The sequence below is a fragment of the Pseudomonas frederiksbergensis genome, from assembly GCF_001874645.1.
Taxonomy (GTDB): Bacteria; Pseudomonadota; Gammaproteobacteria; order Pseudomonadales; family Pseudomonadaceae; genus Aquipseudomonas; species Aquipseudomonas frederiksbergensis_B.
Genome location: NZ_CP017886.1, coordinates 4,960,839 through 5,190,837, shown reverse-complemented (window position 1 = coordinate 5,190,837; position 229,999 = coordinate 4,960,839). Strand labels below are relative to the sequence as shown.

Sequence of the window (229,999 nt, the reverse complement as noted above, 5' to 3'; positions counted from 1 at the left end):
TCCGCTGACCAACGAACAGATGGCCGCCGAACGCATCAGCCGTGGCAGACCCGGAGGGCCTCATTGATGCTGGCTTATATCTTTCGACGTTTGCTGCTGATCATTCCGACGCTGGTGATCATTCTGCTGGTCAACTTCGTGATCGTGCAGGCCGCCCCGGGCGGCCCGGTCGAGCAGGCCATCGCGCACCTGCAAGGCATCGGCAGCTCAAGCATCGGGGCTTCCGGTGACGCCCTCAGTCACGGCTCGCGGGCCAGTCGCGGTCTTGATCCACAACTGATCAAGGACATCGAAAAACAGTACGGCTTCGACAAGCCGGCACCGGAACGCCTGTGGCTGATGATCACCAGCTATGCCCGGCTGGACTTCGGCAAGAGCTTCTTTCGCGGTGCCACGGTCACCGACCTGATCCTTGAAAAGATGCCGGTGACCATCTCCCTCGGGCTTTGGGCGACATTGATCACTTACCTGGTATCGATCCCGCTGGGCATTCGCAAAGCCGTGCACCACGGTAGCCATTTCGATATCTGGAGCAGCACCGCAATCGTCATCGGGTACGCGATGCCGGCGTTCCTGTTTGCGATGTTTCTGATTGTGGTGTTTGCCGGCGGTACGTCGTTGAACTGGTTTCCGGTTCGTGGCCTGGTCTCGGAGAATTTCGAGCAGCTATCGACGCTGGGGAAAATCACCGATTATTTCTGGCACCTGGTCCTGCCGGTCACCGCGCTGGTGGTCGGAGGTTTCGCCACCTTGACCATTCTGACCAAGAACTCCTTCCTCAACGAAATCACCCGCCAATACGTGGTCACCGCCCGCGCCAAAGGCCTGAGCGAGCGCCGGGTGCTGTACGGCCACGTGTTTCGCAATGCGATGCTGCTGGTGGTTTCGGGCATTCCTCAGGCGTTCATCAGCGTGTTTTTCGCTGGTTCCCTGTTGATCGAGGTGATCTTTTCCCTCGATGGACTGGGGCGGATGAGTTACGAAGCGGCGGTGTCCCGGGACTACCCGGTGGTGTTCGGTTCGTTGTTCATCTTCACCTTGTTCGGCCTGCTGATAAAACTCATCGGTGACCTTTGCTACACCCTGGTCGACCCGCGCATCGACTTCGCCGCGAGGAACGCCTGATGTTCAATCTCTCGCCCCTGGCGCGCCGACGCTTCGAACGGTTCAAGAAAAACCGTCGCGGCTGGTGGTCGCTGTGGTTGTTCATCGGCCTGTTCGTCCTGACCCTCGGCGGCGAGTTGATCGCCAACGACAAGCCGCTGGTACTCAGCTATCAGGGCTCGCTGTACTTCCCGGCGTTCAAGCGCTACACCGAGATAGAGTTCGGCGGTCACCTGCCGTTCCAAGCCGATTACCGCAGTGATTACGTGCAGAAACTGATCCATAAGGATGGCGGCTGGATGTTGTTCCCGCCGATCCCGTTCAGCGACGACACGCCGAACTACGACCTCAACCAGCCCGCGCCGAGCCCACCCTCAAAGGTCAACTGGCTGGGCACCGATGATCAGGCGCGCGATGTGTTGGCGCGGGTGATCTTCGGCGCCCGTGTATCGATTTTGTTTGCGCTGGCGCTGACTTTCATCAGCACACTGATCGGCATCGCCGCCGGCGCCTTGCAGGGTTATTACGGTGGCTGGGTCGACTTGCTGGGTCAGCGCTTGCTGGAGGTCTGGTCGGGGCTGCCAGTGCTTTACCTGCTCATTATCCTTTCAGGTTTCGTCGAGCCGAACTTCTGGTGGCTGTTGGGGATCATGGCGCTGTTTTCCTGGCTGGCACTGGTGGACGTGGTGCGCGCCGAGTTCCTGCGCGGGCGCAATCTGGAGTACGTCAAAGCAGCACGTGCGTTGGGCCTGACCGACCGTAAAGTGATCGTGCGGCACATTCTGCCAAACGCGATGAACGCGACCTTGAGTTACCTGCCGTTCATTCTCACCGGGGCGATCTCGACCCTCACCGCCCTCGACTTCCTTGGCTTCGGCATGCCCGCCGGCAGCGCCTCGCTGGGCGAGTTGATCGGTCAGGGCAAACAGAATCTGCAAGCACCGTGGCTTGGACTGACGGCGTTTTTCACCCTGGCGCTGATTCTTTCTTTACTGGTGTTTATCGGTGAAGCATTGCGTGATGCATTTGATCCGCGCTCTTGAGCCGCGGTCTTGACCCTCGATCTTGAAGCGGACTATTGATATGAGCGACAACCTGATCGAAATCCGTGACCTCAACGTGACCTTCAGTGGCCAGGCCGCAGTGCGCAACCTGTGCCTGGACATCCGCCCCGGCGAATGCCTGGCGCTGGTCGGCGAATCCGGCTCGGGCAAATCGGTGACCGCACATTCGATCCTGCAACTGTTACCCGATGGCGGCACGGAAACCTGGGGCAGCATTCGCTACCGAGGCCAAGAACTGATTGGCGCGGATATCGGGGCTCTGCGAACACTGCGCGGTAATCGCATCGCGATGATTTTCCAGGAGCCGATGACCTCCCTCAATCCGTTGCACAGCGTCGAAAAACAGATTGGCGAGACCCTGCTGGTGCACAAGGGGCTGGGTGGCAAGGCGGCGCAAAAACGCACCCTTGAGCTGCTCGAACTGGTGGGCATCCAGAAGCCTGAAGAGCGCCTGAAAGCCTATCCGCACCAGCTCTCCGGTGGCCAGCGACAACGGGTAATGATCGCCATGGCATTGGCCTGCGAACCTGAATTGCTGATCGCTGACGAGCCGACCACCGCACTGGACGTGACGGTGCAGCGCAAAATCCTGCTGCTGCTCAAATCACTGCAACAACGCCTGGGCATGTCGCTGCTGCTGATCAGCCACGACCTCAATCTGGTGCGCAGCATCGCCCAGCGTGTCTGCGTCATGCGCGGCGGCGAAATCGTCGAGCAAGCCGACTGCGAGCGTCTCTTCAACCAGCCGCAACATCCCTACAGTCGCCTGCTGTTGAACGCCGAGCCGGAAGGTGAAGCCCTGCCTCGTGACGAGCGCGAAGCCGTGCTGGAGGTCAATGACCTCAGCGTGCGTTTTCCGTTGGGTGGCGGGTTGTTCCAGCGTAAAACCTGGTTGCGTGCGGTCGACGGTATCAGCCTCAGCATTCAACGCGGCAAGACGCTCGGCATCGTCGGCGAGTCCGGTTCCGGCAAGTCCACCCTTGGCCAGGCGATCCTGCGCCTGCTCGACTCCGACGGCAGCATCCGCTTTCAGGGCGAGGCGCTCGACAGCCTGAACCAGAAGCAGCTGCGGCCATGGCGCAAGCAGATGCAGGTGGTGTTCCAGGACCCGTTTGGCAGCCTCAGCCCGCGGATGTCGGTGGCACAGATCATCAGCGAAGGGTTGGAAGTCCACAGCCAGTCGAGTGCAGCCGAGTGCGAAGCCCAGGTCATCCAGGTACTGAAAGAAGTCGGCCTCGACCCGCAAAGCCGTCACCGCTACCCGCACGAGTTCTCCGGAGGCCAGCGCCAACGGATTGCCATCGCCCGCGCCCTGGTGCTCAAACCGGCACTGATCCTGCTCGACGAACCGACCTCGGCGCTTGATCGCACAGTGCAAAAACAGGTGGTTGCCCTGCTCCGCCAGCTTCAGGAAAAACACGGCCTGACCTACCTGTTCATCAGCCATGACCTGGCCGTGGTTCGCGCCCTGGCCCATGACATGATCGTGATCAAGGACGGCAAAGTCGTGGAACGCGGCGCCAGCCATGAAGTGTTCGCCGCGCCGCAGCACCCCTATACCAAAGAGCTGTTGGCGGCAGCGCATCCGGGCTGGGCATAATGCCCCGGAAAAGATCGTCCGAACGCGGCCCGAGCCTTCGCCAGCTCCTACACCCGCCCCCGTGTAGGAGCTGGCGAAGCCTGCGATCTTTTGACCTTTTGTCACCCGTCCAGGGAACTGCGAATGAACACCACCGAAAGCCTCAAGGACTACCAGCGTGTGCGGATGCTGGCGATCCGCTCATTGTTCGAAATCATCGAGCAGTCCAGCGAAGGCACGGTGATCGTCGACCGAGACGCGAACATTGTCTGGATGAACGAGCGTTACGCCAAGCGCTTTGGTCTGGCGTCAGCCGAAGTGGCGATCGGTAGACCCTGCGAAAGCGTGATTCCCGGCAGCCTGTTGCGCGAGGTGGTGCGTACCGGCCGACCGATTCTGCTGGACATGCAAGACACGCCCAAAGAGCCGTTGGTGGTGATGCGCCTGCCGATTCACGACGACGCCGGCGCGGTGATCGGTGCCATCGGCTTCGCGCTGTTCGATGAGTTGCGCAGCCTGTCGCCGATGCTCAAACGTTACCTGAGCCTGCAGGAAGAGCTTGCTTCCACGCGTTCGCTGCTACGGGCCCGGCAAGCCAAATACACCTTCGCCCACTTCATTGGGACCAGCGCTGCCAGCCTGGAAGTCAAACGCCGCGCCCGACGTAGCGCCAGCACCGAGTCCCCGGTCTTGTTGCTGGGTGAGACCGGTACTGGCAAAGAATTGCTGGCCCAGGCGATTCACGGTGCTTCGCCAAGGGCGCACAAAGCCTTCGTCAGTATCAACAGCGCAGCGATCCCCGAAGCACTGCTTGAAGCCGAATTTTTCGGCACCGCGCCCGGCGCCTTTACCGGTGCAGATCGCAAGGGTCGTTCCGGCAAATTGCAGATCGCTCAGGGCGGGACCTTGTTTCTCGACGAGATCGGCGACATGCCACTGCCGTTGCAAAGCAAACTGCTGCGAGTCTTGCAGGAAAAAGAATTCGAACCGGTCGGCTCCAACGAAGTGATTCAGAGCGATGTGCGGGTGATCGCCGCGACCTCCACCGACCTCGAAGCGGCGATCAAACGCGGCGAGTTTCGTGCCGACCTGTATTACCGCCTCAACGTGTTGCCCATTCAGGTACCGCCCCTGCGCGAACGCCTCGACGACCTGCCGGCCCTGAGCGAAGCGATCCTGGAAGAACTGCGCAGTCAGCATGAGCTCGACAGCCAGGCCCTGGAGTTACTGGGTCAACACGCCTGGCCGGGAAACATTCGCGAACTGCGCAATGTGCTGGAACGCGCCGCATTGCTTAGCGATGACCTGATCCTGAATGCTGCGGAAATTCGCGCGGCGATTGGCAGTTTTGTTCCGGTACAGCGCTCCGCGCCACTGGCCATTGAAACGCATGCCAATGAGACCTTCAGTGCTGCACGCGAACGTTTCGACCGGCAGTTGATTGAAAGCATGCTCGCGCACTGTGGCGGCAAAGTTGTCGAAGCGGCAGCGCGGCTGGGGCTTGGGCGCTCGACGTTGTATAAGAAAATGGTGGCGTTGGGGATTACCGAGTCTCTATAAAGAGATATTAGTCTTCATATGGAGACAACTTATTAAAGATCAAAAGATCGCAGCCTGCGGCAGCTCCTACGGTGGGAACTCGTATTTTCTTGTAGGAGCTGCCGCAGGCTGCGATCTTTTTTCATATGGACTGTCTCCATATAGAGATAATCCATGACCAAGCCATCCAAACAATTTAAAAAACTCAATATATTTCAATCACTTAACCTAATGGCACGAAACTCGCTAAGCCCACAGCCACAAAAGATTCGCCCTACAAAAATAACAATTCAGGAGACACACCATGAGTGTGATCATTGCCTTGGCAGCCCTCGCGCTGCTGATGCTCGCTGCTTACCGTGGCTACAGCGTCATTCTCTTCGCTCCGATTGCCGCCCTTGGCGCGGTCCTGCTCACTGACCCTTCCGCCGTTGCGCCGGCCTTCACCGGCGTGTTCATGGAGAAGATGGTCGGCTTCATCAAACTGTACTTCCCGGTGTTTTTGCTCGGCGCGGTGTTCGGCAAGCTGATCGAGTTGTCGGGCTTTTCACGTTCGATTGTCGCCGCAGCCATTCGCCTGCTCGGCACGCGCCAGGCGATGCTGGTGATCGTGCTGGTCTGCGCCCTGCTCACCTACGGCGGCGTGTCGCTGTTCGTCGTGGTGTTCGCGGTGTATCCGTTTGCCGCAGAGATGTTTCGTCAGAGCAATATCCCGAAACGGCTGATCCCGGCGACCATCGCCCTCGGCGCGTTTTCCTTCACCATGGACGCCCTGCCCGGCACTCCGCAAATCCAGAACATCATCCCCAGCACCTTCTTCAACACCACGGCCTGGGCGGCGCCCTGGCTGGGGTTGATCGGCGCGATATTCGTGTTCTGCGCCGGCATGCTGTTCCTCCAGCGCCAGCGCAACAAGGCCCAGCTCAGCGGTGAAGGCTATGGTTTGGTCCTGCGCAATGAACCGGAAACCGCCGAAGACGTGAAGCTGCCCAACCCGTGGATCGCGCTCTCGCCGTTGCTGCTGGTGGGCATCATGAACCTGCTGTTCACCCACTGGATTCCGCTGTGGTACGGCAAGACCCACAGCCTGAGCCTGCCGGGCATGGCCGCGCCGGTGACCACCGAAATCGCCAAACTCACCGCGATCTGGGCGGTCCAGGCCGCGTTGCTGGTGGGCATCATCATGGTGCTGGTGTTCGGCTTCCAGGCGATCCGCGGCAAGCTCGCCGAGGGCAGCAGAAGCGCGGTCAGTGGCGCCTTGCTGGCGGCCATGAACACTGCGTCGGAATACGGTTTTGGTGCGGTCATCGCCTCTCTTCCGGGTTTCCTGGTGCTGGCCGACTGGCTGAAAAGCATCCCTAATCCACTGGTCAATGAAGCGATCACCGTGACCCTGCTAGCCGGTATCACCGGTTCGGCCTCGGGCGGCATGAGCATCGCCTTGGCGGCGATGGCCAATGACTTCATCGCCGCGGCCCATGCGGCGAACATTCCACTGGAAGTGCTGCACCGGGTCGCCGCCATGGCCAGTGGCGGCATGGACACCCTGCCGCACAACGGCGCGGTGATCACCCTGTTGGCAGTGACGGGCTTGACCCACCGCGAAGCCTATAAAGACATTTTCTGTATTACGCTGATCAAGACCCTGGCGGTCTTCGTAGTCATCGGTACTTTCTACGCCACCGGCATTGTGTGAGGCATTCATGACAACTCTTTCGGGCAAAACCGCACTGGTCACCGGCTCCACCAGCGGCATAGGCCTGGGCATTGCGCTGAGTCTGGCCAAGGCCGGCGCCAACCTGATTCTCAATGGTTTCGGCGATGCCTCGCAGGTCATCGCGCAGGTGCAGCAGTTCGGCGGCAAGGTCGGCCATCATCCGGCCGACGTCAGCGACCCCGCGCAAATTGCCGAGATGATCGCCTACGCCGAACGAGAGTTCGGCGGCGTCGATATTCTGGTGAACAACGCGGGTATCCAACACGTGTCTGCAGTGGAAGACTTCCCCGTGGAGCGCTGGGATTCAATCATTGCGATCAACCTGTCCTCGGTCTTCCACAGCACCCGTCTCAGCCTGCCAGGCATGCGCGCCAAAGGTTGGGGACGGATCGTCAACATCGCCTCGGTACACGGTCAGGTCGGTTCAGTCGGCAAGGCCGCCTACGTTGCCGCCAAGCACGGCGTGATTGGCCTGACCAAAGTAGTCGGCCTGGAAACCGCCACCAGTAACGTCACCTGCAACGCCATTTGCCCCGGCTGGGTACTGACCCCGCTGGTGCAGAAGCAGATCGATGACCGCGCTGCGACGGGGGTTGACCCACAGCAGGCGCAGCATGATTTACTGGCCGAGAAGCAACCGTCGCTGGAATTCGTCACTCCGCCGCAGTTGGGCGAACTGGTGCTGTTTCTGTGCAGTGAAGCCGGCAGCCAGGTGCGTGGCGCGGCGTGGAATATTGATGGTGGGTGGTTGGCGCAGTAGCCACCACCTGATGATCGTTCCCATGCTCCCGCGTGGGAACGATCTGATCAAAAAAAAGAGGCAAACCATGTCAGAAGTACTTTGGCAACCCAGCGCCCAACGCATCGGCAAAACCCGCATGGATGCCTTCCGGCGCTTCAGCAATCAGCGGCACAACCTGGCACTCGCGGACTACCCCGCCCTGCATCAATGGAGCATCGATCAGCGCGAAGATTTCTGGCAAGCCATCGTCGACTTCTTCGAGATCAACTTTCACCAGCCACCGAGCACGGTGCTGCGTGAAGGTCCGCAGATGCCCAGCGCCGAGTGGTTTCCCGGTGCCACGCTGAACTTTGCCGAGCACCTGCTGCGCCGTCGCGATGATGCAACCGCGGTGATTGCCATCGCCGAAAACGGTCAGCGTGAAAGCTTGAGCTACTGTGAGCTGGCCGAGCACGTCGCCGGTCTGCAAAAAAAACTGAGGGCCGCAGGTATTGGCCTGGGTGATCGGGTGGCGGCGTGCATGCCCAACACCTGGCAGACCCTGGTGGGCATGCTTGCCACCACCAGCCTCGGAGCGATCTGGTCATGTTCGTCACCGGATTTCGGCACGCACGGAGTGGTCGACCGCTTCGGCCAGATCGAACCGAAAGTGCTGATCACCTGCGCCGGTTATCGCTACGCCGGCAAAGAGATCGATCAAACAACCAAGGTCAATGAAATCCTCGAACGCCTGCCTTCATTGCAGCAACTGATCATCGTGCCTTATGCCCGACCACAGGCCCGCGTTGATGATTACAAAACCCAAGCCAACGTTGCGCTGTGGGACAGCTTTTATCGCCCGGGTGGCGAGCCCGAGTTCGTTGCGGTGCCCTTCGCTCATCCGCTGTACATTCTCTACTCCAGCGGCACGACCGGCGTGCCAAAATGCATCATCCACAGCGTCGGTGGTGTACTGCTGCAACACGTCAAGGAACACGGCTTGCACGTCGACCTCGGGCCTGACGACCGACTGTTCTACTACACCACCTGTGGCTGGATGATGTGGAACTGGCTGGTCTCGGCATTGGCGGTCGGCAGCAGCGTGGTGCTGTACGACGGCTCGCCTTTCCATCCCGCTCCGCAACGTTTGATCGACCTGATCGACAGTGAAGCCATCAGCGTCTTTGGCACCAGCCCCAAGTACCTGGCGACTCTTGAAAGCAATGAAATCCAGCCACGCCTCAGCCATGATTTGAGCAGCCTGAAAGCCCTGCTCTCGACCGGTTCGGCACTGTCGCCGCAAAGCTACGACTATGTTTACCGCGAGATCAAAAGCGAGCTGTGCCTGTCGTCGATGTCGGGCGGTACCGACATCGTTTCCTGCTTCGTTGCCGGCAATCCGGTCCTGCCGGTTCGCCGGGGCGAGATGCAGTGCAAGGGCCTGGGCATGGCCGTTGAGGTCTGGAATGAGGCCGGCCAACCGGTCATCGGTGAGAAAGGCGAGCTGGTCTGCACCCGGCACTTCCCGGCGATGCCGATCGGCCTGTGGAATGACCCGCAACAGGAAAAACTCCGGACGTCGTATTTCAACCAGTTCCCGGGTGTCTGGGCCCAAGGCGACTACGCCGAACAACGGCCCAATGGCAGTTGGCTGATCCACGGGCGCTCTGACGCGGTACTCAACCCCGGCGGCGTACGCATCGGCACAGCGGAAATCTACCGGCAGGTGGAAAAAGTCCATCAGGTACTGGACTCGGTCGCCATCGGCCAGCAATGGCAGGATGACGTGCGCGTGGTGCTGTTCGTGCGCCTGCGTGAAGGCGTGACGCTGGACGACAACCTTGAACAGCAGATTCGCCAGGTCATCCGCGCCAATACCACGCCTCGGCATGTGCCGGCAAAAATCCTCGCCGTGACCGATATTCCGCGCACCATCAGCGGCAAGGTGGTCGAACTCGCCGTGCGCAATAGGGTGCATGGTCAGCCCGTGAAGAACACTGATGCCCTGGCCAATCCCGAAGCGTTGGAGCAGTTTCGGGATCGGCCAGAGTTGGAGAACTGAAAATCCGCGTAGGAGCCTGCGATCTTTTAGCGCCGATACGTTCACCAAAAATCAAAAGATCGCAGCCTGCGGCAGCTCCTACGGGGGAATGTCAGTCCATCAGCCCCCATTCACCGGTTTCGGTGGATGGGATATCGGCCTTTGGTAAATCGTCCGCGTGCAACTTCAGGCGCAAGCGGAGGTTGTTCGGTGAGTCAGCATTCTTCAATGCTTGCTCCTCATCAATGACGCCCTCGACCACCAGCGCAAACAACGCACCATCAAAGGTCTGCATGCCGAGGCTCACGGACTTTTCCATGATTTCCTTGAGTTCTGCCAGTTCATTACGCCGTATCAAATCGCCAATGGTTGGCGTGCCCAACATGACCTCCACCGCCGCCCGACGCTGGCCGTCGCGGGTACGCACCAGACGTTGGGAAACGAAGGCCTTGAGGTTGTTGCCCAGATCATTGAGCAACTGCGCACGGCGTTCTTCCGGGAAAAAATTGATGATCCGGTCCAGCGCCTGATTGGCATTGTGGGCGTGCAAGGTGGAGATCACCAGGTGCCCGGTGTCGGCAAACGCCAACGCATGCTCCATGGTTTCGCGGTCACGAATTTCGCCGATCAGCACCACATCCGGGGCCTGGCGCAGGGTGTTTTTCAAGGCTGCGTGGAAACTGCGGGTGTCGACACCGACCTCTCGCTGGTTGATGATCGATTTTTTGTGCCTATGGATGTACTCCACCGGGTCTTCGATGGTGATGATGTGCCCGCTGCTGTGGCGATTGCGGTAATCGATCAACGCTGCCAGCGATGTCGACTTGCCCGAATCCGTGGCGCCGACAAACAACATCAGCCCCTGTTTGAGCATCACCGTTTCAAGCAACACGGCGGGCAGTTTGAGGTCTTCAAAGCGCGGGATATCGAGTTTGATATTGCGGGCCACGATCGATACGTCATTGCGCTGTTTGAAGATGTTGACCCGAAAGCGCCCGACTCCGACCAGAGAAACCGCCAGGTTCATTTCCAGCTCGCGGTCGAACTCTACACGCTGCTCGGCGTCCATAAGGGCCTCGGCAATCCGGGCGATCTCGCCGGGCTTGAATGCTTCGCTGGCCAGTGTTCGGAGTACACCATTAAACCGCCCGGTAGGCGGTGCGCCAGTAGACAGGTAAAGATCGGAACCCTCCTGGCTGGCCAGCATTTTTAGCAGCGAGTGAATTTCCATGGCAAAAAGATATCCGTTAAGCCTTCGATTGAACGAAAATCGCCGAGGCACGCCACTTTTCACGCGTCCGAGCGTCGACTCCTTCGAAGAATAGTAGATGCCCCTCAGTACAGACATGTAGCACTGCCATGATGCAGGAACCCTTATGAACGGATCCCCTACCGGCGGCGACGCCCAGGCCTTGATTGCCCGACTCGACTGGACACAAAGCCCGCTGGGTTCTGCCAGCCACTGGCCGCAGAGCCTGCGCACCGCCGTGGACATCGTGATTCACTCGCCCATGCCCATGCTGTTGTTATGGGGACCAGAGCTCTCACAGATCTATAACGACGGCTTTGCACTGTTGGCCGGCAACAAGCATCCGCAGGCTTTCGGACAACCCACGCACCAGATATGGCCAGAACTTAAAGACTTCACGACCCCCATTTATAGCGCTGTCCTACAAGGCCAAGTGCGTTCCTACAGTGAGCAGCGTTTCAGCCTGCTGCGCGATGGCGGCGAATCGGATTTCTGGCTGGACCTGACCTACAGCCCGATTCGTGACGAACGTGGACAGGTGTCCGGGATCCTGGTCACTGCCATTGAAACCAACGAGCGCCGACGCATCGCCCTGGAGCTCAAGCAACGCTCGGAGGCCAGCCTCAAGGCCCAGCACGAAACCGAAGAGCGTCTGCAACTGGCCCTTGCCGCCACTGACGCGGTGGGCACCTGGGACTGGGACATCGGCGAAGACCGCTTCATTGCCGACGCTCATTTCGCCCAGCTGCATGGCGTCGATCCGTCCCTGGCCAGCCAACTGCCTATCACCGCGTACCTCAACGGCGTGCACCCGCAAGACCGGGCCATGGTCACCCGCAGCATCAAACACTGCATCAGCCATGGCAGTGAATACGCCGAGGAGTACCGGCTACTGCAAGCCAGCGGCGAAGTGCGCTGGGTCTTTGCCCGAGGCCGCTGCTACAAGGATCACCACGGCCGGCCCCTGCGTTTTCTCGGTGCAGCCCTGGACCTGACCGAGCGCAAGCACACCGAACAGGCATTACGGCAAAGCCAGACCGAGTTGCAACTGATCATCAACGCCATGCCGGTGCTGATCGGTTATGTCGATCACGAGGAACGCTTTCGTCTGAACAACAGCGCGTACCTGGACTGGTACGGCTTGACCCCGCAGGAGCTGTACGGCAAAACCATTCGCGAAATACTCGGCGATGAACTCTATGCCACCCGCGTCGAACAGATCAGCGCAGCGCTGGCCGGCAAGGCGTGCAGTTTCGAGGCCTATTCGCCGCACCGCGACGGCCGACCGCGCTTTGCGCTGATGAAGTACCTGCCACGCTTTGGCCCCGATGGCGCGGTCAATGGGTTCTACATTTTCGTGATCGACGAAACCGAGCGTAAACAGACCGAAGAAGCCTTGCGCAACCTCAACGAGACGCTGGAAGAGCGGGTCGACACACGCACCAAGGCACTGGCTGAAGCCAACCATCGCCTGCAAAACGAAATGTTCGAGCGTGAGCGCGCCGAAGATGCGTTGCGCCATGCACAAAAAATGGAAGCCGTCGGCCAACTCACAGGCGGTATCGCCCACGACTTCAACAACATGTTGACCGGGATTATTGGCAGCCTGGACCTGATGCAGCGCTACATTGCTGATGGGCGTAGCGATGAGATCGGCCGCTTTGCCGATGCGGCCGTGTCGTCAGCCAATCGCGCGGCCGCCCTGACTCACCGACTGCTGGCGTTCTCCCGCCGGCAATCGCTGGACCGTCGACCGCTTGAGCTCAACACGCTGGTGCATTCGCTCGAAGAACTGTTGCGCCGCACCAAGGGCACGCATATCGAGCTGAAATTTCAGCTGGCACCTGAAGTCTGGTCGGTCAACACCGATGCCAACCAGCTGGAAAACGCCCTGCTCAACCTGGTGATCAATGCCCGCGATGCGATGCCTGAGGGTGGCAAACTGGTGATTGAAACCGCCAATAGCTACCTCGATGGCAGCGACATCAGCACCCTTGAGCCGGTCAAGGCCGGTGACTATGTGATGCTCGGCGTACGCGATAACGGTGCTGGCATGACCCCGCGCGTACTGGCCAAGGCCTTCGATCCGTTCTTCACCACCAAACCCATCGGCCAGGGCACCGGGCTGGGGTTGTCGATGATTTATGGCTTTGCCCAGCAATCCGGCGGCCATGTGACCCTCAGCAGTGAGCCGGGACAAGGCACGACGGTGCGCCTGTATTTGCCGCGCCTGCACAACGCGCCTCAGCACACCTCGCCGGCGGCAGTCAGCCTGGGCAGCCCCTATGCGACGGCGGGTGAGTCGGTGGTGCTGGTCGAAGACGATCCGGCAGTGCGCATGCTGGTGCTCAATGTGCTGAACGAACTGGGTTACATCACTCATGAGGCAGAAGACGCAAAAAACGCTCTGCCGTTGATCGAGTCAAACCTGCGCATCGATCTGCTGGTGACCGATGTCGGTCTGCCCGGTATGAATGGCCGGCAACTGGCGGAAATCGCCCGCCAGCATCGGCCAGGGCTCAACGTGCTCTTTATGACCGGTTACGCGGAAAAAGCCGCCGAACGTCAGGGCTTTCTCGAGGAGGGCATGGACCTGCTGGCCAAGCCCTTTACCCTTGAACAACTGGCCGGCAAGATTCGCCACATGATCCGCCGAACCGGTTGATTTGAGGCATAATCGCGCCCCGCCGACACAACCGCTCCAAGGTAACTGCCCCAATGAAAGCTCAAGCCCGCCATATTCTGGTGAAAACCGCTGAAGAGGCCGAACAGCTCAAACAACGCATCGCCAAGGGCGAGGCCTTTGATGTGCTGGCCAAGAAGTATTCCACCTGCCCGTCCGGCAAGCGCGGGGGTGACCTGGGCGAAGTTCGGCCTGGGCAGATGGTCGGCGCTATCGACGCGGTGATTTTCAAGAAACCGCTGCGCGTCGTGCACGGGCCAATCAAGAGCAAGTTTGGTTATCACCTGGTGCAGGTGTTTTACCGGGATTGATCGTTATCGACGTGGGTCCATTCAACCTCGGGAGATCAACGCCCCCGGCACCTGAATCACCCGACTCGCCAACCAATGCCCGGCCTCTGCGGCTTCTGCGGGGCTTGCGCCACGGAGCCGACTGGCCAGATACGCCGCGCTGAACGAATCCCCCGCCGCCGTGGTGTCTACCACCTGCTCGACGCGCAGCGCCGGAACCTCGAACGACTCACCGCCACAGCGAATCAGACACGGTTCGGCGCCCCGCTTGAGCACCACTTCCGGCGTGCCAATCTGCTCGTAGGCCGCGAACACCGCCGCACAATCGGAAAACTGGAACAGCGCCTGCTCATCGTCGACCGTCAACAGTGCCAGATCGACGTAGGGCAAGACTTCGCGGTACGCCGTCCGCGCCTGTTCGACGGTGCTCCACAAACGCGGCCGGTAGTTGTTGTCGAAGACAATCCGCGCATCCCGCTGGCGGGCTTCGATCAGTGTTCCAATGAGCTTTTTTCGCCCTTCATCGCCCAGCACCGCCAGGGTGATGCCACTGAAATACAGCACATCGTAATCCGGCAGTGCCGCGAGAATCGGCGCGGCCGCCGGCGTGGTGAAGCAATCGCGCACGGCGGCTTCGTTGCGCCAATAGAGGAAACGACGTTCACCCGAAGCATCGGTCTGGATGCAGTACAAACCGGGCAAACGCCCCGGCAAACGTTGGACCATGTCCAGGCCGATGCCTTCTTCAGACCAGCTCTGGCACATGGCGTCGCTGAAACTGTCATCGCCCAATGCGGTGACGTAATCCACCGTGGCCCCATCGCCCAATTCGCGAGACAGGTAGACCGCGGTGTTCAGGGTATCGCCACCAAAACTCTGTTGCAGACTGCCGTCGGCGCGCTGCTGCAACTCGATCATGCACTCGCCGATCAGCGCAATGCGCGGGGTATTGGGGCCAAGGGGGCTGATGGTGTTCATGGTTGTGGGGTCTCTGGTGTTTCGGTGTTGTCTGGTAGGGCCTCATCGCGAGCAAGCTCGCTCCCACACTGATCGTGCAAACACTGCAGTCAATGTGGGAGCGAGCTTGCTCGCGATGGCCGCGTCTCGGTCTGGAACCTAGAAACAGGTTTCCATGCTTTCGATGACGTTCAACTGCTCATCCACCAGGCAACCGGTTCGCCATTTGTCGAAGGTCAGGCACGGGTGAGAAGTACCGAACGAGATGATGTCGCCCACGCGCAACTGAACCCCGGGCGCTACCGTCATGAACGCGTGCTGATCCATCACCGCCGTCACGGTGCAGGCACTGACGTCATCACCAACGGCTGGTAACACACCCGCCCGGTAACGCAGCAATGGCAGCGGCAGCCCCGCGTCATACGCCACATCGCGCTTGCCCAGGGCGATCACCGCAAAACCCGGCTCCGGCAACGACTGCACATGCGCCCAGACTTCCAGCGCCGGGCGCAGGCCTTCGTGCAAGTCGCTGCGACGATCGAGCACACAACACTGCGCTTCCTTGTAGATACCATGGTCGTGAGCCACGTAACTGCCGGGGCGCAGCACGCTGAGGAAACGTCCGACGGCGTTCTGGGCTGCGAAGGACTCGGCGATCAGGTCATACCAGGCCGAGCCCGAGGCCGTGATGATTGGCTTGTCGATGGCGAAAGCAGCGCTGTCTTGCAGCTGCACCGCGAGGCGCACCAGGGACGCCGCAAAGCCGCGGATTCCGCTGACCGCCTGGTCGCCGTGAATCACCCCTTCGTAGCCTTCAATGCCGGTCAACGCCAACCCCAGTTGCGCCTTGATCGCTTCGGCCAGTGCCAGCACTTCGGCTTCGCTGCGGCAACCGCAACGGCCGCCGACCACACCGTACTCGATCATCACGTTCAGACGCAGACCGCGCGCGGCAAAAAATGCCCCGAGGTCGGCGACGTTATCCGGGTGATCGACCATGCAGTGGAAGTCGAATGCCGGATCCGCCAGCAACTCGGCGATCAGCGCCATGTTCGGCGCCCCCACCAACTGGTTGGCCATCAACACCCGGCGCACGCCATGGGCGTAGGCGGCGCGGGTCTGCACTGCGGTGGCCAGGGTGATACCCCAGGCGCCCGCCTCCAGCTGGCGGCGAAACAGCGACGGGGTCATGCTGGTTTTGCCGTGCGGCGCCAACTCGGCACCGCTGTTGCTGACGAACGCCTGCATCCAGCGAATGTTGTGCTCCAGCGCTTCGCGGTGCAGCACCAGCGCCGGCAGACTGACGTCACGCACCAGGTTGGCACCCGGATTGCCGATGCCCTTTTCCACGGCGGCGATGTTCAAGGCAGAAGACATGTTCTAACTCCTCACATGCGGCCGCGATCGGCCACTGTTATTCGTTGATGCGACGGGCCAGGTTGTTCGCGCTGTCGATCAGCACCCGGCGATAGTCGTTGTAATTGTTCTTGGCATCGGCCCTTGGGGCGACGATGCACAGGGTCGCAATGGCGACGCCGCTCGGGTCTTTCACCGGGGCGGCGAAACAATGGGTAAAGGTGTCGGCGACGCTGTCGAAGGAGAAAAATCCGTCGATACCGGCCTGACGGATTTCCGCCAGAAAACGCTCAAGCGGCAGACGTTCGCCGCCAGGCAGGATGAAGTCATCCTCATCGATCAGGTCGACGATTTCCTGGTCACTCAAATGCGCCAGCAACAAGCGCCCGGAAGCGGTCCACGGAATCGGTGCGTTCTCGCCAATGTCCGAGGAAATGCGGAAATGCCGCTCGCCTTCCTTCATCAGCGCCACCGTGTATTTGCGCCCGTTGAGCAGGCACATCTGTGCGGTTTCGCGGGTCTGGCTGACGATCTCCTGCAAGGCGTGATCGGCCTCGCGGCTCAGGTCGAAATGGCGCAAATGCGCCTGACCGAGAAAGTACAGTTGCCGGCCGAGGTAGACGTGACCTTCCTTGCCCACCGGTTCGAGAATCCGTCGTTCGAGCAGGGATGCGACCAGCTCGTAAACCGTGGATTTCGGACTGCCGATACCGCTGGCGATATCGTTCGGACGCAGCGGCTGGCCGACTTCCTTGAGGAAATCGAGGATATCGAACGCCCGGTCCAGACCGCGAGCCCGGCGCTTGATGGTGTCTTCGGTCATTTCAGTGGGTCCCCATTCAAATTCGCCCGTAGGAGCTGCCGCAGGCTGCGATCTTTTGATCTTGCCCTTCCGGCACCTCCAAAAACGCCAAAAGATCGTCCGAACGCGGCCCGAACCTTCGGCAGCTCCTACAAGAACAAATCAGGCCTTCTTCGCCTTATAAGCAATGCAATCAATCTCGACTTTGCAGTCGACCATCATGTTCGCCTGCACGCAGGCCCGGGCCGGTGCGTGTTCCGGGCTGAAGTATTCGGAGAACACTTTATTGAAGCTCCAGAAATCCCGTGGGTCTTCCAGCCATACGCCTGTGCGCACGACGTCTTCGAGGCCATAACCAGCCTCTTCGAGGATCGCGATCAGGTTGCGCAGGGTCTGGTGAGTCTGCTCGACGATCCCGCCGGCAATGATTTCACCATCCAGCGCCGGCACCTGGCCAGACACATGCAGCCAGCCATCGGCTTCGACCGCGCGGGCGAAAGGACGCGGCTGGCCGCCACCGGCGGTGCTACCCGTGCCGTAACGAGTAATGCTCATGGGTGTTTCTCCTGATTCGAAATTGACTGTTAAAAACGGGTGTTCTTGAGAAACTCCACCAAGCGCGGTGCTTTGAGAGCAAAGCAAACGCCATCAGCAGGCCGATCACGCAACCGATGGCGATCGACACCAGCGCCAGTTCAAGGCCCAGACCGAGCCCCGCCAGCAAAGTGTCGAAATCGCGCCAGACGGCAGCAAAGTTCAATTGATAGTTCATGGTCAGCAGTACCTTGAGCCGGGCGATTCATGACCGCCCCACTCTCACCGGATCATTTGAATGTCAGCAAATTGGGGATCCGTGCGTCAGACGATTGCACCACGAACTCGACCTTGCTCGGGTCATTGAACAAGCCCTTGGCGACCATCCGCCCGATGTCGATATCAAAACCCTGCAATTTGCCGTCCGCGCCCTGGAAGTGCCACGGCGCATTGGTGCTGCCCGTGCCCACGATCAAATGCCCGCGCTTCAATACGCTGTCGAGCTTGCTGTCTGCCGCCTGGGCAATGCCCACGGCAGAGGCTGTGGCCGCAAAGAGAAAAACACACGCTGTAAACAAGGAAAGTCGACGCTGCACGACGAGCACTCCAGGATGATTCCAATTCCGCTATACCGGAATTTGGTATGTGATAGCGGAATAGACAGCAGCAAGTGTGCCATAGGCTGCCGGAGAATTCCTGGGGATTTCGGTTAAGAATCGCAACGGACAACCCGCCGCCAGCGGCGACCGTCCCCATGGGATTTTTCTTCAGTTCGGAAATGCTCGCTACAACCTGAGAAAGCACGATGTGTGTCATAACGCTGCTCCTTGAAGTGCTTTTAATAGCGCTAAAAATGGCACTCCGAACAGCATCTGGCTTCTACCCTCTTGTCATAAGAATCGGAACACCTTGGCGGCAGCGCCTGAATCAGAGCCCCGCCTGTCAACAAAAATCCCTGAGAAGCTCAAAAGCGAAGTGGACAACCCCCCGATCCACTGCTTTCCTTTAATGGACCGATTGAAAAGCGCTCGCTCAAACCGAGAGGTTCGAGCAACGTAGCGGTTCGGGAGGGCCAATGTCGTTCAAAGTCATGATGGTTTTCGGTACTCGGCCGGAGGCCATCAAGATGGCCCCGTTGGCCCGGGTGCTGCGTCAGTGGCCGGGTATCGAGCTGAACATATGTTCCACCGGCCAGCACCTGGAGATGCTCAAACAGGTGCTCGACTCGTTCGAGTTGACGGTCGATGAAAACTTGCAAGTGATGACTCAGGGCCAGTCCCTCAACGGCTTGTCTGAGCAACTGCTGATCAACCTGGATAAAAGCTACGAACGCCTGCATCCGGACATCGTGCTGGTACACGGCGATACCACCACCAGCTTCATCGCCGCCCTCGCCGCTTTTTATCGCCATTTGCCGATCGGCCACGTCGAGGCCGGCCTGCGCACCGGCAACCTGCGCGCCCCCTGGCCGGAAGAAGCCAACCGACGTCTGACCGCAGTGATTGCCGACCTGCACTTTCCACCGACCCGTCACGCCCAGGACAACCTGCTGCGCGAAGGTGTGCCGCTGGAAAACATCGAGATCACCGGTAACACGGTGATCGATGCACTGATGTGGATGCGCACCCATCAGCAGGAAATCCAGTGGCACCCCGCCGCCAACTCAGCGCTGTCGGTGCTCGACGACAACCGGCGCATGGTGCTGATCACCGGCCATCGTCGGGAAAACTTCGGCGAAGGCTTCCGCAATATCTGCCAGGCCCTGGCCGACCTGGCCCTGCGCTATCCCGATGTCCAGTTCGTCTACCCGGTGCATCTGAACCCGCGGGTGCAAAGCGCCGTGTATGACGTACTTTCGGACAAGCCGAACATCTATCTGATCGCGCCTCAGAACTATCAGCATTTCGTCTGGCTGATGGGCCGTGCACACATCATCCTGACCGACTCCGGTGGCATCCAGGAAGAAGCCCCCGCCATTGGTAAACCGCTGCTGGTGTTGCGCGAAGTGACCGAACGGCCATCGGTGCTCGAAGGTGGCACCGTGTTGCTGGTGGGCACCGATACCACGAAGATCGTCAAAGAAGCCAGCCAGCTACTCGATGACGAGGCCACCTACAAACGCATGAGCCGCGTCCACAGCCCTTATGGCGATGGGCACGCCAGTGAACGCATCGCCAAACGTCTATGTACCTGGTTGAGCGCGCACTCGGCGAGTAGCACGGTATGAGCCTGGGGTTTGTCGATTTTTTTGCCTATGTACTGTTTGGCCTGAAATACCTTGCGATCACCTTGGCCTTGTTGATGTTCGTGCTGGGTCTCGATGATCTGTTCATCGACCTGGTGTACTGGAGCCGCACGCTGATCCGACGCTGGCGGATCTACGAAAAGTTCAAACGTGCCGATGAAAAGCGGCTGTATGAGATCCCCGAAAAGCCCCTGGCGATCATGGTTCCGGCGTGGCACGAAGTCGGCGTGGTCGGTGAAATGGCCCGGCTCGCGGCCTCGACCCTCGACTACGAGAACTACCAGATCTTCGTCGGCACCTACCCCAACGACGCCGAGACCCAGGCCGACGTCGATGCCGTGTGCCAGCACTATCCCAACGTGCACAAAGTGGTCTGCGCCCGCCCCGGCCCGACCAGCAAGGCCGACTGCCTGAACAACATCATCGACACGATTTTTCGCTTTGAAAGCGACGCGAAAATCGAGTTCGCCGGGTTCATCCTGCACGACGCCGAAGACGTGATATCGCCGATGGAGTTGCGCCTCTTCAACTACCTGCTGCCGAGCAAGGACCTGATCCAGATTCCGGTCTATCCCTACGCGCCGCAATGGAACGCCTTCACCGCCGGGCACTATGTCGATGAATTCGCCGAGAACCACGGCAAGGACGTAATCGTGCGCGAGGCGCTGACCGGCCAGGTGCCGAGCGCCGGCGTGGGCACCTGTTTCAGCCGCAAGGCGATCAGCGCCCTGCTGGAAGATGGCGATGGCATCGCCTTCGACGTGCAAAGCCTGACTGAAGACTACGACATTGGGTTTCGCCTCAAGCAAAAGGGCATGAAGTGCATCTTCGCCCGCTACTCGGTCACCGACCCGGAACTGGCGCTGGAGCAGAAGTGGGTCGTGGGTATGAACCGCGCGTTCTCCCAGGTCATCTGTGTCCGAGAACATTTCCCGCGAGATCTGCAACATGCGATCCGGCAAAAATCGCGCTGGATTGTCGGCATCGTCTTCCAGGGCACCAAGAATCTGGGCTGGAGCAGCAAGGGTTCGCTGAACTATTTTCTCTGGCGCGACCGCCGGGGCCTGATCGCCTACCTGCTGAGCTTTATGGTCAACCTGTTGCTTCTGGTATTGGTGAGCATGTGGCTGATGACGCTGCTCTCCCCCGAGGCCTGGCGTTTCCCGTCTATTCTGTCCGACAGTCCATTGCTGTCGACACTGCTCTGGCTCAACGGCCTGATGCTGCTCAACCGGCTGTTCCAGCGCGCCTGGTTCGTGACCCGTTTCTACGGTCTGGGTCAGGGCCTGCTGTCGGCACCACGGATGATGTGGAGCAACTTCGTCAATTTCTTCGCCAACCTGCGCGCCCTGCGCCAGGTCATGGCGATGGGTGATTCACGCCGCGTGGCCTGGGACAAGACCACCCACGAGTTCCCGGCGCTGGCCGAGGCCCAACGCACACCGCTGGGCCATCGACTGGTAGAAAAAGGCCTGCTGACCGAAGAGCAACTGGAAGCCGCGATCACCAACCCGGTGCGCCGCCGCCTCGGCCATGAATTGCTGCTGCGCGGGCACATCAACAGTACCCAACTGGTCGAAACCCTGGCCGAGCAACTGGACCTGGAGTGGGCACCGCTCAATCCGTTCAAGCTTGACAAACAGCTGATCGACCGCGTGCCACGCAAAGTCGCCACCCACTATGGCGTGTTGCCTGTCACCGAAGAAGGTACAACCCTGGTGCTGACCTCCGAAGGTCCGGTCAGTCAGGTTTCGCTGGGCGCCATCAGCCGCCAATTGAAACGCCCGGTTCGCTGCCGTCTGGCGCCGCAGGGCCGAGTCACACTGGGTATCCGCTACTGGTATCCCAGCGCTCTGCAAAACGAGGAAGTCCGTCACATGCTGCACGTGCTTGAGCGTCATCAGGACGATGAAGCCCTGTTGGAACGTGTCGGCCACCACCAGGTATTGCTCGGCAACCTGCTGCAAGTGCGCGGTATGGTCCCGGCAACGCTGTTCAATCAGGCGCTGATTGACTTCGACGCCGAGCACATGTCGCTGGGCGATCACCTGATCGAACGCGGCATGATCACCCCGGAAATTCTGCAGCAGGCGCTGGCCGAACAATCCTCTGAACAGCAAGCGGCTTTCCGCATTGCCCGGGAGGTCGAATGAAGCCGGGAATTCGTCATCAACTGGTGCTCGCTAGCCTGTTGCTGAGCCTGAGCGCTGCCAGTTGGGTAGAAGCGGCGCCGCTGAGCGATTTCGAGCAGTTCCGCAGTTTTCCGTACATGGACCGCAGCTACCGCGAAGCGAAACAAGGTAACTGGAGTGAAGTCGAACGGTTGATGCGCCACCTGCTGACGCTGGTGCCGAACAACGAAGAAGCCCGTGCAATGCTGGTCGAGTCCCTGGCCAAACAGCGTCGATACAAGGACGCAGTAGAGGCCCTGCCAGATACCCCGGGCAACAGTGACACCCTGCTCGAACTGCGCCTGACCTGGATCGAACAGGATCCGCCCGCGGCCAGCGAAGTCGAGCGCTGGATCGCCAACAGCCCTGCGAACCAGCGGGTCCGTCTCTGGCAGTCCTACAGTTTGAGCCTGGCCAAACAGGGTGGCGCGGCCCGTGCCCATGACTGGCTTGCCCACCTGCCCGCCCAGGGCAACGATAATGTCCTGCACCTGGCTCGCGCCAACTGGGCCGAGCAATTGCATGACTGGGACGATGTCATCCAGGAGTTGGCACCCCTGGCAGAGCGTAAGCAACTGGACGCCGAAGGTTGGCAACGACTGGCCAACGCCTATGTGCAACGCCTCGAAGAACAGCCTTTGCAGGACCTGTTGCAACAGGCACCGACCCCGGAGGCGGCACGCAAGGCGCGGCTGGCGATGGTCGACCGGGCGGTTGCCATGGGCCATCTCCAACAGGCTCAACGCTGGATGCAATCACTGCCGGCCAGCGACCTTGCCGATCCGGCCCAGCGCCAACGACTGTGGGAACTGGCACGGCAAACCGGCGACACGCAGGCCGTGCAACGCCTGAGCGGCGAGTTGCAGCGCCCGTGCCTGGAAACCGCAGAATGGCTGTCCCGTCGCGATCCGCAAGCCGCACTCGCCCAATTACGTGGCTGCTCGCCAAACGATGATCCGCAGACCTGGCTGGTTCTCGCGCAACGCCTGCAAGCCACCGACTTGCTACAAAACCAGCGCCTGCCCGAACCTTGGGACAGTAAACGCCGCGAACGCTTGCTCGATGTCTGGCAGCAACAGGGCCAGAGCGACAAAGCCATGGCCTGGCTCGCCAGCCAACCGCAATCCGCCGACGTACTGAAGCGCCGTGCCGAACTGCTCCAGACGCTGGGCCGTAACGGCGAGGCAACAACGCTGTGGGAACAGCATTACCAGCAGACCGGCAACCTCGACTCACTCAATCAAGCCACCTACCTGGCGTTCAACAACGGCCAGCGTGATCACGCGCAGCAATTGCTGGAAGATGCCTTTGACCGCCACGGCGCACGCCTGCCGTCGGTCGTACTGCAACGTCTGGCCGGGCTCTATGGCTCGTCGTCGGCGACAACCCCGGCTCAGCAAAAACGCATGATTTTGTTGTTAAGCCGGGTCGACGCCGCGACGCGCGGCCAATTGCTCGGACAACTGGCAGAGAACGGCCAGTGCGATGCGGTACGCCAGGCGATCGGCGCGCAACCTGCCGATGCCGACGAATTCCGCGCCCTGGGTCGTTGCGCCATGCCAGACCGGCCAGGTGAAGCGGTGGTCTATTACCAGAACGCGGAGAAACTCGCTGATCGCGGCAGCCGCTTGCCGCTGGCCTATGCCCTCGAAGCCTCCGGCGACTCCACCGGCGCCTTGCGCATCTGGCGCAGCGTGCCGGACCGCGAACTCACCGAAAACGCCCGTCTCACTGCCAGCCGCAGCGCATTGACCGTCGGTGACACCGACGCCGCCGAACGCTATTGGCAGCAAAGCCGCACCCGCGGCAGCAACGAATGGGCCCTTGGCGCGGCAATCGCCCAAGCCAAGGGCAATAACGCACTGGCACTTGAGCGTCAGCGCCAGGCATTGCAGCAAGCCCCTGACGCCGGGCATTTCTATGCCGCCTCGGTGACCGCGCAAAAGGCTGGTGATCTGCCGCAAAGCACGGAGTGGCTGGCCGAAGCCGTGCGTCGCGACCCGAAAAACCCGCGCTACAGCGCCGACTACGGCATGCGCCTGGCTGGGGCCGAAACCCGCCAAGAGCGAGCCAGCGCGATTCCCTACCTGCAAACCGCCACCCACAATTTCCCCGAGGACTATAGCCTCGGCGAGACCCTTGCCTGGCGCTACGACGACGTCGAAGACAGCGCTGCGGCCCGCAAGGAACTGCGCCGGATCATCGACCTGGAACAAAATCCGGTGGCCGCTGACGACGACAGCGGCAGCCTCGAAGCTCGCCGTTATCGTCAGCGTCGCGCCCACGAAACCCTCTCCAGACGCGACAGCCTGACCCTCGCCAGCACCTGGTCGCCGGCCGGGGTTTCGACCAACAACATCCTGCGTCCCGACAACACCCAAGGCACTGCTCGCCACCCCGCCTCGCAAAATGTGCAGGTGGCGATGTGGGACCATGCGTTGGGCGATGAGCCAAGCCGCGCCGGCAGCACGCTCTCGGTCTATGGCCGGGCATTGCTGGGCGGCGCTGGTCGCTCCAGTTACGCAGAATCCCTCGGCACGGGGCTGGGCTTGCGCTACAAGCCCTGGAGCACCGCGAACATCAACCTCTACGCCGAGATCTACACACAGAGTGCGTTCGACACCGGTGACAGTCATGGCCTGAGCCTCGGTGAGCTTCTCAATCCCGGGCAGCTGCGGGACCAGCTCAACGACCACCGCAAAGATGGCCACACCAACACCGACTACTTGCTGCGCGCCACCGCCTCGTTCCTCGATCAAGGCCGGTTCCGAAACGACTGGCGGGTCGATGAAAGTGACTGGGAGGAACGTTTTCTTTACCTCGACGCGGCGTGGTGGACCAAGGCCGGTGACCATCAATGGCTGTCGCGCTTCCAGCAAGGGCACACCTGGAAGCTGCCGTTCAACAGCGCGCAAACCCTCATGCCGTATGGCTTCCTTGAGTTCGCCAGTCAGGACCCGAACAACGACTGGCGTCAGGACCTGCGCACCGGTCTCGGTCTGCGCTGGCAATGGTGGTTCGACGACGACACCTACAACGCCTACCGCGCGCACCTGACTGTGCGCACCGAATATCAGCAGTCGCTGGGCGGCAATTTGTATGAAGGTGGCAATGGCGTGCTGTTGGGCGTGGAGTTGAACTTCTGATGAGCCGACTGATGCTTCTTCTCTGCCTGCTGTTGCTTGGCAGTCAACAGGTCCGCGCTGATGAGCGGATTTTCTACCAGCCGTTGAATGTCGACGCCAGTCTCAGTCAGGCGCAATGGCGACAGGTCTGGCAAGACAGCGCCAAACAAGGCGCGACCACGGTCATCGTGCAGTGGACGGCGTACGGTGATTCAGCCTTTGGCGAAGCCAACGGCTGGCTCGCCAACAGTCTGCGCGAGGCCCAGGCACAGGGGTTGAAACTGGTGCTCGGGCTGTCCATGGACCCGGCGTATTACCAGCGTATCGACCCGCTCGACAGCGCCGGGCTGGCGTCCTACTGGCAAGCGCAACTTGGGCAGTCACTGGCCCAGCAGCAAAAACTGCGCAAGGACTGGAAGCTGCCCGTCAGCGGCTGGTACTTGCCACTGGAACTGGATGACGCGCACTTCATGGCTGCCGACAGGCGCGAGCACCTGCAACGGCAACTCCAGGACTTCGCCAGCCAACTCGACGCGCCGCTGCACATCAGCGCGTTCAGTGCCGGCAAGCTCGCGCCGCAGGTCAATGCGAACTGGCTAGGTGAACTGGCCCGCAGCGGGATTCAGGTCTGGTGGCAGGACGGTGCCGGTACGGGACGCTTGCCGCCGCTGGTACGCAACAGTTACGCCAGCGCTCTGCCTTGCTCCGTCGGTATCGTGCGTGAAGCATTCCGTCAGGTCAGCGCCGAAGGCCAGCCATTTCGCGCTGAACCGGCAACCCCGGACACCACGTCCAGCGGCTGTCATCCGACAGCCGTGTTCGCCTTGCGCTACCGTCCGTGGGGACGGGTGATTCTGGACAATCAACATAAAAACAAGGTTGGCGATGTACACAGCCATTGAAACTCAGCAAGGCGAAGCCCGCGACGGGCGTCCCCTTGCGCGTGAGGCCTGCTTTCTCGAAATAGCCGGATGGCGGCACCGAAACAGCGTGATGGCAAACTGGAATTTCAGCGAAGTTCAGCAATACTTCGTCGCGAACGGATTTCGCTGTCCACCTGCACAGGTGGACTCAAGGAGCAACCGCCTCATGGACGTACCCTGCCTTCTGCGCGCCACCCTGATTGGCAATCTGCTACTGGCCGGACTTCCCGTTGCCCAGGCCCACACCCTGGGCCACGGTGCGACCGAGAACCTGAAAAGCTTTGCTCCGGCATCACCCGACACACCGTATCTGGAGGTGCTGCATCAATGCGTCAGCCAGCAGGACACCGACAAAGGTCAGTTGCTCTCAGGGCTCGGCGGCACACGCTATCCATTGGTGAGCCTCAAGGACGCCGAACACGTCGAAGCCTTCTACAGCCAGGGCATCGCCTTGCAATATGGCTTCAACTTTTCCGAGGCGATTCGGGCATTTTACCAGGCCAGCCGCTTTGACGAAGGCGCGGCGATGCCCTATTGGGGCATCGCCCTGTCGGCCAGTTCCAACATCAACAGCGATGCCACCACTGGCTGTGATCAACTGGCCTACCGCTCGGCACAAATAGCCCTGGACAACGCCACGGCTCGCCTCAAGGACCCGGCCGCCAAAGAGCGCTTCAGCGAACGTCAATTGCAGCGCGAGGTCGATTACGCCAAGGCATTCCTGACTCTCTACAGCGAGAAGGACGGCAAGCTCAGCCTGCCCGACGAAGGCAAGCGGCGCTACGCCGATGCGATGAAATCCCTGTCGGAAAACTACTTCGACGACCTCGACGCCGCCACGCTGTATGCCGACGCCCTGCTCAACCTCCGTCCCTGGAAATGGTGGGAGGGTGATGAATCGGTGTCCGATGAAGTGAAACCCACCTCCGCCGCCTACGAGGCATTACAAGTGCTCAACCGGGTGCTGGTGCAGGACAAACTGCACATCGGCGCCAACCACTTCTATATCCATGCCATTGAAGAGTCGCCATTCCCCGACAGCGGCTTGCCCATGGCCGAGCGCTTTCGCGATCAGAACCCGGCCATCGGTCATCTGGTGCACATGGCTTCACACATCTACCAACGCACCGGCAACAATGCCCTGGCCAGCGTTGCCAACTACACGGCGGTGTCGGTCGACCGCGCCTACACCCATCAGGTCGACCCGCAGAGCCCGTACGCGCTGCACTACCTGGGACATAACATTCACTTCCTGACCTGGACGTTATCCATCGAGGGGCGCCAGAACGAAGCGATGAACATGGCCGAGGAACTGGTGGAAAACACCACCCGCTACGCCGCACTGGATTTCCTCTGCAAGCAGTACCCCGAAGAGATCGCCACCAAGTCCGACTACTTCTACGCCGTGCCCTATTACTTCGCCGTACGCTTCGAAGACTGGGAAGCCCTGAAGCGAATCGAACCGAAGATCAACGCCGGCTTGCAAACCATCAACCAGACCTGCGCTGCGGCGAACAAATACGGTACTTTGACCGCACCTTACACTCGGGTCATGGCGGCCTACGCCAACGCCTACCAAAAACTGACCGCCGACGGCCTCGACAGCAGCGCTGCTCGTGATGCCCTCAAAGGTTATTGGCAGGCTGTCAACGCAGCCTTGAGCACGAATCCGGACTTGAGGTATGGCAGCAACAAAGCCGTGGAGCTGTTCCGCATTGCCAACCTGATCCTGCTCAACAAAGCTCAGGGCAGCAGCCATGGAACACTCGATATGGCGGCACTCAGGGACGCCGGCACGGAGGTGTTCGGCAAGGATCAGAAACAGGAGTTGAACGCCGATCTCCAGGCCCTCGAGGGTGACAGCAATGCGCAGATCATCGCGGCCTGGCGCAAGGCCGTGCAAATCCAGGACGCGCTCGACTACAACGAGCCGCCGGACTGGTATTACACACTACGTGAGTCTTTGGGCTATGCGTTGCTGACCCAGGGGCAATACGTGCAAGCCGAGCGGGTGTTCCGTGAAGACCTGGCGGGCAATCGCCTCAGTGGCCGTTCACTCAATGGCCTGAAAATCAGCCTGGAGAAACAGCCGGGCAAAACCGTACCGGCACTGCTGAACGAACAACTGCAAACCGCCTGGCGCAATGCGACCGTCAACCCGGCCCCGAAAAACTGATGGTTACGCACTCCTCGTAGGAGCTGCCGCAGGCTGCGGTCTGTTGATTTTCAAGATCAAAAGATCGCAGCCTGCGGTAGCTCAGGGGGTCAGTGAAACAGCCGCAATTGGAACGGCCAGCGCCATCGCGCCGGTTGGGTTCTTTGCAACCGTTCCAGCAGCATCCAGCCCATCGCCAGCAACATCATGGGCAAGTGCACTTGTTCGGCCAGCATCGGCAACAGCATCAGTGCCCAGCACGAGCCGATGCACCAACCACCGCTGGTCACACCATAGGCCAGACAATCCCTGATGAACCCCCAGCCGAACGCCGAAATCCTTGGCTGGTGATGACAGCGGTTCAGGTACCGTTGTTTGAGCGGCGACGCCTGCCACACCAGGCACACGGCCAGAGTGACGACAAACGCCATCGCCTGCGAAACCCCAAACATCACCCGCGCTGCTATTACTGAGGTCATGAGCAACAGACCGGCTAGCGTCCAGACGCTGGCGAAACCCAGCACAAACAACACCACCGCCTGCCAGCGCTTCCTCAGCAAACTGCGCTGCCACACATAAGTCAGCGGATGGACCAGCAGCAAGGGGGTCATCGCCAGCAACATCAATAGCCATGAAACCACTAACTGGCGGGGAGGATTGAACAGCAACACCTGTTCAATCCCCTGCCAGCTCGCGGCATAAGCAAGAGGCACGAAGGCTCCGCAGAACGCCGGGATAGACAGCATCTGCACCGAACCGAGGAGCAGCCCCCAACCTGCCAGGCTGATCAGGATCAGCCATGGCAGGAAGCCTCGGGTCACGACCTGGATGAGGTATGGCCCCATCTTCAGTCGCCTTGCCGGTAGACACTCACGCGACCGACCGTGATGTTGTCCTCGGCCTGAACATCGGTTACCGGCACAAAGCGCACTTTCAATTTCGCCAGAATCGGGTGGCCGCTGGCACTGAGCTTGTCGAAGACATCAGTGATCTCCAGCACATGGCTCACGCCCTTGCCGCCATGCTGGCTGTCCGGACTACTGGCCTTGCGCACGCCGAACAGCGAGATCGACCCGACGTATTGGTCAGGCAGCGCCGACAACTGTCCCTCGACCGGCAGGCTGACGTACACGTCGAAGGTCGCCGCGTCATTGTTTCCGCGGATGTTTTCCAGGTTGAGGTACACCCGATCCAGGGAATGCTCCGCAACCGCGGGGGCAAAGGCCCGGGATTTCAGATTGCCCATCAGCGTGCCCGAGGTGCTCTGGTCGAGTTGCAACGGCGTCTCGACTGTAGCGCCGGTCAGGGCGATGGCTTTGTCGTTGGCGCCGAGCAGTTCGGCGGGTGATTGGGCGCTCATGGACTTTTCCTTCACGGCTGCAGCACCAAGAGGCTCGGGGCTTGCGCGCAGGGTTTCCAAGCGTTGTTGAAACGCCCGCGTACCGTGCAGCGGGTCGGACGTATCCTCATAACTATAGTCCAGCTTCGGTGCCCGGGTATCGAGCATGTCAGACACCTTGAACGGCCACGGCTGGCCGCTGACCGTCGGTACCACGAAGCCGCGACCCGGGGTCGGCGGACCATTGAGCCACGCACTGGTGAGCGGATTGTGGTTCTGCCGGTCGCGCTGCAGCCACACATCCCAGAGCCGGTCGATGTTGGCGTGATGCAGCCAGAATATCGGGTCCAGAGCGGCGGTATCCGGATCGATCATCAACCCCGGTACCCGGCTGCCCTGTTGCTGGCCGCCCACGGCGACGTGCACGTAGTTGTGCGGTTGCGACTCGAGCTGACCGCTGACCTGGCCATAGTGCTCGAACACCGTGACCGGACCACCGAAGCCTGGAGAGCCACCACCGGCACCACCGGCGAAATCATGATCGGTGAGGGCCGGGCGCAGATTGATCCGCTGCTCGTTGAGCACCACCACCCCATTGCCGGTCGGGCCAAACCGGCGAGCCACAAACAAGGGATTCTGCTCACCGTTGGGCAACGTGGTCTCGGCGAAACAGGCGGGCAGATTCAGCGTCTGCTGGTTCTCGTTGTAGTTCCAGTAAGGCAGGGCCCAATCACTTGGCCCTCCGAGACCGACGATGGCCTTGCGGACGATCTGTTCGAATGAAGCAAGATAGCCGCGGTGCCACGGCAAAAAGTACCAGGTCTGGTGCTGGCACTGGTTCCAGTAGGTGTCCTGATCTGTCTGGGACGGCAGCTGCTCATTCGGTCGCAGATAACCGGCGCTTTGCCAAAGCGGAACGTCGATACCGTGAATCGCCGCCAGAAACCGCCAACTGGTGTGATCAGTGATTGGCCTTTGCTGCAGGACTCCGACACCGCGCGCATACCACAACAACGCATCGCTCCAGCCAGAACCCAGATTCCATACATCACGCCGTACATTCGCCATGGTAGATCTCCCTGAAAAACCGCGTGGATGAGGAGCGCACTCCTCAGCTGGCAACGGTAGATCAAGTGATGTCAATCTGCCGCACGATTCCTGTGAAAGCAGACCGGCGGCATGACGTTCACGGCCAGGCTGAATCGGTCAGCATTTACCGCCCGGAAAAACGCAACCGCGAGAGCATTCGCAGGTCGCCGTCCAGGTAGTAGTCATTGGTCCAACTGTCATCCACCGCCAGTGGCGGAACCTGCTTGAGGTCCTCTTGTTTGGCGGCATAGCGGAAGCGGTAATGCTCGTAGAAGCGCAGCAATTCCAGCCCGTAACGGTCGGCCAGATCGGTGTCACCGCGAATGATCAGGAAGTTTTCGTCGTTGCCTTCACTCGCGTTGATGCTCAGGTTGTGACTGCCGCTGATAATGGTCGGCGCGTCGGTGGTGAAGTCGACGACGATAGCTTTTAGGTGCACCAGCAGATCGCCCTTCTGGCCTTTCATGCTTTCCTTGAGCCAGCCCTCGATGCCGGTGTTGAGCAACGCGGTGGCGGCGAAATCGGCCGTGCGGTCGGCGTGAAAACCGGTGATGCGGCTGGCGGTGTTTTGCAGGCCATAACGCAGCACATCGTCGTGGGGCTGGCCGAGCAAGGCGTTGAGAATTTCATCCGGCAGCGCGAACGCGGTGACGAACAAAACGTCCTTCTTCGCCGCATTGATGATCTCGACGAATTGCTGCAGATCGGCCTGGCCGGTACGCGGTGAGAAACCGACAAACAATGGCTGCGACGGGTCCATCGGGTTGTTCTTGGTCAACCACGTACGGGTGGCGCCCACATCGGTCGGCGCGGCCCAGATCTGCTCGAACACTTGCAGGTAGCGGGTGGCCACAGCGGCATTGTCCAGCACATGCACCACGTTGGCCTGGCGATAGACACCGTTGTCGGTGAAATTGGTGCTTCCACACAGTATCGACGCTGGCCGATACTCCCCACCACCATCGACCTTGCTCAGGACGATGAACTTGTCGTGGAAGATCGCGTGGGTCACCCGCCCCCGTTTGCTTTCGGCGGGAAGCTTGGCCAGGCTCTCTTCATTCATGGTGGTGTCGGTATCGCCGGGCTTGGCGTGATACAGCACCCTAACCTTGGCGCCTCGCCCGAATGCCGCGTTGACCGCATCGATAATAGTCGGCAGCTGATACTCGTAAATCGCAATGTCCAGCGCCCATTGACCGTCTGCGGCGCGTTCGATGAAACCGGTGATCTCCTCCAGCAAGCCGTTCTCCAACCATTGCCGTGGCGCGGCGGGCCAGTCGTCGAGGGACAGGTTCTTGTTGGCACTCAGCTGTGCATCCAGTTCGGGAAACTCTCGGGAGAACGCCTGACTGGCCGCCACTGCACGATTGAAAATGACATGCTGGCCTGCCGGCAGGCCATTGTCGGTGGTGACCGTCACCGCCAGGGCCTCGCCCAATTGCGGCGCATCCGGCGTGCCATAAGCCAGGTGAACCCGGTAGTTGATCGTTACCCCGGGTTTGACGGTGTAATCGGCCCAGCGAAATTTCTGCAACGGTGCGCTGTCGCTGGGCGTCGCATTGTATTGAGGAAAAGTGTGGGCCTTACCAGGGAAGGTCAGGCTGTTGAACAGAAACTCCCAGGGCCCGCTGCCCTGTTGTTTTTCGATGGCAAAACCGAGCAGGCCTTTGCGTCTGGGCTCGGCCAGGTCCATGGCGAGCAACACGCCGTTGGTTCCGGCATAGGCTTTGACGCGGAAATCGTCCTGACTGTTAGCGGATAGAACACGCATGGTTCACTCCTGTGATGGGCTGAACCCACAGCATAGGTGCTGTGGGCTGTTTGGCAGATTAAAGTGTGTCGATATGCCGATAGTCTGCGTTCAACTGGTGTGCCAGGGCTTTCGCCCGACCCAATCGAATCGGCCCGCGCTCGATGTCTACCAGCAACGCCGGACAATTGAGCGCGACCAGCGCTGGCGGATCCTTGAGGCGGCCATCGGTCAGCAGCAACACCCGTTGTTGCTCTGCCGGAAAACGCTTTTGCCGCAACGCCAGCCAATGCGCCGCTTCATCCAGGGCAGCCAGCAGCGGCGTACCACCGCCCGCGCCTAACGCGTCGAGCCAGTCGCGCAGGCTGGCCGAGGCTTTCAGACCTTGCACCTGCCACTTCGGCGCAGCGCCACTGGCGGTCAACAGCGCCAGTCGCGCACGTTGGCGATAGGCGTCGTCGAACAGTTGCGCCAACAGGCCTTTGGCGTCGCTCAACGCCTGATGACGCCGGGTCGAGGCCGAGGCATCGACAATCACCAGCCACAGCTCATGGGGCGAACGACTGCGCAGGTGAAACAGCAGATCTTCGCGCTGACGCGGACGGCCGTTGAGCAGCGTGCCGGGCCAATTGATCGAGCCGCTGCTGGTGGTTCGACGCTGGCCTTGCCTGCCGTTTTTCAAGTGTCCTGCGCGGGGTTTGGCATTCGCCCCCGCGTCAGATCGAGGGCGAATGCCTAGGGCTTTTTTGGCCAGCTCGGCACTTCACGACGGGCACCAGTGGGCAATGCCTGAGCGGGCATTTCTCCCCATTGGCCCTGGCCTTCGCCAGGGTTCGGTTGCTGGGCTGCGGACGCGTCTGGCGCAGGGTTCTGGCTTGGCGCAGACGGCGGCGTGTCGCGACGACGATGGCGCAGGGCAAACTCGGCCACTGCGTCGATATCGTCCTCGCTGATCGCCTCAGCCCCACGCCACGCTGCATGGGCGCGAGCGGCACGCAGCCAGACCAGATCGGCGCGCAAGCCGTCGACCCCGGCGGCAAAACAACGCTCGGTGATCTGCGCCAGCGCCTGATCGTCCAGAGGAATACTCGCCAGTGCCGCACGAGCGCGCTGGCAGCGTTCACGCAATGCCTGCTGTTGAGCTTCCCATTGGGCGCAGAAAGCCTGGGGATCGCTGTCGAAATCCAGCCGGCGACGGATGATCTGACCGCGCTCAAGCGGCGCCGTGTGACCGCTGAGGGCGACGTTCAGGCCAAAACGGTCGAGCAGTTGCGGACGCAGTTCACCCTCTTCCGGGTTCATGGTGCCGATCAGCACGAAGCGCGCCGAATGCCGATGGGAAATGCCGTCGCGCTCAATCAGGTTGGTGCCGCTGGCAGCGACGTCGAGCAGCAAATCCACCAAATGATCGGGCAACAGATTTACTTCATCGACATACAACACGCCGCCGTCGGCCTTGGCCAACACACCGGGGGAAAACTGCGCACGGCCTTCGCCCAACGCGGCGTCCAGATCCAGAGTGCCGACCAGCCGCTCTTCAGTCGCGCCCAAAGGCAAGGTGACGAACTGCCCGCTGGCGAGCAAATCCGCCAGGCCACGCGCCAACGTGGACTTGGCCATGCCCCGCGGGCCTTCGATCAGCACACCGCCGATTTTCGGGTCGATGGCCGTCAGGCACAGCGCCAGTTTCAGGGCATCGGCGCCGACCACGGCTGAGAGGGGGAAATGCGGGGTGTCGGTCATCGGGATTTCTCGTTCGTGATAGGGGCCTCGTTAAAAGATCGCAGCCTTCGGCAGCGCCTACGCCGAACACATTTCCCCGTAGGAGCTGCCGCAGGCTGCGATCTTGCCAGGCTTGGCCGCTGCAACAAGGTCAACTGTCTTCTTCAATATCCAACAGCAAATTCTCCAACGCCTCCCGATAAGCCCCGGGCTCCTGCCACATCCCGCGTTGCTGAGCTTCGAGCATGCGTTCGGTCATGTCGCGCAAGGCGTGCGGATTATGCTGCTGGACGAATTCGCGGGTCGACGGGTCAAGCAAATAAGCGTCGGCCAGCAAGACATACTGATGGTCGTCAATCAGCTGCGTGGTGGCGTCGAAGGCGAACAGGTTATCGACGGTGGCCGCCAGTTCAAAAGCACCTTTGTAGCCGTGCCGCTTGACCCCGTCGATCCACTTCGGGTTGGCCGCCCGGGAACGAATCACCCGGTTCAGCTCTTCCTTGAGTGTGCGGATCTTCGGCAAGTCCGGCTGACTGTGATCGCCATGGTAGCTCGCCGCCGCTTCGCCGCTGAGGCTTTCGACGGCGGCGAGCATGCCGCCCTGGAACTGGTAGTAGTCGTTGGAATCGAGCAAGTCGTGCTCGCGATTGTCCTGATTTTGCAGCACCGCCTGAACCTGACTCAAGCGCTGGGCAAACTGCTGCCGAGCCGCCGTGCCCTCATCGGAACCGCCGTAAGCGTAGCCGCCCCAATTCAGGTAGACCTCGGCCAGATCCTCGCGACTTTGCCACAAACGCCCATCGATAGCGCCCTGCACGCCCGCGCCATACGCACCGGGCTTGGCGCCGAAGATCCGCCAGCCGGCCTGTCGGGCGGCGGCCTCTTCGTCCAGACCGGCGTGCATCAGCGCTTCACGCTCGCTGCGGACCTTGGCCGCCAACGGATTCATATCATCGGGCTCGTCCAGCGCGGCAACCGCTTGCACGGCCGCGTCAAACAATCGAATCAGGTTGGCGAAGGCATCGCGGAAGAACCCGGAGACACGCAACGTCACGTCCACGCGCGGGCGGTCGAGCAGGCTCAGCGGCAGAATTTCAAAGTCGTCGACCCGCTGACTGCCCGTGGCCCAGACCGGACGCACGCCCATCAGCGCCATGGCCTGGGCGATATCGTCGCCGCCGGTGCGCATGGTCGCCGTGCCCCAGACCGATAAACCCAGCTGACGCAAATGATCGCCGTGGTCTTGCAGGTGCCGCTCAAGTATCAGGTTCGCCGACTGGAAACCAATACGCCAGGCGGTGGTGGTCGGCAGGTTACGCACGTCCACCGAGTAAAAGTTGCGCCCGGTGGGCAGCACATCGAGGCGGCCGCGACTCGGTGCGCCGCTGGGACCAGCCGGGACAAACCGGCCGCCAAGAGCATCGAGCAAGCCGCGCATTTCTGCCGGTCCGCAGGCGTCCAGTCGCGGCGCGACCACCTCGCGCAGGCTATCGATGATCGCGTTGACGTCACCCCAGCCGGGCTGACCCAACAGCTCGACATCAGCGCTCAGCGCCTGTTCGATCAACTGCGCCGCAAACAACTCAAGGCGTTCGCGAGTATCGCCAGCGGTGCGCCACGCCTCAGCGCTGAGGGTTAGCAGCTCGGCCGGCTTCGGGCCCGACCAAGGGTCGGACAACACACAATCCAGCGGATCGAAGCCCAGCGCGAACGCCTTGGCCAAGGCCCGCAACAGACTCGATTGCGCACCGCGACCGTCGCCGCGAGGGATGCGTAGCAACGCCAGCAAGGTATCGATGCGCAGACGCCCGCTCGGCGATTCACCGAATACATGCAGGCCGTCGCGGATCTGCGACTCTTTCAGGTCGCACAAATAGGTGTCCAGACGCGGCAACCAGATCGCCGCGTCCGCGTCGCTGTCGAGCTTCTCGTCGAGCTGCAACTCACGGTCGATGTGGGTTTCACGGACCAGATTGAGGATGTCGCGCTGCAACTCGCGAGCACGGCGCGGGTCGAGCAATTGGGCTTCGTAATACTCGTCGGCCAACAGCTCCAGACTACGCAACGGACCGTAAGTTTCGGCACGGGTCAGCGGCGGCATCAGATGGTCGATAATCACCGCCTGAGTCCGACGTTTGGCCTGCGCGCCCTCGCCCGGGTCGTTGACGATAAACGGATAGATGTTTGGCAGCGGCCCAAGCAACGCGTCTGGCCAGCAATTTTCGGACAGGCCAACGCCCTTGCCCGGCAACCATTCGAGGTTGCCGTGCTTGCCGACGTGAATCACCGCGTGGGCGCCATAGGCCTTACGCAACCAGAAATAGAACGCCAGATAACCGTGGGGCGGCACCAGGTCCGGGTCGTGGTAGACCGCACTCGGATCGACCTGATAACCGCGCGCCGGCTGAATGCCGACAAAGGTCAGGCCAAACCGCAGCCCGGCGATCATCATTCGCCCGCCCCGGAACATCGGGTCGTTTTCAGGCGCTCCCCAACGCTCCAGCACCGCCGCGCGATTGGCTTCGGGCAGCGCGTTGAACATCGAGAAATAGTCGTCCAGCGCCAGGCTTTGCTGGCACGGGCGCAGGTCGATGCTCTCCAGGTCATTGCTGACCCCACCGAGCAATTGCTGAATCAGCGCGGTGCCGCTTTCCGGCAAATCGGCGGGCAACGGATAGCTTTCGGCGTGCAGCGCCCGCAGGATATTCAGCGCCGCAGCCGGCGTGTCGAGCCCCACACCGTTGCCAATCCGCCCGTCGCGGGTCGGGTAGTTGGCGAGGATCAGCGCAATACGTTTTTCAGTATTGGCCACCCGCGCCAGCTCGACCCAACGCCGCGCCAGTTCGGCGACAAAGTCCATGCGTTCGGGTTGCGGTCGATAGCAGACCACGTCGGACTGACTGCGCTCACTGCGCCAGGCCAGGTCCTTGAAGCTGATCGGTCGGCTGATGATCCGTCCATCGAGCTCCGGCAAGGCGATATGCATCGCCAGATCCCGTGGGCCGAGCCCTTGTTCGCTGGCGCGCCAACCGGGTTCGTTGTCCTGGGCGCAGATCGCCTGGATCACCGGAATATTGCGCCGGAACGGCCGCAGGTGCGGGGCTTCGGGGCTGGATTGGGCGAAGCCGGTGGTGTTCAGAATCACCGAAGCCTGCACGTCATCCAGCCAGTCCTCGACCACCGTCAGGCAGCCGGGTTCTTTCAAACTGGCCAGCGCAATCGGCAACGGATTCAGCCCCGCAGCCTGCAAGCGCTGGCAGAAAACATCGATGAAGGCGGTGTTGGCCGCCTGCAAGTGCGAACGGTAAAACAGCACCGCCGCCACGGGCTGATCAACCTGCCAGTCGGCTTGCCAATCGCCCAGCGTCGCGTTGCTTTTGTGTGGGTGGTAAATCGCGGTACGTGGCAGAACCTGCGGTTCAGCCCACGGATAATCGCGGCCGAGCCAACGGCTGGCCAGGCAGCGATACAACGCCAGCGCATTGCCCATGCCGCCCTGACGCAGGAAATGCCAAAGCCGCTCGCGGTCTTCGACCGCTACGGTGCTCAGGTCGCTGAGTTCCGGGTCGGGACGGTCATCGCCCGGTACCAGAATCAACTGCACGCCACGTTGCGAGAGTTCCACCAGGCGTTCGATGCCGTAGCGCCAATAGGCGATCCCGCCGTGCAGCGAGATCAGAATCACCTTGGCGTGGCGCAGCACTTCGTCGACATACACGTCGACCGAGGCGTGATTCTGCACCTGCATCGGGTTGGCCAGGCGCAGGCTCGGGTAGTCCTCGGGCAACTGCTGCGCCGCTTCGGCGAGCAGCGCCAGACTGGAGTCGCCGCTGCACAGAATCACCAGCTCGGCGGGGGTTTGGCCAAGGTCGGCAATGTTGTCATCCGAGACGAAACCGCCGGGCTGGGTCCTGAGCAGGTGCATGGGTTAAACGCTGAGCGCGGCGCGCAATTGCGCTTCGAGCAAGGCAGCGTCCAGTTGCTGGCCGATCAGTACCAGACGTGTGCTACGCGTTTCGTCTGCGGCCCATTGACGGTCGAAGTGCTTGTCGAAACGCGTGCCCACACCCTGGATCAGCAAGCGCATCGGCTTGTTCGGGATCGCGGCGAAACCCTTGACCCGCAGGATGCCGTGCTGGACCACCAATTGGGTCAGGGCATCGAGCAACAGGCTTTCGTCGGCTTGCGGCAGTTCGATGGAAATCGAATCGAAAGCGTCGTGATCGTGATCATCGTGGTCGTCGCCATCGTGGTGATGGTCATGGTGGCTGTGACGGCTGTCGATGTGTTCTTCAGAGCCGGCACCCAGGCCGATCAGCACGTCCAGCGGCAGACGACCGCTGCTGGCTTCGATGATTTTCACCGCTGGCGGCAGTTCTTCGGCAACTTCCAGGCGCACTTTGGCCAGATCCGCAGGGCTGATCAGGTCGGCCTTGTTGAGGATCACCAGGTCAGCGCTGGCCAGTTGGTCGGCGAACAGCTCGTGCAGCGGCGATTCATGGTCCAGGTTCGGGTCGAGCTTGCGCTGGGCGTCGACCTGGTCCGGGAACGCGGCGAAGGTGCCAGCGGCCACGGCCGGGCTATCGACCACGGTGATCACCGCGTCCACGGTGCAGGCACTGCGGATTTCCGGCCACTGGAAGGCTTGCACCAGCGGTTTTGGCAGGGCCAGACCGGAGGTTTCGATGAGGATGTGGTCCAGATCACCGCGACGGGCGACCAGTTCGCGCATCACCGGGAAAAATTCTTCCTGAACGGTGCAGCACAGGCAGCCGTTGGCCAGCTCATAAACACGGCCGTTGGCTTCTTCTTCAGTGCAGCCGATGGAACATTGCTTGAGGATTTCGCCGTCGATGCCCAGCTCGCCGAACTCGTTGACAATCACCGCGATGCGCCGGCCCTGGGCGTTATCGAGCATGTGTCGCAGCAAAGTGGTTTTGCCCGAACCGAGGAAACCGGTAACGATGGTGACGGGGAGTTTGGCCAGTGTTTTCATCGGATGCCCTTTGGCAAGGTGGCGGGCATACGGGACGACAACCGGCGGCGCTTGAGCGCGCAAAGCGGAAGAGTTCGCCACCGGATCACCCCGCCCGGTTGTAGTGAGAATCTGTATCGAGGCAGGTCTCCTGGCTGACGGTGGGCCGGTCTTTCGACTGGCGGTTTCTGCACCTTCCCGCGCCTGAAAACAAAAGAGCGCAGTGGCATGGCAGAAACGCAACCGTTCACAGTTGCGGGGGCAGCCGCGGCATTGACCGCGTTCCCTTCTTAGCTTCGGCGCACGCGCCAAAGAACCTCGAAAGCGCAAGGCTACGCATCGCATCGGGGCGGGTCAATGTTCACTGCAGCTGAGAAACGTTGCCAATTGACGCCCTACCCTCGCCCATGCTCTCCTACACGCCTTGTTACGGGTGCCCTTCACAGGGTGAAACGGGAAACCGGTGAATCATGTGCTTTACTCAAAAGCCATGTCAGTCCGGTGCTGCCCCCGCAACGGTAAGCGAGCGAAGAATCAGATCCACTGTGCCAGTTCGGCATGGGAAGGCGATTCTTGCAGGTTCGGCGAATGCCAGCCCCTCGTGAGCCCGGAGACCGGCCCGCAACACAGAGTGCCTTGCGACACAGGGCAACGAATAACAAACCCGCGGTGGGCGGGCGCTGTTTTAGCTTCCGCGTGCCTGGCTCGCGGGGTTTTCATGCGCTCGATTCACCCACTGACTGACCAGAGGGAAGCGCCATGTCGATCATCAGCAGTACTCGCCACGCCACCGCCAGCAGCACCTCCACCCTGAGCCAACGCCTCGTTGCCGCTATCGGCGCATCGATTCTGGGCGCGTGCCTTGTGTATTTCGCCGGTTTCTCGCACATCGACGCGGTGCACAACGCCGCCCACGATACCCGTCACAGCTCTGCCTTCCCGTGCCATTGAGACCTGCCGACATGATCAAGCGTATTGCGCAGACCGCAGGTTTCACCGGTTTGCTGGCCGCCCTGTTGCTGACCCTGCTGCAAAGTTTCTGGGTCGCGCCGCTGATTCTTCAGGCGGAGACCTACGAAAAAGCCCCGGCGGCTGAAGTCCATGAACATGCCGAAGGCGCCATGGCGGGTCACACCCACGATGCGCAAGCCTGGGAGCCGGAAGACGGCTGGCAGCGCGTGCTGTCGACCACCGGCGGTAATCTGGTGGTCGCCGTCGGTTTTGCGCTGATGCTCGCCGGTCTCTACACCCTGCGTGCACCGACCCGCACCTCTCAAGGTCTGCTCTGGGGTCTGGCCGGTTACGCGACCTTCGTCCTCGCACCGACCCTGGGCTTGCCGCCGGAATTGCCGGGCACTGCCGCCGCAGACCTGGCACAACGGCAGATCTGGTGGATCAGCACCGCAGCCTCCACCGCCGTCGGTATCGCCCTGATCGTGTTCGCCCGGCACTGGCTGCTGAAGGTACTCGGTGTTGCCATTCTGGCCGTGCCGCACATCATCGGCGCGCCACAACCTGAAGTGCATTCGATGCTGGCGCCCGAAGCCCTCGAAGCACAATTCAAGATCGCCTCGCAGCTGACCAACGCCGCGTTTTGGCTGGCCATGGGCCTGATCAGCGCGTGGTTGTTCCGCCGCAAGATCGATGGTCAATACCACGCATGAGTGAAACGGGCGCAGCGCCAACGCTGGTGATCGGCCTGGGCTGCCAGCGCGGCTGCCCGGCCAGCACGCTGCGCGCGCTACTTGACCAGGCGTTGCAGGCTCATCACATCGAATTGCAGACGATCAAGGCCCTGGCCAGTATCGACCTGAAACGTGATGAGCCCGGCCTGATCGAGTTGGCCAGGCAACTGGCGCTGCCGTTGATGTATTTCAGCAGTGAACAACTGGCCGGCTATCAACCGCAACTCAGCCATCACTCGCAAATTGCCTTCGAGCGCACCGGTTGCTATGGCATAGCGGAAAGCGCTGCACTGGCCCTCGCCGAGCAACTGGCCGAGGCGCCGGCAAAATTGCTGATCCCGCGACAAAAATATGCCCAGGCGACGTTTGCATTGGCCGGCGCTGCGTAAAATCCTCGATAATCCCGCCTTCGATCATGAGCAATCTTCATCTGAAGCCTTGCTTTGACCCTTTTTCACAGGAGCCGGCCATGACCGTCTACTTCATTGGCGCAGGTCCCGGCGACCCGGAACTGATCACCGTCAAGGGCCAGCGGCTGATTCGCAGTTGCCCGGTGATCATTTACGCCGGCTCGCTGGTGCCTGAAGCCGTACTGGAAGGCCATCAGGCTGAACAGGTGGTCAACAGCGCCGAATTGCACCTGGAACAGATCATCGAACTGATCAGAATCGCCCATGACAAAGGCCAGGATGTGGCGCGGGTGCACTCCGGCGATCCGAGCCTGTATGGGGCGATCGGCGAGCAGATTCGTCACCTGCGCGAGCTGGACATCCCGTTTGAAATCATCCCCGGCGTCACCGCCACCGCCGCGTGCGCGGCGCTGCTGGGCGCCGAGTTGACGCTGCCGGACATCTCGCAAAGCGTCATCCTGACCCGCTACGCCGACAAAACCACGATGCCGCCGGGCGAAGCGTTCGGCAGCCTGGCCCGGCATGGCGCGACCATGGCGATTCATCTGGGGGTCAATCACCTGGAGAAAATCGTCGCTGAACTGCTGCCGCATTACGGCGTGGACTGCCCGATTGCCGTGGTGCATCGAGCCAGCTGGCCGGATCAGGACTGGGTGGTGGGGACACTGGCAGACATCACCGAAAAGGTTCAGGCCAAGGGATTTCGGCGTACGGCACTGATTCTGGTGGGTCGGGTGTTGGGCAGTGACCATTTCAGTGAATCGTCGCTGTACCGCGCGGGGCATGCGCATTTGTATCGCCCCTAAGATCAAAAGATCGCAGCCTGCGGCAGCTCCTACGGCATCCGCATTCTCCCGTAGGAGCTGCCGCAGGCTGCGATCTTTTGGGGGTCACCCCCAACCTCCCGACAAACCATCACCCACAAAAAACGGCGCTCACGGGGCGCCGTTTTTTTGTTCGCAGTGAACGCCTTGTTTAGTAGTAGGCGTTTTCTTTCTGCGTGTGGTCGGTCACGTCACGTACACCTTTAAGCTCGGGAATACGCTCAAGGAGCGTTCGCTCGATGCCTTCCTTCAAGGTCACGTCAGCCTGGCCGCAGCCCTGGCAGCCGCCACCAAACTTCAACACGGCGATGCCGTCGTCCACCACATCGATCAGGCTGACCTGACCGCCGTGGCTGGCCAGCCCCGGGTTGATTTCGGTTTGCAGGTAGTAGTTGATGCGCTCGTTGACCGGGCTGTCGGCATTGACCATCGGTACTTTGGCGTTTGGCGCCTTGATGGTCAGTTGGCCGCCCATGCGGTCAGTGGCGTAGTCGACCACGGCATCGTCCAGGAACGCTTCGCTGAACGAGTCGATGTAAGCGGTGAAGCTTTTGAGCCCCAGCGCAGTATCTTCAGGTTTTTCTTCGCCCGGCTTGCAATAGGCAATGCAGGTTTCGGCGTATTGAGTGCCAGGCTGGGTGATAAAGACCCGAATGCCGATCCCCGGGGTGTTCTGCTTGGAAAGCAGATCAGCCAGATAATCGTGGGCGGCGTCGGTAATGGTAATGGCGGTCATGGAAGTTCCTCGCAGGCTTGGGCGCAGTTTACGCCAATCATCGCGCCGGACAAAGTCCCAGTATTTTTGTCGGGAAAGAGCCGGTCGCCGCTAGCGGCGACCAGCGAGTCGATCACAGGTTTTCGTAGCGATTCATGTCCAGGACGCCCTCTTCCACCGGATCGGTCTCGTGGATATACCGGCTTAAATCGTGGAAGTACTGCCAGAACTGCGGGTGGCTGCGACGAATGCCCCAGCGCTCGACGATTTTCTCGAAGCCTTGGGCATCCTTGGCATTCTCCATCGCAGCGACAAACTCCGGCACGTGTTCAGCGGGAATGTTGAACATGAAGTTCGGGTAGCTGCTGAGCACGCCGGGATAAATGGTCAATGTGTCCAGCCCCGACTGATAGCGCGATGCCTCGCCGAGCAGGAACGCCACATTGCTGTGGGCACGGTTGCGCAGCAGGCTGTACACCTCGCGCTTGCCGCTGCGACTTTCAATGCGCAGCATCGTCGCTTCCGGCAGTTGATCGATCACCTTGAGCCCGGCCGCCGGGCGCGATGTCAAACGGCTCAACGCCTGCTCGGCATTCTGCAAGGCCGGATCGATATTGGGCCGTGAGCAATAAGCCCCTTCGCAACGATTGATCGGATCAGGCCTGGCGTTCAGGTCACCGTAACGTATCAGCAATTGCTGGGCGAAATCGCGTTTCGGGTCTTTCTCGTCGAGTTTCAGCGCCGTCGGTTTGTCATTGTCGATGCTTTCGTAATCCAGCCACATCTTGAATTTGCCGCCGCTCTGATACCAGTCATCCAGATACCCGTCACGCGAATCGGCCGGCATCAAGCGCAGGAAGTTCTGCTCGGCGCCGTTACGGATCAAGTCGAAATACAGCCGGGTCTGCGCCTGATGGGAAACGTTGCCGAACACGTCGAAGTTAACCGCCAACTGATAATAGGTGCGCTCCAGCAACGGGAAGTCGAACAGCCACATCGTCTGCGGCACCTCACCGATCAGGCCTTTGGTCACTGAGGCGCTGTCAAAATGCCGGAAAATACTCAGCAAGGCATTGTCGTTGCCCGCCCACAGGCTCGACCAGCTGGGTGCCGGTACATTGGCATAAGTGTCACGGCGCAAGGCTTCGTACTCGTTACGCTTGTCGCGGTAGGCATACCACAGGCTCAGCACACTGCCGACATCATCATTCTGGCCGGGCATGGCCAGCAACGGCGTGGCCTTGCCGCGATAACTCGGATCGGTGATGTACACGTCGTGCTCCGGCGCCTGGAAGAACGCCCAGAAGTTGTCGCGGATCACGTCGGTGGCGATCTGTCCGCGACAAACCGGGCCGCGGATAAAGGTGCGCACAAAGTACTCGGCGTTATCGAGCATGAACTGATAACGCGCCTGGGCCGGAATTGCCTGGAAGGTCTCGAAGGGATTGGCGCGACGTTCCGGGCCATAACCGGGCAAGGCGTGGACCTGCCAGTTGCCGTTGTAGAACAGGGTTTTGATCCGGGCCATTTTCGCCGGGCTCAGCGGATAGGTGATGTGCGTCTTGTGCACGATCACCCCTTGCACCGGCCACAAGCGGTAGTACACCTGAGTGCCCGGATCATCGTTCGGGCGGCGGCTGTTGATCAGGTCGATCGGCTGGCCCGTCGGTGTGCGCGAACGCACCCACTGGAAGAAGTGCCCCGGCTCGCCGTCCTTGAAGTAGATATGCGCCAGAAACCAGTGCTCAAACAACCAGCGTGCCACCAGACTTTCACGGGCGCCCGGTGCGTTGAGCAGGTTTTCCCACTGCACCACCTGCAAGGTTTCCCTCGCGCTGGGGACCAGGCCCTGCTGGTCGATTGGCGCGCCGGAGGCCAGCCAGCGTTGCAGCGTCTGGTACTGCTGATCGGTCAGCCCCGTCACCGCCAGCGGCATCCCTTCTTTCGGATGGGCGCCGGCATAGGCTTCGAACTCCCCCGGCATCGGGCACATGTTCTCGCGCTCGAGCCCAAGCACAATGTCTTCCGGAAGCTTGGCGTTAGGTTGCAGCGGTGTCCGGTGGCCGAGCTCCAGCATGCGCGCCATCAGCGCAGCCTGACTGCCTTGAGCATCGAGTACCGAATAGAAGTCCTTGCGTTGCCAGGCCGCTTTGCCAAAGGCGTCATAAAACAACCGTGTCGGCTCCGACGCCTTGCTGCGTTCACCGGCGTAGACCGGAATCTTGTTCGCACCGCGCGCCGCGCCCTCGCCACTGCCCAGATTGAGCTGACAGGCGGCGTCATAGCAGGCATGGCAAGCCACGCATTTTTCAGTGAAGATCGGCTGAATGTCGCGGGTATAGGAGATCGCCGGCGCCGTGCCTTGTGCTGTGGCGGCACTGCTTATAAGCAGCACAAAGAGGCTGATGAAAACGCGATACGACATATCCCTGGTCCCGATCATGAAAAAACGTCGAGATTCTACCGTTCTGGCCCGACCGCCAACATGAGCGATATTCATGCAAAACCGGCTCATGCTCTAAAAGCGCACAGGTTTGCTATTATCCCGGCCCTTCGTAATGGCCTTACCAGGTAGTCCTAATGTCCGATCGCAGTGCTCGCCTACACGTCCTCAAGCAAGCCCTCAAAGAGCGCATCCTGATTCTCGATGGCGGCATGGGCACAATGATCCAGAGCTACAAGCTCGAGGAACAGGACTACCGTGGCAAACGCTTTGCCGACTGGCCAAGCGACGTCAAGGGCAACAACGACTTGCTGGTACTGAGCCGCCCGGACGTGATCGGGGCGATCGAGAAGCAATACCTGGATGCCGGCGCCGACATTCTGGAAACCAACACCTTCAACGCCACCCAGGTATCCCAGGCAGATTACGGCATGCAGGGCCTGGCGTACGAGTTAAACGTAGAAGGCGCACGCCTCGCACGCAAGGTGGCGGACGCCAAGACCCTCGAAACCCCGGACAAACCACGTTTTGTCGCCGGTGTCCTGGGCCCGACCAGCCGCACTTGCTCGCTGTCGCCGGACGTGAATAACCCTGGCTACCGCAACGTGACCTTCGATGAACTGGTGGAGAACTACACCGAGGCCACCAAAGGCCTGATCGAAGGCGGCGCCGACCTGATCCTGATCGAAACCATTTTCGACACCTTGAACGCCAAAGCCGCGATCTTTGCCGTGCAAGGTGTGTTCGAGGAAGTCGGTTTCGAGCTGCCGATCATGATCTCCGGGACCATCACCGATGCCTCCGGCCGCACCCTGTCCGGCCAGACCACCGAAGCCTTCTGGAACTCCGTCGCCCACGCCAAGCCGATTTCCGTCGGCCTGAACTGCGCCCTTGGCGCACGTGAGCTGCGTCCGTACCTGGAAGAGCTGTCGAACAAGGCCAGCACCTACGTTTCGGCGCATCCGAACGCCGGCCTGCCGAACGAATTCGGTGAATACGATGAGCTGCCGGTGGAAACCGCCAAGGTCATCGAAGAATTCGCCCAAAGCGGTTTCCTGAACATCGTCGGCGGCTGCTGCGGCACCACGCCGGGGCACATCGAGGCCATCGCCAAAGCGGTCGCCGGTTATGCGCCACGGCAGATTCCGGACATCCCCAAGGCGTGCCGCCTGTCGGGTCTGGAGCCATTCACCATCGATCGCAGCTCGTTGTTCGTCAACGTCGGCGAGCGGACCAACATCACCGGTTCCGCCAAGTTCGCCCGGCTGATCCGTGAAGACAACTACACCGAAGCCCTGGAAGTCGCCCTGCAACAGGTCGAAGCCGGCGCGCAGGTGATCGACATCAACATGGACGAGGGCATGCTCGATTCGAAGAAGGCCATGGTGACCTTCCTCAATCTGATCGCTGGCGAGCCGGACATCTCCCGCGTGCCAATCATGATCGACTCCTCGAAATGGGAAGTGATTGAAGCCGGCCTCAAGTGCATCCAGGGCAAGGGCATCGTCAACTCCATCAGCATGAAGGAAGGCGTCGAGCAGTTCATTCACCACGCCAAACTGTGCAAGCGCTACGGCGCTGCCGTGGTGGTGATGGCCTTCGACGAAGCCGGCCAGGCCGACACCGAAGCGCGCAAGAAAGAAATCTGCAAACGCTCCTACGACATTCTGGTCAACGAAGTCGACTTCCCGCCGGAAGACATCATCTTCGACCCGAACATCTTCGCCGTGGCCACCGGCATCGAAGAGCACAACAACTACGCGGTCGACTTCATCAATGCCTGCGCCTATATCCGTGACGAACTGCCGTACGCGCTGACCTCGGGCGGCGTGTCCAACGTGTCGTTCTCGTTCCGTGGCAACAACCCGGTGCGTGAAGCGATCCACTCGGTGTTCCTGCTGTATGCGATCCGCAACGGCCTGACCATGGGTATCGTCAACGCCGGTCAACTGGAGATCTACGACCAGATTCCGGCTGAATTGCGCGATGCAGTCGAGGACGTGATCCTCAACCGCACCCCGGAAGGCACCGACGCCCTGTTGGCGATTGCCGACAAGTACAAGGGCGATGGCAGCGTCAAGGAAGCCGAGACCGAGGAATGGCGCAGCTGGGACGTCAACAAGCGTCTGGAGCACGCGCTGGTCAAAGGCATCACCACGCACATTGTGGAAGACACCGAAGAATCCCGGCAGTCCTTTGCCCGGCCAATCGAGGTCATCGAAGGCCCGCTGATGTCCGGCATGAACATCGTTGGCGACCTGTTTGGCGCCGGCAAGATGTTCCTGCCGCAGGTGGTGAAATCCGCCCGCGTGATGAAGCAGGCGGTGGCGCACCTGATCCCGTTCATCGAGCTGGAAAAAGGCGACAAACCGGAAGCCAAGGGCAAGATCCTGATGGCCACGGTCAAGGGCGACGTGCACGATATCGGCAAGAACATCGTTGGCGTGGTGCTCGGCTGTAACGGCTACGACATCGTCGACCTCGGCGTGATGGTACCGGCCGAAAAAATCCTGCAAGTGGCCAAAGAGCAGAAGTGCGACATCATCGGCCTGTCCGGTTTGATTACGCCTTCGCTGGACGAGATGGTCCATGTGGCCCGCGAGATGCAGCGCCAGGATTTCCATCTGCCGCTGATGATCGGTGGTGCGACCACTTCCAAGGCCCACACGGCAGTGAAGATCGAACCCAAGTACAGCAACGACGCAGTGGTCTACGTCACCGACGCCTCACGCGCCGTCGGCGTGGCGACACAGTTGCTGTCCAAGGAACTGAAGGCCGGTTTCGTCGAGAGAACCCGCGAGGAATATGTCGAAGTCCGCGAGCGTACGGCTAACCGCAGCGCCCGCACCGAGCGTTTGAGCTACCCGGCGGCAATCGCCAAGAAGCCGCAGTTCGACTGGAGCAGCTATGAGCCCGTCAAGCCAACCTTCACCGGCGCCAAGGTGCTGGACAACATTGATTTGAAGGTGCTGGCCGAGTACATCGACTGGACGCCGTTCTTCATCTCCTGGGACCTGGCCGGTAAATTCCCGCGCATCCTCGAAGACGAAGTGGTCGGTGAAGCCGCCACCGCGCTGTACGCCGACGCTCAGGAAATGCTCGCTAAACTGATCGACGAGAAGCTCATCAGCGCCCGTGCGGTGTTTGGCTTCTGGCCGGCCAATCAGGTGCACGACGATGACCTGGAAGTCTATGGCGACGACGGCAAGCCGTTGGCCCGCTTGCATCACCTGCGCCAGCAGATCATCAAGACCGACGGCAAGCCGAACTTCTCCCTGGCCGACTTCGTCGCACCGAAAGACAGCGGCATTACCGACTACGTAGGTGGTTTCATCACCACCGCCGGGATCGGCGCCGAAGAAGTCGCCAAGGCCTATCAGGACGCTGGCGACGATTACAACTCGATCATGGTCAAGGCACTGGCCGACCGTTTGGCCGAGGCCTGTGCCGAGTGGCTGCACCAGCAGGTTCGTAAAGACTACTGGGGTTATGCCAAGGACGAGACCCTCGACAACGAGGCGCTGATCAAAGAGCAATACACCGGCATCCGCCCTGCCCCCGGCTATCCAGCCTGCCCGGACCACACCGAGAAAGGCACGTTGTTCGCGCTGCTGGATCCTGAGGCCAGCGAAATGCACGCCGGTCGCAGCGGGGTGTTCCTCACCGAGCACTACGCGATGTTCCCGGCCGCCGCCGTCAGCGGCTGGTACTTCGCCCACCCGCAGGCGCAGTACTTTGCCGTGGGCAAGGTCGACAAGGATCAGGTGCAGAGCTACACCGCGCGCAAGGGCCAGGAGCTGAGCGTGAGTGAGCGCTGGTTGGCGCCGAATCTCGGTTACGACAACTAAAGATCAAAAGATCGCAGGCTGCGCCAGCTCCTACGCGGGACACGTCATACGACGTAGGAGCTGCCGCAGGCTGCGATCGTTTGATGTCAATCAGCCGCCAAACGCATCCTTCAGGAAGCCCGGCGCGATATAGCGCTGGTAATGCGCTTCCGACAGCAGGAAGAATTCCCGATCAATGGCATCGCGCAACTCCGGCAGGCTCCAGTCGCGAAACTCCGGCAGCAACACCATCCCGTAGGCTTCCAGATTGTTGATCACCCGCGCGCCCCTGGCGATCAACTGGTACGCCCAGCAATATTCCGACTGATGCGGCACAAAGCGGATTTTTCGCTGCTCCAACTGCTCACGCAGGCGCCGGGGATCGAAAATCTCGAGTTTTCCGGCCATCACTTGCACCAGCAACTGCTCAAGACGCAGCCAGACGGCGCGTTTTTCTTCCTCGTTGTAACCGTTCCAGTGAATCACTTCATGGTGGAAACGCTTGCAGCCACGGCACACCAGATCACCGTAAACAGTGGAACAGAGGCCGACGCAGGGAGTCTTGATGGTTTGATTGGGCATAGGTAGGCAAAACGCGAAAAGCAAAACAGGCCGGCATGTTAGCCCTTTGTCTAACATTCATCACCCCTCAAACTTCAGGGACGAACTTACCTTTAAATTTTTTTTGCCGTAGAATCAGCCAGCCTTTTAAGGCGCCAATGTCCGTTAGAAGCTGTTTTCAAAGCGTCACGAGCACAGTCGTTCCTTCAGAGCGGTGTTGGCGATGAGTATTTCCAGCGGGGAAAAACTCAGCGCCAACCCTCATCAGCTCCGTTCTGCAGGCGTAAAACTTTGAAAGCAGCTTCTGTGAGGAATTCCGGCAACGCAGGCTAAGTGGCTCAAAAAGCCACGGAGCGCTGAGTGCCGTGAGTTTCTGGATGAGCGTCCCGGACACCCATTTGGGACCACTGATGAGGGTAATAACTGTGCTTGAAGCCTACCGCAAACATATCGAAGAGCGTGCAGCACTGGGTATCGTTCCCCAGCCGCTTAACGCCGAACAAACTGCAGGCCTGGTTGAGCTGCTGAAGAATCCTCCCGCTGGCGAAGAAGCTTTCCTCGTTGACCTGATCACCAATCGCATTCCGCCTGGCGTGGACGAAGCCGCCTATGTAAAGGCCGGTTTCCTGTCTGCGTTGGCCAAAGGCGAAGCCACTTCCCCTCTGATCGACAAAAAGCGCGCGGTTGAACTGCTTGGCACCATGCAAGGCGGCTACAACATCGTGACCCTGGTTGACCTGCTCGACTCCGCCGAACTGGCTGCAGTCGCTGCCGCGCAACTCAAGCACACCCTGCTGATGTTCGATGCGTTCCACGACGTCGCGGAAAAAGCCAAGAACGGCAACGTTCACGCTCAAGGCGTACTGCAATCCTGGGCTGACGGCGAGTGGTTCAAGAACCGCCCGGTCCTGGCCGACAAGATCAGCCTGCGCGTATTCAAAGTCACCGGCGAAACCAACACCGACGACCTGTCCCCTGCTCCTGATGCCTGGTCCCGTCCAGACATCCCGCTGCACGCCCTGGCCATGCTGAAAATGGCCCGTGACGGCATCGTGCCGGATGAGCAAGGCGTCACCGGTCCGATGAAGCAGATCGAAGCCATGCGCGGTGAAGGTTTCCCGATCGCCTACGTCGGCGACGTAGTGGGTACCGGTTCTTCGCGTAAATCGGCGACCAACTCGGTGCTGTGGTTCTTCGGCGACGACGTTCCTTACGTACCGAACAAGCGCGCTGGCGGTTTCTGCTTCGGCAGCAAAATCGCTCCGATCTTCTACAACACCATGGAAGATGCCGGCGCACTGCCAATCGAATTCGACGTCACCAACATGAACATGGGCGACGTGATCGACCTGTACCCTCATGCTGGCAAAGTCTGCAAACACGGTACTGATGAAGTCCTGACCACCTTCGAAATGAAGACCCCGGTTCTGTTGGACGAAGTCCGTGCTGGCGGCCGTATCCCGTTGATCATCGGCCGTGGCCTGACCGAGAAGGCGCGTGCCGAGCTGGGTCTGCCACCGTCCGACCTGTTCAAGAAGCCGGAAGCTCCGGCTGAAAGTACCAAGGGCTTCACCCTGGCGCAGAAAATGGTCGGCAAGGCGTGCGGCGTAGCTGGCGTTCGTCCAGGTACTTACTGCGAACCGAAAATGACCACCGTCGGTTCCCAGGACACCACTGGCCCGATGACCCGTGACGAACTGAAAGACCTGGCGTGCCTGGGCTTCTCGACCGATCTGGTAATGCAGTCCTTCTGCCACACCGCGGCCTATCCAAAGCCGATCGACGTCACCACTCACCACACCCTGCCAGACTTCATCATGACCCGCGGCGGCGTTTCCCTGCGTCCGGGCGACGGCATCATCCACAGCTGGCTGAACCGCATGCTGCTGCCGGACACCGTCGGCACCGGTGGCGACTCGCACACCCGTTTCCCGATGGGCATCTCGTTCCCGGCCGGTTCCGGTCTGGTCGCGTTCGCCGCAGCCACTGGCGTGATGCCACTGGACATGCCGGAATCGATCCTGGTGCGCTTCAAAGGCAAAATGCAACCGGGCGTCACCCTGCGTGACCTGGTTCACGCCATTCCTTACTACGCGATCCAGGCTGGCCTGCTGACCGTAGAGAAGAAAGGCAAGAAGAACGCCTTCTCCGGCCGCATCCTGGAAATCGAAGGCCTGGACAACCTGAGCATCGAACAAGCCTTCGAGCTGTCCGACGCCTCGGCCGAACGTTCGGCTGCCGGTTGCACCATCAAGCTGTCGAAAGAATCGATCACCGAGTACCTGAGCTCCAACGTCACCCTGCTGCGCTGGATGATCGGCGAAGGCTACGGCGATGCGCGTACCCTGGAACGTCGTGCTCAAGCGATGGAAGCCTGGATCGCCAACCCTGAGCTGATGGTTGCCGATGCTGATGCCGAATACGCTGAAACCATCGAAATCGACCTGGCCGACATCAAAGAGCCTGTGCTCTGCGCGCCGAACGATCCGGACGACGCCCGTCTGCTGTCCAGCGTTGCTGGCCAGAAGATCGACGAAGTGTTCATCGGTTCGTGCATGACCAACATCGGTCACTTCCGCGCTGCCGGTAAACTGCTGGATCAGGTCAAGGGTCAGCTGCCAACCCGTCTGTGGCTGTCGCCGCCGACCAAGATGGACGCTCACCAACTGACCGAAGAAGGCTACTACGGCATCTACGGCAAGGCTGGCGCGCGCATGGAAATGCCAGGCTGCTCGCTGTGCATGGGTAACCAGGCTCGCGTTGAACCGAACGCCACCGTAGTGTCGACATCGACCCGTAACTTCCCGAACCGCCTGGGCGATGGCGCCAACGTCTACCTGGCTTCGGCCGAGCTGGCGTCGGTGGCTTCGATCCTGGGTCGCCTGCCGACCGTCGAGGAGTACATGGCCTACGCGAAAGAAATCGACACCATGGCCAGCGATGTTTATCGCTACCTGAGTTTCGACCAGATCGCCGAGTTCCGTGAAGCTGCTGCGAATGCCAACATTCCGGTCATTCAAGCCTAACGGTGCAACGCCATAGAAAACGCCGCGCATCGTAAGGTGCGCGGCGTTTTTTTATGCCTGAACGTTCTGCCCTTGCGTCTTGAACGCCTCCTGCACCGCGCCGTCAACGCTCGAACCACTGAGAATGACCTGCGAGCGCTCCGCCTCCGGCAGTGCCGACAACGCCGCTTGCGCCTCATGCTTGAGACGCGCCAGCACCAGGCGCTTGCCTTCGTTGCGTACCCGCAAGAAAAACTCCTGCATTGCCTCGATGCTGGTGCCGTCCAGGTCCGGTGACTCTTCCAGACTGATAATCACCGTATGAATCGGTGTTTCAGCGTGTCTGATCAGTCGTAAAGCACCACCGAGAATCCGCTCGACATTGGCGAAGAACAGCGCTTCGCCCGGTCGGACGATCAGCATTCCCGGCACTGCCTTGGCCAATGGGTGATGCTGCACGTCGACAAAGTCATGCCCTGCGCCGATGTGCCCGAGAATCTGGATATCCGCCGCCGACATTTGCTTGAGCATCAGCAGCACACTGATCGCCACCGCCACCAGCAAACCGTCCAGCACGCCCAGCACCAACACGGCCGCCACGGCGCAGATCACCAGCAGGCGATCACGGCGCCAGACGAAATAACGCCCCAGCGGTTGCAGGCTCAAGCCACGGCCCAGCGCATGCATGACGATCGCGGCCAGTATCGGCTCTGGGGTCAAGGCAATGTAAGGCAGCACCGTCAGGACGATAGCCAGCACCACCAACGCTGCCACGCCACCGGCCAAACGCGAAGTCGCACCGGCGGCCTCATTGGCGGAAGTCGCAGAATACCCGGCCCCCGCCGGCATCCCGTGAAACAACCCGGACAGCAGGTTGGACGCCCCCAACGCCAGCAAATCCCGGTTCGAGGACACCCGATCACCGTGTTTGAGTGCGAAGGAACTGATCGAGCCATAAGACTCCGCATACAGGATCATCACCATGGCAAAACCCAACTCCCCCAGGCGCAACCAGTCGGCAAACGGCAGCACCGGCAGCTTCGGGACTTCCAGACTCAGGTCGATGACGCCGATCAGCTTGACCCCATAGGCCGGCAGGTTCAGCCACTGTCCTGCCGCGATGCCGATCACCACCACCAGCAAGCCACCTGGCAAGCGCCGGAACCGCCCAAACACCCCCAACAATGCCAACGCCACTGCGGCCACACCGGCAGCGGCCCAGTTCCACTGCGGCAATTGCTCCAGCAACTGCGGCAAAAAGCGAATCAGGTTGCCGTCGCTCAGGTGTACGCCCACCACACTGGCAACTTGTTTGAGAATGATCGTCAGCGCCAGGCCAAAGGCAAAGCCGCGCAATACCGGCTTGGCGATGAACGACGTCACACTGCCAAGCTTGAACAACCCGGCCAGCAAAAAGAACGCCCCGGTGACCAGGACCAGCCCAATGGCCAAGCTCGCTCGAAGTTGCGGGTCGCCATTGGCCAGTGTGGCGGTGGCGGCCGCCAGCACGGCGGCTGACGAAGAAGTTGCGGAAACGATGGCAAACCGGCTGGTGCCAAACAGCCCATAGCAGAGCAAACCGGCGAACAGGGCAATAACCCCGGCCTGAGGCGCCAGGGCCGCAATACTCGAATAAGCGACAGCCTCTGGCAGTAACAATCCGGCAATCGACAGCCCGGCCAACAGGTCCTGCCCGCGGTTCGGACGTTCGGTCGTGTTTTCAGGTGGGGCAATCGGAGGTTCAGTCGGCAATCAGGTGTCTCCAGACAAGCGATTCCAAGCCGGCCAGATCATCGACAACGGCACAAAACAGACGGCCCATCACGTTGTTTTGCAGGCACAAGCGTAGCCGTTAATCAACCGCTGGTCACTGCCTGAAAGCCTCGACCAGAGGTTGCGCAGCTGCATTTCCAGCAGCGCCCGGCAACGCGCCCTACCAGATCAGGTAGTTGTCCGTAACCCGAGCGCTTGTTAAAAATCTTCCAACCGTTCAACCCCGAACAGGTTTGTGCTGCCTGACGATTGCACGCTTTTCGAAGTCAATGCTGGAGATGTTGTGATGTCGAGTGACCCTTGGGTGATCAATAACGTATTCAAGCACTACCGGATCTACGTCGACCGAATCGGCAACGACCCACGTCGCAAAACCGTGATGCTGGTCAATGGCGGGCTGGCGACCACCGCGGCGTTCGCCCGAACCAGCAAATGCCTGGCGGAGCATTTCAATGTCGTGCTGTTCGATCTGCCGTTTGCCGGTCAGTCGCGCCCACACAATACAGATCAAGGGTTGGTGAGCAAAGAGGATGAAGTCGGGATTCTACTGGCGCTGATCGAACGCTTTGAGGTCAACCACCTGGTGTCGACCTTCTGGGGTGGCATTTCGACCCTGCTGGCCCTCACGCATAACCCGCCGAGTATCGTCAGTTCGGCGGTCACCTCCTTCGCTCCCGTCCTCAACCGCGCCATGCTCGACTACGTAAAGCGGGCCCAGGAGCTGATTGAACGGGACGACGCGTCAGGTATTGGTCATCTGCTCAACGATACCGTCGGCAAATACCTGCCGCAGCGCTTGAAAGTCGCCAATCACCAGTACATGACTTCGCTGGCCAGTGCCGAATTCCGGCAAGCGCGCTTCCATATCAATCAGGTGCTGCACCTCAAAGGAGGCGGCTATCTGCAGCGCTTCAGCGACATTGCCAGTCCCGTCCATTTCATCAACGGCAGCCGGGACGAATACACCACCGCCGAAAATGCACTGCAATTTCAGCGTTACATTGCTGCTTGCAGCTTTTCAGTGATCGAAGACACCGGGCACTTCCTGGACCTGGAATCGACATGCTCGGCGGCACGGGTGCATCGCGCACTGCTAGGCCATTTGCTCGATCGCCCAGTTGAACCGGTGCAAACGCAACGGTCCAATGTCATCCGGTTCCGCTGCGCCTGAAAACGCTAGAAAGCCGGGCCAGAGCGCTCGCGATGGTCATAAAGGTGTCATTAAACATTGACAGCGAGTCGTCGTGGACTAGATTCCCTCCTGTGCACGGAATCAAGGCGACTGCCATGGAAAGGGATAGAGATTTCATGCACTGGTGGAATGACCTGCGCATGAAAATACTCGAGCAACAGGAAGCGCCTGGGATTTTTGCGCTTCTGGAACAGGAAATTCAGCAACTGGGTTTTGATTACTACGCTTACGGAGTACGCCATTCGATTCCCTTCACCCGACCCAAAACCGAGATCTACGGGTCTTACCCCCAGCAATGGATGGAGCATTACCACCAGCAAAACTATGCCGCGATCGATCCCTCGATCCTCAATGGATTGCGCTCCAACCAACTGATCGTGTGGAACGATGCCCTCTTCCACCGCAGCCCCAACCTATGGCATGAAGCCCAGGACTGGGGTCTGCGCGTCGGGATGACCGTGCCCGCCCACGCGCCGAACAATGCACTGTGCGTGCTCTCGGTTGCACGCGATCAAACGGCCGTTGCCGAGGCGCAGTACGAGGAAATCCGCTTGCGCCTGCGCTGCATCATCGAGCTGGTGAGCGCACGACTCGGCGACATCGCTCACCCTCAGACGCTCGGCGAAACCATCGAGCTCAGCCAACGCGAGCGAGAAATCCTGCAATGGACCGCAGACGGCAAAAGCTCCGGTGAAATTGCGCTGATCCTTGGCATCTCGGTGAATACTGTGAATTTTCATCTGAAGATCGTTCAGAAGAAGTTCGGCGCCTCCAACAAAACCCTGGCTGCCGCCTATGCGGCGGTGCTTGGGCTGATCTGAATCCTCACACCACGATAAGGATATCGCCCCATGATCACCGTGATTACACGACACCATCACGAGCTCTCCCCCAGCCTGCATGACGACCTGGGCCGCTACCGGCACAAGGTTTTCATCAAGCACCTTGGCTGGCAACTCGAGTCCTCCGGCGCGTTGCCAGGGCGCGAATTCGATCAGTTTGACCACAACGAAACGCGCTACATCATCGCCCTTGACCCACAACAACACATCCATGGCTGCGCCCGGCTGTTGCCGACCACTGAGCCGTATCTGCTATGCGAAGAATTTGCCTTTCTCTGCGACCAACCCACACCACGGCGCAACGATGCCTGGGAAATATCGCGTTTTGCCGCCAGTGCGCTCGAACAGGGGAAATTGCCAATGCGGGTGTTCTGGCACAGTTTGAACACGGCCTGGGAGCTGGGTGCAAACGAGGTGGTAGCGGTCACCACCCCGGCACTGGAGCGTTACTTCTTGCGTAATGGCGTGCTGCTGAAACGTCTAGGCCAACCGCAACGGGTGAACCAGGAACAGGTAGTCACCCTGAGCTTTGCGGCATACCAAAAAAACGGCCGCGCCGCGCTTCACGCGCAGTCAGCGGCCGTTACCTCACTGAATCAGGCATTTATACGTAACGGCCCGGCCCGGGTTTTCCGGACCGAGCCGCTACGGACTCAGGCGGTCAGCGAGTAGATCAGCGCCGAAATCGCCACCAGGCCCACCAGCGTCACAAAGACGTTGGAGGCTTGGCCGCGATAACGCGCCATGGCTGGCACCTTGCGGATCGCGTACATCGGCATCAGGAACAGAATCGCGGCGATGACCGGGCCACCGAGAGTTTCGATCATCCCCAGGATGCTCGGGTTCAGCGTGGCGACGATCCAGCAGACCACCAGCATGAACGCGGCGGTCATACGATCCAGGGTCTTCGGCGCCGGACGGCGACCGGTCTTGACGATCAGCCCCTTGAGGCCTTCGCTGGCGCCGATGTAGTGGCCCAGGAACGACTTGGAAATGGCCACGAACGCAATCAAAGGCGCGGCGAACGCGATCGTCGGGTTGCTGAAGTGGTTGGCCAGGTACGACAGGATCGACAGGTTCTGCGCCTTGGCCTCGGCCAGTTGTGCTGGCGACAGGGTCAGCACGCAACTGAAGACGAAGAACAGCACCATCACGACCATCAGGGCGTGAGCGCGAGACAGGATTTGCGAGCTGCGTTCTTCGGCGTGTACGCCATAACGACGCTTCTGGTCCACCGCGAAGGCCGAGATGATCGGCGAGTGGTTGAACGAGAACACCATCACCGGAATCGCCAGCCACAGCGTGTGCAGCAACGCCGAAGGCTCGGGCAAGGTGCTCGCGGTGGCGAGAATGCCGCCGTTCCAGTGCGGAATCAGGAACACTGCCAGAAACAGTAGCGCAACGATGAACGGGTACACCATCAGGCTCATGGCCTTGACGATCATCTGCTCGCCGCAGCGCACCACGGCCAGCAAACCGAGGATCAGCACGAACGACAGAATCGCCCGCGGTGGCGGCATGATGTGCAACTGGTGCTCGAGGAAACTGCCCACGGTGTTGGTCAGGGCAACGCTGTAGATCAGCAGGATCGGGAAGATCGCGAAGAAGTACAGCAAGGTGATCAGGGCGCCGGCCTTGATCCCGAAATGTTCTTCGACGACTTCGGTGATATCTGCCCCCGCGCGACCGGATAACACGAAGCGGGTCAGGCCACGGTGTGCGTAAAAGGTCATGGGGAACGCCAGCAACGCCAGGATCAACAGCGGCCAGAAACCGCCTAGACCTGCGTTGATCGGCAAAAACAGGGTACCCGCACCAATCGCTGTGCCAAACAGGCCCAGCATCCAGGTGGTGTCATGGCGATTCCAACTGCTGAGGCTTGCTGGTGCCGCCGCTTCATAGCGTTCATCAACGCTATTGGCCTGATCATTCATCCGGTCGGATCTCCGCATTCCGGTCACTTGCCACTCGGTCAGGACGAGTCAGAAAAAGCTGACAGGCAGCGCCCTGGCCGAAACAGGGGCGCGATTCTCCGGGATTCATGAGCAGAAGCAAAGACTTAGCTGAGGAACAGTTGTGCGGATCAGATGATCAAAAATGGCTTTTGTCGCCACAGCCCACAAAAACCGCCGCCTGAACGCGTGAAACCCGGAGGATCTGCTTAATGGGGTCACTCAATACGCCAACTGAGTACACTCAAGAAGCGCCTTATGGATCTATTGACATGTTTACTGAACCCACAGCATGATCGGCCCATGAATTTTCTTGCGCTGAACCTCACCCGCACCACCACGACCGCTTCCGGCGGGTCGTACGGTGGCTGGCTGAAATGAATACAGCGCAGTGAACCCAAGGCCCCGCCAGCAATGGACGGGGCCTTTTTTTCTCCGTCCATCTGGCACCACACGGAGAAACACCTATGTCATCGGCACTTCTGATCATCGATATGCAGGTCGGTCTGTTCAACGGCCCGGACAAGCCCCACGACGGCGAACGAGTGCTTGCCAACATCCAGCAACTCATTCGCCAGGCCCGGGCGTGTAAAGTGCCGATTTATGCGGTACGCCACACCGGCCCTCAGGGTTCGCCCATCGAGGCTGGCAGCCCATTCTGGCAATTGCTTCCCGAGCTGGAGCTGGATGCCAATGTCGACACCCTGTTCGATAAAACCCGCCCCAATTGCTTCCTCGGTACTCAACTGGCACAACAGCTCACCGACGCTTCGATAAAGCAATTGTTCATCGTCGGCATGAAAACCCAGTATTGCATCGACAGTACCTGCCGAGCCGCGGCTGAACAGGGCTTTCAAGTTACGCTGGTCGCCGATGCTCACACCTGCATGGACGCTGCGGCGTTATCGGCCAAAATGATCATTGAGCACCACAATGCAACCCTTGGCGGGGCGTTCGTCAAATTACTGAACACTGCGGAGGCCAGGTTCTGACGCGCTCAAAAGATCGCAGCCTGCGGCAGCTCCTACATTGACCACGTTCGCCGCAACGATTGTGATCCCGTAGGAGCTGCCGCAGGCTGCGATCTTTTGATCTTGCTTCTATTACGGGTGATTGCCAAACCGATCCGGAGTCAGCAACCTGAAACAACATTCGATCCCCGACATTCCGTGCCTACAGGAGCCCAGCATGCCTGCAACCGTACTGGTACTGGTTGAAACCATTAACGACTACCTGCCGATTCTTGAAAATCAAGGCTTCCACCTGATTCTCGCCCCTACTCCCGCCGAACGTGCCCAGGCCATCGCCAGTCACGGCGGGCAGATCGACGCCGTGCTGACGCGCGGCCCTTTGGGGCTGTACGCCGACGAAATCGCCGCGCTGGCGAACCTGAAAATCATCTGCGTGATCGGTGCCGGTTACGAGCAGGTCGACTTGCAAGCCGCCAGCGACCGGGGCATTACCGTCACCAATGGCGCTGGCGTAAACGCCTCGTCGGTGGCCGATCATGCGATGGCCTTGTTGCTGTCGTTGGTGCGTGACATCCCTCGGTGCGACGCGGCGGTGCGCCGCGGTGAATGGCCGAAGATCATGCGCCCTTCACTGGCCGGCAAGCACGTGGGCATTCTGGGCCTCGGCGCCGTCGGCATGGCCGTCGCCAAACGCGCCGCCAATGGCTTCGACATGACGGTGAGTTACCACAGCCGTCAGTTGCTCAGCGACGTCCCCTACGACTTTTGTTCGACGCCCACCGAGCTGGCCCGGGCCTCTGACTTTCTGATCGTTTGCACGCCTGGCGGCATCGGCACGCAACACCTGGTCAACAAACAGGTGCTGGATGCCTTGGGCCCGCACGGTTTTATCGTCAACATTGCTCGCGCCAGCGTGGTTGCCACCAACGATCTGATTACCGCGCTCGAGCAACGGCGGATCGCCGGTGCCGCGCTCGATGTATTCGATGCAGAGCCTCAGGTACCGGATGCGCTCAAGGCATTGAGCAACGTGATCCTCACGCCCCATGTGGCCGGCCTGTCACCGGAAGCGGCCCGGGGAACCGTTGAACTGGTCGGGCAGAACCTGATGGCGTTTTTCTCCGATCGTCCGGTATTGACGCCTGTAAAGTTGCCCAAGTCGCTCTGAGATAACATGACGGGGGTTAGAGAATCCCCAATAACGTCCAGAGTCGACGCGACTCCGCGTCAGCCGATATCAACTCGCCAAGCAGTTCGCTCAGCGGTTTATTGCCCCACCCATTGCAGTGGTCGCGGTGGCGCACACTTGCGGACAGCCCATTTCGAATCTCCTTCCTGGAAACGCTGCTCCTCTGAACCATAGTCCGCCCCGCCTGTTCTCACACATCAGGAACGCTGATTATCCAGCAACACGCTAACCTATAAGACCTTGCCGCGCTTGTGGCGACCCCGGCGCGCCATTAGATTAGTCAATGATGTCTGGCCTCCAAAATAAGCAGAAGGGATAAGCATGGCGCTTACTGACCAGTCCACCCGTATCCGCTCTGGCGAAGAACTCGATGCCAGCCTGATCGATCCGTACCTCAAGGCGCACATTCCGGGCCTGAGCGGGTTACCGCAGATCAGCCAGTTCCCCGGTGGCGCTTCAAACCTGACGTACCTGCTGGAATACCCCGGGCAGGAGTTCGTGCTGCGTCGGCCGCCGTTTGGCCACAAGGCCAAATCCGCCCACGACATGGGCCGTGAATATCGCATTCTCAATCAGCTCAAGGACGGTTTTCCGTATTGCCCGAAAGCCTATGTGCACTGCACCGACGAATCGGTGATCGGTGCCGAGTTCTATGTGATGGAACGGGTCAAGGGGATCATCCTGCGCGCCGAACTGCCACCGGAGCTGGGCCTCGACGCCGCTAAAACCGAAGCCTTGTGCAAAAGCTTCATCGATAAATTCGTCGAGCTGCACCGCGTCGATTACCAGGCCTGTGGCTTGGCCGACCTGGGTAAGCCGCAAGGTTATGTTGCACGGCAGATTCGTGGCTGGAGCGAGCGCTACGAAAAAGCCCTGACGCCCGATGCGCCGAGCTGGCAAGCGGTCAAAGACTGGCTCAACGACAAGATGCCAGCCGACCACCCAACGTCGAGTATCGTCCACAACGACTACCGCTTCGACAACGTGATCCTCGACCCGAACAACCCGATGCAGATCATCGGCGTACTGGATTGGGAGCTGACCACCCTCGGCGATCCGCTGATGGATCTGGGCAACACCCTCGCCTACTGGATCGAAGCCAGCGACCCGGCACCGGTGCAACTGATGCGCCGTCAACCGAGCCACGCCCCCGGCATGCTGACCCGTCGCGAATTTGTCGATTACTACGCCGAACGCTCGGGGATCAAGATCGACAACGTCGACTTCTACTACACCTACGGGCTGTTCCGCCTGGCCGGAATCGTGCAGCAGATCTACTACCGTTTCTTCCATGGCCAGACCCAGGACAAACGCTTCGCGCCGTTCATTCACATGAACAAACTGCTGGAGCAGATGAGCCTGCAGGTCATCCACAAATCCAGCCTCTGATTGCGCGCCTGGCGCTACGCCCATCACAAGGAAAAACCATGTCCAAGACTCAGTTGTTCGACCTCGACGGTAAAATCGCTTTTGTCTCCGGCGCCAGCCGTGGCATCGGTGAAGCCATCGCCAAACTGCTGGCCCAGCAAGGCGCCCATGTGATTGTGTCGAGCCGCAAACTCGACGGCTGCCAGCACGTGGCCGATGCGATCATCGCCGATGGCGGTAAAGCCACCGCCGTCGCCTGCCACATCGGTGAAATGGAACAGATCACCCAAGTCTTCGCCGGTATTCGCGAGCAATTCGGTCGCCTGGACATCCTGGTCAACAACGCCGCGACCAACCCGCAGTTCTGCAACGTGCTGGACACCGATCTCAGCGCCTTCCAGAAAACCGTCGACGTGAACATTCGCGGCTACTTCTTCATGTCGGTGGAAGCCGGCAAGCTGATGCGCGAGAACGGTGGCGGGAGCATCATCAACGTCGCGTCGATCAACGGCATTTCGCCGGGCATCTTCCAGGGTATCTACTCGGTGACCAAGGCGGCGGTGATCAACATGACCAAGGTGTTCGCCAAGGAATGTGCGCAGTTCGGGATTCGTTGTAATGCATTGTTGCCGGGTCTTACCGACACCAAGTTTGCTTCGGCGCTGGTGAAGAATGATGCGATTTTGAAGACCGCGTTGCAGCAGATCCCGCTCAAGCGTGTGGCGGACCCAAGCGAAATGGCCGGTGCGGTGCTTTATTTGGCGAGTGATGCGTCGAGCTACACGACCGGGGTTTCGTTGAATGTGGACGGTGGTTTCCTGTCCTGATTCAACGGACATGCGCCACAACTCGAACTGATCGCTCCCGCGCCAGGCGCAGGAGCGATCTTTAAAGCGCGAGCCGCTGCGCCAACGCCTTGGCCTGGCTCGCTACATCGGTCACCGCCGTGCTTTCCCACCACATGCCGCGCAGGGGTGGACCCATGGCAAACAACCGCTGAGCAACCTGCCCTTCGGCGTCAATCACCGCACCGCCCGCATCGGCCGCAATCCCCAACGCCAATGGTCCCGGTTTTATCAACCCGCGGGCCAGCAGTTGCTGCGGTAATGGCCGGGCGACCCGGCGCCAGTCATATTCGATGCCGCTGGAGTTGATCAGTGCGTCGCCACTCACCACCGTCACCGCAGACTCACCGCGACGACGAATGCGAATGCTCACCCGCCCCTCCGCCGAGGGCGCCAGACCTTTGAACGAAGCGGCGTGAATCCGCAAGCGCCCTTCCTGCTGCAAACGTGTCACCCGTTCGGCACTCAAAGGTGGCGATCGATGATGATGACTTTCCCACCATGGCCGCACATGACGCACAAACTGCCGGCGCTGCACGTCTGTCGCCTGGCGCCACAGCCGCCCGATATGCGCACGCACGGTATCCAGCGGCGCCTGCCAGTCGATACCGTCCGCCATCGCGGCACGGCAATGACGTCGCAGTTCATGCATCAGCTGACGCGGGGTGCGGATGTCGGGATCTTCGGCAAGGAAATCCGTCCACGCCGGTGGTTGCCGACGCACCTGCGGCAACAAGCCGTGACGGGAAAATACGTCGATCGGTCCACGATGCCCGGCCTGTTCCAGCGACACCACGGCATCGACCATGGTCAGGCCCGAGCCGATGATCAACACCGTCGATTGCGGATCAAGTTGCGTCATTTTCGCCACATCCCAAGGATCCACGGCTACAGCGTTCAAGCCACTGGATTCGGCTTGAGGGGTTCGCGCGGCCGGGAACAAGCCGGTCGCCAGCACCGCAAAAGCGCCGTGCAACCGCGAGCCATCACTCAATGTCAGCAACGTGGCGTGCTCATCGGTTTGCAGGTCGACCACTTCCCCCCGTACATGCTCGACGCTTGAGCCATAGCGCGCGCCGACGGCCTGGGCTTCGGCCAACCGTTGCTGTACATACAGGCCGAAAATGCCCCGAGGCGGGAACAACTCAGCGACCGTCACCGACTGCTGGTCCGACTCCGGCCAGCCGCCGTTCACAATAAATGCGCTCAGCCATTGGGTCAGGTCATCGCTGTTGTCCGGGTCGACACTCATCCGCGCGGCATTGCCGTTCAGCGTATGGCCCAATTCAACCGCGCTGTAGGCTTCGCCCCGGCCCAACTCGGCGCGGGGTTCGATCACCAGCACCTGACGCTTGCCGGGCAATCGCAACAACTGCGTGGCCAGTAACGTGCCGCTCAGGCCACCGCCAACGATCAGGATGTCAGCGTTACGGATGGCGCCTGTTGCCTGTCCGCCTGGAATTTCACTCATGCGGTTCTCACGAATCGGGAGGGGTTGTCTGAACTGTATCACTAGAGGGTTATCGGAACCGATGATCTGTTTCAGATCACCACATTTCGTACAAACCGCGTCGCCACCGCTCCATCGTTGCGATAGGCGTGGGGCCGGTTACTGGCGAAGCTGACAAACTCACCCGTCGAAAGATTGCGCTCCTCATCCCCCAGTACCAACGTCAGGCTGCCTTCAAAGACATACAGTTGTTCACTCCAGCCATCGGCATCGGGCTCCGAAAGGTATTGCTCGCCCGGTTCCAGCCGCCATTCCCAGAGCTCGACTTCACGGCTGGCGTTGGCTTTGGCCAGCAACACGGCTTTGCTGCCGGGAATCAAACCGGCCCACGCCAGTTCGTTGATGCGGCTCGGGTCACGCACCTCAGGGGCCTGAATCAGGTCGCTGAACGCCACGTCCAGCGCTTCGGCCACCCGGTCGAGCGTGGTCAGGCTGACGTTTTTCTCACCCGCTTCGATCGCCACCAGCATCCGTCGGCTGACCCCGGATTTTTCCGCCAACGCGGTCTGGCTCAGCTCTGCGGCATGGCGCAGGCGCCGGACGTTCTGGCTGACATGTTGAAGGACGGAGGCCCGTTGGCCGGAATCTTTGTGCACTATATTGCTCACTTAGTAGGCTTGCGCAGTATACTGCCCAACTTCGGGCGCATTGTGCGTCCCCCCTCAGGTAGTGCGCAAGGCCATGACGTCGGTGAATACCTCCAAACCCTCTGCCTTTTTCTCACGGTTCAGCAAGGCTGAATGCGTGCTGGTGCTGATCACCATGGTCTGGGGCGGGACGTTCCTGCTGGTGCAGCATGCAATGACGGTCAGCGGCCCGATGTTTTTTGTCGGCCTGCGCTTTGCCGCAGCGGCGAGCATCGTCGTGCTGTTCTCCTGGCGCAGCCTGCGAGACCTGACCCTGTTCGAACTCAAGGCCGGCGTGTTCATTGGAATGGCGATCATGCTTGGCTACGGCCTGCAAACCGTCGGCTTGCAGACCATCCTCAGCAGCCAGTCAGCGTTCATCACCGCGCTTTACGTGCCTTTCGTACCCTTGCTGCAATGGCTGGTGCTGGGACGTCGGCCGGGGTTGATGCCGAGTATTGGCATCATGTTGGCGTTTGCCGGGCTGATGCTGCTCTCCGGCCCGAACGGGGCGTCGCTGAATTTCAGCCCGGGGGAAATCGCTACGCTGATCAGCACCGTCGCCATCGCCGCCGAAATCATTCTGATCGGCACCTATGCTGGCCGTGTCGACGTGCGGCGGGTCACTGTGGTGCAACTGGCGACCACTTCGGTACTGGCATTTTTGATGATCGTGCCGACTCAGGAAGCGCTTCCCGGTTTTTCCTGGTTGCTGCTGGCCAGTGCCCTGGGCCTGGGCGCCGCCAGCGCGGCGATTCAGGTGGCGATGAACTGGGCGCAGAAAAGCGTTTCACCGACCCGCGCGACGCTGATCTACGCTGGCGAACCGGTCTGGGCCGGTATCGCCGGGCGTCTGGCGGGTGAACGGCTGCCGGCGCTGGCGCTGTTCGGCGCGGGGTTGATCGTCGCAGCGGTGATCGTCAGTGAGTTGAAGACCAAGGGTAAAGCCGCGGTTGAGAGCGAGGATGAGTTGGAGCGGGAAACCGAGGGTTAAGCCCTTAAGATCAAAAGATCGCAGCCTGCGGCAGCTCCTACGGCGGAATGTGTACACCCGTAGGAGCTGCCGCAGGCTGCGATCTTTTTGCGGACAACCCACATCTGATGGCAGCACATTGCCCTTCGAAACAATGTGAATCAGGCCTTTTCAGCCTATCTTGTAGGATCCTGCCACAGCTTGGCAGTTGGTGATCGGGGGCTCGGCACGTATGATCCTTCACAAACTTCCGCAGATTAGAAGCCTATGTCCCTGATAGTTCTACTACTTCTGCCTTTTATTGGCAGCTGTCTGGCGGCCTTGCTACCGCACAACGCGCGTAACGCTGAATCAATACTCGCAGGCCTGGTCGCCCTCATCGGCACCGTCCAGGTAGCGTTGCTGTATCCGCAGATCGCCCACGGTGGCGTGATTCGCGAAGAATTCTTCTGGCTACCGAGCCTGGGCTTGAATTTCGTCCTGCGCATGGATGGTTTCGCCTGGCTGTTCTCGATGCTGGTGCTGGGCATCGGCACGCTGGTGTCGCTGTACGCGCGGTATTACATGTCACCGGACGACCCGGTGCCGCGTTTCTTTGCGTTTTTCCTGGCCTTCATGGGCGCCATGCTCGGGCTGGTGATCTCCGGCAACCTGATTCAGATGGTGTTTTTCTGGGAGCTGACCAGCCTCTTCTCGTTCCTGTTGATCGGCTATTGGCACCACCGCGCCGATGCCCGCCGTGGCGCCTACATGGCACTGATGGTGACCGGTGCCGGTGGTTTATGTCTGCTGGCAGGGGTGATGCTGCTTGGCCATGTCGTGGGCAGCTATGACCTGGACAAGGTCCTGGCCGCCGGTGATCTGATTCGCGCCCATGCGCTGTACCCTATCCTGCTGCCGCTGATCCTGATCGGCGCCTTGAGCAAAAGCGCCCAGTTTCCCTTCCACTTCTGGCTTCCCCACGCCATGGCCGCACCGACACCGGTCTCGGCGTACCTGCACTCGGCGACCATGGTCAAGGCCGGAGTTTTCCTTTTGGCGCGGCTGTGGCCGTCGCTGTCCGGCAGCGAAGAATGGTTCTACATTGTCAGCGGGGCCGGCGCCTGTACATTGTTGCTCGGCGCTTACTGCGCAATGTTCCAGAACGACCTCAAGGGCCTGCTGGCCTACTCGACCATCAGCCATCTGGGCCTGATCACCCTGTTGCTGGGCCTGAACAGTCCGCTGGCCGCAGTCGCCGCGGTGTTCCACATCCTCAACCACGCCACTTTCAAGGCCTCGCTTTTCATGGCCGCCGGGATCATCGACCACGAAAGCGGAACCCGTGACATTCGCAAGCTCAGCGGCCTGATCAAACTGATCCCGTTCACCGCCACGCTGGCGATGGTCGCCAGCGCCTCGATGGCCGGCGTGCCACTGCTCAACGGTTTCCTTTCGAAAGAGATGTTCTTCGCCGAGACCGTGTTCATCAACGCCACGGCCTGGGTCGAGATGGCCCTGCCGATCGTCGCGACGATCGCCGGCACGTTCAGCGTCGCCTACTCCCTGCGTTTTACCGTGGACGTGTTCTTCGGCCCAACCGCCACCGACTTGCCACACACGCCCCATGAGCCACCGCGCTGGATGCGAGCGCCGGTGGAGCTGCTGGTGTTCACCTGCCTGGTGGTGGGGATCTTCCCGGCCCAGGTGGTCGGCCCATTGCTCGCCGCCGCTGCCCTGCCGGTCGTTGGCGGAACTTTGCCTGAATACAGCCTGGCGATCTGGCACGGTTGGAACGCGCCAATGATCATGAGCCTGATCGCCATGTCCGCGGGTATCGTTGTGTACCTGCTGCTGCGCAACCAGCTCAAACGTGGGCGTTTCAACTACCCGCCAATCATCGGTCGCCTCAACGGCAAGCACCTGTTCGAGCGCAGCCTGGTGGTGATGATGCGCCTGGCCCGCAGACTGGAGCGACGAGTCAGTACCAAGCGCCTGCAAACCCAACTGTTCCTGCTGGTGTTGGTAGCAGTGTTGGCGGGGTTGATTCCGATGCTCCACAGCGGACTGAGCTGGGGCGATCGGCCAAAGATCCCGGGCTCGATCGTCTTCGTTATTCTCTGGCTGCTGGCGATTGCCTGCGCGCTGGGTGCCGCCTGGCAAGCCAAGTATCACCGGCTCGCGGCCCTGACCATGGTCAGCGTCTGCGGCCTGATGACCTGTGTCACCTTCGTCTGGTTCTCGGCGCCGGACCTGGCGTTGACTCAATTGGTGGTCGAAGTAGTGACCACGGTGCTGATCCTGCTTGGCCTGCGCTGGCTGCCACGACGGATCGAAGAGGTCTCGCCGCTGCCCAGCAGCGTGCCCAAAGCACGGGTTCGCCGTCTGCGCGACTTGCTGCTGTCGAGCGCCGTCGGCATCGGTATGGCGTTGCTCGCCTACGCCATGCTGACCCGCCAGACACCAAACGACATCTCCTCGTTCTTCCTCAGTCGCGCGCTGCCCGAAGGTGGCGGCAGCAACGTGGTGAACGTGATGCTGGTGGATTTCCGCGGCTTCGACACCCTCGGTGAAATCACCGTGCTGGTGGCCGTGGCGCTGACGGTATTCGCCCTGCTGCGACGCTTCCGCCCACCGAAGGAAAGCATGCAACTGCCGGCACAACAGCGCCTGTTGGCGCCGGACGTGGTCACCGATCTGGTCAACCCGCGTCACGCCAGCGATACCGCGCTGGGCTTCATGATGGTGCCGGCGGTGCTGGTGCGGCTGTTGCTGCCGATTGCGCTGGTGGTGTCGTTCTACCTGTTCATGCGTGGCCACAATCAACCGGGCGGCGGTTTTGTCGCGGGTCTGGTGATGTCGGTGGCGTTCATCCTGCAATACATGGTCGCCGGCACCCAGTGGGTCGAGGCACAGATGAGCCTGCGACCGGTGCGCTGGATGGGCACCGGACTGCTGTTCGCCACACTCACCGGTCTCGGTGCGATGGTGGCCGGTTATCCGTTCCTGACCACCCACACCTGGCATTTCGGGCTGCCATTGCTCGGCGAGATTCATATCGCCAGTGCACTGTTCTTCGACATCGGTGTGTACGCCGTGGTGGTGGGTTCGACACTGCTGATCCTGACGGCCCTGGCGCACCAATCGGTGCGTGGCCACAAGCCGGGCAGCCAGCCAAAACCCATTGCCAAGCCAGGAGCTGCCTGATGGAAGAAGTCATCGCAATTGCCATTGGCGTACTGGCGGCCTCCGGGGTCTGGCTGGTGCTGCGCCCACGGACCTTTCAGGTGGTGATGGGCCTGTGCCTGCTGTCCTACGGGGTGAACCTGTTCATCTTCAGCATGGGCAGCCTGTTCATCGGCAAAGAGCCAATCATCAAGGATGGCGTGCCGCAAGACCTGCTGCATTACACTGACCCGCTGCCCCAGGCGCTGGTACTCACCGCCATTGTCATCAGCTTCGCCATGACCGCATTGTTCCTGGTGGTGCTGCTGGCGTCCCGGGGCCTGACCGGCACCGACCATGTCGATGGCCGGGAGCCTAAAGAATGAGCTGGATGCCCCATCTGATCGCTGCACCGATTCTGCTGCCGTTGCTGACGGCGGCGCTGATGCTGATGCTCGGCGAGAAACACCGCCCGCTCAAAGCCCGGATCAACCTGTTTTCCAGCCTGCTGGGCCTGGGCATTTCCGTACTGTTGCTGCAGTGGACCCAAGCGCAAGGCGTGCCCGGCTCTATCGGCGTGTACCTGCCGGGTAACTGGCAAGTACCGTTCGGTATCGTGCTGGTGGTCGATCGCCTGTCAGCGTTGATGCTGGTGCTGACCGGGATCATCGGCGTCAGCGCCCTGTTGTTCGCCATGGCCCGCTGGGACAGTGCCGGCGCAAGCTTCCATGCGCTGTTCCAGATTCAGCTGATGGGCCTCTACGGGGCCTTCCTGACCGCCGACCTGTTCAACCTCTTCGTGTTTTTTGAAGTGTTGCTGGCGGCGTCTTACGGCTTGATGCTGCACGGCTCGGGCCGCGCCCGGGTGTCATCGGGGCTGCATTACATTTCGATCAACCTGCTGGCCTCGTCGCTGTTCCTGATTGGCGCGGCGCTGATCTATGGCGTCACTGGCACCTTGAACATGGCTGACCTGGCGTTGAAGATCCCGCTGGTACCGGCAGCCGATCGCGGCTTGCTGCATGCCGGCGCGGCGATTCTGGCCGTGGCGTTCCTGGCCAAGGCCGGGATGTGGCCGCTGAACTTCTGGCTGGTCCCTGCCTACTCCTCGGCCAGCGCGCCGGTAGCGGCGATGTTCGCGATCATGACCAAGGTTGGCGTCTATACGTTGCTGCGCCTGTGGACGCTGCTGTTCTCCGGCCAGGCCGGCGCTTCTGCATACTTTGGCGGCGACTGGCTGACCTACGGCGGCATGGCGACGATTGTCTGCGCCACACTGGCGATCCTTGCCGCACAACGACTGGAGCGCATGGCCAGCCTGAGCATTCTGGTGTCGGCGGGCATCCTGCTGTCGGCCATCGGGTTTGCCCAGCCGAACCTGATCGGTGCGGCGCTGTTCTATCTGGTCAGCTCGACCCTGGCCCTGAGCGCGCTGTTCCTGCTGGCGGAACTGATCGAGCGATCGCGCACGGCCATCGAGATGCCGCTGGACGATGAAATCGAAGCGCTGCCACGACCACTGGAACCCTCGCCGCCGACCAAGGGCATCAACCTCGATGACGACCAGAAAGCCGTGGTCGGTCAGGTGATTCCCTGGACCATGGCGTTCCTTGGCTTGAGCTTCATTGCCTGCGCGCTGCTGATCATTGGCATGCCGCCGCTCTCCGGGTTTATCGGCAAACTCGGCTTGCTCAGCGCCCTCCTCAACCCATTGGGCCTCGGCGCCTCGGGCGAGCAGCCTATTTCAAGCGCGGCATGGAGCCTGCTGGCGCTGTTGATTCTGTCCGGCCTGGCCTCGTTGATCGCCTTCTCGCGCCAGGGTATCCAGCGCTTCTGGACGCCCGCAGAGCGCCCGTCACCGGTGCTGCGACGCCTGGAGTGCGTGCCGATCTTTGCCCTATTGGCCTTGAGCATAGTGCTGACCTTCAAGGCCGAACCGCTGATGCGCTACACCCAGGCGGCCGCCGACACGTTGAACAATCCGCAGCAATACGTGATGGCGGTACTCGGCACCCGCGCCGTACCCGGCCCCGAAGCCAAAGCCGCGATGCAGGAGGTGCAACCATGAAGCGTCTGTTCCCTGCCCCCTGGTTGTCGTTGGCGCTGTGGGTCCTGTGGCTGGTGCTGAACCTGTCCATCAGCGCCGGCAACCTGCTACTGGGCGCGATACTGGGCTTCTGCGCACCGTTGATGATGCGCAAACTGCGACCGCTGCCGATCCGTATTCGTCGTCCCGGGGTGATCCTGCGCCTGTTCTTCCAGGTCGGACGTGACGTGCTGGCGTCCAATCTTGCTGTCGCCTGGGGCGTGTTGAACGCCGGTCGACGGCCACCACACTCGAAGTTCATCAAAGTGCCGCTGGACCTGCGTGACGCCAACGGCCTCGCGGCGCTGTCGATGATCACCACGGTAATTCCCGGCACGGTCTGGTCGGAACTGGCGCTGGATCGCAGCATTCTGCTGTTGCATGTGTTCGATCTGGATGACGAAGCGCACTTCATCCAGCACTTCAAGGCGACTTATGAGCGCCCCTTGATGGAGATTTTCGAATGAGCGCCCTGCTCTCGAATGCGGTTCTGTTCAGCCTGTTCATGTTCTCGCTGGCGATGCTGCTGACGCTGATTCGCCTGTTCAAAGGCCCGTCGGCACAGGACCGGGTTCTGGCACTGGATTACCTCTACGTCATCGCCATGCTGATGATGCTGGTACTGGGGATCCGCTATGCCAGTGATACCTATTTCGAAGCAGCGCTGCTGATCGCGCTGTTCGGCTTCGTCGGCTCGTTTGCCCTGGCGAAATTCCTGCTGCGTGGCGAGGTGATCGAATGAATGAGCTTGGCCAATTGTCTCTGTGGGTCGAGATCCCGGTGGCGATTCTGCTGGTGGTCAGCAGCCTGTGTGCATTGATTGGCGCCATTGGTTTGCTGCGTTTGAAGGATTACTTCCGGCGCATGCACCCGCCGGCTCTGGCATCGACCTTGGGCGCCTGGTGCGTGGCACTGGCGTCGATCGTCTATTTCTCGGCGCTCAACGCCAGCCCGGTGCTGCACGCCTGGCTGATCCCGATATTGCTGTCGATCACCATGCCGGTGACCACCCTGCTGCTGGCGCGGGCGGCGTTGTTTCGTAAACGCATGGCCGGGGATGATGTGCCGGCCGAGGTCAGCAGTCGACGGACAGAAAGCGAGCGTTGAGCCGAAAAGATCGCAGCCTGCGGCAGCTCCTACGCTATCGCATGCTCTTGTAGGAGCTGCCGCAGGCTGCGATCCTGACGATTTTCACCCCCACGCCACAGTCAACAACCCTGCCCCCAGCACCACACACAGCGGTGAATAGGCCCAGGTGTCGAGGCGCGCGAACTTCGACCCGGCCTGTTCCTTGAAAAAGCCGACAAGGTTCGAATCACCGATCGCGCGGGCAAACATCAGCAAGGCAATGACACTGATCAGCCATTGCAGCGACCAGTGCCCGACTGCCGGCACAAACAGGCCGACCCGCAAGCTCACCATCAAGGCTATCAGCAGCAACCCGACAGCCACCGCCAGGGTTCCCGACGCAGAAGGTTTGAAGGCCGGCCGCAATCCTTCGTTCGCAGCGCCTTGCACCTGTGGCACCACGGCGTCACTGGCCCATCGACCGCCGAGCGCCCAGTACAGATGAATCAGGCTGATCAGCACAAACGCGGCGACGATCCATTGAGCAAGCACAAACGTCATGAGCGGGGTTCCTGGAATTGATGGCAGAAGAAACAGCCTAGACCAGAGTTTTTGTCAGTGCGTTGCTCCACGACAACGTTAAAGCCACGCCCCATGAAATTCGCCTGAGTTGACCGCTCATTGATCGACCGGGTGCGCTACAGGCTGGCAGACACCTTGTCTGCCACGTCTTTGGGCAGCCACGCCCGCCAGACCTCCGGATGCGCCTTCATGAAGGCTTCGGCCGCCTGGCGCGGCGCTGTGTGGTTCTCGCTGATTTCGGCCAGGGCCTTGTTCAGAGGCCCGATAGGCAGGTCGACCTTGCTGAAAAAATCGGTCACCTGCGGATACTGTTTCTGGAAAGGTGCGGACACCCCAATCGACAGTTTCGAGGGCAACGAGCGTGTTGGTTTCGGATTGGGATTATCGGCATCGGTCAGGGTCTTCCAGGCCTCGGCATCGAACGGAGGTTCTTCCAGCTGAATCAGCTTGAAGCGCCCAAGCAATGGCGTCGGCGACCAGTAATAAAACAGCACCGGCTTGCCACGGCGAATGGACGAGGTGATTTCTGCGTCCAGCGCCGCGCCGGAACCGCTGCGAAAATTCACATAACTGTCCGTCAGGCCATAGGCCGCGAGTTTCTGTTTGTTGACCACCTCCGAGGTCCAGCCGATCGGGCTATTGAGAAAGCGCCCTTTGCCAGGGCTTTCCGGATCGCTGAAGACATCCTTGTAACGCGGCAGGTCCGACACGCTGCGCAAGTCCGGCGCCAATGGCTTGATGCCTTTGGCCGGATCGCCCTTGATCACGTATTCCGGCACCCACCAGCCTTCGGTTGCGCCTTTGACCGTATCGCCGATACTTGCCACCTTGCCTTCAGCCTCGGCCTTGACCCAGACCGGGCTGCGACCGGCCCACTCTTCGCCAATGACCTGAATGTCATTGTTGGCCAAGGCAGTTTCCAGAGTGATGGTGGTGCCCGGCAAGGTATCCGTCGGCAGGCCGTAACCTTTCTCGACAATAATCCGCAAAATGTCGGTGATCAGACTGCCGCTTTCCCAGTTCAGGTCAGCGAAGTGGATCGGCGCCGGGGCGGCCGTCACGGTCACGGGCGACACCAACAGACCAACAGTGGCAAGCAGACTTCCCAACAGCAGTCGAAAACCTTTCATGCTTTGCACCTCGTGCTGTTCACAGCAATGGCAGGACGGCTTTGCGCACAAAGGCCGCACACCTGCGAATACTCAGTCAACTGACTGTAGTAGAGGTTTCTGCGTTCGAGGTCCAACGATCAATTTTCAGAAGCGTCCTGCAACTGCTGCAACTCCCTTCGCACCATGCTGGCGTACTCCGCCGGGCGCAAGGCGTAGATCTGTGACGCCACCCAGCTCAGCCAGGCGCCCTGCAAAACAGCTTTCCGAGCGAACAGGCGCTGGGCTTGTGCGCGAGCACTGTCGAGGTTCTGCTCATGGAAGTCGGCCCGGGACAGGCTCACTTACTCACTGGCCTTGAATGTTGTGAGCTCGCCTTTGCGCCACTTGGCAGCTTTACCGGTTACCGTTTTCAAGGTTTTGGTCAGGCCTTCCTGTAGCTGTTCGTGAGCGGCAAACACCGTCACTACGTTATGGCCTTCCTTGAACAGAATGGCGTGGCCTTCTGCTGTGGTCACGAACGCGTAATCACCGAGGCCGTAGACCGTCAGTTTGATCTCGCGAAACTTGATTTCGAATTTGCCACCTTCGCGGCTCGGCAATACCGCTGCGCGGAAATGATCGCCGACTTTGAGCTCCAGGCGAGGTTTGTCATCCACCACCAGAGCCGACTCAGTGTCGATCTCGGCAATGTAAATACCTTCAGGGGTCTGCTCGGTGATGTAAACGAAACGTGATTGAAACTGTTTGACCAGCTTTGCACGCAGATCACCCAGCACGAACAAAGCATGCATATCGAGATTACTTACTGCCAAGGAAACATCCCCACATCTGAAAATGATGCTACCCGCAGAAAAAACAGGCAGCAGAAAAACGGTCATATCGAAAATGTCGCAACAATGACCCAAGCTGAAATTGTGAAGTGCGCAGAAAGCGCCTTCATCGCAGGGTAGGAAAAGACTACTGGAATACCCATCCTGCCGTCTTCCCTGGCGGTCGTCAGATGCTGAAGGAAATCGTCCTTCTAACGGCCAGAGAATACTGGACTATCTACATTAGGGAGAAAACTCTTTAAAAAAAGCACTTTTCTGACATCTCGCCAGAAAAAATTGCTTTAGATAAGCATGAACCTCCAACCCCTGGAGACGATTCTAGAGCAGCCATGCGCCCCTAGACTACCTAAAGCGACGTGTATCCGTCGGCAAACCATAGAAAAGGAATTCATATGAGCACGCTGACCCTCCCCGCCCAGCACACAAACACCCTTACCTATAGCCCTCACCTGCGTTATCAGGTGGTTCTGGCGGGTAATCGTTTCTTTCATATCAAAGAAACCGCAACTGGTCGTGTAAGAGGTTTCCGTGGTGACCACAACGAAGCCTGCGCCCTCGCCAGAAATCTCGAAACCCGCCTCTGACACACCCGATTGCGTTTGCCTGCGCTGTCGTTTCGTCACACCGATGACTTAACTGCGCCGCCGGCAAGCAACAACTGCCATACTGCCCGACCATTAAAACTCAGCCCCTTCGGCGGGCTGCGTTGAAAACAACAGAATAATTTCCAAGGGAAGGCGCACGTGACGGAATTTGATATCGGCGAATTTTTTATTTGGGGCGAAGCCAGAGAAGTCGATGGCGAATTCCAGGCTGTCATTGTAATGCGCGCCAAGCCGCCGCTGACCACCGTGACGTACCACCAGGTCGAGAAAGACCGTTGGTTCAAAACCCCGGACGTCGCCGCAGCCGCTGCCATGGAATCTGCCAAGGCGCTAAAGCTTGCCGTTGATGAGGGCGCGCTGAAAGCGTGATCGACAGGTTGCGATTTCAGCAGACCCTGATGGCTGCCACAGCGAATACCGGTACGGTCACTGAGTTTACGTTTGGTGCGGTTCTGCAACGTGTCGACGTGTACGTCACCGGTCAGTGGCTGACTGAAGGTCGCATTGTGCGTCGGGACGTAGCCTTGGGTGGTACTTGAAGCAGATCAATAGAATCACGGGCACACAAATGCAAAGATCGCCGCCTGCGGCAGCTCCTACAGGCATATGCGATGCCGCGTAGGAGCTGCCGCAAGCGGCGATCTTTTAACGACAGCCGATGATCAATTGGCTGTCACACAGAATCAGGCCTGACGCTGGTGCTTGTCGATTTGCTCGTGACGTTCTTGAGCTTCGATGCAGTACTTGGTGGTCGGGCTGATCAGCAGACGTTTCAGGCCGATCGGCTCGCCGCTGTCGTCGCACCAGCCGAAGGTGTCGTCGCCGATACGCTCCAGCGCTCTTTCCAGCTGAGGCAGCATGCGCTGATCACGATCAATAGCGTTGACCAGCCAGGTGCGTTCTTCTTCGACCGAAGCCGCGTCAGCCGGGTCAGCCGGGGTATCCAGGCTTTCAATGGCGATGCGGTTCTGTTCGATGCGCTCGTGGGTTTCCACTTTCATGGCTTGCAACAGCTCGGTGAAAAAAGCCTGTTGCTCGGCATTCATGTAGTCATCCGCCGGCATGGCCAGCAACTTTTCCTTTGTCATTGATTTCTCTATAAAAAATACGTGCATTAAGGCGAATCAGGGAGCTTTCCGGTCGACCTGCAAGGCCTCGGAAAGGCGCCATACATTCCAAGCGCCACCTGGCACTCAATTTACGAGGGGCGGCAGTCTAAGGCCGACTTGCAACCTCAGCAACTGAAAAGACAGGGAATTTGTCCGGCAAAGCCCTTAAATTGCTCTATGCCAAGCGTTGAGGCGATTATCAGAGTGCGTTTATAGCAAGAAATTCAATCGAGCGGCTGTATATAGAAGACAAACGGCTAGGCCACGCTTGCCTGCGTGGCGTAATTCACCGTAAAAAAGTGCCTTTAGATGCCAGCGGTGCTGTTGGTCAATGAAGGCTCCTCGTTTGCATTCCGCTCGTTGAGTGCGACCTTGTGCCTGTGCCAGGCGCTGTTCATCGCCGTGGCCTATCGCCTGGAGCTGAAGATGGATGAGATTCACGAGCAGGTCGGGTTCGATGACTGACCCTCAGCGCCATGATGGGTATGGGTGTGGGCCTGCAATGACCCCGGCACCCCGGTGCGAACCAGCCCACCCTCTTCGATCCAGGCTTGAGTTGACTGATAAGCGCGTTGCAGCAGTTGATCGGTCTGGGTGAAATCGAACACCGAGATCCCCAGCGGACACAGCGGCGCGACCACATGGATCGCCGCTCGCGGTGAATACAGCTCAATGTCGCGCACCAGTTGACGCATGCTCATCAGGTTCAACGTGTGCAGCGCCAACGCCACCAACCCCGATGGCGGACTCGGGCAGGCACAACCAAATCCGGTCGGCACCACCACAACCCGCGTCGCTCCCAGGTACACCGCACTGGCAATCGGCGTGTTGCTGGCAACACCGCCGTCGATCAACAGCTTGTCGCCGATCTGCACACACGGAAACACCAATGGAATCGCCGCGCTGGCCAGCAACGCCTGCTCGGCACTGCCGCTGGACAGCAGCTCTTCGGCGCCGGTGAGCAAATTGGTGGTGACGATGTACAGCGGCAGCTCGGTGTCTTCGATCTGCTTGAAGGGCAACGCCCGCCGCACCAGATGCTCCAGCGCCGCAGACTGCAACAGAAAGCCTCTGCGCCGAAAAATCGCCGACAGGCTATCGAGCAGTGAAAACGGAAACACATCGGCCTTGCGCAATCCCCGCCAGAAGTCCGCCAGCTCGGCCACCCCTTGCGCGTTCGGCCGCGCGGCGAAGTAAGCACCATTGATGGCGCCAACCGAGGCGCCGATCACCAGGTCAAATGAAACACCTGCTTCGACCAGCGCCTGCAACATGCCCACCTGAACCGCGCCAAGGCTACCGCCACCGGCGAGGACAAGTGCAGTTTTTACCTCGGGCATGGCAGACCTCCAGAACCGCTCGGGTGCTTAGACACTCAAGCATAGCGGCTGAACCCCCGGCTGCACTCATCACTTCACGACCCGATACAAGCCCCCACGACACTCGACTAACGGTACTTGAGCGCGAACCTCCACCTTCCTACGATAGTTCTACGCAGCTGTTAAATGCTCCAACAGTTGCGTAAGTGGTGAGTGATCTGAACCCCTACCAAGCTCACCACTTGTTTCATGCGCATCTTGAGCCTCATGGGCTCTGCTTTCCTTCCCATCAAAGAGCTTTGAGGCTCTTTTTTGCCCGGAACAAACTCCAGAAACCATAAAGCCCAGCACGAGTCTGGGCTTTATGGTTTCTGATCGGTCCAGCGCGCAAGCCCCGCCAAACAGTGTTTGGCGGGGCGTCGTCTTACAGGGCCATATCAGTCGCTGGATTGCTTTCTTTCTGTGGTTTCGCTTGAGCTGGGGCCGCTGTTTGCGGAGCCACTGCCTTGTCAATCACAGGCGGCGGGTCAAGTTGCAGAACCTGACTGGTATATGCCCATTCCTGGGAAACACGCTCAGGACTGTCGTTCAGCTTGGTACCGTAACTCGGAACGATCTGGTGCAGCTTTTCCTGCCAGGCAGGGGTCGCAACCTTGTCCTTGAAGATCTTCTCAAGCACGCTCAGCATGATCGGAGCCGCGGTGGACGCGCCTGGCGATGCACCCAGCAAGCCTGCAATGCTGCCATCCTGGGAGCTGACGATCTCGGTGCCCAGTTTCAGTACGCCGCCCTTCTCTTCATCACGCTTGATGATCTGAACGCGCTGGCCGGCTTGCCACAGACGCCAGTCTTCCTTCTTGGCGTTCGGGAAGTATTCCTTCAGGGCATTCATGCGGTCTTCGTCCGACAGCATCAGCTGGCCGGCCAGGTATTCAACCAGTGGGTACTGCTCGATGCCCACCTTGGTCATTGGCCAGAAGTTGTGCGTGGTCGTGCTCGTCAGCAGATCGAAGTAGGAGCCTTCTTTCAGGAACTTCGTGGAGAAGGTCGCGAACGGGCCAAACAGAATGACACGCTTGCCATCCAGCACGCGGGTATCCAGGTGCGGAACCGACATCGGCGGTGCGCCAACCGACGCCTTGCCATAAGCCTTCGCCATATGCTGTTCAGCAATTGCCGGGTTATCGGTCACCAGGAACGAGCCGCCGACAGGGAAGCCTGCATACTCTTGTGCTTCAGGGATGCCCGACTTCTGCAGCAGATGCAGTGCACCACCGCCCGCGCCAATGAACACGAATTTGGCGTCGGTCTGGGTTTCCGAGCCGTCTTTCAGGTTCTTGTAGGAAACGCGCCAGCTGCCATCTTCATTGCGCTTGATGTCTTCCACTTCGCTCGAAAGCTTCAGGGAGAAGTTCGGCTTGGTTTGCAGATAGCCAGCGAATTGGCGGGTGATTTCGCCGAAGTTCACGTCCGTACCGATTGGGGACCAGGTCGCCGCAATCTTTTGATTCGGGTCGCGGCCTTCCATCATCAGCGGAACCCATTTCTTGATTTGTACCGGATCTTCCGAGTACTGCATGCCAGCGAACAGCGGGCTCGCTTGAAGTGCTTCGTAGCGCTTCTTCAAGAACTGAATGTTGTCATCGCCCCACACAAAACTCATGTGTGGAGTGGAGTTGATGAACGAATGGGGATTCTTCAAGACACCATTCTTGACCTGCCAGGCCCAGAATTGACGCGAGATCTGGAAGGCTTCATTGATTTCAATGGCCTTGGGGATCTCGACCTTGCCGTTCTTGTCCTCTGGCGTGTAGTTCAGCTCCGCCAGGGCAGAGTGACCGGTGCCGGCATTGTTCCAGCCGTTCGAGCTTTCCTGGGCAACGCCATCGAGACGTTCAACCATCTCCATGGACATGCCAGGCTCGAGTTCATTGAGCCAGACGCCCAAGGTCGAACTCATGATGCCCCCGCCGATGAGGAGTACATCGACTTTCTTTGTCTCAGCTGCGTGCAAGGGCATGAGGACCATCGACATGGCTAAGCCGAGTAGTCCCGTGTTCATTTTTTTTAACATTCAGTAATACCTAGGATAGAACGCCATCCACCCACCCTTCTTGATCATGAGGTATCCGAGTTCACCGCATGCAATGCCGCATGCCGTCGAACCCTGCACTCAGAAAGACTGATGGGCGAACATATAAGACCGATAGCCACTATCGGTCTCACGTTTAGGCCCCTCCCGCGCTGACTTCTTATTAGTCATTGGCTTCAGCTACTTGGGTGACACTAATTCTGTTTGTAAATTATCGGACGCAAGAATGAACAGACGCGCATCCATACCGCGACATTCTACCTCAGGTCTGCCAAATCGACGAAGACGCAATATTTTCTCATTCTTCGACCGGTACTGCACAAAGGGCTTCACGTAGCACCTGCTCCAGAATGACAAAAAAACTTCTGATGTGGGCCTGTTTCAATGCTTGAGGCCGAGTCACCAGATAGACTTCCATATCCGGCAGTTGGATATCTGGAAACACGGCTATCAGGTCCTTTGCCAGTATACGCGGCAGCACTGCAACGCCCATCCCTCGCCTGGCGGCTTCGATCTGTGCCGCGAACGAATTCACTCTGATCTGCGCATGCTCCAGACCCGCAGCCCTTGACGCGCGCATTTGCGGCAACATGTCCAGCGGAGGGAGCAAGGCAATATTGACTGCGGTGGCCGGAGACACTACTGGAAACCGCTTCAGATAGGCGGCATCGGCGAAGACACCGTAAGCGAGCGTGCCCATTGATCGATAAATCAGCGACGGCTCGCCCAAATGTGCTGTGCGAATAGCGATATCCGCCACGCCGCGGACGATCTTGTGAAAGTCGGCGGTGACCAGCAACTCTACCGAGCAACGCGGATGAGTCGACGTAAAACGATGTGAAGCCTCAAGCACGCAAGACGAAAATCCTTCCCCGACGCTGACCAGGACACTGCCGCAAAGCTCTGTTTGTAGTCGGGACGCACCGACGACGGTTTGACGCCTCAAGCCCTCCTCCGCGGCCAGGGCAACTTCAACAAGGGATTGGCCCCGCGATGTCAGCCAGCATCCTTCAACGCCCCGCTCGACAAGTGGCTCGCCGAGCGAGCCCTCAAGCTGAGTGATCCGTCGGGACACCGTAGACGCAGCGATACCCAGCAATTGGCCAGCCTGAAGAAAGCTGCCACGTCGCGAAACTGCCAACAGCAGACGGAGATCATCCCAATTTGCTTCTGAATTCATGGTGCAGGCCCGCCGCTTTGCAAATATGCAAAACCATTATGCAGTAGTCGCTATTTTTCGAAAGTGACGGTAACGGTATATCTAGCAGTCTTCGTAAATAAAGGGATGACACATGCACAGCACATTCGTTACGGGTGCAACCGGCCTGTTGGGTAACAACCTCGTGCGTGAACTGGTCGCTGCCGGCTACGAGGTCAAAGCCCTGGTCCGTTCCAGAGCCAAAGGTGAACAACAGTTCAAAAACCTGCCGGGCGTGAGACTGGTCGTTGGCGACTTGGCCGATGTCGATGCCTTCGCAGCGTCGCTGCAAGGCTGCGATACGGTATTTCACACGGCGGCGTTCTTTCGCGACAACTACAAGGGCGGCAGTCACTGGGAGGCACTCGAAAGGATCAACGTGGAGGGCACGCGACGCCTGCTTGAGCACGCTTACGACGCCGGTGTCCGACGTTTCATCCATACGTCTTCGATTGCCGTGCTCGACGGCGCTCCCGGCACATCAATCGATGAGACGTGCCTGCGAAACGAAGCCAATGCGGATGACTACTATCGCAGCAAGATCCTCGCTGACCGTGTCGTGTTGTCGTTCCTCAAAGACCATCCCGACCTGCATGCCTGCATGGTGCTGCCTGGCTGGATGTGGGGCCCTGCCGATATCGGCCCGACGTCCTCGGGACAGTTACTCAACGATGTCGTGCGCAATAAGCTGCCCGGCCTGGTTCCCGGTAGTTTCTCTGTCGTCGATGCCCGCGATGTGGCATTGGCGCAGATAGCCGCAGCAAAGCACGGGCGACGTGGCGAACGCTACCTGGCAGCGGGCCGGCATATGACGATGGGTGAGTTGGTGCCCTTGCTGGGCAGGATCGCGGGCGTCAAGACGCCGCTACGGCAATTGCCGCTGACGCTGCTGTACGCCTTGGCTTTCGCGCAAGAGATCTACGCGCGCCTGACCGGCAAGCCGATTCTGCTGAGCATGGCGACAGTGCGCTTGATGGTGAAGGAAGCCGGGCGCACGCATTTCAACCCGCACAAGAGCGAACAAGAATTGGGGCTGCGGTTTCGCCCCGTCGAGCAGACCCTGGCCGATACGCTGGCCTGGTACCGCGATCATGGCTGGCTGCAAAAGTGCTAGTAGCACACGAGCGTAATTGCGGATTACGCAGATTCACCTTGCACTTCAGCGGCGGCGACACTCAGGCGATTTCTACCCTGTGACTTCGCCAGGTAAAGCGCACGGTCTGCCTGATCGATCAAGGCCTTTTCATCATGCTTGCTATCGTAGGCGGTAAAAGTCACCAGTCCCAGGCTGGCAGTCACGGTACCGAAAGGACTCGACAGGTGTTCAAGTTGCGCGTGCGCAATGCCGAGGATAATCGCCTCGGCAACCGAGCGGGCTCCCGATTCGTCTGTATTGGGCATCACGACGGCGATTTCTTCACCGCCGTAGCGGGCGGTCATGTCACCTGGACGGCGCACGCACTGCTTGATCGACTGACTGATTATCCGCAGGCATTCATCTCCGGCGAGATGCCCATAGTGATCGTTGTACCGCTTGAAAAAATCCACATCGATCAGGATCAGTGACAGAGGGCGGCGAAGCCGCTTGGCACGTTTGAACTCGCTATCCAGAGACTGATCGAAATGCCGGCGGTTGGCGAGACCGGTCAGCTTGTCCTCGCGGGCAAGAATCTCCAGCGTATGGTTAAGCTCGATCAGCGTGGTCTGGGTGGTTCGCAGTGCTGTCTCAGCCCGAATACGATGACTGATGTGGGCAATCAATCTGCGCCCCAGCGCAACCAACAGTCCCAGCAACACTATCACCACGGCGACAGATTGCTTTGCCTGGCTCCACCACGCTTGCATGGCCTCGTCCTGGCCCACCGCTACCGTCGTTACGAGGGGATATTGATTACTTCTGGTGAACGCGTAGATTCGGTGTATGCCATCGACTTTTGAAGCAAAGTCCACGGTGCCTGACGACATCTTGCGCAGGTACTCGGAAAATATGGGGGCCGGAGACAGATCACGGCCGATGTCCTGCTCCTGGAATGGGTACCTCACCAGCAGACGTCCTTCGGATGAGGTCAGGCTAATCGCACCGAACTGCCCCACTTGAATGGTTCGATACAGTTTGAGGAAGTGTTCGAGACTCAAGGTGGCGGCTATCACCCCGGCAAAACTTCCGTCCGGATGATCGATACGCCGACTGACCGAAATCACCCAAGCGCCAGTCGCACGACTGAGAATCGCCGGACCGATGAAGACCCCGCGGTCTGGATTGTCGCGGTGATGCTTGAAGAAATCTCGATCAGCGTTGTTGCTGTGGAGTGCAGTAGGCTTGTTGGTCGAGAATATCCAGTCCCCCCGGGCGTCATACAGCACCACGCTGTTCAATTGCGCCAGCGCATCCATCTCCTGAGCGACCAGTACTCCCAGTCGTTCGAGCTGCTCCGGGCCGATCCCGTCTTTCTCGATCCTGTCTGTCAGCCCCAGCAGTACCACTTCACTTTGTTTGAAGGCACCCTCGGTGTAAGTGTTGAGTGCATTGGCCAGATTCAGTGTGCCGGTTTCGATATCACTCAAGGTGTTCTGTCGGTTTGTCCAAATCTGCCAGGCAGTCAGCAGCACCACGGATACACACACCAGGGAGGTCAGCAAAGTGGCAAGTCGAAGATCGCGTTTCAAGTGAGTACCAAGGCTGTTGAGTGCACATTCATCAAAGGCCCGCGCAGTATAAACGCCTTCGAACGGTACTAATGACCGGAATGAAAGCTATTGGCCAGCTTTCTTCCGGTTTGAACACGAAAGATGTCTGGATGGAGCGACAGCCGCCATTCAGCGGAGCCCTGAAACAGGGCTCCGCCTCTGACTCAATAGCCCAGCGAAAGTCCAGTGTTACGCCGTGGATCGTTCGCGCCGTAGAAGCGGTTCTTGCCGACCGGTTTTGCGCCAAGTGCAGGCGCGCCGACCAAAATCGCCGCAAGATGGTTGGCGCTCTGCGGGCCGGTGAACTTCTGCCCCCAGCTTTCGAGGATTTTCCGGGTGTCCGGACTCACGGCGAACGCTTCGAGATTGGTCTCTTCAGGCAACCACTGTTGATGGAATCGCGGCGCATCGACCGCTTCCTGAATATTCATGCCGTAGTCGATCACATTGAGGATGGTCAGCAAGGTCGCGGTGATAATCCGGCTGCCTCCCGGCGTGCCAACGACCATCACTGTTTTGCCGTCTTTGGTGACGATGGTCGGGCTCATTGAAGACAGTGGTGCTTTGCCTGGGGCGATCGCGTTCGCTTCACCCTGCACCAGACCGTACATATTGGGCACACCCACCTTGGAGGTGAAGTCGTCCATTTCGTCGTTGAGCATGATGCCGGTCTTGCTGGCCATGACCCCTGCACCAAACCAATCGTTGAGGGTGTAAGTCACCGAGACCGCATTACCCCACTTGTCGACAATCGAGTAGTGCGTGGTGTTGTTGCCCTCGTGCGGCGCTACCCCGGGTTTGATATCGTGGGAAATACCGGCTTTTTGCGGGTCGATGGCAGCACGCAGCTTCGCCGCATAGCCTTTGTCCAGCAGATGCGCTATCGGGTTCTTGACGAAGTCGGGGTCGCCCAGATAGCTGTTGCGGTCGACATAGGCGTGACGCATCGCCTCGATCTGATAGTGCAGCCCCTGTGCCGAGTGAAAGCCCAGGCTTGGCATCGGGTAGCCTTCGAGGATGTTCATGATCTCGCAAATAATCACCCCACCCGAGCTTGGCGGTGGCGCAGAGACAACGTGATAACCGCGGTAGTCACACTCGATCGGCGCGAGCTCGCGGGTCTTGTATTTGTCGAGGTCGGCTTGTGTGATGAGCCCCTTGCCGGCCTTGCTTGAGTCGACGATGGCCTGGGCAACCCAGCCCTTGTAGAAGCCGTCAGTACCTTTACTGGAAATTTCCCGCAGCGTCTTGGCCAGGTCCTTTTGCACCAGCTTCTGACCCACCTGAAGCGGCTCGCCATTGCTCAGGAAGATTGCGCCCGAGTCGTGCATGTCTTTCTTGAATTGGTCAGTGGCAGTATCAAGCAGATCGACGTCGCCCTGCTCAAGCACGAAGCCGTCCTCGGCGTACTTGATGGCCGGGGCGATGACATCGGCACGCTTCATCGTGCCGTATTTTGTCAGCGCCAGCTCCATCCCCGACACCGTTCCCGGCACGCCGACGGCCAGGTGTCCCTTGGAGCTCAGGTCCGGGACGACATTGCCATCCTTGTCGAGGTACATGTTCGCGGTGGCCGCCAGGGGCGCCTTCTCGCGGAAGTCGAGGAAAGTCTTGCGGCCATCGGCCAGTTGGATAGTCATGAAACCGCCGCCACCGATGTTGCCTGCCGCGGGGTAGACCACCGCCAGCGCATAGCCGACCGCAACCGCTGCATCGACTGCGTTGCCGCCGTCCTTGAGAACGTCGACGCCAACGTGGGTGGCCAGACGCTGGGCGGTAACCACCATGCCATTTTCGGCGGCGACCGGGGCTTGCGAAGCGGCTTGTGCGCAGGCGCAACCAATAGCGAGTGCAGTCGCTATCAGCGATTTGGCAAGGGGCTCGAATGTCATGAGTCGATTCTCTTGTTTTTGTTCTGTGGGAGGGGGACGTCGTATCAGATGACGACATCCCACAAACTGTAGGACAGTTTTGGCATTCCCGAGCCGCCAAATCTCCACAATAGGACTATCGCCCCCGGGTCTTCGCTGAAGGAGTGCGTCAGCGGGAGCAATTCGTGCGTTTATGTCACTGTTCGATTTGGATTGTGGATTCAACTGGTCGCAACAGGTAGAAAACAACCCATTGCAGACAGTCAGGCTACGGAAAATAAATCCGCCCCCTTCCCTTTCATGAGCAAACCCTTGAGTGTCGCGGACCGCGCGCCACCTTGCTGGGCACCTAGGAGCCACCCCAATCGGTGGCCCCTAAAGAGACCTGAATCAGCCCAGGCGCATTGACAACTCAATATCGTCGGCAAAAGGCACAGACAGGTAACCGTTCTCCGGCGCGCGCACGTAGGCAAGATACTCGGGGCAGTAATCCGTGTTGTCCGCTACCACCAGCGCTCCCGGTTTCAGGTGTTTTTCGACCAGGTTCAATACGTCACCATACAATGCCTTGGCACCATCGAGCAGGAGCAGATCGACAGATTCCGGGAGGTCGGTTGCAAGGGTGACGAGCGCATCGCCTTCACGAATCCCCACCAGGTCGCTGACGCCGCCTTCAACGAAGTGATTGCGCGCCAGCGCGATCTTCGACGGTTCGAATTCGCTGCCGATCAGCACTCCGCCGCCGTTGTCGCGCAGCGCCGCCGCCAAGTGCAAGGTGGACAGGCCGAATGAAGTACCAAACTCGACGATTGTCTTCGCCTTTGTGTTGCGCGCCAGCATGTACAGCAGCTTGCCGGTGTCACGGGAGACCGGCAGCCACAGGTCCTTGAGCAGTCCGTAGAGTTTCAGGTAGTCGGTCTTGCTGTGCATCAGGCGTTCACGCTCTTCGCCGGACACCGTGCTCAGCACCGGACTGGTGGCGGTGCTGGCTTGGGTGTAGAGGCGCTCGATCAGGCTCGCCAATGGCTCAGTGGTCAAGGTTGTCATGATTGATTTCCGTCAGTGGGGGATTAATATGCGACTAATTCGTCGCATTTAAATGATGCGAGTGATTCACCACATTCGCTATTCGCGTTTTCCTCCCGACGCCCGAGCTGCCCATGACAAACCGTCAGACCGCCCGTATTTCCTCACGCAAACAGCCGCAGCAGGCACGCTCCACTGATCTGGTCGCGGCGATTCTGCAGGCTGCTATTCAGGTTTTGACCGAGCACGGTGCCACCCGTTTTACCACCGCACGGGTCGCGGAAAAGGCTGGCGTGAGTATCGGCTCGCTGTACCAGTACTTCCCCAACAAGGCCGCGATCCTGTTCCGGTTGCAGAGTGATGAGTGGCTGCACACCACGCAGATGCTGCGGCGGATTCTGGAAAACCTCGAAGAGCCGCCACTGGATCGCCTGCGCACATTGGTACAGGCGTTTATACGTTCGGAGTGCGAGGAAGCACAGATGCGCGGTGCGCTGAACGACGCGGCGCCGCTCTATCGCGATGCGCCCCAAGCCCACGAAGTGCGCGCGGCAGGACGGCAGATCTTCGCCACCTTCATGCTCGAACTGCTGCCCGAGGTCAGCGAGCCAACCCGCACAGCGGCATGCGATCTGATCCTGATCACGCTCAGTTCGGTGGGAAAGGATTTTTCCGGCAGCCCGCGTAGCGAGATGGAAATGACTGTTTGCGCCGATGGGCTGGCGGATATGTTTCGTGCTTACGTTGTGACGCTCAATCAGCCCCAAGCTACCCGGCCATCGACGCCAGAAAAGGCTGTCGATACGCGGCCACCAGTTGTTCCAGATTGAACGCCAGGTTGCGATCTTTTAAACGCTCAACGGATTGGTATTACGCCTTCAGAGCGCCCGTTTTCATTCGCTCCGACGCCTGCGCCCGCAAGCGTCTGCCGACCACATCCATCACGTCATACCCATCGCGCAACGGAATGGCCAGCAGTTTGGCGAAGACGGCCAGCACCACCGTGTCGCTCTCGATGTCGGCACGAAAAGCGATATTTTCCAGCACTTGAGTGACCGCGCGGATGCGGTAGTCGGCGGTGGCGTGCAGCGCGTTGATCGGGTAGCCGTAGCTGAGTGGCATCTTTATCAAATCTTTATTTTATTGCCCTCATTCCTGTTAACAACTTTCCAGACGTCCAACTAGGCTTGCCTCATCTTTGGAGGAAACGCGATGGACTTCTTCTTTTTGCTACTCGGTGCACTGTTTCTCATCATCCTGGTCGGCCTGACATACGGCTGCGCGGCGCTCAACAGGAGACGCTCATGACTGGCTTCTATCTTTTCGGCGGGCTAATCGCAGCCGGCTTGCTGCTGTATTTGGGCGCCGCGCTGTTGTTTCCGGAGGACTTCCTGTGACTATTCAAGCCTGGGTTCTACTCGGAGCCTTTCTCCTGGCGCTGGGCATTCTGGCTTGGCCGCTGGGGCGTTGGCTGACCACAGTAATGGAGGGCCGATTTGCCTTCGGTTCACGCATCGAGTCGCCGCTATATCGCCTGGCGGGCGTCAAGCCTGAAACGCAGATGGGTTGGGTCCAGTACGCGCTCGCATTGATTCTGTTCAACGCGTTGGGGTTCCTGGCCGTTTATGCCTTGCAACGGTTGCAAGGCGTTCTGCCGTTCAACCCGCAGGGGTTTGCTGCCGTCACCCCCGACTCCTCGTTCAATACCGCCGTCAGCTTCGTCACCAATACCGACTGGCAAGCCTACAGCGGCGAATCAACGATGAGTTACCTGACCCAGATGCTCGCGTTGACGGTGCAGAACTTCCTGTCCGCCGCGACAGGCATCGTGGTGGCAGTTGCCCTGATCCGAGGGTTCGCACGCCACAGCGCGGACAGCATCGGCAACGCCTGGACTGACCTCACCCGCGTCACCTTGTGGGTGCTGTTGCCACTGTCACTGATATTCGCGCTGTTCTTCGTCAGTCAGGGGGCGATTCAGAACCTTGACCCGTACAAAGACGTCTCGACACTGGAGGTCATGCAGTACCAGGACCCCGTGCTCAATAACGCCGGCCAGCCGACCCTTGATGCCCAGGGCAATCCGGTGACCAAGGCCGCCAGCACCGACAAGCAGACCATCGCGATGGGACCGGTCGCCTCGCAAGAAGCGATCAAAATGCTCGGCACCAATGGCGGTGGTTTCTTCAACGCCAACTCGGCGCACCCCTACGAGAACCCGACCGCGCTCACAAACTTCCTTCAACTGATCGCGATCTTCCTGATCCCTACAGCGCTGTGTTTCGTCTTCGGTCACGTCGTTGGTGACATACGCCAAGGCTGGGCGCTGCTGGCGACGATGACGATCATCTTTGTGATCGCGGTGGTGGCCGTCACCCATTACGAACAACTCGGCAATCCGCAGTTTTCCGCGCTGGGCATCGATACGGCGGCGGGCAACATGGAAGGCAAGGAACTGCGCTTCGGCATTAGCGCATCCAGCCTGTTCGCGGCCGTGACGACGGCGGCTTCATGCGGCGCGGTCAACGCGATGCACGACTCGTTCACCCCACTGGGCGGCGCAGTACCGCTGGTGCTGATGCAACTCGGTGAAGTGGTGTTCGGTGGCACGGGTTCCGGCCTGTACGGCATGCTGGTGTTCGCCATCCTCGCGGTGTTTATCGCCGGCTTGATGATTGGCCGTACCCCCGAGTATTTGGGCAAGAAGATCGAAGCCTTCGAGATGAAGATGGTCGCCATTGCCATCCTCGTGACGCCGCTGCTGGTGCTGTTCGGGACCGCCATCGCGGTCATGGCCGAGGCCGGCAAGCTGGGAATCGCCAACCCTGGCGCCCATGGCTTCTCGGAAATCCTCTACGCCTTCACCTCGGCGGCCAACAACAACGGCAGCGCCTTCGCCGGTCTGTCGGCCAACACCCCGTTCTACAACACGATGCTGGCCATCGCCAGTTGGTTTGGCCGGTTCGGCGTGATCGTACCGGTGCTCGCAGTCGCTGGCAGCCTGGCCGCCAAGAAACGTCTGGCGGTCACCGGCGGCACCATGCCCACCCACGGGATGCTGTTCGTTGTACTGCTGATTGGCACGGTGTTGCTGGTCGGCTTGCTGAACTATGTACCGGCGCTCGCGCTGGGCCCCGTCGTCGAACACCTCATGATGTTCAAGTGAGATCAGGCACATGACACGTAAAACGTTCTCCTTGTTCGACCCGAAACTGATAAGACCGGCCATTGTCGAGTCCGTACGTAAACTCAGCCCCAGGATCCAGTGGCGCAACCCGGTGATGTTCGTCGTTTATATCGGCGCGATCATCACCACCGCCCTCTGGGCGCAGGCCCTCAGCGGCAAGGGCGAGGCCAGCACCGGGTTCATCCTCGCGATTGCTCTGTGGCTGTGGTTCACCGTGCTGTTCGCCAACTTTGCCGAGGCCTTGGCCGAAGGCCGTAGCAAGGCCCAGGCGGCCTCTCTGCGCGACCTGAAAAAGCAAACCTGGGCCAAGAAGCTGCGCGAGCCGCACTACGGCGCCGAGTGGCAGTTGGCTCAATCGAGCGATCTGTGCAAAGGCGATGTGGTGGTGGTTGAAGCCGGCGACCTCGCAGACTCGGTAATCCCCGCCGACGGCGAGGTGATCGAAGGCGCCGCCTCGGTGGATGAGTCTGCCATTACCGGCGAATCGGCTCCGGTGATCCGCGAGTCTGGCGGCGACTTTTCTGCGGTGACCGGCGGTACCCGAGTGCTCTCGGACTGGATCGTCATCCGCGTGACCACCAACCCCGGCGAGACCTTCGTCGACCGCATGATCGCCATGGTCGAGAATGCCAAACGGCAAAAGACCCCAAATGAAATCGCCCTGTCGATCCTGCTGGTCGCGCTGACCATCGTGTTCTTGGGCGTCACGGTGACGCTTCTGCCCTTCTCCCTGTTCGGCGTCGCAGCCGCCAAGTCCGGGGCGCCGGTCTCGATCACCGTGCTGATTTCACTGCTGGTGTGCCTCATTCCGACGACCATCGCGGGGCTGCTGTCGGCGGTCGGTGTGGCCGGCATGAGCCGCATGATGGAAGCCAACGTGATCGCCACCTCCGGCCGGGCCGTGGAGGCCGCTGGTGATGTCGACGTGCTGCTGCTCGACAAGACCGGGACCATCACGCTGGGCAACCGTCACGCCTCGGCGTTTTTACCGGCGCCGGGCATCAAGGAATCGGAGCTGGCGGATATCGCACAGCTTGCATCACTGGCCGACGAAACGCCTGAGGGGCGCAGCATCGTGGTCCTGGCCAAACAACGGTTCAACCTGCGAGAGCGCGACATCTCGGCGCTGCATGCGCACTTCGTGCACTTTTCGGCGCAGACCCGCATGAGCGGCGTCAACATGGATGACCGGCAACTGCGCAAGGGTTCCGGTGAGGCGATCCTCAAGCATGTCCAGAGTCTGGGCGGGCATTTCCCCGAAGCGGTACAGACCGTCGTCGAAGAAGTGGCTCAGCGAGGCAGTACGCCATTGGTGGTCGCCGATGGGGCCAAGGTGCTGGGCGTCATCGAACTCAAGGACATCGTCAAGGGTGGCATCAAGGAACGCTTCGCCGAGCTGCGGCGCATGGGGATCAAGACCGTGATGGTGACGGGGGACAACCGGATCACCGCCGCCGCCATCGCCGCTGAGGCCGGTGTCGATGATTTTCTGGCGGAAGCCACCCCTGAACAAAAGCTGGAACTGATTCGCAGCTACCAGGCCGAAGGTCGGCTGGTGGCCATGACCGGCGACGGTACCAACGACGCCCCGGCGCTGGCGCAGGCGGATGTCGCCGTGGCGATGAACTCGGGGACTCAGGCGGCCAAGGAAGCCGGCAACATGGTCGACCTCGACAGCAACCCGACGAAGTTGATCGAGGTGGTGGAGACGGGCAAACAGATGCTGATGACCCGTGGTTCGCTGACCACCTTCTCGATTGCCAACGACATCGCCAAGTATTTCGCGATCGTGCCGGCGGCGTTCGTCACCACTTACCCGCAACTCGCGGCACTCAACATCATGGGGCTGACGAGCCCGAATTCAGCGGTGCTGTCGGCGGTGATTTTCAACGCGCTGATTATCATTTTCCTGATTCCCCTGGCGCTCAGAGGCGTGAAGTACCGCCCGGTCGGTGCGGCCCTGCTGCTGCGCCGCAACCTGTTGATCTATGGGTTGGGTGGGGTAATCGTTCCATTCATTGGCATAAAAGTGATCGACATGGCGTTATCCGCTGTCGGTCTGACTTAAGGGAGTACGGCTATGTTATCTCTGCTGCGTCCGGCGTTGACCCTGCTGATTGCACTGTCACTGCTCACCGGCCTGGCCTATCCGCTGGTCACCACCGCAATCGCCAAGCTGGTTTTTCCCCATCAGGCTGCGGGCAGCCTGATCGAAAGAGACGGCAAGACCGTAGGCTCGCTGCTGATCGGTCAGGGCTTCAGTGATCCGAAGTATTTCTGGAGCCGCCCTTCCGCCACCAGTCCCATGGCGTATAACCCATTGGCCTCGGGCGGCTCGAACCTGGGCCCACTGAACCCGGCGCTGGCGGACGCGATCAAGGGCCGGATCGACGCGTTGCACGCTGCCGATCCGGGAAACACCGCCACGGTCCCCGCCGACCTGGTCTATAGCTCGGCCAGCGGTCTTGATCCGCATATCAGCATCGCGGCAGCGCTGTACCAGGCAGGCCGAGTCTCGCGGGTGCGCAACCTGCCCGTCGAGAAGGTCCGCGAACTGATCAACCAACACTCCGAAGACACACTGCTCGGCTTCCTCGGCGAGCCTCGGGTCAACGTTCTGGCACTGAACCTGGCGCTCGACGCTGCGCATTGAGTGCAACTCACAGAGGGTGGGCTTGATGTCCGAACAACGTCCCGACCCGGACCAGCTACTGGCCCAGATCCGCGAAGAAGAAGCGCAAGCCAAACGTGGTCGGCTGAAGATCTTTTTCGGCGCCAGTGCCGGCGTCGGCAAGACTTACGCGATGCTCGCGGCGGCCCAGACTGCAAAACTGCAAAACGTCGATGTGCTGGTCGGCGTGATCGAAACCCACGGGCGCGCCGAAACCCAGGCCCTGACAGCGGGTCTTGAACACCTGCCTCTCAGGCAGGTTGTCGACAAGAACCGCACACTGAGCGAATTCGATCTGGACACCGCCCTCGTACGCAAACCGGGCTTGATCCTGATCGACGAACTGGCGCACTCCAATGTCGTCGGTTCCCGGCATCCAAAACGCTGGCAGGACGTGGAGGAACTGCTCAGCGCCGGTATCGATGTCTGGTCGACAATGAACGTTCAGCACCTTGAGAGCCTGAACGACATTGTCGGCGGCATCACCGGCATTCGCGTCTGGGAGACCGTGCCCGACCATGTCTTCGACACCGCCGATGAAGTGGTCATCGTCGACTTGCCACCCGACGACCTGTTGCAGCGCTTGAAAGAAGGCAAGGTCTACATGGCGCAACAGGCCGAGCGTGCGGTGCAGAACTTCTTCCGCAAAGGCAACCTGATCGCCCTGCGCGAACTGGCACTGCGCCGAACCGCCGATCGCGTCGACAGCGAGATGTTGCAGTATCGCCAAAGCGGCGCGGTCAAACCGGTGTGGGGCACCCGCGAGTCGCTGCTCGCCTGCATTGGTCCTCATGAACAGGCAGAAAAAACCGTACGCTCGACGGCGCGCCTGGCCGCCCAACTCAGCGTGCCGTGGCACGCCGTGTATGTCGAAACCCCCGCCTTGCAGCGTCTGCCCGAGACCAAGCGCCGTCGTGTGCTGGCGACGTTGAAACTGGCCCAGGACATGGGCGCGCAAATCTCGACCCTGGCCGGTCAGGACATTGCCGAAGCGCTGGTCAAGTACGCACGGCAGCACAACCTTTCAAAAGTCGTGTTGGGTCGTGACGAACGTCCGCGTCGCCGACTCTGGCGATCGGTGCTGGCGGATCGGATTGGTCTGTTGGGCGCTGACCTTGATGTGATTCAAGTCTCGCTGCCGGCCAGCCACCGCCCGCAAACCGAGAGCACCGCCACCGCCGGCGAAAGCCCAATCATATGGTCGGCCTACCTCTGGAGCGTGGTGATTTGCGCGGCGACAACCTTGGTGGCCATGCCCCTGTTCCAGGTGCTGGAGCAGGCCAACATCGTCATGCTCTTCCTGCTGGCCGTCGTCGCTGTAGCGGTTCGCTTTGGTCGTGGCCCGGCCGTCATGGCGGCCTTTGTCTCAGTCGGCGCCTTCGACTTTTTCTTTGTAGCGCCGCGCTTTTCGTTCGCCTTCGCCGATGTCCAGTACCTGGTGACCTTCAGCGTCATGCTCGTGGTCGCCCTGGTGATCGGGCAAATGACCGCCGGCCTGACCTTCCAGGCGCGGGTGGCGCAACGGCGTGAAGACCGCATGCGGGCGCTGTACGACATGTCGCGCCTATTGTCCGCCGCGCTGATGACCGAGCAGGTCGCCGAAATCGGTTCACGCTTTCTGTCCGCCGAGTTTGGCGCAAGGTCGGCACTGCTGGTCGCTGACGACAACAATAAACTGCAAGCCCCCATGGTCACGGGGGATGCACCCCAAGTCGACTTTGCCATTGCCCAGTGGTCGTTCGATAAAACCGAACCGGCCGGATACGGCACCGACACGCTGCCGTCGAGCTCCACGCTCTATCTGCCTTTGTCAGCGCCCATGCGGGTACGCGGGGTACTGGCCGTGCAGCCGCAAGACGCGAGCCGATTGGCTGTGCCGGAACAGCGGCGCCTGCTCGACACCTGTGCGTCATTGCTGGCGATCTCCCTCGAACGGATTCACTACATCCACGTCGCCCAGGACACGACGGTTCAGATGGAGTCCGAGCGGTTGCGCAATTCGCTGCTTTCGGCCATTTCCCACGATTTGCGGACTCCGCTTTCGGTCATGGTCGGGCTCGCCGAGGCACTCAAACTGACAAAACCTGCGCTGACAGGCGACGCCGCCGAGATTGCCACCGCCGTGGGCGAATCCGCGCTGCGCATGACTACCCTGGTCAATAACCTGCTGGACATGGCTCGCCTCGAATCCGGCAAGGTGGTGTTGAATCGTCAATGGCAGCCCATCGAAGACGTGGTGGGCAGCGCCCTGAGAGCGATCCATCCGATTCTGGGAGCGCATTCGGTACAGGTTGCACTGGATGATGACCTACCACCGGTGCGCATCGACGCCGTGCTGATCGAGCGCATCCTCATCAACCTGATCGAAAACGCCGTCAAGTACACCCCACCCGACACCCCCATCCGTCTGGGGGCTAACGCAACGCCCGACAGCATCGAGTTGTGGGTCGCCGACGAAGGCCCGGGATTGCCTCACGGGCATGAGGAAGAAATATTCAGCAAGTTCGTACGCGGCAAGAAGGAAAGCTCGATTCCCGGCGTTGGCCTGGGCCTGGCCATCTGCCGAGCCATTGCCCAGGCTCATGGAGGTACCATGCTGGGTGTCACTCGCCCTCAAGGGGGGGCGTGCTTCACCTTACGTCTGCCCCGCGAAGAACCCCCAGTCATCGAGCCCTTTGCGCAGCCGGCCGACGAGGAACAACCATGACCGAATCGGTGCCCCACATCCTGATTATTGAAGACGAGAAAGAAATACGACGCTTTGTGCGAATGGCCCTGCAAGCCGATGGTCTGGAAGTGCATGAAGCCGACACCTTTCACCGCGGCCTCGTCGACGCGGGGACGCGCCGTCCGGACCTGATCGTGCTCGACCTCGGACTTCCCGACGGCGACGGTGTTGACCTGATTCGGGACGTACGGAACTGGTCACAGGTGCCGATCATTGTGTTGTCTGCGCGTGGCGCGGAGTCCGACAAAATTCTGGCCCTGGACACTGGGGCCGACGACTACCTGGTGAAACCCTTCGGCACCGGAGAATTGCTCGCCCGCGTCCGAGCCCTTTTACGCAGGCGCGTCAAGGATGCCGAGAGCCGCTCGGTGCTGGCCTTTGGAGATGTCCAGATTGATCTGGATCGGCGCGTCGTGGAACGCGCCGGTGCGCCTTTGCACCTGACGCCTCTGGAATACCGTTTGCTGGTTCATCTGTGCTCGCACCCGGACCGGGTCCTGACTCACCTGCAACTGCTCAAAGCCGTATGGGGCCCTTCGCACACCACCGATACGCCGTACCTTCGGGTGTTCATGGGAGGCCTGCGCAAAAAAATCGAAGCAGACCCGTCCCAGCCACGACACCTGGTGACCGAAACCGGTGTGGGTTACCGATTCATTCCTTGAACACTGAGCGGCACGCGTTGAATTCAGACACAGGCTTCAAGTCCTGAGGCCCCGTGGCTACCGTTCGTCCAGGCTGAAGAGTGGTCACCCTTTCCTCGTCTACACCTTTAAACAGGAGATCCCTTACTGCCTGTTGGGCACCGGGCATTTAATTCGATGGCATACGAAGCGCCACACGGAATTGCAGTACTTCAAGCTTCGGGTTTCATGTCTCAAGGAATAGAAAAATGACCACTAGCAGTAAAGACTGGCATGCATGGCTGAACGCGATGCCACCGAAACCGGACGACTTCCACGTTGTAGGCGATGTTGAAGTTGCCAATCCGGGGATCAAGGTCTACCTGACCATGAGAGCCGCGCAGGGCTCTAATCCATCAATCCTCATGCTGGATCTGCACGTGGTCCAACGGCCTGGAATCTGGCCACCCATGTTGTGCAGTACACAGGCCAGGTACGACCGGGTAATGCCCCCAAGCGCGCCCCACTACACAGCGGTTGACGTTTACCACAATGGCGAGCGATTGGCGTACATCGACTACATCCCCACCATCACCTGACCGGCTCGTAACCGGTCACTCACGCCATAGCGCCACGTACAAAAGGTCGGGAGGGTCCAGAAAAACGAGGCGCTCATCTTCTTGGGGTTACATCGGAGAGATGGTGGCAAGCGCACCAATCACGATGGTTAACGTCAGAAATCCACCCAGAAAAATCGCCATCTTCAGCATTAGGCCTCCAAAATTACACGTCTGTGGTCGCAGCGTCATTGTGAGGCCAGGGCTGGGTTCAATACAGAAGCAGATAGCCAGGGAAAATGCGGATCAGTTCAACACGCCGACATTCCGCTCACTCCCCCCGACCGCGACACGTGATTGGCGGACCGTTCATTCCGCCCGCCCGCACCGACGTATTGAGAGCCACGGCGGCGCGAATGAGCGCCGTCAACGCTTTTTCATCAATCCTGTCGCCCTCGTGGACGTCAATGGCACGCCGGGTGTTGCCTTCGAGGCTGGAGTTGAAGAGACCTGAAGGGTCCTCCAACGACGCGCCCTTGGCGAAGGTCATCTTCACGACATGCTTGTACGTCTCACCGGTGCAGATGATTCCGGCGTGCGACCATACCGGAACCCCTCTCCACTTCCATTCCTCAACCACCTCAGGAACGGCCTGCTGGATGAGCGCCCGGACCCGAGCGAGCATTTCACCCCGCCAATCACTCAGCTCCTTGATTCTCGCCTCTATCAGCTGAGAGACAGTGCCTTCCCCCTCTCCTCCATTTGCGCCGCCCTTTTCCTTCTTCATGATGGTTGTCATCCGCCTCATGGTAGTTGTCGCTCGCCCGCCACTTGAACATTGCCGACTGACGGCTTCCCTCCAGGCAATCAACAACCGCAATGGGTCGGTTGCAGCTCTTGGCGAAAGGCAGAAGTCGGCCAGAAGCCGTCATTCATATGCCTCTAAAAAATTGGGGGCGATTCATGTTGACAGGAAACCGCTCGAACTCTTCGGTAGACAACAGCACTCTGGCTCTAGTCTTATGGGGCAAGCCAGCCAACAGAATAAGAGTTTCATCTACCTTATCTGGTCTGACTGAAAAGCTGGCAGCTACATATAACCGAGTGCTCATTTTCACCACAGCCCGTTCCAAACAAAGATCCCCATGCAGTCGATCCTTTACCGACCCGCAACGGATTGACTGCATTCTCTTTAGGCAATCTACTTGATTGCTGCTAGCACCAGATCAGCAACCGCGCCACCCGAAGCCGGGTTTTGCCCGGTGATCAGTCGCCCATCGGCAATTGCAAAGGGAGCCCAGGGTTCGTCGGCCTTCTTGTACAGGCCGCCACGGGCGACCATCTCATCTTCGGTCAGGAAGGGTACGTATTTATCCAGCTCGACAAGTTTTTCTTCTGTGTTGGAGAAGCCGGTGACTTCCTTACCTTTGAGCAGCAGAGTGCCGTCAGACAGTTTGATGTTGAGTAGAGCGGCAGCACCGTGGCAGACCGAGGAAACGACGCCACCACTTTCGTAAATCTTGCGGCTCAGGGCTTGTAGCTCAGCGTTCTCAGGGAAATCCCAGATCACCCCGTGGCCACCTGCGTAATAGACGGCGACGTAGTCAGCCGGGTTGACTTCGCTCGGCTTTAGCGTCGAACCCAGACGGGTCATGAACGCCTTGTCGTGGTACCACTCCCAGTCAATCGGTATGGCCATTGCAAGGCTGTGCGGGTCAATGGGGGTATAACCGCCCTGAGGGCTGACATAGTCAACCTCATAACCGGCTGCTTCGACTTTATGCACAAAATGCACTGCCTCGCCCAGCCACAAACCAGTCGCGCGGTCCAGATTCGGGTACTTCTCAACGCTGGTTAGTACCACCAGAATTTTCTTGCTCATGGTTCACCTCTTGGTTTTTAGTGGTGGGGGTAATGCCTGATTCGCATCAGGTATTACCCAGAGTGTTCTTTTGGTTACTCGCTGGCCTCAAATGCCTTGGTCAACAGCATGATCTTGCCGATATGGGTGCTGGACTCCATCAGCGCGTGAGCCTGGCCGCTTCTTCCAACGGAAACGTCTGGTAAATCTGCGGCTTGAGCTTGCCGCCTTCCAGCAGAGGCCAAACCTGTTGCTCAAGCTCTTGGGCAATAGCGGCCTTCTCATGCACGCTGCGCGAGCGCAGCGTAGTTCCCGTATGCGTCAGTCGCTTGATCAGCATGGTCATCAAGTTCAGCTCTTTCGCTGGACCGTTCTGTACGCCGATCTGCACAATCCGCCCGTTCGTGGCCGCCGCCTCATAGTTTTTCGCCACGTAATCACCGGCAATCAGGTCGACAACCACATCCGCCCCTCGGCCATTGGTGAGGCGTTTGACTTCCTCGACGAAGTCCTGGGTGCGGTAGTTGATTGCGGCGTCTGCCCCCAGTTTCAGGCAGGCCTGGCGCTTCTCTTCGGAGCCGACGGTCACAATGACTGTGGCGCCGAACGCTTTGGCCAGCATGGTCGTGACCGTGCCAATACCGGAGGCGCCGCCGTGCATCAGCACGGTTTCCCCTGCCTTAAGCTGGCCGCGTTGGAACACATTGGCCCATACGGTGAAGAAGGTTTCCGGCAAAGCCGCAGCCTCAAGCAGGTTCAACCCCTTGGGCACTGGCAGAGCATTGCTTTCATGCACCACGCAGTATTCAGCATAGCCACCGCCAGCAATCAGCTCACAAACCTGATCGCCGGATTTGAAGCGGGAAACACCCGCGCCCGAGGCAACCACGGTGCCCGCAATCTCCAGGCCAGGAATGCTCGAGGCTCCCGGTGGTGGCGCGTAGATTCCTTGTCGTTGCAGCAAATCCGGGCGATTTACCTCTGCTGCTGCAACTTTTATCAGTAGATAGCCTTCTCCCGGTTGAGGTACGGGGTGCTGGTTGGGTACAAGCACTTCAGGTGCGCCATAGTGCTTGATATCATTGGCCAGCATGGTTTGTGGGTTGGGTGGTGTTGAAGCCATCGTATCTATCCTCAACAATAGGAATATGTTCAAGCAGGCATAAGCCCGCGTCATAGTGTGTGCAGGATAGGCCACTGATGTGACCAAAGAGCCGGATGAGACGGACTGCGCAGTTGAAAGCCACGCTTAGCTTTTGGGGGCTGCGAAAGCGCGATGAGCCGTTTCTGATGGTGTTGAGGTTGCTGCCAACTCCCAAATACCACTGCGCGCATTTGACTCGGAAGCCAGTTCTCGCTCTTCAGATGCTGCAACGCGGCTGTCCCATTCGAGCACCTCGGGAGTCATGAGCTTGTGCCACAGCTGCAGGATCATGGCGACGACTATGGTGGTCAGACAACCGCGGAGTATCGCGGGCCATTTCGACTCATGACGGATAACCGCAATGGATCCAGGCTGTGTGAAAACGCATGCGCCGTTTTGAAGTCTGCGTTGCTACGTAAAATCTGCCAGTGTTTGGTTAATCAGCAGACCGGAAATTTGCGTAGGAACGCGATTTTCGTTCCAGTCCTGACTGTCAAACCTGCTCTAAAACGTTTTCACACAGCCTCGATCGAAAGCGGACTACTCTGATAGCGTTGGGTAGCTGCTTTGTATCATCGAACGGTGAAAAGCGTGGCACTAAGATACAAATGGAAAGTCAACTTAATGCTTGCCCTTTTTGAATTTGTGGAAGTTTGGCGGAGCCTCAATATATATGCGGACCTTCAAAAAAATGACGCGCCACGCTATACGACACGCGATCTTGTTATACACCGTCATCTGCCGTATAAATCATGTTATGCATTGCTCAATCCTGGAGAAAAAACATGAATATAACATTGGTAAGGAATGGACTTATCGCGGCCGCGCTTATAAATATAGGCGGTGTTCTTGTGTTTTCACGGGCATTCACCAATGTTGCTATTAACAACGCCGACCCCGTTGTAATGTCGAACTTTGGGCTGCTCATGATTGTTGTGTGGGGTCTAGCCTATCTCGGTGCTGCGGCCATCAACTCAAATATTAAGTGGTTGGTAGGCGCTTTTGCTATAGAGAAAGCCGTATATGTTGTGGCTTGGGTTATGTGGCTTTCGAAGAATAGTCTTGAACCACTCTATTCCACGGACGTTTTTGCTGGGGCTTTTTACAGTATCTACGGTATAAACGATTTAGTGTTTATGTTGTTCTTTGCTTGGGTTTTTTTATCGCAGCGCGATGAAGGCCATGCATAACAAATCACTATAGCGGACGGCTAACGCCGCCGCTTAGTTTAGGCGTTGCAGGTCTGCTCATCGGAGTCGTCACAGGCCGCTATGGGTGTTGTCGCTGATGCGGTTTTGACCCAGGCTGCCGGAAATCGTTGACCTACCTGAATACTCGGTAATCGATGGTCTTATGCGTGTCTTCACACACCGCCTAAGGGTCAGCTAAAGTCGGTAGCTTGGGTCAAAACCGCATCAGCACCAACACCGCCTGTAGGTTCATCGCCAACCCAGTGGTGCCCCACGTGTAAGGAACGGCGTAGCGATTGCCGGGGTCGACCTGCGCGAAGCTTGTCAGGATTTGCGGGTCGATGTTTCCCAGTCCCTTGAGCTGCTGCGGATCTACCGGCTCGATAGCCTTGGCCTGGATCAGGCGGCCCACCAGGGTGTTTGTCGGGAACACCACGTCATCACCGGTACGCCCGGTCAGCAGCTTGCTTTCCAGTATTTCCAGGCTGTCAAAGGTGTCGTAATTCACCTTGATCCCTGTTTCGGCTTCAAACCTTTTCAAGGTTTACTTGCCGACATAATCCCCCCAGTTGTAAATGTTGAGTACCTTCTCTTCTGCATGCAGTGGAAGGACGAAGCCTAAAAGCAAACTCAACGTTATCAGTCTCATGCCTAACCACCTCAGAATGTCGTTCAGCAGAAAAAATAGGTCGTCACCCGCTTGCGTTGTTTCAACTCATGCGGGTAAAGAATTGGTTGTTGACGGGGGGCAGGGCCGGCAGCCAGTCCTTGATCTGTTTGGCAAGCAAAAGGCGATCCCTTACGGCGGTTTCTCCCATGGGCGCAAAACCATGAAGCTCGCTATCAGTTGATCGATACTCACCGCGCCAGCCATCGGGCAGCGTTTCGCTTAGCTATTGGCCATCGATACCTGGTGCTGGTGGACAGATGACGGCGGGACAGGCGGGCGTTTTGACGGTCACCGGAAACGCCAGATAGTGCACAGGCGTGGGATGGCCACTGGGCGTGGCTGCCAGTGCGCGAGCCTGAGCCATCAGCGGCAACACAAACGGCAGCACCCGACCGTCAATTTCCACAACGTCACCGAGGACATAAATGTCCGGGTGTGAGGATTGCAGCATTCGGTTGGTGACGATGCCGCGCTGCACCGCAAGGCCAGCAGCGGTGGCGAGTTCAACCCTAGGCATCAGCCCGACAGCACCACATCAGCGTCCAGAACGCTTGCGTCATCAAGTGTGAGCTGTACTGAACTTGCGCTTCGGTCGACACGCGCGACGCTGCGGCCAAATTGGAAGCTCACACCCGCATGTTCAAGTCGTTCCTGTATGGCAGCGCCACCCTCGGCCGGGAGCAGTCGCCCCAGTGGATGAGGCGCACAGTCGACCACTGTCACAGCAAAACCATGTCCCGCCAAATCGTTGGCAAACTCACAGCCGATCAGCCCGGCGCCCAGCAACACAACGCTTCGCTTGCCGATCAAGGCTTCTCTGAACGAGGCATAATCGAGCCTGTCGTTGACCGAGAGCAATTGATCGACAGCGACAAGCGAACGGGATTTGCTCCGCAGGCCAGGACCAGTTTGCTCCAGGCAAGCGTCTGGCCATCGACCAACAGGGTGTTCGCCTGCGGATCGATCATGGACACACAAACGCCAGTGAGAATGGTCGCGTTGAGCTGTTTGGCCATCTCATCGGCCGGCATTTGCAGCAGTTGATCGGCTGACTTGCCGTCTTTGAAGGCGTTCGACAGGCGAGGCTTGGAATAGAACGCGCCATCGTCGTCCGTCAGCAACACCAAAGGCGCATCCGGTTCACGTTTGCGGTACTCACGCGCCAGGGTATAGCCCGCCAGCCCCGTACCCACAATAATCAGTGGTTTCATTTCACTTGCTCCGTAACCGTTGTAGTCATGGACCTGGCTGCTGTTCAGCGGATGTCACTCAAGATTCGCAGAGGACAAAATCGCTTTTAGTGACACCGCAATCCGGGCATACCCAACTGTCCGTGACGTCCTCCCAACGGGTCCCGGGCGCAATACCGTCTTGTGGCGCGCCCAGCGCTTCGTCATAGATGTGGCCGCAAATTTCACAGAGGTATTGGCGAAACATCAGGACGACTCCGTGGTGCGCAATTGGGAGTCTTCGCTTTCCAGCTGCGCCCAAATACCTTCCACCCAGTTTTTGATGGTTAGGGCTTCAACCCAGCGGTCCGACAGTTCCAGGCCGTGGGCGTCGGTAATCGCGTAGTTGGGCGGCCCCAACTCGCAGACAAAAACGCAAGTCGCGTCATCCGTATTGCGGTTGCGCCAGCTGCGCATTCCCTCGCGCCACCAGTCCTTGAACACGTTGACCCATTCCTGATGTTGCGGAAAATCGAGCTGAATCTGAATTTGTTCGCGAGTCGCCACTCGACCCTGAAAGCAGTCGGTACGTTCGTGAATGCGGTTGATAAAACCCTTGTCCAGTTCGCGAAGGGGTAGTTCCAGTTCTCTGTCGACGACGAAGTGTGAAAGGTCGGCAGTCAGCAACAGTTCCGGGATGGCATCGATCACTTCAAGGGTGAAGAACAGGTCATTCAGGATTCCGTTGCGATGAGTCTCGAACAACAGTTGAATGCCCATCTCCTCAGCTTCCTGGAGCCAGCGATTGATCAGCGGAATAGCCCCCGCCACTGACACCGGCATCACTTGAGCGACGGTGTTGACCTTGACCGCTTTGACTTCACGAGCGAACTCAAGAAGCGGTTTCATTTCACTGGCCCGGCGGGGGAACAGGTTCACCATACTTTTCAGTTGGTACTTTTCGAACAGCGGGATTGTTTCCCTGTAGTAGTCCAGGTCGGCCATGGTGGGGTCCAGGCAAATGCCATCGAACCCTGCTTCCGCCACTTTCCTGAAGTTTTCTTCGTGGCTGCGCTCAGGTTGTGTCGGATGCCCCAGCTCCATGCCCCAGAGCGATTGAAAGATTTCGAGTTTTTTCATGTGTTTTTCATCCGGTCAAAATGAAGTCAGGAAAGAAGCCGCGTTACCACCACTGGTGTTGCCGGCCTGCAAGGCTTTCAAAAAATCTTCGCCGTCCGCCATCGTTGCTTCAGCGGACATGACTCGCGACACCCTGAAGCGATGGAAGCTCTTGAGTTGGGCCGAAAACGGGACCACCACGCTGCGGTCATCACCGAACAGCTCATGGTGCAGCGCCGGAAGTTGATACCAAGGGGTTGTCGGCTTGGCGTGGTGCGCATTGTGATAACCGAAGTTCAGCACCAGCAGGTTGACCCAGGGGTATTTCAACGACAGTGGATTGCTGAAGGTATGCGCCTGTTCGAATTCCCGGTCGCCCCTATGCGGCGCTGGGGTTTTGTCAAACAGGGTCGGTGTTCCGCCATAGTCATGCTGCAAGGCGTCCATAAAGCGGAGCACGGTCATCATGATCAGGTAGGCGATTGCATACAGCAGAGCTGCAAATGGCGAGAACCAAAGTAAGGCCCCGTACAAGGTTGCGCGGATCACGATGTAAGCCACATTGCGCACGCGCTGGGTTCTGCGTTGCGGAATGATGAAGGAGCTGAAAATCATGATGACGTGCATGATCAAGTCATGCGCGGGGATGTAGAACCACTCCAGCCATTGCACAACCTTCAACGCGACGGGGTGACGTTCGAACCATTGCTCATACTCGAACCAAACAACGTCACCGTTATCGACATGATGACGAAAGTGCTTGAAGCGAATGTCTTCATACGTTCCGTAGCAGCTCCCTGTTATCCAGGTGAAGACCCGACCCAGTCGAGCGTTATCTTCGTTTTTCTTGAACACGGTGTTATGCGCACACTCATGCAACAAGTAGCCGCCGATGATCATGGCGTGTGCCAGCACAAGCATCGCGGCGATGTTGATGAACAGGTGCTGGCTGAACAGGCCGGCGATTCCGACGACGTAACCTGTTAATGAATAAGCCAGCGCCATCCCGTGATAGGCGAGCCCGCGTTTCTCTTTGAAGAGATTAAGAATCATCACAAACCTCGGTACCCATGGTCTCTAGTCGTTACGCCCAGGAACAAGCGGCGTGGTTGGCTGCTTGATGCTTTGCCTGTGGCTAAGAGTGGCGAAAAGTTTTTTCGCGGGATATCAATCAAAACTGATGTCTGGTATGACTGATTTGCATACCAAACCTTTAGGGATTCGAGTTACATGGCCCGCGTTCCCTCACTCGATGCATTGCGTACCTTTCTGTTGGCGGGGACTTACCTGAACGTCAGTCGAACGGCGGACGAGCTTTGTCTGACGCAATCGGCGGTCAGCCGGCAGCTGAAACTGCTGGAAGAGCAACTTGAGGTTCAGCTATTCACTCGCACCAACCGTGGCCTGGCGCTGACGGAGAAGGGGCGGCAGTATTTCTTGCAGATCCAGAAGCCGATGGCGCAAATCCATAAAGCGACAATCGACTTGTTGCCTATGCAAAAAACACTGGTGCTGGGTGTGGATGGTGCGTTCGCTCGAACGTGGCTGGTCAAACGCCTACCACGGTTCAGGGCCTTGCACCCTGATATCGAGCTTGAGCTGCGTTTAAGTGCATCAATGAACTCAATGACTGGGTCTCAATTACCTGCCGGCTGTGAGGTGCACATTGTCTTTGGCGCACCACCGTGGCCGGGTTACCGTTTCCAGGCGTTACTCGAACTTCAAGAGTTTCCGGTATGCAGCCCGGTGTTAACGCGTGGAAGTACTCCGTTAAGCAAACCAGCCGATCTTCTCAACCAGACGTTGATCCACGAAGGAGATCGCACGACTTGGAGACGATGGCTGGCCGCTGCCAATGCAACGGACTATGAAAGCGCCAAGGCAACGATGGCAGATGATTCATTGACTTGCTTGAGCATGGCCATCGATGGTCAGGGCGTTGCTATTGGAGACAACCTGACTTGTGCGGATTACATCGAGTCCGGCGCTCTGCTGAAGCCATTTGCAGAAACGGTGGCGCTCAATGAGACTTTCTGCTTGGTCGTTTCGGAGGAAAACAGCGTAAACGGCACTGTGCGAGCGTTTTGCGATTGGCTGAACAGCGTGTTCAATGACCGAGAAGTAACCCGTTGAGCGCAATTGGTTTACCCCCAAGGTTGTCGGTACCACGGCAGATCAACGTTACTTTCGTTTACCCGACTTGTGCGTTCCGTAGGCGGAAGTATCGACATATGGCGTGGTGATGGAATGTCCGTAGCCAGTAGAGGTCACCCCGCCGGCCGATGTCGGGTGTGCACTTGAGCGTGAGGTCGATATGCCCTTCCCTGGCAAACTCTAGCTCGACGTCCTTAAGCTGCGGGAAGACTCGCTGCAGATAAGGCCGGGGCGCTGCGCCGATGTCCTTGGGCATCCCGTCCAGATAGGTGCAACCGCCGCAGAACAGCTGGCGGTTATCCGGTGTGCGGCGGAAATAATCGAGGACGAACTGGTTATCGGTGACGCAGACATTGCTCGGCAGCAGAGCTGTGGCCACCTGATAGGTGCCACCCCGCAGTACATGGCTGGCCAGCTGCGGTTCGAGTTGATCAAGATAGGCATTGCAGGCCAGCACCAGCACCAGCACGTCGGCACGGATGCGGCCGCGCTCGGTGGTCACGAGGTACTGACCCGCTTCCTCACTTCGTCCACGAAGCAGCTTCGGCAGCGACCAATGTCACGTGCTCGCATTTGGGTACTGATTCGGGGCTCAACTGAACTTTTGTCGTCATGGGAGACCCATTGCTGGCTCCCCCATGATTACGGCTCAGGTACCGGACTTGATGTTGGTCCAGGCTCGGGTACGAAGACGCTCAATTGCATTGGGTGCCGGTACCTGCACAAACAGCTTCGAGCGCATCTCATCCGGAATGTAGATGCTCGGATTGTTACGTATCTCCGGTGCTACCTTATCGAGCGCATCCTTGTTCGCATTAGGATAGCCAATGCTATTGGAGCACTGAGCGATGACCTCGGGATCCATCATGTAATTGATGAACTCGTGTGCATCGTTGACGTTGTTAGCACCTTTAGGAATAATAAAATTATCAGACCACTCGATCGTGCCTTGGCGAGGAATCGTCATCGCCAACTTGATGGTCTGGTCGGTGCCAGCGGCTTTGACACTGGCTATGGCCCCGGTGATTGCCCCAGACCAAGCGACTGCCACACAGATATCGCCGGTGGCCAGGTCAGCAGAGGATTTGGACGAATCAAAGTAGCGAACATACGGACGAATACTTAGCAGCAAGTCCTCCGCTTTTTTATAGTCGTCTCTGGACTGGCTATTGGGCTGCAATCCAAGGTAGTTCAATGCAATGGGAAAAAACTCTTCCGGCGCATCAAGGATCGCGACACCGCAGGTACTGAGTTTCTTCATATTTTCCGGCTTGAAAATCACGCCCCAGTCATTCATCTGCACATCAGCCCCCAAGGCCTGTTTAACCTTATCGACGTTGTAGCCGATCAGTGTGGTGCCCCACAAATACGGAACTGCGTGCTCGTTATTTTTGTCTGAAGTCGCCAGCTTGGTCATAGTAACGGGATCCAGATGCGACCAATTCGGTAGCTTCTGGCGATCCAGTGGCTGGAATGCACCGGCAGTGATCATCCTGCCTAACTGCCCGTTGCTGACAGTAGCCACGTCATAGCCCGAACTTCCCGTCAGCAGCTTGGCTTCGAGGGTCTGGGAACTGTCATACACATCATAGTTAACGGTGATACCGGTCTTCTTCCGGAAGTCATCCAGCACCTGCTGGGGAATATATTCGACCCAACTGTAGATCCGTAGCTGACGGTCTGACGCATTGGCGTTTGTCATTGAGCACAGTACAGTGAGGGCGGTAAGCGCAATTGCTGCCTTGAAATTTAACTTCATAAATCACCTGATAATGGGGTTGTCCAGATACGTCCTACGAGCGAACTGATACTTAGTACCGGTAGGTGACGTACAGTTCGAGGGCATCGAAGTTGTCTTTGCCCAAGGCTTGCTTGGCCGCTGCTTGCGGCTTCACAAAGTTGTAGGCGAGCGACGTGTAAATCTGCGGCGTCGGTGTCCACTCTAAGTAAAGAGCGGTTTCATCGGCAAAACGCTTGCTGTCTACTGGCGATCCGAGATAATTTTTTCATTAAGACTGAACTGGTAATAAAGCGCCCCAGCAGTGACCGTGTCGGTGACATGACCCTTCAGACGCCAGGTATGTACATCTTCGTTGCTGTTATACAACAGGTAGTTCCCCACCACGTCTCCAATCAACCAAGTGCCCCACTCGGTGAAGCCTTTGCTCAGAGGGTCCCAGCTCTTTTGCTTGTTATCCGAAAGATCGGAGTCCCCAGAGAAGCTCGCGTAGCGATAGCCAAAAACTGGCTGCATGGGCAATGAGTCAAATGAATAATCGCCTCCCAGGTACCAGGCATCGGCATCATAGGTAACGCCCTTCCCACTTCCTCGCTCAATGGCGTATTCGCCATTGAGTGTCAGCGCGGTCGCTCCTGGAACTTTCACGTTCAATGCACGCAGGTTGTAGACCTGCATGCCATCACGCGCAACGACCTGATTCAGATCGTCATCCAGCGACTTCACCTTGAATGCCATCGCCCCCAAAGTAGCAGTACCAGGGACTGTGTAATCCAGGTTCGCGCCGCTCATACGGACGTCCCCAAGATGATCGTCAGTACGTAGGCTGAAGGCTTGGGCACTTATACCTTCGTGCTGCCAACCGAGGATCGCCGAGTCACGAAATGCCGTACGTGGACCTGACCAATAGTCGCCCTCGCCAAAACTGTCGAGGTTACCGTCCATGACGATAAAACCGTTGCCTACGGTATAGTTTTGCCGACCTGCGGTGAGCTTCCAGTCCCCAGCTCGAAATCCGGTAAATGCCTCCTCAATCGCAGAGGAGCCGTCACCAGCGCGGGTATAGCCTCCCGGATCACCGTCCCCTTGCGTCGACGACGCGACGAAGGAGCCACCCGCCAATACAGAGAAGTCGGGATTGACCTTGTACTCCAGGGTGAGGCCCGGTTTGACGTAATACTCTTGCCAGCTGTTGTTTTGTTTTCCAACCTCCCCGGTCCGCAAATCTACGCGCCCCAATCCGAAATTGGCATTGTGGCTATCGATGACGGCAGCGCCACCTAGTAGGGTCAGCTCACCTTTGAGGTCGCCGTCCTCAAACTGGTAACCCGCGTGGGCAACCGCACTAAAAAGAGGTAACGCCAAGAAGCACACACGACGAAGGGGTCGCTCTGGGTGAATCATAGACTGCTCCAGCTATTGGTTTTGTTGGTGAAGGGCAGTTTTTCAGGCGCGAGAGCGCCCTAGCAGCCGGACAAAAATTGTCGAGCTGTTCGATCTATTGGAATGCTCACTATGATGGCGCGCTGGTCCTTGGGAGGACCATTGCCCCGAAACAATTATTTACACCATAAAATATTTAAGTCAATAAAATATTTTTATTTTGGAATGGAAAAGCGTTGCACTCATGCCTAATCGAGAAATCTAGAGAAAGGACACGTGAGTGAGCGGGCTACGAGAGCAACTGAAGGAAATATGCCGCCGCGCTATCAGCAAAGCCGCCATTGAGCTTTTCGAAAGCCAAAGATAACCGCAGCTACACGCGAATGCCTAAGGAAACTCTGAAAAAGACTTTCAGATTTGGTGAAATAGCCGCCTGATCCGAACACGACGGTTGAGCCCCGATGAAACAGATGTCCTTCGCCGATGCCGAGTACGCCGGCAAACGTAAGCAGACCCGCCGCGAGCGTTTCCTGATCGAGATGGATCAGGTCGTGCCCTGGAAGGGTCTGATTGCCTTGATCGAGCCGAATTATCCGAAAGGCGAAGGTGGTCGTCCGGCGTATCCATTGATGGCGATGTTGCGGGTTCATCTGATGCAGAACTGGTTCGGCTACAGCGATCCGGCGATGGAAGAAGCGCTGTACGAGACCACTATCCTGCGCCAGTTTTCGGGGCTGCATCTGGATCGGATTCCCGATGAAACCACGATCCTCAACTTCCGACGTCTGTTGGAAAAACATGAGTTGGCCGGCGGGATTTTGCAGGTCATCAACGGTTATCTGGGCGACCGTGGCCTGATGTTGCGCCAAGGTACGGTGGTCGATGCGACGATCATTCATGCGCCGAGTTCGACCAAGAATAAAGAGGGTAAACGCGACCCCGAAATGCATCAGACGAAGAAGGGGAACATGTATTTCTTCGGGATGAAAGCGCATATCGGCGTCGATGCCGAGTCGGGTTTGGTGCATAGCCTGGTGGGCACGGCGGCCAATGTGGCGGACGTGACGCAGGTCGATCAGTTGCTGCATGGCGAGGAATCATACGTGTCTGGCGATGCCGGTTACACCGGTGTGGACAAGCGTCCTGAGCATCAGAATCGCAAGATGATCTGGTCGATTGCCGCACGGCCCAGCAGCTATAAAAAACACGCGAAAAAGAGTTTGATCGGGCGCCTGCGGCGCAAAATCGAATATGCGAAAGCACAAGTCCGGGCGAAGGTTGAGCATCCATTCCGAGTGATCAAGCGTCAGTTTGGCTATACGAAAGTGCGCTTTCGCGGCCTGATGAAAAACACCGCGCAACAGGCCACGCTATTTGCCCTGTCGAACCTGTGGATGATGCGAAAACGGCTGCTGGTCGCGGGAGAGATGCGCCTGTAATGCGGGAAAAGCGCCTTGAAAAGGCGTCGCTCAAGGGTGAAACGATGAGTTAAGAATAGGAAAGGTCTGATTTCTGACCAGCCAGCGTTTTTTGAACCTCTACCAACGAGGGCATCAAAAATCGCTGACTACTTCAGACCTTCCCTAAGCAGTAGCCCCCACGATCAGCATACGAATGCTCAGTGCTGAATTGATCGAGGAGCGACCGGTGTGACTGTAGTGCGGAACCTGGTGTTCTTGCAGTTCGCTCAGGTCGAGAAACTGATCGATACCTCGAAGCAGATGAGTGGCCGGAACATAATCGTCGAGGTTGAAGGCGTAAAACAGAGGAGTCTGGTCGGCTGGCTGACGTCCCATCATTGCGGCGAGTTCCATAGTGCTGAAGCAGTTTCACCTGGTTCATGCACCGAGGTTACTCAACGGAATAGGTCGAAAGGCGCCAGTTACGGCCTCATTCCTTGGAATATTAGTGTCGTTATCCGGCGGACCTGCTGGGCATATGCATCGAGATCCATAGGCTCCTGACTCGTCAGCCGAAGTAGCTGTAAATGCGAATAGTCGTTGAACAGAAAGGCTGCCAGATCAACATCGAGATCCGTCCGTATTTTGCCCTCGTCTTTTAGCTCTTGAAGCAGCGCACTGACCTCAGCCATCAGGGCGTCATTGACGTTTTTGTAAGCTTCGGGCAAGCCATTATCCCCACCTCCTATGAGCACCATCGGCAAGATCTCACGCCACAGTGATGGGCGCAGCGTGGCGAATGTGTAGTCGACTATTTGCTTATTCAGGTAGCAGAGTGCCTCAACGGGGTTGTCAAACTTCGACATTTGCGCACGCGCATTGCCCAAGGCGATCCGATCACCTTCACGCAGCATCTCCAACAGTATTTCCTGCTTGGAGCCAAAATAAGTAAACACCGTAGGAGCGGATACATTGGCTTCCCGAGCGATCTGCTCGACTGTCGTGTCCTGATAACCCTGCTTTTCAAATAGCCGCACAGCCGCTTCGCTTATCGCTTGGCGACGCATCGCCTTCTGCTTTTCACGCAATCCACTCACATCGTCTTCCTTCGTTTCACCGGTCAATCATCGCGTCCGTTGGACAGTCCGATCATAGCGTATTTATTTAAATCAAAAATATCTTATTGACTAAAACAATTTATCATGACAAAAATTTTGGCTACATCTGCTGTCACGCAGAGCACCCAAGCTGGAAGCTACAATGAGCAAGCTATACGCACAAAGCACTGCATCACGCCTCGGAGCCCTCTACGCAAAAGCCCATGAGGAACTCTTGGCCCCCCCCAAGAAACGCCCTTCATGCAGGGCTTTCCGGTAGTCGTAGAAAAACGAGTGACGTGGCACAACTGGATGGCTCCGCCCTTCAACCGCTGGGGACTGCGTAGCCTTCAACAGATACGCCCGACGATTACCGTCTCCGCAGGACGGAGGCAGGTCGAGGAATTGACAGACAAACCCCTCGATCTGGACGATTTTTACTTCGAAAGCACCTGCGGGCTTTCCATCGGTTTGGCCGAACACCTGCATGCCAGTTCCACCGATGGCTTTCTCATCATGCAAGGTGACGACGTTCTCTACGAACGCTACTTCAATGGGCAAACCGCCGAAGACCGCCACCTGATGTTTTCGGTCACCAAGTCGCTGATCGGAACCCTGGCGGAGCAATTGATTCATGGAGGGTTACTCGATTCGCAGCGTCTGGCCGGCAGTTACGTTGAAGAACTCGCGGGCAGCGCCTTTGGCGATGCAACGGTTCGTCAGCTACTCGATATGGCCGTGGGTATCGAGTACGCCGAAAAATACGACGACCCCGCCTCTGAGAGTTCGCAGTATGGCTACGCCTGCGGCTTGCGGCCGGCGCCTGAGGCCTACAGGCACGTCGAGTCCCTGTACCAGTATTTGCCCTCCTTGGGTAAACGTGGCGAGCACGGTGGTTTCTTCCATTACTGCAGCGCGACCACCGAGGCCCTCGCTTGGGTGATGGAGCGAGTTACTGGCGTCTCCTGCCACGAGTTGTTGGAGCGAATCTGGTCGCAACTGGGCTGCGAACGCGATGGTTATTTCCTGGCCGACCCCTGGGGTCGCAGCACCGCCGGCGCAGGCTTCAACGCGACCTTGCGTGATATGGCGCGCTTTGGCCGTCTGCTGATTCGTGAAGGTCAACACGCACAGACACAACTATTGCCCGCGGCTGTCGTAGCGGCCATTGCCGACGGCGCCGACCCTGCCATTTATGCAGACAACGCCGAGTTCGCCTCCTGGACTCCCGGCGCCTCCTATCGCAGCCAGTGGTACGTATTCAACGATCACAGCCAGGCGATCATGGCCGGCGGCATTCATGGCCAGTACCTGTTCATCGATTTCCCTTCGCAGACAGTGATCGTCAAACAGTCTTCGCTGCCCGACGCGGTCAGTGATTTCGACGCCGACAGCGTGCGCTTGATGCGGGCGCTGGCAGCCAGGCTGCGGGCCAAGCCACTCGCACGATAACAACAGCACTCAACCGGTATCCGCCAAGCTCTTGAGGCGAGATACCTGTGCGCGGTGCACCACTTTCTGCTCTGTAAAAAAACAAAAACAGGAGCTTGGCGATGAAGGCGAGCAATTACATCCGCTATCCGAACGTGGATAAAGGCACTACCGACTTGATCGCTCCGGCCATTCGTCACAACCCCAATATGTACATTCCTGAAGACAAGCTGTCGATGCTTTACCCCATTAGACCAATCCCAATGGCTACCGAACGTATCCGCACCCGGACCTGGAACATGATCCGCACTGGTTATTGAGCCTGGTCGCAGCGTCAGGTCTCTCTGGCGTTGCTTATCCCTGTAGAACCCGTCCAAAGAGGCACAAAAAATGACACTGACCGCATCTTCCCAAGTCGCGTTGGCCGACTACATCCTCTACAACGCAAAAATCTACACCGTCGATCAGCACCAACCCTGGGCAAGCGCAGTAGCCATCCAAGGTGAGCGGATCATCTATGTCGGGAATGATCTGGAGGTCATGACGTTCGCCGGCGCCCAGACTCGACTGATCGATACCCAACAACGCTTGGTATTGCCGGGTTTCGTCGAGTCGCACTGGCATTTTTCCACCACGGCCTTTGCCTTTCAGGCCTTCGTCAATCACGAGGATCCTCAGGAGGTCCTCGCGGCGCTCAAGCACTATGTCGACGAGCATCCCGACGAAAAAGCCATCACCGGAATGGGCTGGATTCAAGCACTGATGCCCGCAGAGTTGCTGTGCAAAGAGACACTCGATGCCATCTGCCCGGACAAGCCAGTCTGCCTGTTGTCAACCGACTACCACTCCATGTGGGTCAACTCCAAGGCGCTGGAGATAGCCGAAATAGACCGGCATACACCGCCGGTTGAAGAAGGCGCCAGCTGGTTCGAGAAAGACCCGGTCACTGGCGAACCGACAGGTTTGATCGTCGACGGTGCGGCTTACTCGTTGCTGATGAGCAGAATCAGCGCAGCCGGTTACCTGCCCACGGGTATCGATCTCTATCTGCGCTCGATCTCTGTATGGCAGGAAAAACTGGTCGCTGCGGGTATCACTACCGTCTTCGACGCAGGCTTTCTGGATCCGAGCGGCGATCAGTCGTTGCTATACGAGACCTTGCAACACATGGAGCGCGAAAAACGGCTCAAGCTGAGGGTGACCGGAAGCTACATCAACCTTGGTTCAACCGCAGATCCCGTCGATGCGTTGCTTGACCTTCGCGAGCGCTACAGCAGCCCGCTGGTCAAGGCCCAAGTGCTGAAGCTAATGCTGGATGGTACCGAGGTGAACCATACGGCCTATCTCTTGGAGCCCTATACGGACAAGCCAGAGACCCGCGGCTCGACGGTCATCCCTGCTCACGAATTCGCGCAGCATGTACGCAAAGCGGATGCCCACGGTATTGATGTAATGGTCCACTGCGTGGGAGACGCTGCCGTGCGTCTTGCCCTGGACGTGTTCGAAGAAACCAATGAGCTCAACCCAGCGCGGGATCGCCGCCACGTCATCACCCATGCGTTCCTGACACATGCCGATGACATTCCTCGTTTCCGGCGCATCGGCGTCATCGCCAACACCCAGCTACAATGGGGCGTGGTTGACGCCTACACCAAGGCGATCCTGAAGTCCTATGGTCATGAGCGGTGGAGTTCGATGTACAAGTTCCGCACCTTCATCGAACAGGGTGTGACGGTCTCCATCGGCATGGATGGGCTCGCTTGCCAATGTCGTTGCCAGCACCGACCGGTGGAGCATATCGAATGCGGCCATACTCGCCAGCTCTCCGGTGAGCCCGATGCCCCGGTGATGCCTGAGGCCAGTCAAAAACTCAGCATTCCACAACTGATTGCGGCGTACACGATCAACGGCGCTTATCAATTACGGATGGAGCACGAGATCGGCTCAATCACGGTAGGAAAGCGGGCTGATATGATCATTCTCGAGAACGACCTCTTCGAACAGAACGCTCATGACATCGGCAAGACCAACGTTTTGCTTACCATGATGAACGGGGTGATATCTCACCAATCAGATAGCTTTTAACGCCCTCCATCGCCGCTTGTCGTACACGACAAGCGGCGAGTTAAAACGCACCTACAAATCACGTGCAGCTACTCATCTGTGGAGCACTTTGCATAACCGCCTATAAGGAATCTGTTGGCGCCGATGCCGAATTCATCCAAGCGCCGACTAAAGACTGACCCAAGTCCAATCTAACGAAATGCAGCACGGGCATTGGTTCGCAAGAAATCAGAGGGGCTCAGTAAAATCTCGGCACGTGGGTCAATTCGGCATCGGCGCAAACAAGTACATATCCCCCATATGAAGGTTCGAGCGTAAGGGGCAGGCACGCGCAGCACCTACCAGAGCGATCGAAGGTTTCCATTCGTGCGGGCCGCACACTGAGGGAAATATAGGGAAGTTAGCGAGTTTATGCTTTAAACATAAACTCGCTAACTTCCCTATAAACCACCGAGGCTCCCGTCCACAGCCATGGTCGCACAGGGGCGTGGGTCTCAGCGACCTTATCCCACCCCAGAGGTTTTGGTGGGACCAAGCTCTGAATCTGAAGCTTGGCGGAATGGCGCAGCACCACGCTTGGCAGGAGCAGTCCCTAATTAGGGACCAGCTAACCCCCCTAGCTCATAATAACACTCATAGGGTCAGGTTGAGCTTGCATGGCTTTGACATGCTACTGGTAGGCATCTGACGGATCACACGGGGCGGAGGCGAATCGTTGGAGAAATCAGACCGCTATCGGCCCAGGCTGTGTGAAAACGCATGCGCCGTTTTGAAGTCTGCGTTGCTACGTAAAATCTGCCAGTGTTTGGTTAATCAGCAGACCGGAAATTTGCGTAGGAACGCGATTTTCGTTCCAGTCCTGACTGTCAAACCTGCTCTAAAACGTTTTCACACAGCCTCGACCCACTCCGGTCGAGAGGACAGACAGCAAACGGCCCAGAGTGTGTAAAAACGCAGACACCGTTTGGAAGTCTGCGTTGCTACGTAAAATCTGCCAGCACTTGGCTAGTCAGCAGACCTGAAATTTGCGTAGGAACGCGATTTTCGTTCTGGTTCTGACCGTCAAACCTGCTCTAAAACGTTTTTACACAGCCTCGGCCAAAAGCAGCCTGTCGATTCCGTCTGAGAAATCCCAGGCGATCTGTCTCTTGCAGCGCCTTGCTGTAACGCTTGGAGTTGTCTACGAAACCAGTGTCGATTCACCTCCCTCACCGTCCGGCCCGCTCTACAAACCAGATCAGCGATCTCAGAAGCCCAAGCCAACTCATTGTGTTCGATAATTTGCACACTTCTTGCAGAATAATTAACAAACACCCTGACCTGTAACCTTTCTACCCGCGGAGTCGTTGAACATGCCGTTACGCTTGAAGTTAGCCCTAAGCTACCTGCTGATAGGCTTGATCCCGGTTCTGGGCATGGCCTTTACGGTCTATCAACAAGCCAGTACCGCCCTGCGCGAGCAGACGCTGAACGCCCTCGAGGCGGTTGCCCATATCAAACAGCAGCAATTGCTGGATAACTGGCAGGAACGGCGCAACCAGATCAGCACCCTGGCCAGTAATCTGAGCAACAGCTACCAGGGACTGGACGACACCGCGCTGATCAGCACCGCCCTCTACGACCGCCCGGTGTTTCAAAACTTTATCAAAACCTTTGGTTACCGCGAGCTGAAACTGATCATGCCCGATGGCACCGTCATGCTCAGTCTGCAGGGCGGCAGTGACGACCAGCACAAGCTCGGCGAAGACAGCCTGCGTGATACCTTGCTGGCGCGCCTGGTCAAGCAAAGCCGCGATAGCGGCAAACTGTTGATCAGCGACCTGCAGTACAACCCGCTGAGCAAGGAGCCGACCCAATATCTGGCCACCCCCGTCATGTCGAACGGCGTGCTGCAAATGACCCTGGTTCTGGAGTTACCCATCGGCCCGCTCAATAACGTGATGCAAACCCGCCAGGGCCTGGGTGAAAAAGGCGAAACTTACCTGGTCGGCAGCGATGCCGCCCTGCGTTCGGACTCGGCACGTTTCCCTGAACACCAGGTCAACCGTAGCCTCAATGCGCAAGTCAGCCTCACTGGCAGTGCCGTCAGCAATGCCCTGGCGGGCCAACAGGGACGCATCGCCGAACCGGGGCTGGACGGCAATAGTGCGCTGAAAGTGTTTGTCCCTGTCGCCTTTGATGACAACCATTGGGCCTTGATTGCCGAAATGGATCAGGCCCAGGCGTTTGCCCCGGTACATCAGCTGATGTGGCAAGTCTTGCTGCTCGGACTGCTGACCGTCGCCGCCGTTGCCATCGCCACCTGGCTGGTCAGCCGCAGTGTGATGCGCCCGCTGGGTGGCGAGCCGAGCAATATGACCGCACTGGCCCGTCGCTTGGCCGCAGGCGAGCTGAACCTGCCGACCGAACAACGACAACAGGCCGGCTTGATGCTGGCCCTGCATGAAATGGCCCAGGCCTGGCGCGATGTGATTGAACGTCTGCGCCAATCCAGCCAGGACGTCGGTCAGGCCAGCAGCGACATTCTAAGCGCCGCCGGGCAAACCAGCGAACGCCTCGACCTGCAGCAAGAGTCGCTGGAAATGGTCGTCAACGCCGTTGAGCAAATGTCTTGCACGGTGCAAGAGATCGCCCGCAACGCCGCCGACAGTGCGCACGGCAGCAGCGCCGCACGTGGTGCCTTTGGCGAGATGCAAGGCACCCTGCAACAGATGATCGGCCAGCAGGGACGCTTGCTGAACGACATCGGTCGGGCCGGCAGAGTGGTCGACAATCTGACCAGCGACGCCCTGCAAATCGGCACCGTGCTCGCGGTGATCCGCGGCATTGCCGAACAAACCAATCTGCTGGCACTCAACGCTGCTATCGAAGCCGCGCGCGCCGGCGAACAAGGCCGTGGCTTTGCTGTGGTCGCCGACGAGGTGCGCAACCTTGCTCAACGCACCAGCAGCGCCACCGAAGAAATCGTCGCCATTACCATCACCTTGCAAGGCTCTTCCACGGAAGCCCGGCAGGCGATGCAGGCCTCGGCCGAACAAGCACATACGCTGGAGCGTGAAACCCAGGTCGTGCTGACCTCGCTCAGCCAGTTGGACAACTCCCTGCAAGGCGTGCACGCCCTCGCCGTGCAGATCGCCGTCGCCGCGAATGAACAGGCCGGAACCACGCAGGAAGTGAATCAGCACATGCACCGCCTGCACGACATGACCCGCGACAACCGGCAGAATGCGGCTCATACCCGCAGCAGTGGCGAGCACCTGCAGCAAGTGGCCAACAACCAGCAAGCCCTGGTGCTGCGCTTCCGCCTATAGCCGCCGGCGCTAGCTCTCAGCCGGGTGGCCGCCTGGAGTTCGACAGGTGGCGTGAGGAGTTCGACCTAAGTTTGCTCCGCGGTTAAAGCATTGGCATGAAGCCATGGCGTGCTGTAAGGATATGCAATGACCGAAGAACACTGGAGCGTGAATGCATCGGTTGGCTAGGCGAACTGGGGGTAAACGCATCTTTACCGGCCATATATTGCTCATGATGGTGGCGACCCGGAGTGTGGGAGCTGCCGCGCAGTTGTACTGAGCATGCACCAGTGAGCCACCGTCACCAAGCTCAATCCCAAGGTGCCACTGGCCGCTCGTGAGGATGCCCACTTTTGGCCGATTTCCGCCTGTAGCGACTGGCTGCAATGGGTCGAAAGCAGCCTTTCGTGACTGGCAGCTATTGGCCGATTCCAACCTGTCACGGCTGACCGAAATCGACCCAATGAAGCGGACGGTGGTGGGCGAGCTATGCCCGCATTCGAAGGATACGCCGCCCGACTCTGGCACTAGAGTTCCATGAACATCTCATGCCAGGACATTCCACCGTGGTTAGAAGGCGAGGGCTGAACGTAGCGATAGCCCATTCGCTGATACAGCCCCACGTGGCGCTCCTTACACATCAGGTGGATGGTCTTCTTATCCAGCGCTTTCATGCATTGGACGAACTCGCCCATCATCAGTGTGGAGTAACCCTTGCCCTGCTTCGCTGGATCAATCACCACTGACATGATCACCACGTTCGGCGCAGCGGCTGAATGCCCCACCAGTTCCTTGAAGGCCTCATCGGACATCACCACATTATGGGCGCAGCCACTGTTGATGAAACCGACGACCTCACCAGCATCCTCCATAATCAAAAAGCCATGCGGATACTGGGCAATGCGTGTCGTAATTTTCTCCTGAGTAGCTGCTTCGTCGCCTTCGTATGCACAAGACTCGATTTGGTAGCAGCGGGGAGCGTCTGACAGCGCGGCATGACGAAAGCTGAGCGTGGACATTTCAGTTCCTGATGTAGAGTGGTCTTGAGGGAGACGGGAGACGGGAGACACTATGTTAGAGAAAGCGCAGAATGCAGGTACTGCAATTTACTCAGGTTGTAATGAAGTTCATGCACTCCGTTCTCCGCCGCCTTGATCTGAATCTTCTGCTTGTTTTTGACGCGATTTATCGGCACCGAAGCGTCGTGGCTGCTGCGGATGAGCTTGCGATCAGCCCTTCTGCATGTAGCCATGCTCTTTCGCGGATACGCGATTCGCTTTCTGATGAACTCTTCGTCCGCTCTGGTAATTCGATGCAGCCTACTGCCCAAGCAGAACAGATAGCAGCAGGCGTCGCTGATGCGCTTCGCATCCTCTCAGATCAACTGACCGGCGCCGAGCCGTTTGTCCCGGCAACTACCACGCAGACATTCGTATTCGCAGCGACCGACTACGCCGTGTACGCGTTGCTGACACCTTTGATCGCCAGGCTGGAGAAAGTGGCACCAGCACTGCGGATCAAGGTGCTTTACCTGACTCGGCAGGAATGCCTGACGGACCTGAGGGAAGGCCGCGTGCACTTCGTGCTTGATGCAAGACATGACCAGGAGGTTGGGTTTGAAGGCCTGGAGGTGCTCGACTGTTTTACCGATGACTACGTTGTGGCTGTTCGCAAAGGCCATCCGCGAATTAAGAAAGTCTTGTCACTTGACCAGTATCTCGGCGAACGACATATCGCCGCGCTACCCTGGAGCGACGCGGGCAGTGTGATTGACATGGCGCTCGCCCGCCTGGGATTGCATCGCGATGTAGCGGTGCAGCTGCCCAGCGTATTGGCTGCTCCATACATAGTCGCCAGTACAGATTTCCTTTTCACCCTGCCCCGCCGGGCAGTACTTCCATTCAGCCGTGCTGCTTCGTTGGTAGTTCATCCCGCACCGTTCGAAGCGCCGTGCTATACGCTCGGCTTGTTGTCCAACAAGCAGTATTCAAGCTCCGCCGCGCACCGATGGGTGCGCAAGCAAATGCTAGCGACCTTGAGTGCGTTGTGACGCGCGCTGAGTGACTGCTTCTGGTCGATTTCGGTCAGTCGTGACAGGCAGAAATCGGCCAGGAGCCGACATATGGGAGCTTCAATTATTCAGTCGATGAACGGCCGATGTTAACTAGAAAGCTGCCGTTAACGATCAAGTTAACCGGCGCGCCGCCACCGACGCTTGCCAAGTTAATGGCATGAATTGGCGCGTCCGGTTGAATGAGTGATCAGGGCGCACTTGACACGCCTCGCACCGTTGCTACTTCGCTCCTTCCGCCGGCAATGCTTGTTTCAGCTGTGCGATCGTCCGTTTGATTGCGTCCTGGCCGGCGGCCTGATCCTTACGCGCGGCCGTGGCCAAGTTGAACCCGTGACCGGCGCCGTCGTACTCATGCAGCGTCAGCATGGGTGGGGAAACTGCCTTGGCAGCGTTGGCGAGTTGGCGCGCCGTTTCGATTCGGCAGCAATCCTTGTAGGTGTCTGCCGTACCGGCAAACATTTGCACTGGAACCTTGATCTTGGCGACAAAGTCGGCTGGGGCCTTGATGAACGCGGTGTACGGATAGCCTACAACGACCGCTGCGACGAGCTCTGGCATCCGTGCCGCGTAGGTCAGCGCGGTCGCTCCGCCGAGCGAATAGCCAACGACGCCCACCTTGCCTGGCAGCGCGTGCGCACCCGCCTGAGCCCGCGTAATCACCTCTTTGAGCATGTTCCCGGCACGGCTCGTGTCTTTGATCCAGAATTCATTGCCGTCGACCAGAACGACATCGAAACCAGCGTCGGCGATCTGCTGCGCGGTCATCGCGTAGCCAGGCATGCCTGTTTGGCCAGAAACAAGGACGACGACGCGTCCACTACCTGACTTTGGTAGGAACTCTTGCTGTTTTGGACCAGGGTCCTGAGCCCCCGCGCACAATGAAACGGCCGCAAGCAAGGATACGAGGAACCGGGGGAAAACACTCAGCATGGGCGCCTCCTTCAGCGCATTGTGATTCTACCCCACAGCGTCGTTCGTCCTGCGAACGCAACCTGCTGTGGGAACGGGCCTAGCAATATTTTTACGGACAGTGGTGTCCGCATAACATAGATATTGATGACAGATTTATAGTCCCCAACTGCTTGACATGCAAACTTGTGCTCTGTTCAAGCTCAGACCAGTGACAGCTGCAAGTTGCTAAGCGGACGCCACATGGTCAAAGGGGCAGATGGCTGCTCAGGGTCGGTTAGCGACCACCACACACAAGGCGTCGTTGATCTATTGCAGGACAAAGAACTTGAGAGCAGTCCAACTCTTGCTTGGGCATACGAAGCTTGAAAGCACCGTCAGATACCTGGGCATCGAGGTCGATGATGCCCTGGAAATGGCTGAGCAGACGGAGGTGTAATTCCCCAGCGACGGTCGCAGCTAAACCGTCGCTATCCGGCCAGAAGCGGGCGTTTCACCTTGGCGCCAGAGCGCCGCTCACCGAACGGTTGAGCTAACAATGAAAGTCATGCGCGTCGGCGCGAATGTGGGCTTTAATGTCCGTGCAACTCACCTGTGCCCAACATTGGGTTTCGACCGCATACGAGATGGGCCCAACAGCCTGCTTCAGATTGCTATGCGCTTGTCTGATCAAGGAAGATAACGACAATGAAAACAGCTTTCGGCGCCCTGTTTCTGATCTGCCTGACTGCCAGCGCACTCGCTGACGATAACCCTGTCGGCTTCCAGTCCTCCACGCTGCTGGACACGCACAATGACCGCGCGCTGGAGATGGTCGTCTGGTACCCCAGTGCAACTACCGCCACCACGCAATTGATCGCCGATAATGCGGTGTTTGTCGGTGCTTCTGCCGTTCGTGACACGCCACCGGCTGCCGGCGAACACCCATTGGTGGTGCTCTCCCACGGTTTCGGGGGCAACTGGGGCAACCAGACTTGGCTTGCCAGTGCTCTGGCCCATAAGGGTTACATCGTCGCCGCGGTCAACCACCCCGGCACCACTAGCCGTGACCGTAGCCCTCAAGCAGCGGCGCAGTTATGGCAGCGGCCCGTCGATCTGAGCCGAGCCATTGAAGCGGTCACGACTCAACCTGAAAAATTTGGCCTGGTCGCGAAGCGCCGAATTGCTGTAGTGGGCCATTCACTGGGCGGCTGGACCGCCATGGAGATCGTCGGTGCTCGTTTCGATCCAGACCGATTCGCCCGTGACTGCAAAGCCCACCCGCAGTTGTCCAGTTGCACCGTTTATCAACAGATGAACCCCGCAAGCACCTCAGCATTGAAGGCCGGGTTGGCCGCCGATTTGCGCGATAAACGCGTCACCGCTGTGGTTACACTGGACCTGGGCCTTTCACGCGGGCTGACCGATGAAAGCCTTGCGGCGCTGCCGGTACCAGCGCTAGTGATCGCTGCCGGCGTACCGTCGCAAGAGCTTCCCGCTCAGTTGGAGTCCGCCAACTTGGCCAAACGCCTGCCCCAAGCGTCAAGCCGTTACGTCGAAATCGGCGACGCAAGCCACTTCAGCTTCATGTCGGTGTGCAAACCTGGCGCGGTGGCATTGCTCGAAGAAGCAGTACCAGGCGATGGCATCATCTGCGGAGATGGCGACAACGGCCGCCCACGTGGGTTGATCCAACAGCAGATCACAGCGCTGATCATCGAGTTTCTGGCGCAGTCATCTGGCAACAGAGAGGACATTTTGTAAACCATCAGTATCAGGGTTGCCGGTGTTCGGCAAGAACACCGCCGGAGCCGTTTCCGCGCCCGCGTAATCTGTCATATCGGCTGGCTAGGAATGACCGCGCTGGGTCGGACGCGGACATTCAGCGACATCTTTCGTCAAGTTTTGCGGACCAGCCACGCGCCCCAGAACAGACTGGAAAAGAAGCGGGTTGCGTCTCCAAATCCCGTGTCGTGCAGCACCTGTTGAACCGCTGCCTCTGAGTGAGGTGGGTCAGCGCCTTGAAGCATTTTATCCAGCTTGGCTTTGACTTCATCGGGACGGGCGCCCTGCTGTCTCCATCGTTGCGCCCAGGCGTCGAGCAGTAGAGGCTGGCTGGCATAAGCATAATGATTCCCCGCCAGAATCAGCGGCGCACCGGGCTTGAGACGGTCCAGAACCGATCGCAGTAGATGGCGCTTGGCATCATCCCCGTCCAGATGATGAAGCACGCCGATCACAGTGGCCGCATCGTACAACTCGCTCGAAGGCAGGTCGTCGAGTGTCCCAAGATGGATGTCCGTTCTTTCCAGCAAATCGTTCGCCAGCAACTCCTGCGTTGCTGCCGCCAACATAGGCTCTGACGGATCGACGGCGGTAAAGCGCCAGTTCGCCTCCAGCGCCGCCATCGCAAGAATTTCCCGGGCCGTGCCGCCCGCGCCGACCACCAGCACCTTCACTGAACTGATACCTGCGAGGCTTGCCGCCAGCATGCATGCAGACAAGTCAAGGAATACGCGTTAGCGTTGCGAATTCTACAGTTCGTGCAGCCGCTGAAAAAACCTGCAATTGCCCACTCGCCAGGAATCCTGTTTCATGGCCGTCCGGTGCATCATGAAACAAACGATCTGGCTCGCACCGGCTCGCGATGTTTGCATTAACGCCCGGTCGCCGGAGAAGATGGCCGCAGCACGATCGCTCCAGCACTGACTATCCTGATGCTACTGAGCCTGTCGGGCTCGATAACATCGTTCTCAGGGAATATCGAATGACCGCAAGACACGTAATCAATGCTTCGGTGAGCCCAAAGGGCAGCCTGGAGACGCTGTCCCAACGCGAAGTTCAGCAACTGAGCGCCGCCGGATCGGGCAGCATCTACTCTCTCTTCCGCCAGTGCGCCCTGGCCATCCTCAACACCGGCGCCCATGTCGACAACGCCAAGACCATTCTGGAAGCCTATCGGGACTTCGAGATTCGCATTCATCAGCAAGATCGCGGTGTACGTCTGGAATTGCTCAACGCGCCCGCAGACGCCTTCGTCGACGGCGAGATGATCGCCAGCACCCGCGAGATGCTGTTCAGCGCCCTGCGCGACATCGTCTATACCGAGAACGAGCTGGACAGCCAGCGCATCGACCTGAGCTCGTCTCAAGGCATCAGCGACTACGTCTTCCACCTGCTGCGCAACGCCCGCACCCTGCGGCCTGGCGTAGAGCCGAAGATCGTGGTGTGCTGGGGCGGTCACTCGATCAGCAGCGAGGAGTATCAGTACACCAAGAAGGTCGGCCACGAACTCGGCCTGCGCAGTCTGGATGTGTGCACCGGCTGCGGGCCAGGGGTGATGAAAGGCCCGATGAAAGGCGCGACCATTTCCCACGCCAAGCAACGGATCACCCACGGCCGCTACCTGGGGCTGACGGAGCCTGGAATCATCGCGGCCGAAGCGCCGAACCCGATTGTCAATGAGCTGGTGATCCTGCCCGACATCGAGAAGCGCCTGGAAGCCTTCGTGCGCGTCGGCCACGGCATCATCATTTTCCCGGGCGGCGCCGGCACCGCCGAAGAGTTCCTCTACCTGCTTGGGATCCTGATGCACCCGGAAAACCGCGACCTGCCCTTCCCGGTGATTCTGACCGGGCCAAAGAGCGCGGAGCCGTACTTGCAGCAGCTGCACGCGTTCGTTGGCGCCACACTGGGCGAAGAAGCGCAGAGTCACTACGAGATCATCATCGACGACCCGGCCCAGGTGGCCCGGCAAATGACGCTGGGACTCAAGGCCGTCAAGCAGTTCCGCCGCGAGCGCAACGATGCGTTTCATTTCAACTGGCTGCTGAAGATTGACGAAGGCTTCCAGCGCCCGTTCGATCCAACCCATGAAAACATGGCCGGCTTGCAGCTGCGCCGTGACCTGCCGCCGCACGAACTGGCAGCGAACCTGCGTCGAGCGTTTTCCGGCATTGTCGCCGGCAATGTAAAGGACAAGGGCATCCGCCTGATCGAGAAACACGGTCCTTACAAGATCCACGGCGACGCAGCGGTCATGCAACCCCTGGACAAACTGCTGCAAGCGTTTGTCGCGCAACATCGCATGAAACTGCCAGGTGGCGCGGAGTATGTGCCCTGCTATCAGGTCATCAGCTAAAAACACCCTCGCGTCGACAGGCTCGGGACCGTTCGGTTCCGGGCCTTTTTTTGGCAGATCGATACGCTTGCCCCCATACAGCCAGAGTGATTTCCCGTGCAGACCACCCGTTTGACCCTGATATGCCACGCCCGGACAGCGGCCCAGAAACTGGCGCGCTTTGCCCGGGATGAATCAGTGGAAATGGACTGGCAAAACGAAAAAGGCTCATTGGCCAAGCGTTTCAAACGAACGCCACGCCTGCTCAGCGCACCGGAAGCCAGGGCCAGAGAGACCGCCGCTCTGTTTGGTGCGGACATGGAAATTGTCTCGGCCCTGCGCGATTGTGATGTTGGCCGCTGGAAGGGACTGCGGATCAATGACCTGCAACACGACGAACCCGAGGTGCTGCACGCCTGGCTGAGCGACAGCACCAGTGCTGCGCCTGGCGGTGAATCGGTGGCCCAACTGTGCGAGCGGATCGCCGCGTGGCTGGAGACCCTGGGCAGCCAACCCGGGCACATCCTTGCCGTCACTCACCCGTTCGTGATTCGTGCCGCGCTGATGCACGTGATGCAATGCCCACTCCCGCTGTTCAACACGATTGACGTCGAACCTCTGGCCACCGTCGAATTACGCTACAACGGCCGCTGGCGATTGCGCCTGACGCCCCTCTGAACCCGTGACGTCAAAGGCTCTGCCAGCTGGCAACCTGCTGCGCACTGATGCTGATCCCGCCACACACGACGATCACCACATCATGGGCACCGGCAATCGCCGGGTGATCCAGATACGCGACGGCCAGCGAGACACCGCACGCCGGCTCCACCAGTTGACGCAGGTCATCGGCATAGCGGACGACGCCCATGATGGCGTCGGCATCCGTCAGTACGACACACGTGTGCTGGAAGCGCTGGATGTGCGAAACCGGCCATTGCGCCACTTGCAGCGCCCCGAGTGAGCTGGCAACGGTGTTGATTTCGGAGAGTTTGACCGGATGACCGGCTTTGACCGCCGCGGCGAATGACGCTGCGCCCTCGGTTTCGCAGGCGATGATCCGGCAATCCAGCCGAGCGTGGTGTTCCAGACCGGTCAAGATCCCGGCCAGCAAACCACCCCGCCCACCGACGCCACGACGGTGTCGACCTGAGGGCAGTCCTGCAGAATTTCATCGATCATCGTGCTGTGTCCTTCCCACAGCGTCGGGTGGTCGAATGCCGGCACGTATTCGGTATCAGGTGCCTTGGCGAGTTCCAGCGCCAACTGGTTGGCCTCGTCCCACACCTGACCGTGCACGATCACTTGCGCCCCGGTTTTGGCGATTCGCGCCCGGGTGCTTTCCGGGGTGGTGTGCGGCACGATAATGCTCGCTTCCAGCCCCAACGCCGCAGCGGCCATTGCCGTCGCATAGCCGGCATTGCCGCCGGAAGGACAGACCACTTTCTTCATGCCTTGCTCGGCCGCTCGGGTACAGAGCAGGCCCATGCCGCGCAGCTTGAATGAACCGCTGGGTTGCAGGTTTTCCAGCTTGAGCCAGATGCGCCTGCTTGGCGTCGAGAGCCCCGGATGGAGTACCAAGGGTGTTCTGATAGGCAGCATCACGGGCGTCCTGAAAAAAATCGGATGAATGGAAACCCGGCACAATGGCTGATTCGAACAGGCAAAAACGCATTCGAGGGATGCCCCATGAACCGGGCTGTACACCTGAGTTTAGACCCCGGGGATCTCAAGGCTGGTGACTGGACTGCCCGGCTCTTTTGCCCACGGTTCCGAATTCAACCGGCGCCTTGATGTAAAACAAGGCGATGTCTTCGGCCTCAAGCCGCTTAAACAGGCGAGTGCACTCTTCTTCGGTAATTGCCAGACGAATCTCGGCGGGCTGATCGGCCATCTCGAAAAAATGCGCGGAATGCAGTTTCCCGGAATGCCCGAAGCCTTCAATACCGGTTGCCAGAGTGGCCCCGTGCAGGCCCATTTCTTTTGCCAGATCAATAAGCCAGTCACCGAGCATTTTTCCGTGATGACGCCGGTTCTGCTGAGTAAAGAAAATCACCAGAAAACCTTTCATGACGGATCTCCTCTTGAATGGCCTCAATGATTCAACATAAACCTGCCTTGCCGAATATTGAAGTGCCCGAATTTGTTGCAGAGGCGGGAAAGAAGATCAGCGGTCATACGCAGCACTCAGGAGGCTGCTATGCCTTCTCATGGGAGTTTTCGATCAAGCCAGCCAAGGGACAAACTGCAAACCGATGCGTGCCCATGGTCGTGGCACCCACCTCGTGCGCGCAGAGAAAAACAGGTGCCAACCCCTGACAGGAGGTGGCAAATGCTCTACATCGTGAGTTGGTCAATCACTCCGGAACGCCGTAATAGTGCAATCGAACGTTTTCTCAAGACAGGCGGAGCGCCACCCGCAGGCGTTACCATGCTGGGGCGCTGGCATGCCGTAGGACGCATGACCGGTTTTGGTATCGCAGAGGCCAGTGATGTCACACTGATACAGAAATGGGTGCTCGAATGGAGTGACCTCCTGACCATGGAGATTCTCCCCGCGCTGACCGATGAACAGGCCGCGCCGCTACTGGCAGCGGCGCTTGGCAAGTAACCGGTGACTTTCGGCGCGTGCGGGATCGCCAAGATCGCAGCCTGCGGCAGCTCCTACGGACTTGCGTATAGCTCCCACTGGTCGGCGTAGGCGCTGCCGCAGGCTGCGATCTTTTGAGGTAGCCAGCGCTTCACTGAAGGTATCGAGCGGGGTTTATTTCGCGCCGTAGATGTCGAAGTCGAAGTACTTTTTGTTGATCTTCGCATACGTGCCATTGGCCAGAATGGTCGCCAGGGCCTTGTTCAAGTCTTCGCGCAATTCAACGTCACTCTTGCGCACGCCGATGCCGTCACCGACGCCAAAGAAATCCGGGTTGTCCAGCGTGCCGCCGGCAAACTCGTAGTCCTTGCCCGCCGGTTTATTCAGAAACCCGTAGCTGGCCTGAATCGAGCCCTGCAACGACGCATCGAGGCGCCCGACCACGAGGTCGGCGTAGACCTGATCCTGATTCTGATAAGAAAGAATCTCTACACCCCGCTTGCCCCAGACGGCTTTCGCAAAAGCTTCCTGGGTCGAGCCCTGCTCCACGCCGATGCGCTTGCCTTTAAGCGACTCGACGGTCGGTTGCAGGTCCGATCCGCGCTTGATGACCAAACGTGCCGGCGCGTTGGAGACCTTGTCACTAAACGCAATCTGCTCCTGACGCTTGGGGGTGACGGTCATCGACGAAGCGATAGCGTCGAACTTGCGCGCCAGCAGCCCTGGAATCATCCCGTCCCAGCTGCTTTCAACCCAGACGCATTTAGCGTGCAACTCTGCACACAGCGCGTCGGCGATGTCGACGCCAAAGCCGGTCAGCGTGCCATCCTGGTTTTTGTATTCCAACGGTGGATACGTCGGGTCAATACCCAGCCTCAAGACTTTACCGGACCCGTCGGCCGCGCCGGCCAAGCCGGATGCCGTCAAGAAAACCAGTGAAACCGCCGCGATCATCTTATTCATTGTTATTGTCCTCCTGGGGTTCGCCGAGTCGGGTGACCGACCGTTTTTTACAACCGTGATGCTCGAAAACATTGATGTTCAAAAACCGTGCGCCTCAACGCAGAAAACCCTCGGCCAACTTCACCCAATAGCTCGCGCCGATTGGCAGGCAGGCATCATTGAAGTCGTAACCGGGATTGTGCAGCAAGCAGCTGCCATCGCCCTGGCCATTGCCAATCACCAGATAACTGCCCGGGCATTTTTCCAGAATGAACGCGAAGTCCTCGCTGGCGGTGAAGGGCCGCAGGTCTTCGATCAGTTGCCCTTCTCCCAACCACTCCTGTGCGACCTGACGGGCGAACGCGGTTTGCTCCGGATCGTTGATCAACACCGGATGGCAGTGGAAATAATCGATTTCGGCTTGTGCACCGAAACTCGTAGCCTGTCCGTTTACCAGCTCGGTAATTCTGCGTTCGAGCAACTGGCGAACCTCAGGCGTCAATGCTCGTACGCTCAGGATCATTTCGGCGGACGCGGGAATCACATTCGAAACGTTCCCGGCATGAATGGAACCCACCGTGATGATCGCCGCTTCTTGCGGATTGACGTTACGCGAGACAATGCTTTGCAAGGCCATCACGATCGACGCGCAGACCACCACCGGGTCGACCGCCTTATGCGGCACCGCGCCATGGCCACCGGTGCCGATGATTTTGATCGTGACGGTATCGGCAGAGGCCATGAACGGACCGCTGTAAAACCCCAGCTGCCCGGTGGGATAGCCCGGAATGTTGTGCATGGCAAATATCGCATCGCACGGAAAACGTTCGAACAGCCCATCCTCGAGCATCTTCCTGGCGCCGCCCAGCCCTTCTTCGGCCGGCTGGAAAACCAGATTCAGCGTGCCGTTGAAATCCCGCGTTTGCGCCAGGTATTTAGCCGCCGCCAGCAAGGTTGCCGTGTGACCGTCATGGCCGCAGGCATGCATCACGCCGTCGATCCGGCTGGCATAAGGCAACCCGGTGGCTTCCTGAATCGGCAGCGCATCCATGTCAGCACGCAGTCCAAGGGACCGCCCTTGGCCATTTTTCAGGGTCCCGACCACGCCGGTCTTGCCCACGCCTTTGCTGACTTCATACCCCCACTGCGTCAAACACTGCGCGACCAGCTCGCTGGTGGTGAACTCTTCAAACCCAAGCTCCGGGTGCGCGTGAATACGCTGACGCAGGGCGATCATTTCGTCCTGTTGCGCCGCTATTCCCGGCAGGATATGGCGAGCATCCATGGGTGTACTCCTCGATAAGATGATTCAACTGCCCGCCACTCAACCCGGGCGCTGTTGGGTCGATCTTAAGGAATGGGCCGTAGGCTGGGGAGGCTCAGTTTGGTTATGATGACAACCAATAGTTGTCGCCAAGGTAAGCAGATGAAACTGCATCAATTACAGGCCCTGATTGCCAGCGCCGAGACCGGCAGCATCCGCGCCGCTGCACGCTCGCTGGACATGTCCCAGGCCGCCGTGACCAAAGCCTTGCGCGAGCTGGAAACCGAACAACAGTTACCGCTGTTCGTCAGAACCCCCAGCGGGCTGAACTTCACCGAATACGGCAAGGTGCTGCTGACGCACGCCAGGCTGGTGCTCAAGCAACTGGAACATGCGCAGACCGAACTTGATCACCTGCGCGGCAAGGCCCAAGGGCGACTCTGCGTCGGGGTCACGCCATGGGTCGCGCTAACCTTCTTGCCCGAAGTGGTATTGGCCTTTCGGGCGCGCATGCCGGACATCCACCTGGAATTGTTCGAAAGCCTGATGGCGGTTGCCCAGCCGCTGCTGCGCGACGGCAGCATGGATTTCGCCATCGGTCAGCTTCACCCGGCTCAAGCAACCCCGGAATTTTCCTGCGAAACCCTGCTCGATTACCAGACCTCGGTGCTGGTTCGCCAGGGTCATCCGCGACAGAACGCCCAGTCGATCCACGAATTGCTCGACCAGGACTGGACCCTGAACTACGCGCCAGACGGTCACGATGCGCTGATGCAGGAACTGTTCTGGAAGCACAGTGCGCAAATAGATGAAAAACGAATCATCCGGGCCCATTCACTGGCGATTCTGCAAATGATGCTCGAACGGGCCGACATGTGCACTTGGGGCCCGACCATCCTGAGCACTGCCTCGCCCTTCCTCGGCCGGTTGGTTTCCCTGAACCTGACCGAGCAGTTCGAACCGAGACAGCTGAGCATCGTCACTCGCCGCAACGGCTCGCTGAGCAATCCGGCGCTGTGTTTTACCGACTGCCTGCTACAGGTTATTCGGCGCCACGCCCGTTCGGCGAAGAAGGAAGATCGGCAGCTGTTTGAAACGCTGCGATTGTTGGTTTGAGGCGGGATGGGGCGATATCGTTGCCTCACTCAACCGCCATACGCTCCAGGCTATTGCTCAAATGAAGCAGCATGGCCGCTCTGGCCGCGTCGGGGTCCTGCCGGCGAATCGCATTGAAGATCGCTTCGTGTTCCAGGTTGGCGGATTGGCCCAGCTTCATCAGATCGGTGTCACCCCGTTCCTGCGCATTGATTCGCGTGCGAGGTATGACCGAGTTACCGAGGTGATAGAGGATATCGGTGAAGTACGAATTCCCGGTAGCTTCTGCAATCAGCCGATGAAAACGCACGTCGGGCTCAACGCTGCTGTCGTTATTGGCCAACGAATTCAGGGCAAATGTTCCCACGCCGATCCAGCTGCAATCGGTGGACATTCCGCTGGCCGATACGTCAAGGTTCCGACCAAACATGGCCTGGGCGTAGACATCGACATGGACGCCGTCGCCAAGGCCCACGAGCGCTACAAAGGCATGGGCCTCGGCGCGCGCGACGACAGCGTGGCCATGCAGTTCATGATTCCCGGCTGGAAGTTCGATAACAAAAAGCCCTGCCTGGTGCGCTGAGTCCCGGCTGTTACGCAGAGTGATGCCTTGAAGCAAGTGAGGACAGATTCATTTCCATGCCGGCCAACATCAGGCGGTAGGTGTCGTCATCCATGCGCGCTTCGCGCCGGGCCACGTGGATCAGCTTGATTATTCACGCCGGCGCGAAGCGCATGACGAAGCTTCAGAACCGGCCGCTCAACGCCGTAGTACGAAACTCCGCTCAACAGGAACGACAGGGTCAGTACTGTTGCAACGATGTACCCATCGTAGGCGACTGGCCAAAAGGCGCGCAGGAAGTACATCACCACAAAGTGATTCAGGAACACGCCGTAGCTGATGTTCCCGAGGAATTCGTCAACCCGGTGAAACTTGAGCTTTGTCAGCAGGTAAACGGCGGGCACGCCTAACGCTATACCGGCGGTCACCTCCGCATTGAATGGCCGGCGCTCTATCAATCCCGCCATGATGGCCACAAATATCAAGGCTGCCGCCAGGGCGGTGCCGGCAGCGATCGTTAGACCCTTCGCCTGTGGTTTGTACAGGTAGCTGCCGCACAGGAACATGAACAGGACGCCGGGCAATAGCCGATAGCCGTACAGGTCGGCGTTGATGTAGCCAAGACACGCGGCCATGAAAACGGCAACAGACAGGACAAACGCAACGCCCCGAGCCTTGTAGATGATCAGGAAAGGGATCGCCAGGTAAAAACACATCTCAAGCCCGAGCGACCAGGCCGGCGGCAAGATCTCCGACCCGGCAGCCCCGAACATATAAAAGCCAAGGGGTACGATAGGTAGACTCACGGCGATGTTCCTGAGCGTCAACTCGGCGGCTTGAGGCGTGCCGGGCAGGAGGAAATAGATCACCGCGCAGGAGACAAAGAAGTAGAACAGGAACTGGGGGTAGAGCCTCAAGGCCCTGTCCATGTAGAACAGGCCGATGTTCTCCGGCGCCTTGTAGTTGCGCTCGATCAGCGAGGTCATCACGAAACCGCTGATAATCAGGAAGGAAATCACGGCAACCACACCGGGGTTTAGCCCCGCGAACGTCTTGCCCATATGAGAAACGGCCACCAGAACGGCCAACAGCAGACGATACGCTCCCACTTAAACCCCTAAAAGTCCTTGTAGTTATGGCGCGTAAATTACGATGCTTTACGCCCGGAGAACAGGCTTTTTCGCTGTGCATGAACTTTCTGCCCCCTCGCTTCCCCGCCTCCCTGCGCATCGGAATCAGAAACAACCCTGTCAAAAAATTTATCCGCCCGAGAACAGGCCGAAAGATTGACCTCTCTAGGATGAGCGCACGCCTGAAGTTCAGGCAGTGGCCAACGTGATAACGGCATCGACAAGCCCGTTTATCGGCCATCAAAGCACTCAGCATTCGAGGCTCAATAACGTATGAAGCGCCCACTTTCGACCCCGGCAAACTACAGCATTGTGTTGGTTAACTATAAATCGCTGGAACTGACCAGGACCTGCCTGGAACTGCTGCGCGAAGGTGTGCAGAAGGCTGGCGTGCCGGTGTTTGTGGTGGATAACTATTCGAACGATGCGAGCAGCGACTACCTGCGCACGCTCGACTGGATCAACCTGATCGAGCGTAAAAGTATCGCCCCTGAAGCCGGGAATATCGCTCACGGTCGGGCCTTGGATCTTGCCCTGGAGCACATTGAAACCGAGTACGTGTTTTTGTTGCACACCGATACGTTCATTTACAACCCGGCTATTTTCAGCCTGATGATCAGCCAGTGCACGGGCCCGCAAGAAGTGGCGGCGGTTGGCTGCCTGGAACAGTTGAATCGCGGTGTGGCGCGATCGACCTGGCGCCTGATATCACGGTTTTTCAAGCACTACGCGCGGCGTAGTTTGCTGGCCTTGGGGCTGAATGCACGGGCGCCGAAACCATTCAAAGAAGTTCATTTAAAGAGCTTCTGTACCCTGTGGAATGCGCGCCTGATTAAAAAACACGGGCTGCACTTTCAAATGGATGGGCGCAATCCGGGCTACGAACTGCAAGACCGAATGGCTGCGCTGAACTACACGATCGGCTTTATTTCGCCACGCACGATGTTCCGTTACCTGGACCATATACAAAGCGGGACGGTTTCAGCGATGGGCGGTTATGCGCACAGCCATCGAAGGGTGAAAATGTACAACCAACTGACCAGAGAGAGCCCTCTACTGTCCTGACCCCGTCATTGGCACCAGAGGCCATTCGGCCAGTGAGCGATAGCGACCTTTATGCGATTCGAACAGGGCGAAGTGACGGGCGTTAAGATGAAAGTCTGGCGGAGTGTCAGATTCAGGGACAGGCTCTCGAAAGTCCCGCATCAAGGTCAAGTGAGGACGATATTCCCGGGGAGCGTCCTCAAACCCAAGCGCCAGCATCGCCTGTTGCAAGGCATACACCAGCTGACGCAAAGGCAGCGGCGTCTGCGCAGGCGCGAGCAACAAAACACCGGCGCGGCGCCATGCATCCAGACGGTCGAGAGCAACCGTCAACGGCTCGCCGGGCGTTCGTACTTGCGCGGCGGCAGCACAGATACCCGGAATCTGCGCCACCGCCACAGACCCCAGAAACATCAGCGTCAGATGGAAGTTTTCCGCTGGCACCGGGCGTCCGCTATTGAGCCCCAGAGCGTTTCGCCATTGAGCTATCGCTCGACGTTGTGCCGTGGCGCAGGGCAGCGCGAAAAACAACCGCTTGAAGGGCTCGCCCTGCTCACGAGGTCCATTGCTCATGCCGTGTACCTCCCGACTGAAGGTAAGAGTAACGCTCAGGACTTGCCGCCCAGCGCGGCCGACAATGCGGCATCACGCCCATAAATATCCGGGGCATAGAGCAACTGGCCTTGCCTGTCGGCTTGCACGGTCCAGTAACCGAGCAGAATCGGCACCGGCGTAGCGAGCCTGAATTCGTGGGTTAGCCCTGTCGCCAACAACTCATTGGTCCGCAGACGCTCAGCCGGGCTCAACAACAGATCGCGCAACTGCATCGCTTGCTCGACCCGCACACAGCCTGAACTGAACGCGCGCGGCGCCTTTTGGAAAAGCGCCTGGCTGGGGGTGTCGTGCAGGTACACGGAGAACGGGTTGGGAAAGCGGATCGCCATTTGCCCCAGCGGATTCTTCGGTCCGGCGTCCTGGCGCAAGAGGATATTGCCGGGATTATCCCAGTCGATCTCGTCCACCGCCAACGGATGGCCGTCGCTGTCCAGCACCTGCAGGTTCTGTTGACTCAGGAACGCCTGATCCCGGCGAATTTCCGGCAGTTTGTCTTCACGCATGATGGTCGGTGGCACTGTCCAGGTCGGGTTCAGGGTCAGGCGCGTGACCGACGACTTCAGCAGCGGGGTCTGCCGCTCGGCACGCCCCACCTGAGTGCGTGTGTGCCAGACCGGCACACCGCCCTGATAGACGGTCAATGTTGCCGCGGCAACATTGACCAGCAAGCCATTGGGTTCCAGATCCTGCGCCAGCCAGCGAAAACGTTCGAGGTTGATGCGCAACTGCTCACGCCGCACCGCCGGGCTGACGTTCAGCTCGTTCAAGGTGCCCGCCCCCAGCACACCATCCGCTTGCAGCGAATGGCTCAGCTGGAAGTTTTTCACCGCGCTCACCAGCGCCTTGTTGTAGACCGTGCCGCCACCCGCGGAAACGCTGGCCAGATAGCCCTCGCTGAACAGTCGCTTCGCCAGCTCAGGGACTCGCGCATCCTGTACGCCGGGTTGTAACAGGGGCCCACTGGCGAGCGCCTGCCAATGGGGCAACGGCTGCTGACGCTGCCGGGCATAGACACGGCGCAAGCTCTGGTATTGCTCAAGGCTTGGACGGGCCAGCTGAAACGCCGTCGCCATGTCTTGCAGACCCGGCCCGGCAATGGCCAGCACCTCGGCGGGGCGATCGCGCTGCATCGCCTGCGCATGCCACAGCGGCTCGAAACGAGATTGCAGCAAGCGGCCGTAACGCAGGTCCTGCAAGGCTTGCAGGTAACGCTGACTGATGCCGATGTCGGCACACAGCGCATCCCCCTCGGTACCGCCCGTGGGCAGGCTGTAACGGCTGGGGTCGAGGCCGTCATCGGCCAACTGCTGCAACTGCGCCTGCAATGCCGACAAGCGTCCGTTGGCAGACCAGAGCAGGACGTCATTTTGCTGCTGATAAAAAGCCTGCAACAGCATTTGCGCTGGCGCGCTCACGTGCGCGGCCAGGCGCGGGCAATCGACCGGCAATTGAGTAAGCGCCAATTGCAACGGACTGTCGTGATCAGCCCGCTCGTTCTGGGCCGTCGCGACCAATGGCGCAGCGAGCAGGAAAAGGCTCACGTAACATGCGTACTTTTTGATCAACTGCTTTACTCCACTCCATGGCCGTCACGTAGACGGTCAACCTCTGCAGTCGGTGCGGCAAGCAATAAGGCCAGCGTATAAACAGGCCTGCCGGGGAAATGACAGGACGTCGGGAGCCAACAATAACAAGGGGACTCTCTACGCATGCTGACCTTTGTGCGCCGACTCTGTTTGGCAGCAACGACTCTGTGCGCGATTTGCAGTCCGGCGCTCGCTGCCAGTACCCACAACAATCAAGCGTTGTATAACAGCCTCGCGCACGCCGCTCCGGAACTCAATCCCCACGCGCTACAAAGTGCCCTGAACGCCATGCAATGCGCCATCAACAGTGGCGCCAGACACGCCGAACGCCTGGCCGTTATCGACTATTCGCAACCGTCCACGGCACGTCGTCTGTGGATTTTCGATCTGCGCAAAAAGTCCCTGGTACTACGCGACCTGGTCGCCCACGGGCAAAAATCCGGGGAAAATTTCGCGACGCAGTTCTCCAATCGCGTCGGTAGCTATCAGTCCAGCCTGGGGCTGTTTCGCACCCAGGAAAGCTATCAGGGCAGCCACGGCTACTCACTGCGCATGGACGGTCTGGAGCCGGGCTTCAATGACCGCGCACGTGATCGCGACATCGTGATTCACGCGGCCGACTACGTGAATCCCTTATGGAGTGAACGCCAGGGCCGCATCGGCCGCAGCCAGGGTTGCCCGGCAGTGCGGCCGCAAGTGGCGCGACAGGTGATCGATACACTCAAAGACGGCCAGTTCATGTTTTCCTGGTATCCCGACCAGCACTGGCTGAAATCCTCGGCCTACCTCAACTGCCGGCCACACCCGGTGACCGCCGCTCGCTGAGCGGGGCCGCCGGATAAGCTCACGGGGTAAGCTCACGGGATAATCCCCGCGGACTCAGCCCTTGGCCGCCATCGCAGTGACTTCCACGCGCATGCCTTCGACCGCCAGGGCGGCTACACCAACGGCGGCGCGAACCGGCCAGGGCTTGGCGAAGAAGCGCTGGTAGACCTCGTTGAAGGCGGCGCGGTCGGCCATGTCGGTGAGGTAGATGGTCAGATGCAGGACCCGGTCCATGGAACTGCCGGCACGCTCCAGCGCTACCTTGAGCGCCTGCAGAGTGCACTCGCTCTGCTCAACAATGCCGCCCAGTTCCAGGCTGCCGTCGACGCGGGTAGGGATCTGAGTGGAGACCAGCAGGCCGCCAAAACCGGCGACGTCAGAGGAGATGGATTCCAGGTCAGGGTCGGGGAGGAAGGTGAGGTCGTGGTTTGCCATGGGGGATCTCTTGCTTGAGGGGGTAAAGGGGCAGTCGTGTAGGCCGCGGCCAGTGTACAGCCCCATCGTCCGGGAGCAATCAATGGACGCAACCCTGTCCAATGAGTAGCTATGCTTGGTCTGTTGCCAGACGCTGGCAGCACCCTCGCGACAGGAGACGTTTGAGATGCAACTCATCACGTTGAACATCGATAAACCGGAAGCGACAAACTTCATTTTTGGTCAGGCGCACTTCATCAAGTCCGTCGAAGACATTCACGAAGCCCTGGTCAATGCCGTGCCAGGTATCACGTTTGGCGTGGCCTTTTGCGAAGCCTCCGGCAAATGCCTGGTGCGGTGGTCAGGCACCGACACCGCGATGATCGAACTGGCCCAAAAAAATGCGCAAGCCATTGCCGCCGGCCATAGCTTCATCATTTTTCTCGGCGACGGTTTCTATCCGCTGAACGTGTTGAACACCCTCAAAATGGTGCCAGAGGTGTGTCATATCTTTTGCGCAACTGCCAACCCGACCGAAGTGATTCTCGCTGAAACGGATCAGGGGCGAGCGATCCTTGGCGTGGTGGATGGCTTCTGTGCCAAGGGCATTGAAGGCGACGAAGACATCCGGTGGCGCAAGAACCTGTTACGACAGATCGGTTACAAGCAGTGAGTTGAAAACTTCAAACCGTTTTTTATGGATGAAGCGGCTTGCATCACTGCTCGGGGGCAACCACTCGAAACTTGATGTTGATCTCGTTGGAGATAACCCCGTAATCGGCCCATTCGCCCTCACCGATCTTGAAGTCGCCGCGTTTGAGAATGAACTCGCCATCGAATACGCCGATGGCGCTCTGCGGTTTCAAAGTGATTTGTGCACCGACCTCGCGGGTAATGCCCTTGAGCGTGAGCGTGCCAGTGACCTCGTAGCGATTGTTGCCGAGCGCCGTCACGCTGCTCGATACAAACTTTGCCTCCGGATAGGCCGCCGTGTTGAACCAGGCGGCCTTTTGCAACTCACTGTTGGCATCGCTGTTACCGGCATCGATGCTATCGAGCTGGATGGTCAGTGCGGCGCGGGCCGCCGAGGGGTTCGCCGAGTTGAAATCGATGGTGGCCTCGAACTTGCCGAACGTGCCGTACACCCTTGCCCCCATCTGGTTATAGGTGAAGCTGATCTGGCTGGCGCTCGCGTTCACACGCTTGTATTCGACGGCCTGGGCAGCTGCCGTGATACCGAATGCAAGGACTGCAGCCAAGATGACGGAGCGTGGAAATCGACGGGCCATGGGATTATCCGGTCAGTGGTCTGCTTCATGGTTTGAGATGCCGTGGGTCAGGCTGGCGCTTTAACGGCAGTATGCGCGTCAGCACGTCGTCGCGATCAATGAAGTGGTGCTTGAGCGCCGCGCACGTATGGACGATCACCAGCACCAGCAACGTGTAGTTGAGGACCTTGTGCACATCGCTGAGACGGTCGCCCAACAACGCATCCTTGGGCAGCAGGTCCGGCAGCGGCAAGACACCCAACCATGCCGTCTGAAAGCCTTTTGCCGAGCTCATCAGCCAGCCGCTGAGCGGAATCGCGAGCATCAGTGCGTACATCACCCCATGCGAAACATGGGATGCGAACCTCATCGCGGCCGGCACTGTCGGCGGCAAAGGTGGAACGGGATGGCTCAGGCGCCAGCCGAGCCGTATCAGCACCAGGAAAAACAAGGTCACCCCGGCCCACTTGTGCCATGAGTACAGCTTCAGCTTGGTCGGTGAAAGCGCAAGCTCAGGCATGTAGTAGCCGAGCGCGAAGGTGCCGATCAGCCCGAGGGCTATGAGCCAGTGCAGGCAAATCGCCGTGCGGGTGTAACGATCATTCATGAGCGCTCCGTATCGACTGACGACATGACCGGGTGAAAACCTCGCTGCCTGACTGCCGGTACATTGTTGATCTGGACCTGTGCTTGTGCAAATGCTTTGACGGCGGCTTGCCTGCGAAATCCCCTTTTGCCTCGCAGAACCCCTGGCGCCACAATTGTGGTTAAAATGCCGCCCCTTCACATTGCCGGCCCTGCCCGATGAACCCTGACGCCCTCGCCACCCTCCGCCACTCTTTACTGACGGCTCTGGCCGCTGTACCCGAAGAAACCCGCCGCGTGTTCCATGGCCGGGGCCGATGCTGGCCGGGGCTGGAACAACTGACCGTTGACTGGATGCAGGGCGTGGTACTGGTCTCGCTGTTCAAGGAACCTGACCCGGCGCAACTGGAGGCATTGAAGCAACTGCTGATGGAGATCACGCAATCGCCTGCGTGGGAAAAGTCCGCCGCGCATACGCTACTGCTGCAACACCGCTACCTGCCGCAAAGCACCACAGAGTGGTTGCTGGGGGAAACGATCGAGGAATGGACGATCACCGAGGGCGGACTGCGTTATCGCGTGGACCTGGGCAAGAAGCAGAACAGCGGCCTGTTTCTCGACATGCGCTACGGCCGTAATTGGGTGCGCGCCAATGCTTACGGCAAACGCGTCTTGAACCTGTTCGCCTATACCTGCGGGTTTTCAGTCGCCGCCATCGAGGGCGGCGCGGAGCATGTGGTCAACCTGGACATGTCCCGCGGGGCCCTGAGCCGCGGGCGCGACAATCATCGACTGAATGGACACGACGTGAGCAAGGTGAGCTTTCTCGGCCATGACCTGTTCAAGTCCTGGGGCAAGGTCATCAACAGTGGCCCTTACGACCTGGTGATCATCGACCCGCCCTCTTTCCAGAAAGGCAGCTTTCTACTGACCAAGGACTACCAGCGCGTATTACGCCGCCTGCCGGAACTGCTCAGCAGCCATGGCGTCGTACTGGCCTGCATGAATGACCCGGCCCTGGGCTCGGACTTTCTCATCGACGGCGTTACCCGCGAAGCCCCGAGCCTGCGTTTCGAACAACGCCTGGAAAACCCACCGGAATTTCCCGATATCGATGCCGAAAGCGGCCTGAAAGCGCTGGTGTTCAGACTGGCTGATTAGCCGCTACGGACCTTGTTGAACGCTGTGTCCATGAACAATTAGCATGGGCACATGCGTTCAGTCCGACCGCCAGAACCAGAATCCATGGGAATCTCGATGCGCAACCCAACGTTACCCACGCATTCATCTATTCTGTTTTCACATGGATAAAATCTTTCGCGTGCCCTCATTGCAGGCCCTTCAAGCATTTGCCGAAGTGGCTGAATCAAGCAACTTCACTGAAGCGGCAGCAACGTTATGCCTGACCCAAAGCGCGGTCAGCCGAAAAATTCAACAACTGGAGAATCACTACGGCGTAGCGCTTTTGGTTCGCAACAGTCGAAGCGTCACGCTGACCGCCGAGGGCAAGGAAGTCCTTGAAACCACGCTCAGGATGATCGGCGAATTGCAGGCCCTCGAAAAACGCCTGGCGCCCCGGGCCACACCCTTTCGCATACGCATCCACGTGTCGCTCGCCGTGCATTGGTTGCTGCCTCGGCTGACCGACTTTTATGCACGCAACCCCGACCTGGCCCTGTCGATAGAAACCGTCGCCACCGAACGCGTTGACCCCTCCGGAGAGTGCGATGCCTGCATCCTCTACCTGCAAACGCCGCCAGCCGATCAGGCCTACCACGTCCTGTTCGAAGAGTTTCTGGTACCCGTCTGCGCGCCGGCTTCAGTCAATGGAAAACCACCACCGGCAGCAGTGGACGAGCTCTGCGGGTACCCGCTGATCCATGGTTCAACGGGTCAACAGGAATGGACAGCCTGGTTGAAAGCACAAAACCTGGAACTGCCCAAAGACTGCAAACACATCACCTTCAATCTGGACGAACTGGCCCTTGATGCCGCCGCCCGAGGCCTGGGCATTGCCATGACCGACCGAACGCTCGCGCAAGAATTGATCAACCGCGGTGATTTGATCATTCCCTTCGGCCCCGCCTTGAAAACCTCTGGTGCCTACACCTTGTGGCTACAACCCACCAGCGCCCTGCATCCGGCCCGACCCGCCATATTGGAATGGTTTGCTCAGCAATCGGTGTCCTGACGCGCAAAAATCAGACAGGGATCGAAATCTGGAGGGTTGATTGCCCCCCAAAAGATCGCAGCCTGCGGCAGCTCCTACCCCGACCAGTCAAATCCGTACGAAAATCCGTAGGAGCTGCCGCAGGCTGCGATCCTGGCGATCCTGCATGCGCCGAAAGTCTCCGGTTTGCATCGAAGTGCGGTGCATTCTCTTAACTGACTGGCATCAGGCCGGGTAGCTTGCACCGCCGCCTACCCAAGTCGCTCCTGCACAAACGCCCTGGCTTTGGCCGTCATCTGGTCGAGATGCCGGTCACGCTGTTTTTCGGCATCGAGCATCGCCCTCTTCCCGTGTCTTTGCAGCAGATACGTATGGATCTGCCGCACTTCTGTCGAGCTGTAGATCGGCGCGGTATCCAGCACACCCATCAAGCCGTCAGTGCTGCGGTCACGAGTATTCATCAACACCTGCGGACCCCGCGCACCCAGCACCTGAAACCCCAGCGCTTCGAAACAGGCCACCTTGCCAACGGCGCATGTCAGCTCGCCATGCGGGTATCGACCGACCATCTCTTGCACCATCGCACGGGCGACGCCCCGGCGCCGATGGCTGGCGTGCACCGCCATATAGGCCACACCGCACGCCTCGGGATCGCCCTTGACCGGCAGATACAGCAAAAAGCCGATGACCTTCGAAGGATCCTCATCATCCATCGCTACGATCAATTCGACGGCAATCCCTTTAGACCCGCCGAGCGCTTGCAGATAGAGATGAACCTCGTAGCCGATTGCATATTGATACACGTTGAACAGGAGGTTGCTCGGCGCAATCGCCACCGTGCTGATATCGGTCAGATAGTCGACGACCATCTGGAGAATCTGGTCATTGATGTGCTCGGAGCACGGGGTTTCAAAATGGGTAATCGTGAACATCGAACTCATGCCTCCTTCGCCTTCACCGCCGCCAGCCATTCAGGATTCAACTGACTCTGCTCAGTCTCGATCCCCAGCGCTTCCATGCTCGCCTTGTGCTGATCGATCTCGCGAATCATTTGGCTGAGGCTGCTGGTGTTGCCGTCCAGCTGGTGCATTTGCGTGAGCCCCAGGTGATAAAAGCGCAGCAGCTTCATCGCGCTCGGGTCGCCGGCCTGCACCGCATCGGTGACTCGATGCATGACGTTGGTGACGCTCATCAGGCTACGCTTGAGTTGCCACCCGTACACTGCCGCCGCCATCCACGGCTGCGACCAGCATTTGATTTTCATCAGCGCCGCGCTAACGATGACGGCGGCAATGACACCGCCCAGGTTGAAGCGAAAGTTGTCGCCACCGGGTTCGCCGAACAGCATGACGGCCAGGCCGGACAGCGTCATCGCCAGCAGAATGAACGTCACGGCGATGATCACGGTGCTGCGGCGCGTCTGCTGTCGATAGGTTTCGGGGTTCCACGGCTTGATCTCGAACATCACGGCAGCGCTCTTTTGCTAAGTTGATTACAGGATTGCGCGGCATTATCGCCCGTAGTGCCCGGCACAGACACGTTTAATGAACAGGACGCCTCACCATGCGCGCTACTGACGAAGTTTGGCCGTTTACTGGATCAGGGTTTCAGCAAGGAAGTCTTCGACAACCTCAGAAATCTGCTGATGTGTGCCCTGCTGCTGGCCGCGGGCACCGACGCACTTCACACCGTGTCGCCGCTGTTTCTCGGCCTGTTTGGCTACTGGATCGCGGGCTGGGGCCTGATTGCACTGGCGGTCATACTGATGCTGCTGAACATGTGCGATGGCCTGAGAAAACTTGCCAAAACACGCTACCACCTGAGCCTGCAAATAGTGCTTTGCCTGCTTTATGTGGTGATGGCGTTCAGGATTGTAGAGATTGTCTGGAACTTCAGAGCGACCTGAATCAATAGAAACGCAACGCCCCCCGAATCGAGGCGTCTACCCGATCAATGTCGATACCGTCTTGAACCTCACCGCACAAGTTAAATGACCCGTCCTATAAGGCTAAAGCTAAAGAAATTGGAACGACAGTGAAGCGCCCAATCGACTAAGTTCAACTAGAGTCGAGGGCGGTAAGAAACCACCCTCTTGTTCATCTGAGCGCTTGAGGCAGCACCATATCGATCTCAAAAAACTCCGATTTAATCTGGTCTCTAACCTCACGGATATGGTTGACGCCAGCGGGTCCGCCGAACAGCATCACGGCCCGACGTGAGGCCCCCGTAAACGCTCTGCATCAGTTATTTATACTCAAATGCCAGCTTAATAATATTTTACCGATACCGGGGTGATCCCTAGTCTTGAGCCCAAGAAATGGCAGGTCGTAACCGACCCTAATCCAACTTCGAAGGGCATAGAGATGACCATTGAAAAAATAAAAACAGACACGCTGATTGTCGGCGCCGGTCAGGCGGGGTGGCCATGAGTGAACACCTGAGCAAACTCGGGGTGCCGCACCTGGTGCTGGAGCGCAATCGTATCGCCGAGCGCTGGCGCACCGGACGCTGGGATTCGTTGGTGGCCAATGGTCCGGTCTGGCACGACCGTTTCCCCGGTCTTGAATTCGACGATCTCAGCCCTGATGGCTTTGCCCCGAAAGAGCGGGTAGCCGACTACTTCGAAGCCTATGCCAAGAAATTCAACGCCCCCATCCGCACCGGTGTGGACGTGAAGAAAGTTGAACGCAATGTGGGCCGCCCGGGTTTCACCATTGAAACCTCTGAAGGCGTGATCGAGGCCAACCGCGTGGTGGCCGCCACCGGGCCTTTCCAGCGTCCGGTCATCCCGCCGATTGCTCCAAAAGACCAGCCGTTCCTGCAGATTCACTCGGCCGACTACCGCAATCCGGCGCAACTGCCCGAGGGCGCTGTTCTGGTCGTCGGCGCCGGGTCGTCGGGGGTGCAGATCGCCGATGAATTGCAGCGTGCCGGCAAGCAGGTTTACCTCTCGGTTGGCGCGCACGATCGCCCTCCTCGCGCCTATCGCGGTCGTGATTTCTGCTGGTGGCTGGGCGTGCTCGGCGAATGGGATCAAGCGGCCATGAAGCCAGGCCGCGAACACGTCACCATCGCCGTGAGCGGTGCGCATGGCGGCCGTACGGTGGACTTCCGCGGGCTTGCCCATCGCGGGATGACACTGGTGGGGCTGACGCAATCGTTCAAGGGCGCCGTGGCGACCTTCCAACCGAATCTTGCCGACAACCTGGCGCGCGGCGATGAGAACTATCTGGCCCTGCTCAATGCGGCTGACGCCTATATCGAGCGCAATGGCCTGGACCTGCCGGAAGAACCTGAAGCCCGCCATACCTTCGCGGATCCGGAGTGTGTGACCCATCCGATTCTTGAGCTCGACCTGGCCAAGGCCGGCGTGACCTCGATCATCTGGGCCACCGGGTTTGCCACCGATTACAGCTGGCTGAAGGTCGACGCCTTCGACGACAACGGTAAACCGCAGCACCAGCGCGGCGTTTCGAGCGAGCCTGGTGTGTATTTCCTCGGCCTGCCGTGGCAGTCGCGTCGCGGCTCGTCGTTCATTTGGGGTGTTTGGCACGACGCCAAATATGTGGCCGACCACATCGCCATCCAGCGTTCGTACCTCGACTACCGGGATACCGCGCAACGCCAGGCTGAAACCGTCCCGGCCGCCCATAAGACACCCGTCAGCGCTTGATACCCAAGCCGGCGCTTGAACAGCGCCGGGCCGATTTTTCAGGAGTTTGAAATGTCCACGCCAACCCATACCCGTATTCGCATGTTCAACACCAAAGAAACCTACCCGAACCAGAGCCTGGACAATGACCTGTGTCAGGCAGTCCGGGCCGGCAACACCGTTTATGTTCGCGGTCAGGTCGGCACCGATTTTGAAGGCAACCTGGTGGGTCTGGGTGACGCTCGCGCGCAAACCGAGCAAGCCATGCGCAACGTCAAACAATTGCTGGAAGAAGCCGGCAGCGACCTCAGCCACATCGTGAAAACCACCACCTACCTGATCGATCCGCGGTATCGCGAGCCGGTCTATCAGGAAGTCGGCAAGTGGCTCAAAGGGGTGTTTCCGATCTCCACCGGCCTGGTGGTCTCGGCACTGGGGCAGCCGCAGTGGCTGATGGAAATTGATGTGATTGCGGTCATACCAGAATAAACAGCCCGAATAAACAAGGAGCCAAGACATGACCTTTTCCATCGCCGCCCGTTGCCCCGAAACCGGTCAGTTCGGCATTGCGATCAGTTCATCGAGCATCGCCGTCGGCGCACGTTGCCCATGGCTGCTGCCAGGTGTGGGTGCCGTCTCGACGCAAAACATCACCTTGCCGTCACTCGGCCCGGAAGTCCTCGCCCTCATGGAACAAGGCCTTGCGCCCGTCGAGGCATTCGACAAGGTGTTGACTCGCAACGGCTATAGCCAGTATCGACAGATCACCGCGATTGACCACCTCGGCCAAACCGCACACTTCAGCGGTGCACAAACCCTGGGCACCCATAACGCCGTGTCGGGCGAGCAATGCGTGGCCGCCGGCAACATGCTGGCGGGCCGTGCAGTAATCGAGGCCATGGTCAAAGCGTTCGAACAGGGCGAAGGTCAACTGGCCGACCGCTTGCTCGCGGCGCTGAAAGCGGCTGTGGCGGCGGGCGGCGAAGCCGGGCCCGTGCACTCTGCGGCGGTTGTCGTGGTCGGCGAATTGACCTGGCCGATTATCAACCTGCGGGTTGATTGGGCCGATCACGATCCGATCGGTCAATTGGAAACGTTGTGGGACGCCTATCGGCCACAGGTTCAGGATTACATCGACCGCGCCCTGGCGCCCGACAAGTCGCCTGGCTACGGTGTCGCTGGAGACGACCGATGAGCAACAGTGTCGATTTGCTCGAGCAACTGGTAGCGTTTGACACCACGAGCCGCGAATCAAACCTGCACCTCATCGAGTTCGTCGGCGACTACCTCGCACACTTCGGTGTGCCGTGCGAACGGGTCTACAACGAGCAGCGCAACAAGGCCAACCTGTTCGCGACCATCGGCCCGGCGGATCGGCCGGGTATCGTGCTGTCGGGGCACACCGATGTGGTGCCCGTCGACGGCCAACCGTGGAGCGTTACGCCGTTCCAGCTCACCGAGCGCGACGGCAAGCTCTACGGTCGCGGCACTGCGGACATGAAAGGCTACATCGCCTGTGTCCTCGCCCTGGTCCCGTCTCTGGTAAAAGCCCCGCTACGGCTGCCGGTGCATATCGCGCTGTCCTACGATGAGGAAGTCGGCTGCCTTGGGGTCCGCTCGCTGCTTAAAGCCCTCGAACAGCGACCGGTCAAACCGATGCTCTGCATCATTGGCGAACCAACCGAGCTCAAACCGGTGCTGGGTCACAAGGGCAAACTGGCGATGCGTTGCGACATTCACGGTGAAGCCTGCCACTCGGCGTACGCCCCACTCGGGGTCAACGCGATTGAATACGCCGCCGAACTGATCGGTGAACTGGGCCGGATCGGCAACCGGCTCAAAGCGCCAGAGCATCACGACGCCCGCTTCGATCCGCCGTTCAGCACGGTGCAAACCGGCGTCATATCCGGTGGCAAGGCCTTGAACATCGTCCCGGCCGATTGCCGCTTCGACTTTGAAATCCGCGCCCTGCCCTCACACGATCCAAGCGTGGTGGCGCAGGAACTGAAGACCTACGCCGAGCAGCAGGTATTGCCCCGCATGCGCGCCGTGAGCGATCAGAGCGACATCCGCTTCAGTGAGTTGTCGGCGTATCCCGGTTTGGCGACCGATGCGCACAGCGAAGCCGCTGAGTTGATCGCGGCATTTTCCGGCTCTCGGGAGTTCGGTACGGTAGCGTTCGGCACCGAGGGCGGGCTGTTTGACGCGGCGGGTATTTCAACAGTGGTCTGTGGCCCCGGCAGCATGGATCAGGGCCATAAACCGGACGAGTTTGTCAGCCTCGAACAATTGAAGGGCTGCGACGCCATGCTGCAACGAATGCTGTCATCGATCTGCTGAGTCGCGATGATTGGCCCGACGCTCAGGTATGCAGTCGGGCCAGTTCTTCCTGGCAATAATCCACGAACAGCTGCACCGGCTTGGTCAGTTGCGTCCGACGCAACCACGCCGCGGATAAACCCGAGCCCGTCACCGTTTCAGCCAGCGGCACACACACGACTTTTTGCCCGTCATAGGTGTATTCCGAAAACGGCTTGGTCACCAGAATCGAAAAACCAAAACCGCGCCCCACCATCCCGCGCACCATCTCAATCGAAGGCGAGCTGAACACAATGTGCGGCGTCAGCCCGAGCGCTTCAAAAATGCTCACGAAGTAGGTCCGGCTCGGCACCACGTCCAGCAAAATCATCGGCTCCAGCACCAGCTCCTGCAGCGACACTTTCGCCTGTTGCGCAAAACGGTGGTCCGCCGGCAGCAAGGCATAGGGCTGCCGGGGCGGCATCAGCGGTACCGTCTCAATCGTGCTGTCCAGATCGTGTTCGAACAGTATCGCCAGATCAATACTGCCGGCGGTCAGCGCCTGCACCAACTCCTGTTGCTCGCCATCGCGAATACGGATCTCCACACCCGGCCAGCGCTCTTTGAAACCGGCGATCAACCGTGGCAGGTACAGTGGCGCCACCGTTTCAAAACAACCAATATCGACCTGCCCTGCCACCATGTCATTGTCCGCCAGCGCATTCTGCTCAAACTCGCGAGCCACCCGCAGCAGCTCAAGCGCTTTGCGGTAAAAACGCGACCCGCTCGGCGTCAGTGAAACACCCTGCGCGTGATGCCGAATAAACAGCTGAACGCCAAAGCTGTCTTCCAGGTGTTTGATGGCGGTCGAAACCGACGGTTGGGCGATATAGAGCTTGCGAGAGGCTTCAGCCACACTGCCGCAATCGGCGGTGGTGACAAAATACCTGAGCTGTCGCAGGTTGTAAGCGGCCATGCGGACCTCCAGAAAATAGCGGATCGAGCCCCAACACCAACGGGTGTTTTCTGGACGCACGATCAAGACTGAACATACCGGAGGAGGAAAAACCGCGGGCATCTATTTTTTAAGGTTTGAAGCAACAAACTTACTCATTTATCTGTCCCAATGCATTGCACATGATCACTCCAACAAGAAAAGCGTCGCTCGCGCGGCGCTCACTGAAGTACGTCCACGTACTCACTTTGCCTTGGAGTCCGTCATGGTCACCGCCACAACACCCAGCGCCCCGCTTATCGAAAAACACACGATTGGATACGTGCCACCCGAAGAGTAAAAATCCCGAACGGTGTTGCGGTTTTTTTCTGCTCTTTTTGGCTGGGTGTTCAATAGAATGTTCAGGTTGAAAGCCCAGACACTGTCGCGTCATACAGTGCCACGAGAACCCTTATGAACACCCATTTTGAGAGAGCAGCATGATCGAGGTCACCGAGGTTTCCATTGCCCAACTACGGGCTGCGCTCGAATCGGGCCAGACGACGGCGGTTGAACTGGTGCAGGCCTATCTCGCCCGAATCGATGCCTACGACGGCCCCGACACGCCCACCGCCCTTAACGCGGTGGTGGTGCGAAACCCTGAGGCGCTGAACGAGGCGCAGGCGTCCGATGCCCGTCGGGCCAAAGGCGAGACGCTGGGGCCGCTCGACGGCATTCCCTACACGGCCAAGGACAGTTATCTGGTGAAGGGGCTGACCGCCGCTTCCGGAAGTCCCGCCTTCGCCAACCTGATGGCCTGTCGCGATGCGTTCACCATCGAACGGCTGCGCGCCGCCGGCGCCATCTGCCTGGGCAAGACCAACATGCCGCCCATGGCCAACGGCGGTATGCAGCGCGGGGTCTACGGCCGTGCAGAAAGCCCGTACAACGCTGACTACCTCACCGCCCCTTTCGCCTCCGGCTCATCGAACGGCGCCGGTACCGCCACCGCCGCCAGTTTCGCGGCTTTCGGCCTGGCAGAAGAAACCTGGTCGAGCGGACGCGGCCCTGCCTCGAACAATGGGCTGTGCGCCTACACGCCGTCACGCGGGGTGATCTCGGTGCGCGGCAACTGGCCGTTGACGCCGACGATGGACGTTGTCGTGCCGTTTGCCAGAACCATGGCCGACCTGCTCGAAGTGCTCGACGTGGTAGTGGCCGAGGATCCCGACACACGCGGCGATTTGTGGCGGATGCAACCCTGGGTGCCGATCCCGAGCGTCGCTTCGGTGCGTCCCTCCTCCTATTTGGCGCTTGCCGCGAATCCCGATGCACTCGCCGGAAAGCGCTTCGGCATTCCCCGGATGTACATCAACGCCGACCCCGAAGCGGGCACGTCTGAAGCGCCAGGTATCGGTGGCCCGACGGGGCAACGAATCAACACCCGTGCCTCGGTGATCGGGCTCTGGGAGCAGGCTCGCCAGGCACTCGAAGCCGCTGGCGCCGACGTGATCGACGTCGACTTCCCGCTGGTCTCTCATTGCGAAGGTGATCGTCCCGGTGCGCCGACCGTGTTCAATCGCGGCATCGTCTCCAAAGAGTTCCTCCACCATGAACTGTGGGACCTGACAGCGTGGGCGTTCGATGACTTCCTGCAGGCCAACGGCGATCCGAAGTTGAATCGTCTGGTCGACGTCGACGGACCGCTGATCTTCCCGCACGACCCGGGAACCCTGCCGAACCGCGAAGGCGACCTTGCCGCGGGCATGGACGAGTATGTGCGAATGGCCGAGCGCGGCATTACCCCGTGGGACCAGATCACCACCGTGCCCGACGGACTGCGAGGGCTTGAACAGACCCGTAAAATCGACCTTGAAGACTGGATGGACCGGCTCGGCCTCGATGCCGTGCTATTCCCGACCGTCGCCGACGTCGGCCCGGCGAATGCCGATGTCGACCCGACGTCTGCAGACATCGCCTGGAGCAACGGCATCTGGGTCGCCAACGGCAACCTCGCCATCCGCCACCTCGGCGTGCCCACCGTCACCGTACCGATGGGCGTCATGCCGGACATCGGCATGCCCGTCGGGCTGACCTTTGCCGGTCGTGCGTATGACGATTCGACGTTGCTGCGACTGGCTTCGGCGTTTGAGGCGACCGGGACGAAGCGGATGATTCCGCCGCGGACTCCGGCGTTGCGCAAGTAGGAAATACCGGGACAGAAATACCGGGAAAGACCACGATTTCAAAAACCGTTGAAATCGTGGTCTTTCCTCAAATCCATTTTTACCAAGGGGATGAATTCAGTTGGCTCACTACGAACGCAGTCTGCCAATCGCCCGCCGATACTTTTCAATTCGCTCCAGATCTTCCCAGGACGGCTGTGCAATTCGGGACAGGTCGCTGTTCTCTTCAAGGTCAGCCAGCTTGACCACCCGGCCTATCGGGTTCTGCGCCGCTCGTTCGACGAACAGTTCGTAGGACTCTCCCGGCAGCTTGGTGACCGACTCAATGGCCGCCAGCACCGTTTCACTGAAGCCTTCTTTACGCAGATCATCGAGGCTGATGCCTGAGTCCTCGACCACGTCATGCAGAACCGCCACGATCCGTTCTTCCAGCGTACTGACCTTCAGCATCACTTTCAGCGGGTGCAGGATGTACGGCGAACCGCCCTTGTCGACCTGCCCTTCATGAGCGCCAGCAGCGATAGCGATGGCACGTTCCAGTGTTTGAGTCATCTCGGTTTTCCCTGGCTTGAAAGCCGTAGCGGTTGGTCACGTTGATGTCGAGCTTGAGCCAACCCGCGACGGACTTCCACTGAACGATAGAACGTTGCAATCCGTCCCAAATCCAAGCACCCACCCGATCGACGTAGGAGCTGCCGCAGGCTGCGATCTTTTGATCTTCAGCTCCGAAACTCTTGTAGGAATCCACCCACCGTGGCGAGGGAGCTTGCTCCCGCTGGGTTGCGAAGCAGCCCCAAGCCCTACCTCCCAATTTCCTCAGACACTCCGCAGCGCCCGATTTACGGCAAATACACCGCTGAACATGGACAAACCACCTCGCCACAATGACCGCGCAGCGTCCTACACCCCGGTTGCAGTCACTAAAGTCGACGCCTAAAGTTGGTCTGTCGCTGACATTCGTTGGCGATAGGGTTTCGCAGCCCTTAAGATTGACACCTTGTTCCGTCAGGCTCGGCCGGCTCCCGGCTGCGTATCGTTTTATGGCGGTTGTGCGTGGGAGACCTTCGGGTCTGCCGGGTCTTGGTGTTAATCCTCCGGTCTGCGAACCCGCGTACAGCTGCCACCCAATTTGTTTCGCAGCAGACAAGGTGGCAATTCTTCTTTTGTGAGGATTAACACCATGACAACTCAACACCCGCCCCACCGCTTCACCCCCATGTCCCAATTCGCCACCGACTCCCCCGTCCTGCACATCGACAACGACGCCCCACTCCGCGAACTCCACAACTGCGTCAGCGAACGCCTCAACGCCGTCCTCAAATACCTCAACCTCATGGCCTGCACCAGCCTCCCCGACTACGCCGAAAACGACATCAACACCGTCACCAACATTGCTCGGATCATGGTCCAGGATATTGCTGATGTGTTTGGGGTGATTGAGCAGCGTGGGTTTGATACGCCCAAGGGGTTGTGAGCACATTTCAGTCGTAAAAAACCCGCATTGCTGCGGGTTTTGTTGCCTGCTCGTATTGCGTCCTTCTTCGCTTTTTTTTGCGACCTGCGGGCCGGGATCAATTATTTGCGAGCAAAAGGTGACAGATCTATTTGATGAAGAACACTTTACTGAATAAGTACTTTCCCTATGTGCATGTAGGTATCTTCAGCCCCAACCTTCTTGATTTGCTGTACGAAAAATCTGAATTTCCTCAGACTCTGAATCACAGAAGCAAAAACCCAAATCCTCCCGATAGAGCACCTGTTACGCTCGAAATATAGCGATCAGCTGACTAAAGGGAGTGGCACGTATGGCTAATCACGGTTACATGAGCATTACCGGTAAACGCCAAGGTTTGATTTCCGCCGGTTGCTCCGGATTGAACTCAATCGGCAACAAATGTCAGATTGATCACGAGGACGAAATCATGATTTTGGCTTACTCGCACAACATGATTACGGGTAATGACGGTGGAGTTTCGGGCGGGCGCGGCAAGCACCTGCCTATCATGATTACCAAGAACATCGATAAATCGTCACCGTTGCTGGCAAGTGCACTTCATGAGCGCGAAGAGGTGGAGTGCACTATCCACTTCTATCGAACATCCCCGGCGGGCGGCCAGGATAAATATTATTCAATACGACTCACGGGGGCGAAAGTTTCGCATATCACCCTTCAAGTACCTCACTCCATACATATGAACGATGCACAGCCACAAGAGTTAGTATCCATTCGTTATCGCGACATCAGTTGGACGCATATTCAGGCCGGTACGTGTGCTTATAGCACTTGGGGAAACGAGGATGAGTGATGACACCTGTGACATTCACGACGTGACTAAAGCTGCGTCCGATCTTGTTGCGTTCGGGTGTTCTATCGGCGCTACGCAACTGTACGATAGTTTTTTGCAGCTTCAATTCAGCTCGATTGTTTCATCCTATGCTAACGAGATTATCCAAGCGGTTGATGAAGGTTTGATCAGTGCGCAGCGAGGTATCCAAGAGATCAGAGAAGAGTATGCCGAGTTATCATCCAAGGCGTTATTTTATGCTCAAAATGGCATCGGCGTCTTGGCGGGCGCCATGCAAGTTCAATCTGGCGCCTCGAAAATCGGAAACACAAGAGGCCTACAAGCCCCTCTGGGCCTGCTTTATTCCGCCCATGGCGTCAATAACATCTATGAAAGCTTAGGAAATATCTACAACGGCCCAGGCACACCTGCCGTTGTAGGCCCCTTTCGAAAGCTGTATCAAAATTTAGCCAACGACACTCACACTGGAAACATTACTTATTACACTGTCGACTTAAGCCTATCTGCTTTTGGCCTGTTAAACTCAGTACGTAAAACTGACTCGGTAGAGCTTTTCAATCGAGACGCAATCAATTATGAGCGCGCTTACAAGCAAATGGGGAAACTGGCATTGGCTTTTGAAGCCTTGATAGACGCGATAACTATCAACAGCATAGCGGAAGAAAACAATTTTAGAAAAAACCACATTACTCGCTAAATCAATGCTTACGATTCAACTTCTTCACATACATAGACAAGCCAATAAAAATTATAAAAAAGACAAGCCCATTGACAATTATGGAACACAACCCCGTCAAAGACACCACATCACCTATCATTTGGATAACAATCGCAGCGCAGAGCAAAGAGCTGATAAAAACGCCAAAGTACAACGCTGCAACTGATTGCTTTTCAAACTCTACAGGACGACCAAGCGTTACAGCTATGATGCTTGGAGTATAATAAAAAAAATGCACGACTACCAAGATAAGAAACACAACCCCAAGCACAAACTTATAATACACCCCCTCCAAAGATATTAATCTTTCTATTAAACTCACAAGAAATACCGCATAAAAAGCACTGACAACAACAGACAACGAATCCGACATCAAGACAACAAAGAGTTTTCGCAAACGCATAAGCCACTATGACTCCCGCACCATATTTTCAGAAAAATTCGTAGTCAACCATAACCTCATTTAACATAGTGGATCAACCGACCCGCCGCGACCAAAACCATTACCAGAAACCACTTACAACTACTACCAACTTCGTCTTACGTACTTTTCCCAAAATTCGCACCACAACACGATCTAAATCCGTGTGTGAAAGGAATTCCAAAGGAGATCTAATAAAAAATAATTTCTAAAATAGAAAAATTTTATCCAAAAAAACCGATACCTGTACAGGTATCGGTTTTTTTATCAACCAAAGCTGATCAAGCCAAGGTCACAGCCAAATCACGCCAACATCAAAAATTCGCCGGCGTATTCGCACTGATAATCACCGCCTCATCCGCCCCAATATTCCGAAACCGATGCGGCAGCGTCGTCGGAAAGTAATACCCATCCCCGGCATTCAGCTCACTAATCTGCCCATCCACGGTCAACTCAACCGTCCCCCGCGTAACGAAGCAAAAGGTGACAGATCTGAATGGCACTTACTTAGCAGCTAACCACTTGAGCTGAAAGCAAAAAATGAAGAAGGGCTGGTCTTGGTCTACGGTGATAGTTGCGAACACACACCAAAAACCAAGGACACAGCCCTCATGGATCGTAGACGCCAAATTCTCCAGCATCAACAGCAACGTTTTCGCCGCCATGCTTCGAACTGTGATGCCTATGCTTTTTTCAACCTCCTCACGGCTCCCGAGCTGCTACAGCGCGTCGAGTCAGCACTGCCAGAGCATCGAGAGCGCCTGTTTCCACCAACCGAAACCCTTTCGATGTTTCTGGCTCAAGCGATGAGTGCCGATCGCTCCTGTCAGAACGCCGTCAACGATTTCTCCATCAAGCGATCCTGTAGCGGCATGAAACCCAACAGCACTCGCACGGGCGCCTTCTGTAAAGCCAGACAACGCTTACCGGTGGAAATGGTATCCACGCTGGTTCGGCATACCGGTTCGTCTATCAGTGATCAGGCACCGTCCTCGTGGCGCTGGATGGGGCGACCCGTACGCCTTGTCGACGGGACAACGGTTTCGATGCCCGATACGACTGCCAATCAAGGTGCCTATCCGCAGTCACGCGGCCAGAAAGTCGGTCTTGGTTTTCCGTTGTGTCGAGTGGTCGGCATCGTTTGCCTCTCCAGCGGTGCCGTTTTAGATGCCGCCCTTGGACGTTTCCGAGGCAAGGGCGGCGATGAGCAGACGCTGCTCAGATCAATGCTCGATACGCTGAAAACAGGCGACATTTTGTTGGGCGACGCTTATTACGCTACCTATTTCCTGCTGTGCGAGTTGCAACGAAGAGGTATCGATGGCGTGTTCGAACAATATGGCGCTCGACGGCGCAGCACGGACTTTCGCCTGGGGCAAAGTCTCGGCTCGGAAGACCATCTGATCGAGTTGAAAAGGCCCGAAAGAAGACCCCCCTGGATGAGTCAAACGCAATACGAACAGGCGCCTGAAAGACTGACAGTGCGGGAGCTGAAGGCTGGCGGAAAGACGTTGGTGACCACGTTGCAGTGTCCACAACAAACACCCAAGTCAGCCCTCAAGTCACTGTACAAAGGGCGTTGGCATGTCGAACTGGATCTGCGCAATCTCAAGGCTACGCTGGGGCTGGGAAAGTTGAGCTGTAAAACTCCGGGCATGGCTGTCAAGGAGTTATGGGTCTATCTGTTGGCACACAATCTGATCCGTATGCTCATGGCACAATCGGCTCTGTTAGCAGACTGCTTACCTCGCGAACTGAGCTTCAAACACAGCCTTCAGCTATGGTTGGCGCTGCGACAATATGGCAGCCCTGAAGAAGAGGATGGCCTATCAAATTTACTGACGCTGATCGCTCAAAGGCGCGTTGGAAACCGACCTGGTCGTATCGAGCCGCGAGCCATAAAACGAAGACCTCAAGCCTACCCCTTGCTGACCAAACCACGTCGGTCAGCAAGGGCGGATGTTAGGAAGAGTGGGCATGCCAAACATGTTAAGTAAGTGCCATTCGTGACAGATCTATTTGATGAAGAACACTTTACTTAATAAGTACTTCCCCTATGTTCATGTAGGTATCTTCAGCCCCAACCTTCTTGATTTGCTGTACGAAAAATCTGAATTTCCTCAGACTCTGAATCACAGAAGCAAAAACCCAAATCCTCCCGATAGAGCACCTGTTACGCTCGAAATATAGCGACCAGCTGACTAAAGGGAGTGGCACGTATGGCTAGTCATGGTTACATGAGCATCACCGGTAAACGACAAGGTTTGATTTCCGCCGGCTGCTCCGGATTGAATTCAATCGGCAACAAATGTCAGATTGATCATGAGGACGAAATCATGATTTTGGCTTACTCGCACAACATGATTACGGGTAATGACAGTGGAATTTCGAGCGGGCGCGGCAAGCACCTGCCTATCATGATTACCAAGAACATCGATAAATCGTCACCGTTGCTGGCAAGTGCACTTCATGAGCGCGAAGAGGTGGAGTGCACTATCCACTTTTATCGAACATCCCCGGCGGGCGGCCAGGATAAATATTATTCAATACGACTCACGGGAGCGAAAATTGCGCATATCACCCTTCAAGTACCTCATTCCATACATATGAACGATGCACAGCCACAAGAGTTGGTATCCATTCGTTATCGCGACATCAGTTGGACGCACATTCAGGCGGGTACGTGTGCTTACAGCACTTGGGGAAACGAGGATGAGTGATGACACCTGTGATATTCACGACGTGACTAAAGCTGCGTCCGACCTTGTTGCGTTCGGGTGCTCTATCGGTGCTACGCAACTGTACGATAGTTTTTTGCAGCTTCAATTCAGTTCGATTGTTTCATCTTATGCAAACGAGATTATCCAAGCTGTTGATGAAGGCATCATCAGCGCTTGGCAGGGGATACAAGAAATCAGAGAGGAATACGCTGAGTTATCGTCCAAGGCGCTTTTTTATGTTCAAAACGGCGCAGGGATGCTGGCGGGGGCCATGCAGATGGAGGCTGGCGCCACCGTTTTAGGGAGCACAAGAGGTTTGGCCGTAATACCTGGATTACCTTTAATCGCGCATGGATTCAATAACATCTATGAAGGCGCAGGCAATATCTACAATGGCCCTGGCGCACCCGGGGTGGTTGGACCTGTTCGAAAGCTTTATCAGAACCGGCTTGGAAGCATTTACGAGGGTAATATGGCCTACTACTCCGTGGACGTGTACTTATCTATAAACGGTTTATCAAAGCTTGTTCGAAAGCCCGATTCGATACAGTTATTCAACCACGACCCTATCAACTATGAAATGGCCTACAAACAAATGGGGAGGCTCACTTTAGCTTTCGAAGCATTAGTCGACGCCATCACAATCAAAACAATGATAAACGAGAACAACATAACAATTGAAAACAAGAAACCATGAGCGCGAAAAATCCAATCATCACCTACGCCGTGACCGCCCAGTATAAAAACTCAAGAAAACCAGAATTAACGTAAAAACAAGAAACACAACTGCTACACCCAACAAATAAGGCGCACCATCTAAAAACTCAATCTTCTTGACCTGAGGCATAAAAATTATGGTCCCAGTCACAGCTCCAATGACAATACCAACCCAAGAACCACGCAAACTAATATACTTTTCATCCATCATCCCGCCAAGCCACACATTACGCAGCCTAGGGATATAAAAACGCAACCCAAAGAAACTAATAGCCACATACGTGGCAATGTAGGCAGCTCGCAAATAACCACCCTCCAAGGGTATCACCTGCCTTACTCCACCAACAATTATTACGGTATAAAACCCGGCAGAACCCAAGATAAGAGAGCACACCCAAATATAATAGCGAGCATTTCTAAAATTCATAAATACATGATCCATCACGGCTACAATATTTGAAAACATTATAGCCATGCATCAGATCGTTGGAAGCACTGAAACATCTGCTTAATTAAAAATTCGCCGGCGTATTCGCACTAATAATCTCCGCCTCATCCTGCCCAATATTCCGAAACCGATGCGTCAGCGTCGTCGGAAAGTAATACCCAGCCCCAGCATTCAGCTCACTAATCTGTTTAGGACTGAGATAAATACCAGAGGGGGTGTGAGGTAAACCCGAGATACTCCGGGACATGGTGGTCCATAGTGAGCGGAGTTCTGTAATAGAGTTGCAACCAGTGCAATTTGAAAAGACCCCGATCAATCGTCCTTGACCGGGGCTCAGCATACCTCTGACGAGGCGTCGTTGTCCTGCCCCTTACTCCTCATCTGGGACAAAGAGGTCTCGCTGATTGCGAGCGATGATAGCCAGGCGCATACGTTTAACCACTCGATAAACCTGCTGAACGGAAACGCCATGTTTGGTCGCAACCTCGTGGTGGTTGCGACCGGTGAAGTCGTCGTAGATTTTCTGGTGCAGCCTGGAGGCCTGAATGCAGACCCCCTTGGGAACGTACACAACCTGACCGCCCCACAGATGTGCAAACAGCGTGGTAATTTCCACGCTGGTCGCTTCAGCCAGATCGGCACTGACGCCGAGGCTCTCCTGAATGACCTTGGCCATCGGCTCGATGGTCTCGCTTAAAAGGTCAGTGCCTCGAATTGTGCTCATGATTGGACTCTCCCCATCCACTGTTTCAGGTTTTCAATCACCCGACTGGCCTGGGCGGTAGTAAGCCACTGCAGCGCGGAGACTTTGGTCATGCTCGATACGAACTTGGCCAAGGCCTCCTCGGATGGATCACGTACTGCGCCCAGGTCATGCAAGGACAGCCACAGCGACCGGATTTTTTTGGATTGTACGTCATCAGCCAGCGGTCTTTTTTGAGCTTTGTTAGGACGTACTTTGAAGCCTAGCAGTTTGAGCTGTTCCAAAACCTTGAGCAGGTTGGCAAGGCTCAAATCAGCTGTAGAGGTCGCACCACCCAAACCCTTCATGCCAGACAGCATCAGGCGATAGGTGTCGTCATCCATGCCCAGCTCACGCCGAGCAACGTGGATCAGCTTGATATAGCGCAGCCGGTTTGGGTTGGACGGCGCGCTGATCACTGAGCACCTCCAGTGTACAAAACGTCAAATCCACTTATGCCCAATTCATACGCTCCATCAGGTCCACTGCAGCCTGCTCAGGATCTTCAAAGTCACCATAGGAGAGCTTGCGAATGAAGTCCTCCAGCTCACACTTTGCGTCCAATGCATGACCACGATGCCAAGCCGCGACACGAAGTCCGCCGATCTCCTGAGGAATGGTATTACCCATGCCTTCCACCACCAGGGTGTCGTATTGATTTTCGGTGCTCATATCAAACCCCCATTGTCAGCAACGCACGCGGCTGATGACTCACCGCCTGGTGCAGCTGAGCGGACTTGCCCGCTTCATAGCCAGCATCGGCAGCACGTTCGTCACGTACTTTGAGCTTGCGGCGTTTAAGGTCCGCGCTCTCAAGGTCGGGGTAGTGCTTTTGCATGTAAGCCTCTACGGCCTCGGCAATGTTGTCTTCAACACCAGCAAAGGACTCGACTTTGCGGCTTACCGCATCAAGCCAGCCATTGGCGAAAGCGTCACCTCGGGCGACCTTGGTCGAGCGCTTGCAACGCTTCTGCGTGTCCAGGTACTCGCGGCGAGCCTTCTGCAGCTGGCGCACCAGCACCTGGTAGGCATATCCAGCTAACTCTGGAGCGGCTGAGCAACCGACAAAAATGAAACGAGCAGCACTGTATAGGCGATTGGAAATAATGATTCGCGTGCCAAACGCGTCGGCACATACCTGCGCAAGGCGGACACGCCAAACCGGGGGCATGCCTTCCGAACCTGCAAGGATTGGATGCTCGCTAGCCATGCTGGCCAGCACGTCACCGACTTCCAGGTTGTACAATTCCATGAGGTTTTGTGCCTGGCGTAGCGCGATTTCGGCTTCATGCGGATTGCTGGTTTTGGACTTGGCCATCTCCAGGCACTTTTTGATCTTTTCGAGCGTGCGGTTGTTGTCCATGTCACACCGCCGCCAGATCGAGAGGAATGGCTTTGTAGTTGTCCGACTCACCGATCCGCTCATACACCCGGACATACACGGCACTGCCGGAGATCAGAATAGAATCCTTGACCGCCTGCATGGCCAGCTTCCACTGGTCGTCATTGATCTCCAGGCGTAGTAGATCGAGAACGTCAGTGGTTTTGATCTGGCCGTTACGGTTCGGGCTGAACACCCGATCCACGATGGCCAACAGATGGTTGTCCGCACCTTTGCTCCAGGCCTTGATGCAGTCGTAAACCATGACCTTCGCCACTTCCATTTCCTCGGTGAAGGTCACGCGATCCGCGTACGAGCGCACGATCTTGAACTGCCCGTCATAGCTGGTGATGGTGACGTTGCCCTTTTTGCCGCCCATTTGAACGCCATAACGCTCTCCCGAGATGCTGACCAGATCGGCGATGTCACTCAGGGCCTTGGCTTTGAAACGCTTCAGTGCCGCGTGCAACGGGATGGCTTCAGCCGCCAGTTCACGGGCAACCTGGTCACGCAGTTTGTCCTGCTCACGGACCTGAGCTTCCGGTACCAGGTGGCCAACGGCATTGCGGACGAAACCCGCAGGGATGGTGATATCAGTCATGGGTTTCTTCCTTTATAAGAGCCTGCAGCTGTTGCGCAACCGCATCCCGCATGGCGGCGACTGCAGTAATTAGGGCCTGTTTCATCAGTGAGCCTGCCTTGCAGAATGAGCTGCTGTCTGTTCTTGGTAGTGAACTGCGAGGCGCTGCATCTCGCTATAGATGTCTCTGTAGTTACCAGCGAGCTGCAGCTTGGCGAGTTTCACCAAAGTCGCGTTGAGTGCGTGGACCTGCTCTTTCAGTTCAATGATTTTCAGGTCCTTACCGAACAGCTCATCGTTGGCCCGTTTCAGCTCAGCTCGAACCTGTTGCTCGCTGAGAAGGTCCGGGTTGCAGAGGGTCGAGCATGCGTGAACGATGACTTCGCTCATTGGTCCTGCTCCTTCACCTGGGAAAGCCATGTCACATCAACACCACGAACCGTCACGGTGTTACGGGTGACCCGACCTTCTGTGCTGTAGCGGATTCCGCGCAGTTCATCGCCAAATTCGCGATGCAGCTGGCGAACACTGCTCGACTCGATAAAAATCTTATTGTCGAGAAACACCAGGTGCTTGATCTCGATACCGGCCTTACGCAGATCGCGGGTCAGGCTGTTGAAACTGGAGATCTTCGGCAGGAACTCTTCTGCGAAGATGCTCATGCACGGAACCGTTTGCACACCTCTCAGGTACAAAGACGCCATCTCACACCCCCTTCACAACGTCGGCGTTGATCAAAGGCACGCCAAGCTCAGCGGCCATGTTCAGTGCGGCATTCATCAAGTTGCCGATGGCCAACGGATACAGCATCGATACCGTTTCCTCGCGACCACCACGACGACTCGGCTGGGACAGGCGTGCAGCAATCGCCTCAATGCCACTGTCATCGATTACCTCTGACAGAGGTTTGCCCGCACGGCTGAAGCGAAAGGTCAGAAAATCTTTGAGCAGGTTGCCGTTGACTGGGGCCAGGGTGACGCGCTCGCAGCGCTGCACCACCTCACGCACATCAGCGTTGCGCTCACTGAGTTTCACGTCGAGTTCCGGCTGCCCGATCATGATGATGCTCACCAGTTTGACGAAGCCGACCTCCAGTTCCAGGATGCGCTTGAGGTGCTTCAAGGTCGGAATCGGCAGGCTGTGCGCCTCTTCTATTAATAGGCAGTGCCGGTAGCCCGCTGCATGCGACTCTTTCAGGGCTTTGTGCAGTTGGGCAAAACGAGCTTCAGGGCTGCTCTTGGGTTTTGCCAGAGGGGCAACCGCCGCCATCATAGCTTCAGCGATGTGGGTACTCTTCAGCGATTTACCCTTGGTATCGTTGTCTTCGGACGCCAAAACATAGGGCTCGATGACCACCACCGGGTCGTTGCTTTCCATAATGCGGTTGATCAGATCCCGACGCAGAGTGCTTTTACCAGCGCCCGATTCACCCACCACCGCCAGGAACCCACCGTGGCGTGCGGTCTGGTACATGGTCTCGCGGACATAACGAATGTCCGGGCTGACCCACATGTCCTGGGCACTTTGCAGCTCTTCAAACGGATCGCGGAACAGGCTGAACGCCTTGCGGGTCGATGGCAGTAACGTTTGTTTTGGCAGTAACATAGGTTCGTCCTCCCCGGACGGCTCATTCATTTGGGCCGGATCTGCCGTGCTCGAACACGGCAGATCCACTTCTTCAAAGGCGTTGGCGATATCGGCATCGTTGGCGCCCGCTTCGGTCAGGAACACGCGAATGCGTCCCTGCAGTTCTTCGTTATCCAGGCTGCGCGGCCACTGGCCGTGGTTCAGCAGTTGAGCAACAGCGGCGCTGCTGAGGTTCAGCGACTCCGCCAGAGCCGACTGCGGTCGACCCACGCCTTGCAGTACTTGCTTGAGCTTCAACATCAGTTACCTCCAACCGCTGCCACGAGGCTGAGCGGTGTGCGTACAACTTCGGCAGGTCGTTTCAACTCGGCCTCGATGGCGTCCAGTTGTTCCTGGGCGATACCGTCCGGGCAGTGCTGTTGCAGCCAGCTGAAGGTTTCAGCCGACCAGATGTCAGTCATACGCGGACGCAACAGCTTCGCGGCCTCGACATGAGTCAGCAGCGCGTGCTCTACGGTCGGAGCGTTGACGTTCAGCGATGTGCCACGACGTGGCAGGTAAGCCGGGAGCACCGTGTCGGTCACATGCTTGTGTGGATCGATCAGGCCACCGAATGGCAAGGTCTTGGCCTTGCGTGCGGCCTTCGCGTCTTCCTCATTGGTGGTACCGGTGGCGAGCTGCTCCAGCACTTTGCGCGAGACTTGGGCCGGTGTGTCGGCATGACGTTTGTACTGTTCGCCAATGGTGGCCGAAGTCTCGGCAAAACCGAACGCATCCATCTCAATCCGTTCCACAACGTGGTACTGCTCGCGCCCGTCTTCGCCCATCAACACCACAATGGCGGCATCCTGGTCACGCCAGCAGTTGCGGGTGATCAACAGCTTCTCGCCGACCATCACACTCGGTACCGAACTGACATCGAACTGCGCTCCCCGGAATGACACCCGCAGCAGGTTGCTGACCTTGCGTTCTTCCGGTGTGCTGACGGCCAGCTCGCGGCAGACCTCAATAGTCGGTGCCAGGCGCAGTTGATCGGGCGTGATCAGCTGCCACACACCAAATCGGGTACGCCGGGTGCGGGTATGGACCGAGGTGGCATTGTAGTAACGCATCCACTGGCCTGCCCACGCGTTGATCTGCTCCAGGCTTTCGGCTGCCTGAAACTTCAATGCACTCTCAAACTCGCGTTCGACAATGTTGTGCGCCTGCTCGACCTGACCTTTTGCCCGTGCGTTACCGACCTGGTTGATGATCAAGTCAATGGACATGGCGCGGCACAGGTTGCGGAAGATGCCGCTGGTCATGGCCGCACCGGGGTCAGTCATCAGCATCCACGGCACGCCGTGAAACGGGTCGGACTCGTGACGTTTCTGCATCGCATTGATCAACACGTTGCACAGGTTCTCAGCGGACTCCGCACCCAGCACATACTCCAGGTACACGGTGCCGCTGGTGTGGTCGGTGATGACGTAGCGCCACAGGCGTTGGCGTTCGATCTTCTTCAGGTTGGCAGGCTTGCCGTCGTAGAACTCGGCCTTGTTCATCACCCGTGCGCCGTCATCGGCGAGGTAGAACTGCGTCGAGATCGAGGCATCGACCTGCCACACATGGTTCGGGTGCTTGCTGGCCAGTGAGACAGCCGGTGCATCGTGCAGCAGCTGTTCCGGATGCAGCTTGTAGCTGCGCAAAGCGCGGCTGATCGCACCATTACTCAACGGCTGAAACACCCCCGTGGCCTCATCGACACGACCGGCGAAGATCAAGTTGTTGCTGCGCAGGCGCTCGACAGCCCGCTCGATGGTGGACAGCTGTTTGTTGTTGGCGCGGATCGACTCCAGCAGCACCGCTGAAATCAGCTGCGCCTCTTCCAGGGGCAAAGCACTGCACCCGGCATCGCTGCGACGTTTACGAGGTTTGGTCACTGAGACCTCCTTCAGCTTGCGCTGTAGGGTTTGGAGTGAGATCCCCAGTTCAGTAGCCCCTGCCTTGTAGATGGCGGTGCGCTGACCATGCGGGGCACTGGCTGCCCGCTGGGCGATCTGAGCCAGGAGCTGGGTCTGAACCGGGTTCATGTTCAGGCCTCGTCCGCAGCCATCCAGACCGGCTTGCTATCGCCTTGGTGTGCAGGCAAGTGGAATTCACTGCGCACGGTGGCCAGAGTGATTTCCAGTTGGCGGATCAGGTCCGCCTTGAACGTACGATGATCCTGCCCCGTTTCGTTGGCGTGCTCTGCCATCTGAGTGAAACCTTCACGCAATGGCCCCATCACCTTCGATTCGATCTCGAAGCTCAGCGCCACCACTTCACTGCGCAGGTCTTTGATCACGTCATCAGGTGTGGCGGACTGGATGCGCTTACGGGCTTTCTCCAAATCCATTCGGGCTTGGTCCAGCTCGCCGGAGCGCTTCGCCATGACCTCGCCCTGAGCCTCGTAGTCAGCATTGACGTCGTCGAGGCGCTGGGTCAGCTCCGTTTTCTCTTTGGCGTGCTTGGAGATGATCTCTTCCGCCAGATCAAGGAACGCATCCTTGTCACCAGCTTTGGCGATTTCGATCAGGGCGGCTTGTTCGTCTTCAGGCAGGCGCCGGTACTGGCGCATTTCGCGGTAACCGATACCCATGCGGGACATGGAGTCGAGGGCGGCTTCACCGAGTACTCGCAAGTTTCGGATATCTTCGTCTACTTGCTCACGGGAACGACCGAGAAGCCCGCAGAACTCCTCCCATGTCCCTGAAAACTGGTGACCGTCACCACCCTTCTTGCCGCTCAAGGCCCGGTACAGCTTGTTTTCCTTCACATAGGCCAACTTAGAAGTGGTGACGGTCACCGAAAATCGAGCAAACGCATCTGCCATCTGAGCCTGACCAAGCATCTGATTTACCAGGTCTCGATCGTCACTGTGCGAGATGAGCATTGTTGCCATTGCATTCTGATTCGCAGTCAGCATCTCGCCGTCCAGGACGGGTAGTTCAACGGCATCTGGAGCTTCTACTTTGTTACGAGCCATGACAGTGTTCTCCTTAATTCATCGAGCCAGCGGCAATGCGCTGATTGATTTCCTGCATCCGGTGGGTCAAGCGCGCCATGTGTTCGGCGTGGGCCTGTGCGATCTGCAACAAGCCAATCGAGTGGGCAAAGCGACCGTTATCCAGCTTCACCGCCATGCCTTCTTCGATCAGGGTCTGCATGGCGCGGGTGATGTTGCTGGGGCTGTCCTGGGTTAATTGGGCCAGTTCGGTGTTGCTGAGACCGGTAACGGTGTGGCCCTTTAAAGCCTTGAGCACACGTAATACACGGGCTGCGGCGGAAACGGTTTGAGTCATGAGGGGCTCCGGTTACGCGGCAACGGCAGATTGGATGTTTGCTGGGTTGGCCTTCAATCCCAGGGCAACGGCTGCGTGATGAGCCTCGCCACGCAGCCCCTTCAATCTCCCCCGTAACAGGTCAACGACGGTCATCCGGTCAAGGCCTTGGGCTTTCGCCCAGTGCGCCTTGCAAATGCCATGACTCACAAACCAGGCATTGGCGCTTTTGGGTGTTTGTGGGTACGGCAATGGCGCAGAATCAAGTGACGTTGCGGGGCCGTTCATGGCGCCTCCTATGTGGTAAATTGCGGTTATTCGGTGAGCTGTTGTGATTGAGTTGTCAGTACACAACTACGCTTTATGTTGTGGTTAACCGGGGTCATGTGCTGTTCTCTGTGGTGAATAATGGGGAACATTCGTTCCCATGTCAATTTATTTGAGGAACAAACGTGCCTTTTTTTGGAGAGCGATTGCGCGAGGAAAGGGAGCGGCTTGGGTTGAGTCAGCAACAACTGGCCGACCTTTGTGGTGTGACCATGCGATCACAGCGGAACTATGAGAAAGGCGAACGCCAGCCTGACGCTTCGTACTTGGGAGCGTTTTCTCAGTCTGGTGGGGATGTGCTTTACATCATCACAGGCAAGTACTCGGATACTGGAGGTGTAACGAGTAAATCGTCATCGGAGATCGATGTGCCTAGGTTGGCTCGAATTACCGACATGCTCGAAGGGCTCATGCAGCAGACTACGCGCCGCTGGCCCGCTAGAGAGCTAGCAATAACTGCGGCAGAGGTCTACAACATTTTGGTGCCGGAGCAAGAGTTGGATGAAGCTCAAGTTGGCAAACTTTTGAAGTTGGTGGTTAACCGCTGACGTAGTAGAAGGGAGTTGTTATGCAGGGTGAGGATGAAAAGCTTAATAAAATATCAACGAGGCTTGCCGAGAGTTTCAGTTCGTTTCCGTTAGCCCATGATGAGGGGCCTCCATCGCAAATAAAGGTAAAAGGGAACAACGCGAATATCAATTTTGGTACGCAGCTTAACTTCCCCGAAAAACCCACCCCTCGATCTCTGCTCTCTGCGCAGAGGAAAGAACTTCACGAATTACGGGCTAGGTGTGAAGAGCTTGGAGATGATCCGCGAGAGGCTTGGCGTAGCGTGCATGCTCAGCTAGCCGTTAGCTCAATCGATGAGATATGTGCCGACGACTTCCAGGAAGCAAGAGATGTTCTCCAAGCTCGGTTAGAACAGTTGCAGGAGGTTGCCGACAAACGCCGTATTACGGGAAAAATTTTACGAGCGGTGGCGGAAAAAGACGCAAAGCAGGAGATGAATGATTTTTGTGATGTGACTTTTGGACGAACTCAACTGAAACACCTTAAGCGGACTGAACTTCAACAGGTTCTCGGCTTCATCCAAGCGTTCCAAATCCAACCAATATCGCCTCCAGCATCGGAACCGAACTTTCAGAACACCTTGCCGCTTCAGCATTTTTTGCTTACCTACAAATGGAATTCTTTGGGACTGTTCGCATTCGGCATTTTAGTCGGACGATTTTGGTTCTAATGTCAATAGGGAAAGACTCATGACAAAAATAAAACGTAGAACTTGGAAAGATATGGGTACTCCTGAGAAGGTTGGCATGGTCTCTTTTTGGGTGCTGATAATCGTGGTGGGATACTGGTTGTTGGTAGGTCTCTCAAAACCTCAACAGCTCACGGCTAGCTCAAAGTTTGAGCCCGTGAAAGCCCTCACCACCTACAGCAGCGCAAGCGAACAAGCATTGCTCAGCGCCTCCCAGCACATCTCTGCGCTTGATAAAGCAATGGCTGACAGCGCCGCTATTCTGAAGCAAGGCCAACTCCAGGAACTGGGCGCTCAGAGCCGTGCCTTCAATGTTCTTGCCGACGCTGGCCAAAACAAGTTTGGTAACTCTGTCTTTGAACCGCTTGGGCAATGCTACTCCGCAGGCCTCTACGCCAGATCGTGGTGGCAATCTCAGTTGAGTGCTGCGAACAATGCTGGTGTTGAGAAGATTCCCGGCTCAATCAGAGACGCCTCGAATTCGTACCAAGCAGCTCGTGATCAATGCCTGAAATCTGCTGACCCTATTGCCGTTGCCAAAGCAGACGCGGAGCTGGATGCGGATCTGAGAAAGAAGTTTGGCGGCGGGAAAGAATGCCTGAGGGTGTTCACTTATGACGCCAAGACGAAGGAAACGAATGAAAAACCAAGGCCTGCACATTGCACAAACTGACCCTCATCACATATTCCAATAACTAAAGGAGTAACCCAGTGTCAAAAGACAGCAAGGACCAGAGTCGTGAGAAGAGTGAAAGCGGTCGCGAGCGGGCTACCAACTCCGAGGAGCGCGGCAAAAAGAGCATCGACTATAGTGAAGGTCCAGGACGCAATGTAGTGTTTGATACACTCAAGCCGCCACCACGGCCAGATGGAGGAAACGGAAATGGGGGAAGTAAGCACTGATTTGGCGGATCGTTGGCATGACATGTTGTTTGGCATCCGCCGATCCATCCGCTACCACCAGCGTCGTCGGGCTTTTTTCGACCGTCTGGATCAGTTTTCCAACATGCTCTCGGTGATCTTTGGGTCAGCGGCGATTTACGGCATCCTTGAGAAGAACGCACTGGGGATAGCATTACTGGCCTCAGCTACGGTCACGATACTGGCGTCGATTAACCTGGTCATTGGCAGCGCACAACGTGCTCGCGCCCATGCTGATTTTATGCGCCGTTATGTCGAGCTGGAAAAGCTGATGCTTCAGCCGCAGTCCGAGGAGTGCTTGTTAGGCGTGACTCAGTCCAGGCTCAGCATCGAGGCTGAAGAACCACCGGTATTGCATGTGCTCAACTGCATTTGCCACAACGAAACCATGCGAGCGATGGGCTACAAAAAAGAGCAATTAGTTAAGGTCGGTTGGTTCCAGCGCCTGGTGTCCCAACTCTTCGACTTCCGCGAAAGCGCGATCCACTGATCTCTTAAACCCCGATTAAAAGTCCTCCGAACACACACCGCCGATGATGGCGGTGTGTGTTTTTTGGCGTCCTCAAAATTAGAGGCGCCGTTACTGGAGGCGTCTCATGCGACCCGAAACCCCACGCGGCATTCGTAACTTCAACCCCGGCAATATCCGTCATGCCCAGGGCGTGCGCTGGCAAGGCATGGCCGCTGTTCAAACCGACAGCGCCTTCGTTCAGTTCAATGGTCCGCGCTGGGGCATTCGGGCCATTGCCCGCGTCCTGATTACCTACCAGGACAAACGTCGTGCTGCTGATGGCAGCCGGATCGACAGCGTGCGCGAGATCATCGAACGCTGGGCGCCAGCCTCGGAAAACGACACCAAGGCTTACACCCAGCAAGTCGCTCGCGCCATGGGCCTCGACCTAGACTTTGAAGGCGTCGACGTGTACCAGTACGACACCATGCGCGGTCTGGTGCTGGCGATCATCCGCCATGAGAACGGCCCAGGCCCACTGCCAGGTGGTCTGTGGTACGGCGAGCCAGTCATTGTTGATGGTCTCGCCCTGGCCGGGATCGAGCGCGGTGTCCAGCATGGGGCGGGGGCTCCCGCATGAAACTGATCTGCACCTGGCGGTGCTGCTACAAGCTCTACAGCGTCCAGCTTGGCGTACTGCTGGTCTTACTCGGCGTCGCTCAATTGGAGCTGCTGCCGATGTGGCAGGCGCAGCTGTCGGACCGAGCATACGCCACGCTCAATAGCGTGTTGGCACTGCTGCTGACAGTTGTGCGCCTGATCAAACAGGGGCCACCGGATCAGGGGGCTTCCTCATGAGGCTGAACCTGTTCGGAAGTACCTTTGCTGCGTTGATGGCGAGCTTGGCTGGGGCCTGTCGCTGGGTCTCCACCAGCACGGCTGCCGGAACCTGGATCAGCCCCAACGTCATGCCCCCTTATCGCCACGGCAAGACCGGTATTGCGGCAGCGCGCAAATCACGCAACCGTCTGAGGCATCAGCATTGGCGCACTTGAACAGCTTGTCTGGCCACTGCCTGCGCGTCTGGCCGCTGTCGGTTTTGCCTGCGCACTCAGTGCGGCGGCAGCGGGCTCCATCGCCTACGGCTTTGGCTTTCGGTATGCCGCATCACTGGGTGACACCGGACTGGCCAATCTCAAGACCGAGCACGCAGAACAAGCGCGAGTCGCCGAGAGCGCCAACCGCCTGCAGCTGCTGCAACAAGTCACCCGAGCCAATGAAACCGAAGCCTTACTGCTCGATGTCATGGATCGCCACGCCAAAGAAAAACGCCAGCTCCAGGAACGCATTCCCCATGTCACGACCCAATACCGTCCGGCACCGGGCGTTGCTGCTCAGCCTATCCCTCATTGCGTGTTCACTGCTGGCTGGCTGCGCGACTACAACGCCGCCCTCGGTGTGCCCACCCCAAGACCGGGCACCGCTGCCAGCGTTGCTGAACAAGCGGCCTGGCCCACCCCCGGCACTGACGCCGAGCTACTGGAAAGCGGCGTCACGCCTGCCGACATTCTTGCCCACGCCCAGGACTACGGCCTGTGGGCTCGCAACAACCTCGCCCAGCTCAACGGGTTGCTGGATCTCCAGAAAAAGGACTGACGCTCTATGGATGTAGCTGAACACGCTACGGATGACGACACCAACGAGGCGATCCTGCGTGCCCATACCAGTGGGCTGCAGCGGCGCTCAGGCCGTTCGGCCTATCGCTGCGAGGAATGCGGTGACGCCATTCCCGAAGACCGTCGCCAGGCCGAGCCTGGTACCGAACATTGCCTTGATTGCTTAGACGCCTTGGAACACTTGGCTACGCGGGGTTTTCGATGAACCTGAACGAACTCAACTTTGGCTTCCAAACCGTGCAGTGGCTGATCCTGACGGTACTCGGAATCTACACCTGGATGACCAAACGCCAAGCGGCTAGCGGCCAGGAACTCCTGGAGCTGCGCACCCGCATCGTCGCCCTGGAAGAGCACGTCCGGCATCTTCCAGACCAGACCGCCGTCACCGATCTGCTGGGCGACATGAAAGCCGTGCGGGCGGAACTGTCGGGGGTCAAGGAAGCGCTGGGCCCTTTGGCCCGTTCGCTGGACCGGATCAATGATTACCTGCTGAGAGAGAAGACATGAAGACGCCCTACGCTGAATACCTGCGCCAGGACATCCGCCTGGTGATTCTGCGCCTGCTGGCCGAGATGACGGCCTACCGAGCCAACAGCTCGGTGCTGACCATGGCCCTGGACAATTACGGCCATACTCTGAGCCGTGACCAGGTCAAGACCGAACTGCACTGGCTGCTGGAGCAAGGCGCATTGACCTTGGATGACGTGGGGCCGGTGCTGGTTGCCACTCTGACCGAACGTGGTCAGGACATTGCTGCTGGACGCGTACGTGCTCCCGGTATCAAGCGGCCAGGAGCTTAACCATGGCGGGCAAGTCATCCATCAACCGTTTGCCACCGATGGTCAAGGCGTACATCCAGAAGCTGTTGCGCGAAGACCGCATGACGCTGGATGATATGCTGGCCGATATCCAGTCGCGCTTCCCCAACGAAAAGTCCCCTAGTCGCAGTGCGTTGGGGCGCTTCAAGTTGGGCTTTGATCTGTTGACCGAGAAGGCCCGACAGCATCGCGAGCAGGCGGAAGCCTTTGTCGGTGCCTTTGGTGAAGATGCCTCGGACAAGACCGGTGCCTTGTTGGTGGAAGCAATCTCGACCCTGGCTTACCAGGCCGCGATGGGCGCCCATGAAAAGGATGACGTGACCACCAAGGAAGTGGCGGATCTCGCCCGTGCCGCCAAGAACACCATGCAGGCCCGCACCTTGAGCATGAAGGAGCGTCAGGCTGCCGAACAGGCCGGTCGTGATCGGTTGCTTCAGGAGCAAGCTGCCGAACTGGACAGCGCGGTCAAGGCCAAGGGCATGACCGAAGAACAGGCCATGTTCTGGCGTAAGCAGTTCCTGGGCGTGAAGCAATGAAACCCTCGCCTAGTACGCTGCGGGTCGTCGAATGGGACGAACTGCCGCCGAGCGTGCGGCAGATTCCCTCGGACTACAACCCGCTGGCTGCGGGCATCCTCATGGCCCACCAGTCTGAATGGCTGGGCATTGATGCGCAGATCAAGCTCTGTGAGAAAGGTCGCCGTACCGGCGTCACCTTTGCCGAGGCCCTGGACTCGGTGATCACCGCCGCGTCACAGAGCGTGGCCGGTGGCATGGACTGTTTCTACATCGGCGACACCAAGGAAAAAGGCCTGGAGTTCATTGGCTATTGCGCCAAGTTCAGTCGGGTAATCGCCGAGGCCCAGGCCTCGGGTGTCAGCGAGATCGAAGAATTCCTGTTCGAAGATCAGGACGAATCCGGTACCACCCGCCAGATCAACGCCTACCGCATCCGGTATGCCTCGGGCTACAAGATCGTGGCGCTGTCGAGTAATCCGGCTGGTGTGCGGGGCTTGCAAGGCAAGGTCATCATCGACGAAGCGGCGTTTCACCGTGACGTGTCCGCCGTGCTCGATGCCGCCACCGCCTTGCTGATCTGGGGCGGTCGCATCGTCATCATCAGCACCCATAACGGCAAGGGCAACGCCTTTAACCAGATGGTCAACGATATCCGTGACGGTCGTTATGGCGATACGGCGCGGGTCTATCGGGCCACCTTCGATGATGCCGTGGCCAACGGTCTGTATGAACGCAAGTGCTTAATGACCGGGGAGCAGCCAACGCCGGAAGGCAAGGAAGCCTGGTACAAAAAGATCCGTAACGCCTATGGCCCGCGCAAGGCGCAGATGCGCGAGGAACTGGATGCCGTTCCCCGCGATGGCAACGGCGTGTGCATTCCAGGGGTGTGGATCGAGGACGCCATGCGTCCTGGTCGGACGGTCCTACGCCTGGCGTTGGATGATGGTTTTGCGCTGCAGTCGGTGGCCCGCCGTGAGGCGTATGTCGATGACTGGATTGAGCGTTATCTGGTTCCGCTGATGCAGTCACTGACGCCCGAGTATCGTCACTACCTGGGCATGGACTATGCCCGTCACCGGGATTTTTCGATCATCTGCCCGATGTCGGTCGACCAAGCGCGGCACCGTGATGTGCCGTTCGTGATGGAAATGCACAAGGTGCCGACCCGCCAACAGCAGCAGATCCTGTTCTACATCTTGCGCGGCCTGCCACGGTTTGTCGGTGCCGCACTGGATGCCACCGGCAACGGCGAGACCCTGGCCGAAGACACCGCCGACGAGTTTGGTCATGACCGCATCCAGCAGGTGAAACTCAGTCGTGCCTGGTACGGCGCTTGGATGCCCAAGTTTATTCAGCTCTTTGAGGACGGCACGATCACGCTGCCCAAGGACGACTCGCTGCAACAGGACGTGCGCTCCATCGAAACGGTGGACGGCATCCCAATGGTCATGAAAGCCCGCTCGCAAGATCTTAAAGACCCGGACCTGCACCGCCACGGTGACTTCGCGGGGGCCGGCATGCTGGCCAACTTCGCGACCCTGGAAATGGTTTCAGGTCCGGTCTCTGTTAAATCCCGTCGCCCGCGTCAGGGCACCCGCATGACTCAGGGGTATGCATGAGCAAGAAAGGTGTGTGGGTCTCACCCACGGAATTCGTCAACTTTGCCGAGCCCAAGCGCGACAAGGGGCTGACCGACCATATTGCCAGCCGGGCACGTAGCTTCGACGCTCAGTCGCTGGGGATGTACCTGCCCAACCCTGACCCAATCCTCAAGGCCCAGGGAAAGGACATTACGGTCTATCGCGACCTGCGCAGTTCCGCCCTGGTCGGCGGCAACATTCGTCGCCGCAAGTCCTCGGTGCTTGCTCTGGAGCGTGACCTGAAACGCGGCAACGCCCCGGTGCGGGTCGAGCGCTTTGTGCGTGACTGGCTGACCGACCTCGATCTCGACCGGATTATCCGCGAGATGTTGGATGCGCCGTTATTTGGCTTTCAGCCCATTGAACTGATGTGGCAACCGCTGGGCATGCACATCGTTCCCATGGATCTCTTGGGCAAGCCTGCCGAGTGGTTCCTCTACGACCAGGAGAATCAGTTGCGTTTCCGCGCCCGTGATGCGGGTATGAGCGGCGAGCTGTGCAGCCCGAAGCGTTTTGTCGTGGCCCGTCAGGACGCAACCTATAACAACCCGTATGGCTTTGCCGACCTGTCGATGTGCTTTTGGCCGGTGATCTTCATGAAGGGTGGGCTGAAGTTCTGGGTGCAGTTCACCGAGAAGTACGGCTCGCCCTGGGTGATCGGCAAACACCCGCGTGGTGCCAGTACCGGTGAAACCGATCTGCTGCTCGACAGCCTTGAAGCCATGGTTCAGGACGCCGTCGCCGCGATTCCGAATGACTCCAGCGTCGAGATCATCGAAGCCACGGGCAAGACCGGAAGTGCCGAGGTCTATCGCGAACTGTTGGTGTATTGCCGTAGCGAGATCAACGTCGGCCTGCTGGGGCAGAACCAAACCACCGAAGCCAACAGCAACAAGGCCAGTGCGACCGCTGGGCTGGAAGTAACCAAGGACATTCGGGACGGTGACAAGGGCATCGTCATGGCGACGCTGAACGCAATCATCCGCCTGATCGTCGACTTGAACTTCGGTGAACACGTTGCCGCCCCGGTGTATGACCTGTGGGAACAGGAAGAAATCAACAAGGCTCTGGCCGAGCGTGACAAGTCGTTGACGGACTCCGGTGTGCAGTTCACCCCCCAATACTGGACCCGTGTCTACAACCTCAAGGAAGGCGACCTGGTCGATACGCCTTCATCTGGACCGGCACCCACAGCGGAGTTTGCCGAGCCCACCCTAAAACCTATCCTGGATCAGTTGGCCCTGGACCAAGCCATTGAGAACCTGCCCGCCGAGCTGCTCCAGGAACAAAGCGAACAGGTCGTGGCTCCGCTGATCGATGCACTGCTGCAGGCCCGCTCCGATACTGAGGCGCTCGGCCTGCTGGCCGAAGCCTTCCCGTCAATGGATGCGCAGGAGCTGGAGAGCAAGCTGACGAACCTGCTGTTCATCGCCAACACCTGGGGCCGACTGAGTGCCAGCGCGGATCGGGAGGACTGACATGGCCACCGCCAAAACCTCGAACCCTGCGGACCTCAAAGCGATCTTCGGCCTGGAGCCTGAGGCCGCGATTACCTACCTCAAGAGCAAGGGCTACGCGATCACCTGGAACTGGCAGGAGATGCGTGACCAGGCACACGATCAGTCTTTCACGGTGGCCAAGGCCATGCGCCTGGACCTGCTTTCAGATATTCGCGGCGCGGTGGAAACAGCGTTGCAGGAAGGTCAAACCCTCAAGCAATTCATCAAGGAGCTACAGCCGACGCTGGAGTCCCAGGGCTGGTGGGGTCAACAGGTGATCGTCGACAGCCAGGGTGTTGGCGAGCTGGTCCAGCTGGGCAGCCCGCGTCGGCTCAAGACCATCTACCAGACCAACCTGCAGAGCGCCTACATGGCCGGTCGCAAGGCCAGCATGGAAGAGACCGGCGACACCCATCCGTACTGGCGTTACGTGGCGATCCTGGACGGCAAAACCCGCCCCAGTCATCGGGCGCTTAGCGGCACGGTGTACCGGCATGATGATCCGGTCTGGTCAGCGATCTACCCACCGAACGGCTTCAACTGCCGATGCCGGGTGACCGCGCTCTCCGAGTCGGCGGTCAAGCGCCGTGGCCTGACCATCGTTTCCAGCCAGGGACAAGTGTCCAATGAAACGGTTGAAACCGGCGTCGACAAGCGTACCGGCGAAGTTAGAACCGCCCAGGTCACCTTGGTGCACACCACCGATACGGCGGGCAAGCCAATTACATTCCGCACCGATCCTGGGTTTAACCATGCGCCCGGTACCGGGCTGGCGGACATGCTCAAACGTAAACAGGCCTCAGCAGCCTGACAGGAGTGTTGCAATGATTACCGTTGAACTGGACAGCCCACGCTTGCAGCAACTGCTGAACACCATTGAGTGGGCCGTGGGTGACCTGACGCCATTGATGCGCGGCATTGCTGCCGAGATGGCCAGCCAGACCGAGGAGAACTTTGAGGAGGAAGGTCGCCCCGACTGGGCCGAGCTGTCCGATGTCACCACCGAGCGACGTGCGAAGAACGGTAACTGGCCAGGTCAAATGCTGCAGGTCAGCTCTGCCGGTTTGGCCGCCTCGATCACCAGTCACTCAGATGACAGCTCCGCCCTGGTCGGCAGCAACAAACCTTATGCAGCCATGATGCACTTCGGTGGCAAGCAATCAGAGTTCCCACACCTATGGGGTGATATCCCGGCGCGTGAGTACCTGCCGATGGATACCGAGGGCGTGCTGCAGCCCGAAGCAGAGGAAGCCATTCTGGAGCTGGCCCTGAATCACCTGGAAAAAGCCGCTCGCGTGTAAGGCCCTCAGAGGCCCTGTGAATGCCGAGCGGCTCCGGTTCATCCTCTGGCCTCCCTGATCATCGCTGTAAACGTTTTATAAACCCCTCCCGCCGTATTCCAAACCCGCCACGCGGGTGCCACTTACACCGTTTGCGGTGTTCGCCCCCATCAACACTCTTTAAACCCGATTAAAAGTCATGGGCCGCTCAGCGGTTCAGTCTGTGCGTATCACTTCCAAGCAGCGCACAGCCCATGAAACCACTGCACATTTTCAAGCCGGGAACGCACACCGCGATGAATGGTGACAGCTACACCATCAGCGCGGCCAATCTGGCCGCGACGGTGCAGGCCTATAACCCTGATTTGCACGAAGCCCCTTTGGTTATTGGCCACCCCAAACACGACGGCCCAGCAGCCGGTTGGGTCAAGACCTTGTCGACCACGCCGTTGGGGCTGATGGCCGAACCGCAACAGGTCGATGTGTCCTTTGCCGAGCAGGTGAGCAAGGGTAGCTACAAGAAAATCTCCGCTTCTTTCTACCACCCCGACGCCGCGAACAACCCGGTGCCAGGCGTGTACTACCTGCGCCATGTCGGCTTCCTCGGCGCCCAGCCACCTGCGGTGAAGGGCCTGCGTCCCATCGAGCTGGCGGATGGCGAGGAAGGCGTCATTGAGTTTGGTGACTTCAGCGACAGCATCACCGCCCATGTCTTCCGCCGTCTGCGTGAGTGGCTGATCGCCCAGTTCGGCCAGGAAACGGCTGACCAAGTGGTGCCGGGTTACGACGTTGACAACCTGGCCGAAGAAGCCTGCCGCGAAGACAGCCGCCCGGCCTTTAGCGAGCCCACCCAAACCCCACCCAAAACCACCGAGGAACAGCCTGTGACTGAGGCCGAGAAAGCCGCCCTGGAAGCGGAGAACCAGCGTCTCTCAACCCTGGTTGAGCAACACCAAGCCAACGAACGCAACGCCGCTGCCAAGACCCGCCACGCCGCCAACCTGGCGTTTGCCGAAGGCCTGGTCGGCGCCGGTCGTTTGCTGCCCAAACATGCTGATGCCCTGATCGCCGTCCTGGACTTCGCCGAAGCCGGTGACGCGCCACTGGAGTTTGGCGAAGGCGACCAGCGTGCGCCGGTTGTCGACGGGCTGAAGGCGATTTTCAACGACCTGCCGACGCAAATCGACTTCGCCGAACAGGCGAGCAAAGACCGCAAAGGTGACGGTCATTCAGCGATGGACATGGAGTTCGCCGAGAAGAACACCGACCCCGACCGCCTCGGATTGCACAACCGTGCCACCGCCTTGGCCGCCGAGAAAAACATTCCCTACGAGTCGGCAGTTCGCCAGCTCGTCAAGTAACCAGGAGTCATCATGGCTGATCGTTTGAAGATACTGCGGGTCGTCGATCCCGTCCTCACCAACCTGGCGCGTGGCTATCGCAACGCCCAGTACATTGGTGAGGCGCTGTTCCCCATCGCGCTGATGGACAAAGAGGCTGGGGTGATCCCGCTGTTCGGCAAGGAAGCGTTTGAGGTTTACGACACCGAGCGCGCGATTCGCGCCCAGTCCAACCTCATGACCCCGGATGACCTGGACGGTCTGGACGTGGTCCTGCGCGAGCATGACATCGCCTATCCGGTGGATTACCGCGAGCAGAACGAATCCATGTTCGACGCCGAAGCCCGTGCTTCACGTCGTGTGGTGAACGTGATCGACCTGCGTCGTGAGGTCACCTGCGCCAGGCTGGCGCAAAGTCCTGGCACTTTTCCTATGGGCAGCAAGGTCACGCTGTCCGGTTCCAGTCAGTGGAGCAACGGCGGTGGAGACCCTATCGCGGTGGTCGAGGCCGGCAAGGAAGCCGTGCGGGCCAAAATCGGCATTCGCCCCAACACCATGACCATGGGCGCCTCGGTGTACCAGTCACTGAAGTTCCACCCCAAGCTTCAGGCCGCCCTGGGCTCGCAAGAGCGCAAGTTGATCACCCTTGAGCACCTGAAGGCGTTGTTCGGCATCGAGACCATCCTCATCGGTGAAGCCCTGGCCGGTGCGACCAACACCTCCGACATCTGGGGCGACAACATGACCCTGGCCTACGTGGCCAAGCCAATGGCCGGTTCAAACGCCGACTACGAAGAGCCAAGCTTTGGTTACACCCTGCGTCGCAAGGGCATGCCCGAGATCGACACCTACGACACTGCAGGCGGCAAGGTGCGCTTTGTGCGCAACACCGACATCTATAAGCCGGTAGTGGTCGGTGCGGATGCCGGTTACCTGATCTCCGACACCAACGGCTGAGGTGCGCCATGGCAGCTAAAAACACCCCCAAAGAAAAGGACGCTGCATCGGCGTCGACCGATGACCAGGGACTGGTTAAGGACTCGTTGCAGGATGACGCGACATCGTCAGCTGCGTCTGCCGCTTCGGAGTCCGATACCGGATCGACGCTCAACCAGGACGGTAGTGCGTTGACGTCCCTCTTGGCGCAAGGACTCGTGCCGAATGCTGCACTACCTGCAGCCCCGCTTGACTCTCTGGAGCAAGTCACCCAGGACGAAAAACTGCCGCGCTACTACGTGACCGACGTGTCCTCAGTACTTCATGACGGCCAGTGGTACCACATGGGCGATGACATCTCTCTGAGTGACACCGAAGCAGGCCCCTTGCTGCAACGTCGCATCATCGAACCGATTCAGGAGTTCAACCAGTGAAGACACAACAACCTGTTCTCACCACTTCGGTGGTCGCGGTGGTGGACCTGCCGCGTTACCGCTTCGCCAACTTTGCCGGTGCTTTGTGCGCGGCGGGCACCAAGGCTTTTGGCGTCGTTGAGGCCGACACCGAAGCGGACAGCGTGGCACCGATCAACGTCCTGGGCATTTGCCTGGTCACCAGCGGTGCAGCCGTTGCCGCAGGTGACCCCGTGGAGTCTGACGCTGAAGGTCGGGCCGTGACGCTAGCGTCCGGACTGGACAACGGCATCGCGCTGGATGCAGCGACAGCTGCCGGTGATGTCATTCGTATCGTCCGGGGAATCTGAGGTCGCTATGCGCTACTGCACTCGCGCCGATATCGGCAACGCCATGCCCCTGCGGACCTTGATCCAGCTCTCCAACGATGACCCAGCAGCCCAGCAGCCGAATGAAGTCGTGATTGAGGACGGCGTGCGCCAGGCGGCAGAATTGGTCGACGGCTACCTGCGGGGTCGTTACGACCTGCCGCTCAATCCGGTGCCGACTGTTTTGCGCGATGCTGTGGTGTACCTGGCGCGGCACTGGTTGTACCAGCGCCGTCCCGAGGGCGCATTGCCGGACTCGGTGAAGGATAACCGCAAGGACACCATCAAGCTCCTGGAGAGCATCCGCGACGGCGTGGTCACCCTGGGTATGCCCGGTGGTGAAGCGGCGCCCGAACCTGGCGAGATCCGTGTTCGTGCCCGTCGTCAGCAATTTGGTCCCAATCTGTGGGAACGCTACCGGTGAACCAACCCCACGAACAGACCCCGACCGAGAAGCTGCTGGGCGCGCTTCTGGAGCGTTTGCAGGAACAGTTCAACACCGAGCTGACCGTTGAGCTGTTCCCGGAAAGCCCGATGCAGTACCGCTTGAACCACCCGTGCGGGGCGATCTTGTTGGCCTATGGCAGGTCGACCTTTGGTAGCTCCGAAGGTACTGACGCGGTGTTTCAGGCCCGCAGCATCGTGATCCGCCTGACCCTGGTGTTTCGCCAGCTCAACGGCAAGGACGGTGTCGTCAGCTACCTAGACCGTATCCGAACTTGCTTGACCGGCTGGTACGCCCCGCATTGCGACATGGCCTGTCGCCCCGTGTCCGAGCAGTTCATTGGTCACCGGGACGGTGTTTGGCAGTACGCCCAGGACTTTTCCACTCGCGCCACTCAGCTGCAATCCATGGTGCCCGAACAGGGCCCACCGCTGAGCCTTCTCACCTTTGAGGAATACCCGTGAACCTGACTCGATACATCTATCAAGGCCCTCAAAGCGCAGCGTGCTTGCGTGTTGAAGGCTCCGCCGAACTGCTGGACGTGCAGCTGCTGACCGGTAAACCCGTCGAGCTGCCCGCCGACCATGAATACACCTTGGTGTTGTTGGCACTCAAACACCTGGTGCTGGCACCGGCTGAGACAGAGCCCAAGTCAACGCCGAAACCAAAATCCGCCGCTCCGGTTGACTCCCCACTGGTCACTGAGCACACAGGAGCAAAGCCCAATGCCCGCTAACTACTTGCACGGTATTGAAACCATTGAAGTCGAACGCGGCCCTCGGGCCATTCGAGTGGTCAAGTCGGCAGTAATCGCCCTGGTCGGAACTGCACCGATGGGGCCGGTCAACAGCCTGACTCTTTCGCTGAATGAGATCGACGGCGCCCAGTTCGGCCCTGACATGCCAGGGTTCGGTATTCCCGAAGCCCTGGATGGCATCTATGACTTCGGCGCCGGAACGGTGCTGGTGATCAACGTGCTCGATCCGGCCATCCACCGCACCAGCATCAGCGCCGAGGCGAAGGCATTCGGCGACAACGACCTGCTGCAGCTGGAGCATGGTGCCCTGCAATCGCTGGTGCTCAAGCCCGAAACCGGTGATACCACCTACGTGTTGAACACCGACTATACGGTGGACCTGATTACCGGTCGGGTGAAGCGGCTGACTGCCGGTGCCATTCCCGTGACGGGGGCGGTTAAAGCCGACTACGCCTACGCCGATCCGAGCAAGGTCACGCCTGCCGACATCATTGGTACCGTGAATGCGGCGGGTCTGCGTACCGGTCTGAAGGCCTTCCAGGACAGTTACAACCTGCTGGGCTTTTTCCCGAAGATCTTCATTGCGCCAGGCTTCAGCACGCTGAATTCCGTGAGCGTCGAACTGATCGCCTCGGCGATTCAAGTGGGCGCGGTGGCCTACATCGACGCACCGATTGGCAGCACCGTGCAGCAGGTCATCGCTGGTCGTGGGCCAGCGGGCACCCTCAACTTCAACACCAGCAGCGACCGGGTGCGCCTGTGCTATCCCCACGTCAAAGTGTATGACGCCGCAACCAATGGCGAACGCCTGCAGCCGCTGTCGATTCGTGCTGCCGGTCTACGGGCCAAGGTGGATAACGACAAGGGCTACTGGTGGAGCAGCTCCAACCAGGAACTCTTGGGGGTGATCGGTCTGGAGCGTCCGTTGACGGCCCGAATCGACGACCCGAACAGCGAAGTCAACCTGCTCAACGAAAACGGCATCACCACCGTGTTCAACTCGTTTGGCACCGGCCTGCGTCTGTGGGGCAACCGAACGGCGGCCTGGCCGACCGTGACCCACATGCGCAACTTCGAAAACGTACGGCGCACCAAAGACATTGTTGACGAGTCGATCCGCTACAGCTCCCTGCAATTCACCGATCAGCCGGTCACCACCTCACTGATCGACAGCATCAGCGAAAGCGTCAATCAGTTCTTGCGCAAATTGATTGGTGACCAGGCGCTATTGGGTGGCGAGTGCTGGTATGACCCGGCCCGTAACCCGCAGACCGAACTGGAGCAGGGACACGTGCTGTTCAACTACAAACTGACCGTGCCGCTGCCGTTCGAACGCGGCACCTTCGAGACCGAAATCACCGGGGAATACCTGGTCACCTTGGGGGCCGCATAAATGGCAGGCTTTAGCGCACACCGCATCACCAACGCAGCGGTCTACCTGGACGGCGCCAGCTTCTTCGGTCGCTGCGAAGAGATCGACCTGGGGTCTATCAAGACCGTGATGAGCGACTTCCAGGGACTGGGCATGGTCGGGTTGATCGAGCTGCCGGACGGCATCGACAAGCTCGAAGGCAAGATCACCTGGAACAGCCTGTACATCGACTCGGCCAAGAAGATGGCCACGCCGTTCAAGACGGTTCAGCTTCAATGCCGATCCAACGTCCAGGTGTTCAACAGCTCGGGTCTGGTAGATGAGATCCCGCTGGTGACATTGATGACCGTCATGTTCAAGGAATACGCCCTGGGCAGTTTCAAGCCTCGTGATCCGAGCAAGTTTGAAACGCCGTTTTCCGCAACCTACGTTCGCCAGACTCTCAATGGTGAAGAGGTGGTGCTGCTCGACTACCTAGCGAACATCTTCAAGGTCGGTGGCCAGGATCAGTTGGCCAAGTACCGGCAAAACATCGGCCAGGCGTAGGTTATTCAGATCCCGGTATTGGAGGTGTTTATGGAACGGCCCCTGGTGGAACAGCAGGAGGTTTGGAAAGGTTCGGAGGAGCTGGTCAAAATTTTCGACATGCAGATTCGCCGCGATATGGATTATGTCCGAGCGAAGGCGTACTGGAGTCGATCTTTGCAGGACCTGCCACTTGCAGCGCTGACCGAGGCGTTAGCCAGATTGTCTTCGGGTCGTTACCAGATGGTACCCAACTGCCGGTGTCACCGCTGCAACCATCGTCATTGACGATCTATAGGATCAGCTCCAACGGACTGGAGTCGCCAGGACGGCAAACCCAAAGCCCCCGCCATCGTGCGGGGGCTTTTCTTTAAATCCGATTAAAAGTCTGCACCACGGCCAGGTGCGATGCTCAGGGCTCTTGAACAGCAACCGATCAGATCGATCAACCTGGAGCAACAAAGATGGCCGACAAACTGAGTTTCATCCTCAAGTTCCCCTTCAAAACCGCTGCCGGTGTGCAGCTGGACTCGATGACTATCAAGCGCCTAAAACGCAAGGACATCAGCGCGGCTCAGGCTGCCACCAAAGATGAAGGCGTATTGGAAGATATGCTCTGCGCGAAAATGCTTGGCATCACATTGGAAGACCTGGGCGAGTTCGATATTGCCGACTCGAAGCTAGCCACCGAGGTGTTGCGGGAAATGTCCAATGGCAGAGACATTGCTGCAGTCTTGGGACGAAGCGCTGTTGCTAGTGCTGAAGTTGCAGCCATCGGAAATAGCCCAGCTTGACATGGAGGACTACTGGCGCTGGGTCGAGTCGTGTGAGCGCGAGATCAATCGTCGGATTGAGCAGCTAAACAAGCAGTAACCCTCGCCACATTCTCCGCGCAATGTCGTGTCGCCCGCATCAGGGCGACACACCTTCCATCCTATAAATAGCTGGGCACGCCATGGCCAATGAAGTTCTTGTCGGGTTAAAAATTGGCGCTACGGTTGCTGGTAGTTTGAGCGCCGCATTCGGCTCAGCCAAATCGACGGTTCAGCAACTCGGTCGTGCAACGGACGGCCTGACCGCCAAACAAAAACTCATCGGCACCGAACTGGCGGCGTCCCTGGCGCGGGGCGGTACCGGGGTGGAGCGCCTACGTCGTCAGTACGACCAGGTCGGTCGTGCCATTGATCAACTTAAGGTCAAGCAGGAACGTCTCAACACCAGTCTGGCCCGTGGTGCACAACTCAAATCCGAACGGGGCGAACTGCGCGGGCAGGCACTCGAAACACTGGGCACAGCGGCGGTGGTCGGAGCCCCCGTTGTGCAGTCGTTTCGTCAAGCCATCGACTTTCAGGACCAGACGCGTGACATCTCCATTACCGGTGGTTTTGACGCGGAAGAAGAACAACGCCTCAGCAATGTGATGCGCGAATCCGCGTTGCGCTGGAATCAGACCCAAACCGAAGTGGCTAATGGCACCGGTGTCTTGATTGCCGGTGGCATCTCCAGCGCGAAGGAACTCGCGGCCTATGCCCCGGTGATGGCCAAAGCCGCAACGGCCACTCGGGCCAGCATGGAAAATCTCGGCTCGGTAGCCATCGCCCTGAATGACAACCTGGGCATTGGTGCCGCAGGCTTTGAACGCTCGATGAACATCCTGGCCTATGCCGGTAAACGGGGTCAGTTCGAACTGGCCGACATGGCCAAGTGGCTGCCGCAACTCACGCCGCAACTTGCCGCCCTGGGCATTACCGGTGAACGCGCCGTGGCCGAGATTGGCGCCTCACTACAGATCGCCCGTAAAGGCGCGGGCAGCAACGATGAGGCGGCCAACAACTTCAAAAACTTCCTGTCGAAGATCACCGCCCCCGACACGTTAAAAGCGTTTGCGGATGCCGGTATCGACCTGCAAGACACGATGAGGGGCATGATCAGTAAAGGCCTGACACCGATGCAGGCCATGATGGCAACCATCACCAAGTACACCAGCACTAAAGGTCCGGCTGCCGCCGCTGGCTTCCAGCGCGTCATGGCCATGAAAGATGACCAGGAGAGGCAGATCGCGCTGGATCGTTTGAATGAAGCCTACAAACTGGGCGAGTTGTTTCGCGACCAGCAAGTACTGTCCTTTGTGCGTCCGGCCTTGGCCAACCAGGACGAACAAGCCAGCATCCAAAAAGGCGGGATGGAGGCGGCTGATCAAGGCGTACAGGATCTGGACTGGGCAAAGCGCATGGGCAGCCCCAAGGAGCAGCTCAAAGCGCTGACCATAGGCTTGACGGATGTCGGCATCGGACTGGGCGGTATTCTGCTCCCCGCGCTGCTCGACATTACGAAAGCCGCTATCCCTCTGGTTCGCTCATTTTCGGCCTGGACAGAAGAGAACGCAGGTCTGGTCAGTGGTGTGTTCAAAGTCACCGCCGGAATCGTTGCGCTCAAACTGGGCTTCATCGCCTTGAAGTACGGCGCCAATCTTGGTGCCTCAGCACTCAACGGTATGGGCACCACCATGTCGGTGCTCTCGGGCAAGACCACCTTGCTAAATAGCGCTTTGCTCTCCGCTCGATTGGCTCCGTTTATCACGGGTGTCACGGGGCTCACGACCGCGCTGCCGGGGTTGTCTGGTGCCATGATTGCGTTCGGTGGCGCGATTGCTGCGACTCCAATTGGCTGGATTATTGGAGGAATCGTTCTTATCGCTGCATTGGGTTTAGTCATCTACAAAAACTGGGAACCACTCAAGGCCTGGATGATTGGCTTCTTCACCGGTTTAAAGGATGGACTCAAACCGATAGGAGATGCGTTCTCAGCAGCCTTTGCTCCGGTGGCGCCATTGCTGGCCAAACTGGGAACATTCATCAAACCGGTGATCACCTGGTTCCGTGAATTGTTCAGTCCAGTTCAGGTGACGGGCGATGAACTGGGCAAGGCCACCTGGTCAGGAATCGAGTTCGGTCGGGCTGTCGGCGCCGTGCTGTCCGGCTTACTGGCCCCTGTGCGGTGGCTTCTGGAAGGTATCGGCGAGATACCGAAAGCGTTTGACGGCGGTCTGGCCGGTGTTGCCGCGTTGATCGTCAACTTCTCGCCCCTGGGCCTGTTCTACAAAGCCTTTGCCGGGGTGATGAGTTACTTCGGTGTTGAACTGCCCGGCAAGTTCACCGAGTTCGGCAGCATGATCATTGATGGCCTGGTCAACGGCATCAAGAACAAAGCCTCTGCCGCCACGGATGCGGTGTTAGAACTGGGCTCGTCCATCAAAAGCTGGTTTACCGGGGATCTGCAGATCCATTCCCCCAGCCGGGTTTTCATGGGCTACGGTGCCAATGTCAGTGAAGGCGCAGCCTTGGGGATCACCGGTCAGTCCGACTTGGTACGCAAAGCGGCCCTGGACATGGCGTCCCAATCCAGGGTCAACATGGCCCCACCGAACCCCGCCGATGTCTCGATGGCCAGCATGATGGGGGGTGGCGGTATGGGCGGAAAAATCGAGGTGAGCTTCTCGCCAAACATCACCGTGCCAGGTGGTCCTGGTGTGATGGAACAAGTCAACCAAGGGCTGCAGGCGAGTTATGTCGAGTTCTTGCGGATGATGGAGCGCTTTGAACACGAGCGACAGCGCCGCAGTTACGGCTCAACGGGTGGAGGCCGCACCTGATGTTTGCCATCCTGGGCACTATCGAATTCACCGTGGCTGGTGGTATTAGCGGTATGGAGCAAACCGGCTCAGCAGACTGGGCCGAGCATGCGCGCATCCAGGGCAAGCCGTTGCTGGAGTGGATTGGTGAAGGGTTGGACGAAATCAACCTGACCATCGAGCTGCATCCATTATTGGGTGATCCCGAAGCACGCCTGCGCTCACTGCGCCTGGCCAAGAGCCAACACGAGCCCTTGGCCTTTGTCATGGGCAGCGGTGAATACCTCGGCCCTTATGTCATCACCCACATCAGCAACGCCATTCGCCGCGCTACCTCTGTTGGCCAAGTCGTCGCATCGACCGTGCAAGTCAGCCTGCGCGAGTACACCGGGGCCTTTACCCGCAAGGTCATTCGACCTGGTCTGCTCAATCCGGCGTTGAGTGGTACAGCGAGTGGTCTTGGTTCACCTGGACTCATCTCGCGGCTGACCCCATCGCCCAGCACCACTCAGTTGGTGATCGGTCACGCAAAATCAGCCAGCAACGTCTTGAGTGCTGGGAAAAACCTGTACGAGACAGTCAAAAGTGGCAACGCCTCGACGATCCTCGGACAGGTTCCTCAGTTGCTGGGGGTGACGGCGCGGGCTATCGAACCGCTGCAAGGGTTGACGTCAGCTGCAGGGTTGCTCAACGACGGCGCCGATCTGTCCCGACTCGGTGAGGACGTTCTGGGCAGCGTGATGGGTGCACGCTCCAGTCTGAATCCGGTTGACCTGGGGAATATCGTCGACCGTTTCTCAGCTTCCCATCAATACCTGGGGCAGGCCATCACCACCATGGATAGCGCCAGTAAACGCCTGTCGGGCCTTGCGGCTGACGTACTAACCCGGAGGGCCTGATGTTCATTCCCCACGTAACAACCGAAGGCGAACGCTGGGACCAATTGGCCTGGCGCTACTACGGTGACGCTCATCGGTATTTGCCGATCGTTCAAGCCAACCCGCACGTGCCGCTCACCGCCGCTTTACCAGCCGGATTGACCTTGGCCATCCCGATGCTGGAGCCGGTGTCCACCGCAGAGGATTTACCCCCATGGATGCGTTGATTCCGAAGCAAGTACCCGAAGCGCGCTTCGTGTTGACCTATCAACACAGCAACATCACTCACAACATCAGCCTGCACCTGCTCTCACTGACCTACATCGACTATCTGTCCGGGCAGGCCGACACTCTGGAGGTCGAACTGGAGGACACCGAGGGCAAATGGCGTGATGCCTGGTATCCAGGTCACGGTGATGCGCTGACCTTGGCCATTGGCTGGGAAGGCGCGCCACTTCGCACGCTGGGACGCTTTGAGATCGATGAGGTCGAGCTGCGTTGCCCACCGTCAACCGTGACCATCCATGCCTTGGCTGCCGGTATCAACACAGCCTTGCGCACCACCGAACATCGTGCCTACGAGAACCTTACCCTCGACGCCGTGGCCAAGCAGGTCGCAACCCGCCTGGGACTGGAGTTGATAGGCAGCATCGAACCCATCAAGCTCGACCGCCTGACCCAGCAAGACTCCGACCTGACCTTCCTGAGCAACCTGGCGGACGAATACGACTACGCCTTCAAGGTGACCGGCAACAAGCTGGTGTTCCACGCCATCAGCGAACTGGCGAAAGGCAAGCCGGTCGCCAGGCAGCTATTGCAGGATCAAGCCAACGTGCACCTACGCGACAAGATCAAGGACGTGCCGAAGGCCGTCGATTTCAAGCACAAAGACCCGGTCAAGAAGCAGCTGGTCAGCTACCGGATCATCAATGGTGAGACGGTCGCGGTACCGAGCAGCGCCAGCAAGACCACCACCAGTGCCGACACCAAGAAGAGTCGCAAGCGCGCCGCCTCCGTCGAAGTGGCCAAAGCCAAAGCCAAGGCCGAGCTGGCCAAGGCTAACCGTGAGCGCACTACGGGCAGTTGGACCGCCATGGGCCGTCCCAACCTGGTGAGCGGCAATGTGGTGACCTTGGTCGCCGCAGGCAAGCTGGGTGGCAACTATATGATCCTTTCGTCGCAACACCGCATGACCCGCAGTGGTGGCTACACCGTCGACCAGGAAGTCTGCCGGGTGTCGGCACCGTCGATTGGTTTCACTCTGGATAACTCCAAGCCCGATCTGGCGCTGTCGACCTACGGAATCGAACACGAAGTGGTGGCTTAATAATGAAGGGCAAAGCGAATGGGCGTTGAACTGGAATACGGCGAAGTCAGTGCGGTGGATTACCAGGGCTGCCGTATCCGTGTGCGGCTGGATGACCGTGATGGGGTGCAGAGCTATTGGCTGAATGTGCCCCAGCGCAACACTCAGGGTACCCAGCGCCGCCCGATCATGCCGGAGTTGAATGAACAGGTCGCGGTGCTACTCGATACCGATGGAGTCGGTGGCGTGTACCTGGGCGGAATCTATTCAACCGTAGAACCGCCACCGGTAATAGATGAAGGGACTGACTATGTGCGCTTCAAAGATGGCACCGTGATCACGTATGACCAAGTGGCCAGCGTGATGTCCCTGGATTGTGTTGGGGCGACCCTGCTCAAGTGCGCCCAGAACCTGACTGTCGAATCTGGAGAGCCGGTGGTGGTGAAGGCGCCTTCGGCGGTGTTGGATATCCCGCAGGTCACCTTGAATGGGGACCTGCAGGTGAATGGCAATATTGGAGCTACCGGGTCTATCATCGACGTAGGCGGCAACTCAAACCACCACACTCATTAATCGCCGTATTCGACAAAGGACGTCCAATGACTGAGAGATACTATTTTTCATCAGAACACTTAACAGCTGAGGAAAAAAACGCAGCGCTGGCGTTTGCTAGCGACCGCCTCGAGAAGGGCAACACCGTACATATTTTCATTGTCGCCAAAAAGCTTGCTGACGACTTTCTTCGCGGGGCTTTTGACTCCGTTGCATTGAACAAGCTAAAGAATGGTGACCAGATCAAGGTCGGTAATGTCGTTTATAGCCTTGAGGCTGACAGAACCTTTAAGAACTACACCTCTTACGAGGTAGTCGTTGCCTTTCATGTAAGTGACAGGCTTCTTGAAAAACTTGAGTCTGGGCAAATCCAGCACCTTGTGGTTTGCAATTTCGAACAAGACCGTCCTGATAAATGGATGGAATTGGCCCCTAAACTTTTAAAGTCTTCAGCGCCAGCCGAAAATCAGTAATTAGTTATTGCCCCAATCAAAAAGCCCCTGAACAGGGGTTTTTCAATGCCTGTCTTTAAACTCGATTAAAAGCCCCTGCCCAGCGGATACCACACCATGGGCGCATGACAACGCCCACTCCCTACACCCGCATCACCGCTGCTCACTGGCAGCCCGCCCTCGGCACCTCGGGTGAGGTGGTCGAAGGCCTGCGCGATATTGACCAGTCTATTCGCATCATCATGACCACGCCCAAGGGCAGTGATCCTCATCGGCCAGAGTTTGGCAGCGATCTTCACCTCTACCTCGACTGGCCTACCAACCGTGTGACTCCGCACCTGGTGCGCGAAACGGTCGATGCCATTCGTATTTGGGAAACCCGCGTCACGGTGGTCCAGGTGCAAGTCCTTATAGATGAAGTGCAGATCACCGTGAGAGTGCTCTGGCGTGTCGCTAATGGGATCACCCAAGTGACCGAGGTGCCTTATGCGCGAGCTGCCTAAACCCGAGTTCATCAAGATTGATCCTGCTGCGCTTGAAGCCGAACTGATTGCCCGCTATGAGAAAAAGTCCGGCAAAACCTTGTACCCGGCCCAGATCGAACGCCTGTACATCGACCAGATTGCCTATGCCGCCACTCGGTTGCAGATGGGTATTCAGAACGCAGGCGAGCAGCTCCTGGTGCGTTTCGCACGCGGACCGATCCTCGACTACCTCGGTGAATTGGTGGCTACACCCAGGCTCTTGGCACAACCCGCTCGATGCCCTTTGCGTTTCCGCATGCCCGCCGCTGTTACAGAACCGTTGTTGATTGCGGTTGGTACTCAGGTCAGTACCCAGGATGCGAAGCTGACGTTCGTGACGGATCGGGATGTTGTTATTGCCGTGGGGCAGACCCAGGTGACTGTCACTGCGACATGCCTGAGTGCTGGTGAGTTGGGTAATGGTTGGACTATCGGGCAGATCAGCAGCATCGGTACCTCGCCAGCAGCGGGTCTGGTCGCCAGTAACACCAGCGTCACGACTGACGGTGTCGAGGACGAAGAGGATGACCGTTACCGTGAGCGGATCATCCTGGCGCCTGAGGCGTTCAGCAATGCCGGTAGTCGCGGCGCCTATCGCTACCACGCGTTGGCCGTGCATCAGTCGATTATTGATGTCGCCGTGCATGGGCCGGACGAAGGGCAACCCGATGGTCATGTCGCGCTGTACCCGTTGACCACCAACGGATTGCCCTCGGACGACCTGCTGCAAAGGGTCAAGAATCAGGTCAGTGGCGAAAAGGTTCGTCCCTTATGCGACACGGTTCACTCATTATCACCGACCGAGGTGGACTATCAGATCAAGGCGCAGATCACTTTCTACGCCAACGCGGATCGCGTAGCAGCCATGGCTGCCGCGCAAGCAGCCGCTGACGCGTATGCCATCGAGCGTCGGGCCGGACTCGGGCGGGATATTGTCCAGGAGCAATTGACTGCACTGCTCCAAGTGACTGGTGTCTACCGCGCCGATTTGGAATTGCCTGCGGCTCTACGCGAACTGCAGGGCAACGAGTGGGCGAACTGCACCTCGATCCATCTGATCGATGCCGGGGTGGCTTATGGCTGATCAGCAACTGCCGCCCGCGTTGGCCGGTGATGAACGTTTTGCGCTGCTCTGTGAGCTGCTTGACGAGACGTTGGCCGAACTCGATCTCAACGTGATGTTGGTCTACCTGATCGACCTGGTGAAAACGTCACTGCTGCCAACCTTGGCCGATCAGTTCTCGCTCCTCGATGAGGCCGCCTGGATGTTGGCCGAGTCTGAGGAGGTCAAGCGCAACCTGATCAAGAGCGCCGCCGAGCTGCATCGCTTCAAAGGCACGCCCTGGGCGATGCGCGAGGTTATTCGGCTGCTGGGTTTCGGCGAGGTGGTCCTGCTGGAAGGCTTGAACAACCAGGTGCACAACGGCTCCATCACCAGGGATGGGAGTCACGTCCATGGTGCCCCTTCAGCGTGGGCGCTTTACCGAGTGTATCTCCAGCGCGTCATTACCAACGATCAGGCGGCGCTCTTGCGTCGCCTTCTACTTTCCGTCGCACCGACTCGTTGCCGTCTGGTGTCGCTCGACTATCAGTCAGTAGCCATCCGGCACAACGGAATTGCCCGCCGCGACGGCCAATACAATCATGGGAGCAGCTAATGGCCGATCTACCCGAATCAAATGAATGGGCACTCGGTGTCTATCAGCTCGAAACTTCAGATCCTGTGTTGGGCGGGCCGGAAGGTATCGATAACCTCCAGGCAAAACAGCTTGCGAGTCGCACCAAGTGGCTCAGGGATCAGATTCAGAAAATCATCAATGATGCAGCACCGTTGGCGAGCCCGACGTTCACGGGTGACCCAAAGGCGCCAACCCCGCTAGCCGGGGACAATGATTTGTCCGTGTCGAACACTGAATTCGTGCGTACGGTAGTGCACGGAAATACGTTCATTGATGTCTCGGGCTCTGGCGTTCTAACGCTGTCGGCGGCTCAGGCCGGGACCGGAACGCTGAGTCTGTACGGGACTCTCACCGGTAGCCGGACGATCATCGTGCCGACATTGCCCGCGCGTTATCAGGTGGTCAATGGCACCGATGGCGCCTTTTCCTTGATTGTGAAAACGGCGGGCGGTTCGGGGGTTGCAGTAACGCAGGGCACTTCAACTCTGTTGTTTGTGACGGGTGCAAACACCATTGCTCAGCAGCAGAGCGACTTTGACAGTATCAACCTGACCGGCAACCCGATAACCCCCACGCCGCCCCCTGGGGACAACGATAAGTCGGTAGCGAACACCGAATTTGTCCAGGCTGCTATCAATGGCGCGGGTTCAGTGAACATCGCGGGGGCCGGCAGCATTGCGCTGACAGCGACTCAACTGGGTACAGGCATTGTGTACCTATCAGGTGTGTTGACTGGCAACAAAACGGTAATCGTACCCAGCGCGGCCGCCCGGTTCCAAATGCAAAACATCACGACAGGCGCCTTTACGGTGACGGTGAGGACGGCGATGGGCGCCGGGATCGTTATCACGCCAAACACATCCTCTTTGCTGTTCTGTGATGGCACCAACGTGCAGTTGCAGCAATCGGACTTTATCAGTCCGGTATTGCGCGGAATTCCGAAAACTTCACAGCCGCCCCGCTTTGATGTCAGCGACCAGGTTATGAGCACGGCGGCGGCACAAGCCAGGGGGCATCAGTTGTCAGGCTTTTGGTCTTTCGCCGGCCCAACGGTCGGGATCGTCGCGCACGTTGGCGGGGTGGTTCATTGCTCCGGTTCGGGGACCAACGCCTATAGCCTGCCTGACGCCACCGCGAACAGCATCCCGGTCGGTGCGGTGATTCGGGTGCAGAATTGGGGGATCACCACCCTGTATCTGAACGTGCAAGGCGCGGACAAGATGCAGGAAAACATTGATAGTTCATGGACCGCCGCAACGCGGTCGATTCCGCCAGATTCCCACGTTGATTGCATGTACATCGGCACCAACTATTGGCTGCTGACCGGCACGGGTGTCGTCGGCAAAACACGGCCGTGGGGCTGTCTGTTGGGTACGTCGGGCTATCAGAAGCTGCCGTCAGGTTTGATCATGCAATGGTTTACCGCGAGCTTTCTTTCAGCCTTTAAGGCCGCTGCCTTCAACCTGCCAATCGCCTTTCCCGGCATGCATTTTGGCTGCCACGTCAGCCTGACGGATAGCGCCATTTACGACAGTGCCGGGACGCCCTTCGTAGCAGGCATGCCAAATGGTCTTGGGCAGGTACTTTTGCAATCCAACTACACCGCCAGTCAATCGGCGGTGCGTGTGTTGGCCTTCGGGATTTAAGGGGGTACGAACATGATTTTTTCCAGCAAGACAACTGGGCTGTTTCATGACGCCGATTTAGGCGGCGAGCTGCCAGCGGACGCTTTCGAAATATCCCCCGAGCTGCATGCTAAGCTTTTGAGCGGTCAGTCAGAGCTGATCATGATCAACTTTGATACCGAGCCACCCTCTCTGATTGCGCGCCCGCCAATGAGTGCTGAGCATTTGGCCGACATCGAGCGCGCCTGGCGTGACGGGCAGTTGGCGACAACCGACAGCGTCGTCGCGCGCCACCGTGACGAGCTAGAGAGTGGCCCGACAACCACGCTCACAGCCGAGCAATACGCGGCGCTACAAGTCTACCGGCGTGAGTTGCGTGACTGGCCACAATCGCCTGACTTCCCCTCTCAGGAACTTCGCCCCGCTCAACCCACCTGGCTCATTGAGCAGGAACGGTAAACCATCCTCGGGGCGCCACTACCTTTTTGTGTCCTGTACGCTCTGCTCACGAACGAGCGTCTGGGAAGGGAGCGAAGCAAAGGAGGAGCTAAACTTCAGTTGGAGCGTTCAGGCCGACCTGTTTTGATATTCTGTTGCAACAGGTGCAAAAGAATCTGAAGCTATTTATCTCACGTTAGGGCGCGGATTTTTCGCGCTCGGCGTCACTAATCTGCCCATCCACGGTCGACTCAACCGTCCCCCGCATCACCAGCCCACACACCTCCCCTTCCGAATGTACAATCGGCTCTTCCCCCGAACTGGCACCAAGCGCGTATTGCTCGCGCAACAGCCGCATCTGCCGACTCGACACCGAAGCGGCAATCAGCAACAACCACACCCCATGTCGGCCAAGATCCGGCTGTTCATTGCCACGAAACACGTACCAATGTCCCCGAGGCGGCTGATCAAAGGCAAAAAAATCCGCCAAAGACATAGGAATGCCTTCAAGCAGTTTCTTGAGGGAACTGACGGAGAAACTCACGCGATCCATGCGCTGGCCCGAGCTGCGCTCGAGGTCTCATCGCGGACTATTCTTGATCTGGGTAATCGACCGGTCGCACCGAAGGAGGTCACTCGTTTATGCACTGTGTCCTTTTCGAAATCCGCCGCGGTTCGATCTGATGCATGAAGGTAAATCGATCCGCGCCGTCATCGAGTTCCGATGAACTACCGGTCTGGGGCACGGCCCCAGGCACTTTTGTCTGACACCCTGAAACGGAGACGCCAGCATGAACACCTTGCAACTTCACCCTGCACTGGACAATGGTATCCAACCCGCCGCCGCGAACTTCGCAGGTGGCACCCTGCAATGCCTGTGTGCGACCGACAAGGTCGAGGTCAAGATCGACGCACAAACGCTGCATAACCACGCGTGTGGCTGCAGCAAATGCTGGAAACCACAAAACGCGATATTTGCCGTCATCGCCGTGGTGCCTCGAGATAAGGTCAGCGTCATTGCCCATGGCGAAAAACTGGCGATTGTCGACGAAACCGCCACCATCCAGCGCCACGCCTGCAAGCAGTGTCACGCCCATCTCTTTGGGCGCATCGAGAACAAGGAGCATGCGTTTTATGGCCTGGACTTCGTCCACACCGAGCTTTCGCCACAGAGCGGATGGGCTGCGCCGGGATTCGCAGCGTTCGTGTCCTCCATCATCGAAACCGGCACACCGCCAGCGCAAATGAAGGCTATCCGCGAGCGCCTGCGCTCGATCGGCCTCGAACCCTATGACTGCCTGTCCCCGGACTTGATGGACGCACTGGCGACTCATGTCGCCAAACAGAAAGGCCTGCTCCCCGCCGCCTGATTGATCGGTCGCCGCGGTTTTTTTCCGGACCGCGGCTCCGATTCACCTTTGATGGTGTGCGCCCCACATAATTAACCGGGGGGCTGTGGGTATTGAGACAACGGGTTACGCCAGCTTTCAATTCCGCTCATACCAATTCGGCCAGAAGTGGGCGTTTCGCCCTGGCGCCAGAGCGCCTCTCACCGAACGGTTGAGCTAACGATGAAAATCATGCGCGTCGGCGCGAATGTGGGCTTTAATGTCCGTGCAACTCACCTGGACCCAACATTGGGTTTCGACCGCATACGAGATGGGCCCAACAGCCTGCTTCAGATGGCTATGCGCTTGTCTGATCAAGGAAGATAACGACATTGAAAACAGCTTTCGGCGCCCTGTTTCTGATCTGCCTGACTGCCAGCGCACTCGCTGACGATAACCCTGTCGGCTTCCAGTCCTCCACACTGGCGGACTCGCACAATGACCGCGCACTGGAGATGGTCGTCTGGTACCCCAGTGCAACGACCGCCACCACGCAATTGATCGCCGATGATGCGGTGTTCGTCGGGGCTTCTGCCGTTCGTGACGCGCCGCCCGCTGCTGGCAAGCATCCATTGGTGGTGCTCTCCCACGGGTACAGAGGTAACTGGAGCAACCAGATCTGGCTTGCCAGTGCTCTAGCTCATAAGGGTTACATCGTCGCCGCAATCAATCACCCTGGCAGCACCACTCATGACCGTAGCCCTCAAGCAGCGGCGCAGTTATGGCAGCGGCCCGTTGATCTAAGCCGAGCCATTGAAGCGGTCACAACTCAACCTGAAAAATTCGGCTTGGTCGCCAATGACCGAATTGCAGTGGTGGGCCATTCGCTCGGCGGCTGGACCGCCTTGGAGATCGCCGGTGCTCGTTTCGATCCAGACCGCTTCGCCCGTGACTGCAAAGCCCATCCGCAGTTGTCCAGTTGCACCGTTTATCAACGGATGAACCCCGCAAGCACCTCAGCATTGAAGGCCGGTTTGGCCGCCGATTTGCGCGATAAACGCGTCACCGCGGTGGTTACACTGGACCTGGGCCTTTCACGCGGGCTGACCGATGAAAGCCTTGCGGCGCTGCCGGTACCCGCGCTAGTGATCGCTGCCGGCGTACCGTCGCAAGACCTTCCCGCTCAGTTGGAGTCCGCCAACTTGGCCAAACGCCTGCCCCAAGCGTCAAGCCGTTACGTCGAAATCAGCGACGCAAGCCACTTCAGCTTCTTGTCGCTGTGCAAACCTGGCGCGGTGGCATTGCTCGAAGAAGCAGAACCAGGCGATGGCATCATTTGCCGGGATGGCGACAGCGCTCGCCCGCGTGAGGTGATTCAACAGCAGATTACATCGCTGATCACCAAGTTTCTGGCGCAGTCATCTGGCAACAGAGAGGACATTTAGTAAACCATCAGTATTAGGGTTGCCGGTGCTCGGCAAGAACACCGCGGGAGCCGTTTCCGCGCCCGCGTAATCTGTCATGTCGGCTGGCTAGGAATGACCGCTTTCGGCTGAGCGGTCACTGGGACAAAGCTGAAACAACCAAAATCTACTTCCCTTAAAGCTTTCGTTTCAGTCGCCTGAGATCACTATTAACGATCAGTTTATGGGCCAGACCTACCGGCAACATGTAGATGCGCCCAAAGACGTTATGCGTTACGACAGATGATGTGATCGTGAACACACGATCTGTTATCGAAAGGCAAATCATGACATCCAGGTGCCGGTCACGTTCGGTCAGAACCAGCATGTCGGGGGCACTATGCTCCACCAGAAAGAAATCCAGCTGTTCGCCAGCGCGTACTGTCTCTCGCCTGGCGCCGGAGAACCCGCCGATCCGCTTCACGCCGAATAACGAGGAAATCGCGTCCCTCGTTCGGAAAGCTAGCCGCATGAGCAGTCCCGGTTCGGCCGTCATGATGTTCCAAGCGTCAAGAACGGTGATTTCAACAGGAAGCGGAACCGACCTGCGGTCATAGTAATCAAGTTCGGACAGGGTACGCAAAGTGTGAACAGGTGATGTGGTAGCCAAAAAATTATCCCTTTCAGTGGCCCGGCTGCCATTCCCGATAAAATCGGAAGCAGATCATCATGCAGCCATGCTACGTCATAATTACCGACAAATATCCCTTAACTGTTCACTGGGTGAATACTTGCCGGCTACAACCGGCCGGTATGGGTTGAAACAGGCCCTTCACCATAGGAACACAAGCCAACTGAAGCCCGGAAGGTGAATGGTAAATAGCAGGTTCGTCACCCACGTAACCGCATCGCCGGTAAAAGTCAGCCGCGTTCAACGTAGCGTCCAGATTGACTTCTTTCAGACCCAGATCCCGTGCCAGGCATTCCAGGTGGTTCAGTATTCTCATGCCGATGCCTTGTTGCATGAAACCTGGAAGCACGAAGATCGCGCCGATTTCGCTCGTCTCAAGATCAAGCATTCCCGTCGCCACCGGTTCACCTTGAATACAGCCCAGATAAAAGTGTTTTTCCATCAGGTCGCTGTACCCGTCCTTGGCTGATCCTGCCGTCCAGGCCAGCATTTGCTCCGTGGTATAGGCGCCGATGCATTGATGCCGTATCGCTTGAAGGCGAATGTCGAAGGCTGATTGGGCATCGCTTTGTTTGGCGCGTCTAATCTGGAACATTTCTTTCTCCGTTAGCCATCGGTGGACGGAGAACTAAAAAGCCCCGTCCATTTCTGGCGGGGCCTTGGGTAATTACGTCAAATCCTACAAACGCATGACCTCATGGCCCGCCAGAGGCGGTCATGGAGGAGCTCATCATGTTCATACGGCGTGTGTAGGTCATGAGCGGATAGTGTTTTGGATGATCCAGGTTGTCAATCTCGGAGCGGAGTTACGGAACATCCGCGTTCGACTCAGGTTGTTAAAAACAATGGGGATTTATTTTTTGATTCCAGACGTCAGTCCAGCAATGAAACTTTCTTCAGCAGTTCGTAAAGTCCATCAGGCACCAACGGCGATTCGTTAGTGAAGCTTGCGCAAGAATGCCACTTCGCTATGAAGGCAGCGCCATTGCTCTCTTGAGCGTTCAAATGCGGCAATTCGTAGACACTCGCCTCCACAAACGTCGCATCGTACACCTGCACGATTTCGTGCCCCGGAGTACCGGCGTACGTGAAGAGGCTTTCAAGCGTGCCGAGCAAGCGAACATCAGTGATGGGTAGACCGAGTTCTTCCTGTACTTCTCGCGCAACGGCTTGGGCGCTGGTTTCGCCGAACTCGATGCCGCCGCCGATCGGGCGGAAGAAGGTCTGTTGTTTGACGGGGTCGTAGGCCTCGTTGACCAGAATCTTTCCATCGTGATGAAAGACGCAGAGTGCGAGGGCGCGGATGCGTTGCGTGGTCATGAAGTGAAGTCCATTTACTTTGAAGAATGCCTGTAGCAACGGCCGAAGGCTGCTACAGGTCAGCGTCCATTTTAGAGATCAGAAGTTTGCTGGGGTGTTGGCACTGATAATTTCAGCCTCATCCGCCCCAATATTCCGAAACCGGTGCGGCAGCGTCGTCGGAAAGTAGTACCCATCCCCGGCATTCAGCACACTGATCTGCCCATCCACGGTCAACTCAACCGTGCCCCGCGTCACCAGCCCACACTCCTCCCCTTCCGAGTGCACAATCGGCTCTTCGCCAGAGCTGGCCCCCGGCGCGTATTGCTCGCGCAACAGCCGCATTTGCCGACTCGGCACCGAAGCGCCAATCAGCAACAACCGCAGGCCATCACGGCCCAGGTCGGGCTGCTCGTTGGCGCGGAAGACGTATTTGTGCTCTTGGGGCGGTTGATCAAAGGTGAAGAAGTCCGCCAAAGACATGGGAATGCTTTCGAGCAGTTTTTTCAGGGAACTGACGGAGGGACTGACTCGATTTTGTTCGATCAGGGAGATGGTGGCATTGGTGACGCCGCTACGCCGGGCCAGCTCACGCTGGGACAGTTTGTAGCTTTCGCGTACTAATTTGAGTCGAGAACCCGTATCCATGACAGCCTTATGTGAGAGCAACTTAAGGGTAATGGGGGCGGATGGCGGGTGGGCGCGGAGGCCGCGAATCACGCCGTTCCCCTGTCCCGGAACCGTGAAAGGCGGCTATTAAATCACGTTTGTTGGTGTTGCTCAGCAGCTTCGATAAATGGTGGACTTTTAAGGTTGGTGAATAGCCCTGTAGGAGCTGCCGAAGGCTGCGATCTTTTGACCTTTAGGCCGGCTCAAACAGCACGGCGGCCATGGGGAAGATCAAAAGATCGCAGCCTTCAGCAGCTCCTACGGGTTATCAGCGGTCATCAAAGATGTATAGATACCTGTCGGCTACATCGTTTAGATACCGAAACGGTCACGCAGCGCGTAATACGCGGCGCCCATGGCGGTGAGCGGGGCCTGGAAGGTGCGGCCGCCGAACATCGGCATGTGCGGCAAGGAGGCGAACGCGTCGAAGCGTTCGGCGTCGCCGCGGATCATTTCCGAGATCAGTTTGCCGGCCAGGTGCGAACAAGTGACGCCGTGGCCGCTGTAGCCCTGCATGTAGTAGGCGTTTTTCTCGATGCGGCCGAATTGCGGCATGCGTGACATGGTCAGCAGGAAGTTGCCGGTCCAGCGGTAGTCGATCTTCACGTCCTTCAATTGCGGGAAGGTCTTGAGGATTTTCGGGCGGATCAGTTGCTCGATGTCGTCCGGTTCACGAGCACCGTAGACCACGCCGCCGCCGTACAGCAGACGGTTGTCGGCGGTCAGGCGGTAGTAATCGAGCAGGTAGTTGCAGTCTTCGACGCAGTAGTTGTTGCTGATCAGGCTCTTGGCGACCTTGGCCGACAAGGGCTCGGTGACGACGATTTGTGAACCGCACGGCATGCTTTTGCGGGTGACGCGGTTGTCGAGGTCCTGAGGCAAATAGGCGTTACCGGCGATCAGCAGGTACTTGGCCCGCACCAAGCCTTTGGCGGTGCGCACGGTGATCGGCTCGCCGTAGGTGATTTCCACCGCCGCCGATTGCTCGTAGATCTTGCCGCCCAGGCCGATGATGGCCGTGGCTTCACCCAGCGCCAGGTTCAGCGGGTGGATGTGGCCGCCCTGCATGTCCAGCAGGCCGCCGACGTAGTTGTCGCAACCCACTTCGCGCTTGATGTCCGCCGCGTCGAGCATTTTCAGGTGCTTGTTGCCGTAACGCTCCCAGCTGCTTTTCTGCTCGGCCAGGCCTTTGAGCTGCTTCTTGTTCAGCGCCGCGAAAATACCACCGGGCTTGTAGTCGCACTTGATGTCGTACTGCTGGATGCGCGAACGGATGATGTCCGCGCCTTCAAAGATCATGCTGCCCAGTACTTCGGCAGTCTTGTCGCCATAACGCTCTTCGATGACATCAACGTCGCGGCTGTAGGAGTTGACCAGTTGACCACCGTTGCGACCGCTGGCGCCGTAACCGACCTTGGCGGCTTCCAGCACAGTGACGCTGTAACCCGCCTCACTGAGGAACAGGGCCGACGACAAACCGGTGTAGCCCGCGCCGATGACGCAGACATCGCACTCGACCAATCCTTCGAGCACCGGAAAATCGATGGTCTCGTTGCGGGTCGCGGCGTAGTAGCTGTTTACATGATTTTGTTTAACAGAGTTTTGCTTCATAAATGTCTCCGATGGCCGCAGGCACACGCCTGCGACCGCCGTTGTAAAAGTGTTAGAGCTTGATCCAGGTCGCTTTGAGTTCGGTGTATTTATCGAACGCATGCAGCGACTTGTCCCGACCGTTACCCGACTGCTTGAACCCGCCGAACGGCGCAGTCATGTCGCCGCCGTCGTATTGGTTGACCCAGACGCTGCCGGCGCGCAAGCCGCGAGCAAAGGTGTGGGCCTTGCTCAGGTTGCTGGTCCAGACCCCGGCCGCCAGACCGAAGATGCTGTCGTTGGCAATTGCCAGCGCTTCTTCAGCCGTGTCGAAGGTGATCAGCGACAGCACCGGGCCAAAGATTTCTTCCCGGGCGATGGTCATGGCGTTGGTCACGCCGTCGAAAATCGCCGGCTCCACGTACAGGCCACCGGTGTCTTCGAGGGTGCGAATGCCGCCCGCAATCAGTTCGGCGCCCTGCTCTTTGCCGATGCTGATGTAGCGCAGCACCGACTCCAGTTGACGCTGATCGACGACTGCACCGACGGTGGTCGTCGGGTCCAGGGCATGCCCCGGTTTCCAGGCTTGCAGCGCTTCCACCAACAGCGGAATGAACTGCTCGCGAATCGAACGCTCTACCAGCAAACGCGAACCGGCAGTGCAGACTTCGCCCTGGTTGAAGGCAATCGCACTGGCCGCAGCTTGAGCTGCCGCGCGCAAATCCGGCGCGTCGGCAAACACCACGTTCGGGCTTTTGCCACCGGCTTCCAGCCAGACGCGTTTCATGTTGCTTTGCCCGGCGTAGATCAACAGTTGCTTGGCAATCGCGGTCGAGCCGGTGAAGGCCAGCACGTCGACGTCCATGTGCAGCGCCAGCGCCTTGCCGACGGTGTGACCGAAGCCCGGCAGCACGTTGAACACGCCTTTCGGGATACCGGCGTCGAGCGCCAGTTGAGCGATGCGAATCGCCGTCAGCGGTGACTTTTCCGAAGGCTTGAGGATGAACGAGTTACCCGCTGCCAGGGCCGGTGCGAATTTCCAGCTGGCCATGATCAACGGGAAGTTCCACGGCACGATGGCCGCGACCACGCCCGACGGTTCACGCGTGACCAAGCCCAACTGATCGTGCGGCGTCGCCGCGACTTCGTCGTAGATTTTGTCGATGGCCTCGGCGCTCCAGCGGATCGCGTTGGCGGTCGCTGGAATGTCGATGCTCATGGAGTCGCTGATCGGCTTGCCCATGTCGAGGGTTTCCAGCAGCGCCAGTTCTTCCTGGTTCGCCAGAATCAGGTCGGCGAAACGAATCAGGATGCGCTTGCGCTCCGCCGGGGCCAGTTTGGCCCAGACGCCGGATTCGAACGCCCGGCGCGCAACCACTACCGCCGCATTCGCGTCGGCTTCGTCGGTGCTGGCGATGTTCGCCAAAAAACGACCGTCCACCGGACTCATGCATTCAAAGGTGTCACGGCTGAGTGCCGAGCAGTATTGGCCGTCAATGAATGCCCGACCTTCAAGTGTTAAGGACTGAAAGCGTTGCTCCCAGTCGCTGCGAGTGTTTGTCATGGTTGTGACTCAACGCAGAGGAGTAAGTAGTCGTCGGACTAAGGCCCGTAGGAGCTGCCGAAGGCTGCGATCTTTTAAGATCAAGATCAAAAGATCGCAGCCTTCGGCAGCTCCTACAGGGTTATTCACCCGTCATCAAAGATGTGTCGATACCCACACAGGTTCCGCATCCCCAATTGACGGGTTTTAGGCCATCAGACCGTGTGCAAGTACCAGTTGTACTCAAGGTCAGAGATGGAGTTCTCGAACTCGGCCAGCTCGCTTTCCTTGCACGCCACGAACACGTCGATGTACAGCGGGTCGATGTACCGGGCCATGACTTCGCTGTCGTCCAGCTCACGCAGTGCATCACGCAGGTTGTTCGGCAGGCTCTGCTCGTTCTGCTCGTAGCTGTTGCCTTCGACCGGTGGACCTGGCTCGATCTCGTTGGTCAGGCCGTGGTGAATGCCGGCCAGAACCGACGCCATCAGCAAGTACGGGTTGGCGTCAGCGCCAGCCACCCGGTGCTCGATCCGCACCGCGTCTGCAGAACCGGTCGGCACGCGGACCGCAACAGTGCGGTTGTCGATGCCCCAGCTCGGCGAATTCGGCACGTAGAACTGTGCGCCGAAACGGCGGTAGGAGTTGACGTTCGGGCAGAGGAACGCCATCTGCGCCGGCAGGGTCTCGAGCACACCGCCGATCGCGTGGCGCAGTGCGGCGTTCTGCTCGGGATCCTCGCTGGCAAAGATGTTGTTGCCTTCTTTATCAAGGATCGAAATGTGTACGTGCAGACCGTTGCCCGCCTGGCCCGGATACGGCTTGGCCATAAACGTGGTGTCCATCTCGTGGTCGTAGGCGATGTTTTTCACCAGACGCTTGAGCAGTACCGCGTAGTCGCAGGCCTTGATCGGGTCGGAGACGTGGTGCAGGTTCACTTCGAACTGCGCCGGGGCGCTTTCCTTGACGATCGCGTCGGCAGGAATGCCCTGTTCTTTCGCGCCTTCGAGGATGTCTTGCAGGCAGTCGACGTATTCGTCGAGGTCGTCGATCAGGTACACCTGAGTCGACATCGGGCGCTTGCCGGACACCGGCGAGCGTGGCGACTGCGGACGACCGTTCACGTTGTCCTGGTCGATCAGGTAGAACTCCAGTTCGAACGCGGCGCAGATGGTCAGGCCCATTGCATCAAACTTGCTCACGACTTGACGCAGCACTTCGCGTGGGTCGGCGAAGAAAGGTTCACCTTCGAGTTCGTGCATGGTCATTAACAGTTGCGCGGTCGGGCGCTTCTGCCAGGGCTCGATGCAGAGGGTATCGGGGATTGGGTAGCAGATTCGGTCAGAGTCGCCGATGTCCAGACCCAGGCCGGTGCTTTCCACCGTGGAACCGTTGATGTCCAGAGCGAACAGTGACGCCGGCAGGTTAATGCCTTTTTCGTAAACCTTATGAAGACTGGTGCGCTCGATGCGCTTGCCGCGCACCACACCGTTCATATCCGCAATCAGAAGGTCGACGTACAAAACCTCAGGATATTTCTTAAGGAATGCGTTTGCTTCGTTGAGTTGAACGGCACGCAGAGGGACCGACATGATGCACCTATTAGCTGTTAATTATTATGTTCACCGCACTTTCACGAGCCCAGTCAATCCGAAAGGCAAAGTGAAGTCAATAGCGAACACTCGACCTTTCAGCGTTATTTTTCTGGCCTTTTTAGGGCACATGAGTGCCAGAACAGTCTTTGAGCGAGCAAAAATCCTGAACATCGGACGTACGGCGTTTAGAATTTTTTACATTGGAGTTGTTAATTAAAATCAACGAGGCTAAGCTCTGGAAAAGCTCGTTCAAGTGTGAAACTTCGAGGTGATAAAAATGGCACTCAAGCCATTGATCGGCGTTACTGCGTGCGTCAAACAGATTGGCCTGCACCCCTACCACGTCAGCGGCGACAAGTACTTGCGTGCTGTCAGCGTCGCGGCGCTGGGGCTGCCAGTGGTCATTCCTTCTTTAGGCGATCTGACCGAGATTGATGAGGTGCTCGCGCATCTCGACGGTTTGCTGCTGACCGGCTCGCCTTCGAATGTGGAACCCTTCCACTATCAAGGCCCCGCCAGCGCACCCGGCACGGATCACGATCCTGCCAGGGACAGCACCACCCTTCCCTTATTGCGTGCAGCGATTGCCGCCGGCGTTCCGGTACTCGGTATCTGTCGCGGCTTTCAGGAAATGAACGTGGCGCTCGGTGGCAGCCTTCATCAGAAGGTCCACGAACTGCCCGGCATGCTTGATCACCGGGAAGCGGATCATCCGGATTTGGCAGTGCAGTACGCACCGGCTCATGCGGTCAACGTGCAGCCGGGCGGTGTGTTCGAAGCGCTGGAGTTGCCGCAGGTGTTCCAGGTCAATTCGATTCACAGTCAAGGCATCGACCGACTTGCCCCCGGCCTGCGCGCCGAAGCCATCGCTCCCGATGGCCTGATCGAGGCCTTCTCTGTTGATAGAGAGACGGTCGAGCACAGCAAGGCCTTCGCCGTCGGCGTGCAATGGCACCCGGAATGGCAGGTCCTGGCCAACCCTCCCTATTTGAGTATTTTCCAGGCGTTTGGCGACGCGTGCCGGCAACGAGCGGCGCTGCGTAATACACGCTGACTGACGACCTCAAACAGCACTCAACGATTTAACTGCCCCCGTGAGCCCGGCGGGTGCGCCCTTGCGCGCCAGCCATTCACGAATACAGCAAAACGCTAGAACAAAAAGCACCACCCGGCAGCCAGGACGGCGGCGCCGAATCGGCCTGCTCAGTGCGGGTTCGCAATCAACTATTAAGTCAGGCCGCATTGGCCCGACGACTGACACCTGTTGGGAGTTTCACATGGCAAACGCCTCCAGCATTTACAGGAAGGCTCTAGAAGGTAACCAGCAACCCAAGAAGGTTCTGGTGAGAGTCGACCGCGTAACCAAGAAATTTGACGAAACCGTTGCCGTAGACGATGTGTCCCTGGACATCCACCAAGGCGAAATCTTCGCCATGCTGGGCGGTTCGGGTTCCGGCAAATCGACACTCCTGCGCATGCTGGCAGGCTTTGAACGGCCGACCGAAGGGCGCATCTACCTTGATGGCGTAGACATCACCGATATGCCGCCGTACGAGCGGCCGATCAACATGATGTTCCAGTCCTACGCGCTGTTCCCGCACATGACCGTGGCGCAGAACATTGCCTTCGGCCTCAAGCAGGACCGTCTGCCCGCCAGTGAAATCGACGCCCGCGTCGAGGAAATGCTCAAGCTGGTGCACATGACCCAGTACGCCAAGCGCAAGCCGCACCAACTGTCTGGCGGTCAGCGTCAGCGTGTTGCACTGGCCCGCTCGCTGGCCAAGCGTCCGAAACTGCTGCTGCTCGATGAGCCGATGGGCGCCCTGGATAAAAAGCTGCGCTCGCAGATGCAACTCGAACTGGTGGAAATCATCGAGCGCGTCGGCGTGACCTGCGTGATGGTGACCCACGACCAGGAAGAGGCCATGACCATGGCCCAACGCATCGCGATCATGCACCTGGGCTGGATCGCGCAGATCGGTAGCCCGGTCGACATCTATGAAGCGCCGGTCAGCCGCATGGTCTGCGAATTCATCGGCAACGTGAACGCCTTCGACGGCACCGTTGTAGAAGACCTGGAAGGTCACGCGATCATTCACAGCCCGGATCTGGAGCAGAAGATCTACGTCGGTCACGGCGTGAGTACGTCGGTGCAGGACAAGTCGATCACCTACGCCATTCGCCCGGAAAAACTGCTGGTCAGCACCGTCAAACCCGAGACCCGTTACAACTGGTCCCAAGGCAAGGTTCACGACATCGCTTACCTCGGCGGGCACTCGGTGTTTTACGTGGAGCTGCCTGGCGGCAAGATCGTGCAGTCGTTCATGGCCAACGCCGAACGCCGTGGCACACGCCCGACGTGGGACGATCAGGTCTACGTCTGGTGGGAAGACGATAGCGGCGTGGTACTGCGCGCATGAACACTCTCACTCAGCAGTTTCAGCGGTTTTTGCCGAGCGGCCGTAAAGTCGTGATCGGTATTCCATTCCTGTGGCTGTGCCTGTTCTTCATGCTGCCGTTTTTCCTGGTGATGAAGATCAGCTTTTCCGAAGCAGCCCTGGCTATCCCACCCTACTCCGAGATCTACAGCTTCGCTGAGCAGAAATTTCAGCTGATGTTGAACCTCGGCAACTACGCCATGTTGGGCGACGATGAGCTGTACATCTCGGCTTATCTGGGCTCCTTGAAAATGGCCTTCCTCAGCACGGCTATGTGCCTGGTGATCGGTTTCCCGATGGCCTACGCGATTTCCAAGGCCAGCAAGGAAGCGCAGAACGTCTTGCTGCTGCTGATCATGATGCCGACCTGGACGGCGATCCTGATCCGGGTTTACGCGTGGATGGGCATCCTCAGCAACAACGGTTTGCTCAATGCGTTCCTGCTGTGGACCGGGCTGATTTCGCAGCCAATCGAAATACTCAACACCAATACCGCGGTCTACATCGGCGTGGTGTATGCCTACCTGCCGTTCATGGTGCTGCCGCTGTACGCCAACCTGGTCAAGCATGACGGGAGTCTGCTGGAGGCCGCATCGGACCTGGGCTCAAGCAACTTCAACAATTTCTGGAAAATCACCGTACCGCTGGCCAGGAACGGCATCATCGCTGGCTGCATGTTGGTGTTCATTCCGGTGGTCGGTGAGTTCGTGATTCCGGAACTGCTGGGTGGCCCGGAAACCCTGATGATCGGTCGCGTGCTGTGGCAGGAATTCTTCAACAACCGCGACTGGCCGGTGGCGTCCGCTTTGGCAGTGGTGATGCTGGCGATCCTGATTGTGCCGATCATCCTGTTCAACCGCAGCCAAGCCAAAGAGATGGAGGGACGGGCATGAACCGTTTCGGATTTTCAAGAATGATGCTGGTGCTCGGCCTGCTGTTCATCTACCTGCCGATGCTGATCCTGGTGATCTACTCGTTCAACGCCTCGAAACTGGTGACGGTCTGGGGCGGTTGGTCGGTGAAATGGTACGTTGGCCTGCTGGACAACAGCCAACTGATGGGCTCGGTGGTGCGCTCGCTGGAAATCGCCTGCTACACCGCGATTGCGGCGGTAGCACTGGGCACCTTGGCCGCCTTCGTGCTGACCCGCGTGACCCGCTTCAAGGGCCGCACACTGTTCGGTGGCCTGGTTACCGCGCCGTTGGTGATGCCGGAAGTGATCACGGGCCTGTCGTTGTTGCTGCTGTTCGTGGCCATGGCGCAGATGATCGGCTGGCCGCAGGAACGGGGCATCGTCACCATCTGGATCGCCCACACCACGTTCTGCGCCGCCTATGTGGCAGTCGTCGTATCGGCGCGCTTGCGTGAGTTGGACCTGTCCATCGAAGAGGCGGCCATGGACCTCGGTGCACGACCATTGAAGGTGTTCTTCCTGATCACCATCCCGATGATCGCGCCCTCGCTGGCTGCGGGCGGCATGATGTCGTTCGCCCTGTCGCTGGACGATCTGGTGCTGGCGAGCTTCGTCTCCGGACCGGGCTCCACGACGTTGCCGATGGAAGTGTTCTCGGCCGTGCGTCTGGGCGTGAAGCCCGAGATCAACGCGGTGGCGAGCCTGATTCTGTTGGCGGTGTCGCTCGTGACCTTCATGGTCTGGTACTTCAGCCGCAAAGCCGAAGCCAATCGCAAACGCGCGATCCAGGAAGCCATGGATCAGACCGCGAGCGAATCCTGGAAACAACCTGCTTCACAACGACCTGTACAGATCGGTGCGACGGCTTAACGCCGTCGCGCTTCACCGCGACTGCCCCCCGGTGAGAACTCGAAAATAGACAACAACGCCCCCCCCTGGGCGCGTCACGCAATTCCGTTCATGCAGCGCCTTACCACCGCTGCTGTTACACGAACGGTCTCACCTGGCTCCTCGGTCAAGGTGATTTTGGGCGCCCTCGGGCGCCCTTTTTGCTTTTCCGACCATACCCTTGATTTGCCCGGCGCACGGAACAACGCTGTCCAGACTTATGGCTGAATGAGTTAACGGTTGGGAGCGAGAAAGGTCGCAGCCGCGGCGACTCAGTAGTAACGTCGCGGGTCGGAATCGATCAGGCTGGCCAGTTTGGTCAGGGCGAAGCGCAATTCGTCCTGGCTGGTGGGCGACATCAGCACCAGCCGCACACAACGGGTAATCCCGGAGCGTTCGGCCTGGAACTGGGTGCCACTGAGCACCAGCACACCATTGGCCCGAGCCAGCATGGTGAACTCGTCGCTGGTCCACGGCTCGGGCAGCGTCAACCAGACGTGGTAGGAATACGGCTGGGCCTTGAGCTCGAAATTGGCAAAGATTTCCCGGGCAATCGCTTGCCGCCCGGCGGCTTCGTTGCGCTGGATGCGGATCAGTTTTTTGTCGAGGCCTTCGATGATCACATTGCTGGCCAATTGCGCGGTCAGCGGCGACGGCATCCAGACGCTGCTGCGCACCATTGAGGTCAGGCGCGACAGTAATTTGGGCGGGCTATAGAGATAGCCGACGCGTAGCGCCGGCATGACCGATTTCGACAGGCTGGTCAGGTACACCGAACGATCCGGTGCAAACGCCGACAACGGCTTGATCGACGGGTCGGTGGCGAGAAAGCCGTAGATGTCATCATCCAGGATGATGAAGTCGAACTCTTCGGCCAGCGCCGCGATTTGTGCTCGGCGTTTTTGCGACATGATCGCCGCCGTCGGGTTCTGACAGGTCGCGACGCAAACCAGCATCTTCGGTTTCTCCCGCAGGCACAGTTCGCGCAGTGCCTCGGGAATGATCCCTTCATCGTCCATCGGCACGCCACGCAGGCGGCGCTCAAGACCATGGGCCAGGGAAATGATGCCGGGGTAGCAAAGCTCTTCGCAGAGCACCAGGTCACCGGCATTGGTCAGTGCGCTCATCGCGACCATCAAGCCATGCTGGGCGCCGGCGGTGATCACCACTTGCTGCCATTGCGCATCGGGCAACGAATGACGCAACCACTGCGCACCCGCCTCGCGATGAGCCGGGTGACCGCCGTCCGGCGCGTAATCCAGGGTACGGGCGAAATCGGTGCTCTTGGCCATGCCCACCAACGCGTCGCGCAACCAGTATTCCAGGGTTTCGCTGTAGGGCTTGATGATCGACAGATCGAGTAATTCGGGTTGCCCCAGGTTCAGCGGCACAGCGCTGCTGCTGGCTGGCAGTTCCAGCTGCTTCTGATTGAGCACATAAGTGCCCCGCCCCACTTCCCCCTGCACCAGACGACGTCGATGGGCTTCGCTGTAGGCCCGGCTGATGGTGCCCGGCGTGACATTCAGGGTGGTGGCCAGTTCCCGCAAGGTCGGCAGGCGATCACCTTCGTTCAACACGCCGCTGCTGATATCGCGCGCCAACGCATCGGCAATCGACAAATACATCGGCTGGCTGAACTCGCTTAGCTGGGGAACCCACATGAATGATCACTGCCCATCGTAGAAATGATGAATATCCGAGCATATCACATGGAGGTTAGGCGACTGTTATATCGACTCAATCTATAAATTGAGTCGATTGATACGGAGATTAAGTCGATAGCCTTCGTATCGTCAAAATATTATCCAAAGAATTAATAAGCTTATAAATCAATTACCTAAATACTAATTAGCCGAAAAACAGACACCGATAGCAAAAAAACATCTCGTCACAACATCGCCACCTATTGAATCAACTTAATTCATTCAAATACACTCATCACAAATCGAATCAATCAACTCAATACCCCCCCTGGTCACTGCGCGACTCTGCCGCGCCAAGTCGAGGCATCATGGACACACTCAGAAAGGATCTATCCCTGTCAGCGGTCATTGCGGGCTTCATCGCCGTGATCATTTCCTATGCCGGCCCTTTGATCATCGTGTTTCAGGCAGCCAAGGAAGCCCATCTGCCCAACGACGTGGTGTCTTCGTGGATCTGGGCCATTTCCATCGGCAGCGGCATTACCGGCCTGTTCCTGAGTTGGCGCCTGCGGATTCCGGTGATCACGGCGTGGTCGACGCCGGGCGCGGCATTGCTGGTGTCGATGTTGCCCACCGTTACCCTGCCCCAGGCTATCGGCGCCTATGCGGTAGCGTCGGCGATCATCGCCGTGGTCGGCTTGTCCGGGGCATTCGACAAACTGATGAGTCGCCTGCCCAAAGCCATCGCTGCTGCCATGCTCGCGGGCATTCTGTTTCGCTTCGGCGCTGAGCTGTTCACCTCGATCAACCTGCAACCGGTGCTGGTGCTGTCGATGATCGCGGCCTACCTGATCTTCAAACGCTTTTCGCCGCGCTACGCCATTCTCTCGGTGCTGATTATTGGTTGCGCCGTGGCCGCCTGGTTCGGTGAACTCAACAGCAGCTCGATTACCATCGCAGTGGCCCACCCGGTCTTCATCGCCCCCGAATGGAGCTGGCACGCAATCATCAACATTGGCCTGCCACTGGCCCTGGTGACCCTGACCGGCCAGTACGTCCCCGGCATGGCGGTGTTGCGCACCTCGGGCTACAACACCCCGGCGCGCTCGATTATTTCGATCACCGCGATTGGCTCGATTCTGATGGCCCCGTTCGGCTCCCACGGTTTTAACCTGGCAGCGATTACGGCGGCGATCTGCACCGGCCGCGAAGCCCACGAAGACCGTGACAAACGCTACATCGCCGGGATTGCCTGCGGGGTGTTCTACATTCTGATGGGCACCTTTGGCGCGACCCTGGCCTCGGTGTTTTCCGCCCTGCCTAAAGAGTTGATTGCCTCCCTCGCCGGCCTGGCCTTGTTCGGTGCAATCAGCGCCGGGATGACCGGCGCCATGGCGGACGAGAAACAACGTGAAGCGGCGCTTATTACCTTTCTGGTCACCGCCTCGGGCATGAGCTTCCTCGGTTTGGCCGCCGCGTTCTGGGGTTTGATCTTCGGCCTCGTGGCGCACTTCGTGCTGACTTACACCCGGGAAAGCAAAGCCGCCGCCCTCGCCGAGGGCAGCCGGCAATGATCGCTCGATTTCACTAAAGTGAGGTCAGAGAACAGACGCGGGGCGTTTGAGTGTTCAGTGAAAGATCGTGACACCAGCCCCGGAGCCGTCACACCCGCCTCAGAGCTTGGCGATCGACACCTCGGTGGATTTGACGAACGCGATGACCTCGCTACCCACCACCAACTCGAGATCGCGAATCGAACGCGTGGTAATCACCGAGGTAACAATTCCAGAGGCGGTTTGCACATCGACTTCAGAGACCACCGGCCCTTCCAGGATTTCCTTGACGATGCCTTTGAACTGATTGCGGACGTTGATTGCTTTGATGGTCATGACTACGCTTCCTGTCGAAATGGGTTACGTGAGCACTGCTGTGCGAGCCCCTAAAATGCACCTGATCGAATACCAATCAAAGGAATAAATAACTAGATATTTATTCCTTTTAAATATAAGTAATGGATTGCGTCGAATGTGCGATAGAACCTCTTGGCTTCGCTGCGGCCCAATTTCTATTCCTCAAATCCCGTCTGGAGGTTGTCATGCGAACGCTCGAACTGGCCAGCGTGCCTGTCCCTGTCATTGGTCAGGGAATCTGGCGCATGGGGGAAGACCCACAACAACGAACCCGTGAAATCGCCGCATTGCGCACTGGCATCGAGCTGGGAATGACGCTGATTGACACCGCAGAAATGTATGCCCAGGGCGGGGCAGAGGAAGTAGTTGGCGGTTTCGCGCCCCCACCCGCAAGCATCAACTGGCGATGGTCTGAGGCTTAGAACAACCCCAGCTGCCCGCCAATCAGCGTGCTGAAGTCATCGTCGACAAACGGCAAAATCGCGTCGGCCACCGGTTGCAACTGGCGACTGACGTAATGGTCGTAGTCAATCGGCGCACTGCGGGTTTCCAGCGGTTCGGGACCCACTACCGTGATCACGTAACTGATCCAGCCGCCGCGCTGATACTGGCGTGGCCGGCCCTGTCGATCATTGTATTCGTCGGCAAGGCGTGCGGCCCGCACATGCGGCGGTACGTTGCGTTGATAGTCGTCCAATGGCCAGCGCAAGCGCTTGCGGTAAATCAGCAAGTCATCGTGCTCACCGGCCAGCGTCGCACGTACACACTCGCGGACATAATCCTGATAAGGCCGACGGTGAAAGATCCGCAGGTAGAGTTCCTGTTGAAATTGCCGGGCCAGCGGCGACCAGTCGGTGCGTACGGTTTCCAGGCCTTTGTAGACCATTTCCTCAGTACCGTCGGCGCGTGTCACCAGCCCGGCATAGCGCTTCTTGCTACCCTCCTCTGCGCCGCGAATGGTCGGCATCAGAAACCGTCGAAAGTGCGTTTCGAATTGCAGTTCGAGCACGCTGTGCAACCCGAACGCCTTCAGAAGATGGTCGCACCACCATTGGTTGACGTGCGCCACCAGCGCCCGACCGATCTGCGCCGCTTCTTCCTGACCATGAGCACGCCGCAGCCAGACGAAGGTCGAGTCGGTGTCACCATAAATCACTGCGTGCCCTTGCGCCTCGATCAGTTGGCGAGTCCTGAGCATGATCTCGTGCCCGCGCAAGGTGATCGATGACGCCAGACGGGTATCGAAAAACCGGCAGCCACTGGACCCGAGCACGCCATAGAACGCATTCATGATTATTTTCAAGGCCTGGGAAAGCGGCGCATTGTGCTCGCGCTTGGCAACTTCCCGGCCTTCAGATACACGAGCGACAATCGCTGGCAGGCAGTGCCGCGTCCGCGAGAACCGTGCGCCACGAAAACCCGGCACCGACTCGCTGTCGTCGGGGTGGCGCAAGCCCTCCACCAGCCCCACCGGGTCGATCAAAAAGGTACGGATGATCGACGGGTACAGACTCTTGTAGTCGAGCACCAGCACCGATTCGTACAGCCCTGGTTGCGAGTCCATGACAAAACCACCGGGGCTGGCCTGCGGTGGGCGCTCGCCAAGGTTCGGCGCAACAAAGCCCTGACGGTGCATCAACGGCATGTAGAGGTGAGTGAAGGCTGCTACCGAACCGCCGCTGCGATCGGCCGGCAAACCGGTAACGCTGGCGCGCTCGAGCAAGAAGGTCAGCAGTTCGGTCTTGTGGAAAATCCGTGTTACCAGTTCGCAGTCCTTGAGGTTGTAGCGCGCCAGCGCGGGCTTGTCCTCGGCGAACATGCGGTTGATTTCGTCCATGCGCTGATACGGATTGTCGATCGACTTGCCTTCGCCCAGCAGCGTCTGCGCGACGTTTTCCAGGCTGAACGATGGAAAGCTCCAGGTCGCCGAACGCAGTGATTCGATGCCATCGATGATCAGCCGGCCGGCGGCGGCGGCAAAGAAGTGATTGTTGCCCGAGCCGTGTTCGCGCCATTGCATCTCCTCGCCACCGCGCCCCAGGCGCAACGGCACCGCCAGGCGCCGGGCATGCTCGTGCAGCACGCGCAGGTCGAATTGCACCAGGTTCCAGCCGATGATTGCGTCGGGATCATAGAGCGCGAACCACGCATTGAGTTTTTTCAGCAACAGGGTTCGGGAGTCGCAGTACTCAAGCGCAAAATCCACCCGCGAGTCATCGCCATTGGGTGCCCCGAGCATGTAGACCTGGCGCTGGCCACAACCCTCCAGTGCAATCGAATACAACTCGCCCTGTTCGGTGGTTTCGATATCCAGTGAAACCAGTTTCAGAGGTGGGCGATAGTCCGGTGCAGGTTTGAGATGAGCGTCGAACAATAGGCCGGTGTCGTCTGCCGTTCCAGTGAACGATACGGGCGCAGTGATGAAACGCTCCATCAGGTAGCGTTCCGGTGGACGTATGTCTGCTTCGAAAACATCGACACCGGCCCTGCGCAACAGCGTGTCGAGGTGCATCAACTGGCGGTGCTGTTGGCAATACAGCCCGAACACGGGCCGATGCTGAAAATCCTGCAACCCCAGCGGGCGAAGCTCGACACCCTGTTCGCCGCGCAACAGCAACTCGGTCTGCTCGCGCTGCTGCTCGGGAATGAACGCCACCGACGACTGAACCGGCAGCCGGACAAGTCTTGGGCCTTGATCGGTCGCCAACCAGAACTCGACTTGCGTGCCGGCCGGGGTATCGCGCCAATGCCGGGTCAAGACGAAGCCCTGCTGTAAATCCACCACTGCAACCTCGAAGACTATTTCACAGGGTGATTCTACGCGTCATCGATGCTCAAGGCTGCCTTCGCGTTTGTCCCGCAAGTGATTGTAGGACAAGGCTCTAGGCCGACCCTGCGGGCGCTAAAGAGTTTTATGTAGTGATTTAAAATATTCACTACAAAACCGTTGACGAGTTGTTTTTCCCCTTGCATGATGCGGACGTCTCCCCGATCGGGAGCATTGGCAAAAGTGTTGTGAAAAAGCTCGACTGACCGCCGAGCTGCTCCCGGATGTGTACTGCCCACAAGGCAGATTGATGAAGCTGACCCGGCATGAGCGTCCAGTACAAGGACGAGAAACGCTGGCGATCAATCCTCAAGATGCTTGTGGCCGAGCTGAATAATGTCGGTAACAACATCCAGGTAATCGCTGTTTCTCCCCGCTGTGCCGCACGTGCGTAGCAGTTTCTCGGCAAGACTACATGCATCCTGCTCAAGGCCCTGCCGATATTCGGCAGACACCCACTGTCGCCCTGGTTTCGGTACCAGATATCAACTTACCGACGTAGAGAAGTGAATTAACGAACCAACTAGACAGATCAAACACTGGTCAAGGGGCTTACACATGAATCTGAACAATCAACCGACTATTGATGAACTGGCTCGGATGTTTGCAGCACACAAAGACAGCCATGACAGCCATATCCTGTGGATTGCCGAGTCGGGCCAGGTGCATATCGACTGCCTGTCGCCCCACGCCCATGAAGATGAGTTCGAAAAGAACAAATGTGACTTGCGTGCCCGATTGAAGATGTTCCGTCGCGGCCAGGGTTATGTTGGCAAGAAAGCCGCCGCCGACAAAGACTTTGTCGGGCGTGTTCTTGAGACGCTGAATCAGGCGTGGAAGAGCGCACAGAATCAGTCCGACGTGTACGTGATCGACCGCTACTGCTAAGCGAGCATGCCAGGACGCTGATAACCCGCCCGGGTTATCAGCGACTGCCAAAAACAGCACAGCGGGTAGCGCAAATACCCTTCGATGACGCTTTTAGAACCCCTGAATGCCGTTTTGCCCTCTTGCTCTGTTGGCCCGCGTCTATGATTCTGTATAAGCGTCAACACGCTTGGCGACGCCTGATAAATACAACACCGGAGAGGCCCTCATGAAGACCGTCGCGCAACTGCTCAAGTTAAAGGCCGAACAGAACCAGCAGGTTCATACCATCAACTCGCATCAGATGGTGCTCGAAGCCCTGATGGTCATGGCCGCAAAAAACGTCGGTGCATTGCCGGTGCTCGAAGACGGTCGAATAGTTGGCGTGATCAGTGAACGCGACTATGCGCGCAAACTGGTGCTCAAGGGTCGTTCTTCAGTCGGTACGCCCGTCAGCGACATCATGAACTCGCCGGTGATCACGGTGGACTCCCATCAATCCGTGCAAACCTGCATGAACATCATGACTGACAAGCACCTGCGTCATTTACCGGTGGTGGAAAATGGTCAACTGTTGGGCTTGCTGTCCATCGGCGACCTCGTCAAGGAAGCCATTGCCGAGCAGGCCGAGCTGATCCAGCAGTTGGAGCAGTACATTCGCGGCGAATAGCTTCTCCCGCCCATCAACCCGAACCACTGACTGCGCGCTCTCGGCCCTCAAGAACTCGCAGTTGTTGGTTGTGAAGTCCCCAAGCTACTACCGCTCGCCGCCCCGCCTTGTCTCAAGCCCCGCACTTTAGATTTGCTCTATCACAAGAGACTTCTATATTCATTTAACTGCCTGCAGCTTCCGACTTCACTTGAGCGCGAACCATGACCAGGACTGATCATTTGATCATCTGCGAACATTGCGATTGCGTGTATGAAAAAGTTGCGCTCGCCAAACATCAAACCGCCCTGTGCCCCCGCTGTGGCGGGGTGCTTCAGCGTCACAACGGATTGTCGGTAGAGCAACGCCTGGCCTTGAGCCTGACGGCTGCTGTACTGTGGATTTTCGCCAACTTCTATCCGGTGATGAGCATCAGCCTGCAAGGCTTGAAGAACAGCGCCACCTTATGGGATTCGGTGCTGGCGCTCAGTCAGGGGCCGATCACGTTCATGGCCATGGTCGCAGCTATCGCCATGATCATCGCGCCGGTCATTCAACTGCTGTTGTTGATCTGGGTCCTGAGTTACGCCCTTGCAGCCAGGCGCTCACCGGCATTCAAGCTGTGCATGCGCTGGCTGGAAACCCTCAGGCCCTGGAGCATGCTAGAGGTCTGTCTGCTGGGGGCGATGGTCGCGGTGTTCAAGCTTGCTGGCCTGCTCGATGTGCTGCCAGGTATCGGACTGTTTGCGCTCGCGGTGCTGAGCCTGCTGCTGATCCGCATTGCCGGCCGAGATGTACGCGATCTGTGGGAGATCTTATGAACACCGCACCTGAGGCCCGCGATCTCAATCTTTGCCTGTGCCACAGTTGCGGCAAAGCCTGTGACATGACTGACCACCCCGACGAGTGCGAGCGCTGTGGCGCTCCCTTGCATGCGCGCAAAGCCAACTCGCTGACCCGGACCTGGGCCTACCTCTTGGCCTCGCTGGTGTTTTATGTCCCGGCCAATCTGCTGCCGGTGATGAACACCAGCATGTTCGGCAGTGGCTCCGACAGCACCATCATCGGCGGCGTGCTGGAGTTCTGGGAACATGGTGCCTGGGACATTGCGCTGATCATTTTCATCGCCAGCATCGCGGTGCCGGGCATCAAGTTCGTTGCCCTCTCGCTGCTGCTGATCACGGTACAACGCGGCAGCCTCTGGGCTCGTAAAGAGCGTGCAAAACTCTACCGTTTCGTCGAGCTGATCGGCTACTGGTCGATGCTGGACGTGATTGTCGTCGCATTGGTAGCGGCACTCGTAAAGTTCCAGGCACTGGGCGATATCGAGCCCCGGTCAGGAATTCTGTTTTTTGGCCTGGTGGTGGTATTCACCATGCTGTCGGCGATGAGTTTTGACCCGCGCCTGATTTGGGAAAACCGAAAATCCGAGGAGGTCATGGATGAAGTCGCAAGCCACTGAGGGGCAGCCACTGCCCGGCCACGCCAACATCAAGACCCGTCGCTGGAGTGTTTCGCTGGTATGGATCGTACCGATCGTGGCGGTGCTGGTCGGGATTTCCCTGGTGGTGCACAACATGCTGCAACAAGGGCCGACCATCACCCTCAACTTCAAGACCGGTGAAGGTTTGACGGCCAACAAGACCGAGGTCAAGTACCGCAATGTGGTAATCGGCCATGTCTCCGACGTCGAATTGAGCGACGATCAGAAGAGCGTCAATGCCACGGTAAAACTGGTCAAACAGGCTGAATCCTTTACCCGCGAAGATTCGAAGTTCTGGGTTGTGCGGCCACGTATTGGTGCCGGCGGCGTGTCTGGAATCGACACCTTGCTCTCGGGCGCCTTTGTCGGTGCCGACGCCGGTCGCGCCGATGCCCGCGCCAAAACCTTCATCGGTCTTGAGGCTCCGCCGCCCCTCACCCTTGGTGAACCGGGCAGGCATTTCATGCTGCACACTCAGGATCTCGGCTCACTGGATATTGGCTCTCCTGTTTATTTCCGCAAGATCCCGGTGGGCCAAGTGGTCGCCTACACCCTGGATTCTGAGGGCAAGGGTGTGGATATCCAGGTCTTCGTCAAGGCGCCGAACGATGCCCATGTCACCGAAAACACTCGCTTCTGGAACGTCAGCGGTATCGCCATCGATGTCGGTGCCAATGGCTTTGCGATCAAAACCGAGTCACTGTCAGCCATGCTGGTGGGCGGTATTACCTTTCGTGCTCCAGACTACAGCCCCAACGACCAACCGGCGGCCGAGGACAAGAACTTCGAGCTATTCGACAATCAGCAGACTGCCCTCGCCCCACCCAACGGCAAGGCGCAATTCCTGTCGCTGCGTTTCGATCAGGAGTTGCGCGGGTTGAAGGTGGATGCCCCCGTGGAATTCCAGGGACTGGATATCGGTAAGGTGGTCGCGATCAATCTGGACTTCGACGAGAAGACCCGTAGCTTCCCGATCAACGTGGGCATCGTGATCTACCCGCAACGTCTGGGTCAGGCCCACACCAAGATGCTCAAGGCCTTGAACCACAACCCCGACGACGAACAGGCCGGCGTCCAGCTCATGGGCACGTTTGTCGAAAAAGGCCTGCGCGCTCAGGCCCGCAGTGGCAACTTGTTGACCGGGCAGCTGTATATTGCACTGGAGTTCTTCCCCAAAGCCGAAAAAGTTGTCTTCGATCCCAACGCCCGGCCAGTCAGGATACCCACCGTTCCCGCCAGCCTCGAACAGCTACAAGAGCAGCTCCAGGCGATGGTCGACAAGATCAACAAACTGCCGATCGAGCACATCGCCAACAACCTTGATAGCAATCTGACGGAACTACGCAGTAGCCTCAAACAGTTCAACAGCAAGACACTGCCTGGTGTACAGAACACCTTGCAGGACATGAGCAAAACCCTGCAATCGGCCAGTTCGACCCTTGCCGAAGACTCACCACAACGAGAACAACTCAGTGCAACCCTGGACGAACTCGGGCGCGCGTCACGCTCGCTGCGTGAATTGTCAGACTACCTGACCCGCCATCCGGAATCCCTGGTGCGCGGGCGCCCCAAAGGTGCCCAGGCACAAGATCTGCAACCGTCTTCGAGCCACTGAGCCAGGAGCAAACCGATGTCTTTATCACTGAAAGTTTCGTTGCTCAGTCTGGTGGTGTTGCTCGCGGCATGCCGCAGTGATCCGATTCATTACCACACCCTGACCCCGCCGGCCCAGCCGGCCACAGGCTCGCGTGGCAGTACCGATATCCAGATTGAGCGGGTTAGCGTGCCCCCCCAGGTCGACCGACCGCAAATCGTCATTCGCCAAGGCAACAGTGGCCTGGCAATTCTGGAAACCGAATGGTGGGGGGCCAGTCTGTCCGATGAGTTGAAAAGTGCCTTGGTCGATCAGTTGTCCGGCATGGTGGCTCAGCGCAATGTATCGCTGCGGGTGGATGTGCAGCGCTTTGATTCTATTCCCGGTCAATACGCGCTCATCGATGTTAAATGGCGCCTGAAAACTGCAGGATCCGATGCAAGCAGCGCACCGCTGACCTGCCGCACAACGTTGCAAACGTCGGCGGGCCCAACCATTGATGATCTGGTGGCGGCTCATCAGAAAAACGTCAAACGACTGGCCAGCCTTATCAGCAAAATGGCCAGCGCGCCCTTCAACGGGTGTCCTCCTGCTGAGTAGCGGACAGGTGTTCATGCCCGTGGCGAGCCTCTAACGCTGCCGTAGTCACCTCTTTCTTACTGAAGAGTCTGACCGCCTTGTAGAGGAGTCTGATCGCCTTGCGGAGGAGACGCTAGCGGCGCAGGTTCGGGCACGACCGGCAAGTTTTTGGCGAGACTGCCTTCTATCTGTCCTGAAATGTAGTAGACCCCTGCCATTACCCCATTGGCCTCGTTCTCCATCAACCCAAGCCACGCTTTATCGAACGCGTCACCCAGGTTTTTGCGTAGCTGCACTTCCGTCTCCGGTCGGTCACTCTCGTTCGAGAGCGCAGCGATACCCGCCGACACAACGGAAATCACTGCACCCGCCACTCGGCCAACTGCCGCGGCAACAGCGCCGGCGGCACTACGGGTGGCGATCTGGCCCTCGAGTTTTTCACCGGCTCGCTTGGCCACCGACGATATGCCGGCGTCCGATAACCCGGCTCCCGCACCGCTGTTAGCGCTGCGGACTCGTTCGATCAAGGCCTGATAGGCCGGCAGATTGGTAACCGGTTCGGCGTGAGCAATCTGATAGAGCGAAGCGTTGCGCGCAGGTGGAGGTGCAAGTGCAATGGCTGGAATGTCGTTGAGTCGACGGTCGAATTGATCTTGAGGTGCACGATAGTGCTCCTGGATCTCCACGAGATGCGCGTCCAGTGTCTGTAAATAGAGGGTAATTGCGTCGGCCATGATCACGTTGGGATCGATGACCTTGGCGACAGGGTCCAACACGCGCTCATGGTATTGCTCCTGTAGATACACCGTTAATCGGTTTACCACAGGATCGACCTCTCCCCCGCTGTTCATCTTGTACCAACCCACCTTTGCAGACAGCCATTGCTGAGTCCAATAGCTGGTAAACCACGGAATGAAGTCTGTTTCGGTGCGCTGGTAGACCATCTCTCTCCAGCGTTCCATAGCGCTGCGAGTGTAACGTTTGACTATCTCTTTGGAGGCCAATGACGCGGCGTCTATGTCTTGATCAATCTGCTGCCAGGTAGCTTCCGAAATCACAACGGGCGCAGTCGGCTCGGAGGCGCGATGTACTGTGGCACAACCTGCCAACACGACTAGCAAGACAACGAGCAGGAAACGCAGATTCAAGATCGCAGTCCCCTAGAAATGACACGGCAGCGCTGACCTTTACGCTGTCCGAACGGAACGAGCAGTATTTCCGACCATGGTATTTTGAGTATAGGTGGCGAAAGACAGGAGAAAAATCACGATGCGAACGTGTGGTTTTGGTGAAGCCCAGCAGTCTCACTTCAACAAAACCGCCTATTGGGCTGCTATGAAAAACAATCAGAGGACGGAGTCGTCATGTTTTACCAAATAGCCGCCGACGGGCTGGTACTGTTTCATCTATTGTTCATTCTGTTCGTGCTTTTCGGCGGCCTGTTGACGCTCAAATGGCGGCACTTGATCTGGTGGCACCTTCCTGCCGCGGTGTGGGGCGTGGTCGTCGAAGTCTTCCAGTTGACCTGCCCGCTGACTCGCTGGGAAAACCTCTGGCGCCAATCTGCCGGACAGGACGGTTACGGTGACAGTTTCATCGAGCACTATGTATTGCCGTTGATATACCCGGCCGGGCTGACACCGGCGATACAGCTAGGACTGGGCTGCCTGGTGTTTCTCATCAACGTGACTGTCTATATACGTCTGGCCAGACAGTGGAAGCTAGCGCGGGCACTCTAGTCAGGTTGTCTATGCACTTTCTCGCAGGCAAAACAAAACCCCTACCTGCATACGCAGATAGGGGTTTCGGAATTTAATCTTGACGATGACCTACTCTCACATGGGGAAACCCCACACTACCATCGGCGATGCATCGTTTCACTGCTGAGTTCGGGATGGGATCAGGTGGTTCCAATGCTCTATGGTCGTCAAGAAATTCGGTAGCCAGGTCGTCACTCGCGCAACGCTCCAGCAAATGGGTATGTGATAGCTCGGTGCTTTGTGAATCGCAAACTTTCGGTTTACTTCGTCTTCACACACCGCAATCTGGCGCCCTTTCGAGTCACTAAATTGCTTGGGTGTTATATGGTCAAGCCTCACGGGCAATTAGTATTGGTTAGCTCAACGCCTCACAGCGCTTACACACCCAACCTATCAACGTCGTAGTCTTCGACGGCCCTTCAGGGAACTCAAGGTTCCAGTGAGATCTCATCTTGAGGCTAGTTTCCCGCTTAGATGCTTTCAGCGGTTATCTATTCCGAACATAGCTACCCGGCAATGCCACTGGCGTGACAACCGGAACACCAGAGGTTCGTCCACTCCGGTCCTCTCGTACTAGGAGCAGCCCCTCTCAAATCTCAAACGTCCACGGCAGATAGGGACCGAACTGTCTCACGACGTTCTAAACCCAGCTCGCGTACCACTTTAAATGGCGAACAGCCATACCCTTGGGACCGGCTTCAGCCCCAGGATGTGATGAGCCGACATCGAGGTGCCAAACACCGCCGTCGATATGAACTCTTGGGCGGTATCAGCCTGTTATCCCCGGAGTACCTTTTATCCGTTGAGCGATGGCCCTTCCATACAGAACCACCGGATCACTAAGACCTACTTTCGTACCTGCTCGACGTGTCTGTCTCGCAGTCAAGCGCGCTTTTGCCTTTATACTCTACGACCGATTTCCGACCGGTCTGAGCGCACCTTCGTACTCCTCCGTTACTCTTTAGGAGGAGACCGCCCCAGTCAAACTACCCACCATACACTGTCCTCGATCCGGATAACGGACCTGAGTTAGAACCTCAAAGTTGCCAGGGTGGTATTTCAAGGTTGGCTCCACGCGAACTGGCGTCCACGCTTCAAAGCCTCCCACCTATCCTACACAAGCAAATTCAAAGTCCAGTGCAAAGCTATAGTAAAGGTTCACGGGGTCTTTCCGTCTAGCCGCGGATACACTGCATCTTCACAGCGATTTCAATTTCACTGAGTCTCGGGTGGAGACAGCGCCGCCATCGTTACGCCATTCGTGCAGGTCGGAACTTACCCGACAAGGAATTTCGCTACCTTAGGACCGTTATAGTTACGGCCGCCGTTTACCGGGGCTTCGATCAAGAGCTTCGCGTTAGCTAACCCCATCAATTAACCTTCCGGCACCGGGCAGGCGTCACACCCTATACGTCCACTTTCGTGTTTGCAGAGTGCTGTGTTTTTAATAAACAGTCGCAGCGGCCTGGTATCTTCGACCGGCATGGGCTTACGGAGCAAGTCCTTCACCCTCACCGGCGCACCTTCTCCCGAAGTTACGGTGCCATTTTGCCTAGTTCCTTCACCCGAGTTCTCTCAAGCGCCTTGGTATTCTCTACCCAACCACCTGTGTCGGTTTGGGGTACGGTTCCTGGTTACCTGAAGCTTAGAAGCTTTTCTTGGAAGCATGGCATCAACCACTTCGTGTTCTAAAAGAACACTCGTCATCAGCTCTCGGCCTTAGACCCCCGGATTTACCTAAGAGTCCAGCCTACCACCTTAAACTTGGACAACCAACGCCAAGCTGGCCTAGCCTTCTCCGTCCCTCCATCGCAATAACCAGAAGTACAGGAATATTAACCTGTTTTCCATCGACTACGCTTTTCAGCCTCGCCTTAGGGACCGACTAACCCTGCGTCGATTAACGTTGCGCAGGAAACCTTGGTCTTTCGGCGTGGGTGTTTTTCACACCCATTGTCGTTACTCATGTCAGCATTCGCACTTCTGATACCTCCAGCAAGCTTCTCAACTCACCTTCACAGGCTTACAGAACGCTCCTCTACCGCATCACCTAAGTGATACCCGTAGCTTCGGTGTATGGTTTGAGCCCCGTTACATCTTCCGCGCAGGCCGACTCGACTAGTGAGCTATTACGCTTTCTTTAAAGGGTGGCTGCTTCTAAGCCAACCTCCTAGCTGTCTAAGCCTTCCCACATCGTTTCCCACTTAACCATAACTTTGGGACCTTAGCTGACGGTCTGGGTTGTTTCCCTTTTCACGACGGACGTTAGCACCCGCCGTGTGTCTCCCATGCTCGGCACTTGTAGGTATTCGGAGTTTGCATCGGTTTGGTAAGTCGGGATGACCCCCTAGCCGAAACAGTGCTCTACCCCCTACAGTGATACATGAGGCGCTACCTAAATAGCTTTCGAGGAGAACCAGCTATCTCCGAGCTTGATTAGCCTTTCACTCCGATCCACAGGTCATCCGCTAACTTTTCAACGGTAGTCGGTTCGGTCCTCCAGTTAGTGTTACCCAACCTTCAACCTGCCCATGGATAGATCGCCCGGTTTCGGGTCTATTCCCAGCGACTAGACGCCCTATTAAGACTCGCTTTCGCTACGCCTCCCCTATTCGGTTAAGCTCGCCACTGAAAATAAGTCGCTGACCCATTATACAAAAGGTACGCAGTCACCCAACAACGTGGGCTCCCACTGCTTGTACGCATACGGTTTCAGGATCTATTTCACTCCCCTCTCCGGGGTTCTTTTCGCCTTTCCCTCACGGTACTAGTTCACTATCGGTCAGTCAGTAGTATTTAGCCTTGGAGGATGGTCCCCCCATATTCAGACAAAGTTTCTCGTGCTCCGTCCTACTCGATTTCATGACCAAGAGATTTTCGCGTACAGGGCTATCACCCACTATGGCCGCACTTTCCAGAGCGTTCCGCTAATCTCAAAGCCACTTAAGGGCTAGTCCCCGTTCGCTCGCCACTACTAAGGGAATCTCGGTTGATTTCTTTTCCTCAGGGTACTTAGATGTTTCAGTTCCCCTGGTTCGCTTCTTAAGCCTATGTATTCAGCTTAAGATACCTAACTTATGTTAGGTGGGTTCCCCCATTCAGACATCTCCGGATCACAGTCTGTTTGCCGACTCCCCGAAGCTTTTCGCAGGCTACCACGTCTTTCATCGCCTCTGACTGCCAAGGCATCCACCGTATGCGCTTCTTCACTTGACCATATAACCCCAAGCAATCTGGTTATACTGTGAAGACGACATTCGCCGAAAATTCGCAATTTAACTCACAAATTTTACCTTAGCCTGTAACAACACCAGTGAAAATGCTGTCCAGTCTATCTTTCTATCACATACCCAAATTTTTAAAGAACGATCTAATCAAAGACTAGAAATCAACATTCACCATCGCAACGATGGAATGCTCATTTCTAAGCTTTACTAACAGAAGCAGTAGTGGTGGAGCCAAACGGGATCGAACCGTTGACCTCCTGCGTGCAAGGCAGGCGCTCTCCCAGCTGAGCTATGGCCCCGTATTTCTACAGGCGTTTCCCACACAAGCAAAATTGGTGGGTCTGGGCAGATTCGAACTGCCGACCTCACCCTTATCAGGGGTGCGCTCTAACCAACTGAGCTACAGACCCAATCAAGGGATGCTGACCTTATCGTCTTCTTCAATGAATCAAGCAATTCGTGTGGGAGCTTATGCAGCAGCTGATGTCGTCGATTAAGGAGGTGATCCAGCCGCAGGTTCCCCTACGGCTACCTTGTTACGACTTCACCCCAGTCATGAATCACACCGTGGTAACCGTCCTCCCGAAGGTTAGACTAGCTACTTCTGGTGCAACCCACTCCCATGGTGTGACGGGCGGTGTGTACAAGGCCCGGGAACGTATTCACCGCGACATTCTGATTCGCGATTACTAGCGATTCCGACTTCACGCAGTCGAGTTGCAGACTGCGATCCGGACTACGATCGGTTTTGTGGGATTAGCTCCACCTCGCGGCTTGGCAACCCTCTGTACCGACCATTGTAGCACGTGTGTAGCCCAGGCCGTAAGGGCCATGATGACTTGACGTCATCCCCACCTTCCTCCGGTTTGTCACCGGCAGTCTCCTTAGAGTGCCCACCATTACGTGCTGGTAACTAAGGACAAGGGTTGCGCTCGTTACGGGACTTAACCCAACATCTCACGACACGAGCTGACGACAGCCATGCAGCACCTGTCTCAATGTTCCCGAAGGCACCAATCCATCTCTGGAAAGTTCATTGGATGTCAAGGCCTGGTAAGGTTCTTCGCGTTGCTTCGAATTAAACCACATGCTCCACCGCTTGTGCGGGCCCCCGTCAATTCATTTGAGTTTTAACCTTGCGGCCGTACTCCCCAGGCGGTCAACTTAATGCGTTAGCTGCGCCACTAAGAGCTCAAGGCTCCCAACGGCTAGTTGACATCGTTTACGGCGTGGACTACCAGGGTATCTAATCCTGTTTGCTCCCCACGCTTTCGCACCTCAGTGTCAGTATCAGTCCAGGTGGTCGCCTTCGCCACTGGTGTTCCTTCCTATATCTACGCATTTCACCGCTACACAGGAAATTCCACCACCCTCTACCATACTCTAGCTCGACAGTTTTGAATGCAGTTCCCAGGTTGAGCCCGGGGATTTCACATCCAACTTAACGAACCACCTACGCGCGCTTTACGCCCAGTAATTCCGATTAACGCTTGCACCCTCTGTATTACCGCGGCTGCTGGCACAGAGTTAGCCGGTGCTTATTCTGTCGGTAACGTCAAAACAATTACGTATTAGGTAACTGCCCTTCCTCCCAACTTAAAGTGCTTTACAATCCGAAGACCTTCTTCACACACGCGGCATGGCTGGATCAGGCTTTCGCCCATTGTCCAATATTCCCCACTGCTGCCTCCCGTAGGAGTCTGGACCGTGTCTCAGTTCCAGTGTGACTGATCATCCTCTCAGACCAGTTACGGATCGTCGCCTTGGTGAGCCATTACCTCACCAACTAGCTAATCCGACCTAGGCTCATCTGATAGCGCAAGGCCCGAAGGTCCCCCGCTTTCTCCCGTAGGACGTATGCGGTATTAGCGTCCGTTTCCGAGCGTTATCCCCCACTACCAGGCAGATTCCTAGGCATTACTCACCCGTCCGCCGCTCGCCACCAGGTACAAGTACCCGTGCTGCCGCTCGACTTGCATGTGTTAGGCCTGCCGCCAGCGTTCAATCTGAGCCATGATCAAACTCTTCAGTTCAAACATCTTTGGGTTTTGAGAAAACCCTAAACTTGGCTCAGCAATCGTTGGTTACATCTTTGATTTCTCGCGGAGTAACTTGTGATGCTGATAATCTTGTTGACTATCAGTCTGACTGCACAAGCACCCACACGAATTGCTTGATTCAGTTGTTAAAGAGCGGTTGGTTAAGATCTTTCGTCTCAACCGAGGCGCGCATTCTACAGCAGCCTCTGTTGCTGTCAAGCGGTTATTTTCAGAAGCTTTCAAGGTTTCCCTTGCAACTTCAACCACTTGCGCTTCCGATCTCTCGTTAGCGGGAGGCGAATTCTACAGCGTTACTCGCTGCTGTCAACACCTCTTTTTCTCCGCTTTCGACCGAGAAGATCGAACCGTCAAAAGAGCTAAACACCACCACTCTTTCAACTCCTTCAGGCTTCGATGAACTGAAGCGTGCCGCTGTCGAAAACCGCGTAACTCTTTGTTTACCAAGGAGTTTTCCGCTTCGACTGCGCCGGAAGTGGGGCGAATTATAGACTTCCAGAATCTGCCGTCAACACCTAATTTGGTTTTTCTATCCTGACTGGCGCAAACGGCCGATCAAGCACCGCAATCCAGCTATATACCACTACGCTTATATAGAGTCTGCCCAGCGAGCCCCCCACCATGAACATCTCTGCGAAGCTGGCCATGTTCAGTATTGCAGCAATCCTGGTCTATCTCGGACTCGCCATTCTGGGATTGGGTGGCTTTGCTGCGTTTTTCTCTCATCCGGCCCTGGTGGTCATTGCCCTTGCAACGCTGGTGATGGCAGGACTTTCGCTGTTCACTGAGGCCAATTTGAGTTCCGGGGAACGTGAAGACCGGGCCAACCGCTGGGTGCTACCGGTATTTGGTGTGATCGGCCTGCTATCCGCGTTTATTCCGGCCTATACCGATCGAATGGACTTCTGGACCTTCGGTGGCGAAGGCATACGCTGGGTTGGTGCGGTTCTATTCATGGCGGGCGGGGCATTGCGGATCTGGCCAGTGTTCGTGCTTGGCAAGCGCTTCAGCGGTCTGGTCGCCATTCAACCTGGTCATACGCTGGTGACTGACGGTATCTACCGAACGCTGCGTAACCCGAGTTATCTCGGGCTGCTGGTCAACGCGCTGGGCTGGGCGCTGGCCTTTCGTTCGAATGTCGGGATCGTACTCACCGCCCTGCTGCTCCCTGCCCTGATTGCCCGTATAAATGCAGAGGAAGCCTTGCTACACAGTCAATTTGGTGCTGAGTACGAAGCTTACTGCGCGAAAACCTGGCGCCTTATTCCCGGGATCTACTGAGAAAGGCAACGGCGTCAGCATTAACCTGACATTGGCGCTCCGCTAAGCGCAACACCACCGTTGCGCGGGACTCTCGACCGAGGGCAACGACATGAACCGCAGCGATGTACTGATCGTTGGCGCTGGCCCCACAGGACTGGTCCTGGCGCTTTGGCTCAGCAAGCTTGGAATCCGGGTGCGCATCCTCGACAAAGCCAGCACACCCGGCACCACTTCTCGCGCCCTGGCGGTTCAGGCACGTACGCTGGAGTTGTACCGCCAGCTCGATCTCAGCCAAACCGTGGTGCAGAACGGCCACAAAGTGCCGGCAGTCAATCTTTGGGTCAAAGGCGAACCGGTGGCAAGGTTACCGTTCGAGGACATCGGCAAGGACCTGACCCCCTACTCGTTTCTGGAAATATTCCCGCAGGACCAACACGAACGGCTGTTGATCGAACGCCTGGAGCAGTTGGGCGTGGTGGTCGAGCGCGACACCGAACTGACCGGTTTCACTGAACATGGCGGCAGCATCACGGCGCAGTTGCTCCTGCCCGACGGACAGGAGCACACCTGTCAGACCTGCTACCTGGCAGGTTGTGACGGCGCTCGTTCTACCGTGCGCAAGGCACTCGACATCGGCTTTCCCGGCGGCACCTACCAGCAAGTGTTTTATGTGGCCGACGTCGAAGCCTCAGGTCCGGCGCTCAATGGTGAACTGCATGCGGATCTGGATGAAGCAGACTTTCTGGCGGTTTTTCCGTTGGCCGGCGAAGGTCGTGCCCGGCTGATCGGAACTGTGCGCGATGAACGCGCGGAACAGGCCGAAACCCTCAGGTTTGAAGACGTCAGCAGCCGGGCCATCGAACACCTGAAGATTCAGGTGCACAAGGTCAATTGGTTTTCGACCTACCGGGTCCATCACCGGGTAGCGGACACCTTCCGCTTCGGGCGCGCCTTTTTGCTGGGCGATGCCGCCCATGTGCACAGCCCCGCCGGCGGCCAGGGTATGAACACCGGTATTGGCGACGCGATCAACCTCGCCTGGAAACTCGCCGCCGTTCTCAATGGAGCAGCCAACGACAAACTGCTCGACAGCTATGAAGTCGAACGCATGGCCTTTGCCCGGCGACTGGTGGCAACCACCGACCGGGTGTTCAATTTCGTCTCCGCCGAAGGCGCAATGGCCGATCTGATACGCACCCGCGTTGCACCGTTTCTGCTGCCAAAAATGGTCTCATTTGAATTGGCGCGCGAGTATCTGTTTCGTACGGTGTCGCAAATCACCCTGAATTATCGCGGGATGCCTCTGAGTGAAGGTCACGCGGGCCATGTTTTCGGCGGTGATCGCCTGCCTTGGGCACATGACCGCGAGACCGATAATTTCAACAGCCTGACCAGCCTGAACTGGCAGGTTCACGTGTACGGCGACACCAGCGAAGAAATGCTTGCCTGGTGCGCCGAGCATCACCTGGCATTGCACATTTTCGACTGGCATCCGACCCACGAAGCCGCCGGGCTGGCGCGCAATGGCTTCTATCTATTAAGGCCTGACAGTTACGTGGCCGTCGCCGATCTGTCCGCCGACCCGAAAGTCATCGAGCGTTACTTCCGGGACCACGGGATCAAACCGTTCCTCTGGTAACAACGACACGCTGGCGGCTTAGATCCCGCTCAACGCCAGGTCCATCGCAAAGTAGGTGAAGATCAGGTCCGCGCCCGCACGCTTGATCGCCCCCAGGCTCTCGCGCACCACGCGGTCCTCATTGATCGCACCGGCGGCGGCACCGAATTTGATCATCGCGTATTCGCCACTTACCTGATAAGCCGCCAACGGCAAACGCGATACTTCGCGGATATCACGGATGATGTCCAGATACGCACCGGCCGGTTTGACCATCAGCGCATCGGCGCCTTCCTGCTCATCGAGCAACGATTCGCGCACCGCCTCACGCCGGTTCATCGGGTTCATCTGGTAACTTTTACGATCGCCTTTGAGCGCACTGCCGCCGGCTTCACGGAACGGACCGTAGAGCGCCGAGGCAAATTTGGTCGAATAGGCCATGATCGAAGTCTGGCTGAAGCCGGCTTCGTCGAGAGCCCGGCGAATGGCCTGGACCTGCCCGTCCATCGCCGCTGAAGGCGCAATCACGTCCGCCCCGGCCCGTGCGGCGGCGACGGCTTGCTTGCCGAGATTGATCAGGGTTTTGTCGTTATCGACTTCGCCCGCATGCATCACCCCACAGTGACCATGATCGGTGTACTCGCAAAAACAGGTGTCGGACATCACGATCATCTCCGGCACCGCGTCCTTGCAGATTCGCGCCATACGCGACACCAGACCGTTTTCATTCCAGGTGTCGCTGCCGCTGCCATCCAGGTGATGGGAGACCCCGAAAGTCATCACCGACTTGATGCCCGCACGCGCATAGCGCTCGATTTCGCCTGCCAGTTTCGACTCTGGAATCCGCCGCACGCCGGGCATGCTGGTAATCGGCACGAAATCGTCGATTTCTTCTTCGACAAAGATCGGCAGCACCAGGTCATTGAGGGTGAACTCGGTTTCCTGGAACAGGCTGCGCAACTGCGGATTGCGACGCAAACGGCGTGGACGGGCTTCGGGGAACTGGCTGGACATGGGATTTCCTGGCAGGGGGCCAACGGCCTGAACAAGACAAAAGTCGTAAAGAAAGGGAGCTTATGCCCCTCTCCCCCACCGACACAAACGTAAGTTCAGGAACAATTTGTTTCCGATTCGGTAACAGTCTGATTCTTGTCAGCGAAAAACCCCACGGATCAGCCGGCAGACACTCAATCGCCGTTGAGCCAGGCTCAGAGCCGCAAAGATTACGTTCTTGCAGACACTTCCCGGCATGGCAACAACCCCGACGGATACGGAGTGAACCCTAATGTTTGACATCCAGAACTACGGCAGCTTCATCGCAGCGATTG

At 58.4% G+C, this 229,999-nt stretch carries 213 protein-coding genes, 2 tRNA genes, 3 rRNA genes, 21 pseudogenes and 2 riboswitches (2 of these 241 only partly in view); of the genes and pseudogenes, 136 read left to right on the top strand and 103 right to left on the bottom strand.

The features are described from left to right. The 8 genes from BLL42_RS24955 to BLL42_RS24920 all read left to right on the top strand — a co-directional run. On the top strand, positions 1–67 hold the 3' portion of the coding sequence (locus BLL42_RS24955; protein ID WP_071555122.1) for an extracellular solute-binding protein. The gene continues 1,802 nt to the left of window position 1, outside the view; 67 of the gene's 1,869 nt are visible here — the last part of the coding sequence; the start codon falls outside the window, past its left edge; the stop codon is at positions 65–67. After that, on the top strand, positions 67–1,125 hold the full coding sequence (locus BLL42_RS24950; RefSeq protein ID WP_071555120.1) for a microcin C ABC transporter permease YejB: 1,059 nt from the start codon (positions 67–69) through the stop codon (positions 1,123–1,125). The genes BLL42_RS24955 and BLL42_RS24950 overlap by 1 nt, the downstream gene beginning before the upstream one ends. Then, positions 1,125–2,147, top strand: a complete 1,023-nt coding sequence (locus tag BLL42_RS24945) for an ABC transporter permease (RefSeq protein ID WP_071555118.1) — start codon at positions 1,125–1,127, stop codon at positions 2,145–2,147. Before BLL42_RS24950 ends, BLL42_RS24945 begins: the two co-directional genes overlap by 1 nt. Before the next feature lie 40 nt (positions 2,148–2,187). After that, a complete protein-coding gene (locus tag BLL42_RS24940) occupies positions 2,188–3,768 on the top strand; it encodes an ABC transporter ATP-binding protein (RefSeq protein ID WP_071555116.1) in 1,581 nt (526 codons plus the stop codon). 123 nt (positions 3,769–3,891) lie between these two features. Beyond that, the gene (locus BLL42_RS24935; protein ID WP_071555114.1) at positions 3,892–5,307 is read left to right on the top strand and encodes a sigma-54 interaction domain-containing protein; all 1,416 of its coding nucleotides are present in this window, start codon (positions 3,892–3,894) and stop codon (positions 5,305–5,307) included. A gap of 283 nt (positions 5,308–5,590) precedes the next feature. Next, on the top strand, positions 5,591–6,982 hold the full coding sequence (locus tag BLL42_RS24930) for a GntP family permease (RefSeq protein ID WP_071555112.1): 1,392 nt from the start codon (positions 5,591–5,593) through the stop codon (positions 6,980–6,982). Positions 6,983–6,989: 7 nt separating this feature from the next. Next, positions 6,990–7,763, top strand: a complete 774-nt coding sequence (locus tag BLL42_RS24925; protein ID WP_071555110.1) for a 3-hydroxybutyrate dehydrogenase — start codon at positions 6,990–6,992, stop codon at positions 7,761–7,763. 67 nt (positions 7,764–7,830) lie between these two features. Continuing rightward, on the top strand, positions 7,831–9,786 hold the full coding sequence (locus BLL42_RS24920) for an acetoacetate--CoA ligase (protein WP_071555849.1): 1,956 nt from the start codon (positions 7,831–7,833) through the stop codon (positions 9,784–9,786). Positions 9,787–9,877: 91 nt separating this feature from the next. On the opposite strand, the gene BLL42_RS24915 is transcribed toward BLL42_RS24920, so the two are convergent. After that, positions 9,878–10,996: a PilT/PilU family type 4a pilus ATPase gene (locus BLL42_RS24915; protein ID WP_071555108.1), complete on the bottom strand. Its 1,119-nt coding sequence runs from the start codon at positions 10,994–10,996 to the stop codon at positions 9,878–9,880. A 145-nt stretch (positions 10,997–11,141) separates the two neighbouring features. On the opposite strand from BLL42_RS24915, the gene BLL42_RS24910 reads away from it, so the two are divergent. Together BLL42_RS24910 and BLL42_RS24905 are read left to right on the top strand one after the other, a co-directional pair. After that, positions 11,142–13,679 (top strand): PAS domain-containing hybrid sensor histidine kinase/response regulator, encoded by a 2,538-nt coding sequence (locus tag BLL42_RS24910; protein WP_071555106.1) that lies wholly within the window; start codon positions 11,142–11,144, stop codon positions 13,677–13,679. Between the two features lie 53 nt (positions 13,680–13,732). Continuing rightward, positions 13,733–14,008, top strand: coding sequence for a peptidylprolyl isomerase (locus BLL42_RS24905; RefSeq protein WP_019690952.1), 276 nt, complete (start codon positions 13,733–13,735; stop codon positions 14,006–14,008). 21 nt (positions 14,009–14,029) lie between these two features. On the opposite strand, the gene BLL42_RS24900 is transcribed toward BLL42_RS24905, so the two are convergent. The 7 genes and pseudogenes from BLL42_RS24900 to BLL42_RS30590 form a co-directional block, all read right to left on the bottom strand. After that, on the bottom strand, positions 14,030–14,965 hold the full coding sequence (locus tag BLL42_RS24900; RefSeq protein WP_071555104.1) for a sugar kinase: 936 nt from the start codon (positions 14,963–14,965) through the stop codon (positions 14,030–14,032). Between the two features lie 138 nt (positions 14,966–15,103). Next, entirely contained in the window at positions 15,104–16,321 is a 1,218-nt protein-coding gene (locus BLL42_RS24895) for an amino acid deaminase (protein ID WP_071555102.1), read from the bottom strand. A gap of 37 nt (positions 16,322–16,358) precedes the next feature. After that, positions 16,359–17,123: an IclR family transcriptional regulator gene (locus BLL42_RS24890; protein WP_071555100.1), complete on the bottom strand. Its 765-nt coding sequence runs from the start codon at positions 17,121–17,123 to the stop codon at positions 16,359–16,361. Between the two features lie 141 nt (positions 17,124–17,264). Continuing rightward, entirely contained in the window at positions 17,265–17,657 is a 393-nt protein-coding gene (locus BLL42_RS24885) for a RidA family protein (RefSeq protein ID WP_071555098.1), read from the bottom strand. A 64-nt stretch (positions 17,658–17,721) separates the two neighbouring features. Then, positions 17,722–17,874: pseudogene (locus BLL42_RS24880) on the bottom strand (amino acid ABC transporter permease); the annotation flags it as partial. A 55-nt stretch (positions 17,875–17,929) separates the two neighbouring features. Then, positions 17,930–18,232 (bottom strand): annotated as a pseudogene (locus BLL42_RS24875) (transporter substrate-binding domain-containing protein); the annotation flags it as partial. Positions 18,233–18,326: 94 nt separating this feature from the next. Next, positions 18,327–18,452, bottom strand: a pseudogene (locus BLL42_RS30590) (plasmid stabilization protein); the annotation flags it as partial. A 259-nt stretch (positions 18,453–18,711) separates the two neighbouring features. Here BLL42_RS30590 and wecB point away from each other — a divergent pair. The 5 genes from wecB to BLL42_RS24845 all read left to right on the top strand — a co-directional run bounded on the left by wecB (position 18,712) and on the right by BLL42_RS24845 (position 28,276). Then, complete coding sequence (wecB, locus tag BLL42_RS24865) at positions 18,712–19,863, top strand: non-hydrolyzing UDP-N-acetylglucosamine 2-epimerase (RefSeq protein ID WP_071555096.1); 1,152 nt, start codon at positions 18,712–18,714, stop codon at positions 19,861–19,863. Further along, the gene (gene nfrB / locus BLL42_RS24860) at positions 19,860–22,034 is read left to right on the top strand and encodes a cyclic di-3',5'-guanylate-activated glycosyltransferase NfrB (protein WP_071555094.1); all 2,175 of its coding nucleotides are present in this window, start codon (positions 19,860–19,862) and stop codon (positions 22,032–22,034) included. Before wecB ends, nfrB begins: the two co-directional genes overlap by 4 nt. Next, entirely contained in the window at positions 22,031–25,198 is a 3,168-nt protein-coding gene (locus BLL42_RS24855; RefSeq protein WP_071555093.1) for an NfrA family protein, read from the top strand. Before nfrB ends, BLL42_RS24855 begins: the two co-directional genes overlap by 4 nt. Next, on the top strand, positions 25,198–26,079 hold the full coding sequence (locus BLL42_RS24850) for a DUF4434 family protein (RefSeq protein WP_071555091.1): 882 nt from the start codon (positions 25,198–25,200) through the stop codon (positions 26,077–26,079). Before BLL42_RS24855 ends, BLL42_RS24850 begins: the two co-directional genes overlap by 1 nt. 187 nt (positions 26,080–26,266) lie before the next feature. Next, the gene (locus tag BLL42_RS24845; RefSeq protein WP_071555089.1) at positions 26,267–28,276 is read left to right on the top strand and encodes a hypothetical protein; all 2,010 of its coding nucleotides are present in this window, start codon (positions 26,267–26,269) and stop codon (positions 28,274–28,276) included. Between the two features lie 89 nt (positions 28,277–28,365). Here the strand turns inward: BLL42_RS24845 and BLL42_RS24840 are convergent, their stop codons facing one another. The 7 genes from BLL42_RS24840 to cobW form a co-directional block, all read right to left on the bottom strand. Further along, on the bottom strand, positions 28,366–29,100 hold the full coding sequence (locus BLL42_RS24840; protein WP_071555087.1) for a copper chaperone: 735 nt from the start codon (positions 29,098–29,100) through the stop codon (positions 28,366–28,368). Between the two features lie 2 nt (positions 29,101–29,102). Continuing rightward, positions 29,103–30,662 carry a tyrosinase family protein gene (locus BLL42_RS24835; protein ID WP_071555085.1) on the bottom strand — a complete coding sequence of 520 codons (1,560 nt, stop codon included), beginning with the start codon at positions 30,660–30,662 and terminating at the stop codon, positions 29,103–29,105. A 145-nt stretch (positions 30,663–30,807) separates the two neighbouring features. Further along, positions 30,808–32,454: a phospholipase D-like domain-containing protein gene (locus BLL42_RS24830; protein WP_071555083.1), complete on the bottom strand. Its 1,647-nt coding sequence runs from the start codon at positions 32,452–32,454 to the stop codon at positions 30,808–30,810. A gap of 58 nt (positions 32,455–32,512) precedes the next feature. Next, a complete protein-coding gene (locus BLL42_RS24825; RefSeq protein WP_071555081.1) occupies positions 32,513–33,115 on the bottom strand; it encodes a vWA domain-containing protein in 603 nt (200 codons plus the stop codon). A 53-nt stretch (positions 33,116–33,168) separates the two neighbouring features. Further along, positions 33,169–34,176: a magnesium chelatase ATPase subunit I gene (locus BLL42_RS24820; RefSeq protein WP_071555079.1), complete on the bottom strand. Its 1,008-nt coding sequence runs from the start codon at positions 34,174–34,176 to the stop codon at positions 33,169–33,171. Positions 34,177–34,306: 130 nt separating this feature from the next. Beyond that, positions 34,307–38,080, bottom strand: coding sequence for a cobaltochelatase subunit CobN (gene cobN, locus BLL42_RS24815; protein ID WP_071555077.1), 3,774 nt, complete (start codon positions 38,078–38,080; stop codon positions 34,307–34,309). Between the two features lie 3 nt (positions 38,081–38,083). Further along, the gene (cobW, locus tag BLL42_RS24810) at positions 38,084–39,151 is read right to left on the bottom strand and encodes a cobalamin biosynthesis protein CobW (RefSeq protein ID WP_071555076.1); all 1,068 of its coding nucleotides are present in this window, start codon (positions 39,149–39,151) and stop codon (positions 38,084–38,086) included. A gap of 103 nt (positions 39,152–39,254) precedes the next feature. Continuing rightward, positions 39,255–39,466: riboswitch (cobalamin riboswitch) on the bottom strand. A 78-nt stretch (positions 39,467–39,544) separates the two neighbouring features. Then, a riboswitch (cobalamin riboswitch) is annotated at positions 39,545–39,767 on the top strand. 122 nt (positions 39,768–39,889) lie between these two features. Here cobW and BLL42_RS24805 point away from each other — a divergent pair. The 4 genes from BLL42_RS24805 (at position 39,890) to cobM (ending at position 42,031) form a co-directional block, all read left to right on the top strand. Further along, positions 39,890–40,081: a CbtB domain-containing protein gene (locus BLL42_RS24805; protein ID WP_071555074.1), complete on the top strand. Its 192-nt coding sequence runs from the start codon at positions 39,890–39,892 to the stop codon at positions 40,079–40,081. 11 nt (positions 40,082–40,092) lie between these two features. Next, a complete protein-coding gene (locus BLL42_RS24800) occupies positions 40,093–40,794 on the top strand; it encodes a CbtA family protein (protein WP_071555072.1) in 702 nt (233 codons plus the stop codon). Next, complete coding sequence (locus BLL42_RS24795) at positions 40,791–41,204, top strand: cobalamin biosynthesis protein (RefSeq protein WP_071555070.1); 414 nt, start codon at positions 40,791–40,793, stop codon at positions 41,202–41,204. The genes BLL42_RS24800 and BLL42_RS24795 overlap by 4 nt, the downstream gene beginning before the upstream one ends. A gap of 80 nt (positions 41,205–41,284) precedes the next feature. Beyond that, on the top strand, positions 41,285–42,031 hold the full coding sequence (gene cobM, locus BLL42_RS24790; protein ID WP_071555068.1) for a precorrin-4 C(11)-methyltransferase: 747 nt from the start codon (positions 41,285–41,287) through the stop codon (positions 42,029–42,031). 169 nt (positions 42,032–42,200) lie between these two features. On the opposite strand, the gene nfuA is transcribed toward cobM, so the two are convergent. Both nfuA and BLL42_RS24780 read right to left on the bottom strand, forming a co-directional pair. Next, positions 42,201–42,785: a Fe-S biogenesis protein NfuA gene (nfuA, locus tag BLL42_RS24785; protein WP_071555067.1), complete on the bottom strand. Its 585-nt coding sequence runs from the start codon at positions 42,783–42,785 to the stop codon at positions 42,201–42,203. Positions 42,786–42,897: 112 nt separating this feature from the next. After that, the gene (locus BLL42_RS24780) at positions 42,898–45,189 is read right to left on the bottom strand and encodes a fatty acid cis/trans isomerase (RefSeq protein ID WP_071555065.1); all 2,292 of its coding nucleotides are present in this window, start codon (positions 45,187–45,189) and stop codon (positions 42,898–42,900) included. Between the two features lie 155 nt (positions 45,190–45,344). Between BLL42_RS24780 and metH the strand changes: the two genes are divergently transcribed. Continuing rightward, the gene (gene metH, locus BLL42_RS24775) at positions 45,345–49,055 is read left to right on the top strand and encodes a methionine synthase (protein ID WP_071555063.1); all 3,711 of its coding nucleotides are present in this window, start codon (positions 45,345–45,347) and stop codon (positions 49,053–49,055) included. 90 nt (positions 49,056–49,145) lie between these two features. On the opposite strand, the gene BLL42_RS24770 is transcribed toward metH, so the two are convergent. Further along, complete coding sequence (locus tag BLL42_RS24770; protein ID WP_071555061.1) at positions 49,146–49,616, bottom strand: DUF1289 domain-containing protein; 471 nt, start codon at positions 49,614–49,616, stop codon at positions 49,146–49,148. 404 nt (positions 49,617–50,020) lie between these two features. Here BLL42_RS24770 and acnB point away from each other — a divergent pair, with 404 nt between their 5' ends. Next, positions 50,021–52,621, top strand: coding sequence for a bifunctional aconitate hydratase 2/2-methylisocitrate dehydratase (acnB, locus tag BLL42_RS24765; protein ID WP_071555059.1), 2,601 nt, complete (start codon positions 50,021–50,023; stop codon positions 52,619–52,621). A gap of 51 nt (positions 52,622–52,672) precedes the next feature. Here the strand turns inward: acnB and BLL42_RS24760 are convergent, their stop codons facing one another. After that, entirely contained in the window at positions 52,673–54,352 is a 1,680-nt protein-coding gene (locus BLL42_RS24760) for a SulP family inorganic anion transporter (RefSeq protein WP_071555057.1), read from the bottom strand. A 307-nt stretch (positions 54,353–54,659) separates the two neighbouring features. Here BLL42_RS24760 and BLL42_RS24755 point away from each other — a divergent pair, with 307 nt between their 5' ends. The 3 genes from BLL42_RS24755 to BLL42_RS24745 all read left to right on the top strand — a co-directional run bounded on the left by BLL42_RS24755 (position 54,660) and on the right by BLL42_RS24745 (position 57,079). Further along, a complete protein-coding gene (locus BLL42_RS24755) occupies positions 54,660–55,544 on the top strand; it encodes an alpha/beta fold hydrolase (protein ID WP_071555055.1) in 885 nt (294 codons plus the stop codon). 116 nt (positions 55,545–55,660) lie between these two features. Continuing rightward, the gene (locus tag BLL42_RS24750) at positions 55,661–56,386 is read left to right on the top strand and encodes an autoinducer binding domain-containing protein (RefSeq protein WP_071555053.1); all 726 of its coding nucleotides are present in this window, start codon (positions 55,661–55,663) and stop codon (positions 56,384–56,386) included. 30 nt (positions 56,387–56,416) lie between these two features. Continuing rightward, positions 56,417–57,079: an acyl-homoserine-lactone synthase gene (locus BLL42_RS24745; protein WP_071555051.1), complete on the top strand. Its 663-nt coding sequence runs from the start codon at positions 56,417–56,419 to the stop codon at positions 57,077–57,079. Here BLL42_RS24745 and BLL42_RS24740 read toward each other — a convergent pair. Then, a complete protein-coding gene (locus BLL42_RS24740; RefSeq protein ID WP_071555049.1) occupies positions 57,061–58,341 on the bottom strand; it encodes a serine/threonine transporter in 1,281 nt (426 codons plus the stop codon). The two genes, BLL42_RS24745 and BLL42_RS24740, sit on opposite strands and share 19 nt — an antisense overlap. A gap of 485 nt (positions 58,342–58,826) precedes the next feature. Between BLL42_RS24740 and BLL42_RS24735 the strand changes: the two genes are divergently transcribed. Together BLL42_RS24735 and BLL42_RS24730 are read left to right on the top strand one after the other, a co-directional pair. Next, positions 58,827–59,351 carry a cysteine hydrolase family protein gene (locus BLL42_RS24735; RefSeq protein ID WP_071555048.1) on the top strand — a complete coding sequence of 175 codons (525 nt, stop codon included), beginning with the start codon at positions 58,827–58,829 and terminating at the stop codon, positions 59,349–59,351. A gap of 196 nt (positions 59,352–59,547) precedes the next feature. After that, the gene (locus tag BLL42_RS24730) at positions 59,548–60,498 is read left to right on the top strand and encodes a 2-hydroxyacid dehydrogenase (RefSeq protein ID WP_071555046.1); all 951 of its coding nucleotides are present in this window, start codon (positions 59,548–59,550) and stop codon (positions 60,496–60,498) included. Between the two features lie 16 nt (positions 60,499–60,514). On the opposite strand, the pseudogene BLL42_RS30585 reads toward BLL42_RS24730, so the two are convergent. After that, positions 60,515–60,607, bottom strand: a pseudogene (locus BLL42_RS30585) (hypothetical protein); the annotation flags it as partial. Positions 60,608–60,840: 233 nt separating this feature from the next. Between BLL42_RS30585 and BLL42_RS24725 the strand changes: the two are divergent. Both BLL42_RS24725 and BLL42_RS24720 read left to right on the top strand, forming a co-directional pair. Beyond that, positions 60,841–61,908 carry a phosphotransferase family protein gene (locus BLL42_RS24725; RefSeq protein WP_071555044.1) on the top strand — a complete coding sequence of 356 codons (1,068 nt, stop codon included), beginning with the start codon at positions 60,841–60,843 and terminating at the stop codon, positions 61,906–61,908. 38 nt (positions 61,909–61,946) lie between these two features. Continuing rightward, the gene (locus BLL42_RS24720) at positions 61,947–62,714 is read left to right on the top strand and encodes an SDR family oxidoreductase (RefSeq protein WP_071555042.1); all 768 of its coding nucleotides are present in this window, start codon (positions 61,947–61,949) and stop codon (positions 62,712–62,714) included. A gap of 61 nt (positions 62,715–62,775) precedes the next feature. On the opposite strand, the gene BLL42_RS24715 is transcribed toward BLL42_RS24720, so the two are convergent. After that, complete coding sequence (locus BLL42_RS24715) at positions 62,776–64,203, bottom strand: FAD/NAD(P)-binding protein (protein ID WP_071555040.1); 1,428 nt, start codon at positions 64,201–64,203, stop codon at positions 62,776–62,778. A 71-nt stretch (positions 64,204–64,274) separates the two neighbouring features. Further along, positions 64,275–64,838 carry a helix-turn-helix domain-containing protein gene (locus BLL42_RS24710; RefSeq protein WP_071555038.1) on the bottom strand — a complete coding sequence of 188 codons (564 nt, stop codon included), beginning with the start codon at positions 64,836–64,838 and terminating at the stop codon, positions 64,275–64,277. On the opposite strand from BLL42_RS24710, the pseudogene BLL42_RS24705 reads away from it, so the two are divergent. The 7 genes and pseudogenes from BLL42_RS24705 to BLL42_RS24675 all read left to right on the top strand — a co-directional run bounded on the left by BLL42_RS24705 (position 64,833) and on the right by BLL42_RS24675 (position 72,178). Continuing rightward, positions 64,833–65,862: pseudogene (locus tag BLL42_RS24705) on the top strand (DMT family transporter). The gene BLL42_RS24710 and the pseudogene BLL42_RS24705 overlap by 6 nt on opposite strands. A 246-nt stretch (positions 65,863–66,108) precedes the next feature. Then, complete coding sequence (locus BLL42_RS24700; protein WP_071555036.1) at positions 66,109–69,027, top strand: monovalent cation/H+ antiporter subunit A; 2,919 nt, start codon at positions 66,109–66,111, stop codon at positions 69,025–69,027. Further along, the gene (locus BLL42_RS24695) at positions 69,027–69,371 is read left to right on the top strand and encodes a Na+/H+ antiporter subunit C (protein WP_003202835.1); all 345 of its coding nucleotides are present in this window, start codon (positions 69,027–69,029) and stop codon (positions 69,369–69,371) included. Before BLL42_RS24700 ends, BLL42_RS24695 begins: the two co-directional genes overlap by 1 nt. Next, positions 69,368–71,053 (top strand): monovalent cation/H+ antiporter subunit D, encoded by a 1,686-nt coding sequence (locus BLL42_RS24690; protein WP_071555034.1) that lies wholly within the window; start codon positions 69,368–69,370, stop codon positions 71,051–71,053. Before BLL42_RS24695 ends, BLL42_RS24690 begins: the two co-directional genes overlap by 4 nt. After that, positions 71,050–71,538 (top strand): Na+/H+ antiporter subunit E, encoded by a 489-nt coding sequence (locus BLL42_RS24685; RefSeq protein ID WP_071555032.1) that lies wholly within the window; start codon positions 71,050–71,052, stop codon positions 71,536–71,538. The genes BLL42_RS24690 and BLL42_RS24685 overlap by 4 nt, the downstream gene beginning before the upstream one ends. Next, a complete protein-coding gene (locus BLL42_RS24680) occupies positions 71,535–71,813 on the top strand; it encodes a K+/H+ antiporter subunit F (protein WP_071555030.1) in 279 nt (92 codons plus the stop codon). Before BLL42_RS24685 ends, BLL42_RS24680 begins: the two co-directional genes overlap by 4 nt. Beyond that, positions 71,810–72,178 (top strand): Na+/H+ antiporter subunit G, encoded by a 369-nt coding sequence (locus BLL42_RS24675; protein ID WP_071555029.1) that lies wholly within the window; start codon positions 71,810–71,812, stop codon positions 72,176–72,178. Before BLL42_RS24680 ends, BLL42_RS24675 begins: the two co-directional genes overlap by 4 nt. 84 nt (positions 72,179–72,262) lie before the next feature. Here the strand turns inward: BLL42_RS24675 and BLL42_RS24670 are convergent, their stop codons facing one another. The 4 genes from BLL42_RS24670 to BLL42_RS24655 all read right to left on the bottom strand — a co-directional run bounded on the left by BLL42_RS24670 (position 72,263) and on the right by BLL42_RS24655 (position 74,645). Next, entirely contained in the window at positions 72,263–72,700 is a 438-nt protein-coding gene (locus tag BLL42_RS24670) for a DUF3995 domain-containing protein (protein ID WP_071555028.1), read from the bottom strand. 137 nt (positions 72,701–72,837) lie between these two features. Then, entirely contained in the window at positions 72,838–73,851 is a 1,014-nt protein-coding gene (locus BLL42_RS24665) for an ABC transporter substrate-binding protein (protein ID WP_071555025.1), read from the bottom strand. Positions 73,852–73,970: 119 nt separating this feature from the next. Beyond that, the gene (locus BLL42_RS24660; protein WP_129586977.1) at positions 73,971–74,174 is read right to left on the bottom strand and encodes a hypothetical protein; all 204 of its coding nucleotides are present in this window, start codon (positions 74,172–74,174) and stop codon (positions 73,971–73,973) included. After that, positions 74,175–74,645 carry a hypothetical protein gene (locus tag BLL42_RS24655; protein ID WP_408004010.1) on the bottom strand — a complete coding sequence of 157 codons (471 nt, stop codon included), beginning with the start codon at positions 74,643–74,645 and terminating at the stop codon, positions 74,175–74,177. Here BLL42_RS24655 and BLL42_RS30085 point away from each other — a divergent pair. From BLL42_RS30085 to BLL42_RS24645, 3 genes are all read left to right on the top strand, one after another. Then, a complete protein-coding gene (locus BLL42_RS30085; RefSeq protein ID WP_161492356.1) occupies positions 74,619–74,783 on the top strand; it encodes a hypothetical protein in 165 nt (54 codons plus the stop codon). The two genes, BLL42_RS24655 and BLL42_RS30085, sit on opposite strands and share 27 nt — an antisense overlap. 272 nt (positions 74,784–75,055) lie before the next feature. After that, positions 75,056–75,247, top strand: coding sequence for a hypothetical protein (locus BLL42_RS24650; protein ID WP_071555021.1), 192 nt, complete (start codon positions 75,056–75,058; stop codon positions 75,245–75,247). 159 nt (positions 75,248–75,406) lie between these two features. Beyond that, positions 75,407–75,637, top strand: coding sequence for a hypothetical protein (locus BLL42_RS24645; protein ID WP_071555019.1), 231 nt, complete (start codon positions 75,407–75,409; stop codon positions 75,635–75,637). A gap of 26 nt (positions 75,638–75,663) precedes the next feature. Here the strand turns inward: BLL42_RS24645 and BLL42_RS31165 are convergent. Both BLL42_RS31165 and BLL42_RS24640 read right to left on the bottom strand, forming a co-directional pair. Then, positions 75,664–75,801 (bottom strand): annotated as a pseudogene (locus tag BLL42_RS31165) (hypothetical protein); the annotation flags it as partial. Between the two features lie 150 nt (positions 75,802–75,951). Next, positions 75,952–76,356, bottom strand: coding sequence for a TraR/DksA family transcriptional regulator (locus BLL42_RS24640; RefSeq protein WP_019691009.1), 405 nt, complete (start codon positions 76,354–76,356; stop codon positions 75,952–75,954). A 336-nt stretch (positions 76,357–76,692) separates the two neighbouring features. Between BLL42_RS24640 and BLL42_RS29830 the strand changes: the two are divergent. Further along, positions 76,693–76,842 (top strand): annotated as a pseudogene (locus tag BLL42_RS29830) (MurR/RpiR family transcriptional regulator); the annotation flags it as partial. Here the strand turns inward: BLL42_RS29830 and BLL42_RS24635 are convergent. The 3 genes from BLL42_RS24635 to BLL42_RS24625 form a co-directional block, all read right to left on the bottom strand. Next, positions 76,815–77,717 (bottom strand): patatin-like phospholipase family protein, encoded by a 903-nt coding sequence (locus BLL42_RS24635; RefSeq protein WP_071555016.1) that lies wholly within the window; start codon positions 77,715–77,717, stop codon positions 76,815–76,817. The pseudogene BLL42_RS29830 and the gene BLL42_RS24635 sit on opposite strands and share 28 nt — an antisense overlap. 403 nt (positions 77,718–78,120) lie before the next feature. Continuing rightward, entirely contained in the window at positions 78,121–79,770 is a 1,650-nt protein-coding gene (mqo, locus tag BLL42_RS24630) for a malate dehydrogenase (quinone) (RefSeq protein WP_071555014.1), read from the bottom strand. Positions 79,771–80,086: 316 nt separating this feature from the next. Then, on the bottom strand, positions 80,087–80,968 hold the full coding sequence (locus BLL42_RS24625; protein ID WP_071555013.1) for a LysR family transcriptional regulator: 882 nt from the start codon (positions 80,966–80,968) through the stop codon (positions 80,087–80,089). A 112-nt stretch (positions 80,969–81,080) separates the two neighbouring features. Between BLL42_RS24625 and BLL42_RS24620 the strand changes: the two genes are divergently transcribed. Then, on the top strand, positions 81,081–82,100 hold the full coding sequence (locus BLL42_RS24620; RefSeq protein WP_071555011.1) for an SDR family oxidoreductase: 1,020 nt from the start codon (positions 81,081–81,083) through the stop codon (positions 82,098–82,100). Positions 82,101–82,123: 23 nt separating this feature from the next. Here BLL42_RS24620 and BLL42_RS24615 read toward each other — a convergent pair whose 3' ends face one another. The 3 genes from BLL42_RS24615 to BLL42_RS24605 form a co-directional block, all read right to left on the bottom strand. Beyond that, a complete protein-coding gene (locus BLL42_RS24615) occupies positions 82,124–83,653 on the bottom strand; it encodes a sensor domain-containing diguanylate cyclase (RefSeq protein WP_236721931.1) in 1,530 nt (509 codons plus the stop codon). Positions 83,654–83,838: 185 nt separating this feature from the next. After that, the gene (ggt, locus tag BLL42_RS24610) at positions 83,839–85,566 is read right to left on the bottom strand and encodes a gamma-glutamyltransferase (protein WP_071555008.1); all 1,728 of its coding nucleotides are present in this window, start codon (positions 85,564–85,566) and stop codon (positions 83,839–83,841) included. Between the two features lie 369 nt (positions 85,567–85,935). Then, entirely contained in the window at positions 85,936–86,592 is a 657-nt protein-coding gene (locus BLL42_RS24605; protein WP_071555006.1) for an O-methyltransferase, read from the bottom strand. A gap of 113 nt (positions 86,593–86,705) precedes the next feature. Between BLL42_RS24605 and BLL42_RS24600 the strand changes: the two genes are divergently transcribed. Next, positions 86,706–87,401: a TetR/AcrR family transcriptional regulator gene (locus BLL42_RS24600; protein WP_071555004.1), complete on the top strand. Its 696-nt coding sequence runs from the start codon at positions 86,706–86,708 to the stop codon at positions 87,399–87,401. Positions 87,402–87,441: 40 nt separating this feature from the next. Here BLL42_RS24600 and BLL42_RS24595 read toward each other — a convergent pair whose 3' ends face one another. Next, entirely contained in the window at positions 87,442–87,693 is a 252-nt protein-coding gene (locus BLL42_RS24595) for a hypothetical protein (protein ID WP_071555002.1), read from the bottom strand. A gap of 182 nt (positions 87,694–87,875) precedes the next feature. Between BLL42_RS24595 and BLL42_RS24590 the strand changes: the two genes are divergently transcribed. The 7 genes from BLL42_RS24590 (at position 87,876) to BLL42_RS24560 (ending at position 96,379) form a co-directional block, all read left to right on the top strand. Next, on the top strand, positions 87,876–87,968 hold the full coding sequence (locus tag BLL42_RS24590; protein WP_071555000.1) for a potassium-transporting ATPase subunit F: 93 nt from the start codon (positions 87,876–87,878) through the stop codon (positions 87,966–87,968). After that, positions 87,965–89,737, top strand: coding sequence for a potassium-transporting ATPase subunit KdpA (gene kdpA, locus BLL42_RS24585; RefSeq protein WP_071554998.1), 1,773 nt, complete (start codon positions 87,965–87,967; stop codon positions 89,735–89,737). The genes BLL42_RS24590 and kdpA overlap by 4 nt, the downstream gene beginning before the upstream one ends. A gap of 10 nt (positions 89,738–89,747) precedes the next feature. Continuing rightward, a complete protein-coding gene (gene kdpB / locus BLL42_RS24580) occupies positions 89,748–91,826 on the top strand; it encodes a potassium-transporting ATPase subunit KdpB (protein ID WP_071554996.1) in 2,079 nt (692 codons plus the stop codon). A 12-nt stretch (positions 91,827–91,838) separates the two neighbouring features. Further along, complete coding sequence (gene kdpC / locus BLL42_RS24575) at positions 91,839–92,411, top strand: potassium-transporting ATPase subunit KdpC (RefSeq protein ID WP_071554994.1); 573 nt, start codon at positions 91,839–91,841, stop codon at positions 92,409–92,411. Positions 92,412–92,436: 25 nt separating this feature from the next. Next, complete coding sequence (kdpD, locus tag BLL42_RS24570; RefSeq protein WP_071554992.1) at positions 92,437–95,136, top strand: two-component system sensor histidine kinase KdpD; 2,700 nt, start codon at positions 92,437–92,439, stop codon at positions 95,134–95,136. Beyond that, complete coding sequence (locus tag BLL42_RS24565) at positions 95,133–95,822, top strand: response regulator (RefSeq protein WP_071554990.1); 690 nt, start codon at positions 95,133–95,135, stop codon at positions 95,820–95,822. Before kdpD ends, BLL42_RS24565 begins: the two co-directional genes overlap by 4 nt. A 227-nt stretch (positions 95,823–96,049) precedes the next feature. Further along, the gene (locus BLL42_RS24560; protein ID WP_071554988.1) at positions 96,050–96,379 is read left to right on the top strand and encodes a hypothetical protein; all 330 of its coding nucleotides are present in this window, start codon (positions 96,050–96,052) and stop codon (positions 96,377–96,379) included. A 289-nt stretch (positions 96,380–96,668) separates the two neighbouring features. On the opposite strand, the gene BLL42_RS24555 is transcribed toward BLL42_RS24560, so the two are convergent. The 3 genes and pseudogenes from BLL42_RS24555 to BLL42_RS24545 form a co-directional block, all read right to left on the bottom strand. Further along, complete coding sequence (locus BLL42_RS24555) at positions 96,669–97,124, bottom strand: DUF1801 domain-containing protein (RefSeq protein ID WP_071555846.1); 456 nt, start codon at positions 97,122–97,124, stop codon at positions 96,669–96,671. Positions 97,125–97,538: 414 nt separating this feature from the next. Continuing rightward, positions 97,539–98,219 carry a type 1 glutamine amidotransferase domain-containing protein gene (locus BLL42_RS24550; RefSeq protein WP_071554986.1) on the bottom strand — a complete coding sequence of 227 codons (681 nt, stop codon included), beginning with the start codon at positions 98,217–98,219 and terminating at the stop codon, positions 97,539–97,541. Positions 98,220–98,293: 74 nt separating this feature from the next. Then, positions 98,294–99,291 (bottom strand): annotated as a pseudogene (locus tag BLL42_RS24545) (NAD(P)H-quinone oxidoreductase). Positions 99,292–100,127: 836 nt separating this feature from the next. Here BLL42_RS24545 and BLL42_RS24540 point away from each other — a divergent pair. Beyond that, on the top strand, positions 100,128–100,532 hold the full coding sequence (locus tag BLL42_RS24540) for a hypothetical protein (protein ID WP_071554985.1): 405 nt from the start codon (positions 100,128–100,130) through the stop codon (positions 100,530–100,532). A 214-nt stretch (positions 100,533–100,746) separates the two neighbouring features. Here BLL42_RS24540 and BLL42_RS24535 read toward each other — a convergent pair whose 3' ends face one another. From BLL42_RS24535 to BLL42_RS24515, 7 genes and pseudogenes are all read right to left on the bottom strand, one after another. Beyond that, a complete protein-coding gene (locus tag BLL42_RS24535; protein WP_071554983.1) occupies positions 100,747–101,073 on the bottom strand; it encodes an extracellular solute-binding protein in 327 nt (108 codons plus the stop codon). 352 nt (positions 101,074–101,425) lie between these two features. After that, entirely contained in the window at positions 101,426–101,566 is a 141-nt protein-coding gene (locus BLL42_RS30580) for a hypothetical protein (protein WP_236722005.1), read from the bottom strand. 90 nt (positions 101,567–101,656) lie between these two features. After that, positions 101,657–101,991 (bottom strand): annotated as a pseudogene (locus BLL42_RS30805) (FAD-dependent oxidoreductase); the annotation flags it as partial. A gap of 17 nt (positions 101,992–102,008) precedes the next feature. Further along, positions 102,009–102,413: an FAD-dependent oxidoreductase gene (locus tag BLL42_RS30800; RefSeq protein ID WP_201788736.1), complete on the bottom strand. Its 405-nt coding sequence runs from the start codon at positions 102,411–102,413 to the stop codon at positions 102,009–102,011. Positions 102,414–102,471: 58 nt separating this feature from the next. After that, positions 102,472–102,639: a rubredoxin gene (locus BLL42_RS24525; protein ID WP_071554981.1), complete on the bottom strand. Its 168-nt coding sequence runs from the start codon at positions 102,637–102,639 to the stop codon at positions 102,472–102,474. Beyond that, the gene (locus BLL42_RS24520; RefSeq protein ID WP_071554979.1) at positions 102,639–103,511 is read right to left on the bottom strand and encodes a sugar phosphate isomerase/epimerase family protein; all 873 of its coding nucleotides are present in this window, start codon (positions 103,509–103,511) and stop codon (positions 102,639–102,641) included. The genes BLL42_RS24525 and BLL42_RS24520 overlap by 1 nt, the downstream gene beginning before the upstream one ends. Positions 103,512–103,526: 15 nt before the next feature. After that, positions 103,527–104,543 carry a fatty acid desaturase family protein gene (locus BLL42_RS24515; protein ID WP_071554977.1) on the bottom strand — a complete coding sequence of 339 codons (1,017 nt, stop codon included), beginning with the start codon at positions 104,541–104,543 and terminating at the stop codon, positions 103,527–103,529. A 177-nt stretch (positions 104,544–104,720) separates the two neighbouring features. On the opposite strand from BLL42_RS24515, the gene BLL42_RS24510 reads away from it, so the two are divergent. Continuing rightward, a complete protein-coding gene (locus BLL42_RS24510; RefSeq protein ID WP_071554975.1) occupies positions 104,721–105,623 on the top strand; it encodes a LysR substrate-binding domain-containing protein in 903 nt (300 codons plus the stop codon). A 97-nt stretch (positions 105,624–105,720) separates the two neighbouring features. On the opposite strand, the pseudogene BLL42_RS24505 reads toward BLL42_RS24510, so the two are convergent. From BLL42_RS24505 to BLL42_RS24495, 3 genes and pseudogenes are all read right to left on the bottom strand, one after another. Beyond that, a pseudogene (locus tag BLL42_RS24505) lies at positions 105,721–106,167 on the bottom strand (FAD-dependent oxidoreductase); the annotation flags it as partial. Positions 106,168–106,293: 126 nt separating this feature from the next. After that, positions 106,294–107,403 (bottom strand): polyamine ABC transporter substrate-binding protein, encoded by a 1,110-nt coding sequence (locus BLL42_RS24500; protein ID WP_071554973.1) that lies wholly within the window; start codon positions 107,401–107,403, stop codon positions 106,294–106,296. A gap of 52 nt (positions 107,404–107,455) precedes the next feature. Next, positions 107,456–108,786 (bottom strand): annotated as a pseudogene (locus BLL42_RS24495) (alginate export family protein). A gap of 440 nt (positions 108,787–109,226) precedes the next feature. Here BLL42_RS24495 and BLL42_RS24490 point away from each other — a divergent pair. After that, positions 109,227–110,204 (top strand): IS5 family transposase, encoded by a 978-nt coding sequence (locus BLL42_RS24490; RefSeq protein WP_071550144.1) that lies wholly within the window; start codon positions 109,227–109,229, stop codon positions 110,202–110,204. Positions 110,205–110,348: 144 nt separating this feature from the next. Here BLL42_RS24490 and BLL42_RS24485 read toward each other — a convergent pair whose 3' ends face one another. Next, positions 110,349–110,564, bottom strand: coding sequence for a transposase (locus tag BLL42_RS24485; RefSeq protein WP_071554971.1), 216 nt, complete (start codon positions 110,562–110,564; stop codon positions 110,349–110,351). Positions 110,565–110,647: 83 nt separating this feature from the next. Continuing rightward, positions 110,648–111,262, bottom strand: a complete 615-nt coding sequence (locus BLL42_RS24480; RefSeq protein ID WP_071554969.1) for a TetR/AcrR family transcriptional regulator — start codon at positions 111,260–111,262, stop codon at positions 110,648–110,650. A 163-nt stretch (positions 111,263–111,425) separates the two neighbouring features. On the opposite strand from BLL42_RS24480, the pseudogene BLL42_RS24475 reads away from it, so the two are divergent. The 4 genes and pseudogenes from BLL42_RS24475 (at position 111,426) to BLL42_RS31250 (ending at position 118,068) form a co-directional block, all read left to right on the top strand. Further along, positions 111,426–112,714: pseudogene (locus BLL42_RS24475) on the top strand (serine hydrolase domain-containing protein). A 101-nt stretch (positions 112,715–112,815) separates the two neighbouring features. Beyond that, positions 112,816–113,013 (top strand): hypothetical protein, encoded by a 198-nt coding sequence (locus BLL42_RS24470; RefSeq protein ID WP_071554967.1) that lies wholly within the window; start codon positions 112,816–112,818, stop codon positions 113,011–113,013. A 70-nt stretch (positions 113,014–113,083) separates the two neighbouring features. Further along, the gene (locus BLL42_RS24465; protein WP_071554966.1) at positions 113,084–114,778 is read left to right on the top strand and encodes an amidohydrolase; all 1,695 of its coding nucleotides are present in this window, start codon (positions 113,084–113,086) and stop codon (positions 114,776–114,778) included. 1,331 nt (positions 114,779–116,109) lie between these two features. After that, complete coding sequence (locus BLL42_RS31250) at positions 116,110–118,068, top strand: methyl-accepting chemotaxis protein (protein ID WP_071554962.1); 1,959 nt, start codon at positions 116,110–116,112, stop codon at positions 118,066–118,068. 506 nt (positions 118,069–118,574) lie between these two features. Here the strand turns inward: BLL42_RS31250 and BLL42_RS24450 are convergent. After that, entirely contained in the window at positions 118,575–119,066 is a 492-nt protein-coding gene (locus tag BLL42_RS24450) for a GNAT family N-acetyltransferase (protein ID WP_071554960.1), read from the bottom strand. A gap of 71 nt (positions 119,067–119,137) precedes the next feature. Here BLL42_RS24450 and BLL42_RS24445 point away from each other — a divergent pair, with 71 nt between their 5' ends. Next, positions 119,138–120,097, top strand: coding sequence for a LysR family transcriptional regulator (locus BLL42_RS24445; RefSeq protein WP_071554958.1), 960 nt, complete (start codon positions 119,138–119,140; stop codon positions 120,095–120,097). A gap of 243 nt (positions 120,098–120,340) precedes the next feature. Here BLL42_RS24445 and BLL42_RS24440 read toward each other — a convergent pair whose 3' ends face one another. After that, on the bottom strand, positions 120,341–121,051 hold the full coding sequence (locus tag BLL42_RS24440; protein ID WP_071554956.1) for a dienelactone hydrolase family protein: 711 nt from the start codon (positions 121,049–121,051) through the stop codon (positions 120,341–120,343). A gap of 666 nt (positions 121,052–121,717) precedes the next feature. Here BLL42_RS24440 and BLL42_RS24430 point away from each other — a divergent pair. Beyond that, entirely contained in the window at positions 121,718–122,773 is a 1,056-nt protein-coding gene (locus BLL42_RS24430; RefSeq protein WP_071554954.1) for an alpha/beta hydrolase family protein, read from the top strand. Positions 122,774–122,907: 134 nt separating this feature from the next. Here BLL42_RS24430 and BLL42_RS24425 read toward each other — a convergent pair. Continuing rightward, positions 122,908–123,516, bottom strand: a pseudogene (locus tag BLL42_RS24425) (class I SAM-dependent methyltransferase); the annotation flags it as partial. 260 nt (positions 123,517–123,776) lie between these two features. On the opposite strand from BLL42_RS24425, the gene ppnN reads away from it, so the two are divergent. After that, positions 123,777–125,150, top strand: coding sequence for a nucleotide 5'-monophosphate nucleosidase PpnN (gene ppnN / locus BLL42_RS24420; protein WP_071554950.1), 1,374 nt, complete (start codon positions 123,777–123,779; stop codon positions 125,148–125,150). A 96-nt stretch (positions 125,151–125,246) separates the two neighbouring features. Continuing rightward, positions 125,247–125,807: a histidine phosphatase family protein gene (locus BLL42_RS24415; protein WP_071554948.1), complete on the top strand. Its 561-nt coding sequence runs from the start codon at positions 125,247–125,249 to the stop codon at positions 125,805–125,807. Between the two features lie 10 nt (positions 125,808–125,817). Here the strand turns inward: BLL42_RS24415 and BLL42_RS24410 are convergent. Both BLL42_RS24410 and BLL42_RS24405 read right to left on the bottom strand, forming a co-directional pair. Continuing rightward, positions 125,818–126,728: pseudogene (locus BLL42_RS24410) on the bottom strand (pyridoxal-phosphate dependent enzyme). Between the two features lie 127 nt (positions 126,729–126,855). Further along, a complete protein-coding gene (locus BLL42_RS24405) occupies positions 126,856–127,197 on the bottom strand; it encodes a DUF190 domain-containing protein (RefSeq protein WP_071554946.1) in 342 nt (113 codons plus the stop codon). 17 nt (positions 127,198–127,214) lie between these two features. On the opposite strand from BLL42_RS24405, the gene BLL42_RS29825 reads away from it, so the two are divergent. Then, a complete protein-coding gene (locus tag BLL42_RS29825; protein ID WP_129586976.1) occupies positions 127,215–127,445 on the top strand; it encodes a hypothetical protein in 231 nt (76 codons plus the stop codon). A gap of 13 nt (positions 127,446–127,458) precedes the next feature. Next, the gene (locus BLL42_RS24400; RefSeq protein ID WP_071554944.1) at positions 127,459–127,737 is read left to right on the top strand and encodes a DUF3303 domain-containing protein; all 279 of its coding nucleotides are present in this window, start codon (positions 127,459–127,461) and stop codon (positions 127,735–127,737) included. Positions 127,738–127,890: 153 nt separating this feature from the next. Here BLL42_RS24400 and BLL42_RS24395 read toward each other — a convergent pair whose 3' ends face one another. Both BLL42_RS24395 and BLL42_RS24390 read right to left on the bottom strand, forming a co-directional pair. Then, the gene (locus BLL42_RS24395; protein ID WP_071554942.1) at positions 127,891–128,679 is read right to left on the bottom strand and encodes an ABC transporter substrate-binding protein; all 789 of its coding nucleotides are present in this window, start codon (positions 128,677–128,679) and stop codon (positions 127,891–127,893) included. Between the two features lie 94 nt (positions 128,680–128,773). Continuing rightward, on the bottom strand, positions 128,774–129,943 hold the full coding sequence (locus tag BLL42_RS24390; protein ID WP_071554940.1) for a M20 aminoacylase family protein: 1,170 nt from the start codon (positions 129,941–129,943) through the stop codon (positions 128,774–128,776). 105 nt (positions 129,944–130,048) lie between these two features. Here BLL42_RS24390 and BLL42_RS24385 point away from each other — a divergent pair, with 105 nt between their 5' ends. Next, positions 130,049–131,038, top strand: a complete 990-nt coding sequence (locus BLL42_RS24385) for a LysR family transcriptional regulator (RefSeq protein WP_167368549.1) — start codon at positions 130,049–130,051, stop codon at positions 131,036–131,038. 25 nt (positions 131,039–131,063) lie between these two features. Here BLL42_RS24385 and BLL42_RS24380 read toward each other — a convergent pair. Beyond that, a pseudogene (locus BLL42_RS24380) lies at positions 131,064–131,366 on the bottom strand (FadR/GntR family transcriptional regulator); the annotation flags it as partial. A gap of 57 nt (positions 131,367–131,423) precedes the next feature. On the opposite strand from BLL42_RS24380, the pseudogene gudD reads away from it, so the two are divergent. Further along, a pseudogene (gudD, locus tag BLL42_RS29820) lies at positions 131,424–131,600 on the top strand (glucarate dehydratase); the annotation flags it as partial. A gap of 86 nt (positions 131,601–131,686) precedes the next feature. Here the strand turns inward: gudD and BLL42_RS24375 are convergent. After that, the gene (locus tag BLL42_RS24375; protein WP_071554936.1) at positions 131,687–132,688 is read right to left on the bottom strand and encodes an acyltransferase family protein; all 1,002 of its coding nucleotides are present in this window, start codon (positions 132,686–132,688) and stop codon (positions 131,687–131,689) included. A 294-nt stretch (positions 132,689–132,982) separates the two neighbouring features. Here BLL42_RS24375 and BLL42_RS24370 point away from each other — a divergent pair, with 294 nt between their 5' ends. After that, positions 132,983–133,774 (top strand): glycosyltransferase family protein, encoded by a 792-nt coding sequence (locus BLL42_RS24370; protein WP_071554934.1) that lies wholly within the window; start codon positions 132,983–132,985, stop codon positions 133,772–133,774. Here the strand turns inward: BLL42_RS24370 and thpR are convergent. Next, on the bottom strand, positions 133,763–134,326 hold the full coding sequence (gene thpR / locus BLL42_RS24365) for an RNA 2',3'-cyclic phosphodiesterase (RefSeq protein WP_071554932.1): 564 nt from the start codon (positions 134,324–134,326) through the stop codon (positions 133,763–133,765). The genes BLL42_RS24370 and thpR overlap by 12 nt on opposite strands. A gap of 35 nt (positions 134,327–134,361) precedes the next feature. Next, positions 134,362–135,933, bottom strand: a complete 1,572-nt coding sequence (locus BLL42_RS24360; protein WP_071554930.1) for a L,D-transpeptidase family protein — start codon at positions 135,931–135,933, stop codon at positions 134,362–134,364. A gap of 144 nt (positions 135,934–136,077) precedes the next feature. Between BLL42_RS24360 and BLL42_RS24355 the strand changes: the two genes are divergently transcribed. Further along, a complete protein-coding gene (locus BLL42_RS24355; protein WP_071554928.1) occupies positions 136,078–136,779 on the top strand; it encodes a murein L,D-transpeptidase catalytic domain family protein in 702 nt (233 codons plus the stop codon). A 54-nt stretch (positions 136,780–136,833) separates the two neighbouring features. Here the strand turns inward: BLL42_RS24355 and BLL42_RS24350 are convergent, their stop codons facing one another. Further along, positions 136,834–137,214: a RidA family protein gene (locus BLL42_RS24350; RefSeq protein WP_071554926.1), complete on the bottom strand. Its 381-nt coding sequence runs from the start codon at positions 137,212–137,214 to the stop codon at positions 136,834–136,836. A 166-nt stretch (positions 137,215–137,380) separates the two neighbouring features. On the opposite strand from BLL42_RS24350, the gene BLL42_RS24345 reads away from it, so the two are divergent. Continuing rightward, complete coding sequence (locus tag BLL42_RS24345; protein ID WP_071554924.1) at positions 137,381–137,866, top strand: adenosine-specific kinase; 486 nt, start codon at positions 137,381–137,383, stop codon at positions 137,864–137,866. Positions 137,867–137,909: 43 nt separating this feature from the next. Here BLL42_RS24345 and BLL42_RS24340 read toward each other — a convergent pair whose 3' ends face one another. Both BLL42_RS24340 and BLL42_RS24335 read right to left on the bottom strand, forming a co-directional pair. Further along, positions 137,910–138,482 carry a YceI family protein gene (locus BLL42_RS24340; protein WP_071554922.1) on the bottom strand — a complete coding sequence of 191 codons (573 nt, stop codon included), beginning with the start codon at positions 138,480–138,482 and terminating at the stop codon, positions 137,910–137,912. Between the two features lie 25 nt (positions 138,483–138,507). Further along, positions 138,508–139,068, bottom strand: coding sequence for a cytochrome b (locus BLL42_RS24335; RefSeq protein WP_071554920.1), 561 nt, complete (start codon positions 139,066–139,068; stop codon positions 138,508–138,510). Between the two features lie 197 nt (positions 139,069–139,265). On the opposite strand from BLL42_RS24335, the gene BLL42_RS24330 reads away from it, so the two are divergent. Then, positions 139,266–140,207 carry a class I SAM-dependent methyltransferase gene (locus tag BLL42_RS24330; RefSeq protein ID WP_071554918.1) on the top strand — a complete coding sequence of 314 codons (942 nt, stop codon included), beginning with the start codon at positions 139,266–139,268 and terminating at the stop codon, positions 140,205–140,207. A gap of 142 nt (positions 140,208–140,349) precedes the next feature. After that, complete coding sequence (locus BLL42_RS24325; RefSeq protein ID WP_071554916.1) at positions 140,350–141,237, top strand: LysR substrate-binding domain-containing protein; 888 nt, start codon at positions 140,350–140,352, stop codon at positions 141,235–141,237. Positions 141,238–141,467: 230 nt separating this feature from the next. On the opposite strand, the gene BLL42_RS24320 is transcribed toward BLL42_RS24325, so the two are convergent. Then, entirely contained in the window at positions 141,468–142,148 is a 681-nt protein-coding gene (locus BLL42_RS24320; protein ID WP_071555845.1) for a GNAT family N-acetyltransferase, read from the bottom strand. 5 nt (positions 142,149–142,153) lie between these two features. Next, positions 142,154–142,681, bottom strand: a complete 528-nt coding sequence (locus BLL42_RS24315; RefSeq protein WP_071554915.1) for a DUF3087 domain-containing protein — start codon at positions 142,679–142,681, stop codon at positions 142,154–142,156. A gap of 57 nt (positions 142,682–142,738) precedes the next feature. Between BLL42_RS24315 and BLL42_RS24310 the strand changes: the two genes are divergently transcribed. The 5 genes and pseudogenes from BLL42_RS24310 (at position 142,739) to argE (ending at position 147,208) form a co-directional block, all read left to right on the top strand. Next, positions 142,739–143,122: a hypothetical protein gene (locus tag BLL42_RS24310; RefSeq protein ID WP_408004009.1), complete on the top strand. Its 384-nt coding sequence runs from the start codon at positions 142,739–142,741 to the stop codon at positions 143,120–143,122. Positions 143,123–143,579: 457 nt separating this feature from the next. Then, a pseudogene (locus tag BLL42_RS24305) lies at positions 143,580–144,889 on the top strand (flavin-containing monooxygenase). Positions 144,890–144,940: 51 nt separating this feature from the next. Then, positions 144,941–145,357, top strand: coding sequence for a RidA family protein (locus tag BLL42_RS24300; RefSeq protein WP_071554911.1), 417 nt, complete (start codon positions 144,941–144,943; stop codon positions 145,355–145,357). A gap of 28 nt (positions 145,358–145,385) precedes the next feature. After that, positions 145,386–146,063: a DUF1028 domain-containing protein gene (locus BLL42_RS24295; protein ID WP_071554909.1), complete on the top strand. Its 678-nt coding sequence runs from the start codon at positions 145,386–145,388 to the stop codon at positions 146,061–146,063. Further along, positions 146,060–147,208, top strand: coding sequence for an acetylornithine deacetylase (argE, locus tag BLL42_RS24290; RefSeq protein WP_071554907.1), 1,149 nt, complete (start codon positions 146,060–146,062; stop codon positions 147,206–147,208). Before BLL42_RS24295 ends, argE begins: the two co-directional genes overlap by 4 nt. Positions 147,209–147,230: 22 nt before the next feature. Here argE and BLL42_RS24285 read toward each other — a convergent pair whose 3' ends face one another. Next, entirely contained in the window at positions 147,231–148,142 is a 912-nt protein-coding gene (locus tag BLL42_RS24285; RefSeq protein WP_071554905.1) for a LysR family transcriptional regulator, read from the bottom strand. 458 nt (positions 148,143–148,600) lie between these two features. Between BLL42_RS24285 and BLL42_RS24280 the strand changes: the two genes are divergently transcribed. Further along, a complete protein-coding gene (locus tag BLL42_RS24280) occupies positions 148,601–150,307 on the top strand; it encodes an amidase (RefSeq protein WP_071554903.1) in 1,707 nt (568 codons plus the stop codon). Positions 150,308–150,415: 108 nt separating this feature from the next. On the opposite strand, the gene BLL42_RS24275 is transcribed toward BLL42_RS24280, so the two are convergent. Further along, positions 150,416–150,838, bottom strand: a complete 423-nt coding sequence (locus BLL42_RS24275; protein WP_071554901.1) for an HD domain-containing protein — start codon at positions 150,836–150,838, stop codon at positions 150,416–150,418. A gap of 628 nt (positions 150,839–151,466) precedes the next feature. On the opposite strand from BLL42_RS24275, the gene BLL42_RS24270 reads away from it, so the two are divergent. The 3 genes from BLL42_RS24270 (at position 151,467) to BLL42_RS24260 (ending at position 153,289) form a co-directional block, all read left to right on the top strand. After that, positions 151,467–151,760, top strand: a complete 294-nt coding sequence (locus tag BLL42_RS24270) for a fructose-bisphosphate aldolase (RefSeq protein WP_071554899.1) — start codon at positions 151,467–151,469, stop codon at positions 151,758–151,760. Between the two features lie 331 nt (positions 151,761–152,091). After that, complete coding sequence (locus BLL42_RS24265) at positions 152,092–152,592, top strand: Hcp family type VI secretion system effector (protein ID WP_071554897.1); 501 nt, start codon at positions 152,092–152,094, stop codon at positions 152,590–152,592. Further along, a complete protein-coding gene (locus tag BLL42_RS24260; RefSeq protein ID WP_071554894.1) occupies positions 152,585–153,289 on the top strand; it encodes a DUF4225 domain-containing protein in 705 nt (234 codons plus the stop codon). The genes BLL42_RS24265 and BLL42_RS24260 overlap by 8 nt, the downstream gene beginning before the upstream one ends. Position 153,290: 1 nt before the next feature. On the opposite strand, the gene BLL42_RS24255 is transcribed toward BLL42_RS24260, so the two are convergent. Together BLL42_RS24255 and BLL42_RS24250 are read right to left on the bottom strand one after the other, a co-directional pair. Further along, positions 153,291–153,713: a hypothetical protein gene (locus tag BLL42_RS24255; RefSeq protein WP_071554892.1), complete on the bottom strand. Its 423-nt coding sequence runs from the start codon at positions 153,711–153,713 to the stop codon at positions 153,291–153,293. 332 nt (positions 153,714–154,045) lie between these two features. Beyond that, a pseudogene (locus BLL42_RS24250) lies at positions 154,046–154,204 on the bottom strand (cupin domain-containing protein); the annotation flags it as partial. Positions 154,205–154,342: 138 nt separating this feature from the next. Between BLL42_RS24250 and BLL42_RS24245 the strand changes: the two are divergent. The 3 genes from BLL42_RS24245 (at position 154,343) to BLL42_RS24230 (ending at position 157,148) form a co-directional block, all read left to right on the top strand. Then, the gene (locus BLL42_RS24245; RefSeq protein ID WP_071551365.1) at positions 154,343–155,728 is read left to right on the top strand and encodes an IS4 family transposase; all 1,386 of its coding nucleotides are present in this window, start codon (positions 154,343–154,345) and stop codon (positions 155,726–155,728) included. A gap of 222 nt (positions 155,729–155,950) precedes the next feature. After that, the gene (locus BLL42_RS24235) at positions 155,951–156,451 is read left to right on the top strand and encodes an Hcp family type VI secretion system effector (protein ID WP_071554886.1); all 501 of its coding nucleotides are present in this window, start codon (positions 155,951–155,953) and stop codon (positions 156,449–156,451) included. Next, on the top strand, positions 156,444–157,148 hold the full coding sequence (locus tag BLL42_RS24230) for a DUF4225 domain-containing protein (RefSeq protein WP_071554885.1): 705 nt from the start codon (positions 156,444–156,446) through the stop codon (positions 157,146–157,148). The genes BLL42_RS24235 and BLL42_RS24230 overlap by 8 nt, the downstream gene beginning before the upstream one ends. An 18-nt stretch (positions 157,149–157,166) precedes the next feature. Here the strand turns inward: BLL42_RS24230 and BLL42_RS30265 are convergent, their stop codons facing one another. The 14 genes and pseudogenes from BLL42_RS30265 to BLL42_RS24165 form a co-directional block, all read right to left on the bottom strand. Next, complete coding sequence (locus BLL42_RS30265; RefSeq protein ID WP_071554883.1) at positions 157,167–157,643, bottom strand: hypothetical protein; 477 nt, start codon at positions 157,641–157,643, stop codon at positions 157,167–157,169. Between the two features lie 37 nt (positions 157,644–157,680). Next, a pseudogene (locus BLL42_RS29805) lies at positions 157,681–157,803 on the bottom strand (cupin domain-containing protein); the annotation flags it as partial. Positions 157,804–157,986: 183 nt separating this feature from the next. Continuing rightward, on the bottom strand, positions 157,987–158,340 hold the full coding sequence (locus BLL42_RS24220) for a Mor transcription activator family protein (RefSeq protein ID WP_071554881.1): 354 nt from the start codon (positions 158,338–158,340) through the stop codon (positions 157,987–157,989). After that, the gene (locus tag BLL42_RS24215) at positions 158,337–158,777 is read right to left on the bottom strand and encodes a gp16 family protein (RefSeq protein ID WP_071554879.1); all 441 of its coding nucleotides are present in this window, start codon (positions 158,775–158,777) and stop codon (positions 158,337–158,339) included. The genes BLL42_RS24220 and BLL42_RS24215 overlap by 4 nt, the downstream gene beginning before the upstream one ends. A 34-nt stretch (positions 158,778–158,811) precedes the next feature. Further along, positions 158,812–159,030: a hypothetical protein gene (locus BLL42_RS24210; protein WP_071554877.1), complete on the bottom strand. Its 219-nt coding sequence runs from the start codon at positions 159,028–159,030 to the stop codon at positions 158,812–158,814. Between the two features lies 1 nt (position 159,031). Continuing rightward, on the bottom strand, positions 159,032–159,721 hold the full coding sequence (locus BLL42_RS24205; RefSeq protein WP_071554875.1) for a DUF2786 domain-containing protein: 690 nt from the start codon (positions 159,719–159,721) through the stop codon (positions 159,032–159,034). A 1-nt stretch (position 159,722) separates the two neighbouring features. Beyond that, positions 159,723–160,340: a DUF3164 family protein gene (locus tag BLL42_RS24200; protein WP_071554873.1), complete on the bottom strand. Its 618-nt coding sequence runs from the start codon at positions 160,338–160,340 to the stop codon at positions 159,723–159,725. A gap of 84 nt (positions 160,341–160,424) precedes the next feature. Then, the gene (locus BLL42_RS24195) at positions 160,425–160,709 is read right to left on the bottom strand and encodes a hypothetical protein (protein ID WP_071554871.1); all 285 of its coding nucleotides are present in this window, start codon (positions 160,707–160,709) and stop codon (positions 160,425–160,427) included. Beyond that, a complete protein-coding gene (locus tag BLL42_RS24190; RefSeq protein ID WP_236721930.1) occupies positions 160,706–160,981 on the bottom strand; it encodes a hypothetical protein in 276 nt (91 codons plus the stop codon). The genes BLL42_RS24195 and BLL42_RS24190 overlap by 4 nt, the downstream gene beginning before the upstream one ends. Before the next feature lie 43 nt (positions 160,982–161,024). Continuing rightward, positions 161,025–162,206, bottom strand: coding sequence for an ExeA family protein (locus BLL42_RS24185; protein WP_071554867.1), 1,182 nt, complete (start codon positions 162,204–162,206; stop codon positions 161,025–161,027). Then, entirely contained in the window at positions 162,206–163,828 is a 1,623-nt protein-coding gene (locus tag BLL42_RS24180) for a TnsB C-terminal domain-containing protein (protein ID WP_408004008.1), read from the bottom strand. Before BLL42_RS24180 ends, BLL42_RS24185 begins: the two co-directional genes overlap by 1 nt. A gap of 152 nt (positions 163,829–163,980) precedes the next feature. Further along, positions 163,981–164,913, bottom strand: coding sequence for an AAA family ATPase (locus BLL42_RS24175; protein ID WP_071554863.1), 933 nt, complete (start codon positions 164,911–164,913; stop codon positions 163,981–163,983). Between the two features lie 13 nt (positions 164,914–164,926). Further along, positions 164,927–165,229 (bottom strand): helix-turn-helix domain-containing protein, encoded by a 303-nt coding sequence (locus tag BLL42_RS24170; RefSeq protein ID WP_071554861.1) that lies wholly within the window; start codon positions 165,227–165,229, stop codon positions 164,927–164,929. 12 nt (positions 165,230–165,241) lie between these two features. Continuing rightward, the gene (locus tag BLL42_RS24165; RefSeq protein ID WP_071554859.1) at positions 165,242–165,496 is read right to left on the bottom strand and encodes a DNA-binding protein; all 255 of its coding nucleotides are present in this window, start codon (positions 165,494–165,496) and stop codon (positions 165,242–165,244) included. Positions 165,497–165,660: 164 nt separating this feature from the next. Here BLL42_RS24165 and BLL42_RS24160 point away from each other — a divergent pair, with 164 nt between their 5' ends. From BLL42_RS24160 to BLL42_RS23975, 38 genes are all read left to right on the top strand, one after another. Then, a complete protein-coding gene (locus BLL42_RS24160; protein ID WP_071554857.1) occupies positions 165,661–166,083 on the top strand; it encodes a helix-turn-helix domain-containing protein in 423 nt (140 codons plus the stop codon). Positions 166,084–166,103: 20 nt separating this feature from the next. After that, positions 166,104–166,775 carry a hypothetical protein gene (locus BLL42_RS24155; RefSeq protein ID WP_071554855.1) on the top strand — a complete coding sequence of 224 codons (672 nt, stop codon included), beginning with the start codon at positions 166,104–166,106 and terminating at the stop codon, positions 166,773–166,775. A gap of 19 nt (positions 166,776–166,794) precedes the next feature. After that, positions 166,795–167,466: a hypothetical protein gene (locus tag BLL42_RS24150; protein ID WP_071554853.1), complete on the top strand. Its 672-nt coding sequence runs from the start codon at positions 166,795–166,797 to the stop codon at positions 167,464–167,466. 210 nt (positions 167,467–167,676) lie between these two features. Then, complete coding sequence (locus tag BLL42_RS24145; RefSeq protein WP_071554851.1) at positions 167,677–168,204, top strand: hypothetical protein; 528 nt, start codon at positions 167,677–167,679, stop codon at positions 168,202–168,204. A 106-nt stretch (positions 168,205–168,310) separates the two neighbouring features. Beyond that, positions 168,311–168,805, top strand: coding sequence for a structural protein (locus BLL42_RS24140; RefSeq protein WP_071554849.1), 495 nt, complete (start codon positions 168,311–168,313; stop codon positions 168,803–168,805). Then, positions 168,802–169,023 (top strand): DUF7940 domain-containing protein, encoded by a 222-nt coding sequence (locus BLL42_RS24135; RefSeq protein WP_071554847.1) that lies wholly within the window; start codon positions 168,802–168,804, stop codon positions 169,021–169,023. The genes BLL42_RS24140 and BLL42_RS24135 overlap by 4 nt, the downstream gene beginning before the upstream one ends. Beyond that, on the top strand, positions 169,020–169,220 hold the full coding sequence (locus BLL42_RS24130; protein ID WP_071554845.1) for a hypothetical protein: 201 nt from the start codon (positions 169,020–169,022) through the stop codon (positions 169,218–169,220). The genes BLL42_RS24135 and BLL42_RS24130 overlap by 4 nt, the downstream gene beginning before the upstream one ends. Positions 169,221–169,470: 250 nt before the next feature. After that, positions 169,471–169,821, top strand: a complete 351-nt coding sequence (locus BLL42_RS30570) for a hypothetical protein (RefSeq protein WP_236721928.1) — start codon at positions 169,471–169,473, stop codon at positions 169,819–169,821. A gap of 6 nt (positions 169,822–169,827) precedes the next feature. Further along, positions 169,828–170,046 (top strand): TraR/DksA C4-type zinc finger protein, encoded by a 219-nt coding sequence (locus BLL42_RS24120; RefSeq protein ID WP_071554841.1) that lies wholly within the window; start codon positions 169,828–169,830, stop codon positions 170,044–170,046. Then, entirely contained in the window at positions 170,043–170,348 is a 306-nt protein-coding gene (locus BLL42_RS24115) for a DUF2730 family protein (RefSeq protein ID WP_060765883.1), read from the top strand. Before BLL42_RS24120 ends, BLL42_RS24115 begins: the two co-directional genes overlap by 4 nt. Next, the gene (locus BLL42_RS24110) at positions 170,345–170,641 is read left to right on the top strand and encodes a VpaChn25_0724 family phage protein (RefSeq protein WP_071554839.1); all 297 of its coding nucleotides are present in this window, start codon (positions 170,345–170,347) and stop codon (positions 170,639–170,641) included. Before BLL42_RS24115 ends, BLL42_RS24110 begins: the two co-directional genes overlap by 4 nt. 2 nt (positions 170,642–170,643) lie before the next feature. Further along, positions 170,644–171,195, top strand: coding sequence for a phage protein Gp27 family protein (locus tag BLL42_RS24105; RefSeq protein ID WP_071554837.1), 552 nt, complete (start codon positions 170,644–170,646; stop codon positions 171,193–171,195). Then, positions 171,192–172,796, top strand: a complete 1,605-nt coding sequence (locus BLL42_RS24100) for a hypothetical protein (protein WP_071554835.1) — start codon at positions 171,192–171,194, stop codon at positions 172,794–172,796. The genes BLL42_RS24105 and BLL42_RS24100 overlap by 4 nt, the downstream gene beginning before the upstream one ends. Beyond that, positions 172,793–174,295: a phage portal protein family protein gene (locus tag BLL42_RS24095; RefSeq protein ID WP_071554833.1), complete on the top strand. Its 1,503-nt coding sequence runs from the start codon at positions 172,793–172,795 to the stop codon at positions 174,293–174,295. The genes BLL42_RS24100 and BLL42_RS24095 overlap by 4 nt, the downstream gene beginning before the upstream one ends. Position 174,296: 1 nt before the next feature. Beyond that, complete coding sequence (locus BLL42_RS24090) at positions 174,297–175,127, top strand: phage head morphogenesis protein (protein WP_071554831.1); 831 nt, start codon at positions 174,297–174,299, stop codon at positions 175,125–175,127. Between the two features lie 13 nt (positions 175,128–175,140). Continuing rightward, positions 175,141–175,617 (top strand): phage virion morphogenesis protein, encoded by a 477-nt coding sequence (locus tag BLL42_RS24085; RefSeq protein ID WP_071554829.1) that lies wholly within the window; start codon positions 175,141–175,143, stop codon positions 175,615–175,617. 233 nt (positions 175,618–175,850) lie between these two features. Next, positions 175,851–176,957 carry a peptidase gene (locus BLL42_RS24080; protein ID WP_071554827.1) on the top strand — a complete coding sequence of 369 codons (1,107 nt, stop codon included), beginning with the start codon at positions 175,851–175,853 and terminating at the stop codon, positions 176,955–176,957. Between the two features lie 12 nt (positions 176,958–176,969). Beyond that, positions 176,970–177,893 carry a major capsid protein gene (locus BLL42_RS24075; RefSeq protein ID WP_071554825.1) on the top strand — a complete coding sequence of 308 codons (924 nt, stop codon included), beginning with the start codon at positions 176,970–176,972 and terminating at the stop codon, positions 177,891–177,893. An 8-nt stretch (positions 177,894–177,901) separates the two neighbouring features. After that, positions 177,902–178,306 carry a hypothetical protein gene (locus BLL42_RS24070; protein WP_071554823.1) on the top strand — a complete coding sequence of 135 codons (405 nt, stop codon included), beginning with the start codon at positions 177,902–177,904 and terminating at the stop codon, positions 178,304–178,306. After that, a complete protein-coding gene (locus BLL42_RS24065) occupies positions 178,303–178,635 on the top strand; it encodes a DUF2190 family protein (RefSeq protein WP_071554822.1) in 333 nt (110 codons plus the stop codon). Before BLL42_RS24070 ends, BLL42_RS24065 begins: the two co-directional genes overlap by 4 nt. Before the next feature lie 7 nt (positions 178,636–178,642). Further along, complete coding sequence (locus BLL42_RS24060; protein ID WP_071554820.1) at positions 178,643–179,077, top strand: gp436 family protein; 435 nt, start codon at positions 178,643–178,645, stop codon at positions 179,075–179,077. Beyond that, positions 179,074–179,562: a Gp37 family protein gene (locus BLL42_RS24055; protein ID WP_081427327.1), complete on the top strand. Its 489-nt coding sequence runs from the start codon at positions 179,074–179,076 to the stop codon at positions 179,560–179,562. The genes BLL42_RS24060 and BLL42_RS24055 overlap by 4 nt, the downstream gene beginning before the upstream one ends. Then, positions 179,559–179,834, top strand: coding sequence for a hypothetical protein (locus tag BLL42_RS24050; protein ID WP_081427275.1), 276 nt, complete (start codon positions 179,559–179,561; stop codon positions 179,832–179,834). The genes BLL42_RS24055 and BLL42_RS24050 overlap by 4 nt, the downstream gene beginning before the upstream one ends. Continuing rightward, the gene (locus BLL42_RS24045) at positions 179,824–181,248 is read left to right on the top strand and encodes a phage tail sheath subtilisin-like domain-containing protein (RefSeq protein WP_071554818.1); all 1,425 of its coding nucleotides are present in this window, start codon (positions 179,824–179,826) and stop codon (positions 181,246–181,248) included. The genes BLL42_RS24050 and BLL42_RS24045 overlap by 11 nt, the downstream gene beginning before the upstream one ends. Next, positions 181,249–181,773, top strand: coding sequence for a phage major tail tube protein (locus BLL42_RS24040; RefSeq protein WP_071554816.1), 525 nt, complete (start codon positions 181,249–181,251; stop codon positions 181,771–181,773). A gap of 30 nt (positions 181,774–181,803) precedes the next feature. Next, positions 181,804–182,040 (top strand): hypothetical protein, encoded by a 237-nt coding sequence (locus BLL42_RS24035; protein WP_071554814.1) that lies wholly within the window; start codon positions 181,804–181,806, stop codon positions 182,038–182,040. 176 nt (positions 182,041–182,216) lie between these two features. Beyond that, positions 182,217–182,546 (top strand): phage tail assembly protein, encoded by a 330-nt coding sequence (locus BLL42_RS24030; protein ID WP_071554812.1) that lies wholly within the window; start codon positions 182,217–182,219, stop codon positions 182,544–182,546. Positions 182,547–182,707: 161 nt separating this feature from the next. Then, complete coding sequence (locus tag BLL42_RS24025) at positions 182,708–185,404, top strand: phage tail tape measure protein (RefSeq protein WP_071554810.1); 2,697 nt, start codon at positions 182,708–182,710, stop codon at positions 185,402–185,404. Next, on the top strand, positions 185,404–186,282 hold the full coding sequence (locus BLL42_RS24020; RefSeq protein WP_071554808.1) for a phage tail protein: 879 nt from the start codon (positions 185,404–185,406) through the stop codon (positions 186,280–186,282). Before BLL42_RS24025 ends, BLL42_RS24020 begins: the two co-directional genes overlap by 1 nt. Further along, entirely contained in the window at positions 186,282–186,488 is a 207-nt protein-coding gene (locus BLL42_RS24015) for a tail protein X (RefSeq protein WP_071554806.1), read from the top strand. The genes BLL42_RS24020 and BLL42_RS24015 overlap by 1 nt, the downstream gene beginning before the upstream one ends. Continuing rightward, positions 186,476–187,588, top strand: a complete 1,113-nt coding sequence (locus BLL42_RS24010; RefSeq protein WP_071554804.1) for a phage late control D family protein — start codon at positions 186,476–186,478, stop codon at positions 187,586–187,588. The genes BLL42_RS24015 and BLL42_RS24010 overlap by 13 nt, the downstream gene beginning before the upstream one ends. Positions 187,589–187,606: 18 nt before the next feature. Beyond that, a complete protein-coding gene (locus BLL42_RS24005; RefSeq protein ID WP_071554802.1) occupies positions 187,607–188,140 on the top strand; it encodes a phage baseplate assembly protein V in 534 nt (177 codons plus the stop codon). A gap of 26 nt (positions 188,141–188,166) precedes the next feature. Beyond that, entirely contained in the window at positions 188,167–188,592 is a 426-nt protein-coding gene (locus tag BLL42_RS24000) for a hypothetical protein (RefSeq protein WP_071554800.1), read from the top strand. Between the two features lie 104 nt (positions 188,593–188,696). Continuing rightward, positions 188,697–189,074, top strand: a complete 378-nt coding sequence (locus BLL42_RS23995; RefSeq protein ID WP_071554798.1) for a GPW/gp25 family protein — start codon at positions 188,697–188,699, stop codon at positions 189,072–189,074. Continuing rightward, positions 189,058–190,179: a baseplate assembly protein gene (locus BLL42_RS23990; protein WP_071554796.1), complete on the top strand. Its 1,122-nt coding sequence runs from the start codon at positions 189,058–189,060 to the stop codon at positions 190,177–190,179. Before BLL42_RS23995 ends, BLL42_RS23990 begins: the two co-directional genes overlap by 17 nt. Next, complete coding sequence (locus tag BLL42_RS23985) at positions 190,172–190,753, top strand: phage tail protein I (protein ID WP_071554794.1); 582 nt, start codon at positions 190,172–190,174, stop codon at positions 190,751–190,753. The genes BLL42_RS23990 and BLL42_RS23985 overlap by 8 nt, the downstream gene beginning before the upstream one ends. Beyond that, entirely contained in the window at positions 190,753–192,420 is a 1,668-nt protein-coding gene (locus BLL42_RS23980) for a gp53-like domain-containing protein (RefSeq protein WP_071554792.1), read from the top strand. Before BLL42_RS23985 ends, BLL42_RS23980 begins: the two co-directional genes overlap by 1 nt. A gap of 12 nt (positions 192,421–192,432) precedes the next feature. Next, on the top strand, positions 192,433–192,858 hold the full coding sequence (locus BLL42_RS23975) for a phage tail assembly chaperone (RefSeq protein WP_071554790.1): 426 nt from the start codon (positions 192,433–192,435) through the stop codon (positions 192,856–192,858). A gap of 205 nt (positions 192,859–193,063) precedes the next feature. On the opposite strand, the pseudogene BLL42_RS23970 reads toward BLL42_RS23975, so the two are convergent. Continuing rightward, positions 193,064–193,387: pseudogene (locus BLL42_RS23970) on the bottom strand (XRE family transcriptional regulator); the annotation flags it as partial. Between the two features lie 241 nt (positions 193,388–193,628). Here BLL42_RS23970 and gfa point away from each other — a divergent pair. Further along, a complete protein-coding gene (gfa, locus tag BLL42_RS23965) occupies positions 193,629–194,207 on the top strand; it encodes an S-(hydroxymethyl)glutathione synthase (RefSeq protein ID WP_071554788.1) in 579 nt (192 codons plus the stop codon). 350 nt (positions 194,208–194,557) lie between these two features. Beyond that, positions 194,558–195,610, top strand: a complete 1,053-nt coding sequence (locus BLL42_RS23960; RefSeq protein WP_071554786.1) for an alpha/beta hydrolase family protein — start codon at positions 194,558–194,560, stop codon at positions 195,608–195,610. A 154-nt stretch (positions 195,611–195,764) separates the two neighbouring features. On the opposite strand, the gene BLL42_RS23955 is transcribed toward BLL42_RS23960, so the two are convergent. The 7 genes from BLL42_RS23955 to BLL42_RS23925 form a co-directional block, all read right to left on the bottom strand. After that, positions 195,765–196,238, bottom strand: a complete 474-nt coding sequence (locus BLL42_RS23955) for a DUF2867 domain-containing protein (RefSeq protein ID WP_071554784.1) — start codon at positions 196,236–196,238, stop codon at positions 195,765–195,767. 106 nt (positions 196,239–196,344) lie between these two features. Continuing rightward, on the bottom strand, positions 196,345–196,854 hold the full coding sequence (locus tag BLL42_RS23950) for a GNAT family N-acetyltransferase (protein ID WP_071554782.1): 510 nt from the start codon (positions 196,852–196,854) through the stop codon (positions 196,345–196,347). A gap of 278 nt (positions 196,855–197,132) precedes the next feature. Beyond that, positions 197,133–197,579, bottom strand: a complete 447-nt coding sequence (locus BLL42_RS23945) for an NUDIX hydrolase (RefSeq protein ID WP_071554780.1) — start codon at positions 197,577–197,579, stop codon at positions 197,133–197,135. A gap of 78 nt (positions 197,580–197,657) precedes the next feature. After that, entirely contained in the window at positions 197,658–198,206 is a 549-nt protein-coding gene (locus tag BLL42_RS23940; RefSeq protein WP_071554778.1) for a cupin domain-containing protein, read from the bottom strand. 333 nt (positions 198,207–198,539) lie between these two features. After that, on the bottom strand, positions 198,540–199,838 hold the full coding sequence (locus BLL42_RS23935; protein WP_071554776.1) for an NAD(P)/FAD-dependent oxidoreductase: 1,299 nt from the start codon (positions 199,836–199,838) through the stop codon (positions 198,540–198,542). Positions 199,839–199,890: 52 nt separating this feature from the next. Further along, entirely contained in the window at positions 199,891–201,381 is a 1,491-nt protein-coding gene (locus tag BLL42_RS23930) for an aldehyde dehydrogenase (RefSeq protein WP_071554774.1), read from the bottom strand. Between the two features lie 194 nt (positions 201,382–201,575). After that, on the bottom strand, positions 201,576–202,952 hold the full coding sequence (locus BLL42_RS23925; RefSeq protein WP_071554772.1) for a glutamine synthetase family protein: 1,377 nt from the start codon (positions 202,950–202,952) through the stop codon (positions 201,576–201,578). Between the two features lie 280 nt (positions 202,953–203,232). Between BLL42_RS23925 and BLL42_RS23915 the strand changes: the two genes are divergently transcribed. The 4 genes from BLL42_RS23915 (at position 203,233) to BLL42_RS23900 (ending at position 207,176) form a co-directional block, all read left to right on the top strand. Then, complete coding sequence (locus BLL42_RS23915; RefSeq protein ID WP_071554768.1) at positions 203,233–204,009, top strand: gamma-glutamyl-gamma-aminobutyrate hydrolase family protein; 777 nt, start codon at positions 203,233–203,235, stop codon at positions 204,007–204,009. A gap of 223 nt (positions 204,010–204,232) precedes the next feature. After that, positions 204,233–205,375 carry an ABC transporter ATP-binding protein gene (locus BLL42_RS23910; protein ID WP_071554766.1) on the top strand — a complete coding sequence of 381 codons (1,143 nt, stop codon included), beginning with the start codon at positions 204,233–204,235 and terminating at the stop codon, positions 205,373–205,375. 29 nt (positions 205,376–205,404) lie between these two features. Continuing rightward, positions 205,405–206,286 (top strand): ABC transporter permease subunit, encoded by an 882-nt coding sequence (locus tag BLL42_RS23905; RefSeq protein ID WP_167368577.1) that lies wholly within the window; start codon positions 205,405–205,407, stop codon positions 206,284–206,286. Beyond that, entirely contained in the window at positions 206,283–207,176 is an 894-nt protein-coding gene (locus BLL42_RS23900) for an ABC transporter permease subunit (RefSeq protein ID WP_071554762.1), read from the top strand. The genes BLL42_RS23905 and BLL42_RS23900 overlap by 4 nt, the downstream gene beginning before the upstream one ends. A gap of 290 nt (positions 207,177–207,466) precedes the next feature. Here BLL42_RS23900 and BLL42_RS23895 read toward each other — a convergent pair whose 3' ends face one another. Continuing rightward, positions 207,467–208,855, bottom strand: a complete 1,389-nt coding sequence (locus BLL42_RS23895; RefSeq protein ID WP_071554761.1) for an aminotransferase-like domain-containing protein — start codon at positions 208,853–208,855, stop codon at positions 207,467–207,469. Between the two features lie 350 nt (positions 208,856–209,205). Here BLL42_RS23895 and BLL42_RS23890 point away from each other — a divergent pair, with 350 nt between their 5' ends. Next, positions 209,206–210,411, top strand: coding sequence for a benzoate/H(+) symporter BenE family transporter (locus BLL42_RS23890; protein WP_071554759.1), 1,206 nt, complete (start codon positions 209,206–209,208; stop codon positions 210,409–210,411). A 99-nt stretch (positions 210,412–210,510) separates the two neighbouring features. On the opposite strand, the gene BLL42_RS23885 is transcribed toward BLL42_RS23890, so the two are convergent. Then, positions 210,511–210,726 carry a TOBE domain-containing protein gene (locus BLL42_RS23885; protein WP_054598130.1) on the bottom strand — a complete coding sequence of 72 codons (216 nt, stop codon included), beginning with the start codon at positions 210,724–210,726 and terminating at the stop codon, positions 210,511–210,513. Between the two features lie 206 nt (positions 210,727–210,932). Here BLL42_RS23885 and BLL42_RS23880 point away from each other — a divergent pair. Further along, a pseudogene (locus tag BLL42_RS23880) lies at positions 210,933–211,118 on the top strand (aldo/keto reductase); the annotation flags it as partial. Positions 211,119–211,165: 47 nt separating this feature from the next. Here the strand turns inward: BLL42_RS23880 and BLL42_RS23875 are convergent. Then, complete coding sequence (locus BLL42_RS23875) at positions 211,166–213,529, bottom strand: DNA polymerase II (protein WP_167368548.1); 2,364 nt, start codon at positions 213,527–213,529, stop codon at positions 211,166–211,168. Positions 213,530–214,132: 603 nt separating this feature from the next. Between BLL42_RS23875 and BLL42_RS23870 the strand changes: the two genes are divergently transcribed. The 6 genes from BLL42_RS23870 (at position 214,133) to BLL42_RS23845 (ending at position 218,767) form a co-directional block, all read left to right on the top strand. Next, positions 214,133–214,462, top strand: a complete 330-nt coding sequence (locus tag BLL42_RS23870) for a hypothetical protein (RefSeq protein ID WP_071554755.1) — start codon at positions 214,133–214,135, stop codon at positions 214,460–214,462. Positions 214,463–214,670: 208 nt separating this feature from the next. Continuing rightward, positions 214,671–215,111, top strand: coding sequence for a CBS domain-containing protein (locus tag BLL42_RS23865; RefSeq protein WP_071554753.1), 441 nt, complete (start codon positions 214,671–214,673; stop codon positions 215,109–215,111). Positions 215,112–215,314: 203 nt separating this feature from the next. After that, a complete protein-coding gene (locus BLL42_RS23860) occupies positions 215,315–215,911 on the top strand; it encodes a paraquat-inducible protein A (protein ID WP_071554751.1) in 597 nt (198 codons plus the stop codon). Beyond that, on the top strand, positions 215,908–216,552 hold the full coding sequence (locus tag BLL42_RS23855; RefSeq protein WP_071554748.1) for a paraquat-inducible protein A: 645 nt from the start codon (positions 215,908–215,910) through the stop codon (positions 216,550–216,552). Before BLL42_RS23860 ends, BLL42_RS23855 begins: the two co-directional genes overlap by 4 nt. After that, on the top strand, positions 216,533–218,188 hold the full coding sequence (locus BLL42_RS23850) for a PqiB family protein (RefSeq protein ID WP_071554746.1): 1,656 nt from the start codon (positions 216,533–216,535) through the stop codon (positions 218,186–218,188). The genes BLL42_RS23855 and BLL42_RS23850 overlap by 20 nt, the downstream gene beginning before the upstream one ends. 15 nt (positions 218,189–218,203) lie before the next feature. Continuing rightward, positions 218,204–218,767, top strand: a complete 564-nt coding sequence (locus BLL42_RS23845; RefSeq protein WP_071554744.1) for a PqiC family protein — start codon at positions 218,204–218,206, stop codon at positions 218,765–218,767. Positions 218,768–218,823: 56 nt separating this feature from the next. On the opposite strand, the gene BLL42_RS23840 is transcribed toward BLL42_RS23845, so the two are convergent. Beyond that, on the bottom strand, positions 218,824–219,894 hold the full coding sequence (locus BLL42_RS23840) for a hypothetical protein (protein ID WP_071554742.1): 1,071 nt from the start codon (positions 219,892–219,894) through the stop codon (positions 218,824–218,826). Between the two features lie 216 nt (positions 219,895–220,110). On the opposite strand from BLL42_RS23840, the gene BLL42_RS23835 reads away from it, so the two are divergent. Further along, on the top strand, positions 220,111–220,485 hold the full coding sequence (locus BLL42_RS23835) for a DUF2784 domain-containing protein (protein ID WP_071554740.1): 375 nt from the start codon (positions 220,111–220,113) through the stop codon (positions 220,483–220,485). Positions 220,486–220,562: 77 nt separating this feature from the next. Here the strand turns inward: BLL42_RS23835 and rrf are convergent. The 5 genes from rrf to BLL42_RS23810 form a co-directional block, all read right to left on the bottom strand. Next, positions 220,563–220,678, bottom strand: a 5S ribosomal RNA gene (gene rrf / locus BLL42_RS23830). A gap of 152 nt (positions 220,679–220,830) precedes the next feature. After that, positions 220,831–223,722 (bottom strand): 23S ribosomal RNA (locus BLL42_RS23825). A gap of 234 nt (positions 223,723–223,956) precedes the next feature. Beyond that, positions 223,957–224,032: transfer RNA gene (locus BLL42_RS23820), tRNA-Ala, on the bottom strand. Between the two features lie 34 nt (positions 224,033–224,066). Next, positions 224,067–224,143, bottom strand: a tRNA-Ile gene (locus BLL42_RS23815). Positions 224,144–224,227: 84 nt separating this feature from the next. Next, positions 224,228–225,766: ribosomal RNA gene (locus tag BLL42_RS23810) — 16S ribosomal RNA — on the bottom strand. Together the 16S, 23S and 5S rRNA genes with 2 tRNA genes alongside form the textbook arrangement of a ribosomal RNA operon. Before the next feature lie 645 nt (positions 225,767–226,411). Here BLL42_RS23810 and BLL42_RS23805 point away from each other — a divergent pair. Both BLL42_RS23805 and BLL42_RS23800 read left to right on the top strand, forming a co-directional pair. Beyond that, positions 226,412–227,071, top strand: coding sequence for a methyltransferase family protein (locus tag BLL42_RS23805; protein ID WP_071554738.1), 660 nt, complete (start codon positions 226,412–226,414; stop codon positions 227,069–227,071). Between the two features lie 91 nt (positions 227,072–227,162). Beyond that, positions 227,163–228,692, top strand: coding sequence for an FAD-dependent oxidoreductase (locus BLL42_RS23800; RefSeq protein ID WP_071554736.1), 1,530 nt, complete (start codon positions 227,163–227,165; stop codon positions 228,690–228,692). A gap of 18 nt (positions 228,693–228,710) precedes the next feature. Here BLL42_RS23800 and hemB read toward each other — a convergent pair whose 3' ends face one another. Further along, a complete protein-coding gene (gene hemB, locus BLL42_RS23795; protein WP_071554734.1) occupies positions 228,711–229,685 on the bottom strand; it encodes a porphobilinogen synthase in 975 nt (324 codons plus the stop codon). Positions 229,686–229,956: 271 nt separating this feature from the next. On the opposite strand from hemB, the gene BLL42_RS23790 reads away from it, so the two are divergent. Further along, a protein-coding gene (locus BLL42_RS23790; protein WP_071554732.1) for a LysE family translocator crosses the window boundary here: on the top strand, positions 229,957–229,999 show its 5' end (the start). It continues 578 nt past the right edge of the window; only the first 43 of its 621 coding nucleotides appear in the window; its start codon is at positions 229,957–229,959; its stop codon lies off the right edge, out of view.

Coding starts and splice junctions, on each gene's coding strand:
- BLL42_RS24950 (WP_071555120.1), top strand. CDS start 67: ATGCTGGCTTATATCTTTCGACGTTTGCTGCTGATCATTCCGACGCTG.
- BLL42_RS24295 (WP_071554909.1), top strand. CDS start 145,386: ATGACCTTTTCCATCGCCGCCCGTTGCCCCGAAACCGGTCAGTTCGGC.
- nfuA (WP_071555067.1), bottom strand. CDS start 42,785: ATGACCGCCATTACCATTACCGACGCCGCCCACGATTATCTGGCTGAT.
- BLL42_RS24265 (WP_071554897.1), top strand. CDS start 152,092: ATGGCTAATCACGGTTACATGAGCATTACCGGTAAACGCCAAGGTTTG.
- BLL42_RS24025 (WP_071554810.1), top strand. CDS start 182,708: ATGGCCAATGAAGTTCTTGTCGGGTTAAAAATTGGCGCTACGGTTGCT.
- BLL42_RS24200 (WP_071554873.1), bottom strand. CDS start 160,340: ATGACTGATATCACCATCCCTGCGGGTTTCGTCCGCAATGCCGTTGGC.
- mqo (WP_071555014.1), bottom strand. CDS start 79,770: ATGTTAAAAAAAATGAACACGGGACTACTCGGCTTAGCCATGTCGATG.
- BLL42_RS24085 (WP_071554829.1), top strand. CDS start 175,141: ATGATTACCGTTGAACTGGACAGCCCACGCTTGCAGCAACTGCTGAAC.
- BLL42_RS24155 (WP_071554855.1), top strand. CDS start 166,104: ATGCAGGGTGAGGATGAAAAGCTTAATAAAATATCAACGAGGCTTGCC.
- BLL42_RS24905 (WP_019690952.1), top strand. CDS start 13,733: ATGAAAGCTCAAGCCCGCCATATTCTGGTGAAAACCGCTGAAGAGGCC.
- BLL42_RS24485 (WP_071554971.1), bottom strand. CDS start 110,564: ATGATGGGACGTCAGCCAGCCGACCAGACTCCTCTGTTTTACGCCTTC.
- BLL42_RS24020 (WP_071554808.1), top strand. CDS start 185,404: ATGTTTGCCATCCTGGGCACTATCGAATTCACCGTGGCTGGTGGTATT.
- BLL42_RS23860 (WP_071554751.1), top strand. CDS start 215,315: ATGACCAGGACTGATCATTTGATCATCTGCGAACATTGCGATTGCGTG.
- BLL42_RS23930 (WP_071554774.1), bottom strand. CDS start 201,381: ATGACAAACACTCGCAGCGACTGGGAGCAACGCTTTCAGTCCTTAACA.
- BLL42_RS23855 (WP_071554748.1), top strand. CDS start 215,908: ATGAACACCGCACCTGAGGCCCGCGATCTCAATCTTTGCCTGTGCCAC.
- BLL42_RS23915 (WP_071554768.1), top strand. CDS start 203,233: ATGGCACTCAAGCCATTGATCGGCGTTACTGCGTGCGTCAAACAGATT.
- BLL42_RS23995 (WP_071554798.1), top strand. CDS start 188,697: ATGACAACGCCCACTCCCTACACCCGCATCACCGCTGCTCACTGGCAG.
- BLL42_RS30580 (WP_236722005.1), bottom strand. CDS start 101,566: ATGGCTCAGGCTCGCGCACTGGCAGCCACGCCCAGTGGCCATCCCACG.
- BLL42_RS24635 (WP_071555016.1), bottom strand. CDS start 77,717: ATGCCCGAGGTAAAAACTGCACTTGTCCTCGCCGGTGGCGGTAGCCTT.
- hemB (WP_071554734.1), bottom strand. CDS start 229,685: ATGTCCAGCCAGTTCCCCGAAGCCCGTCCACGCCGTTTGCGTCGCAAT.
- BLL42_RS24560 (WP_071554988.1), top strand. CDS start 96,050: ATGACCACTAGCAGTAAAGACTGGCATGCATGGCTGAACGCGATGCCA.
- BLL42_RS30265 (WP_071554883.1), bottom strand. CDS start 157,643: ATGGCTATAATGTTTTCAAATATTGTAGCCGTGATGGATCATGTATTT.
- BLL42_RS24245 (WP_071551365.1), top strand. CDS start 154,343: ATGGATCGTAGACGCCAAATTCTCCAGCATCAACAGCAACGTTTTCGC.
- BLL42_RS24000 (WP_071554800.1), top strand. CDS start 188,167: ATGACTGAGAGATACTATTTTTCATCAGAACACTTAACAGCTGAGGAA.
- BLL42_RS24235 (WP_071554886.1), top strand. CDS start 155,951: ATGGCTAGTCATGGTTACATGAGCATCACCGGTAAACGACAAGGTTTG.
- BLL42_RS24110 (WP_071554839.1), top strand. CDS start 170,345: ATGAAGACGCCCTACGCTGAATACCTGCGCCAGGACATCCGCCTGGTG.
- nfrB (WP_071555094.1), top strand. CDS start 19,860: ATGAGCCTGGGGTTTGTCGATTTTTTTGCCTATGTACTGTTTGGCCTG.
- kdpD (WP_071554992.1), top strand. CDS start 92,437: ATGTCCGAACAACGTCCCGACCCGGACCAGCTACTGGCCCAGATCCGC.
- BLL42_RS24080 (WP_071554827.1), top strand. CDS start 175,851: ATGAAACCACTGCACATTTTCAAGCCGGGAACGCACACCGCGATGAAT.
- BLL42_RS24720 (WP_071555042.1), top strand. CDS start 61,947: ATGTCCAAGACTCAGTTGTTCGACCTCGACGGTAAAATCGCTTTTGTC.
- BLL42_RS24095 (WP_071554833.1), top strand. CDS start 172,793: ATGAGCAAGAAAGGTGTGTGGGTCTCACCCACGGAATTCGTCAACTTT.
- BLL42_RS24650 (WP_071555021.1), top strand. CDS start 75,056: ATGAGCACGCTGACCCTCCCCGCCCAGCACACAAACACCCTTACCTAT.
- BLL42_RS23800 (WP_071554736.1), top strand. CDS start 227,163: ATGAACCGCAGCGATGTACTGATCGTTGGCGCTGGCCCCACAGGACTG.
- BLL42_RS23910 (WP_071554766.1), top strand. CDS start 204,233: ATGGCAAACGCCTCCAGCATTTACAGGAAGGCTCTAGAAGGTAACCAG.
- BLL42_RS24490 (WP_071550144.1), top strand. CDS start 109,227: ATGAAACAGATGTCCTTCGCCGATGCCGAGTACGCCGGCAAACGTAAG.
- BLL42_RS24105 (WP_071554837.1), top strand. CDS start 170,644: ATGGCGGGCAAGTCATCCATCAACCGTTTGCCACCGATGGTCAAGGCG.
- BLL42_RS24090 (WP_071554831.1), top strand. CDS start 174,297: ATGGCCACCGCCAAAACCTCGAACCCTGCGGACCTCAAAGCGATCTTC.
- BLL42_RS24405 (WP_071554946.1), bottom strand. CDS start 127,197: ATGAAAGGTTTTCTGGTGATTTTCTTTACTCAGCAGAACCGGCGTCAT.
- BLL42_RS24930 (WP_071555112.1), top strand. CDS start 5,591: ATGAGTGTGATCATTGCCTTGGCAGCCCTCGCGCTGCTGATGCTCGCT.
- BLL42_RS24555 (WP_071555846.1), bottom strand. CDS start 97,124: ATGAAGAAGGAAAAGGGCGGCGCAAATGGAGGAGAGGGGGAAGGCACT.
- BLL42_RS24045 (WP_071554818.1), top strand. CDS start 179,824: ATGCCCGCTAACTACTTGCACGGTATTGAAACCATTGAAGTCGAACGC.
- BLL42_RS23935 (WP_071554776.1), bottom strand. CDS start 199,838: ATGAAGCAAAACTCTGTTAAACAAAATCATGTAAACAGCTACTACGCC.
- BLL42_RS24600 (WP_071555004.1), top strand. CDS start 86,706: ATGACAAACCGTCAGACCGCCCGTATTTCCTCACGCAAACAGCCGCAG.
- BLL42_RS23850 (WP_071554746.1), top strand. CDS start 216,533: ATGAAGTCGCAAGCCACTGAGGGGCAGCCACTGCCCGGCCACGCCAAC.
- BLL42_RS24895 (WP_071555102.1), bottom strand. CDS start 16,321: ATGTCTTCTGCCTTGAACATCGCCGCCGTGGAAAAGGGCATCGGCAAT.
- ppnN (WP_071554950.1), top strand. CDS start 123,777: ATGACCGCAAGACACGTAATCAATGCTTCGGTGAGCCCAAAGGGCAGC.
- BLL42_RS24670 (WP_071555028.1), bottom strand. CDS start 72,700: ATGACGTTTGTGCTTGCTCAATGGATCGTCGCCGCGTTTGTGCTGATC.
- BLL42_RS24755 (WP_071555055.1), top strand. CDS start 54,660: ATGTCGAGTGACCCTTGGGTGATCAATAACGTATTCAAGCACTACCGG.
- BLL42_RS24835 (WP_071555085.1), bottom strand. CDS start 30,662: ATGGCGAATGTACGGCGTGATGTATGGAATCTGGGTTCTGGCTGGAGC.
- BLL42_RS24060 (WP_071554820.1), top strand. CDS start 178,643: ATGCGCTACTGCACTCGCGCCGATATCGGCAACGCCATGCCCCTGCGG.
- BLL42_RS24885 (WP_071555098.1), bottom strand. CDS start 17,657: ATGAGCATTACTCGTTACGGCACGGGTAGCACCGCCGGTGGCGGCCAG.
- BLL42_RS24855 (WP_071555093.1), top strand. CDS start 22,031: ATGAAGCCGGGAATTCGTCATCAACTGGTGCTCGCTAGCCTGTTGCTG.
- BLL42_RS24430 (WP_071554954.1), top strand. CDS start 121,718: ATGAAAACAGCTTTCGGCGCCCTGTTTCTGATCTGCCTGACTGCCAGC.
- BLL42_RS24230 (WP_071554885.1), top strand. CDS start 156,444: ATGAGTGATGACACCTGTGATATTCACGACGTGACTAAAGCTGCGTCC.
- BLL42_RS23985 (WP_071554794.1), top strand. CDS start 190,172: ATGGCTGATCAGCAACTGCCGCCCGCGTTGGCCGGTGATGAACGTTTT.
- BLL42_RS23980 (WP_071554792.1), top strand. CDS start 190,753: ATGGCCGATCTACCCGAATCAAATGAATGGGCACTCGGTGTCTATCAG.
- ggt (WP_071555008.1), bottom strand. CDS start 85,566: ATGACATTCGAGCCCCTTGCCAAATCGCTGATAGCGACTGCACTCGCT.
- BLL42_RS24780 (WP_071555065.1), bottom strand. CDS start 45,189: ATGTCGTATCGCGTTTTCATCAGCCTCTTTGTGCTGCTTATAAGCAGT.
- BLL42_RS29825 (WP_129586976.1), top strand. CDS start 127,215: ATGGCCTCAATGATTCAACATAAACCTGCCTTGCCGAATATTGAAGTG.
- BLL42_RS24395 (WP_071554942.1), bottom strand. CDS start 128,679: ATGAATAAGATGATCGCGGCGGTTTCACTGGTTTTCTTGACGGCATCC.
- BLL42_RS24830 (WP_071555083.1), bottom strand. CDS start 32,454: ATGCGTGTTCTATCCGCTAACAGTCAGGACGATTTCCGCGTCAAAGCC.
- BLL42_RS24070 (WP_071554823.1), top strand. CDS start 177,902: ATGGCAGCTAAAAACACCCCCAAAGAAAAGGACGCTGCATCGGCGTCG.
- BLL42_RS24745 (WP_071555051.1), top strand. CDS start 56,417: ATGATCACCGTGATTACACGACACCATCACGAGCTCTCCCCCAGCCTG.
- BLL42_RS23835 (WP_071554740.1), top strand. CDS start 220,111: ATGTTTTACCAAATAGCCGCCGACGGGCTGGTACTGTTTCATCTATTG.
- BLL42_RS31250 (WP_071554962.1), top strand. CDS start 116,110: ATGCCGTTACGCTTGAAGTTAGCCCTAAGCTACCTGCTGATAGGCTTG.
- kdpB (WP_071554996.1), top strand. CDS start 89,748: ATGACACGTAAAACGTTCTCCTTGTTCGACCCGAAACTGATAAGACCG.
- BLL42_RS24075 (WP_071554825.1), top strand. CDS start 176,970: ATGGCTGATCGTTTGAAGATACTGCGGGTCGTCGATCCCGTCCTCACC.
- BLL42_RS23845 (WP_071554744.1), top strand. CDS start 218,204: ATGTCTTTATCACTGAAAGTTTCGTTGCTCAGTCTGGTGGTGTTGCTC.
- BLL42_RS23950 (WP_071554782.1), bottom strand. CDS start 196,854: ATGTTCCAGATTAGACGCGCCAAACAAAGCGATGCCCAATCAGCCTTC.
- BLL42_RS24300 (WP_071554911.1), top strand. CDS start 144,941: ATGTCCACGCCAACCCATACCCGTATTCGCATGTTCAACACCAAAGAA.
- BLL42_RS23940 (WP_071554778.1), bottom strand. CDS start 198,206: ATGGATACGGGTTCTCGACTCAAATTAGTACGCGAAAGCTACAAACTG.
- BLL42_RS24330 (WP_071554918.1), top strand. CDS start 139,266: ATGAACCCTGACGCCCTCGCCACCCTCCGCCACTCTTTACTGACGGCT.
- BLL42_RS24675 (WP_071555029.1), top strand. CDS start 71,810: ATGAATGAGCTTGGCCAATTGTCTCTGTGGGTCGAGATCCCGGTGGCG.
- BLL42_RS24945 (WP_071555118.1), top strand. CDS start 1,125: ATGTTCAATCTCTCGCCCCTGGCGCGCCGACGCTTCGAACGGTTCAAG.
- cobM (WP_071555068.1), top strand. CDS start 41,285: ATGACCGTCTACTTCATTGGCGCAGGTCCCGGCGACCCGGAACTGATC.
- BLL42_RS24680 (WP_071555030.1), top strand. CDS start 71,535: ATGAGCGCCCTGCTCTCGAATGCGGTTCTGTTCAGCCTGTTCATGTTC.
- BLL42_RS24590 (WP_071555000.1), top strand. CDS start 87,876: ATGACTGGCTTCTATCTTTTCGGCGGGCTAATCGCAGCCGGCTTGCTG.
- BLL42_RS24115 (WP_060765883.1), top strand. CDS start 170,043: ATGAACCTGAACGAACTCAACTTTGGCTTCCAAACCGTGCAGTGGCTG.
- BLL42_RS24715 (WP_071555040.1), bottom strand. CDS start 64,203: ATGAGTGAAATTCCAGGCGGACAGGCAACAGGCGCCATCCGTAACGCT.
- BLL42_RS24030 (WP_071554812.1), top strand. CDS start 182,217: ATGGCCGACAAACTGAGTTTCATCCTCAAGTTCCCCTTCAAAACCGCT.
- BLL42_RS24275 (WP_071554901.1), bottom strand. CDS start 150,838: ATGACTCAAACACTGGAACGTGCCATCGCTATCGCTGCTGGCGCTCAT.
- BLL42_RS24725 (WP_071555044.1), top strand. CDS start 60,841: ATGGCGCTTACTGACCAGTCCACCCGTATCCGCTCTGGCGAAGAACTC.
- cobW (WP_071555076.1), bottom strand. CDS start 39,151: ATGAAAACACTGGCCAAACTCCCCGTCACCATCGTTACCGGTTTCCTC.
- BLL42_RS24735 (WP_071555048.1), top strand. CDS start 58,827: ATGTCATCGGCACTTCTGATCATCGATATGCAGGTCGGTCTGTTCAAC.
- BLL42_RS30570 (WP_236721928.1), top strand. CDS start 169,471: ATGGATCGCCACGCCAAAGAAAAACGCCAGCTCCAGGAACGCATTCCC.
- gfa (WP_071554788.1), top strand. CDS start 193,629: ATGAACACCTTGCAACTTCACCCTGCACTGGACAATGGTATCCAACCC.
- BLL42_RS24640 (WP_019691009.1), bottom strand. CDS start 76,356: ATGACAAAGGAAAAGTTGCTGGCCATGCCGGCGGATGACTACATGAAT.
- BLL42_RS24270 (WP_071554899.1), top strand. CDS start 151,467: ATGACAACTCAACACCCGCCCCACCGCTTCACCCCCATGTCCCAATTC.
- BLL42_RS24620 (WP_071555011.1), top strand. CDS start 81,081: ATGCACAGCACATTCGTTACGGGTGCAACCGGCCTGTTGGGTAACAAC.
- BLL42_RS23870 (WP_071554755.1), top strand. CDS start 214,133: ATGAATCTGAACAATCAACCGACTATTGATGAACTGGCTCGGATGTTT.
- BLL42_RS24685 (WP_071555032.1), top strand. CDS start 71,050: ATGAAGCGTCTGTTCCCTGCCCCCTGGTTGTCGTTGGCGCTGTGGGTC.
- BLL42_RS24795 (WP_071555070.1), top strand. CDS start 40,791: ATGAGTGAAACGGGCGCAGCGCCAACGCTGGTGATCGGCCTGGGCTGC.
- BLL42_RS24185 (WP_071554867.1), bottom strand. CDS start 162,206: ATGTTGAAGCTCAAGCAAGTACTGCAAGGCGTGGGTCGACCGCAGTCG.
- BLL42_RS24820 (WP_071555079.1), bottom strand. CDS start 34,176: ATGACCGACACCCCGCATTTCCCCCTCTCAGCCGTGGTCGGCGCCGAT.
- BLL42_RS23975 (WP_071554790.1), top strand. CDS start 192,433: ATGATTTTTTCCAGCAAGACAACTGGGCTGTTTCATGACGCCGATTTA.
- BLL42_RS24255 (WP_071554892.1), bottom strand. CDS start 153,713: ATGCGTTTGCGAAAACTCTTTGTTGTCTTGATGTCGGATTCGTTGTCT.
- BLL42_RS24145 (WP_071554851.1), top strand. CDS start 167,677: ATGGGGGAAGTAAGCACTGATTTGGCGGATCGTTGGCATGACATGTTG.
- BLL42_RS24130 (WP_071554845.1), top strand. CDS start 169,020: ATGAGGCTGAACCTGTTCGGAAGTACCTTTGCTGCGTTGATGGCGAGC.
- BLL42_RS23990 (WP_071554796.1), top strand. CDS start 189,058: ATGCGCGAGCTGCCTAAACCCGAGTTCATCAAGATTGATCCTGCTGCG.
- BLL42_RS24355 (WP_071554928.1), top strand. CDS start 136,078: ATGCTGACCTTTGTGCGCCGACTCTGTTTGGCAGCAACGACTCTGTGC.
- BLL42_RS24190 (WP_236721930.1), bottom strand. CDS start 160,981: ATGAGCATCTTCGCAGAAGAGTTCCTGCCGAAGATCTCCAGTTTCAAC.
- BLL42_RS24890 (WP_071555100.1), bottom strand. CDS start 17,123: ATGACCGAAGACACCATCAAGCGCCGGGCTCGCGGTCTGGACCGGGCG.
- BLL42_RS24925 (WP_071555110.1), top strand. CDS start 6,990: ATGACAACTCTTTCGGGCAAAACCGCACTGGTCACCGGCTCCACCAGC.
- BLL42_RS24335 (WP_071554920.1), bottom strand. CDS start 139,068: ATGAATGATCGTTACACCCGCACGGCGATTTGCCTGCACTGGCTCATA.
- BLL42_RS23895 (WP_071554761.1), bottom strand. CDS start 208,855: ATGTGGGTTCCCCAGCTAAGCGAGTTCAGCCAGCCGATGTATTTGTCG.
- BLL42_RS24140 (WP_071554849.1), top strand. CDS start 168,311: ATGCGACCCGAAACCCCACGCGGCATTCGTAACTTCAACCCCGGCAAT.
- BLL42_RS23900 (WP_071554762.1), top strand. CDS start 206,283: ATGAACCGTTTCGGATTTTCAAGAATGATGCTGGTGCTCGGCCTGCTG.
- BLL42_RS24550 (WP_071554986.1), bottom strand. CDS start 98,219: ATGAGCAAGAAAATTCTGGTGGTACTAACCAGCGTTGAGAAGTACCCG.
- BLL42_RS24120 (WP_071554841.1), top strand. CDS start 169,828: ATGGATGTAGCTGAACACGCTACGGATGACGACACCAACGAGGCGATC.
- BLL42_RS24005 (WP_071554802.1), top strand. CDS start 187,607: ATGGGCGTTGAACTGGAATACGGCGAAGTCAGTGCGGTGGATTACCAG.
- BLL42_RS24350 (WP_071554926.1), bottom strand. CDS start 137,214: ATGGCAAACCACGACCTCACCTTCCTCCCCGACCCTGACCTGGAATCC.
- BLL42_RS24800 (WP_071555072.1), top strand. CDS start 40,093: ATGATCAAGCGTATTGCGCAGACCGCAGGTTTCACCGGTTTGCTGGCC.
- BLL42_RS24010 (WP_071554804.1), top strand. CDS start 186,476: ATGGATGCGTTGATTCCGAAGCAAGTACCCGAAGCGCGCTTCGTGTTG.
- BLL42_RS24450 (WP_071554960.1), bottom strand. CDS start 119,066: ATGTCCACGCTCAGCTTTCGTCATGCCGCGCTGTCAGACGCTCCCCGC.
- BLL42_RS24315 (WP_071554915.1), bottom strand. CDS start 142,681: ATGTTCGAGATCAAGCCGTGGAACCCCGAAACCTATCGACAGCAGACG.
- BLL42_RS30800 (WP_201788736.1), bottom strand. CDS start 102,413: ATGAAACCACTGATTATTGTGGGTACGGGGCTGGCGGGCTATACCCTG.
- argE (WP_071554907.1), top strand. CDS start 146,060: ATGAGCAACAGTGTCGATTTGCTCGAGCAACTGGTAGCGTTTGACACC.
- BLL42_RS30085 (WP_161492356.1), top strand. CDS start 74,619: ATGCATATCGAGATTACTTACTGCCAAGGAAACATCCCCACATCTGAA.
- BLL42_RS24850 (WP_071555091.1), top strand. CDS start 25,198: ATGAGCCGACTGATGCTTCTTCTCTGCCTGCTGTTGCTTGGCAGTCAA.
- BLL42_RS24525 (WP_071554981.1), bottom strand. CDS start 102,639: ATGTTTCGCCAATACCTCTGTGAAATTTGCGGCCACATCTATGACGAA.
- BLL42_RS23925 (WP_071554772.1), bottom strand. CDS start 202,952: ATGTCGGTCCCTCTGCGTGCCGTTCAACTCAACGAAGCAAACGCATTC.
- thpR (WP_071554932.1), bottom strand. CDS start 134,326: ATGAGCAATGGACCTCGTGAGCAGGGCGAGCCCTTCAAGCGGTTGTTT.
- BLL42_RS24040 (WP_071554816.1), top strand. CDS start 181,249: ATGGCAGGCTTTAGCGCACACCGCATCACCAACGCAGCGGTCTACCTG.
- BLL42_RS23865 (WP_071554753.1), top strand. CDS start 214,671: ATGAAGACCGTCGCGCAACTGCTCAAGTTAAAGGCCGAACAGAACCAG.
- BLL42_RS24340 (WP_071554922.1), bottom strand. CDS start 138,482: ATGGCCCGTCGATTTCCACGCTCCGTCATCTTGGCTGCAGTCCTTGCA.
- BLL42_RS24195 (WP_071554871.1), bottom strand. CDS start 160,709: ATGAGCGAAGTCATCGTTCACGCATGCTCGACCCTCTGCAACCCGGAC.
- BLL42_RS24740 (WP_071555049.1), bottom strand. CDS start 58,341: ATGAATGATCAGGCCAATAGCGTTGATGAACGCTATGAAGCGGCGGCA.
- BLL42_RS23945 (WP_071554780.1), bottom strand. CDS start 197,579: ATGACCACGCAACGCATCCGCGCCCTCGCACTCTGCGTCTTTCATCAC.
- BLL42_RS24625 (WP_071555013.1), bottom strand. CDS start 80,968: ATGAATTCAGAAGCAAATTGGGATGATCTCCGTCTGCTGTTGGCAGTT.
- BLL42_RS24390 (WP_071554940.1), bottom strand. CDS start 129,943: ATGGATGCTCGCCATATCCTGCCGGGAATAGCGGCGCAACAGGACGAA.
- BLL42_RS24320 (WP_071555845.1), bottom strand. CDS start 142,148: ATGTTCACGATTACCCATTTTGAAACCCCGTGCTCCGAGCACATCAAT.
- BLL42_RS24285 (WP_071554905.1), bottom strand. CDS start 148,142: ATGGCCGCTTACAACCTGCGACAGCTCAGGTATTTTGTCACCACCGCC.
- BLL42_RS24500 (WP_071554973.1), bottom strand. CDS start 107,403: ATGAAGTTAAATTTCAAGGCAGCAATTGCGCTTACCGCCCTCACTGTA.
- BLL42_RS24015 (WP_071554806.1), top strand. CDS start 186,282: ATGTTCATTCCCCACGTAACAACCGAAGGCGAACGCTGGGACCAATTG.
- BLL42_RS24035 (WP_071554814.1), top strand. CDS start 181,804: ATGGAACGGCCCCTGGTGGAACAGCAGGAGGTTTGGAAAGGTTCGGAG.
- BLL42_RS24915 (WP_071555108.1), bottom strand. CDS start 10,996: ATGGAAATTCACTCGCTGCTAAAAATGCTGGCCAGCCAGGAGGGTTCC.
- BLL42_RS24385 (WP_167368549.1), top strand. CDS start 130,049: ATGATGACAACCAATAGTTGTCGCCAAGGTAAGCAGATGAAACTGCAT.
- BLL42_RS24150 (WP_071554853.1), top strand. CDS start 166,795: ATGACAAAAATAAAACGTAGAACTTGGAAAGATATGGGTACTCCTGAG.
- cobN (WP_071555077.1), bottom strand. CDS start 38,080: ATGCACCTGCTCAGGACCCAGCCCGGCGGTTTCGTCTCGGATGACAAC.
- BLL42_RS24175 (WP_071554863.1), bottom strand. CDS start 164,913: ATGGCTCGTAACAAAGTAGAAGCTCCAGATGCCGTTGAACTACCCGTC.
- BLL42_RS23885 (WP_054598130.1), bottom strand. CDS start 210,726: ATGACCATCAAAGCAATCAACGTCCGCAATCAGTTCAAAGGCATCGTC.
- BLL42_RS24805 (WP_071555074.1), top strand. CDS start 39,890: ATGTCGATCATCAGCAGTACTCGCCACGCCACCGCCAGCAGCACCTCC.
- BLL42_RS24520 (WP_071554979.1), bottom strand. CDS start 103,511: ATGAAAAAACTCGAAATCTTTCAATCGCTCTGGGGCATGGAGCTGGGG.
- BLL42_RS24400 (WP_071554944.1), top strand. CDS start 127,459: ATGCTCTACATCGTGAGTTGGTCAATCACTCCGGAACGCCGTAATAGT.
- BLL42_RS24845 (WP_071555089.1), top strand. CDS start 26,267: ATGGACGTACCCTGCCTTCTGCGCGCCACCCTGATTGGCAATCTGCTA.
- kdpC (WP_071554994.1), top strand. CDS start 91,839: ATGTTATCTCTGCTGCGTCCGGCGTTGACCCTGCTGATTGCACTGTCA.
- BLL42_RS24910 (WP_071555106.1), top strand. CDS start 11,142: ATGAACGGATCCCCTACCGGCGGCGACGCCCAGGCCTTGATTGCCCGA.
- BLL42_RS24695 (WP_003202835.1), top strand. CDS start 69,027: ATGGAAGAAGTCATCGCAATTGCCATTGGCGTACTGGCGGCCTCCGGG.
- BLL42_RS24370 (WP_071554934.1), top strand. CDS start 132,983: ATGAAGCGCCCACTTTCGACCCCGGCAAACTACAGCATTGTGTTGGTT.
- BLL42_RS24515 (WP_071554977.1), bottom strand. CDS start 104,543: ATGATTCTTAATCTCTTCAAAGAGAAACGCGGGCTCGCCTATCACGGG.
- BLL42_RS24565 (WP_071554990.1), top strand. CDS start 95,133: ATGACCGAATCGGTGCCCCACATCCTGATTATTGAAGACGAGAAAGAA.
- BLL42_RS24700 (WP_071555036.1), top strand. CDS start 66,109: ATGTCCCTGATAGTTCTACTACTTCTGCCTTTTATTGGCAGCTGTCTG.
- BLL42_RS24260 (WP_071554894.1), top strand. CDS start 152,585: ATGAGTGATGACACCTGTGACATTCACGACGTGACTAAAGCTGCGTCC.
- wecB (WP_071555096.1), top strand. CDS start 18,712: ATGTCGTTCAAAGTCATGATGGTTTTCGGTACTCGGCCGGAGGCCATC.
- BLL42_RS23805 (WP_071554738.1), top strand. CDS start 226,412: ATGAACATCTCTGCGAAGCTGGCCATGTTCAGTATTGCAGCAATCCTG.
- BLL42_RS24770 (WP_071555061.1), bottom strand. CDS start 49,616: ATGCCCAATCAAACCATCAAGACTCCCTGCGTCGGCCTCTGTTCCACT.
- BLL42_RS24445 (WP_071554958.1), top strand. CDS start 119,138: ATGCAGGTACTGCAATTTACTCAGGTTGTAATGAAGTTCATGCACTCC.
- BLL42_RS24280 (WP_071554903.1), top strand. CDS start 148,601: ATGATCGAGGTCACCGAGGTTTCCATTGCCCAACTACGGGCTGCGCTC.
- BLL42_RS24220 (WP_071554881.1), bottom strand. CDS start 158,340: ATGAGCACAATTCGAGGCACTGACCTTTTAAGCGAGACCATCGAGCCG.
- BLL42_RS24940 (WP_071555116.1), top strand. CDS start 2,188: ATGAGCGACAACCTGATCGAAATCCGTGACCTCAACGTGACCTTCAGT.
- BLL42_RS24900 (WP_071555104.1), bottom strand. CDS start 14,965: ATGAACACCATCAGCCCCCTTGGCCCCAATACCCCGCGCATTGCGCTG.
- BLL42_RS24205 (WP_071554875.1), bottom strand. CDS start 159,721: ATGGACAACAACCGCACGCTCGAAAAGATCAAAAAGTGCCTGGAGATG.
- BLL42_RS24465 (WP_071554966.1), top strand. CDS start 113,084: ATGACACTGACCGCATCTTCCCAAGTCGCGTTGGCCGACTACATCCTC.
- BLL42_RS24595 (WP_071555002.1), bottom strand. CDS start 87,693: ATGCCACTCAGCTACGGCTACCCGATCAACGCGCTGCACGCCACCGCC.
- BLL42_RS24665 (WP_071555025.1), bottom strand. CDS start 73,851: ATGAAAGGTTTTCGACTGCTGTTGGGAAGTCTGCTTGCCACTGTTGGT.
- BLL42_RS24100 (WP_071554835.1), top strand. CDS start 171,192: ATGAAACCCTCGCCTAGTACGCTGCGGGTCGTCGAATGGGACGAACTG.
- BLL42_RS24440 (WP_071554956.1), bottom strand. CDS start 121,051: ATGCTGAGTGTTTTCCCCCGGTTCCTCGTATCCTTGCTTGCGGCCGTT.
- metH (WP_071555063.1), top strand. CDS start 45,345: ATGTCCGATCGCAGTGCTCGCCTACACGTCCTCAAGCAAGCCCTCAAA.
- BLL42_RS24165 (WP_071554859.1), bottom strand. CDS start 165,496: ATGAACGGCCCCGCAACGTCACTTGATTCTGCGCCATTGCCGTACCCA.
- BLL42_RS24750 (WP_071555053.1), top strand. CDS start 55,661: ATGGAAAGGGATAGAGATTTCATGCACTGGTGGAATGACCTGCGCATG.
- BLL42_RS24170 (WP_071554861.1), bottom strand. CDS start 165,229: ATGACTCAAACCGTTTCCGCCGCAGCCCGTGTATTACGTGTGCTCAAG.
- BLL42_RS23890 (WP_071554759.1), top strand. CDS start 209,206: ATGGACACACTCAGAAAGGATCTATCCCTGTCAGCGGTCATTGCGGGC.
- BLL42_RS24470 (WP_071554967.1), top strand. CDS start 112,816: ATGAAGGCGAGCAATTACATCCGCTATCCGAACGTGGATAAAGGCACT.
- BLL42_RS24605 (WP_071555006.1), bottom strand. CDS start 86,592: ATGACAACCTTGACCACTGAGCCATTGGCGAGCCTGATCGAGCGCCTC.
- BLL42_RS24325 (WP_071554916.1), top strand. CDS start 140,350: ATGGATAAAATCTTTCGCGTGCCCTCATTGCAGGCCCTTCAAGCATTT.
- BLL42_RS24345 (WP_071554924.1), top strand. CDS start 137,381: ATGCAACTCATCACGTTGAACATCGATAAACCGGAAGCGACAAACTTC.
- BLL42_RS24920 (WP_071555849.1), top strand. CDS start 7,831: ATGTCAGAAGTACTTTGGCAACCCAGCGCCCAACGCATCGGCAAAACC.
- BLL42_RS24690 (WP_071555034.1), top strand. CDS start 69,368: ATGAGCTGGATGCCCCATCTGATCGCTGCACCGATTCTGCTGCCGTTG.
- BLL42_RS24730 (WP_071555046.1), top strand. CDS start 59,548: ATGCCTGCAACCGTACTGGTACTGGTTGAAACCATTAACGACTACCTG.
- BLL42_RS24935 (WP_071555114.1), top strand. CDS start 3,892: ATGAACACCACCGAAAGCCTCAAGGACTACCAGCGTGTGCGGATGCTG.
- BLL42_RS24210 (WP_071554877.1), bottom strand. CDS start 159,030: ATGAGCACCGAAAATCAATACGACACCCTGGTGGTGGAAGGCATGGGT.
- BLL42_RS24540 (WP_071554985.1), top strand. CDS start 100,128: ATGAATATAACATTGGTAAGGAATGGACTTATCGCGGCCGCGCTTATA.
- BLL42_RS24840 (WP_071555087.1), bottom strand. CDS start 29,100: ATGGGGCCATACCTCATCCAGGTCGTGACCCGAGGCTTCCTGCCATGG.
- BLL42_RS24510 (WP_071554975.1), top strand. CDS start 104,721: ATGGCCCGCGTTCCCTCACTCGATGCATTGCGTACCTTTCTGTTGGCG.
- BLL42_RS24135 (WP_071554847.1), top strand. CDS start 168,802: ATGAAACTGATCTGCACCTGGCGGTGCTGCTACAAGCTCTACAGCGTC.